The sequence below is a fragment of the Paenibacillus sp. genome, assembly GCF_035645195.1.
In the GTDB taxonomy this organism is placed as follows: domain Bacteria; phylum Bacillota; class Bacilli; order Paenibacillales; family YIM-B00363; genus Paenibacillus_AE.
Window position 1 is genome coordinate 1 of record NZ_DASQNA010000016.1, and the last position, 180756, is coordinate 180756.

A 180756-nucleotide genomic window follows, 5' to 3' on the forward strand; every position below is an offset into this window, starting at 1 on the left:
GCCAAGCGCAAGGGCGAATGGCTCGAGCTGAAGCTGCCGGAGACGCTGGCGGCCGTGCCGCTGAACGGGCTCATGCAGCTGCTGCCGATTCCCGGCAAGGTCGCCGGGCGGCTCATCTCGGTGAACGGCGTGCAGCGGCAGGGCAAGCTGCTCCGGCTGAAGCTGTTCCCAGAAGAGCGCCCGGAGTTCGAGCCGGAATGGATGGAGCTCAACGTCTTGTACGAGGACGACTACTGCCTCGTCGTGAACAAGCCCGACGGCATGGAGGTCCATCCGAGCGTCAAGGGACAACGCGGCACGCTCGCGCATAAAGTCGCCGCGTATTACGACATGACGAACCAGAAGTGCCGGGTTCGCCATATTCACCGGCTCGACAAGGATACGACCGGCCCGGTGCTGTACGCGAAGAACGAGCTCGCGCACTACGTCTTCGACGCCGCGATGCGCGAGAAGCGCATCGAACGGATCTATACCGCCCTGGCCGAGGGCGTCTTCAAGGACGCGAAGGGCGTCATCGACGCGCCCATCGGACAAGACCGCCACCATTCCACGCGGCGTCGGGTCAGCGAGACCGGCGAATCGGCGGTCACGCGGTACGAGGTGATCGAGCGGTTCGCCGATCACACGCTCGTGCGGCTGCGGCTCGAGACCGGCCGCACGCATCAAATCCGGGTGCATCTCGCGCACCTCGGGCACCCGATCGCCGGCGACGGCTTGTACGGCGGCCATCGTCCGCTCATGCAGCGCCAGGCGCTGCACGGCGAGCAGCTCGTTTGGCACCACCCGTGGACCGGCGACCGGATGAGCGTCCGGGCGCCGCTGCCGGACGATTTCGCCGCGGCGCTGCGCGCCCTGCGCGGCCGCAAATAATGCAAAACGACGGAGCCCGGCGCTCCGTCGTTTTTTTATGCTCGTGAAACTTACCCGCCCGAGCCGCCCATCCGCGAAGCGGCGTCGCGGACGGCGTCGACCAACCGGTCGAATCCGCTCCCCACGGCCGCCGCCAGCTCGGCGACCGACTGGCGCAGACCGACGAGCGCGCCCGTCTGCTCTTCGATCGCTTCGGTCTGCGCATCGATCGATGCGCTGACGCCGGCGACTTCCTGAGACAGCCCGGCGAACGCGAGCAGGAGCGCGATGACGACCGCGGCCGTGCCGACGAGCAGCAGCAGCGCGATTACCCAGCGCTGGTTGTACCACGGCTTCGGCCGAGCGTGCAAATCCCCTCTCGGCGGGAAGCCCCCGCCGTACGGGTCCATATAGTACATGCGATCATCCGACGGTTTCGGCGTGCGATTCGGTTCGTTCATGATGTCTGACCTCCTATGCGCCGCGCTCCCGGCCAAGGGCGGGCGGCGGCGAATTTGCCACAGCATTCGGGGGACGGGCCGCCGTTTCGGTCCGTTCCCCCGCCTGTCCCCTGCATAAATGGGCGCCTTTTACACATAGTAAAAGAGGAAATTTTCCCACCCCAAGGAGGCCTACATCGTGAAAAACCAAGGCAACAGCATGCAGCCGCAAAACCCGAACGCGCAGGCGCAGCAATCTCTCGACCATCTGCACAACTCCGTAGCGATGGCGCAATCGCACCCGGACGCGCAAATGATCCAGCAGGCGGAAAACTCGCTCGAGAAAGCGGAGCGCTCCGTCGCCCAGATGGAAGGCGAAAGCAAGCCGCAAGCCGTCCAGCTCGCGCAGAGCGAGCTCCGGGAGGAGCAGGAAAACCTTCAATCGCTTCAATAAGCTCAACATCTTCAAGACGAAAGAGCATCCTCGCCGATGCTCTTTTTGCTTTGCCGCCGGCGCTGGCGATTCCGTCCTCCGTTGGTTACACTGAGGGGGAAAGGAGCGATCGCTGGTGACGGCTTGGTTCGCCGCTTGGCGGCGCTTATGGAACGAATGGAGACGCCGGCGCGCGTCGGCTCGGTTCACCCCCGGCGCAGTGCTGAACGGCCGGTACGAAATCGTGCGGCCGCTCGGCGAAGGCAGCTACGGGCTCGCGTATTTGTGCCGCGACCGGCAAGCGGGCGGAACGCCGTGCGTCGTCAAGCACGTCCGGCCGCTCCGCGGCGGCGGCCGGGCGAAGGCCGAGGCGGCGCACGGCATCGAAACCGCGATGCTCGAGCGGCTCCGCCACCCGGCGATTCCCCGCCTGCTCGAGAAGTTCGAGCAGCGCGGCGCTTACTTGTTCGCGATGGAATACGCCCCGGGCCGGAGCCTGGAGCAACTGCTGTTCGAAGAGGATCGCGTCTATAAGGAGGAAGAGGCGCTCGCGCTGCTGCGGCGCCTGCTCGACATCGTGCGGGACGTGCACGAAGCGGGCATCGTGCATCGGGACATCCGCATCGCCAACGTCGTCGCGGACGGCGACCGGCTCCGCTTGATCGATTTCGGGCTCGCACGGGAGCTGCGCGGCCGGCCGGCGGACGGGACGCCGGACGACGTCGAGCCGGGCGATCCGCCGGAGAAGCTGTTGCGCCGGCGGATCGACGTGACGAGCGACTTTTACGCGCTCGGGCATTTGCTGCTTTTCTTGCTGTACAGCGCCTACCCGGAAGACGACGCGGCGGAGGAGCGCAGCTGGGAGGAAGAGCTAACGTCGCTCGCCCCGGCAACGAAAAGGCTGCTCCGCCGGTTGCTGATGGCGGAACAGCCTTATGGATCGGCTCGAGAGGCGGCCGAGGACGTCGATGCGGCGCTGCGCGCATGCGCCGAGCGGCGCGGCGATTAGCTGCTGAAGCTGGAGTAGCCCTTCTTCTTGTAGTATCCGTGGCCGTGCTGGTTGTGCGGCGGCGCGCCGTATTTCGGTTTATGGAAATGATCGCTGCTGCTGAACTTTTTGTACCCGCCGCCGTAATGCGGCCCGTAATGCTTCTTATGCGAGGACGATAGCAGCATCTTAAGCAATTTTTTCAACATCGCCGAGCCCTCCTTAGGTTTTAAAGTACTATACGAATCCATGGCTCGTCCGGTTGCGTACGCTGGGCGTCTTTGGTACGTTGGAAGCAACGCAGTCCCGTACGAACGGGGGAAAGGAAGAGGAACATGTCCGTTTACGACTACAGCGCCGTCTCGATTCGCGGCGAGAACGTGCCGCTGTCGCGGTACGAAGGGAACGTGCTGCTCATCGTCAACACCGCCAGCGAATGCGGGTTCACGCCGCAGTACAAAGGGCTTCAGGAGCTTTACGAGAAATACCGGGAGCAAGGCCTCGAGGTGCTCGGCTTCCCGTGCAACCAATTCGGCGGCCAAGAGCCCGGGGGCGAGGAGCAGATCGCGTCGTTCTGCGAAACGAATTACGGCGTAACGTTCCCGATGTTCGCGAAGGTCGACGTGAACGGCGACCACGCGCATCCGCTGTTCCAGTACCTGAAGAAGGAAGCGCCCGGCGTGCTCGGCACGCAAGCGATCAAATGGAACTTCACCAAATTCCTGGTCGATCGCAAAGGCGAAGTCGTGCGCCGGTACGCGTCTACGGACACGCCGGAAAGCTTGGAAGCGGACATCCGGGCGGCGTTGGACGCTTAAGCATAAGCGAAGCGACGGCCGGCCGCCAGGCCGGCCCGGTCGCAGCCGGTCAGCCGCCCCACAAGGTTCTTATTCCCGCGGCGCCGAGCGCGTATACCGCGAAGAAGTACGCGCACGTCGCGGCGAACAGCCCGTAGCCCAAGGCGATCAGCAAGCCGTCCCGACGCAGCAGCCCGAGCGACAGGAAGACGATCGCATACGCCGGGATGGCATTGGAGAGCGGCAGCGGCAGCGGCAGCATCATGCCGATGGAGCTGGCGATGATGCCGACGGCGTGCGCCGCACGCAGCGGCGGCGCGGCGGTCAAGGCGAACAGCCGCGGCTTCGACCACCCGTCGACGCGCCGCAGCAGCGCCGCGGCTTTGTCCGCGATCAGGCGCATGTGCGTTTGTTTGACGCGAATGCGGCCGAGCCTTCGCGGAAGGCGCAGCGGCAGCCCCGTGATCATGCTGAGGCAGATCAAGACGATCAGCACGCCGAAGGGCGTGCTCGTCCCCGGAATCGATACGGGCAGCAGGAACGGCACGGTCAGCATCATGACCGCGGCCAGCATCCCTTCCTTCCCGATGCGGTCCAGCAGTTCGTTGATTTCCAACCCTTCCGGCGGCGTATCGGCGGCGATGTCGCTCAGCAGCTCGGATACGCGAACGTCCGTATGGAACGATTTCATGAAGCGCACCTCCGTTGGTTTCCATGGATGTATACGAGCCTGCGCCGCCGCGGGTTCCGCTTTCCGGACAGGCGAGGCTCTTTCGGGAACGCCGGGCTCGTGGTATGATGGTACCTGTCGGTTTCCTAGGGTTCCTCGAATCGCTGTCCGCGGTTCGGTACGGTCCGAGAGGAAACGCGCGGCGACGCCGCGTACACGGAGGGAGAAAAGCCCGGGAGATCCATTGCGATGTTCCGGGCTCTTTGCCGTGCGCCGCCCCGGAACATCCGCCATCCGCATTCTGGAAGGAGGAAGATGCTTTTGGCTTGGCTGTACCTCGCCGCCGCGGGCGTGCTCGAGGTCGTATGGGCGCTGACGTTGAAGGCTTCCCACGGCTTCACCCGCCTCGGTCCGTCGCTGCTCACGTTCGCGTTCATGGCGGCCAGCTTCTACTTGCTCGCGCTCGCGACCAAAACGCTGCCGATCGGCACCGCGTACGCCGTGTGGACCGGCATCGGCGCCGTAGGCGCCGCGATCTTCGGCATGCTGTTCCTGCACGAACCCGTCAGCGCGCCTCGGCTGTTCTTCTTGGCTTTGATCGTCGCCGGACTGATCGGGCTTAAGCTGACGTCGGGCTAAGCGATACCGATACCGAAACAACGAAAGGCTCAACCCCGAAGGGTTGAGCCTTTCTGTCGTCGCCACCGTTCCGGTCGGCGTTACACTTCGAACGAGCTCTTCAGCGATACGATTCGGTTGAACACCGGGCGCCCCGGTTCGGACACCTTCGGATCGACGTTGAAGTAGCCGTGCCGGAAAAATTGGAACTTGCTGTGGACGGCGACGTCCTTCATGTCCGGCTCGACGAAGCCGTTCATGACCGCAAGCGAATTCGGGTTGATGCGCTGAAGGAACGACTTGTCCGCGCCCGCCGCGCCGGCGAGCCGCTCCCCTTCCGCTTCCGGCTCCGCCGCGTCCCCGGCGTCGTCGGCTTCGTCCTCGAGAATCAGCGGCTCGTACAAGCGGAATTCCGCCGGCACCGCGCGCGTCGCCTCGACCCAGTGGATCGTCCCTTTCACCTTCCGGCCGGTAAAGCCGCTGCCGCTCTTCGTCTCAGGGTCGTACGTGCAGCGCAGCTCGACGACGTTGCCCGCTTCGTCCTTGACGACCTCTTCGCATTTGATGAAGTACGCGTGTTTCAGGCGCACCTCGTTGCCCGGGAACAGCCGGTGATATTTCGGCGGCGGATTTTCCATGAAGTCGTCGCGCTCGATGTAAATTTCGCGCGAGAACGGAATGTGCCGAACGCCCATCTCCGGGTTTTCCGGATTGTTCTCCGCCTCCAGCATCTCGACCTGCCCTTCGGGGTAGTTCGTGATGACGACCTTAAGCGGGTCGAGCACCGCCATCGTGCGCGGCGCCGTCAGCTTCAAGTCTTCGCGGATGTAATGATCGAGCATGCGCGCGTCGACCGCCCCGCTGCTGCGGGAGATGCCCGTCGCCAGGATGAAGTCGCGAATCGACTTCGGCGTGAAGCCGCGGCGGCGGAAGCCCGAAATCGTCGGCATGCGCGGATCGTCCCACCCGTCGACGAATTTCTCGTCGACGAGCAGCTTCAGTTTCCGCTTGCTCATGACCGCGTTCGTCAAATTGAGCCGGCCGAATTCGTACTGCCGAGACACGTGCGGCATTTCGCATTCGCGGATGACCCAGTCGTAGAACGGCCGCTGGTCTTCGAACTCGAGCGTGCAGAGCGAGTGCGTGACGCCTTCGATCGCGTCTTCGAGCGGATGCGCGTAGGCGTACATCGGGTAAATGCACCATTGGTCGCCCGTGTTATGGTGATGCGCGTGAGCGATCCGATAAATGACCGGGTCGCGCAGGTTGATATTCGGCGAAGCCATATCGATTTTGGCGCGCAGCACCTTCTCGCCGTTGCCGAATTCCCCGGCGCGCATGCGCGCGAACAAATCGAGGTTTTCCTCGACCGACCGGTTCCGGTACGGGCTTTCGCGCCCCGGCTCGGTAAGCGTGCCCCGCATTTCCCGAATTTCGTCCGCCGAACTGTCGTCCACGAACGCGAGCCCTTTTTTGATCAGCAGCACCGCCCGTTCGTACATTTCCTCGAAGTAGTCGGAGGCGAAGAACAGACCGTCCCAATCGTAGCCGAGCCATTTCACGTCTTCCTTGATCGCCTCGACGTACTCGGTGTCTTCCTTCAGCGGGTTCGTGTCGTCGAACCTCAAGTTCGTGCGCCCGCCGAATTCGTCGGCGATGCCGAAGTTCAGCACGATCGACCGCGCGTGGCCGATATGGAGATACCCGTTCGGCTCCGGCGGAAACCTCGTGACGATTTCCTTCGTTCGGCCCGCCTTCAGATCTTCGACGATAATCGTCTTGATGAAGTTGGAGGATTCTTCGACGCGTTCTGCCACTATCATCCCATCCTTTGCGCTACCGTTTCTGCTTCGTTAATCCCTAAATCGTACCATAAAATCGAAGCAAAATAAAAATCGGCGCGCGTCACACTTCCTTGCGGACGAAATACGCGAAGCTTCCCGCGAAAAACAAAACGAACGAGCCGGCGACGACGAGCAGCAGCGAATCGAGAGGCACGTTGAACGCCCCGAAGCTGAGCGCCTCCCGCGGGATCATGGCCAGCGCCGGCTGCGCCCACGGGTAATACGGCCCGTACCGTTCCGAATTGGCGATCAGCATGTTCGGCAGCGTCAGGATGACGTTCGCCGCCATCGGGCCGGCGAAGCCGGACCAAGCGGCGGACGCCCCGAGCTGCAGGGCGGCGAGCGGCAGGCTGGCGACCCAGCCGCCGACGGCGCAGCGGAGCAGCAGCTCCCACGGGGCCGGCGCGGGGAATCCGCGCAGCAGTCCGGCGAGCAGCACCCCGCCGAACACGAGCAGCTGCACGAACGCGAGCAGCCCCGCGACGACGCCGAATTTCGCGAGGAACACGTCGCCCGGGCGCACCGGCATCGCGAGGATTTGTTTCCATCCGCCGCCGGCGTGCTCGAAGCGGCACACGAGCGCGGCGAATACGCCCGCGAGCAGCGGAAGGAATAAAAGCCCGTGCAGCAACGCTGCGCTGCCCAGCGCCCCCGTCCACGGGTCCCCTCTGCCTTCGCCCGCGTCCGCGAGGCAAACGAGCGTCGTGAGCGCCGGACTGACGAGCGCCGGCGCCCAGAGCGGGGAGCGGCGCAGCTTCAACAGTTCCGACCGTACGCTTCTCAGCATGTCACGACACGTCCTTCCGCTTGAAGTGAAGCGCACCCGCCGCCCACAGCGCCGCGCCCGTTGCGGCCCCCGCCGCCGCCGCCGTCGCCGCCGGAACGCCCTCGAACCAGGCGTACGGCCAGGTCCACGGCGCCCAGTCGGCGAGCATCGGCGCGAACATCGAGACGACCGTGCCGAGAATGCCGACGGTGAGCGGGGCGGCTTGGTGCTTGAGCGCGATGGACAGCCACGTCTGCAGCGCGGCGAAGGGCAGCGCCGCCGCCAGCGGCACGAACGACGCGCCAAGCACGTCCGTGATGGGTACGGCGGCGCCGAAGCCCAGCGCCCAGCCCAACCCGACCGTCCCGATCGCCAGCAGCGCGCACGAGCCGGTCAGGAGCATCACCAGGACGGCCAGTTTCGCCGTGTAAACCGCGGTCCGGGAGACCGGCAGCGCCAGCGTCTGCTTCCACGCGTTCGTCGCGTGCTCGTACCCGGCCGCGAGCGAAGCGACGATCGCGATGCCGACCATCAAGGTCGGCACGGCGAGCCACGTGACGTTCCACAGCAGCCCGCCCCACAAGTCGGATGCGTACAGGTCCATCAAATACTCGTAACGAATGCCGAAATGCACCGCTTGCAGCGCGATCACGCCGGTCGGACCAAGCGCGGCGAGCCCGACGGCGAACGTGCGGCGCAGCTTCAGCCGTTCGGCGGCCAAAACCCGCAGCCAGCCGCTCATAAGCTCGCCTCCCCGCCGGTCAGCTCGAGGAACAACTCTTCGAGCGACGCCTTCGCTTCCTCGACCCGGTAGACGTCTATGCCGCCCTCGACGAGCCGGCGCACGGCTCCCGCGACGGCGGCGTCCGATGCCGGCTGGAACGAGACGCCCCGCTCGATCGGCGCCGCGCCGATTCCGTCTTCCTGGAGCAGCTCCGCCGCCGCCGCGGGATCGTTCACGCGCAGCCGAATGTCGATTCGTGCCCGGCGGCGCAGCGCCTCGATCGCATCTTGATAGATGAGCCGGCCGCCGGCGATAATGCCGACCTCCGTCGCCGTCTGCTCGATCTCCGACAGCAAATGACTGGAGATCAAGATCGTGATGCCCCGCTCTTGCGGCATGCGGCGAATCAGCTCCCGGATTTCCAAAATGCCCGCCGGATCCAAGCCGTTCGTCGGCTCGTCGAGCACGAGCAGTTCCGGGCTCCCAAGCAGCGCTGCGGCGATGCCGAGCCGCTGCTTCATGCCGAGAGAGAAGCCTTTCACCGGGCGATGCGCTTCGCGGTCCAGCCGCACTGTGCGCAGCGCTTCGTCGATCGCCGATTGCGGCGCGCCCAGCAGGCGGCGGAGCGCCTCTAAATTTTCGTAAGCGGTCAGATGTCCGTAATAGGACGGGTATTCGACTAACGACCCTACCCGTTTCAATACGGCTAGGCGCTCCCGCTGCATGTCCCGCCCGAACAGCCTCACCCCGCCGGAGGTGGGCCGGGCCAGGCCGAGCAGCATGCGAATCGTCGTCGTCTTGCCCGCCCCGTTCGGGCCGAGGAAGCCGTAAATCGACCCTTGCGGGACGCGCAGCCCGACGCCGTCCACGACCGTGCGTTTCCCGATTCGTTTCGTCAGCGCGTTCGTTTCGATAATCCATTCCTTCATGTCCTTCACCTCGGTATGCATCTTATCGCGCCGAGGTTAAAGACCGTTGCGAACGGAGGTTAAATTTCGGTTAAACCGTCGCTGCGGCCCGGATGATCGCGGTTGTGCCGCCGGGTCCCGTGTCGACCGACCACTGCAGGCGCATTTCGCGAAGCATCATCTCCGCGATCGACAGTCCGATGCCCGCCCCTTTGCCCGGAGAATCGCCCGTCATGCCCGGCCCCCGATCCTCGATCGAGAGCGCCGCCGCGTCGTTCGACTCGACCCGCAGCCGGAGGCCGACGTATTTCCCGTCGCTCGCATGCCGCAGCACGTTCTGAAAGACGTTGTCAATCACGCGTTCCAGCCAAGCCGGATCGATCTCCCAAAGCACGGGGCGGTCGGGCAGATCGACGTCGACCTCGAATCCTTCCCGCTCGAAGACGGGATACCAGCCGGCCACGGACATCCGGGCAAGCCGGACGACGTCCGTCGGCTGCGGACGGTACGGATATTTGCCGGCGGACAGCAGCGTATACGACAGCAAATTGTCGATGAGCCGATCCATTTGCCCGATTTTGCGGTCGATGAGCGCCGCCGATTCGCGGCTTTCGGCGCCGTCCGCCTCTTGGCCGAGACGATGGGCATGACCGCGGATCGCCGTCAGCGGCGTGCGCAAATCATGCGACAAATTCGCGATCAGCCGCCGCCGCAGCGACTCCTCTTCCCGTTCGCGCGCTCGGCTCCGCTTCAGCTCGGCCAGCATCTCGTTGAACGCCTCCTCCAGCAGACCGATCTCGTCCGGCCGCCTCGCCGCTACGGGCCGGGGCAGCCCGTCCTCCGCCGGCGACGTCATCGCGTCCCGCAGCCGCAGCAGCCGCCGCCGCACCAAAAAGAAGAAGAAGGCGGACAGCGCCATGAACAGCGCCAAGACCAGGAGCACCCCGACGATCGCCGCGTATTCCGCAGCTCCGTACTTCACCTTCGAAAACAGGCTTCGAGGCAGTTGAATCGCCAGAAAGCCGCCTTCCCCTTCTTCGCCGAGCAGCGCCACGACCGTGAACGGATCGCTGTCGTAGCCCTCCTTCATGAACCGGATCGTCTCCGGCAGCGTCCACCGGTCGGGGAACGGCGTTTCGCCCGGGAGCTGCAGCCGCGTCCGCCCGGAGGCGTCCACCCACACGACCGACGCCTCGGGATAGCTCTCCTTCCACGCGGCGAGCCTTCTCTCGACGCGACCCGGCGGCGCGCCCGCCAGCGTGGACGCCTCCTCGTGCCACAGCCGCTCCAAATCGGCCTCCGTCAGCCTCCCCCCGTTGCCGTCGGGTACGTACGTGCGAACCGGCTCATACAACAGCATCGTCATGACAATGAACGAAACCGGGAGCAACACGATAGCCAGCGCCATCAACAGCAAGTATCTCCACAGGAGCGATTTCCTACGTTTCAGCCCTCGCTTCACAGCTTCACCCGATAGCCGATCCCGCGTATCGTCTCCACGATCGTCGGCGCGCTCGGATCGAGCTCGATCTTCTCCCGCAAATAACGGATGTGGACATGCACCGTTTTATCGCCTTCGAGGTACGGCTCGCCCCAGACCGCTTCGTATATTTGCTCCTTCGTCAAAATGCGGTTCGCGTGCTTGAGCAAATACATGAAGATGTGATACTGCTTTCCCGTCAGCACGATGTCCTCTCCCGTACGCGTATCCGTTACTGCGTTGTCCTGCGGCCGAATGCGCAAATGCCCGACGCGGAGCTCGCTGCGCGACGGCGAATCGGAACGGCGCAGCAGCACCTCGATGCGCGCCGTCAACTCGTCCGGATGAAACGGCTTCGTCACGTAATCGTCTGCGAATTGCAGTCCGGTCAGCTTATCCTCCACGTCCGTGCGGGCGGACAGCATCAAAATCGGCACGCTCGGCGCTTCCGCCTTCAGCCGCCGCCCGACTGTAAACCCGTCCAATCCGGGCAGCATGACGTCCAGGACGACGATGTCGCTGTCCTTCACCCGTTCCGCGGCGCGCTCGCCGGACGGCAGCCAGTCGACCCGATACCCAGCCCGTTCCAAATGATCCTTCACCCAACCGCCGATTTCTTTGTCATCCTCGATATACAGCACCGTCGCCATTCGCACCCTCGCATCCTTGGCCGGCGCCGCCGGCCCCGTTTTCCTTATATTAAAACCGAAGTCTCCCCGCATGACCACCGACCACCGACCGGTTGTTTCCGTTCGGCGCAGCAAAAAAGACGCCCGAATCCGGACGTCTTTCTGATGCTTCTCGCCTAAAAAAAAACGGCAGGCACTCCCCTAAGGGGGCCTCCGGTCTTCTGCAGCCTTATTCGGCCAAGGATATCGATGGATTCAGCACGCGGGAAATCGCGCCCAGCACGCGCTCGCTCTGGAACGGCTTCAGCACGTAATCCTTCGCCCCGCGGCGCACCGCGCTGACGATCAAATGTTTGTGCCCGAGCGCCGAGCACATGATGATCTTCGCTTTCGCGTCGTAGCGCACGATTTGCTCCAACGCCTCGATCCCGCCGAGCTCCGGCATGTTGAGATCCATGATGACGAGGTCGGGACGATGGGCGCGATATTTATCGACCGCCTCCAGTCCGTTGGCCGCTTCCGACACGACCATATGCCCGGCTCTTTCCAGCATATCCTTCAACATCAATCGCATAAAGGCGGCATCGTCAACGACCAGAATCGTCGCCATTCCTCATCACTCCCTTGAGGCCGCAGGTAATGTTTATTTTTCCCAATTGTACCTCTCCGCGCTGAACAAAAACTGAACAGCAAAAAACGACCGCGTTCGACACGGTCGTTCTGATTATCCCTTCCCGAGATGGGCTTCGTACCAAGCGGTGATCTGCTTGTCCGGTTCCTCTCCGGCCTCGTCCCGGAGCGCCTCCTTCAACTGCTCGTACGTCTTCCGCACTTCCTGCGTCTGGCCCTGCCGCAGGTACATCCGCATCAGGAGGAAGTAGCTTTCCTGTACGGACGGGAAGCGCGCCGAGATGTCGGTAAGCAGCGAGAACGCGATGCTGTTCCACGCCCGTCCGCCGAGCTCCTCCGCGATCCGCAGCGCGCACTCCAGCCACTTGATGCGCAGCCGTTCCCGCTCCTGCTCCGCCCACCAATAGCCCTCATGCTCGTAATAATCGCCGCGATACATAGCGGCCCACGCCTCCGCCTCGCCCGCATGCACCGCGGCGCCGCTCTGCAGCTTGGCTGTTTGGCGCTCCCAGACGTCGACGTCGACTGCGACGCCGTTCAGCTCGAGGCGGTAGCCGCCGTCCATGAAGCTGAGCTTGATCGGCAGGTCCAGCGTTTTCACGGTTTGGCGAATTTGATACACCGTCGTATGCAAGTGCGTATGCGCCTTCGCGAGATCCATGTCGGGCCACATCAAATCGAGCAGCGCGTCCTTGGACACCGTCCGGTCGCGCAAATGCAGCAGGTAGGCGAACACTTCCTTCGCCTTCGTCGTGCGCCACGGAATTTCCGCGACGCGCCCGTCCTCCGAAGCGACGCCTAGGCGCGAGAAACAATACAGCGCCGAGACGTTCGCGGCCGGCGCCGGTGGCGGGACGGGGACGGCCCGCTTCATGCGGGACCGCAGCCGCGCCAGCGTCGTTTCGAGCCGCCTCGTCTGCACCGGCTTCAACAAATAGTCTGCCGCGTTCAGTTCGAACGCGTCGACGGCGTATTGGTCGTACGCCGTCACGAAGACGACCTGGAGCTCCGGCACCGCCTCCATCAGCCGCTCCGCGGCCGCCAGCCCGTTCATGCCGGGCATTTCGATATCGATGAACGCGGCGTCGGGCGAAAGCCGCCCCGCTTCCCGAATCGCCGCCAACGGATCCGGGAAAGCGCCGATCACCTCGACGTTCTGCCGACGGAGCATGCGCTCCATGCCGGCGAGCGACAACGGTTCGTCGTCCACCACGATCGCTCTCATGCTTCGCCCCCCTCTGCAGTCGGAATGTCGAATCGGACGACGGATCCCCGGCCGTGCGCGGACTCGATCACGAGTCCTTGCCCGTACAAATGCATTAACCTTCGATGAATGTTCGTGAGTCCGATTCCGCCCGTATGGCGCCCGGATACGATCGCCTCCGCCGTGCCCAGCGCGAAGCCGATCCCGTCGTCCTCGACGGAAACGCGAATCGCTCCGTCGATCGGCTCCACCGCGATCGCGACGCGGCCCCCTTCGGGGCGCTTCAGAATGCCGTGCCGCAGCGCGTTCTCGACGATCGGCTGGATCGACAGCGGCGGCAGCTGGAACGAGGCGAATTCGGGCACGCGCGTTTCGATGCGCATGCGGTCGCCGAACCGGGCACGCTCCACGGACAAGTACGATTCAACGAGCGTCCATTCCATCGCGAACGGCACGACGTCGTTCAGGTTGCGCAGGTCGAAGCTGTTTTTCAGGTACACCCCGAAATCGGTCAGCACCTCGCGCATTCGGTCGGGATCCGTCTCGCTTAGGCTCGCGATCGTATTCAGCGCGTTGAACAAGAAGTGCGGCTTGATTTGCGCTTGGATGAGCGCCATTTCCATATGCAGCTTCTCGCGCACCGATTGCTTCAGCTGCAGCAGCGTCCGCACGCGCGCCTTCAGCTCCGTCGAATCGACCGGCTTCAGGACGTAATCGTTCGCTCCCGCTTCGAAGCCCGCCATCAGGTCGGCCGGCTGGCTGCGGGCGGTCAGGAACAGCACCGGCAGCTCGTGGAACGAAAAGCGCCTCCGAATGAACCGGCACAGCTCGTAGCCGGTTTTCCCCGGCAGCGAGACGTCCAAGATGACCGCATCCCACCGCCGCGAGCCCGTGAGCGCTCGCATCGCCTCGAGGCCGTCGGAAACCGCCTCGACGCTGTACCGCTCGCTGCGGAGCAGCTCGTACACGACCTTGAGGCTGACCGGATCGTCTTCGACGAGCAGGATGCGAGGCGCGTCCGCGACCTCCTGCCGGTACGTCTTCTCGGCGACGGCCGGATCTTCCGACTCCTGACGCCGCGCCCAGCTCGGCTCCGCCGCTTGGGCGGCCCCGGCGTCCCCCGCCGCGGCTTCGTCCGTCGCCTGCGCGGGCGCGGTCGGCAGCGTGAACCGGAATTGCGTCCGTTCCCCCGGGACGGATTCGACCTCGATCTCCCCGCCCTGCAGGCGAACCAGCTTCTTCGTAATCGCGAGGCCGAGCCCGGCCCCCTTCGGCGCGGCCTCGCCTTCCGCGTAGCCTTGCCGGAATTCCTCGAAGATCACCTCTAGCTTTTCCGGCGGAATCCCTCTCCCGTCGTCGGTGACCGACACGCGGACCGAAGTCCCCAAATCTTCGGCTTCCACGACGACCGTCGAGGCGTTCGCGTGTTTCATCGCGTTGTGGATGAGATTGAACAAAATTTGCATGACGCGCTGATCGTCCGCCCATACCCGCGGCAGCCGCTCCCCGACCCGGTTCTCGAGCTTTACCGCCGTATGCTCCGTCACGTAAGGCAGCAGCTCCCATACGCCGTCCACGGCCGTGCGCAGATCGACCGCCTTCAAGTCGGCCTGCAGCGTGCCCTCGTTCAAGCGGGACAAATCCAAGATATCCTCGAGCAAATGGGACAGATGGCGTCCGGTTGAAACGATGAGCCGAAGCCGTTCGGCCTGGCGCTCTTCGGCGACCCCTTCGTCGAGCGTCACCTGCGCCATATTGATCATGCCGTGCAGCGGCGTGCGAAGCTCGTGGGACGTGTTCGCCAAAAATTCCGTCTTCATGCGATCCGCCCGTTCGAGCCGCCGCGACGCCTCCTCGACCTGCTTCAAGTTGTCGAAAAACCGCTGCGCCAGAAGCACGCCCATCGAGACGACGAAGACGAGCATTTCGAACGGGAAGAATACGTTCGAGGGCTGCAGGCCGACGAAGGTCAATCCGACGAACAAGTGCTCGTAGAACAAACACAACGCCCCGATGAGCGCATACACGGACTCCTGCTTGAGCGAGATGATGCCGGCCAGCAGCCAGCCTAAAATATATAAAGAAAACAGTCCCAAAAACATGATGATGACGAGCTCGAGCCTCGTAAATTCATAGACTTCCGAGAACAAACAGAGGATCGACAGGGCGGATAGCACGGTCAAAATCGTCCGCACGACCCAAGGCGCATAATATTTCGGGAACAAATGCCTGACGAACAGCAGCATCGAGATGTAAATCAAAACGGCGGACAAAAACTGCAATTTGCTTTGCCATTCGTACGGAAGCGACGGCCACCAAACGAAAAGCAGCTTCTCTCCGTGCGTCAGCGCGAACGTGACGTACGATACGAAGAAGCCCCCGAACCAGAGCAGCTCCGGATTTTGCCGGCGCATCGCGTACATCGCGGCGAACAGCACCCCGAACACCAAGAAAGCGGTGTCGATGGCGTACTCCACCATTTTCTCGGCTTGCGCTTCCTGGACGATGCTCTGCAGCGTGCCGAGATGGAACGTGTCGAAAATGCCGCCTTGGAAGCCGTAGTGGAAGTTCGCGACATGCACCGTAATCCACAGCTCGGCGCCGCGCACGGGCACCTCCGCGACATACGGCGTATTTTGCGGCGCCGTCGTCTCGCGCGACACGCCCGGCGAGCCGCTCCCGCCGACCGGTTCGCCCGATACGAACAGCCGATGCGCGGAGCGCACGTTGGACGACCGAATCGCGAGCGCGGCCCGCCCGGCGTCCTCTTCGGACAGCAGCACGCGCAGCTGATACGTGCCGAACCCGAACGTCGACGCCCCGCCTGGGGAGATCGCCCGATCCCACCCCCCGGGCACCTGCATCGCGATCGGTTCTGACTGGTCATATGGACCTAAAGGATTGACGTACGAATGAGGATAAAAGTTCCATTCGCCGTCCAGGCGAACGATCCCGTCCTCCCCCAAGTCCCAATCCCTTAAATCAAGCACGCCGTCGTCCGCCTTCAGGGAAGGCGCATCGGCGATATACAAGCTCCAAGCCCGAGCAATCATCAATAGGGTAAACGCCGCGATGATCCATGCATTTTTACGACTCATTCGTCAGGACCCGCTTCTTCATTAAGTAGACGCTATGCTGTCTTTCATTCTAGCAGGATTGCGGCTCCGCAACTAGCGTTCCCTTGCCGAACGAGCGCAAAAAAGCCTTCCGCGGCGCGGAAGGCCCTATGCCGAAAGTCACGTGCCCGGCGGCTTCTCCAACGAATCCAGCCCGTAAAATTCATACCCCTGCGCCCTGGCGTAATCGATGATCCGGCCGAGCGCGTCGGCGTTGTCCTTCGAGACCGAATGCAGCAGCAAAATCGCGCCCGGATGCAGCTGCGCCGTCACTTGTTGGAACGCGTAGTCCGCGCCCCGCTGCCGTTTCGTATCCCAATCGACGTAAGCGAGCGACCAAAACACGTTCACATACCCGAGCTTGCGGGACAGCGCCAGCGTGCGGTCGCTGAAGATGCCGCGCGGCGGCCGCATGAAGCGCATCTCCTTCTGCTTCGTGACGGCGGCTACCCCCGCCTCCACTTTCGCGAGCTCCTGCGCGAGCGCGTCGTCCGGCACCGTCGTCAAATCCGGATGGCTCCAGGAATGGTTGCCGATGATGTGCCCTTCGTCGGCCATGCGGCGCAGCAGCTCCGGCTGCTCTCTTACGTACTGCCCCGTCACGAAGAACGCGGCGGGCACCCGTTTTTCCTTCAGTACGTCCAAAATTTTCGGCGTAAAGCCGTTCTCGTACCCGTTGTCGAACGTCAAATACAGCGCTTTGCGGGTGACATCCCCGTGAAACAGCGCTCCGTGTTTTTCGACGACCGCGCGGAAGGGCTCTTGAGCGATCGAGGCGGGAGCCCCGTTCTTGCTCTTCTTGAATCCGAAATGAAACGGCGTGTCGGCGGCCTGCGCCGCGCTAGAGCCGAACAGCGCCGCAGCGGCGAGCAGCAGGGCGGCGGCGACTAACGTTCTGCGATGCATGAGCTTGTCTCCTTTCGCGTTCGCGGCATAAGTTCCTCTTTGGTAATATGCCACGATCTCGCGAAGCCATGCGCCGCAGCCGGCACGAACGCGCCCGGAACTTACCCGGTATGCCCGACCTTAGGCTCCTCCGCCGGCCGCTTGCGGTGCACGATGACGATGCCGGCCGCGACGAGCAGCAGGCCCAGCAGGACGAACAGGTGGAACGGCTCGTTCAGCAGCATCGAGCTCAGCGCCACGCCGAAGACGGGAATGAGGAACAAATACATCGATACGTTGCCGACGCGGTTGTATTTCATGATCGTATTCCACAGCACGAACCCCGCGGCCGACAGCACCGCAAGGTAGGCGAGCAGCCCCGCCGTGGCGGGGACGAAGTGGAACGTTCGGACGCCGCCGAACGCCGTCCCCGCGATCATCAAGCCGACGGCGCCGAACAGCATCTGATAGCCGGTCAAGTACGCGACGGGAATGGAGGCGGACTCCTCCTTCGCGAACACGTTGCCGATGCCCGCCGCAGCCATGGCGGCCAGCAAGCACGCCTCGCCGACGCCGAACCGAAACAGCGACGCGCCTTCCGTAATGTTGACCGCCGCCACGCCGGCGAAGCCGATGAACAGCCCGGCGATTTTCCGCGCCGACAGCTTGTCGTCCTTGTACAGCATATGGGCGAACAACATTTGGAAAAAGGACGTCGTTCCGGAGATGACCGCGCCTTGCGAGCCCGTGGATAAGCTCAATCCGAAATAAAACAAGCAGTATTGCAGGAACGTTTGGAACGCACCCACCTTCAGCATCGGCAGCAGCGCCGCCCGCCGGAGCCGCACCGGTTCGTTCAGAACGCGCAGAAAGCCGAGAATCAGCAGCGAAGCGAGGAAAAAGCGCATGCCCGCGAACCAGAGCAGCTCCGACGTCTCCTCCGGACGGATGTCTAACGCCGCGTAGCTCGCCTTGATCGCGGGGAAGGCGCTGCCCCACAGCAGCGCGCACGCAGATGCGGAAGCCGCGATCCCGTAAGGATGCGTGAAAAACCGTTGAGCCGTCATACGAGCCCGAGCCCCCTCGAGGAGTAATGAATCCAAGAGTACAGGACTCGCGCCGACGGGTCAACGAGAAGCCCGAAACGAAGAAAACCGCCCTCATCGAGATGAGAGCGGTGCGGGTGTCTGTTTACAGTTTCACTACGTTTTCAGCCTGCGGGCCGCGGCTGCCTTGAACGATTTCGAACTGCACGCGCTGTCCTTCGTCCAAAGACTTGAACCCTTCGCCCGTAATCGCGCTGAAGTGCACGAATACGTCGTCCCCGCCTTCCACTTCGATGAAGCCGTACCCTTTTTCCGCGTTAAACCATTTCACTGTACCTGTTTGCATGTTTTTTGCCTCCACATTTCAGTCTACCGATCTTACTATGTCCATTCCCGGCGTTTTTAATCCTTCCCGAGCCGTTTTTGACGACGTCAATGTTTTCAAAACGGGTGCCTCCACCAGCGGGATAACGGCTCGCCGGGAACGGGAATACTACTTGAGGCCCGCGAGGCGAGGAGGTGCCCTGATGAATATTATGGACGGGATGGACGCCGCTCGATTCACATCCGGCAATCCGGATGCGTCCGGGGAGCGGAGATCGGCCGGCGAACGGAAGAAAACTGCGGATCGCGTCAAAAGCAAAATGCCGCAGGTGCTTCGCAACTTGAACAATCGATGAAACATGCCCCCGGCGACCCCGGGGGGATTTGCGTTCGCTGACCTTCGTCCGTATTCGATATAATGTAAATGATCAACTTTTTCGGGAGGGACGCACATGATTCCATTCAGGTACTATAATCCGACGCATCTGCTGTTCGGGAAAGACAAGCTGCAGGAGCTGCGCACGCTCGTGCCGATGTACGGCCGGAAGGTGCTGCTCGTGTACGGCGGGGGCAGCATTAAGGCGAACGGGCTGTACGATCTTGTGACGGAGCATTTATATGCCGTGGGGGCGGACTTCTACGAGCTCGGCGGGGTCGAGCCGAATCCGCGCTTGTCGACCGTACATAAAGGCGTCGACCTCTGCAAGCGCGAAGGCATCGAGTTTCTGCTCGCGGTCGGCGGCGGCAGCGTCATCGACTGCACGAAGGCGATCGCGGTCGGGGCGAAGATGGAAGGCGATGTTTGGGACGTCATTACCCGGAAAACGCCGGCGACCGACGCGCTGCCGTTCGGGACCGTCTTGACGCTGGCGGCCACGGGGTCCGAAATGAACGCCGGCTCGGTCATCACCAATTGGGAGACGAAGGAGAAAATCGGCTGGGGCAGCCCGCATACGTTCCCGAAGTTTTCGATTCTCGACCCGACGTTCACGTTCACGGTGCCGCGCGACCAAACCGTCTACGGCATGGTCGACATTATGTCCCACGTGCTCGAACAGTACGTGCACCATACCGAAAATACGCCCGTTCAGGACGGGTTCGCCGAAACGCTGCTGCGCACGGTCATCGCGACGGCGCCGAAGCTGCTTGCGGATTTGCATTCCTACGAGCACCGCGAAACGATTCTGTACTGCGGCACGATGGCGCTGAACGGCACGCTCGCGATGGGCGTGCAGGGCGATTGGGCGACCCACAATATCGAGCATGCGGTCAGCGCCGTCTACGACATCCCGCACGGCGGCGGGCTTGCGATCTTGTTCCCGAATTGGATGGAGCATGTGATCGACGAAAACCCGGCGCGCTTTAAGCAAATGGCCGTCAACGTCTTCGGCATCGATCCCGCCTCGGGCGACGACCGCGAAGTCGGCCTCTCCGGCATACGCGCGCTCCGGGCGTTTTGGACGTCCATCGGCGCGCCGAGCCGGCTCGCCGACTACGGCATCGGCGAGGAGCATTTGGACGCAATGGCGGACAAAGCGATGGCGTTCGGCCCGTTCGGTCATTTCAAGAAGCTGCAGCGGGAAGACGTCCTCGCGATTTACCGCAAATCGCTGTAACAACGAACGGCCGCATCCGGCACCGTATCAGGCGCCGCTCGCGGCCGTTTTTTTGTTGTTTTCCCCGCTTCCCCGTTTCGGAACATACATTTTTTGGCAAAACTATGTAGTACTGAGGATGCGCCGCCTCTTCCCGCGTAAAAACCACTGTTTCGTTTTATGGTAAAAGGCGAGCGTCAGCGTTTGGGCCGCCAAGTAGATGACGAACGAATAGCCTAAATTCCACTCTTTGTAAGTAAAAATTCGGACTTGGACGCACAGCAGCTCGAAAGCCGCCGCGATCAGCGACGAGGCAAGGATATACGCCGGAATCTCCAAGCCTTGGACGCGCAGCCGATGATAGCTGTGCACGAAAATAAAGCCCGCGACCGGATAAATAAACCAGGTTAGCAGATCGGCGACGTCGAACACCGGAATTTCGTTCGTATCGTACCAATCCAGCGGCTTGATCCCGAGCGTATGGTCGGCCGCCTTGGCGAGGCTTAAGCTGAACAGCATGATCAGCAGCGTCAACGACGTCGGGAACGTGCGGCGCAGCCGATAAACGATAAAATACCCGACGACGATGCAGCCGAGGATGAACCAGTCGTTCACGTTGAAATTATGGAATGGGAGTATCATAGGCGATGCCCTCCTTCCAAAGCAATCTTTGGAATGCGAATGTCGCGGCGAGGCTGATCAGGAATATGCTTCCCGTCTCCAGGATCGACACGCCTAAGGACCACCCTTTCACCGGCGCCCACGCTTTCGCGGACACCAAAGCGAAGTCGACCGCGATGCACAGCGCGACGGCGATGCCCGCATACAGCCACTTCGCGGCCATGCGGTTCGCTCCGCGCATCGCATCGATTCCCCACACGATGATGACCGGAGTGATGATGTAAAAGTTGACCAGCCGCAAAAACATCTTATTCAGCTGGGAGGACACGTCGGCCCACTCCAAATTCAAAAGCACCATCATAAACACCGTGTCCTTCAAGAATACCGCCGTCATCCAGCAGAACGCGATCGCCAACGGGTGAAGATGCTTGCGCTTCACCCAGAAGGACACGAATAGCAGGATGGCGGAGGCAAACAAGCCGACGACGTACACGCCATCACCGCCTTTTCCGAAAATTCGGCGCCCAATAACGCTCTATATATGCCAATATGCCCAACGTGCCCCCGGATAATCAAAACAAACCTTCGACATAACAAAACAAGCCCCCCTAGCGGCGATACCGCCCCGGGGAGCTTGCGCGGCCGGCCCGCCGCGTCAGGAGAGAAGCATTTTATACATTTTGATCGCTTGGAAATGCATGCCTTCGTGATACAGCGTGAAATTGAGGAACGCCTCCGTCGTCGCCAGCGTCATGCCCGCCGACGTCGTATACGGCTCCGGCGCGCCTTCCTGGAGCTTTCCCTGCCAGGTCTGCTCGACTCTGGCCTGCTGCTCGCGCAGCATTTCCCGAATTTCGGCCAGCGCCGGCGGCCGCTTGGTCCAAGATGCCGGCGAGGTGCCCATGCCGAACGAAGCCGTGTACGCGGGAGGCAGCTTAGCCTCCTTGCCCTGCAGCACGAACGCGAACCGTTCATGCACCACATAAATATGACCGGCGTGCCAAAGTATCGAATTTCGGAAGCCTTCGGGCACGACGTTCGCCGTCGCTTCCGACACTCCTTCCAATGCCTTCAATGTCTGGCCGCGGACGAACGTTAATTGATCGAATAGATACGTGGACAAGACCTGCCCCTCCCCTGGGAATGAAGATTTTGGAAACAGTATACCATGGCGTACGTTCCGCTGCGGAACTTTGTGAAACTGCGTTATAATAGGAATACAAGGCGACAACGACAGGCGGTGTGATCCGGAACGATGAGCGACGCGACAGAGACCGAACGACAATCGAAAACATGTTATTACTGCGGGCAGGACAAACCTCTTTCCGAGTTTCTGCGCCGCACGGGCAAACGGGCGGGCAAACGGTCCCGACGGGGTCCGTGCCGAACGTGCCGCAGCGAACGCAAGACGATCGCAGCCCCGCTGCACGCGGAGCCCGCCCCGCCCGCCGCTCCTCCCGCTCCGGCGCCGCTCTCGAGGCCGGTTCCCGCGCGCGCGGCCGCGCCGCGCCCTTGGAAGCGGCCCCCGCTTCCCCCTTTGCCGCCGAAGCCGGAGGGTCCCGACCCCTCGGTGCTCCGCGTCAACCGCCATGGCATCGTCGGCATGCGCGGCAAGACGGACAAAGGACGCCGGTGGTATCAGGAAACCGACCTGGAGACGGCCGTGACGCTCGTCAAGGAACGGGCCGCCGTCGTCGTCAACCGTCATACGATCCGCCGCATTTACAGCAATAAGGCGTTCCGGCGGTACATCCTGGAGCGGGATCGCTACACCTGTTACTTCTGCGGGCAGCCGGGCGATACGATCGACCATCTGCTGCCGCGGGCGAAAGGCGGGCATACGACCCCGGCCAACTGCGTGTGCGCCTGCTCCTTGTGCAATCAGAGCAAAGCGGACCAAACGCTGCAGGACTTCATCGAGCGCGACCGCCGGCCTCGGCGCGTCCCCGACGACTCGGACGAATCATAACGACAGCCCGAAGATACGCGCGGCGCGCGCAGCTTCGGGCTGCTTGGTTAAAAGCGAAACCTTTCGTGCCCCGCGTCTTTCAACGGCGGGGCGCCCTCCAGCGATAACAGCCGCTGCTTGAGGCGCAGGCCGCCGCGGAAGCCGGTCAGCGCGCCGTTCGACCCGACGACGCGGTGACACGGCAGCAGCAGCGGCAGCGGGTTGCGGCCGACCGCGGCGCCGATCGCGCGGACGGCCTTCGGCCGGCCGACGTCTCGCGCCAGCTCGCCGTACGTTCGCACTTCGCCGTACGGGATCCGGCCGAGCGCCGCCCACGTCGCGAGCTGAAAGTCCGTTCCGGCGGGATCCAGCGGAATATCCTCGAAGCCGACCGGCTCGCCGGCGAAATATCGGCGCAGCCGGTCCAAGACGCCGAATTCCTCGAACGGCGACGCGTCCTCTGCGAGCGCCGCGCCGGGACGGCGCGCCCTACGCCGCTGGACCTCCGCTTCCAGTTCCTCGGGTCCGAACAAGACGGCGCTCACGCCCCGCCCGGTCGCGAGCAGCGTCCACCGCCGCTCCAGCGATTCCGGCAGCGTGTAATAATAGTGCGTCGCCTCCGCGTTCATGCGATCCTCTCCTTCGAAGAAATTTCCGAGACGGCTTAATGCATCGGCTTCGCCGCAGGATGGGTCACAATGACGCGGCGAATGAACAACGCCATGACGAGGCCGAGCAGCGTGACGATCATCGCGAACGTGAATACGTTCTGCGAGCCGAACGTCATCGCGGACACCGCCGCGTCCGGAGCGGCTGCGGCTTCCGCGTTCTTCATATAATCGTGGATTCCGTTCGTCAGGATGCTCACCGCGATGGCTGTGCCGATTGCGCCGGCGACTTGCTGCAGCGTGTTCATGACCGCCGTGCCGTCCGGGTACAATTCCGGCGGCAGCTGGTTCAGGCCGTTCGTCTGCGCCGGCATCCACACCATGGCGATGCCGACCATCAGCAGGCAGTGCAGCACGACGATCAACACCGTCGCCGTTCCGGCATTGATGCCGGAGAACAACCACAACGCCGCGGCGACGATGACGAGGCCGGGGATCACGAGCCACTTCGGCCCGTATTTATCGAACAATCCGCCCATAAGCGGCGACATGAAGCCGTTCAAAATGCTGCCCGGCAGCAAAATGAGACCCGCCGCGAACGCCGTAAGCGCCATGCCGTTCTGCATGTAAAGCGGCAAGATGAGCATTGTAGACAAAATGATCATCATGCAGAACAGCACCATGAACAACCCCACGACGAACATCGGGTACGTAAAGACGCGGAGATTCATCATCGGGTGTTTCCCGTACAGCTGACGAAGCGTGAATAGCAGCAGGCCGACAAGGCCGAGCGCGAGCGAAACGAGGACCGGCAGGCTCGACCAGCCTTCTGCGCCTTCGCCCGCTTTGCTGAAGCCGAATACGATGCCGCCGAATCCGATCGTCGATAAGAGCACGGACAGCGCGTCGATCTTCGGTTTCGTGATCTGCGAGACGTTATCCAAGTAAACGAGGCCGAACAGCAAGCCGATCACGAGGAACGGCAGCGAGATCCAGAAAATCCAATGCCACGACAAATATTCGATCAATAGTCCGGCGATCGTCGGACCGATGGCCGGCGCGAACATGAGCACGAGCCCGATGACGCCCATCGCCGCCCCGCGCTTCTCCGCCGGGATAATGATCAGGATCGTGTTGAACATGAGGGGCAGGAGCAGCCCCGTGCCCGCCGCCTGAAGCACCCGGGCCACCATGAGCGTTTCGAAATTCGGCGCGAGCGCGGCGACGAGCGTGCCGACGATCGAGCAGACGAGCGACGCGACGAACAGCTGGCGCGTCGTAAACCATTGAAGAAGCAATCCCGACACCGGGGTTAAAATGCCGAGCGTCAACAAAAAGCCGGTGGTGAGCCATTGCGCCGTCGCGGCCGTAATGTTCATCACGTCCATCAAATTGCTGATCGCGATATTGAGCGCCGTTTCGCTGAACATGCCGACGAAGCCGCTGATTAACAGCGAAATCAAAATCGGCATGACGCGGTATTGCTTTTGTTCGTACGTACCTGCAGCTTGCTGCATGAGTATTCCACGTCCCTATCCTTAATAGATTCTTTCTGTCTATCTGTAACAATAAATTTTACAGTTACGAAAGTCAATACTTGGATACAAAATCCTTTTTAAAGATATCATGTCGGGAAGACCAAAGCTGTCATATTTCTTTGCGCATCCGAAAAGGCGATCCAGTTCCCTGGATCGCCCTCCGTTCCATCGCACTTATCGCGGCGTGCCGCCGGCCGCTTGCCCTTCAGCCATCCTGCCCCGAGCCGTTTCCCGGCGTCCGGCGACGGGGACATGCCGCCCCGCCCGGGCCAAGCCATACACCGGCATATTGACGTACATGCACTCATATCGCCCAGGCTCCACCACGTAGGACTCGTGATAAAATCCTACCGCTCCGGTGTCTGCCACATTTCTATTAAAATCCTTCCACGCTTTCAAATGCAGCCCCGCATGTCGGGAATAATGCTCCAAATGCTCGAACGATTTCCAATATTGCAAAAGCGTTACGCCCCGCCAGCTGACGAAAAACTTCATGTCCAAAAATCCGAGCTCTTTGTTGCGATACAGCTCGGTAATCATTTTTTGCATCGATACGATGATCGGAATCCATAAATGCAGTTTCCATAACTGATGAATCCGAACGCCGATGACGAATACAGCGAACGATTCGTCCATTTGGGCCGTGTACCGGCCCGGAATCCATTTTGCCATGAAAGCTCTCTCCTAACGGATTAAAGTTTGAAGGTGCATTTCGTACACTTTCATGATGTCGCGCTCTTGATAAATGTGCGCCGTCAAGTAAGCGCCGTAAAATATGCTGAAAACGACTTTCACCAAATCCTCGACCGGCCGATCGTCCGAAATCGCGCCGTCCTCTTTGGCCTCCGTCAAGTAATGATAAAACAGCTCGCCTAATTCGGGAGCCCGAGGGCTAACCTCATGCTCCCGCCCCGGATAGAGCAAATGGATTTCCGCCTCGGTCAGCACCGGCATCGCGGGATGCATCCGCTCTTCGGACAAGAACGAGATTAGACTGAGCATCAACCCGGGACGATCCTTCGCCCCGTTCGCGACGTCCCGGAACAAAAATCGGATGCCTTCCAATCCGCGAAGCGGCCGATCCCGAAGGTCCAACAATCGGTTGGTCAACCATAATCGCATGAAATAGACCAGTATGTCCTCTTTCCGAGGGAAAAATTTGAAGAACGTCACCTTGGACACCTCGGCCCGTTCACAAATATCCTCCAGCCGGACTTCCCGAAACGTTTTCCCTTCGATTAATTCTACGCAAGCTTTGAAGATCGACAGCTTCGTTCTCGTTTTTTTGATTTCCCGCAATGCGATTCTCGAGGTCATATTGCGTTATGAATTTCCTTTCTCCATATATTCTTTGATCTTTCGTTCCTTCCAGGAAGAAGCCCGCCCGTGGGCGAAGACGCTCAACCCGTGAGCAGCGAGCCCGATGCCCCAGCCGAACAACGGATAGACGAACCACCACGTGCCATTAACGACGTTCAGAAGAATCAACCCGATATTGATGATGACATATACCGCCAGATGCTGATAAAATTCCGCCAGCTTTTTCACTTGCGCGTGCGCTTCTTCATACGTTACCCGATTGTTCATGGTTCAACGCTCCATTCTTTCGATGATTAAATTTAGCCGATCCGATCAACCCTAGCGCAAACACCAAGCATCCCCAAGCGAACCAATCGCCCCAAGCGGCATATAGCGTCCCGCCCGTTCCCTGCGGGCTCAACTGAACGACCAGCGCCTTATCCTCGCTCGTGCTGTGCCGCATGCCCCCTAGCTCGTTCCCGAGCGCGTCGACCGCCAAAGAGTACGTGCCGCTCGTCTGCCGCAAGAGGGAGTACCCGTTCTCGATCGCCCGAAACATGGCCATATGCGTATGCAAAGGTTCCAGCTCCGCCCATTCGTTCGAAGGGACGAACATGAAGTCGACATTCAGCCTGCCGGCTTCGCGCATCAGCTCCGGGTGATCCGCATCGAAGCAGATCGCGATGCCCATCCTCCCGTAAGGGGTATCCAGCGTATGGACGCCGTCCCCCGCCTTGTACGCCTCCGCCTCCCAACCCGGCACTTGGATCGTCTTCACGTACACGTCCGCCAACCGGCCGCTGGGATCGAACGTCAACTGCTTGATTTCATCCTGCTTTTCGCTAGATGCCATAATTTCATTGACCCCGGCGAGCAAGTAAATACTCTCTTCCTTCGCGACGGCCGCAGCTTTCGCCATGAATCGTTCCATATCCGCCTCCAATACCGGGGCGTTCGCCTCGGCCCACACGACGAACCGCGCTCCCGCCCGGGCCTCCAGACGCGTTCGGTCGAGCAATTCGTCTTGGTTTGCGATGGTACGCTCCCGGAACTGCGCCAGCTCCTCGGCGCTCAGTCGCCCTCTGACCGCTTCGCTGGCTTGGCGCTTGAAACCATCCTCGGCCTGCAGCGTCAAGGCGGCTACCCGGACGGCCGGGGCGGACGGCCGGAGCGCGAGAAGCTGCGCGGAGCCGGCCAGAAGAATCGCCGCAAGCACGGCCGCATAAAGCGTCGCCCCAGTCCGAATCGCAACCCACCGTCGGCGCCGCGCCCAACACCAGCTGCCGGCGGAGGCTCCCCACATGATCATGAAGGTCATTCCCCATAATCCTGTGAAGCGGGCTAGCTGCATGAATGGGAGATTGCCGTATTGCGTGTAAGCCCAAGAGCCCCAAGAACCGAACGGGCTGAGCGAGGCCGCCGCATACTCCAGGGCGACGTAAGCCGTCGGGAACGCCAGCGTCGCCATAAATCCCGGCAGCCGGCGAACCGCCCACCGGTCAAGCAGCATCGGCATAAGAAAAAATGCGCCGAAGCCGATGCAAAACGCCGTAAACCCGATCCCGTCCAGTGGAATGACTCCGCGGAAGGACGCGTACGTCGCCGCCGCGACGACGGCCGCCGCCGCCATGGGTGCGGTCGCCCCTTGGCTTCTTCTCATAAAATGAAGCATCAGCATCGGGGCCAGCCAGGCGGCCAAAGGGAAGATCCATTTTCCGTGCGCGAACAGCCATAGCAATCCGGCGGCGCCTAAAATCAGCGCATCGACTATCAACCGCTTTACGGTTACGCGCCTTTTTTCGGCGTTTCCCCGTAATACCTCCTCTTTTTGTGATCCTGACAACGTCGTCATCTCCTTCGTTTCGTTCGTCCCGATCGTCGGGGATTACGCAATCATCGTACGCATTCCCTCGTCACGAGAGCTAGTGACGCCGTGTCATCGTATCGAGTGACATAAAAAAAACCCGCTGACGCGGGCATCAACCGGCTTGCTCTTGATGCGGGACGAGTCCGAGCCGTACCGCCTTCTCCACTGCTTGGTCGCGGTCCTCCGCGTTAAGCTTGGCATAAATGCCGGACAAGTAATTACGCACCGTTCCTTCCGACAGAAACAGACTTGAGGCGATCTCCCTGTATTTTTTCCCTTTGGCCAGCAGCTCGAGAATTTGCAGTTCCTTCTCCTTCAGACCGTATTCCTTCATCACGGCTTGCGAAACATACTTTCTCTCCAACCGCTCCAACTGAGCGCCCCGCAGCACTTGGCTGGCGAGCATCGCCGTCGTTTGGCGGGACAGCAGCGTCCCGCCGTCCATCAGATGGCGGACGGAAGCCGCTAAGTTCCTCGGGTTCATGGACTTCAATAAATACGCATCCGCCCCGGCTTCGACAGCCTCCGCGACGATTCCAACTTCGTGGCGGTGGGTGAACAGAATGATTTGGATTCCCGGATTCGCCGTTTTGATCGACCGCATCACCTCGATGCCGTCCATGCCGGGCAGGTTGACCTCCATCAGCACGACGTCGGGACGTTCCCGCCGGCAATAATCGACCGCTTCCGGACCGCCGTCCAACGCCCCGGCAATGACGATGTCGTCCTCTTCTCCGAGGATGAGCGCGACGCTCTCTCGGACGAACGGGTCGGGATCGACCAGCAGCACCGCGATGCGGTTCGCCCTCTCCTGCGGGACCGGCAGCGTGATGTCCCATACGCTCCCCTTGCCTCGGAACGATTTTATATCAAATGTGCCGTTCAGTTCGGTACATTTCTTGTGAAGCGGCTCCGCCGCCTCCATGCGGCCTTCCCCCGGTTTGCCCCCATTGTCGGTTAACGTCAATCGAACGACGCCAGATCGATACTCCAGCGCCGCCTCCACATCCGACGCTTGTCGATCCATGGCCGCCCCGATCATGAAATCCTGGAGCGCCCGCAGCAGCGTGACATTATGCGACCGCGGCAACGCGTACGGCTCTCCTTCCGCGCGAACCGCCACTTCCATGCCCGTCGTTTCCTGAAATCCCACAGCCCGTTCCCGAAGCTCGGCTTCTAAGCCGTCCTGCGACACGAAGCCCTCTTCGACGCCGGCGAGACGTTCGACAACGTCGTCGATGTCCTTCCATATTCGGACCGCCGCGTTTTCTAACGACTCTTGTCCGGGTTCGCCCTGCTTCTCCCTCGCCGCGCGCGCCAGTTGTTTCAGTTCTTGCCGAAGGCTTGCGCCGATCCTGCCGCGTTCCTCCCGCTTGGCTAACGTTTCCACCTGCCTGGCATAGGTTTCGAGTACTTTGTTCTGCCGTTCGATAATGCGCAGCTGCGTTTCGTTCTCCCGAAGGAGCCGGGCAAGGCGGTCTTTCGTTTCCACGATAATCGCGTAGCTGGTGCCGATTTTGGAAGAAGCCCACAGCACCAACGTCGTTTCGGCCAAAATGCCTATTGGGATATTGATCGTACTGGGCTCCAGGTAATGAAAACCCGTTCGATGAAAAGCGGCGCCCGCGACGGCGGTAAACAACAAAGAAATCGCGCCGACATATAAGGTCAATCGCCCGTTCAAATAAATTAGCGTCAAAGCCAAATTAAAATAAAACACTTGATAAACGGCCGGAAGCTCGCGAAATAAGACGGCCTGATTCATCGCGTGCAGCAACAGCAGCGTCATCATAATATACTTGAACGCACCCTCCAACCGTTCGATCCGGTTGAGAACGAGCCCCAACGAAAAAATCGATGCGGATGCGCCGAAAAAAATGAGATGCTCCCGACTGAGCGGTTCATGATTGATGAGAACGTTCGCTTCCGCCAGCGCGTAGGTTAGCCCCACGACAAAAAGCAGCAAGTGGTTTCGATGCTTCTCCCGCTCCAAATGGCGAAAACAATGGTTTTTAATCCAGTTCAACAAAGCGATCACTCCGCTCACCTCAGTTTACAAAGGTAAACTTATAAACAATTATTAATTATACGTCCGGTCATTCCGTTTTGTCATTCTCTTTTTCGCTTATCATCCGTCCGGCTGCATACACTCCGCCGTTCCGGCAAAAGCTACCGCGTAAACGAATCCATTTTTGCTGCGGAGGAAGACCCATGACTGCGACTCAGCCGAATCGGCTATCTTCGTCGGAAATCGCCAATCTGTGGAACATCTACATGATCGAAAGCCTGCTGATCCCGTTCAAAAAGCCGCTGATCCGCGCCTCGCAGCAGCCGATGATCCGCTCCGTCGTCGAGGTCGCGCTGGGCATGAGCATGGAATACGTGGAACGGATCGCCGAGCTGTTTCGCGCCGAAGGACTTCCGGTGCCGCGCGGGTTTTCGGACGACGATATGAACCTTGAAGCGCCCGCCCTGTACACGGACAACTACACGCTCCGCTATATTCATGAGATGGCGAAGCTCGGGCTGCACACGGTTCCGCAGGCGGCGGCGACGTCCAACCGGGAGGACGTTCTTGATTTCCTTCGCAAGGCGTACGAAGATTACGATCGGCTGTACCGGCAATCGCTCGAGCTGTTGATCGCGAGAGGCATCTACGCCCCCGCGCCTCCGATGCCCTCCCCGGAGCCGCCCGAGTACATCCAAGGGGACAGCTACTTCTCGGGCTTGTTCGGACCGCGCCGGCCGATGAACGCCATGGAGATCATGAACGTACATTATACGATCCATGAGAACGCGGTCAGCAAGGTGCTGCTGCGCGGCTTCGCCCAAACGGCTCGCGATCCGGAGCTTCGCGACCACTTCGACCGAGGCGCGCGCATGGCCGCCGACATCATCGATGAGCTGGAGAAGCTGCTGTCGGACGAGCGCATCAGCTTGAGCCCGACGTACGACAGCGAGCTGCTTCCTTCCAATGTCCCCCTGTTTTCGGACAAACTGATGCTGGCGACCGTCACGCAAATGGGGAGCGGGTCCCTCGCCATCTACGGCATCCGGCTCAGCATGGTGCACCGCAGCGATTTGGCAGCGACGTTCATGAAGATGATCAAGAACGCGCTCCTCTACGCCGAGGACGGGGTCGACTTGCTGGTCAAGCGCCGCTGGCTGGAACAGCCCCCTACGCCCCGCGCGGCGCCCGAACCAGTCAACGCATAAAAAACAGGGTACCCGCTCTATCGCGAGTACCCTGTTTTTATGTCACGGGAAACGAACTGGGCCGATCGTGTTGATTCGATTCGAAGCCAACGGTGTTTTTGTTATTCGAATTCGATCTGCGCGGATATGACGAGAGGCAGGTTTTGAGGCAGCGCTTCGACGCCGATCGCCGTTCTCGCATGGCGGCCGACGTCCGGACCGAACAATTCGAGAATGAGCTCGGAACACCCATTGATCACATGCGTCGTACGGCTCTCGCCGGGGAGGGCGTTCACGTAGCCGTGAATCGCAATCCAGGCTCGAATCCGGTCCAAGTCGCCGATCTCCCTACGGATCGTCGCCAGCATCGCGACCGCCGTCCCTCTCGCGAAACGATGCGCCTCCTCGTAAGACACGTCCCGGCCTACTTTCCCGAACACCGGCGGCATCGTCCCGTCCGGGTTCAACGCGCTGTGACCGGAAAGATACGCTCGGCCGCCGCTCGCGCGAATCCATTCGAACGGCACACTCACGCCCGGAGGCACCACAATCGGACCGGGCAGCGCGATGCCCATCTCGGCCAGCTTCCTCTCGACGATCATCGGACGCCGCCCTCCTTCCGCGCCGCTTCGGCGAGGAGCTGCTCCCAAGGCGCGTTCGCGAGGAACGTGCGGAATGGCGTCAGCCGGACAGGCAGCTGCCGAAGCGTCTCGAACAAGTTCGGAACGTCCAGCGGGGACGAGTCCAATCCGCTCTGCCACCGGTACAGGCCGGTCACCTCCCGGCTCGCCTCCTCTCCGATCGCGGAGGACAGCTGCCGCTCGAACAGATCGAGCGGAATCGGCAAGTACCCGATCTCCCGCCCCAACCGGGCGCCGAGCAGCTTCGCGACCTGCGGACCCGTCAACGCCTCCGGGCCTCCGAGCTGAAACTCCGCGCCGGAGAGCTGCGGCCGCCGCAGCGCCTCGGCGACGAAGCCCGCCATGTCGTCCAGCGCGATCCACGACACTGCCATATGTTCCGGTATCGGATATGCGAACGTGCCCTGCTGCAGGATGCCCGGCGCCGTCCACGGCCCTAGCACGTTCTCCATGTACGCCGTCGGTTTCAGAACGATATACGGGATGCCGCTCGCGGCTAGCTCGCCAATGACCCGCCGCTTGATGCGAATCGGCGCCAGATCGACCTGTTCCGGCACGATGCTGCTCGTGTTGAACACGATCAACGAAACGCCTTCTTCCTTCGCGGCGCCGATGATGTTGCGCGCGTACCCGACGGCCTTCGCCTCGTCATGCTCCTGCGGCAGCTGGAAGACGACCTTCTTCGCGCCTCGCGTCCCCTCCCGCAAGCTGTCCGCGTCTTCGTATCGGCCGATTCCCGCCTCGATCCCCCGCATGCGCAGCTCTTTCGCGGTTTCTTCCTTCCGCACGATCGCCTTCACGGCGAATCCTTCCTTGATCAGCCGCCTCGCGACGGCCCCTCCCTGCTCCCCGCCGGCGCCGTACACAAGCACTTTTTCCTTCATTCGGTTGCAACTCCCCTCGTGAATTCAAGCTCAACCTAACTGTAATTCACGAGGGGAAATCACGTAAGTACGCACAATTTTGTGATATAGTATTAAAAATGAAACCGCCCTCGGAAAGGAGCCGCCCCCGATGTCCGAGAAAACATGTCCGGTGGAAACCGCGGTGAATTTGGTCGGAGCGAAATGGAAAATCATGATTATCTACCGCTTGATGGACGGGACGAAACGGTTCAACGAGCTTCGCAGACTGCTGCCCGGCGTCACCCAGCGCATGTTGACGCTTCATCTGCGAGAGCTGGAGAACGACGGCTTGATCGCGAGAACGGTGTATCCCGAGGTGCCTCCCCGCGTGGAATATACATTGACGGAGGCCGGGCAAAGCTTAACCCCGATTTTGACGCAGCTCGGCGACTGGGCCGCGGCCTACGAAAAGAAGCGCGCCCCGCAATCGCCGACGACTTCCTGATTCCGGAAGCCGCGACCTGCAGGGCGCGCCGATTTATTCCGTCCGCTCTTCTCGCGAAGCTTCCTCCTCCGCGATCCACCGTTCGATCCGCTGAATTCTGCGTTTCTCCTTGCGCGCCATATCCCGGATTTCCTCGCTCAGCGCTTTATTGATGGCGAACGCCATCAACAGCAAGATGAGTGCGAACGGCAGCGCGATGACGATCGAAGCGGTCTGCACCCCGCTCAGCCCGCCGGTAAGCAGCAGCACCGAGGCGATGCCGGACACCGCCACGCCCCAAATCAGCTTGGTCGACAGCTTCGGATGCAGCGAGCCTTGGGAGGTCAGCATGCCTAAGACGAATGTCGCCGAATCGGCCGACGTCACGAAGAACGTCAGGATCAGCAGCGTCGCGACGACGACGAGCACCCCGCCGAGCGGGAGCTGTTCGAGCGTTATGAACAAAGCCGTCGTCACATCTTCCTGTACGGCCGCGGCGATCGCTTTCCCCTCGAACATTTCGTAGTACAGCGCCGTGCCGCCGAAGGCGGAGAACCACACCATGCTCAAGACGGTCGGCACGAACAGCACGCCCGCCACGAATTCCCGAATCGTCCGCCCTTTCGACACCCGGGCGATGAAGCTGCCGACGAACGGCGCCCACGAGATCCACCACGCCCAATAAAAAATCGTCCACGATCCGACGAAGGTGCCCCCCGTGAACGGCGTCATTCGGAAGCTCATGGGGATGATGCTTCCGATGTACGCGCCCATCGTCGTCGTCAGCGCGTCGACGATGAAGAACGTCGGCCCCGCGAACAGGACGAACAGCAGCAGCAGCGAAGCGATGCCTAAATTGACATTGCTTAAAATCTTGATGCCCTTGTTCAAACCGGTAGAGGCCGACAACAAGAACAACACCGTCACGACGGCGATGATGCCGAGCTCGGTCGCCGTCGACTGGGGAAACCCGATCAGGAAGTTCAGCCCCCCGTTGATTTGCATCGCGCCGAGGCCCAAAGATGTCGCGACGCCGAAGACGGTGGCGATGACGGCCAAGGTGTCGATCGCTTTGCCGATCGCTCCCTCGGTACGTTCGCCGAGGATCGGATAAAGCGTCGCGCTGATCAGATTCGATCTTCCTTTGCGGAAATGGGCGTAGGCGAGACAAAGCGCGATCACCGTGTAGATCGCCCACGGCTGCAGCCCCCAGTGGAAGAAGGAATACCTGAGCGCGGCCCGCGCCGAGTGCACGGTGCTTCCTTCCAGCCCTTCCGGAGGGGACAAGTAGTGGTAGACCGGCTCGGCGACGCCCCAGAACACGAGCCCGATGCCCATGCCGGCGGAAAACAGCATCGCGAGCCACGTCCAGAACGGGTATTCCGGCTCGTCGTCGTCGCGGCCCAGACGGATTTTGCCGTACGGGCCGAAGGCGAGCGCGAACGCGAAGACGAGCAGAATGAACGTCGCCGTCAGGTAAAACCAGCCGAACGAGCGCGTAATGAACGATAGCGCATGTCCGGCGGCGGCGGTAACCTGCTCCGGCATCAGCGCTCCCCAAACGACGAAGGCGGCGGTCACTCCGATCGAAATGTAAAATACCGGTCCCAATCTTCCTTGGTTCAATGCAAAACCCTCCTTATGCCATACCCACATTGTTCTCCCGAAACCGGGAGGTCATGCGCGGCGGCGAGGAGGGTCTTTTAAAGAATACAGAATCTTATACGATTTTCCTGCGAATATAACCCGAGACGAGATCGATCGCGGTCACCATAACGATGATGCCGAGCAGAATGACGCCGACCCGGTCCCAATTTCGCGTCGTGAGCGCGAAGATGAGCGGCGTCCCGATGCCGCCCGCCCCGATGACCCCGAGGATCGTCGCCGAGCGGACGTTGATTTCGAACCGATACAGCGTGTAGTTCAGGAAGCCCGGCAGCACCTGCGGCACGATCGCGAACCACCAAATTTGCATCCGGTTCGCGCCCGACGCGACGAGCGTCTCGATCGGACCGGCGTCGATGTTCTCGACCTCTTCCGAGAACAGCTTGCCCAGCATGCCGATCGAATGCAGGCCGAGCGCGAGCACGCCCGCGAACGCGCCCGGCCCCACGGCTTTGATGAACAGGATGGCCATGACGATCTCGGGGAACGTGCGGATGAGGCTCAACATGAACTTCCCGGACCCCGACCAGCTCTTCGATTTCCCCCGCCCCGCCGCCGCCCAGAACGCGAACGGAAGGCACAGCACGCAAGAGATGACCGTTCCCATGACGGCGATGGCGAGCGTGTCGAGCAATCCCCGCAGCAAATCTTCCCCGTCGGGCAAATACACGTAATCCCAATCCGGAGCGAACAAGCCGCTTACGATCGACCGCGTCACCTGGCCGGCCGTCTCTTTGACGCCGTCGAACGGGATGCCGGCGAACGCCCATATGTAAACGACCGCCAATGCGCCATAGATGGCGAAGCGGGCCGCCTTGTTCCGTTTCGGTTTCGGCACTTTCGTGTCCCAAGTTCGGCTCATAGCAACTTCTCCCGCAGCCTCATGCTGATGTAGTCGATCGCCAGCACGACCGCCAGCGTGAATAGGATGATGGAATTCGTTTTATCGTACTCCAGAAAACCGAGCGTCACTTCGAAGTAATGGCCGATGCCGCCCGCTCCGACCAAGCCCAAAATCGCGGCTGCGCGGACATTGATCTCGAACGTATACAGCACGTAAGAGGCAAATTGCGCGCTCACCTGCGGCACGACGCCGAAAGCGATCCACTGCGGCCGGTTCGCGCCGACGGCCGTCATCGCCTCGAGCGGCCCCTTGTCGATCGTCTCGATCGTCTCGTACGTCAGCTTGGCGATCAGCCCGGCCGAGAAGACGGCGAGCGCCAGCATCCCCGGCAGCGCGCCGAGGCCGAAGACGGCGACGAACAGCGACGCCAGCAGCAGATCCGGCACGGTGCGGATCAAGTTGAGCGCGAATCGGGCCGGAACGTTGAGCCACGGGGACGGCGCGATGTTGCGGGCCGACGCCAGCGCGATCGGCACGGCGGCGACGGCGCCCAGCGTCGTGCCTACGATCGCCATTCGGATCGTCTCGAGCATCGCCGGCGCGATGTTGTCGAAATAGTTCCAGCGCGGGGGGAACATCTCGACCAGCAAATCGAGCATGTTCGGCGCTCCCGCCCACAGCTCCGCGAAGGTGAATTCCGTCTTCGCCGCGCTTCCCCAGACGAGGAGCAGGACGAGCGCCGCCGTGAGGTAATGCTTCGTTCGGCTCGGCGGCGGCGGCCGATGCGCTGCGCGGTCCTTCATCGTCCGGCATCCTCCGCTCCGTCGTCCGACCTTAGCGTGCTGCCGTAAATCTCCATAAACTTCTCGTCCGTCGCCTCCGCCGTCGGCCCGTCGAACACGATCTCGCCCGCGCGCAGCCCGACGATGCGGGTCGCGTACGCCCGGGCCAAATCGACGTCGTGCAGATTGACGATCGTCGTAATGCCGAGCTCCTGATTGATGTTCTTCAGATCGTCCATCACCTGCCGGGTTGTCAGCGGATCGAGCGACGCCACCGGCTCGTCGGCGAGGATGATCTTCGCTTCCTGCGCCAGCACCCTCGCGATCGCGACCCGCTGCTGTTGGCCCCCGGAGAGCTCGTCCGCACGGTTGTAAGCCTTCTCGACGATGTTCACCCGCTCGAGCGCCCGGAACGCGAGATCGACGTCTTTCTCGGGAAACAGCCCCAAAATCGTTCGCAGCGTGGAATGGTAGCCGACGCGGCCCGCCAGCACGTTGCGCAGCACGGAGGAGCGCTTGACGAGGTTGAAGCTTTGGAAAATCATGCCGATGTCGCGGCGGATGCGCCGCAGCTGGGCGCCTTTCGCCCGGGTGATGGACTGCCCGTCGACGAGAATGTCGCCGGACGTAATTTCGTGAAGCCGGTTGATGGAGCGGAGCAGCGTCGATTTGCCGGCGCCCGACAAGCCGACGATCGCGACGAACTCGCCCTTCTCGAACGTCAAATCGATGTTATTGAGCCCTTTCGTGCCGTTGCCGTATACTTTCGTCACGCCTTGCAGTTGAATCATGCGTGCGTCTTTCCCCTCTTCGGCGATTTTCCCCACAAATAAGCCAGCCAGCCCAAGCGTGGAGCGGCTTGGCTGGCTGGACGCGCGTTCTCGTCGATTATTCCGTCTTGACCTTCTCCCCGTACTCGCGCACGATGTCGAACACGCTGTCTTCGGAAACGACGTAGCCTTCATGCGAATAGATTTCCTTGATGATCGCATGGCCTTCTTCGTCTTTGCCGATATCGATGAACGCGTCTTGAATTTTCTTCACCCATTCCTCATCCATGTCCGACCGGACGGAGACCGTATCGTTCGGAATCGGCTCCGTGAACGTCAGCACGCGCGTGTCTTCGAAGACCGTCGGGTAATCGTTCTTGACGATGTTCCGGGCGTCTTGGAAAATCGCCGCCGCGTCTACGTCGCCGTTCAGGACGGCGAGGACGGCTTGGTCGTGGCCCTTCAGCGTGACGCTTTCCACGTCCTGCAGCGGGTCGACGCCTTCTTCCAGCAGCTTGCCTGCCGGCCATACGTAGCCTGCGGAAGACGTGACGTTTTGGTAGCCCATCTTCTTGCCTTTCAGGTCCGCGACGCTTTGAATGTCGGAATCCTTCTTGACGATGATCATCGCTTTGTAGAAATCGACGAGGTCCTCCGTCGGCGCGCCCGTATCGTCTTGGACGCCGAAGCGCTGCGCCTGCAGGATGACTTCCGCGGCGCCCTTCTCCTTCGCGAGCACGTAAGCCGTCGGCGGCAGGAAGCCGACGTCGACTTGCTTCGAAGCCATGGCCTCGATGATCGTGTTGTAGTCGGTGGAGACGCTCACTTCGACCGGAATGCCGAGGCGTTCGCCGAGCAGTTCCTCGAGCGGCTTCGCTTTCGCTTCGAGCGTGTCCGCGTTCTGGGACGGGACGAATTGGACGGTCAGCTTCTCCGGCGCGTAGCCGGCTGCAGCCGCGCCGCCGTTCTCCGCGTCCGTTGCGGCGTTGCTGGCGCAGCCGACGGCGAGACCCGCGACGACGGCGAGCGGCAGCATCATTTTTGCGATGTTACGGTACATTCGGTTTCTCTCTCCCTGGATTTGTTTTTTTTCCACGTTAGACAAGGTATCACATTTAGTTGGGACAAGTTCCCAATGTTTGTAAAACCGGGATGAAGGTTTTGTAAATCCCCTGGCGGCGTTCCCGTTTTGGTATATGCTTCTATTTGGCGAAACTTGGAATGGGAAATTAGAGGAGGAATGGCGAATGGGAGCGGACGAGAATTCCCTTACGATAGACATTTTGGTCACCAGCGACCTTCACGGGCACTTGTTCCCGACCGATTACCGCAGTTCGGAGGAGCGCCCTTTCGGCTTGGGCAAGCTGGCGGCGCTGATCGAGCGGGAACGGAGGGGCGCAGAGGCAACGCTGTTGATCGATAACGGCGATTTGCTCCAAGGGTCGCCTCTCGCTTACTACTGCGCCAAGCTGGCCGGCGGCGGGGAGCATCCGTGCGTGGCGGCGCTGAACCGGCTGCGGTACGATGCGGCCGTAATCGGCAACCACGAGTTCAATTACGGCCGCGCGCTGCTGGACCGCGCCGTCCGGGACGCGGCGTTCCCCTGGCTGTCGGCTAATACGGTCGACCTCGCGACGGGCGGGCCCGCGTTCGGGAAGCCGTATATCGTGAAGACGTTCCGCGGCGGCGTCAAGGCGGCAGTGCTCGGCGTTACGACGCATTATGTGCCGAACTGGGAGCAGCCGGAGCATATCGAAGGGCTCGAATTCCGGGACGCGCTGTCAGCGGTGAAGCAGTGGGCGGAGTACATTCGGCGGGAAGAACGGCCGGACGTCCTGATCGTCGCCTACCACGGCGGCTTCGAGCGCGATCTCGAAAGCGGGCGTCCGACGGAGCCGGACACCGGGGAAAATCAAGGCTATGCCATGCTGCTGGAAGCGGCGGGCATCGACGTGCTGATTACGGGGCATCAGCACCGGTCGATCGCCGCGGTCGTTCGCGGCGTCGCCTGCGTGCAGCCAAGCTGCAACGGCCAAGCGCTCGGGAAGGTCAGCGTGACGCTGACGCGAAGGGACGGCGGCTGGACCGTTGCGCGCAAAGACGTTCGGCTGCTCGAGCCGAATGCGGAGACGCCGGCGGACGTAGACGTGCTGTCCGTCGCGGACGAGCTGGAGCGGCGGACGCAAGCGTGGCTGGACCAGCCGCTCGGCGTCGTCGAGGGCGCCATGTCGATCGCGGATCCGATGGCGGCGCGGGCCGAGGAGCATCCGTTCATCGAGTTCGTCAACCGGGTGCAGATGGAGGCCGCGTCGGTCGACATTTCCTGCACTGCGCTGTTTGCGGACGAATGCCGCGGCTTCGGCGAACAGGTGACGATGCGCGACATCTTGGGCAACTATATGTTCCCGAATACGCTCAAGGTGCTTCGGCTGTCCGGCCGGGACATCCGCGCCGCCTTGGAACGCTCGGCGGCATATTTTACGGTCGGTGCGGACGGCCGGCTTTCCGTGCATCCGTCGTTCCTCGCTCCGAAGCCGCAGCATTACAACTACGATATGTGGGAAGGCATCGACTACCGCTTGGACGTCTCGAAGCCGGTCGGCGAGAGAGTCGTTATGCTGGAGCGCCATGGCCGGCCGATCGACCCGGATGCATCCTACGACGTGGTCATGAACAATTATCGCGCGGCCGGCGGCGGCGAGTACCCGATGTTCCGGGATAAACCGGTCGTGAAAGAGATCCCTTTCGACATGGTGGAGCTGCTGGCGAACGCCATCATGGAACGGCGCGTCGTGGTCGCGGCGTGCAATCGGAACTGGGCCGTCGTGTATGGAGCGTCCGCGAGCCCGCCCGTTCCCTGCGTCCAAACAAAACTTTAACACCGCGGAAAAAATTCCCTCTGTATAATGGGAGCTGTAAATTTACCCATGCAGAGGAGGAATCATGATGTTGTTTCGAAAAGGCATGCTCGCGCGTGCCGGCAGAGCGGCGCTCGCCGTTCTGTTGTCCGTCGCCGCCGCCGCGGGGCTCGCGGGACAAGCCGTTCCGGCGTTCGCCGAAGGGCCGGAAGATCCGGCCCCGGTGCTGCTCCCGGTCGGAACGGCGAACGGCAAGAAGGTGCTGTTCGACAATACGCACGGCCAGACGGCCGGCGCGGCGGATTGGGTCATCGACGGCGCCTTCTCCGATTTCGGGAACGCGCTCGCGGCCGAAGGGTATTACGTCGCCGAGCTGCGGAAGTCGACGCCGATCGCGCTGAGCGATCTGTCGGACTACGACGTCTTCGTCATTCCGGAGGCGAACGTACCGTACAAAGCCAGCGAACAGGCGGCCCTGCTGCAGTACGTGCAGGACGGCGGAAGCATCTTCTTCATCTCCGATCACTACAACGCAGACCGCAACAAAAACCGTTGGGATTCTTCGGAAGCGTTCAACGGTTACCGCCGCGGCGCATGGACCGACCCGACGAAAGGCATGAGCGCGGAGGAAGCCGGCTCCGACGCCATGCAGGACGTCGTCAGCTCGGATTGGCTCGGGCAAAACTTCGGCGTCCGCTTCCGGTACAACGCGCTGAATCACGTGACGGCCAACATCATCGTCGAGCCGTCCCAGTCGTTCGGCATCACGAGCGGCGTCTCCGCCGTCGCCATGCACGCAGGCTCGACGCTCGCCATTATGGATCCCGAGAAGGCGAAAGGCATCGTGTACGTGCCGACGAACCCGGAGCCTTGGCCGCACGCGGTCGATCAAGGCGTGTACGAGAACGGCGGCATCGACGAGGGCCCGTATGCGGCCATCGCGAAGGTCGGGCTCGGCAAAGCCGCGTTCATCGGCGACTCGTCGCCGGTCGAGGATGCCACCGAGAAATATGTCCGCGAAGATACCGGCGGCGGCAAAACGACGTACGACGGATTCCTCGAGCTCGACGACGCCGAGCTGCTCGTCAACATCGTCAACTGGCTCGCGCAGCAGGAAAATTATACAAAGCTGTCCGAGGTGCCGGGTTTGCAGTTAGACCAGCCGACGTCGCTCCTACCTATGGAGGATCCGGCGGCGTCCACCGAGCCGGAGCCGGAACCTTGGGCGGCGCCGCCGGCCGGCTACAAATGGTGGGATCGCTGTACGTTCAAGGCCGGCTCTTACGGCTATAAGTCTTGCGGCGGGGGCGGGGGCGGCGGTACGCCGACGGGCGGCCTCTTCATCTCCGAATACGTCGAAGGCGGCAGCTACAACAAAGCGATCGAAATTTACAACGGCACCGGCGCGTCCATCGACCTGTCCGGGTACGCGATCGCCCAATCCAACAGCGCGTCCGACATCGCGCTCAGCGGCACGGTAGCCGCCGGTGACGTATTCGTGCTGGCGCATGCGTCGGCGTCGTCCGCGATTTTGCATGTCGCCGACCAAACGTCTTCGGCCATCGTGTTCAACGGCGACGACGCGGTCACGCTCAAGCAAGGCGGGACGATGCTCGACGTCGTCGGCGCGGCGGGCGCGTCGTTCGGCGCCAACAAGACGCTCGTCCGGAACGCCGACGTCGCGTCCGGCACGACCGTATACGACGCGGCGCAATGGACGGCGCACCCGCAGGACACGTTCTCGTACTTGGGATCGCATACCGTCGCCTCGACGCCGGCGCTCGCCGAAACCTACGAAACCGGGTCCAAGGGCGCCTACGCCGACGGCAGCGTCGCGCTTTCGTCCGGCACGTGGTGGTTCGCGAACGCCTTGATCGGCAACCTGAGCAGCGATAAGAAAACCGGCGCGCAAGCCGCCCGGATTCGCGCCGCGGGCAGCATCGCCATGAGCTTCGACGTCTCCTCGGCGTCGACCGTCTCGCTTTCGGTCGCGAACTTCGGCAGCGACACCGGCGCGACGTGGAAGCTGCAGAAGTCGACGAACGGCGGCTCGAGCTGGACCGACGTCACGTCCGCCGCCTCCGCGACGTCCTCGCTGGTCAGGCACACGATCGCGGTGAACGAGACGGCGCCGGTGCGCTTCCGCATCGTCGCGGGCGGCACGTCCGGCCAACGCATCAACGTAGACGACTTCGAAATTTATCAATAAGATGAAAAGCGGGAGCGCCGCGATCGGCGCCCCCGCTTTTTTCATTTTTTCACGCTGTTTAACAGCTCCATCATCAGCCGGTACGGCAAGCTCGGCTGCGCGACCTGATTGACCGTCCCGGCGAAATAAACGTCCTTCGCGGGGCAGTAGTACGCGAAGGCGCCGGACAGCCCGGAATGCCCGATCAGCTCGGGAAACAGACGAAACATCGTAAAGACGCGAGGCATCTGAAATTTCGCGACGCCTACGCCGTATTGCAGCGGGAAAAAGATGCGGTTCCATGCGTACAGCGACGGCAGCGCCGATTTCGCAAACAGCCTTCCCTCGAAGAACCCCCGCAAGAACGCCATCAATTCGTCCGCGGTCGACACGATGCCGCCGTCCGGACCGAAGGACGCCATCGCCTGCGGAACATGCAGCGGTGCGTCGTTGCAATACAGCGGCACGTCCGGATCGTCTCCGTCGTTACGGAACAGATAGGTGTTCTCTAGCCCGAGCGGTTCGTAGACGTACGAGCGGAACGCCTCTTCGACGGTGCCGCCTGTCGCATGCTCGATGATCTTCCCCAGGAGCTGATAGTTCGTGTCGGAATAATGTGCCTTCCCCGGGGTCCCGGGGGCAAAATGCGGCTTCAACCGTTTGGCGTCTTCGACCGCCTGCTCGAACGTCCACGCCCGGTCGCGTCCCGCCTGGATGTGCTGCAGCAAGCTCTTCCCGTCGTCGCGTGCAGCTTGGAAATAATCGGGCAGCCCCGACGTATGCGCCATCAGCTGCCGAATCGTCAGCTTGAACGATTCGTCCTTCCCGTTGTACCGATGAATCCCTTCGAGCGCGCCGCGGTCGACGTAATCCGCCGCCGGATCGTCCAGCCGCAGCCGGCCCAGCTCCTGCAGCTTCAACAACGACGCCGTCACGTACAGCTTGGTGGCGCTGGCGATGAAGAAGCGGCTGTTCCGCTCGACGCCGCCCGCCGCCCCGCACCACGAAAGCGAACCGTCGCCGGATTCGACTCTGGCAACCGCGCCGATAATCAGTTTGTGGGCCGTCGCTTTTCGGAACGCCCGCTCCAATCTCTGCTCCGTAGGCCGTTCGGCCATACCCGCGTCCCTCCTTGCTCTCGCCCGTTCTGATCCTAGCGCTAATCTTACTTCCGCGGGCCGCGTTTGCAAGTGAAGTTTTCGTTAATCGCCGATGCCGGTGTCTCCGACGTAATGCGCGAACAACGTTTCCACCGGCTTGAAATATAAGTATCCGTCGTCCTCCCACGGCTGGAAATGCAGGTCCATCCGCGAGTCGGTCCAAGGATCCGGCGTCCCCTTCGTCCGCAGACGGCCCGGCACGACGGGCGGCTCGACCGTTTTCGGAAACTCCTGATATCCGAACAGCAAATTTTCGTGCATGGCGATGATTTCGTACTTATCGCCGTGGAACGCCCGTTCCTCTTGCAGCTGATAATGGTAGTAAATATAGCTTGCGGCCATTTCGGGCAACAGATGCGCGACCCGGCCGCCGCGCCGCTCGACGGGCTGCTTGCGCAGCCAATGCTCGTAGCTCGCCGGTTCGTTGAAATGAAAGACGTCGATCATCTCGATCCAATACCGCGGCTCCTCCCGTCCCGGCCATTCCGCCAGAAACGGAGCAGCCTCGGCGGCGACCTCCTCGGGCGGCACGTCCCGCGTCACGCATTCGTAGTAGAGAAACAGGTTGCTCTTCCATGCGAACGCGGCCGCCGTCATCAGCTCGCCGGACGAGACGAGCGCCCGCGCCGCCGCGCCGTCCCCCAGCGCCGCGCGGCCGGCGGCTTCGTTCCCTCGCGCCCACGCCGCGCGATATATTTTCCTCCGGATCATGACCCTCAGCTCCCTATTCATTGTTCCTTTCGACTCCGACGGACCGGACGCCCGAGGCCACCGCCTTAATCAGCGCGCCGCGGTTTTTCAGTCCCGTCTTCTGGAAGATCGACGTCAAGTGCTTCTTCACCGTCACCTCGCTGACGAACAGCCGCTCCGCGATTTCCGGATTCGTCAGCCCTTCGGCCACCAAATCGACGACCTCCAGCTCCCTCGCGGACAGCTGCCCCGACAGGCCGGACGGCGCCGGCGCGGCCGGCTCGGGGGCGGCCTCCCCCGCCGGCGCCAAATCGGACACGAGCCGCTTCAAGTACGCCCCGAGCCGCGGCCCCCGCGTGTCGAGCACGAACGTCGGCGCCGGCGTCCGCCCGTCGTAATCCCGGTGGTACAAGTCCGGCATCTCTTCGAAACCCAAACCGCGGTATACGTCCTGGAACAGCGGCACCGGCGGCGGCGACACGACGATGAGCCCGCCCCGCAGCAGCAGCGAGAACAGCGCCTGGAACGACGTGAACGTTCCCTGCGGATCGCCCGGCCGCGCCACGTTGACGCCGCGAACGAACCAGCCCGCCGGCTGCGAGCGCGGCGTCCGCAGCGCCGCCTCCTGCTCGGGCGTCCGGCTCTCGAAATACGCCCGCGAATACGGCTGGCTGCGCAAATAATCGAACGTCCCCTCATGGATCGGGACGATCGCGTAAAACCCGGCGATGTCGCCCGCCGCGTCCCGATACAGCCGCACGGCGTCCGGCTCCAGCGCGAGCATCTCCTCGAAGTCGATCGAACGGATGACGGGAGCCTCCTTATCGACATGGAACGACAGATCGATCTCCTCGCCCGATTCCGGATCGACCCACCGCTCGCGGTGCAGCCCCGCCTGCGCGCCCCAGCGCTCCTTGTAGGCCGTCGCTTCCGCGACGTTCTCGGCGCTGAGCGGCTCTAGGTAATAAGAAGCATATGTCAGATGCTTGTTCATGTACGCCCGCATGATGGAGCTGCCGAGATAGCCGACCATCTCCGCCATCTCCCACGCCATCGATTCTTTGCGTTTCGACCCGACGATACGCTGATAGTAATGGCGCGCGATCCGCCCCACCAGCCGCTGATACAGCTCCGGGGAACGCAGCCGCAGCTGCTTCGCGACCGCTTCCCGGACAAGATCGTGCACCATCCAACCCCGTTGCGTCGTCCGCACGAACGACAAGCCGGCCAGGCGCTCGAATTCCGCCGCGTCGACCGGCCGGCCGAGCGCCGCCGACAGCGTCTCTTGGTTGAAGCTGCGCAGCGCCGCGGCCGCCTCCGTCAGCTCCCGGAGCGGCTCCGGCACCTCCCGCAGCCATACCTCGGCGAGCGACAGCGACAGCTCGGAGTCGCCCGCGAAGCCGCCTTCGTCCGCCGCTTCGTCTTGCCGGATCCGATAATAGTGCGCCGCGAGCGACAGCGACAGCGGATGCCCTTGAGTCCGCAGCAGAATGGAGGCGACGACCGCCGGGTCTTCCACCCCCTGCCGCAGCAAATACGCCTTCGCCTCCTCCGCCCGGAGCTGCCCGAGCGGCATGCGCAGCGTCACCTGCCGCCACGCCGGAGATGTCACCCAGCCGCCGCGCAGCGAATGACGCCCCGCCAGCACGAGCGCGATGCGAATATCGAGCATCGGCAGGAACGTCTCCCGCAGCCAATGCTCGAGGTCGCCGAATTCCTCGAACGTGTCGAACGCGAGGAATACCTTCCGGCGATTCGCCTCCTCGTTCAGCCGCCACACCGCGTAAGCGATGCCTTCCTCCCCGGCAGCCTCTCCGCCGGCAGGCGCCGCGAGCGCGGCGAGCCTGCCGTGCAGCGCGCGGCCCAAATCGTCGGGAGAATGGTGGAAATCCCGGCTGTCCAGCGCGAGAAACAGCGCGCCGCCGTCGAGCGCCATCCGCTCGAACCGGCCGAGCAGCGTGCTCTTGCCCATGCCCCCCGTACCGTAAATGTTGAGGATGCGCACATCCTCCAGCTCCCCGCGCAGCAGCCGGGCGAACTTCGCCGTCTCCTGCTCGCGTCCGACGAAAAACCGTTCCTCCAAGGCGTCTATGCGGTTGCGAAACCGTTCGCTCACTGGACTCCCACCCTCAACCTTTTCAATCTCTGACAAAAGTATACTGTTGTTTTCTACTCTCGGATAGTACCGAGAGACAATTGTTTCCTGTAATCTGAGGACAAAAGGAGTGATCGCGGTGGCAAATAAATCAATGAAGGCGCGCACCATCAAAAACCCCGTCATCGGGGACGAAGTGACGTTCCTCGTCACGGCGGAGGAATCCGGCGGCGAATACGGCCTCATGGAGCTGCGGCTCTCGCCGGGCGGAAGCAACGAGCTTCACTTTCATACGACGTTCGAGGAGCGCTTCGAAGTGCTTGAGGGGGTGCTGCACCTGGAATGCGACGGCAAACAGCTGACGCTGCAGCCGGGGGAAACGTTCCTCGTCAGACGCAATGCGATGCACAAATTTTTCAACCCCGGGACGACGCCCGTCACGTTCCTCGTCGAAATTCGCCCCGCCCGCGAATTCGAAGCGTGCCTGCGCATGGCGTACGGCCTCGCGCGCGACGGGCGCACGACGGACAAAGGCGTACCCAACAAGCCGCTGGAAATGGCCGTCTTGTTTCGCCTGAGCGAAACGTACGTAGCCGGCATTCCGCTGCCGCTGCAGAAGGCGCTCGTCGGGATCTTGTACGGCGTCGCGAAAATGGCCGGCGTCGAACGAAGACTCCGGCGGAAATATTGCTGAATGATAATGCCCCCTGAATAGGCCGTCTCAACGAACGAAAGCCGACGAAGCGCGCTTGTCTTGCGCTCCGTCGGCTTCCTCGTTCCTGCGTCGGTCGAATCAGCCCGGCGCTTTGCTCTTGCGCCGGCCGAACCAATACATCGCGCCGACGGCGGCCGCGGCGCCTAGAATCGCCCAGACCCATCCCGGGACGCCGCCGCCGGTCGCCCCCACCGCGGGCGCGGTCGGGTTGTTCTCGCGATACCGCTCCAGCTCCTCGGCGCCGATGCGGAACGCGCCTCCCCCTTCGAACGTTCGACCGTTCGCCCGCGCCGTGACGAACAGCCGGTAGTCCCCGTTCTCGAGACGCTCGTGCCCCCAAGGAATCGGATACCGGATCGCCGTCATCGGCGCCATCTTGAACGGACCGAACGCCCCCTCGAACAGCGTTGCGCCCGCAGCCGTTGCGACGCGGTAGGTTCCTTCGATCCCCTCTTGAATTAACTGGGCGTCGTTTCTCATTTCGATGTACAGTCTTGCGTTCTCCGCGACGTAGCCGCTCTCCCCCAACGCGAAATTCGGCGCCGCCGCCCCCGGAAAATTCAACTGAATCGCCAAGTTGAAGGCGGTCTCCGTCTCGATGACGAAGCGCGCTTCGTCTTCCCGCGCTTCGCCGACATCGGTCGCCTGCTCTTGGCGCTGCCCTTTCGCCGTGAACCTGATCCCGCCGAGGGCCGTCCCTGCGCCTTCCGTCGGCGCGGTCACCGTGATCGGCACGATTCGTTCTTCCCCCGGCGGAAGAGTAAGCGAAGGCTCGACCCGAATCAGATCGCGCACGAACACGCCGTCCCCGATCAATGTCGCGTCCGCGGTGTCCAGCTCGGGAACGTACAGCATATCGCCTTCCGGGCTCGTATACGCATGCACGGCTTGGATCGTAATGGGGAGCGGGTCGGACGTAAGATTCCGAAGGCGCACCTCCAGCGTTTGCGTTTGATTGGGCGTCACGTCCAGACTGTAATACCCTTTCACGCCTTCCCGATGGTTGGCCGGATAGATCGGCTCGACCGCCAAAGGCATCCCGCCCTCGAAAGGCCGGAACCGCAGCGTTTCCTCGCCGCGCGCCGCCGCCGTCGACGGGATCAGCAGCGCAGCGATGAGAAGCAGAGATATAAACCATTGTTTTCGTTCCGCGTTCGGCATGCTCATCCTCCTTGTCGTCATTACGATACCCCTCTGTATAGAGGACTATAAATTGCAGGACAATACTGTCGAAGGAGGGAGCCCATGAATATTAGGAGCCACGAAGTCCATAAACACGAAAACGATTATGTCGAGGTTATCCTGCATCTCGACCCGGGAGACATGCTGTCGGAATTTGCGACCGAGCTCGGCGCAGCCCCGGAGAAGGAAATACACCAGTCGGCCCTGCGATACGTTCGGGATCGGCTGCCGCAAGTGAAATATAAGCAAATCAAAGTCATGATCGGGGGCTTGCTCGTCGCGACGATCGTCGGCACGACGCTGGCGCTCACCGGCGGCAACACGGCCCAAGCGGCGGAAACTCAAATTTCGGCCGGTCCCCTAGGCGTACAGGACATCACCGTCGGCAACTTCACGGCGGTCGTGCTGAACGGACGGACGCAGAATACTTTCTCCACCGTCAGCAATTTTAACGTAACGGACGCGACGGGAGCGGGCGCAGGCTGGAAAGTGTACTTAACCGCTACGCAGTTCAAATCGGCCGAAGGCAACACGCTGCCGCTCGGCTCCTTGTCCGTCAGCGAGCCGACGGTCGCGCTGGACGACCCGAACTCCTCGCCGGTCACCACCGTTGCGACAGCAGCCGGCGATATCGACACGACGACGGGACTCAAGCTGCTGAGCGCTTCGGAGGGCGGCGGAATGGGCACGTACACGGTTTCGTTTTCGCCCAACTCCTTGACGCTCAACTTGCTGCCGAAGGACGTCAAGGCAGGCACCTACACTTCTACCATTACGGTATCGATCAGCTCGGGACCGTAACGCATATACGCCAAAGCCGCCGGCCCTTGAGGGACCGGCGGCTTCCTTTGTGTACGGGTTATTTCGGGAACAACCGCCCCGATCGTTCTTCAACGAAGTCGAGCGCTTGCAAGACCAAATCCGACTGAAAGCCGAACGTCCAACGGAGCATCTCGATCCACTCCGCTTTCGACGTATATTCGTGCATCTCCGTGCCGGCGTCGGTTTTGACGAACAGCTTCTGGTTGATGACGGAATAGGCCGCTCCCGGCTTGAACGACGTCGCGACGATGCGGCGCATGAACGGGTTGTCGTCCTCGTCCCGCAGCGAATGCGCGATATCCGCATCGAAGCTCTCCAGCGTCACTGGACGCCATTCGATCTGCTTCGCGACGATCGTTTGCCCGTTCGCCCGGCGGTCGATCAAATACCGGCCCGGCGTCAGCTTCGCAATCTTAATCTCTTCCCCGCGCCGGGAAAACTGCGGCTGCTCCTCCGGGTCGAGCGGCTCGAACAGCGGCGCCCCGTACCCGACGTCGACGTAATACGACCGCCCGTCGACCGTCACCCGGTTCGCCAAATGCGCATTCCCCCCAGTCGCCCGCACGTACTCGACCTCGAAGCCGAGCTCCCGCAGCAGCCTGCCGAAGTGCGCGTTCAGAATGTAGCAGTTGCCCCCGAAGCCGTACGAGTTATAATGTCCCAGGAACGCTTCTCCCGACGGCAGCCAGGGCAGCCCTTCGCGCGACCGGTGCAGGTAGTAGTGGATTTTGCTGATGTTTTCGAACGGAAACCGATGCAGATGCCGATGCGTCAAAGCGCGAAGCAGTTCAAGCCCGGGCGGGGCCGCTTCCAACTCTAGGGCCGCTAAATAGGCATCTCGAAATGCGGCGGTCATTAGACGCTCCCCCTTATCGCGGCTTGACGATCATCAACAGCAGGATCAAGAAGCTCAGCACGCCCGCGGCCGCGTGATACCGGCGCACCCGCGCGTACAGGGCGCAGCCCGCCGCCGATGCCTCCCGCTGCATCGTTTCGCCGGCCTCCGCGAGCGACGCTCGCAGCTTCTTCGCCGCGGGAGTCATCAGAGCGATGACCAGCACCTGAACGGCGGCGAACAGCAGCAAGCTTCCCGCGATCCACACTTGGGCGAAAGAGCCGTACGAACCGAAAATGACGAGGGCTACGCCCGAGAGCAGCGCCAGCGTACCGAAAATTTTCGGAAATACTTCCAACCGGTCGACGAGGTCGAGACAGCTAGCCATCTCCGCCGCCGACGACGTCGGCCGCAGCACCCACGGAAAGGCGAACGCAGGTCCCAGCGCCAGCACCGCCGACACGACATGAACGACAACTAACCACATCATATGCAACACCGCTTTCTTGAGAATATTCACGATTCTCATCTTAGCGGCTTCGGAACGTTTCAAGTATCGGTAGGTTTACGTATTTTCCCCTTCATCGGCCGGCTCCGCCTGTAATCCGCGCTCCGTCATGTACCGCGCCAAGGAGGTGCGGGAATTGATATCGAGTTTTTGAAAAATTCTCTCCAAATGCGTCGTCACGGTCCGAGGGCTGACAAACAGGAGCCTAGCGATTTCAGCGTTCGTTCGTCCCTGCGCCGCGTGCATGGCCACCTGGCGTTCCCGGGGGCTGAGCAGCGCGTAGAACGGTTCGCTTTGCTTTTCCCACTCCAGCTTTGTTCTTTCCACGGCTTGGCCGAACCACTGCTTCCGTTCCGTCTCCGGCACCGACGCCACGCTCACCATCGCCTCGCCGAGGCTCGCGGCCAATTTCGTAAGGAGCGGCTCCGGCACCGATCGGATCGTCTCGGACGATACGTCCGACGCCTCGCAGCAGACGATGCCGACGATCGTGCCGACGGCATGCAGCGGGATCGCCAGCATGTCGTTCGGAAAATCGTCCCATCCGGGCGACACCTGTTCCATCGTCTTGATATATCGCATCTGCGAGCGAGCGTCCGTAAGCCGGATCCAACGGTTTTCCCGCTTCGCCAGCATCGCCAGGCGCCGCATCGGCTCGAACGCGCCGCCGTGGATCCCCGCTCCCGCTACTCCCCGCGAGGCGAGCAGCGAGGGCGCCTCGCCCTCCTCCATCGGAGCCCAATAGGACATCCGAGACCAGCCGAACGCCTCCGAGAGCACCTCCAGCAAGTCTCCGTACGCCTCCGGTCCCGTTCGCAGGTGGAGCGCCTCTTCGGCGCCTTCCCTCGCGGCGAGCACGCGAAACACGAGCACTTCGCGCAGATCGAAGAACGCCGATCCGCCGGAGATCCAATACAGCGTATGGAGGTCCCTCCTGACGGCGTCGAACAGCGCTCCCGTCGACTCGGCGCGTTCGAGCCGGACCGACAGCTCCCAATGCGTCTTTCGTTTCGGTTCGATGAGCCGCAGCAGCGCGTAAGGATTTTCATATAAATTCCGGGCGGTTTTGCTGAGCAGTTGGTTGGCGATCGCCACATGCTCCGCGTCGACGTACCACACCCGGGATAAGTTCGATACATTGGGAACGCCGTCGCCGGAGACGGTCGCGATAATGGAAGGGAACCGTCCCTCGAATAACGGCATCATGTCTTCCGCCAACATACGGTCACGCTCCCCCCTCGGCCAACGGCCTGCCGGCTCCCGATCCCGGGGACTGTACATAGACCGCGTCGACCGACATTTCGATCACGACACAGTCCCGCGGCTGCGCTTGAATGATTTCAACGAGCGACGGCACCCATTGCGCGGTCGATTCGATCTGCCGCTCGATACCTCGGCGGTCCTCCGGCTCCGGCGCTCGGAACCCGAGGAACCGCCCCTTGATTTGGTAAGATTCGTTATCCTTGCCCGACGTCATCAGCGCGGCGACCATCGGATTCGTCTCGATATGCTCCTGCAGCCGAATCATTTGGCTCTTCATAATAGCGATGCATAACGGTCCTTGAGCGGGGTCCTTCAGGCGAAACCCGTATCCTCTGCAGGCGAAAGGAACCGCTCCGGGAACGCCGGCGGCAAAGTGGGTATAGATCGGGACGTCGCGCTCGAAAAACCGCAGCAAGGCAGGTGGGATGCGATCCATAATCTCCTCCGTGCTTAACAATTGATTTCCGGGCCGGGGATGTCTGGTTGATAAGAATCGGAACGCCCCTTCACTCTATGAATAAATATACCAAGAAATGTTACTCGTGATAAGTTTTATCCTGTCGTCGAGAAAAAGGAAGAAAACTCACCTGAAGGTTAGGTGAGTTTTCTTTTCAGCGTTGCTCTGCCGTTCAGGGGTCTTACCGAAATGATTTCGCTAATTCTTATGGCTATAGGCCGCTGTTCTGAAATGATAACGAGCACGTCTTTACCGACCAGTCTTAAAACACCGTCGAATTCAGCTGAACCGGCTTCCTCGACGGCGAGTGCGGTTGTGGAAATAAATACTCGTCTTCCTAAAAATCTTCGCATTCTCTGCCGGAAAGTTACCATAGAAACTCCCCCTTCTTTGCGTTTACTTAAGGTCTCCTTCTATTTCTTGTGCTCGATCTTTGCGGAACCAAAGCAACGATCTCATCGTTTCTAAGAACGACGCGTCTTCTCCCATTTACAATAAAACAAATGAAATCATGGCCTACTTCGCGGATCACGCCTTGGAATCGGGCAGGTTCCAGGGTTCCGTTCAAGCCGCGGGGCGAGCCTGTTGTAAAAATAACGACACGACTACCGAGAAACATCCTTGCGAAGTTTTTGAAAGTAAAATTCACAAATAATCTCCCCTTTCTATAGATAGCAGCTATGCTGAACAGGAGGGTTGATTTGGATCGTTTTCATTCCGCGATCAGGTAGTACAACATATGTGGATAACGAAGAAAAGGAAACGGCGCAAAAAAGACAACGCTCCGCAGACTGCCCGCCGTGTGGTAGTTATGGAGGAGGATATTGATGCGATTATCCGCTCGGCGTACCAGTTCTGCGTCGCGCCTAACAAACATACATTATTTTTATCTTGTTTTTGATTTCATAATTTAATATAGTTAATTACTATGGTAAGGCTATCGCCTGATTTTGCCAAAAATAAACTATAGAATGGGTGCGAAAACAGATGATGCAACAACGCAGTGTCGGGTTGGCAATCATTTTAACTTTAGTTACTTGCGGACTGTACAGCATTTATTGGATGATCGTGATGACGAACGAAGTCGGCAAACTTAGCGGGGACGAATCGTTTACGGGGGGCAAACATTTCCTCTTGTCCTTGGTCACTTGCGGGATCTGGAGCTTGGTGTGGTCTTATCAAATCGGCAAATTGGTCGGAGAAGCGCAGAAGCAGCGCGGCCTTCCGGCGACCGACAATTCGGTGCTGTACCTCGTGTTGACGTTCTTCGGTCTCGGCATCGTCACGTTCGCATTGGTGCAATCCGATGTCAACAAAATGGTGTAATCATAGATTTCATCTCAGAAGGAACCCCAAGCTGATTTGGGGTTCCTTGTTTGCAGCCGGGGGCGTTGTATACTTGAAGGTCTGGCTTCCGTTGACGAACCTGGGCATCCCTTGCGTGTTTCGCGAAGCGACCGGACTGTATTGCCCGGGCTGCGGCATGACGAGGGCGGCCGTCTCGCTGCTGGAGGCGGACGTGCAGCAAGCGTTCCGGTACAATCCTTTGCTGTTTATTATCGCCCCGATGCTGCTCGCTCATACGCTCGCTTCTCGAGGCGGGCTGCGGCGGACATCCCAGGCGATCCTGTTCGCCGCGGTGACGGCGGCCGTCGCGTTCGGCGTGCTGCGCAACGTCCCGGCATGGGCTTGGCTCGCTCCGACGACATTAGGATCCTAAGAACCGGACCGGTACGCTTCCGATGAAGCGCGCCGGTCCTTTTCGCGTTGGCGGTTGATCTCCGGCCGGCTCGATTATAGAATGGGAGAATATATAATTGGAGGGATCCCTATGATTCAACGCACCGTACTGCTCAAGTTCGCGGAGACGACGACCGAGGAGCAGATGCAGGAAGTCGTTACGCGATTCACAGCCTTGAAGAGCGCGATCGACGGCATCGTGGAAATTCACGCCGGCCGCAATATCGCCGAGCGGAGCAAAGAGTTCCAAGTCGTCTTGATGGTCCGCTTCGCCGACCGCGCCGCGCTCGAGGCGTATACCGTCAACGAGCAGCACCAAGCGGTCGCGGCGTTCATCCGCGAAGTCGGCCGTCTGGACAGCATCGGCGTAGATATCGAATTGTAATTCAAAGCATTGCAACCCCCGGTCCCTCGTAGCCGCGCCGAACCGGCCTGCGCTCGAGGGGCTTTCTTACGCCCTTTCTGGCGCTTGCAAACAAGTGGAATCCTCGGAAGAAGGATCATCAAGGCCTTATTTCCTAGGAAATCGATGCTAGAAATCGATTCCTTTGGTAGATTCAAGGTCTTCCAATCCGCAGATCGCCCCCCTTCCAATCGCCAATTCTTCCTTCTCGTTGCTATAGTCCAAGCTATATTTACAAGGAATTCATATTCTGAAATATAGATTGATAGGGGGTGTATCGAATGAGCCGCTATGTAACGAGAGGCGATATTGCAAGCATCGAGCGCTGGATTCAGAAGCTGGAGAGCGGCGATGCGAAGAAAATTTCGGACGGTTATGTCGCCAAAAAACTAGATTTGCCGTACCGGGTAATCGGCTCCGGAAAGCATAGAATAGTATATGACCTCGAGAACGGGTATGTGTTGAAAGTAGCCAAAGCCGACTCCGGCATTGTCGGCAACGACCGGGAAAAAAGTCTCTATTTCGGGGTGTCGCCGCCGCTGCAAAAGCATCTATGCAAAATTGTCGATTACGGTCACGGCTGGCTCGTGATGGAGAAATTGGACCGTCAGATCCCGAAGGGGGACAGCCATAAAAAGCAATTGGATCAAATCGCTTCGCGGTTTTCGCAATTGCGAATCAAACTATCCGATTTGAAACGGGCGAACCTCCGGTACAACGACGACAAGGACGTCGTCATCGTCGACTACGCCAACTACAAATCGGCATAATCTCCGAAAAAAATACCGCGTCCCGGCCAAGCGGCCAAAGACGCGGTACGCGCGTTTCCGATATAGAACGATTTACCCTCTCTTCTTGCGTGTCATCACGTCGAAAATGACCGCCGCCGCGAGCACGCCGCCGCGAATCATATACTGGTACGAAATGCCTACGCCCAGGAGGTTCATGCCGCTCGAGAGCGATGCCATGACGATCGCACCGATGATGGCGCCCGTCACTTTGCCCACGCCCCCGGCGGAGGAGACGCCGCCGACGTACGCGGCCGCGACGGCGTCAAGCTCGAACAGCGTGCCCGCCGTCGTCGTCGCCGACTGCAGACGCGACGTAAACAAAATGCCGCAAAGCGCCGAGAGCATCCCCATCGAACCGAACACGATGTAGGTGATTTTCTTAACGTTGATTCCGCTCAAATGCGCCGCTTCCGGATTGCTGCCGACAGCGTAAATGTGACGTCCGATGACCGTTCTCGTCGTGAAGAAATGATACACGACGACGACCAGCAGCATAATGACGACCGTCCAAGAGAATCCGTTGTACCCTGCGAGAATCCAAGTGATGTACGCGATGATGGCGGATACGAAGACCAGCTTCAGTACGAAAATCGGCGTCGAGACGACCTCGAACTGGTATTTGAGCTTATTGCGGCGAGCGGCCACTTCGCTGTAAATGTACAGCGCGATGCCCGCGAGGCCCAGCAGAAGCGATAGCAGATGCAGCCCGTTCACGACCGCGAGCGACGGAATGAACCCGTTGCCGATCGCGTTGAAATGTTCGTCCTTAATGATGATCGTTCCGGACTTCTCCGTAATTTGCAGCAGGGCGCCCCGGTAAAAAAGCCAACCCGCCAGCGTCGCCACGAACGACGGAATGCCGATTTTCGCGACGAGCACCCCGTTGACCAAACCGAGGACGACGCCGAGCGCCAAAATGACCGGGATCGTAATCACGACGGGCACGCCCATTTGCGTAAGCATTATGGCCGCGATCGCGCCCATGAATCCCGCCGCGAAGCCGACGGACAAGTCGATATGCCGAATAACGATGACGAGGGTCATGCCGACGGCGAGCACGGCAATATACCCCGTCGCATCCAACAAGTTGCTTATATTTCGGGAGGACATAAACAGTCCGTCCGTCATGATCGTAAAGGTAAGCATGATCACGAACAAGGCGATGTACATGCCGTATTCGCGGATATTCGTCTTGAGTAATCCACGGGCTTCTTGAAGGAAGCCTGTCTGCGTCCCGGTCGCAACGGCCTCCTGCGCACGTTTCAATTCCATGATGTCAACCTCCTATTGCGTAGCTAACTGCATAATTTTTTCTTGATCGGCTTCGGCGATATCCAGTTCCCCTTTGATCTCGCCCTCGGCCATAACGTATACGCGATCGCTCATCCCGAGCACCTCGGGAAGCTCCGACGAAATCATGATGATGCTCATGCCTTCGCTGATCAGCTTGTTCATGATCGAATAGATTTCGAATTTAGCCCCGACGTCGATGCCGCGCGTCGGTTCGTCCAAGATGAGCAGCTTCGGCCCGACGAACAGCCACTTGCCCAGCGACACCTTCTGCTGGTTGCCCCCGCTCAGCTTGCCTACGAGCTGCTCTACGGAAGGCGCTTTGATATACATAGAATTCTTATACTCGTTAGCGACTTTGACTTCTTCGTTGTCGTTGATAATCCCGTTCGAAGCAATGCCCCGCAAATGCGCGGCGGTGATGTTGCTCTTAATGTCTTGGGCGAGGAACAGCCCGTTGCCTTTCCGGTCCTCCGTCACGTAGGCGATGCCCGCCTGAATCGCGTCGCTCGTGTGCGCGAATTTCCGCGGCGCGCCTTCCAGCAGCAGCTCGCCTTGCAGCTTGTAGTCCTTCGGGTTGCCGAAGATGCTGAGCGCCAGCTCCGTGCGGCCCGATCCCATCAGCCCGGCGATGCCTACGATTTCGCCTTTGCGCACGCGAAGGCTGACGTTCTTCGCCACCTGCCGGCCCAGCTTCGGATCGTACGCGGACCAATTCCGCAGCTCGAGGACGGTGTCGCCGAACCGCTTGTCATGCCGTTTCGGATAAATATCCTCGATCTCCCGGCCGACCATGTTTTTAATAATCGTATTTTCCGTAATTTCTCCCTTGGAACCGTCGAGCGTGCAAATCGTCTGCCCGTCGCGAAGCACCGTCGCCGAGTCCGCGATGGAGATGACCTCTTTCAGCTTGTGGGAAATCATGATGCAGGTGATGCCCTGGTTCTTCAACTCTCGCAGCAGCTGGAGCAGGTTCTCGCTGTCGTCCTCGTTCAGCGCCGCCGTCGGCTCGTCGAGAATCAACAGTTTGACGTCCTTGCTGAGCGCCTTTGCGATTTCGACGAGCTGCTGCTTGCCGACGCCTAAATCTTTGACTAGCATTTCCGGATTGACGTCGAGCCGCACCTTTTGGAGCATTTGTCCCGCTTTCGCGATCGTTTGGTTCCAATCGACGATGCCGCCCCGCTTGACTTCGTTGCCTGCGAAAATATTTTCATATACCGTAAGGTCCGGGAAGAGCGCCAGCTCTTGATAAATGATGACGATGCCCGTTTTGACGCTGTCGGAGATCTTGCCGAATTTCTGCACTTCGCCCTCGAACACGATGTCCCCTTCGTACGTGCCGTAAGGGTAAACGCCGCTGAGCACTTTCATCAACGTCGACTTTCCCGCTCCGTTTTCGCCGATCAGGCAGTGGATCTCGCCTTTTTTTACTTTGAAATTGACGTTGGAGAGCGCCTTGACCCCCGGGAATTCTTTGGAGATGTTTCGCATTTCTAAAATGTATTCGCTCATCGTTTTCCCCCCTTCACCCTTGCCGCAATGACAATTGCGGAATAGCGATAGAAAGGTCTATCGCTATTCCGCGCCGCGCATCTCTATTGATTACAGTCCGGTAAACTCGCTTGCTTCGTAGTAGCCGGAGTCGATCAGTTCGGCTTTTACGTTGTTCTTGTCGACGACGATGACGTCGGTTTGCTTCGCCTTCACGTCGATGGTGCCGTTGTTGTACGAACCCGTCGTTTCCGGCGTGTTGCCGTCGAGGATCGATACCGCCATGCCCATCGCGTCCTTCACCAGCGTACGCACGTCTTTGAATACCGTCATCGATTGCTTGCCGTCGATAATATATTGGATGGATGCCTTCTCCGCGTCTTGGCCCGTGACGAGGTAGCTCGTTACGGCGCTGTCCGTCCCGAATACGTCGGCGATCGAGCGGGCCGTGCCGTCGTTCGGCGCCAAAATCGCGACATTGCCTTTCATGTCGGCCGGCGCGGCCGTCAAGTGCGTTTGCGCTTTGTTTTTCGCTTCGTTCGGATCCCAGTTCGTCGTGACTTGGCCGATGATGGCGCCCAGCTGGTCGCGAGTCAGTTCAGCCGTACCTTTCAGAGCTTCCGCCTCGCTGGAGTTTGCGATTTTGAACGTGCCGTCCGCGATTTTCGGCTGGAGCACTTTCCATGCGCCTTCGAAGAACAGGAACGCGTTGTTGTCGGACGCGGCGCCTGCGTACAGGTACAGCGGAACGCCCGTGCCTTGCGCGTTGTCGACCAGGTATTGCGCTTGCGCCGCGCCGACCGCGAGGCTGTCGAACGTGACGTAGTAGTCGACCGCGTCCGTGTTCGTAATCAGACGGTCGTACGCGATGACCGTGATGCCTTCCTTCTTGGCCGCTTCGACCGCCGCCGCCGCCGCCGCGCCGTCGTGCGGGCAGATGATCAGCACTTGGATGCCCTTGTTGATGAGCGTCTCCACGTTCTCCTTCTCTTTCGCGGAGGAGCCTTGGCTGAACAAAATTTCCGTCGTATACTTCGTGCCGGACAACGCGTCTTTGAACCGCTGTTCGTCCTGCACCCATCTCGGCTCGTCTTTCGTCGGCAGCACGATGCCGACGCTCACTTTGGCGCCGCTTCCGCTGTTTCCGCAAGCTGCGGCGATTACGCCAACCATCAATACGACCAGCATCAGAGCAATCGGCTTGATGAATCTTTTCATTTTTATAACCCCTCTCGAAAATGTGTGTGTGGTTTGCTTGCTTACACGTTCACTATATCACCGGCTGCGGGCTGTGAAAGCGCTGCATTATAGCACTCTTTTAATATCGTCTTCACTTTTTTAATCTCCTTGCGGAGATACACCTCTGAATTTGGAAACCGCCTCCTTCAATGCCAGCACCATGGCAGCCAGCCACTCGGCTTGCGCGGACACCTCCATGAGCGAGTTCATCTGCGTCTCGACAGAGGAGGCGATTTCCTGCGTGGAAGCCGTCGTCTGCTCGCTGACGGACGCGATCGTTCCGATCGACGCGACGACCGTCCCCCGCAGCGCCTCGACGGTCTCGATCGTCCGAACTTCGTCCTCGATATGGCGCTTGATCATGTCGAGCGACTCGCTCATCGTTCGCATCGAACCGCTGACGAGCGCGACCGCCTCCTTCTGCGTCCGGTTGACCTCGTTCGTGCGGCCGACCACCGAGACGAGCTCGTCGGTTTGCGTCAGGATGGACGAAATCGTCCGTTGGATATGCTGGGCCGAAGCCTTCGTCTGCTCCGACAGCTGTCTGATTTCGTTCGCGACGACCGCGAATCCTCGGCCGTGCTCGCCCGCCCTCGCCGCTTCGATGGAGGCGTTGAGGGACAAGATGTTCGTCTGTTTCGCGATGTCGGCAATGGCTGTCGTTACGGAAAGAATCGTTTGCGATTGGCGATGGAGATCCTCGACCAGTTCGGTCACCTGACCGAACGCTCGATCGACCTGAAGATACGCGCGCTCCAAATGGCCGACTTGGTCGTTGCCAGAACGAACTTGCTCTCCCGCCGCCGCGAGGGTGCGCTCGATCGCTTCCGATTGCTCGACCAGCGTCTCGACGGACCCGCTCAACCGACGGACGGCGTCCGCGCTTCGCTCCGCCTCCGCGGATGCGTCCGCCGCGCCGGCCGCGATCTCCTCCGCCGCCCGAGCCACCTCCGTGCCGGACACGACGTTCGCGCCGGAGATTCTCGCCACGACGCCCGCGGACTCCTCTACGGCCGCGACGCTGTCGTGTACTTGTCGAATCAGCGCCCGCATGCTCCGCAGCATCCCGTTGTAGCTCTCTGCCAACTCGCCGATCTCATCCTGCTGACCGTAATCGAATTCGGTCGTCAAATCCCCCTCGGCGGTTTTGGCGATGACCGATCGCAGCTGCCGGATCAGCTTTACGAGCCGGGCGGCGAGGTAGAACGCGGCAAGCGCGCCGATGCACAAGCCTCCGGCCAGCGCCAGCGCGCTCGTGCGAAGGAAATCGAGCATATCGCGGTACAGCGCATGTTTGTCGATGAAGGAGACAACCGTCCAATTCATCGCGTACACGAAAGACACTTCCCCCCTATAATCGATGCCTTCCCAGCGGAAAGCGAGCCCGGTTCGCTGGCCATCGGCGATGTCTCGCACCCAGGCGAACGTTTCCTCCATCGTCGATGCGTCCGGCAACACGTCCGCGGCGGCTGGCCCGCCGCTTGCCCCGGGGTCGATATTTCTTCCTTCCATCCCTTGCAGGAAGGAGGTTACGATACGGCCTTGATTGTCGTAGACGACCAACTTGTTCTTGCCGAACTTTTCGTTCGATTCCCGCAGCTGGCCGATCCCTTGCAAGTCGATGTCGTAGCCGGCGACGCCGATCCACCGCTCTCCGGAACGAACGGGCGTCACGACCGAGACCGTCATCCGGCCGGCATGCTCGTCCCAACGCACGTCGGTCCATGCCGTGTCCTCCGTCTGGAGGGCGAGCTTGTACAGGTCGGATGCTCTGGCGTCTCCTCGATCCCGCTCCGGCAACGGGTGCGCGAGCAGCTTGCCTGTCGAGGCCGGTATGAAATAGACGCTTAGCAGTGACTGATCTTGAGTTGCGGTCGCCCGCAGCAATTCGGCGATCGCATCCTCCGTCTCCTTCGTTTCCGAGTCTGCACCCGAGATCTCGATCATCTCCGCGACGTACTCGACGGACTTTTCGTATTGCCCGATCATCATCCGCATTTCCCTGGTAGCGCTTTCAACCTGAACCGCGTTGCCGTCCGCGAACGCCCGTTGGAGAGACGATTGCATGGTAGCGAAGAGCATCATTGTGGATCCCAGCAGCGCGACAAGAACGGCCGCCGAAATCAACGCCATCCATTTGAACCGAAGCGAGCGTCTGTCGATGGGAAATGTTATTCGCATAGCGGACCCCCCTGATTTTGTTTCTTAGGTAGAGTAGAGCCCCCACATTGTAAATCGACTCGCGGAACCTATGACGCGCGATTCTATGAACAAATTTGTTATACGTAGCATTTTTTTGCGGTTTGGCGCGAAGAACGCCTTCCCGCCGGCTTCCTCCAGTTTCGCCGCGCACTTTCCACTCCGCCACTCCGCCTCGACGCGCACTCCTCCAACCGCACATCATTTGCGCTATTCCCGCCGAACCGCACAAAATATGTGCTGCCAGCCCGGCGCCGCCTCCCTCTCGCACACATTCCACGCCAAATCCACCCCTCCGCCTCGCCGCGCACTCCCCGAACCGCACAATATTTGCGCTCTTCCCGCCGAACCGCACAATATTTGTGCTGTCAGCGCGGCGCCGCCTCCCTCTCGCACACATTCCACGCCAAATCCACCCCTTCGCCTCGACGCGCACTCCCCCAACCGCACAATATTTGCGCTCTTCCCGCCGAACCGCACAAATATTGTGCGCTCCCGACAGGAGACGCCCGGCAGCCGACGCAAAAAAAACCGCCCGGGCACATTCCCGGACGGTCTCGCATCGCATCGTACCGCTATTTCGTTTCTACACTCCTATAAACATCTTCCCGCTTATGAAACCCGTCGGCGATGATCGTCTCGTCGACCGTCGACCGGTCGACGGCGATCGGCTCGAGCAGCAGCGACGGCACCTCGATCTTCCCGTTGCTGATCGTCCGGTTCGCCGTCGCGGCCTCGCCCGTCGCCAGCTTCACCGCCAGCTCGGCCGCCGCCTGCGCCAACGCCTTAATCGGCTTATACACCGTCATCGTCTGCCGGCCTCCGACGATATGCTGCGCCGCCGTCAAATCCGCATCCTGCCCCGCGACCGGCACCTTGCCCGCCAGCCCTTGCTCCGCCAACGCCCGAATGACCGCGTCGGCCGTCGCGTCGTTCGCCGCGATGACGGCGTCGACGTCGTTGCCGTTCGCCGCCAGCGCCGCTTGCATGTTGGCGTACGCGTTCGCCGTCACCCAATTGTCCGTCCACTGATCGTACACGATACGGATGTCCCCGCGGTCGATCAACGGCTGGAGGACGTGGAACACGCCCTTCTTCAGAAGGCGCGCGTTGTTGTCCGTCTCCGCCCCTCCGATATAGACGTAATTCCCCCGAGGCACCAGCTTCGTAATGGCCAGCGCCTGCAGCTCCCCGACCCGCTCATTGTCGAAGGAAACATACATATCGACGCTCGCATTCCGCACCAGCCGGTCGTATGCGAGCACCTTGATGCCGGCCGAGTGCGCTTTCTCCACGATCGTTGCCATCGCCTCGGCGTTATGCGGCACGACGACGAGCAAATCGATCCCTCGGCTGATCAGCGTTTCGGCTTGCGCGATTTGCAGCGCGTCGTCCCCGTTCGCCGCCATAATGTCCACTTGCGCGCCTAACGACTCCGCCGCCGCTTTGAACAGCTCCCGATCCTTCAGCCACCGCTCCTCCAGCAGCGTATCCATCGAAAACCCGATTTTCACCTTGCCCGCGCGGGCCTGTTCGCCGCCCGGCGCCGTTGCCCCCTCCTCCGAGGGAGCGGAGGCGGCGGGTTCGGGCTGCCGTTCGGCGCCGCCGCCATCTTCGCATGCCGACACGACCGCGACCGTCCCGAACGCCAACAATAACAAGCTTCCGTAAAGCATCATCCTGCCCCGAGACCGAAGCCGTCTCATCGTTTACCCCCCCTTTCCGCACTGCGCCAACTCTAACCCTAGCCTGATTCCGCTATACCGATTCTTTCCTTCCTTGCAAAAGCGCTTTCCGATATTCCGTCGGCGACAGCTCGCACATCTTCTTGAACACTTTGCTGAAATAGTTCGGGTCGTGGTATCCGACTTCGAACGTGATTTCCTTCAAGCTTTTCTCCGGATCGGCCATCAGCCGCTTCGCCTTTTCGATGCGGCATTCCGTCAAAAAATCGATATAGTTGATGCCGAGCTGCTCTTTGAACATTTTACTGATGTAAAAAGGACTCAGCCCCACCCGCTTGCCGATCGCCTCCAACGAAATATCCTCGTGCGAGTGCTCCTCGATAAACTGCTTAATCCGTTGAATCGTATCCGGCTCGAGCCGGCTGTAATGTTCCGCGTACGCCTCCCGCAGCCGATCCACGATCAGACCCGTTTCGGCCCGCAGCTGCCGGTAATCCTGCGCTTGGAACGAGTACACCGGCGCTTCCGCGTCGACGCCCATGTCGTTCAGCATCCGGGACGCGACCCATAGCAGCTCCAGCATGCGCTGCTGCGCCAACACTAAATTCGCGCCTTCCCGCTCATACCGTTCGATGACGTCCATCACGTTCGCTCTCACCGAATCCCATTGGCCGAGACGGACGTCGTCGAGCAGCTGTTTTTCCCGCTGTTTGCCCGCAGCCGATGCGGCCGCGGTCGCGCTCGCCGCGTTCCGGGTCGGGACGTCCTCGTAAAATCGGTATTTGACAGCCGTCGTCGTATCCATCGAAGCGGCGAGCGACTCTTGGTACGACTGCCGAATTTGCTGCAGCGAAGCGCACACCCCGCCGATGCCGACGAACCAGCCGGCCCCGCGTACCGCGCCTGCCGCGGACAAAATGTCCTGCGCGAGCGAAACCGCCTGCGAACGGAACGACCGGTTCGGCTCGCGAAAGACGATGATCGGAATATGACGGCCGTACATCGCGCCGACCCAGCCGCAGCCCGCCTGCCGCACCTTCTCCTTCACCGCGGAATACAGCGACTCCGAGCCCGGCGGCAGCGTTACGTTCATGACGAACATTTCGTTCGCCGTCCGCGTATCCAGCAGCCCGACCAACTCCTCCAGATGCACCTCGTGGACGTGGTCGAACAGCAGCTGCGTCACGACGTCGGTTTCGACGAGCGGCATCGCCTTCTTCAGCGCGGCCTGCTGCAGCAGGGCGATCTCTTGCGTTTTGCGTTCCTCTTCGATTTGCTTGAGCACCTTGCCTACGGTCTCTACGATTTCGCGCGCTTTGCTCGGCTTCAGCAGATAGTCTTTCACGCCGAGCTTAATCGCTTGCCGCGCATATTCGAACGTGTCGAACGCGGTCACCATAATATAGCGAATGTCGGGATGATCCGCGGCGATCCGCTCGACGGTTTCGAGACCGTTCATCCCGGGCATCTTAATATCCATTAAAATGACATCCGGCCGAAACGACCCAACCCGTTCCAGAGCCGTTTTCCCGTTCGGCGCCTCTTCGATCTCCAGATCGGGAAACCCTTTCCTTAAGATCGCATGCAGCCCTTCCCGTTCGATCCGCTCGTCATCCACGATCAGGACTTTGAACATACGCATCGTTTCCCCTTATCTTCGGTAATTTCAAGATGATTTTCGTTCCCGCGCCGCCGCTCTCGATATCCAGCACGTCCGGGACGCCGTAAAACAGCCGCAACCGCTTCACCACGTTGCTGAAACCGATGCCGGTCGAGTGGCTTTCCGTCTCGACCGCATCGCCGCCTTCCAAAATGCTGCGAATCGTCGACGCCGCGATGCCCGGTCCGTCGTCCTCGATTTCGACCGTCACCCGATCCTCGCCGTCGAGAACCCGGAACCATATGACGCCGCCCTCCTCCCGAGGCTCGACGGAATGAATGACCGCGTTCTCCACGATCGGCTGCAGCGTCAATCCCGGAATTTGCACGTGCAAGCACGAGTCGTCGATGTCGGTGTAAAATTGCAGCCGCTCCGAAAACCGGGCTTTTTGAATCTCGATATACTGGTTCAGCACCCTCACTTCGTCGTACAGCGTCACCGAACGGTCCAACCGCTTCAAGTTGTACCGGAGAAGGCCCGCAACGTTCACGAGCAAATCGCTCGTTTCCTCCGACCCTTCCAAATACGCCTTCTTCGAAATCGTGTCGAGCGTGTTGAACAAGAAGTGCGGATTGATCTGGCTCTGCAAGCTGCGCAGTTGGCTTTCCTGGAGCAGCAGTTTGCTTTGTTGAAGCTCCTTTTCGAGCTGGGCCTTCTCCTGAATTTCGACGATTAGGTTATTGATGTTAATCCGCATGCGGTCGAACATTTTGGCGAGGAACGAAATTTCGTCGTTCGATCCCACCTCGATTTTCAAATCGAACCGGCCGCGAGACAGCTCTTTGGCCGCCTGAATCAGCGTGAGCACCGGTTTCGTAATACTGAGGGAAAACCAATACGTGAACACCGCCAGCGAGAACGTAATCAGCAGCAGCAGCCACACGCCAAGCCTCTTGAGCGCCTCCGACTGCTCGATGATGCCTCGGTAAAACCGGTCGTACGTTTTGAGTTCTTTGTCGATCAGCGTGAGCGTCATTTCCGAAATGTACATGGAAATGCGCGTCGCCTCCGCGAACGCCCGGGTCGAAGCTTCGTCGTCCTTCTCCTCCTGAAACAGGAGCGAACGGTCCGTCGCCTCGACGAGGCTGTCGATTAGATGAATATAATTGCTCAGCTCGAAATCGTTATCGGCGTTCCGAAGGCTGTACACACTGTACTTCAACTGACGAATCGCATCCTTGCTCGCCTGCAGCTGCTCCAAGTGACCCGGCGTCGGCGAAAGCAAATAGTTGTTCAACGACGTCACGACGCGCTGACTGGCGATCGTCACTTCGTTCATCTGCAAATATCGCTGCAGAATGTCATTGTACTGGTCCTGGGTTTTCTGGTTATAGTACGTCAGCGCGATCCAAATGGCCGCCATGATGCTGAGAACGACGGAGGCGAGAACCCAAATTTTCTTCTGGATGCTGGTCATGGCGCGTCCTTCGCTTTCAACATCCGAATGTCGGTGAAATAACCTTCCGTCTTCAGCGGTACCGCCTCGCCTTTCAACCACTGCACCATCAGTCTTACGCTCGTGCGCCCCATCGTCTCGGGCGACTGCTCGATCATGCCGTCGAGCGTCCCTTCCTCCAGCAGCGTCAGCGATTCCGGGCTGTCGTCGAACGAATAAATATGGTACGGCTCGATTTGGGAGCGCTTCCCGATTTCCTGAATCATCGCCGAGGCGATGTTCGCATTAAGCGCGATGAAGGCGTCTGCATCGGGGTGACGGTTCAAGACGTCTCGCGTCGCCGCGATGACCCGCTCGCGCGTATCCGATGTTTCCGTATACACCGTCTCGATGTTCGGATATTCCCTCAGCGCATCCTGGATCCCGTCCAAACGCTGCTTCTGGTAATGCTGCTGCCGGCTGCCGCCGAGCAGGATCACCTTGCCCTTCGGCCCCATGTCCGCCGCCAGCTCCTCCCCCACCAAACGACCCGCCGAAAAGTGATCGGACCCGACGTACGTGCGGCGCAGGCTGTCCTGCATCGGCACGTCGTTCGCGACCGTTATGATCGGAATGCCGTACAACCCGGCTTGAATTTTCGTCAGCTCCTTGAACTCGTCGGTATCGAGTCCCTGCACGATAATGCCGTCGACTTTCGACGCGATAGCGATTTCAATTTTCTTCAGGAAATCGTCTTCGTTCTTGCCGTAGCTCCCCCATACCTGAAGACTGGCTCCGTCCCGCATCGCTTGCTCGAGCGCGCCGGCGCCGACTTGGTCCCAGAACGGCGTCTCCAGCTCTTGGGTAATCAGCACGAGGCGGTACCGAGCCTGCTGCTCGTCCAAGGCGCGCGGCATCGGCCACCCGGACCGGAACGCTTCGCCCGCCGATACGAATGTAAAGTAGCATAGGACCCCTGCGATCAGTCCTAGCACGATTATGGCCGTCCTGCGCATCGCAACGACCCCCTTATCTCATGGAACTAGTTCCATCATATCATCTTCGTCCGATTGTTCAATCGAGTTCCCTTCCGCCGGATATGCAAAAATGATTCCAAGCTTGGGCCGCAACGCCAAAAAGCCTGCAGCTTCGTCCACGGAGGACAAAGACTGCAGGCCGCCTAACGAACTGGCGCTGAGCGGATTATTGCAAGGAGATCGTTCGACCCGTCGCTTGCGATTCGAACGCGGCGAGGATTACCTTCAGCGAACGAAGCCCTTCTTCGCCGGAAATGCTCGGCGGCGTCTGCGTGACGATGGAGGTAACGAACGCGTCGATGACGCCGCTGCTCGTTTGGCGCGTGTTCGTCGCGATCGCGCCGACTTGGTAGCGCTCGACGGAACCGTCGCGCAGCTCGACGATCACTTGATCTTCCGGATGCGTGCCGATCTTCATGACGCCGTTCTCGCACCACAGCACGGTGCTGTTGTCCTCGCCGCGGTAGTACGTCCAGCTCGCCACCAGCGTGCCGATCGTGCCGCTGCTCATCCGCAGCACGCACGTCGCGTTATCGTCGACTTCCGTGCCTTCTTTGTGCAGCGTGCCGATGAACGCCGCCACTTCGGACACTTCGTCGCCCAACAAATAGCGGATCAGGTCCGACTTATGGACGCCGAGGTCGCCCATCGCGCCCATAATCGCTTCTTCCTTGCGGAAGAACCAGCTGACGCGTCCGTCGACGCTCCAGCCTTCCGGTCCCGGGTGGCCGAACGACGTGCGGAACGTCAGCACTTTCCCGAGGCGCCCCGTGTCCAGTATTTCCTTCGCCTTCACGTGCGGCGGCATGAGCCGTTGGTTGTGTCCGACCATCAGGTACACGTTGTTTTTCTTCGCCGCTTCGATCATGGCGAGGCCTTCTTCTTCCGTCGCGGCCATCGGCTTCTCGACGAGGACGTGCGCGCCCGCGTTCGCCGCGGCGATCGACACCTCCGCGTGCAGCGCGTTCGGCGTGCAGACGCTGACCGCGTCGACTTTCTCTTCCTTCAGCAGCGTTTGGTAGTCGGCATACGCCTTCCCGCCGTGTTCGGCCGCGAACTTCTCCGCCCGTTCCAGCACGGGATCGCAGAACGCGACGATTTCAACGTTCGGATTGGCGGCGTATTCGGGGATATGGCGATATTTCGCGATCGACCCGCAGCCGATGACGGCGACTTTGATTTTGCTCATGGATAAGGTCACTCCTCTTGAAAAATATATAATAGTTTATACGAGCGATAAATAGTTTTGCTTGACCCAGTTCATGCTGTTTTCCACGCTTTGGAGCGGCGGGTTTTGATGGCTGAAGTCTTGCTCCACGACGAGCCATTCCACGCCGGCGTCGGACGCCGCCGCAATGACCTCCTTCAGCGGAACCTCGCCCAGCCCGAGCTCCAGCGTGACCATCCGAAGGTTCAAATTGACGCCGATCTGCTGCTCGATTTTCTCGTTGAACGCTCGAATCGCATCCTCGTCCCGGTTGAAGTCCTTCAGGTGCAGCAGCGGCAGCCGCCCGGCGTACTTCTCGATGTAAGCCAGCGGATCGACCCCGGCGTACTTGACCCAGCATACGTCCATCTCCACCTGCACGGCTTCCGGCGACGTGCCGGAGTAAATGGCGTCGAAGACGTATTCTTCGCCGATGTTCATTTCAAATTCGAATGCGTGGTTATGATAAGCGAACGTAAGCCCCTGTTTTTTCACCTCGGCGCCGACTTCCGAGAAGAAAGCGATGATTTGCTTCCAATCCTCCGGCGTGCGGCGTTCGTCGTCGGCGACGTACGGGCAAATCAAATAGCGGCCGCCGATCGTTTTCAAATAATTGATTTCGCCTTGCAGGTCCTCGCGCAGCCGCTGCAAGCTCACGTGGCTGCCGATCGCTTGAAGCCCCGTTTCGCGGAGCAGTTCCTTCATGCTGTCGGCCGACAAGCCGCCGTACCCGGCGAATTCCACGCCCTCATATCCGAGCGCAGCCACCTTGCGCAGCGTTCCTGGAAAATCAGCCTTCGTTTCATCGCGTAACGTGTACAATTGCAAGCCTATGCCCATTCTTCTCATGAGGGACACTCCTATAACCGGATGATTGCTTATTACGACTTCATTATAATGTAAACGGTTTATTTAGGAAATGGACGATATGCTTTGTACATGTACTATCTGGCTATTTTTCTAGGCAACTGCCTTTCGAAAGGCGCAAAAAAGGGGCGGCCACCCCGCCCCTTTCGGCCTTCAAGTGCCGCAGAACGTGCGATACGGCCGCTCGGAGCGCGGCGGCAGCGCGCAGTACTCCTCCTGCTCCGGCGCGTACGCATACGGCCGCGACAGCGCCGCCAGCAGCCGCTCCATCACGCCGTAATCGCCGCGCTCCGCCGCCGCCAGCGCCTCTTCCACGCGATGGTTGCGCGGGATGACGGCCGGGTTGCTGCGCCGCATCAGCTCGCGCGCTTCGGCCTCCGACTCGGCCTGCCTGCCGAGCCTCGCCTTCCAGCGCTCCTGCCATGCGGCGAACTCGGCCGCTCCCCCCATCGCCGTATCCTCGGGCTTTCCGAGCGTCAGCGCGCGGAACGTGTTCGTGTAGTCGGCCTGATATTTTTGCATCATCATCAGCAAATCCGCGACGAACGTCTCGTCCTCCGGCTCCTCGCCGAACAGCCCGAGCTTCGCGCGCATCCCGGCCGACCAATGCCGGTTGAACAGCCCGGAAAACTCGCCCAGCGCATCTTCCGCCAGCTTGACGGCTTCGTCCTCGTCCTCGTGCAGCAGCGGCAGCAGCGCTTCGGCGAAGCGGGCGAGGTTCCAAGCGGCGATGTACGGCTGATTGCCGTATGCGTAGCGGCCTTGCGTATCGATGGAGCTGAACACCGTCGCCGGGTCGAACGTATCCATGAAGGCGCACGGGCCGTAGTCGATCGTTTCGCCGCTGACGGTCATGTTGTCGGTGTTCATTACGCCGTGGATGAAGCCGACCAGCTGCCACCTCGCGACGAGGGCCGCCTGCCGCTTGATCAGCTCCCGCACGAGCGCCAGGTATCGGTTCTGCTCCGGCTCGATCTCCGGATAATGGCGGCGAATCGCATAGTCCGCCAGCGCGCGGAGATCGTCCGTCGTTCCCCATCTCGCGGCGTATTGGAACGTGCCCACGCGCAGGTGGCTCGAAGCCACGCGCGCCAGCACGGCGCCGGGCAGCGCCGTCTCGCGGTACACCGACTCGCCCGTCGACGCCACCGCCAAACTTCGCGTCGTCGGGATGCCGAGCGCATGCATCGCCTCGCTGACGATGTACTCCCGCAGCATCGGACCGAGCGCCGCCCGGCCGTCCCCGCCGCGGGAATACGGCGTCCGGCCCGAACCCTTCAATTGAATGTCCACCCGGTTCCCTGCCGGCGTGATCTGCTCGCCGAGCAGCAGCGCCCGGCCGTCCCCCAGCATCGTGAAATGCCCGAACTGGTGGCCCGCGTACGCCTGCGCCAGCGGTTCGGCGCCCTCGGGAACGCGGTTCCCCGCGAATACTTCCGCGCCTTCTCCCGCCCGCAGCGCCTCCGCGTCGAGCCCCAGTTCGGCGGCCAGCGGTTCGTTCAGCGCGACGAGCTTCGGCGACGGCGCGGGCGACGGCCCCTGCTTCGTGTAAAACACCTCCGGAAGCCTAGCGTAACTGTTATCGAAATTCCACCCGACGGGCGATTGTTCGGTATGTTCTGCCATGCGGAGCTCCTTTTCCATCCCATAGATTCGAATGTAGTGTTTTCCGTTGCGCGAATTATCAATCATAAGATATTTCGATACGTCCGCGCTCTAGTCCTTTATCTTACCCTAACCGGAAGCCGGGGTTCCGCGCAAAAAAGTCCCGATCCGCTCCGGACCGGGACTTCCCTTATTTATAATTTCAACGTCCGCTTCAAAAACTCCCTCGTGCGCTCTTCCTTCGGGCTCCCGAAAATTTGCTCCGGCGGCCCTTCCTCCGCGATGACGCCCTTGTCCATAAACACGACGCGGTCCGACACTTCCCTCGCGAATTCCATCTCATGCGTCACGATCAGCATCGTAAGGCCCGATTCGGAGAGCTCCTTCATGACCTTCAGTACCTCTCCGACCATCTCCGGATCAAGCGCCGAGGTCGGCTCATCGAACAGCAGGACGTCCGGCTCCATGGCGAGCGCCCGCGCGATGGCGACGCGCTGCTTCTGCCCGCCCGACAGCTGCTTCGGCTTCGCGTGCAAATACCGTTCCATGCCGACGACCCCGAGGAACCGCTTCGCGATTTGCTCCGCCTCCGCTCTCGACCGCTTCAGCACTTTCATTTGGCCGACGACGCAATTGCCGAGCACGTCGTGGTTGTCGAACAAGTTGAACTGCTGAAACACCATGCCCAGCTTCCGGCGGTAAGCGGCGATATCGTGCCGGCCTTCGAGAATATTTTCGCCGTTGAACACGATGCGGCCGCCGCTCGGCGTCTCCAACAAGTTGATACAGCGAAGCAGCGTCGACTTGCCGGAGCCCGAGGAACCGATGATCGAGACGACCTCGCCTTTGCGAACCGAAAAATCGATATCCTTGAGCACCTCGTGGGTACCGAACGTTTTGCTTAAATGTTGAATTTGTATGATGTCCCTCATGCGCTTCTCCTCCTTCCTCGGGTTATCTAGCCGGCGTTTTCGCTTCGATATCGCGAATCATTTCGTAGCTGTTAGGACCTTCCAGCTTCCGCTCGAAGTACAGCAAAATCCGCGACACCGTGATCGTCATGACCAAATACAGCACGCAGGCGACGAAGAACGATTCGAAATACCGAAAATTGTTGCCCGCCACCGATTTCGTTTGGAAAAACAGTTCCGAGACGGATATAACGTTCAAAACGGAAGTATCCTTAATATTGATGACGAATTGGTTGCCCGTCGCCGGCAAAATGTTGCGGATCACCTGCGGCAGCACGACGTTCCACATCGTTTGGAAATGGGTCATGCCGAGCGCATGCGCCGCTTCGAACTGCCCTTTGTCGATCGAGGCAATGCCGCCGCGGACGATCTCCGCCATATAGGCGCCTGTGTTGATCGAAACGATGAACACAGCCGCCAACAGCCGATCCGCGTCGATGCCGAACGCCATGGCCGATCCGTAATAAATGACCATCGCCTGTACGATCATCGGCGTGCCGCGGAAAAATTCGATATACGCGACCCACAGCGCGTTGATGATTTTGAGCGCCGTCCGTTTCACGCCCCGCTCCGGCAGCGGAATCGTGCGAATGACGCCCGCCAGCAAGCCGATGAGCGCGCCCAGAATCGTGCCGAGCAGCGCGATCCACAGCGTCGCGACCGCCCCTCGCAAAAACATGGGCCAATTATCAACGACGATCTTAACGATCCATTCGAAGCTCATGTGTTGCCTCCTCTAACCATAAAACCGACTGCAACAAGGAGCTGCAGCCGGTTCGTAATGTCGATATTATTCTGCCGCCGGTTGATTTTGGATCGCCGCATCCATCAGGCGCGTGCGCTCCTCTTCCGAAATGCCCGCCAAAATTTCGTTGATCCGCGTCGCCAGCTCGCTGCCTTTCTTCAGGCCGACGGCGATCGCCGTGTCGTCTTCGGAGGTTGCGAACCCTTCCTCGAACTCTACCATCGCGAAGTTGTCGTTAGCCGCCGATGCGCTCACCGCCTCCGGCCGCTCGGACACGTAGCCATCGATGACGCCGGACTCGAGCGCCACGCGCATCGCCGCGAAGTTGTCCATCGCCGGCTGCTTGTTCACGCCTTCGATTTGGTCGATGACGGAGTAATGGAATGTATTCAATTGTGCCGTCACTTTCGCGCCTTTGAAGTCCTGAATCGACTTCGCCGTTTCGAACGGGCTGCCTTTTTTCACGACCATGACCAAGTGGGACTTGTAGTAGTTATCCGTGAAATCGATCGTTTCCTTGCGCTCCGCCGTCGGCGACATGCCCGCGATGATCGCGTCGATTTTGCCGGATACGAGCGCGGGAACGAGGCCGTCCCACTCCGTTTTGACGATGACCAGCTCTTTGCCCAGGCCTTCGGCGATTTTCTTCGCGATTTCGACGTCGTATCCGCCGGCGTATTCCGCGCTGCCTTCGATTTGGACCGCGCCGTTCGAATCGTCCGACTGCGTCCAGTTGAACGGAGCGTAAGCCGCTTCCAGTCCGACTTTGAACGTGCCGTTCCCTTCCTCGGCCGGTGCCGTCGCCGCCGGGCTTTCGCTCGCGCCGCCGCCGCAGCCCGCCAATACGAGAAGCACGGAAATCATAAGTGCCGCTACAGATGTCTTCATTTTCATTGTGATCCTTCTCCCCTTGAATGATATTATTGTCCACTGATCAAAACAAAAGCGGCCTGAGATCGACTCAGGCCGCGTAAGCGCCCAAAATCCCTCTCTTCCCCAATGAGATAGCGCAACTTCGCGAACCGGGACGTCCGCGAAGACAGTTCTGCAGCTCTTAACTGCAGACCCAGCGCACAAGAGCCGAGCTTTCCTTGCGCGCTTCGGCGATATGTCCTTCTCCCTAGCATCTTCGCTGCTCCAACTCCGCTAAAGACTGTTACATATCGCGCCTCTACCCCACTAATGAAAAGTGAGGTTCTATGAAATTATGAAATAAAGTCTACAATCTCGATATAGTTCTGTCAACCTAAGTAAAGCTGGAAAGCCGCGGCCGAAAGCCTACGACGGTAAGCCCGGGCACCCGCGGCACGCACCCGGGCCGGCACTCCAAGAACGAAAGCAAGGCGCCCTCCAGGCGCCCCGCACGTTCCCCTCATTTCGCCTTGCCATGCCGGCTCTCGAGAATCCGCTTCGCTTCCTGCAGATCCTTCAGATTCGCTTTCCGCATCGCCGCCGCCATGAGCGGAGCGAAGAGCTTGAAGAATGCGCCGGGCTCCCCGCGATTCCGAAGCTTCATCCGCGTGCCCCCGTCGCCGGCGTCGCTCCACTCGTACGTCGTCTCCATCGGGAACGGGCCTTCCGCCGTGCGCATGACCAGCTTTTCCGAGCGGACGTATTCCGCGACCTCGTTTACATACACGAGCTCGCGGCCTAAGAAGCGCGCTTTGAATGCGATTCGCGTGCCGACTTGCAGCGGTTTCGGCGTCCGCCACTCCGCGCTCCGGATATTCTTATACCATTCCGGCGCGCGGTCCGGGTCGGCTGTATAGGCGGCTGCTTCGTCGCGGGGACATTGAATGACGATTTCCGTTCGGACGTCGACCACCGGAACACCTCCAGCAAAAATGAGCTTTATTATATCTTGCCCGCGGCTCCCCGAACAAACAATGCCCCGCGGGATTTCCCCGCGAGGCATCGAACCTTCCCGCTCCTATTCTGCAAAACCGTCCAGCTGCTGCCTCTTCAAATCCTTCACGACCAGATCCGCCAATACCATGGCGCCGTCGCGGTTGAAGTGGAGCCAATCCCCCGTCTTATACAGCAGCGTGGTTTCCTCCGGCCCGATCTGCGTGAAATACGCCGAGCTTAGCACGTTCAGGTCGACGAGATGCACGCCCTGCTCCTGCGCCAAGGCGATCGTCGCATGCCGGTAAAAATCTTCCTCCGCGTAATGCACCACGTTCGTCCCTTGCGTCGTCCAGCTGATGGCGCGCCCCTGCGGCGTCACGAGCACGACCGCCGCCCCCTTCGCCTTGACCGCCTTCACGATGTCCCGCATATAACTGGCGAACTGCTCCTCCGAATACCGCTTCTCATCGTTGATACCCATCTCGAGCAGGAAATAATCGCCCGGCTTGATATACTTAAGCACCGTGTCCAGCGGCCCGCCGTATAAGAACCCTTGCGCGACTTGACCGGCCGTGGCCATGTTCCGGACGACGAATTCGTCCAAGTTCACGAACTGCGGCAGCACCTGTCCCCACCCGACCAATTCGTCGCTGTCCTTCGGATAATAGTTCGCCACGGTCGAATCGCCGCCGACCCAAATCGTACGAGGCATCTCATGGCTGTTCGACACCTTCGTAATTTCCAGCGCCGACAACGTATAAGCGGAGCCCCCCGCCCCGGCGGTGACGATCACGTTCAGTTGCCCGTCCTTCACCGGGATCAGCACGGCGTCGGACACTCCGTTGCCGGTCATATTCATGATTTGATAGACGCCTTCCGCCGCCACGCTCGAGCGGTTCGTGTCGCCTAAGGTGAACTCGACGTGGTAAAGCCCGTTCTGCAGATCCACATTGAACGTGTTCGTGCTCGTCACGCCGGTCTGCAGGAACTGCACGGCATCGCTGCCGGCGCCGGTTCCGGATGCGGCCACGTTCGCTATGAGCTCCGGATGCTGGAATCCGTAGCCAACGAACGGAGAGTACAAGTCGGAAGCGCCTACGCCGATATACCCCGGCTCGACCGGGCCGGCGCCGAAATCGAATTTGTACGCGGTCGGCGTCGAGAACGCTTGCGCCGTCTCCGCGCCGTCCCCGACGCCGACGGACATCGCCCCCAAAGCGAGCGCGGCCGACAGCAGCGAAATGATTCCTTTTTTCTTCATCATTACATCCTCCTTTGGTATTGAAGATCCCTTTCGGTTACTTCCATCTTCGAACGAGCAGCCCGCCCGCGTCTATGACACATTTTTGCGAACGAAAAAAGCCCCGCGCGAAGCGGAGGCTCGTAGATCGAACGGTACATTTTCGTCGTTTTTTCCATTTTTCGCCCGCGGGCTGCCCGCCGGTGTTTCGTTAGGCCGCGGGCAGCGCGACGGTCACCTTGAACAAATCCCCGTCCACTTCAAGCTCCAGGCTTCCGTCGTGCAGATCGACGATCGACTTGGCGATGGCGAGACCGAGTCCGGATCCTTCCGTATGCCGGGAGGCGTCGCCGCGCTTGAACCGTTCGAACAGCTCGTCGACGTTATCGCTCAGCTCGTATTTCGACACGTTCTTGAAGACGATGTCCGTTTGATGCGGGGAGATCTTCATCGTAATGTACACTCGGGTGTGTTCCATCGCGTATTTCAGACAGTTGCCGATCAGGTTGTCGAACACGCGCCACAACTTGGGCCCGTCGACAAGGGCGAGCGCCGGTTCGTCCGGCAGCGACACCCGAAACTGCGCATCGGATTGCTGCATCGCCTCGCTGTGCTCCGCCAGCGCCTGCTGAAGCAGCTGCACGAGGTCGACCTTTTCCTTCTCCAGCTGAATATGCCCGCTGGCCATTTTGCTCGCCTCGAACAAGTCGTCGATCAGCGCCTTGAGACGCTGCGACTTCCGGTCGATGATCTCGATATACGCGTTCCGCTCCTCCGCCGGCAGTTCCGGATGTTTGAGCAGCTCCGTGTAAGTGATGATCGACGTGAGCGGCGTTCGCAGATCGTGGCTGACGTTCGTGATCAGCTCCGTTTTCAACCGCTCGCTTTTCGCTTGCTCCGTCCGGGACGATTTCACCTTCTGCTTCAAGACGTTGACATGTCCGGCCAGCGCGGCGAGAACCGAGCTCCCTTTGACGGGCAAGTCCGGCTCGAGCTGACCTTCGGCAAGTCGGGCGACGTGTACGGCGATCTGATTGAAATAGCCGATGCGCTTCACGACCAGCCATAACGCCGGAACACCGATGACGACGAACAACGGAAAATAGATGAGAACGCCTTCGGGCTCCATGATGACCGGAACGACGCCGAAGCCGAAGCCGAATGCGATCGCCAGCAGCAGCATCGTCTGAAATGCGATGGACTTGATCAACAAGGCCGCCTTCACCCGCCGGTATCCCCGGCATACCAGCGCATGGCTCCACGCTTCGCGAAGGGCAGACAGACTCCTCAGCTCTTCCCGGAGCAGCTTGCCTTGGACGATAACGAGCGCGAGGAAGATCGCGGTGAAGATCAGCACAACGACCGATTGCCCGATCATCGCCTCGGCCCCTCGATAGAGGAAGGCGTCGTCCGCGGAAAATAGCAGCACTAGCAAGACGATCGCCGCGACCCCAAAGCTAAGGAAGCGGATATCCAGCGGGATTCTGCGGTAGAACGGTTCCAGCCGCTCGATGTTCACCCTCGCGCGGGCGCCGCATTTTCGGCGGAGCATGATGCTGCCTCCGAGGGCTGCCAATCCGGAAATCGAGTACAGTAAGAACGCTGTTTGCTCCGCCTGAAAACCGTTGTAACTGATCATTACGTCGCTCGTCGGCGGCGCCGACTTCAGCACCCCAATCTCCCCTTCGAATGGTCCGGGGGGCTTGGGAACGAGATGCCCTCCTTGGATATAGAAACGGTAAGGACGGCCCGCCGTCGACAACGACGCATAGCGTTGAACGTACCGCATGTCCTCATCATGCAGCTCCGCTCCCGCGCCGTCCTCGCTCTGCACATTGGTGTAGACGATCCCGGACTCGACGTCCTTCAGGCGATACGCGAACGCGGACCGAAGCTTCATATATTCTCCTCGAAGATGCTCTTTCTCGCGGTAGTAAGCGTCGATCTCCCTTTCCTTCTCCGCAACGATCAGCATCCTCGCATACTCGTCGCTTCTGAACAGCTCCGTAAGGTCCTCGATGCGCCGCTCCAATTCTGCAGTATACAATTCGGCGATCTCTTCGTCGCCCGCCCCCAACGCCTCCGTGATGCGGGGGTCGTACTCCTCCTTCAAAGCCGCCAGCCTCTGGGACAAGTCTCCTTCCCGGAAGCGGTACTCTTCGATCTCAAGAGGCGTCACCTCGATCTGCCGCTTCGCCTCGCGAATGGGCAGATCCTGCAGCTCAAATACGGTCAAATAATCGATCAATTTATCCAGTTGAGACTGAAAATCGGCGGTATGAAAATAATTCTTTCGCGCGTAATCGCCCGCATCCGTCGCCACGGTGACGATCGCGCTGCAGCCGAACGCGAACAAAAAAATCCAAGCGGCCAGGATCGCTCTACTTTTCCATTTTGTATCCAATGCCCCATACCACCTTTACATACCTCGGATTTTTCGGATCGATTTCGATTTTCTCCCGGATTTTCCGAATATGTACCGCCACCGTGTTTTCCGCGTTGAAGCCGGGCTCCTTCCATACGCGCTCGTAAATCTCGTTGATCGAAAACACCCGGCCGGCGTTTAACATCAGCAGCTCTACGATTTTATATTCGATCGGCGTCAGCCTCACCGGCTCGCCGTGGATCGCCACCTCTTTGGCGAACGGATCCAACGTCAGCCCGTTCAAATTGACCGTTTTGTTCTTCCCGTCGTAATGTCCCAAAGTGACGTACCTGCGCAGCTGCGACTTCACTCGAGCGATCAGCTCCAGCGGATTGAACGGCTTCGTGACGTAGTCGTCCGCTCCCACCTGAAGCCCCCATACTTTATCCGTGTCCTCGCTTTTCGCGCTGAGCATGATGATCGGGATGTTTTTCTTCTCCCGGATTTTGAACGTCGTCGTAATGCCGTCCTGCCTCGGCATCATGACGTCGAGAATGATCAAATGAATTTCCTGCTCGTTGAGCGTCTCGATCGCCTCGATGCCGTCCTTGGCTTTCACCACCGCGATACTTTCGTTCTTCAAATATATTTCGATCGCATCCCTGATGTCCTTGTCGTCGTCGACCACCAGCACGCGGTATTGGTTCATTGCGACTCGCCTCCTTCCGCCATTGTTCTATAGTCTCTTAGATAATTCAATGATAACCTCCGGTTCGAAAGAAATAGGGAGAACAAATCTTAAGGGTTTCTTAATTCTTCGCGGGACGAAAGAAAGAAACGCGCCCGGGCAGCTTCGCCCGCGGCGCGTCGGAGGGGTGGAACGTACAGTCTCGTCGCGTTGCATTGACTTCCGTCAATGCGCGGCGGCGTCCTTCCGGTTATGATCGGTTCAAAAGAAACCGAAATCGGGAGGACATCTTCTATGACGAACCTCGGCAACAATCCATCGACCGCGCGCGGCGCCGCCGTCGCGGGCGGCGTTTCGCTTCTGCTCATGGCGGCCGCGGCGGCGTTCGCATACGGCTTCGTCCATCAAAGCTTGATCGTCCCCGGCGATTCCGCCGCCACGCTTGACAACCTGCTCGCTTCGCCGGCCTTGTTCCGCGCAGGAATATTCGGCTGGCTCGTCATCCTCATCTGCGATATCGTCGCCGCTTGGGCCGTGTACCTCGTCCTCAAACCGGCTCATGCCGGCATTTCGCTGCTCGGCGCCTGGTTTCGGATCGGCTACGCGGCCATTCTCGGCGCCGCCCTTCTGAACTTGCTCGTCGTATCGCTTCTTGCGACACCTTCGGCGGAGACGCCGCTTCTCCCCCTCGAGCAAGCGCAGGCGTTGACGGCTTTGTTGCTGGCGGCCTTCGAGTCGTCTTGGTCGGCCGGCTTGATCGTCTTCGGCGCGCATCTCCTGCTCGTGAGTTATTTAACTTTCCGGTTGCCGGCTGTTCCGAAGTGGCTCAGCGCGCTGCTGCTCCTCGCCGCCGTCGGCTACTTGTCCATTCACTCGCTGCAGACGCTCTTTCCGCATAACGAAGGGTTCATCGCCATCTTAGAGTACGTCTTCCTCGTCCCGATGACCGCGGGCGAGCTCGGCTTCGGCATCTGGCTGCTGTGGAAAGGAGGAAAAGGCCCGAAGCCGGAGGAATCTCGGCTTACAGGCCTTGGCGGTCGTGCTGGAGACGCTTCTTGATTCGGCTCAACGATTCCGGCGTCATGCCGAGGTAGCTCGCGAGCTGGTGCTGGGGCACTCGATCGGCTAAGCCGGGACGCTTCTCCAGCAGGGCTTTGTACCGATCTTCGGGCGATGCGGCAATGAACGCGGCGAATTCATCCTGCATGTCGCTCAAGTGTTCCTCGACCATCTTGCGCGTCATCGATTCCAATTGGGAGTACTTCTCGAACATCGACGTTTCCTTATCGAGATCGCCGACGACCAACACGGCATTCTCCGTGCAGACGAGCGAATACCCCGACGCTTGATCCGGTTTGTACCGATGGAACGCCGCGATCGCTTGTTCCTCCGTATAAAACTGCGTCGTCGTTTCTTTCCCCACTTCGTCAACGGTGAACTGCCTGACGCACCCTTGCAGTACGAAGTAGCACTTGGTCGGAACATCCCCTTGGCGGAGCAGCGTCGTCCCTTTCCGGTACTCCTCGATGCGGATGTCGTCGAGAACGGCGCGCTGTTCGTCCTCGCCCAGCGTTGTAAACCGGTCCATGTATTTCATTAATAAGTGCTTCAAAGCCGGCCCTCCCGTTCAACATTCCACGTGGAACAATTTATGACCCTAAATTTCATTATATTGCAAACCTGCGTCGAAAACCGAAAAAAAGAAGCTGCCGCAACAGCTTCTTCTTCACGCTTTCGGATGCAATATGAATACGTTGATACTCCGGTCCCGCCCAAAATCCCAATCGGAAAACACGTCGACAATACTCGTATTTAAAATCGTTTGCAAATGCAGGTTGTTCCGGATATATCGTTTTTCTAAATTGCTCAAGACCTGCTTTAATTGCTTTTCGTACCCTAACCGAATAATTTCATTGCTGATGTCTATCAGATTCCCATCCCGCACCATAAGAAGCGTTCTTTTGTTGATCAACCAAGATTCGATGCAGTCCGGGCTTTTTTGCACCTTGCGGCTTATGCCTTCGATCTCTCGATGTAAGTCCTCTTTCCCCTCGTACGTCTCCGTTGCATTCTGGTACTCGCCAAGCACACCGACGAACACGCCCGAATGATTATGCAGCTCCCAATCGTAATAAAACTCCTGAATATCCATTCCGATCAGCAGCAACAAATAGGCTTTGATCTCGGGAATGATCGAATGCATTACGAATTCCCTAGTATGTTGAATCGAATCGGTTTGCCCTTGCTTAAGGAGAATCTTTTCGGTAGGCGTCATGAAGTTCCGCAAATAAATGACAATGAACGGATGATATACGCTCACATAGATGGATTGCGGTCCCTTCCCGAAGGCGTCCCTCAGCAATTTGCCGACATGACTCGCAATTTCGTTCTGGTATTGGTTGTCGTTAGTGTTCAAAACATTCATCCTCAGTCTAGGTAAACGGTCTATGCTTTACCCCGTTTTTTAGGATCGCCTCAAAACTTTACACACGCGCTCGATCGGGACATCCTTAAAAGGGGGGGCTCGGATACAAAATAAAATAGCCTAAATAAAAATAGCCTAAATAAAAAGCTGCAGCGGCAACTTTTTATTTAGGCTTATGTCCAGCTCTATCTCTGGTCCATTACTGCCAACCTATATTAAAAGTCTTGTTAATAAGTCAAAGGGAGGATCCCCTATCTCTTAAATATAAGGCAAAAGCGTCAAATCTTCCACCCAATACTTATTTTAATAATTATTTATAGATTTAGCAAGTTTAAAACTTTGGAATGAATGGTTGGCCGCTACACCCATTTTGCATATTCCTCTAGCGCCTGCTGCAATGTCCCCCTCGTCTCTACTTTCTCGTACAGCGGGACTCCTAATTCCACCATCGTATTGGTGATTTCCGGACGGATCCCGGTGACGATCGCTTTGCAGCCTTGAATGGCGATGCCGTTCACGATTCGAAACAGATGCGACACAATCGCCGTATCCATATAGGCCACACCGGACAAATCGATAATAATTTGTTTGATCCGCAATTGGTAAATTTGGATCAGGACGTTCTCTTGTATTTTCCTGGCGCGGAGCGTATCCAGCGTTCCGACGATCGGCAGGATCGCTATGCTGTCGGACAAGGGAATGACGGGCACGGATAAATCCTCGATCACCTCGCGCTGCGACAGCAAGATTTCATTCTTGTACTCCGAATAACTGGAAGCGAAATGCTTTAAATAAGAATCCAGATTGAAATTGACCTGCCGCTCCAATTCGAAGAAATCTCTTTGCGTTTGTTCGACATTGCTATAGTAGTTGAATAAGAAATCCCAATACAATTTCCGAAGCATCTGGAACCATTCCAGCTTTAAGATTAAATCCAAGTTCAGCTTCGCCCAATTCCGCCCGTGCTCCTTCGCGTGCATAATGAGGCCGTGTTCGTTCCGTTCATTGAGCAAATGGACCACTTTGTGCGCGGAATCCAAGATAAATTCAGGCTCTAGACCGGCCGCGGCTTTGACGGATTCGAACAGGTCCTTCCCTTGCGAAATCAGCAATTCATGAAACTTGTCCCGATTCAGCATATAGTATTGCGTAAAATCTTGACTCTCGACGTAGTTCAGCTGCATTGTGACCACTCCTAGATGATTGTTGTTATGAATCGGGAAATGAATCGAAAACTCCGTACCGACTCCGACCTCGCTTCGGACACGGATCGTCCCGCCATGTTCGTAGATCGCCGAAAACACTTGCGTCAATCCCATTCCCGTCCCTTCCGTCTTGGACGTATAGAACGGGGTGCCCAGCAACCCTAGCTTATCTTGGGGGATTCCTACCCCGGTGTCCGACACCTTGACGACTAATCTATTGTTCAATTTGTAATGACTAATCGTGATGGCGCCCTTATCGGATATCGCTTCGAACGCATTTTTCAACAGGTTGAAGAACGCCTTCTTTAGCTGATTTCTCCTTCCGTACACTCTTGCGTCCGTGTCCGAAAATTGTTTCTTAATCGTAACTTGGTAGGATCTCTCTTGGAAGAGATACAAGATAGACTCCAATTCGGAGCACAGATTGATAGAGTCGTAAGGTTCGTTTTCCAAATCAGGTTTGGATACATGGAGTAAATTCTCCAATGTCGTGAGTGCGTTTTCCAGCTCCGTGTATGCAAAATCGATGTATTTGTGCGGCGATTCCGTTCTGAGCATTTGAAGGAAACCCTTCACGGCCGTTAAAGGATTTTTCACCTCATGGGCGATGCCCGCCGCAATCTGACCGATCGAAGCTAGGCGATCTAACGTGAGGTCGGATTCGGTTTCCCTCTTTCCATTGGATGCAGACAATTTTCGTACCTTCTTTCGATGTAGTGATCTGGAATTCATCCATCATTCGTTTCGCGCCCGCAAGACCTAATCCCAACCCGCGGCGATGGGCGACGTGCTCGCCCCTCAAGATGCGATCCACATCGGGAATCCCGCCTCCGCGATCCTCAATGGAGATGCGCAAGGCCCCCTCGGCCGTAATCTCACACGAAAAATCCCCCCCGGAATCGGTATGATCTAATATATTTCGGGTTAATTCCGATACCGCAACGATCACTTTCTGCTGGTTCATCTCCGAAAACGATAGCTGATCCATCAATGCCCTGACCTTACGCAGCGCTAAATAAATATCTTGCTCCGAATGAATTCGAACGAAGCAGCTCGACATGGCGCGGCTCGATCCCTCCGATTCAAGCGAATTCCATGGAAAAAAGCCTAAACAAAAGCCGCTTGTCGCAGCTCTCATTTAGGCTTATGTCCAGCGCTGTCTCTGGCTCATTAACCCTACATTATTGACCGGGTTGAAGCATGAAAACGAAGACGCTTCTATCGTAATGAAAATCCCAATCGGCGAATACGTCGACGATATGCCTATGTAAAATTCGTTGGAAATGATTGTTGTTATGCAAGTGCCGTTTTTCCAAATTTCGTTTCGCCAGTTTCAAATTCTCTTCGTACCCTAAGCGAATCAATTCTTTCTCGATATTGATCAGAATGCCGTTGCGGACGACCACGAGCGTACGGTCATTGACCATGCAGGAATACGACTCTTCCGGAACCTTCTGCACCATTTCGCTGATGCTTCGGATTTCCTGAAGAAATTCATCCTTGCCGGGATAATGCTCTCGCTTGATCGCTTCCAAATTGCCTTCGTCCGCTTCGATCCCGACGAAGACGCCGGAGTGGTTATGCAGGCCCCAGTCGTAATAAAATTGGCGTAAATGCATCCCCGCGATCAACGACGTGAACGCCTTGATTTCAGGGATCAACGTCTTCATCACCAAATCCCTGGTATTCTGCATGGAGAACACCTGGTCCTGTTCGAGGAGAATTTTCTCCGTTTGGGATAAGAAGCTCCGCAAATACACGACTACGAATGGCCGGCGAATGCTGACGTGGATCGACTGCGGTCCCTTCCCGAACGCCTCGCGAAGCAGTCTCCCGATATGACTGGCCAATTCGAGCTGGACTTGTTTTTCATGTTCCAACAAGACTCATCCTAACATTGGCAGGCGAAAGCGTCATTTCTTTCACCCAAGACCATTGTAATTATTTTGTTTCCATTTATCAACATCGCTTTGGCGTTGATTGTCTCATTTTGCCACTTTGCGGCTTCCTTTATTCGCCTTTGCGGAGACCCCGGACACAGGGCGATTTCGGTTGTGCTACAATGGACGTCAAAAGCATTCACACGTTAGGAAGGTAACGGGCGATGAGCGTATGGTTAACGAAAAAATCGATCAAGCAATGGTGCGGCACCTACGCTTATCAGAAGGGCGAGCGGTTGTTCCGCGCGAATCAAGTCCGATTCGTCCACATGGATCCGCGAACCGGCACGTATACCGCCGAGTTGGGCGGCGCGAGCCCTCATATCGCGACCCTGACGCTCGACTCGAACGGCAAGCCGGAGGCGCAGTGCAGCTGCCCCTCGCTCGGCTCCTTCGATTTGTTCTGCCATCATATTGCCGCCGCGCTGATTCGCCTATACGATCTCCAACAATCCGATCATGAAGCGGCACAGGCGATCCGCCACGGGGCGGCGGAAGCGCCTGACCGCGCCGATCCGACGGATCTCGCCGAGCGCATTCTCGGCTTGTTCGAAGAGAAGCCCCTCCGTCCCATTCACAATAGAACGTTATTGGAAACGCGAACGCCGCTAGAGGCGGAGTTCGTCCTGAAGCTCCTCTCCCACAACCCGAACGCCGCGTTGTTCGGGGTCGAGCTTCGCATCGGGCCGAAGGCGCTCTATATCGTCCAGAACATCGCTTCGTTTCTCGAACGGCTCGACCGGGGCGAAAGCTACCCGTTCTCATCGAAGTTTCGCTACGACCCTGAACTGCACAGCTTTGCGAAAGAAAACGAAGCCGTGCTGCAAGCCCTTATAGATATCGTTAAGCATGACGCGGCATATCGGGAGACGGACCGATTGCTGGTCATCCCGCCTTCCGCTTGGCCCGGTTTCCTGTCCCTGTTATCGCAAGCGCCCAGAACGACCCTCAAAGATGGCGACAAAACCTATGAGCGGATCGAAATTTCCCAGGAACCCCTTCCTCTTCGCTTCGAACTGAGGGAGGCAGGCTCCGACCAATATGAATTGTGCGTTCATGGTCTACAGCCGCTGACGGTCTTGGAACCGTACGAAACGGCGTTCCTCGCGGGCCGGCTGTTCCCGCTCCCGGCCAAGCAATGCAAGCGTCTGGCAGCGCTGACGACGATGCTGCGCGAGTCGGGGACGGACCGAATCCCGGTCGGCGGCGGCCAGCTGGCATCGTTCATCGAAAAGGCGATACCCGGCTTAAGTAAGGTAGGAGATGTCGTCATCTCCCCTGCCATCGCGAATCGCGTCGCCAAATCCAAGCTGCGGGCGAAGCTGTATTTGGACCGGGTCAAAGATCGCCTGCTCGCCTCCGTCGAATTCCACTATGACGAAGTCGTCATCAATCCTGCCGAAGACGGGCGGAAACGCCAAGACGGCCGACGCATCGTCATTCGAGACGCGGAGCAAGAACGGCGCATTCTCGATCTGATCGAACAAAGCCCGTTCACGAAGACGGAAAGCGGATATTTCTTGAGCGACGAAGAGGCGGAGTTCGATTTCCTGTATCGCGTCGTTCCCCAGCTGGAGAAGCTGATGAACGTTTACGCCACGACGGCCGTGAAGCAGCGGGTCCAGAAAATCGAGACGATGCCCAAAGTCAGCGTCAAGGCCGACGCGGCGGAACGGCTGAATTGGCTGGAATTCCGTCTGGACATGGGCTGGATTCCGGAGACGGAAATCCGGAATTTGGTGAAATCGCTAGAGGAAAAGCGCAAATATTATCGCCTGCCGAACGGCTCCTTGCTGCCGCTCGACACCGCCGAGCTTCAAGCGTTCGCGGAATTTTTCAACGAGACGGGGCTCCTCTATACGGATATCGCCGGCTCGGGCATTCGCGTCCCTCTCGTCCGCGCGATTCCGATGCTCGACCACACGTACGGAGGGGTTAAGCTCGACAAGCCGGTCCGCCGCGTCCTCGACGATCTGCGGAACCCCGACCATCTCGATTTCCCGCTCCCCCCCGAGTTGGCCGGGGTACTGCGGGATTATCAGAAATTCGGGTACCAGTGGCTGAAGACGCTCGCGCATTACGGGTTCGGGGGCGTATTGGCGGATGATATGGGACTCGGGAAGACGCTGCAGAGCATCGCTTATATCGCTTCGGTCGTGCCGGACATTCGGCAGCGGCGCATGCCGGCGCTCGTCGTTTGCCCGGGGTCTCTCGTATACAATTGGCGCAACGAGCTGCGCAAGTTCGCCCCGGGGATCCGCGCGATCGTCGCGGACGGCAGCCAGCCGGAGCGAGTCCGCAAGATGCTCCGGTTCGCGGAGACGGACGTCGTTATCACCTCGTATCCGCTGTTGCTGCGGGACATTCGGCGATATGCCGAGCAGCCGTTCCACACCCTAATCCTCGACGAGGCGCAGGCGTTCAAAAACCATACGACGCAGACCGCCCGGGCGGTCAAATCCATCCGAGCCGAAACTCGATTCGCCTTGACCGGAACCCCTGTCGAGAATCGTCTCGAGGAGCTGTGGTCGATCTTCAACGTCGTATTCCCGGCCTTGTTCCAAGATCGGAAGGCGTTCGGCAACTTAACGAAGAAGGAGATCGCCCGGCGGGCGCGGCCGTTCATGCTGCGCCGGTGGAAACGCGACGTGCTTCAAGATCTTCCGGACAAGCTGGAATCGTTGAAGCCCGTCGAGCTGTTGCCGGAACAGAAGAAGCTGTACGCCGCATATCTCGCCAAGCTGCAGGAGGAAACGTTGAAGCATCTGAGCGTGGACGGATTTCAGAAGAGCCGGATCAAAATTTTGGCCGGTCTTACCCGGCTGCGGCAAATTTGCTGTCATCCCGCCCTGTTCCTGGAAGGCTACGAAGGCGGCTCCGCCAAGCTGGAGCAACTGAAGGATATTGTGGAGGAATGCCTCGCGAATCGGAAACGGGTGCTTATTTTCTCTCAATTTACCGAGATGCTCGCCTTGATCGGCAGAGCCCTTTCCGAGCAGGGACTGCCGTATTTTTACCTGGACGGCACGACGCCCGCCCGCGAGCGCGTCGAGCTCTGCAGCCGATTTAATGACGGGGAGATGGATATTTTCCTGATTTCGCTGAAGGCGGGCGGAACCGGGTTGAACCTCACCGGCGCCGACACCGTCATCCTGTACGATCTGTGGTGGAACCCCGCGGTCGAGCAGCAAGCCGCCGACCGCGCCCACCGCATCGGTCAGAAGAACGTCGTCCAAATCATCCGCCTGATTGCTCGAAGGACGATGGAAGAAACGATGTACGAGCTCCAGCACCGGAAGAGACAATTGATCGACGAGGTGTTGAACCCCGAGCTGGATGCGGCCGCCCTGACGGAACAAGAAATCCGGGAAATTGTGTTCGGAACGCCGGTCGGCTCGTAACGGCCGGCTATTCTTGCATCCCCGTGATCAACCGAATGTATTGCGCCCTGTTTTTGACACCTGCTTTGCTGAAGATGCTGCCGATGTGCTTTTTGACCGTTACGATGCTGATGAACAATTCGCCGGCGATCGCTTCGTTCGTTTTGCAAGACAAAATCAGGTCCGAGATCTCCTGCTCTCGCTTGGTTAAGGGCAAGCGGCTTGCCGCCGGCAGGCTGTACCCCGCTCCGCGCATCTTATTGTCCAGGAAAGCATAGAAGCTCTCTCCTCTGAGGTCCAAAGCGTAAAACTGTGCCTGAAACTCGTCGCCGAATTCGGCATGCGTCAGGCCGGGGATCTTCTTAAACCCGAGGTTTTCGTACACCTTAGACAACCCCGGGAAAGCCGTCGAAGTGACCAGGAGCCGGTTCGGACCGAGATAGCTCAGGAAATTTTTCAACAGATCGGTTCTCGACGTTTCATCGGTCATCGGCATGATGCAATCCATCATTCGCAGAAACCATGCCGTCCCCGTTCCGGCGTCGCCCGGGCGGTATCCTTGAGCGCGGATGTAGGCGCCGACGACCGGGAGGGCCGCCGCATGCCGGGGATACCGGTCCATCGGGATGACCACGGATAAACCGATCAGTTCCTTCCTTTCGTTCCTGAGCAGCCGCACGCTGTTTTCGCCCAGCTCCAAAAATTCCTCCGGCTGAATCACATCGAACTCCTTGGAAGTCAAACGCTGATGCTGATCGACGGTCATCCCGTTCAAAGCGATCAACGCATGGGGAACCGTCACCGTTCGCTTTCGCTGCCGGATATATTCCTGAACTTCCGCATACGCCTCCGGCATCATCGGCTCATAGTAATTCCCTGAGTGCGCTTTGCCTCGGAAATAGAGCTCCCGCAGCTCTTCGTCCCCGGTGTAGTAGTAGAAATGATAAAAATCCTCGACCAGTTCTTCCTTGCGCCGCTTAAAAGCGTTCTTCAGAACATGATAGTAATAAAAGGCGCACCGCTTCATGTACTCGTTATACATGTTCGGCAATCTTCGATGGAAATCCGAACGCACCGCCTCCCGAACAAGATCATGGACGTACCATCCCTTGGGCGTAAGTCGGACGAAGGAAAAACTGGTGAGCTCGTGGAACTGCTCGGCGCTGACTTGCGTTTGCAGTACGGCTTCCAAGATCTCTTGATTGAACTGGAACAGCAAAGAGGCCGCCGTCACCAAGTCTCTGAGCGCATCGCTGGCAATCCCTCGATACCAATGCCTCGCCATCTCCTGGTGAATGTTTTCCCTCACGCGCTCCAAAGACATCGCCGCATTCGAACGAATCCACGACACCGCCAAGGCGATCGACAGCGCATGTCCCTGCGTGATTTCCCATATTGCTTCTTTCGTCGGAAGGTCCAATCCGGATTCCGATAAGAGCAGCATCGCCTCCTCGTAAGCGAAAGGCTGCAGTTCGATGACCTTGATTCGCCTGCGAGGCTGCATATCCGTCATCCAAAGAGCGGGCATGACCTGCGTACTGGCCACGACGACCTGAACGCGCGAGTCCAATCGATTGATGAAGCATTCTCGGAAAGCCGAGTCGTACGGCATAATGTACTCGTAATGGTCGATCGCGATTACGATCGGAACGGATTTCGCCTGTTCGTTCACGGCGGACGCCGCCGTTCGGTAAGCGTCGCGTACCGATCCGCTCTCGTCGAGGGCAGGACAACCTACGGACCGCAGCAAGCCCTTGAGGAAAATTTCCTCGGCGAACATCGAATCCTTCCCGTTGACGGTCAACCACTTCATCTTCCTGTCTTGCGCGATCCGCTCGAATCGGTCGAGCAAGGTCGTCTTCCCGATGCCGCTAATGCCGTGCATATACAGGAGGAAGCTAGCTCCGGACGTACCCTCGGCGCCGATCAACGCCTCTTCGAACTGTTCCCGCTCCCACCTTCTTGTCGATTCGACGTTTATCATCGCCGCCCCCCGCCGCAAATGTATACCTAGGTATCATTTTATAACAGAAATCTCTGGTGTACGATCGTTTTGGATATCAATTGGGGAACTGGAGGCGTATGCATTGAAAGAAGAAGCCCTGTGGTTGAAGTTTTTATCGAGATGGATGTTTCTCATGCCGATTCCGGTTTTGCTGCTGTTTACGGCCGTCGGGAGCCTCATTAGCGTTTCCGGCGACACGCCGATGGGATTGGCTTATATGGTGGCCGGTTCCGAAAAGCCCTTCTTCTTGCGCCTGCTCGGGCTTGCGCTCACGCTGCTGTGGGGTTCCGTCATCGTGTTCTTCCTCGCGTTGGCCCGTCTTTACAGACATCAGCATCCGCTGCAAAGCACGTTCCTGGGCGCCTTAGCCGTGGGATTCATTATCCCGATGTCCGCCGGGAATGCGCAATGGACGATCGGGCTCGATATGGCGAAAAGATACGGAGAAGCCGCGCCGGAAACGCAGGAGATGATCCGCCAAATTCAAATGACGGTGTTTCAATTCGTCGAGTCCCGCATCGACATGGCGAATTTGTTGTGGGGGGTCGGCATTTTGTTATTCATCTCCATCGCCCGCTCGGTCAAGAACGTTCCGACGTACATTCTCGTGTTGTATTTCATCTCCGCCCTCATTATGCTGACTGTTTTTGTATCTCATATTGTCGGCTTCACCTTCCCTTTCGTGCTGATCCCCGTGTATTGGCTAGCCACCCTCGCCGGCCACATTTCCCTCGGCTTCGCCTTCGCCAAACAGGCGAAAATGAACAGAAGCATTGTACCGGCCGAGGTCTCGGCATAAGCGAAAAGCTTACCTTCCGAAACGGAACAATCCGGCAGCTGCGCCGGATTGTTTTTTTGTTCCTCGTCATTTCGCTTCCCAACCTCCCCCTTCCCAAATGCCCATTCCAGGAGGAAAAGCCGGCAGCCCCGAAGCCCTTTTTGGAGCAAAATGAAGAAAATCTCCAAAATATTTTTATAAAATAAAAAAAATATCTTTCAAAACGTCGTAATAGCGATTATGATGTTTTCATGAAGAAGAAACCGGCAATACCGCATTCCGATGCGTAACCTATGAGGGAAAAGGTGGAAGTCAGCAATGAATACTCGACTACTGGAACGCTTGGCGAAAGGATGTATCGTTTCGTGCCAAGCGCTCCCCGAGGAACCGTTGTTCGGAGCGCATCATATGGCGGCTATGGCGGCGGCGGCGGAACAAGGCGGGGCGGCGGGCATCCGCGCGAATACGGCGGTCGACATCAAGGCGATTAAACAGCGGTGTTCGCTGCCGGTCATCGGTTTGTATAAGAAGGTATACCCCGGTTCCGACGTCTACATCACGCCTACATTCGAGGAAGCGAAAGAAATCGCGGAGGCGGGCGCAGATTTCATCGCGCTGGATGCCACGAACCGCGAACGCCCTGACGGCGTCCCCCTTAGCGGCTTGTTGAACCGGATACGCGCCGAACTGCCGGGCGTCATGATCGTAGCCGACGTCTCGACCTATGAAGAGGGCGTCTGCGCGATGGAGCTCGGCGTCGAACTCGTCTCCACGACGATGTCCGGGTACACGCCTTACAGCCCTCAGTTGGACGGTCCGGATATCGAGCTGGTCAGGCGGCTTGCCGAGCTCAAGCGCGTTCCGGTTTTAGCGGAAGGCCGCATCTGGACGATCGAAGACTGCCTCGCCTGCATGAACGCCGGCGCGCATGCCGTCGTGATCGGCACCGCGATTACTCGGCCTCAGGAGATTACGAAACGATTCGTCGCAGCGATCGGGACGGCCGTCCCCTCCTTCAAAGAAATGGTCGAGGAGTGATTTCGGGTGAAAACGAAAGCCCCGCAAACGCAAAATGTCCTGCTTACTATCTCTAGCATTTATTCCTCCATGACCAAGGCGGAGAAGAAAGTCGCCGAGGCGGTTCAGGCGAATCCGGAGGAGGCGGTATTGTACACGATCACCGACTTGTCGGAGAAGGCCGGCGTCGGCGAAACGTCCGTCATCCGCTTTTGCCGGAAGCTCGGCTTCGGAGGATATCACGAGTTTAAGCTGGCGATCGCTCAGCATGTCGTGAGCGAACCGAAGCATTACACCGGCGAAATCGAGGACGGAGACAGCTCGGTCGCGATCTTGCAGAAGCTTACGGATCGGAATGCCCAGATGATTCGAGACACGGGAGCGCTTCTCTCCGCCGATGCTTTGGAGGAGGCCGTCCGGGCGCTCGCGTCGGGCAAGCGGATCCACATTTACGGCGTCGGCTCCTCCGGGATGACGGCGATGGATGCGTATTACAGCTTCATGCGTATCGGGCTGAATGCGGACGTTCAACGCGACGGCCACATCATCGCGATGTCGGCGGCGCTCGTCGGCGAAGGCGACGTCGTGTTCGGCATCTCGACGTCGGGCAGCACGAAGGATTTAGTCGACCCGATGAGGACCGCGAAGAAGAACGGCGCGACGACGATATGCCTCACGAGCCATGGCCGGTCGCCGATCACGCAGCACGCGGACGTCGTGCTGCTCGTCCCGGCGAAAGAATCTCCGTTCCAAGGCGGCAGCCTCTCCACCAAGATCGCGCAGATGCATGTGCTCGATATCCTGACGAGCCTGATCATCGTCTCGCGCAAGGAGCCTTCCGTCCAATCGATTACGAAGACGGCCAATGCGGTCGCGGACAAACTCTATTAACCGGAATACGGATGATGAGGGGGAAGCGCACAGTGAAGGCGGCAATCGGCGTAGACATCGGCGGCACGAGCCTTAAATTCGCCGTCGTCGACCAAGAGGGACGCGTCCTGCGCGAGCGGACGGCGGCGACGCCGTCGCACGGCGGCGCCAATAGCATTATGAGCGAAATGCTCGCGGGCATCGACAGCCTGCTGGCGGACATGCGGGCGTCGGCGCCGGACGTGCCGATCGAAGGCATCGGCATCGGCGCCGCGGGGCAGATCGACGCGAAAGACGGCAGCGTCGCGTTCGCGGTCGATACGATCCCCGGTTGGACGGGCACGCCGATCCGGCGACTGACGGCGGAGCGGTTTCCGGCGCTGCCGGTGTACGTGGACAACGACGTCAACGTGCTGGCGCTCGCCGAGAAGTATTACGGCGCCGGCAAGAACGCGCGGCACTTCGTGTGCGTCGCGCTCGGCACCGGCATCGGCGGCGCCATCGTGCAGGACGGCGCGATCGTGCACGGCGCATACGGCGGCGCGGGCGAGCTGGGGCATCTGTCCGTCGACTTCAACGGACCGCGCTGCAGCTGCGGCAATTTCGGCTGCCTCGAGCTGTACGCGTCGGGCTCGGGCATCCATCGGCTGCTCGCGGATATGTTCGACGGCCTCTCCCCTCCCGCTTGGGAGCTGAACGCGGCCGGGCTGCTGTCCGCATGGGAGCGGGGCGACGCGGCGGCGGCCGAGGTGATGGACGTCGTGCTCGGAGCCCTCGGTTCCGCGTTCGCCAGCATCATCCATGCGCTTAACCCCGAGGCTATTATTGTCGGAGGCGGCATGCTCGACCGCGTGCCGGCGCTGCTGCCGGCGATCGAACGGGCGACGGCGCCGCGCACTTCCCCGGCGATGTGGAAGCACGTGAAGCTGCTCCCCGCCCTCTCCGGCAACCGATCCGGCGTCATCGGCGCCGCAGCGCAAGTCTGGCATCATTCACCATAAACGAGACCGAAGGAGACCCCCATGACACACCCATCATTGCTGTCGAATGTAGAGAACTGCTTGCGTTGGATCGAAACCCACATGCTGACGTTCCAGAACGGGTACAACGGCGTGTACGAGCGAATTCGGATCGACGAGAACGTTCGGGTCAACTGGGTGCGGCCGGATTGCAACACGGAAATCGCTCGGGTGCTGACATTGTACAAGCAAGTCGCCGGCAACGACCGATACGAACCGTTGAACGAGAACATCAAAAGCTGGTTGATGCGCGCGCAGGAGCTCGACGACATGTCTGCTTGGCACGGCTCGTTCCCGTTTTATCTGGTCGACGGCTATGAAACGCAATCCCGGTCCGGCTACTACGTTTACCAGAACGACAACGGAAGAATTTTGCTAGGCCTGCTTCACATGCACGAGCTCGAACCGGACGAACGGCTGCTCCGGAGCGCGGTCAAACTAGCGGACTACTGGGTCGGCATCCAGCGTCCGGAAGGGTACTTTTACCGCAACGACGGCAAAACCCAACCTTACTACTTGGGTCCCGATTTCGTCGGCTGGTTGGCTTCGGGACTGCTGACGCTATCCCGCGTCACGGGCGATGAAAAGTACAAACGGGCGGGGTTGAAGGCGTTCGATTATTACCTGTCCCTTCAAATGGAAGACGGACGGATGAAGACGTCGTACGAGTTAATGAAAACGGAGGATTGGCGCCCGGTATCGTCGGAGACGGCGAAGGCGGTCTATGCGTTCGCCGTCGCTTATCGGGAAACCGGCGACCCGAAGTTCCTCGCCGCGCTCGACAAGGCCGGCCGGTACACGCTGCATCTGCAGCACCCGTCCGGGGGCATCTTGAACAACGACGCGCTGACGAAGGATGGCGCCCTGCAAAACAACGAGCAGCTGTGCGACTTGGTATACACGCAAGGCTTCGCCTTAATGGCGCTGTTCGAAGCTTACAAAGCTACGAACAACGCCGAATACCTGGAAGGTGCGGAGAAGCTCGCCGCGTTCCTCGCTTCGATTCAATGCAGCGGCGAATCTCCCTACTGGGACGGGGCGTGGCGCGGCTCCTATAACGCCTATACGAAGCAATGGGACGGCAGAGCGAACCAAAACAACCACATCGACGAAGGCGGCATGTACTCGGTCTACACTGGATGGTGCGCATCTACGATCATGTACGGCATGCTGCTGCTGCTTCGGGAACGACAAGCGCAATAAGGATCTATGTTCGACGGAACCTGTGAACGACCAGAGCCAGTATACGTTGTCGCTCGGGCTGTATGCCTTCATGCAATCCAATTATAACATCGCCGAGGCGGCCATCAGCTTTTCCCATTCGACATAAGATCGTTGTCCTCTTTTTCCTCGCGCAGAAATATTTCGTCGAAAGCGTCGCCTTAACCGGGATCAAAGGGTAACGGTGTTTCCGTCGATAAACATACAGTCGGCACCTTCGCGAAAGGCCGGCTGTGTTTATTGGGGATGAAAAAAGAAATGGCCTGTCGTTTCCGGCAGACCATTCGAAAATCCCCTTACGCATTGCCCGCTTTCGAAGGCTTGTTATTCGGGGCAAACCAGCCCAGGAGGGCGATCGCTACCAAGACGCCGTAGAACACTAACGTCCAGCCCGTGCTGTGCGGGAAGTGGTGATCCAGCACTCCGATGTCCTCATGGGCCAGCGTAATGATCGCAAGCTTGACCCCGACCCAAGCTACGATCGCATAGGCCGTCGTTTCCAGCGCGGGACGTTGTCCCAGCAGCTTAACAAACCAAGTAGCCGCATACTTGATCAACACCAAGCCGGCAACGCCGCCGAGCACGACGACGATGAATTGTCCTCCGTCCATCCCGCCGAACTCGTCCAGCGGCGAATCCGGCAGACCGAGCGCGAGCGCTACCGCGGCGAGAATGGAATCGATCGCGAAGGCGAGGTCCGCCAGCGCAATTTTCCCCACCGTAGGCCAAAATCCTTTTCCTTTGACTTCTTGCTTAATTTCCTTATGCACGGCCTCGGTTTTCTTGCCGAATTTCGTTTGGAGCACGTGTTTTAACCCTAAGTACAGCAAATAGGCTGCCCCGATCGCCTGCACTTGCCACACATTCGCAATGAACGAAATCGCAAAAAGAGCGGCAAACCGGAACACGAAGGCCATGATAATGCCGTAGTTGATCGCCTTTTTCTTCTGGTCGTCCGGCAAATGCTTGGCGATGACCGCCAACACGAGCGCATTGTCAGCCGACAACAGCCCTTCCAATCCGATCAAAATCAGTAAAGCCCATGCATACTCCAACCACAATGACTCCAACTTGATTTCTCCCCTCTGCAACCGTGGTAAGATGTCTTGCCAACATATTCATTGTTGCTCAGCATTAGATACGTAATACATTACCGAATGGATTCATCTTTTTTCAATCTCGACAAATACCGTATGTATGAAAAAATAAAAATCACCCCACGGTTCTCCATGGAGTGAGCGTGTCGCTTCAACCAAGCACTTCTTTCCACACGTCGGCAAGTTCGTGAATCGCTTTCTTCCCGTCACCCGAAAAAGATGATCCGTGCATTACCGCCAGCGTCTCCGGTTCATAACTCGCCAATTCACGCAAAATGTTATCTACATGAGGACTATAGGGAATATAATCGGAAAAAGGACTTTGCTGCATCCCCTGCAGCAACTCGCTGCACCGGTCCGATAAGCTGTTCGAAGTAATCGCTTCAACATCGCCATTTTGATGAAACAAATCGGACGTAAACAGCGTTTTATCGATTTCCTCGAAGAATAACCCTGCGTCCCAACCGTGCGGCACATGAGGCGTCCTCAAATACCGCAATTGTTTTTTTCCTATGCTGAGAATTTCTTTGTCTTGCAAAATATGAGCGGGCCGAAGGGCAAAATCATTAAGGTTCACCAGGGCACCAACGATTCCCGTTACGGCTTGCGCCTGCGGAGCGAGGGAGAGCCATTCATTCAACGCCCCGCACTCGTCGGATTCGAAATGACTAAACCCCACCCACTTCAATGCCGTGGGATCGATCAGTTTGCCAACGGCCTCCTTCAGAGCCGGGAACATCGCTTTGAATCCTGCGTGGTAAAGCAGAGGCTCCTCATCCTTAATTAAAAAATGGTTGAACTGCATACCCGCTTCCGGGCTGTACAAGGAAATTCGGTAGACGTCCGGGGCAACCTCATCAATTTTCGCCACTGCGCTTCCGTCCTTTCTGCTCCTCATTTGATAAGCATGGCCAACATATTGGATGAAAACTTGACGCATTCGTCAAATTGTAATCCCCCGTGTATCCGCATATTCCGGTACGATAACGGATGCAGAATAAATCGGACGGCTTTCCTTGTTTCAGCATCTTGGCCTGCTCCCCCAAGAACGGTATCCACGGCAGCATCCAAGTACCGCTCGATCGCCATCACATTCTCCTTCATAGCCTCCGATTCGTCTTGGAGACGATACGCCAACCCAATAACGCCCATCGCCGCCTCCAAGAAAGGGTAAATCCGCTCCACGCAAATGCGGATCCGGTCATCCCGGTCAGCCACCCCTTCCCAAAGCTCAATAGAGGGGGGAGTTTGCTTTGTATAGAAGTGAGCGGAGCAACCCCGGAACAACTTCTCCTGAGTAGGGAAATATTTTCTCACGCTGGCGACGGACACCCCGGCATCGTTCGCCAGCGCTTGAATCGAAGTGATCCCCTGCTCATGCAGCTTTACTGCCGAATCCAAAATGGCCGTCACCGTTTCTTCCTTCGACCGCGCCCTTCGCTCCGAATGGTATTTTCGCTTTTTTGTGCTCATCTACTTGTACCTTAGCTCATAAATAATTTGGACCTTCGCCTTTGAGATTCATTGTAGCAAACCCAGTACCACCGTTCAATATTTAATATTACGATGTAATACCGAAATTTAAGCACGGGCAATCTCTCGTGCCCCCGCATTACTTCAATCCTCCGCGCGTCTTCCAATACGTCCAAGCTTTTATGTACCCGCTTGCGTCCGTCCCGTATTTTACGGACGATTCGCCTCGTCAAGTTCGGCCGCGACCACGTAGTTTACATCCGCTTCGCTGCTCGTTCTCCGGATCTTGATCCGTTCGTTGTGAGTTAAAACATCCATATCCATCCAAGGCCCCTTCAGTTCATCCCCAGTTTTTTACGGCCATTGCTATGCTTCAACCACTTCATCACCGTCGGTCTTATTTTCTTGAACAGGTAGCGGAACAGGAAATACCCGATGATGGTGGAAAGTATGCTGTTCACTGCGCTGCCTACAAGAAATTCAACGCCTAAATTCCCTAACTTTTGAAGAAGCGTCGCGGTTTCCGTATATTCCACTTCTTCAACCGTCATAGGCGGATCCGCCCTATGGAAGGAACTCCGAAGGATGCGTCCTGTCGCATAATTGAAATAAAAAAGGACCGGCCACAAAAAAGACCCGAGCGCAGCGGAGATCACCGCCGCCACCGTATAGCCTCTCATGAATTTTGTAAGGGTGACAGAAAGTAAAGGTCCGATGCCGAAAGTGGGAAACCAACACGGGAAAAAGCCTGTTACTAACCCTAAAGCCACCTTATGCGCTCCCGTGTTAATTCGAAAAAGCCGAATTGCGCTATATCTGATTCTCCTGCCAACCTTCACTTCATCATCGTCCCCTCAAGCAGTATGCTGAACAAACAAGCAAGCCATCCCGATACGGATAACCCTTTAGAACATTATATCCTAAATCGAGACAGCCTTTCTCGCTCTCATTCGATCCCTAAACTTGTCCTCGATCTCGCGCCTTCTTCGTACAAACCGACCGAATCCTGGGAATAAAAATCCCGAGAAGATTTCCTTCATTTTCTATACGGTTTGCCTCATAATTAATACTAAGCTGAATGAATATGGCTTCAGCTATACGTAAAATTGCGAACATTTCGTTCATCCCGCGATTGGAGATTACTATGGACCATTACGAAATCATCGAGCGTTCTTTACTCCGCATTGAGAGCAGCTTAGACCAGCCTTTATCGTTGGATTCGATGGCCGACTCCTTCAACATGTCCAAATTTTACTTCCACAGACTGTTTTCCGCCATGATGGGTTGTTCGCTAAACAGCTACATCCGATCCAGAAGGTTGAACGCTTCCCTCCCGCTCCTTCGAAGCGGGCGTTTGTCCATAACCGATATCGCCTATCAGCTAAACTTCGGGACTCCTTCGTCGTTTACCCGCGCTTTCAAAGACCACTACGGTATCGCGCCAAGCTCCCTCAAAGAACAAGAAATACATATTTCCCAGACTCCCGTGCCTCCCGTGGTTAGAAGGCCTATTAAGAACATCAATGGCGATATCGTGGCCGACTTCACCTTAACAGAATTCCAATCGACCAAGATGAGCGGCATCGCCTTCGAAGTGGACCTGGCCGCGGATGATTATAAGACGAAGATCCGCTCACATGCCCAGGAGCTGTTGAAAGAAATCGATACCACCGTACATGGTCCATGTTATGTGGTGTATTCCAATTGCCAGCCCGACTCAACGCAATTTAAGGTCTTGTTCGGAATCCCTTATGACGTTCGGATCGATAAACCTTTTTATTTTACGGTCGATGTCCCCCAACTCTTCTGCGCCAAATTCAAATACTTCGGCGATCTCTTGGATATAGGCGATGTTCTCAAGACGGATTACGCAAGATTCCTGAAGATTTCCAGGCAGGAACCCGAAGATTCGCATATCGAACTTATACAAGCCTTCGATGATGTTCATCATCTCGAATCGACCTACCACATCTATGCCCCCGTGAAAAAACTGTCTTTGGATTCGGATGACGAATAACGGCCGTCTTCCTCAAAAAATGAAAGGCGCCCTATTGGGCGCCCATAGTGTTTTATGCTTGTTCCGTATATTTTTTGAAACTGTCCATAATCGCTTGCCAGCCTGCCTGCTGCATTTCGACGGGGTTGGAGCTTTCGGCGTCGAACGTTTCCACGACCTTCGTACGGTCGCCTTCATTCATGAAGATAATTTCGACTTTCCTTTCGTCTTCCATCGTGTACGCAATTTCCTCATGCGGCTTTACAACGTCGTAAACTCCCGAGAAGTCAAAACCCATGCTGCCGTCTTTCGCTTCCATCCTCGTCATGAACTTGCCGCCGACCCGCAAATCATTCTCCGCTTTCGGCGCATGCCACTCCTCCGAAGCTTGACACCACTTCATGATGTGCTCCGGCTCGGTCCAATATTTCCATACTTTCTCTACCGGCGCTTGAATGACGGTTTGTACGGTTACTTTCGTTGGATGGTTTGCTCCCATGTTGAAGAACACCTCGTTCATGTATTTTTGTTTCTCGCTTATATAGACGTCAACCCAAGGAGATATTCATCGGTCTAATCGCTCTGGGAGCCCAAATCGGGAAAATAATTTTGCGTTAATGAAATTTTGAACATGGAATACTTTCTCTTCTCTTGTTTCGACGATATGAATCCCCCACGGCACCAAATACGGCTCTTCAGGGCTTGGCACATACTGCGCAAAAGCCGGATAACCGCCATTCGCCGTAACCGGCAAAAACCGCGACCCCTCGCAATGCCATCGCGTAAGCGAGAAAAACTTGAACAAATCGTCCTTGCCGCGCACCCACATCGGGAACGGCGGCATAGACATCTGGCCTTCTTCATGAAACAACGCTACGAGCGCATCGAGATCGAATTGTTCGAAGGCTTCCACATACCGCGACAGCAGCTCGCGATCCGGTTCGGCATTCATCCTGCTGAACTCTTCGGAACGATGCTTCTCCCGGTCCATCGTTTCTCGGGCTCTTTGCAAGGCGCTGTTCACCGCCGCCGGCGACATGCCTAACGTTTCGGCGATCTGTTTGGAAGACCATTCGAATACATCCTTCAAAATAAGAACCGCGCGTTGACGAGGAGGCAGCGTTTGCAACAAGGTAATAAAACAGAGATGGAGGGTATCTTTGCGAATAAAGATATCTTCCGGATTATCCGAAACGTCGGGGGCGGGCCAAATCCAAGATGAATCGGGAAGCATTTCGCGGGGTTCGACGATGGATTCCGCCGGTTCGAATCGGTCGACGGGACGTATGCGGCGTTTGGCCTGTCTTAGCTTGTCCAAACATACGTTGGATGCAATGCGGTAAACCCATGTTTTGTAGGAGGACTCCTGCCTGAACGTGTCCCACCTTTGCCAAACGCGAATAAAGGTTTCCTGAACGGCATCATCCGCGTCGTCGATCGATCCAAGCATTCTATAACAGAACGATGTCAATTCTGGCTTTAAGTTCTCAAATAACTGAAGCTCTGCTGCGGTTTCGTTCATCTTGGCCTCCTTGAATAAGAAACTGCTCTTTTACGGCTATAAATCTTACTAATCTGACTATATCAAGAAGTCAGCGAAACTTATACATTCTCTAACGACAAAAAAACCGTTTCTCCGTAAACGGGGCTGCCATTCACGGAAGAAACGGTTGTCCTTCTATTACTTGATGACGACGTATTCCAAGTTAACAAGCTTCGCGTAGGTGACGATTTGGTCTGTCGTTAAGTTCAGCGATACAACAGTATGGTGACCGCCGCCATTCTCGATCCAAGCCTTCACGCCATCTTGGAAGTTCGGCTTCACCGTCCATAAGACGCGCGCTACCGGAAGGTTCGGTGCCGGTACCGTCGGCTCGAATGCGGTAACCTCATTGATCAGCAATTTATAATGAGTGCCGAAGTCCGCCATGGATACGACGACGCCATCGCCGGCCTTGCCGTCGAATACGAGACGCGCCGGATCTTCGCGGTCGCCGATGCCGAGCGGCGAAACGACGATTCTCGGTTTGCTGCCTGCAAGGGACGGATCGACCTCTAACATATGGGATTGCAGGATCGCTTCTTGACCGGCCGCCATCTCGTATGTGTAATCTTCCATAAAGCCGGTGTTTTGATTGCGGCTCATGACCTTCAGCAAGCGATCGAGCGCCGCAGTCTTCCAGTCGCCTTCGCCGGCGAAGCCGTAGCCCTGCGCCATCAGACGCTGGACGGCAAGACCCGGAAGCTGTTTCATGCCATGCAGATCTTCGAAGTTCGTCGTGAAGGCGTTATAGCCTCTTTCGTCCAAGAAACGTTTGATCGCGATTTCGTAGCTCGCTTGGATTCTGACGGCCGCTTCCCAAGCTTCCTTGCTGTACGTGCCGTAATCGAATTCGTAGAGCTCTGCATATTGAGCCATCAAGTCATCGATTTCCTGCTCCGTAACGGCGTTCACGTATTGCACGAGGTCGCCGATGCCGTAGTAGTCCACAGTCCAGCCGAATTGAATTTGCGCCTCGACCTTGTCGCCTTCCGTTACGCCGACATTGCGCATGTTGTCGCCGAAACGAGCGACTTTGATATTAAAGCTTTCGTTATAAGCGACTGCTACGTCCATCCAGTCCGCAATCTGCCGCTGCACTTCCGGGCGCTCCCAGTAGCCTACAACAATTTTATTTTGTTTCTTCAGACGGGCATTGATAAAGCCGTATTCGCGGTCGCCGTGAGCCGCCTGATTCAGGTTCATGAAGTCCATGTCGATCGTCGCCCAAGGAATGCTTTCATTGAACTGGGTCGCCAAGTGAAGCAGAGGCTTCTGGAGCAGCTTCGTACCGCGAATCCACATTTTCGCAGGCGAGAACGTATGCATCCACGTAATGACGCCCGCCACCTCGTCGCGGTAGTTGACTTCTTTCATGATGCTTGTAATGGTATCCGCGCTGACAGCCAAATCCTGCAGGACGATCGGATATGGGAGCACGCCGCTATTATTCAAGGCATCCGTCATCGTTTGCGCGTGAGCTTTTACTTCGGCCAGCGCCTCTTCCCCGTACAAATGCTGCGAGCCTACGACAAACCAGAACTGTTTCGCTGCTGTTAATGCCAATTCGATCATCCTCTTTCTAGGTTTATTAATGAATAAGATGATTACTTCTGCCCGTAATAGGCATCTTTCCCGTGCTTCCGAAGGTAGTGCTTATCCAGAATGCCTTGAGGCAGTTCTTTAGCGAAGTGGTTCAATTGCCGCGCATACAGATTCAACTTGCACACTTCCTCCAGCACGACGCTGTGCTCGACCGCCTTCTTCACGTCTTTCCCCCAAGTGAAAGGCGCATGCCCCTGCAGCAGGACGGCCGGGATCGCCATGACATCCAATCCGCGCTTTTCGAACGTTTCGATAATGACGCGGCCCGTCTCCGCCTCGTACCCGCGGTCAACCTCTTCTTGGGTTAAGAACCGTGCGCAAGGCACGGCGCCATAGAACGTGTCCGCATGCGTCGTTCCCATGACAGGCACATCCAGTCCCGCTTGCGCCCAGATCGTCGCCCAGGTCGAGTGCGTATGCACGATGCCGCCGATTTGCGGGAAATGCTTATACAATACGGCGTGAGTCGCGGTATCGGAGGAAGGTCTCATGTCGCCTTCGACGACCTTGCCGTCGAGATCTACAACGACCATGTCGCTCGGCTTCATCTTCTCGTAGCTGACCCCGCTCGGTTTGATCACGAACAAACCGCTGTCCCGATCGATGCCGCTTGCATTGCCCCAAGTGAACTTCACGAGTCCATGCTTCGGCAAATCCAAATTCGCTTGATAAACCTCTTCCTTCAACTGCTCTAACAACGTCATTTCCTCCAATTCTGTAATAAATGGTCTACAGCTGCCTGTTCAATGGGAAGCCCTGCTTGGTATCGTTGGATGAACGCTTGGAAGCCTTCGACATCCGTTCGATCCGGAGCAATCTCCTGCCCTTCGGCATCTTTAAAGACCTTCTGCTCAAGGAAGTCCTCCAGCTGCTCCTCCGGCCCCTTGTTGATCAAGTAAGAAGCCAGAAGCGCCATCCCCCATGCACCGCCTTCGCCGGCCGTCGACATGACCGAGATCGGCACGTTCAGCGCTGCGGCTAACATTTTTTGTCCGACGACAGGGGTTTTGAAGAGGCCGCCATGGGCCAAGATGGTGTCGATGGCCACCTGTTCGTTTTCGGTCAAAATGTCCATGCCGAGCTTCAATGCCCCGAAAGCGGTAAAGATGTGCGTTCGCATGAAATTCGCTAGATTAAAGTTGCTTTCGGGCGAACGAACGAACAAAGGCCTGCCTTGGTCGATCCCCGTAATATTCTCGCCGGAGAGATAGCCGTAGCTAAGCAATCCGCCGCCGTCCGGGTCGCCTTCCAATGCTTTATTCAGCAGCACGCTGTACAATTTGCCGGAATCTACGCCGTATCCCATAGCTTCGGAAAATTCACGGAACAAACCCATCCAAGCATTAAGATCGCTGGAGCAGTTGTTGGCATGCACCATGCCGACCGGACTGCCGTTCGGCGTCGTGACCATATCGATTTCGGGGTAAACCTTGGATAATTCTTTCTCCAACACGATCATTGCAAATATGGAAGTCCCCACCGAAATGTTGCCTGTACGCTTCCTGACGCTATTCGTCGCAACCATGCCTGTTCCGGCATCGCCCTCAGGAGGACAGAGCGGGATGCCGGACTGCAGATCTCCGGCCGGGTCCAGAATGGCGGCCCCCTCTGCCGTAAGTTCCCCGGCTTGCTCGCCTGCGAGAAGCACTTCGGGCAGTACCTGCTCAAGCTTCCATGGGTAGCCTCGGGCCGCGATGTGTTCATCGAATTGCTTGACCATCGTCGGATGGTAAGTATGGGTTGACTCATCTATAGGGAAGATGCCGGAAGCATCGCCGATGCCGATCACTTTCTTGCCGGTCAGCAGCCAGTGAATATACCCCGCTAACGTCGTTACATAATCAATGCGCGGCACATGCTCCTCTTGGTTTAATATCGCTTGGTATAAGTGCGCGATACTCCAGCGCTCGGGGATATTGAATCGGAACAAGTGCGTCAGTTCCCTAGCCGCCGCTCCGGTCGTCGCATTGCGCCAAGTCCGAAACGGCACAAGCAATGTACCTGCGCTATCGAATGCCATATAGCCGTGCATCATGCCGGAAAACCCGATCGAACCGACGGTCCGCAAGGGAACGCCATATTCCCGCTCCACTTCCCGCTTCATTTCGCGGTAAGCGGTTTGGAGGCCTGTGATAATATCCTCTTGGTTGTACGTCCAATATCCGTCTTTCAACAGATTTTCCCATTCATAGCTGCCTGATGCGATGGTCTCGAAACGACGATCGATCAGCACCGCTTTAATCCGCGTAGATCCGAACTCGATACCAAGCGAAGTTTCCCCCTTGGTGATCGCTTCTCTCAAGTCCACATGGTTCATGACCACATCTATCCCCTCTCTGGTCGCGGTTTGCACAGAAATTCGATGCTTGCACGTGCTGCTTTCCGTTGAATCGGCCACTTGACGGAACAACTGTATGATTCCATCCGTAAGAAGGCGGTTTCATTTGCCGACAGCATCAGTATAGTTTCTGTACGTACATTTGTCAATGATGGTCAATAGTTATACCTACATGAGTCAATGAACGTCAATACGATGTTTTACTACGTATATGTGCGAAATTTAAATCACTGGGTGTACAAACGAGGTAGTCTCCCTTGCATTCCACGAACGTTATGTTAAAATGTGTACGTACAACTTTGCCGTTCCGAACAACGATGAAAGAAGTGGATTGCATGAAGCCAAAGTACCAGCTCATTATTGAAGATATCAAGAGACATATCCTCTCTGGAACATACAAGGTTGGCGACAAAATCCCTTCGGAGTTCGCTTTGCAGGAAAGCTATAATGTTAGCCGGCAGACGGTTCGGAAAGCCATTCTGGACTTATCCAACGAAGGGTTCCTGCGAAGCGAGCGGGGATCCGGCACGTATGTCAGCAGCCAATATCGTTCCAGAACGGGATCCAAGGCCACGAATAAGACGATCGGCGTCATCACGACCTATATCTCGGATTACATCTTCCCCTCCATCATCCGCGGCATCGAAAGCCGATTAAACGAAGATAATTATTCCTTGCTGTTAGCCAGCACGAATAACGATATCGCCCAGGAAAGAAAAGCGTTGGAAATGATGCTGTCCTACGGCGTGGACGGACTGATTGTAGAGCCCACCCGAAGCAATGTATACAACCCCAATATCGCTTACTATCTGTCTTTCAAGGAGCAGGAGCTTCCTTTCGTCATGATCAATGCTTATTACGAAGCGTTGGAAGTTCCGTTCTTCTGTCTGGATGACGTGCAATCCAGCTATCTCGCGACCCGGGAGCTCATTAGCAAAGGACACACCCAGATCGGCATCGTCGCGAAAATGGATGATTTGCAAGGGAAATTCCGAATGAAGGGGTTTATTAAAGCTCTCGGGGAAGCCAAATTGCGGTTCCAGCAAGAGCACGTTCTCTCGTTCGATACGGATACGAAACCGAACCTGTCCGCGAACTTGGAAGCGTATCTGAGCGACAATCGGGACGAACTGACCGCGCTTGTCTGTTACAACGACGAGGTAGGTTTGGAAGTCGTGAACGTCTGCAGAAAACTAGGAATTTCCATTCCGGACGATCTCTCCATCGTCGGTCAGGACAATTCCTATATCGCCAAGAACGCGAATATTCAGCTCACGACGTTGACGCACCCCCAAGAACAAATGGGACGCGACGCGGCGGACTGGATCATTAAGAATCTGCAAGGCAGGAAGGATTTGCCCGCAAGTACCTACTACCAGCCCGTACTCATTGAAGGAGAAACCGTAAAAGTGATCGAACTGGAATGATACGTCCCCACGTCGCCTTCGCCCCATACGACATAAGGGGGACCTTACGGTCCCCCTCCACTGTACTGCACGATCATCGGTTCAAATGAGGGATTAACGAAACTTTGATGGCGTCCGGTCCTTGAGCCGTCTCCATGGCTTTCGCGAAATCCTCCAATCCGAAGCGATGCGTAATGATTCCCTCCGCCGTAATTAACTTTCGCTCGAACAAATCGATGGCCACCGGATACGTATACGGACCTAAGTGCGAGCCGCGCAGGTCGATTTCCTTCTTATCCCCGATGACGCTCCAATCCGTCGTAACCTCTTGTCCGAAGACGCTGAACTCTACGAATCTGCCTAATTTTCTAATCATTTGAAGCCCTTGCGTAACCCCTTTCGGCGAACCCGTGGCTTCGATGTATACGTCGCAGCCGTAACCGTCCGTTAAATCATTGACGATTTTGAGCGCGTCTTCCTTCGTCGGATTGATCGTAATGTCCGCGCCGAACGTTTTGGCGAGTTCCAACCGCTTTTCGTTCAGATCGATGACCACTAATTTCTTAGGCGTCTTCAGTTTAATGAGTTGGATCATGCAAAGCCCTAAGGTGCCCGCTCCCGCCATCACGACGACATCTTCGAATTCGATGCCTGCCCGCTGAACGGCATGCACGGCGCACGCCATCGGTTCGATCAAACTAGCTTCGTCTGCCGTTACCCCGTCCGAAATTTTATAAATATTGGATGTGCTGCTGAACCGCATGTATTCCGCCATGGCCCCTTCCGCAACATCCTTCTGGAACCCGTAAATATTGTGGACTTGGCACATCCAGTACTTGCCTTCCAAGCAAAACCTGCACTTTCTGCATGGATTGATTTGGTCGGCCGTGACGCGATCGCCGATCGCTACCCCGAACTTGTCGGCAGCGCCTTCGCCTAATTCCACTACGACTCCATAGAACTCATGCCCGGCAATGACGGGCGCCTTCAACCATGGATCTTCTCCTCCCCAGTACATCGCTCCGCCCTGGAAAGCCTTCATATCGCTGCCGCAGATCCCGCAAGCTTCTACTTTGATGATGACTTCTTCCTTTCTCGCCTTCGGACGAGCTACTTCTTCCACCCTGTAATCTCTCGGACCGTACACTACAACTGCCTTCATTGTTTCCGGTAAATTCGTCATCGATATCCGCTCCCCATCTAGTTTTTATTCGTTCCCGGCTTAATCCTTTTGACGCGAACTGCTGTAATAAATGGCCGCAACGATAATGATGCCTTTCAACACTCTTTGAACAAACGGGGAGACTCCCATCAGGTTTAAGCCATTGCTTAACACGCCCATTAGCAATGCCCCCAACAACGTTCCAAAGATATGTCCCCGGCCGCCGGCAATACTCGTTCCGCCCAGCACCACCGCCGCAATGGCATCGAGTTCGTATCCTTCGCCCGCCATCGGTTGCCCGGACGAAAGCCTGGACGTCATAATTAAACCGCTGATGCTTGCTGTGATTCCGCTAATGAGATAAACCAACGTCTTATACTTTTTTACTTTGATCCCCGATAAGCGTACGGCTTCTTCGTTCCCGCCGATCGCGTAAATATATCGCCCGAACGGCAAATGGTTCAAAATGATATAAGCAATGATAAAGACTACAAACATAATAATGGCGGGCATCGGAATTCCAAGAAAATATCCTCTTCCGATGAAGTTGAAAGCTTCCGGCAGACCGGAAAGCGGATAGCCTCCCGTGTACAACAAAGCCAAGCCCCGCGCGACTTCCATCATCGCCAAGGTGACGATAATGGCCGGGATCCGAACATGAGCCGTTAAGGAACCGCTGATGTAGCCTAGCAACGCTCCTAATGCGATACCGATGCAAACCGCTAACACAGGCGGCATGGAATAATTCAGCATCATCCCCGCCATAATGGTGCCCGTGAAGGCCATGACCGAGCCCACCGACAAATCGATGCCGCCGGTTAAAATCACGAAAGTCATCCCTACAGCCAAAATTCCATTGATGGAGACTTGCCTGATAATATTTAAAATATTGGATGCTTCTAGAAAGTCGTTGTTGATGATGGACATAAAAATAAAGATGAACAAAAAGCCTATGAACGTTAACATTTCCGGATGTTCGAAAAGTCCCTTCACCCGGTCGGCGTACCGTCTTTGGCCGATGACGCCCGCGCTCGTTGTTTCGAATTTCGTACCGTTCACTGTCCTTCCCCCCCTGTTGCATACATCATGACTTCTTCTTCGGTCACGGTCCCGCCCGATAGCTCCGCCATGATCTTCCCTTTATGCATCACTAGGATCCGGTCGCTCATACCTAGCACCTCAGGCAGCTCGGAAGAGATCATGATGATCGAGTTTCCTCGATCGGCCAGCTGCCGCATCAGCTTATATATTTCTTCCTTGGCGCCTATATCGATCCCTCTCGTAGGCTCGTCGAAAATGAAGATATGGCACCCCGTGTTCAGCCATTTGGCTAGAACCACCTTCTGCTGATTGCCGCCGCTTAAATGCTTCACCTTTTGATTGCTGCCTGGCGTCTTGATCAACAAATCCTTGATCGATTGATCCGCTACGGATTCCTCTTTGTTATGATTGATAAGACCTAGGAAGTGCGTCAGTTCCTTGATCATCGGCAAGGAAATATTGTTCTTCACGGTCATATCCAAAATTAATCCTTGGGTTTTGCGGCTCTCGGGAATGAGACAGATCCCGTGAGCCAAAGCATCCGTAGGAGATTGAATGTCCGCCTTCTTGCCGCCCACGTACACTTCTTTCTCGGACGCCTGATCGGCGCCGATCAATGCTCTTGCCGTTTCCGTTCTTCCCGAGCCTACGAGTCCGGCAACGCCCAAAATTTCTCCCTTTCGTAACGAGAAGCTTACGTCTTTCAACTGAGCGTTGCTCAGTTTCCTCACTTCCAAGACGACCGTCTCATCTTTCGCGCCACCGGCGGGACGCACCGGATAAGCATTCTCGATCTCTCTCCCGACCATCATTTTGACGATATCTTGCTTGGTCAGCTCGCGGACATTTCTGGTCCCGACAAACTCCCCGTCCCTTAAGCACGTGAGCGTATCGCATATTTCCAATATCTCCTCCAAGTGGTGGGAGATATAGATGATGGTTACGCCGCTTTGTTTCAAGGTATCGATGAGCTCGAACAGCTTGGTGATCTCTTTGCCTGTTAAGCTTGCCGTCGGTTCATCGAAGATTAGAACCTTCGTTTCGATGGAGACGGCTTTGGCGATTTCGATAAACTGTTGGTTCGCCACACTTAAGCTGGCAACCGGTTTATCCAGACGGATGTCCGCATTGAGCCTTCGCAAGACGGCATCGGCCTGGGCTCTCATCTTTGCCTTATGCAACAGGCCGCCTCTCCTCGTCAGCTCGCGTCCCAGGAAAATATTATCCACGCCGCTTAAATAGGGAATCAGGCTAAACTCCTGGTGAATAATGCTGATCCCCATGTTCTGCGCTTCCTTCGGGTCTCTGAAGGTTACTTCTTTGCCGTCCAACAAAATTTTCCCGGAAGTAGGTTGATATACGCCCGACAAAATCTTCATTAGCGTGGATTTCCCCGCTCCATTTTCGCCTACTAAGGCATGAACTTCTCCTTTTTTGATGCCGAAGCTTACATTGTTTAGTGCTACGACGCCAGGGAATTTCTTCGTTATCCGTTGAATCTCAAGTACATTCCCCATGGTTGTAACCTTCCTCCTCATTCAGGGAGCGCTTCCATTACAATAACGGAAGCGCTCTCTGCACTTTACCAACTAAAACCTTCGGCATTCTCTTTCGTGAGCAGCTTGACGTCGATCGGTACGGAGGCCGGAACGACGCTCGCTCCCCAATATTTCGCCAGCGCCATGCCTAACCCGATTCTTACCTGATCCCTTGGGAACTGGGCCACTGTCGCTTTAAACACGCCGCCCTTGACGATCGCTTCGACGACTTCCGGATGACCATCGACGCTATACAGCCATACGTCTCGACCCGAAGCTTCAATGGCGGCATAGGAGCCTAAGGCGCCTCCGTCATTGACGCTGAAGATCGCCTGCAAATCCGGGTTGGACTGCAGCATATTTTCGGTGACCGCCATCGCCTTCGCCCGATCTTGATTCCCATTCTGCGTATCGACCAGCTTGATGTCCGGATACTCCGCGATCGCATCCTTGAATCCCTGTACCCTCTCCAGAATCGGCACGACCGGAATACCGTCCAGAATGGCTACGTTCCCTTTCCCTTTGAGGTCCTCCGCCATCTTCTGACCTGCCTTGTAGCCGGCATCATAGTTTTTGGAGCCTACGAAGGAGTCGATCGGTCCATTGGCCTGTGCATCGATCGCCACAACGATCACTCCAGCCTTCTTCGCCGCCAATACGGCGGTCTCCGCCCCGGCGCTGTCCGCAGGATTAATCAGCAGAATATCAATGCCCTTCTGAATCATGTCGTCAATATCGTTCGTCTGTTTATTAATATCGTGCTGCGCGTCGGCCACGATCGTCTCCGCGCCGATGGCGGCGGCCGCTTCTTCGAACGCCTCGCGCATGGAAATAAAATAAGGGTTGTTCATTTCCTGGAAGGCCATCCCGATTTTCAACTGCTCCCCGGACTTCGCTGCCGATCCTGTTTCTTCTACCGCGCCGGCGGGACTTTCCATTGAACAGCCTACTCCCATTACGGCCATCGACATGATTAAGGCGAATACCCACAAAAAAGGCTTCTTGTTCTTGTTCTTATTCATGTTCATCCCCCTAAAAGGTTTTCCTTCGCAAATGCGGTTATTGTTTGATTTGAACGAGTGCCCAAGCAACAATCGGCGGTTTCGCAGCATTCCGGCCGGCATCCCCCCTTTGGAGTAAATAAAAAAGGCGCCACGTCGACCATAGAAAATGCAGTCTACAATCAGACCCCATCTTCCAAGTCAACAATGGCACCCATAGCCAACAGAAATCTTATACCAACCATAAGTATAAAATTTCATGTTATTCAATTGGATTAGATCAATCTGCTTCAACATTGAAAGCCGCCTATACCAGTCATGAGCAAGGAGTTCTTTCAACCTTGAAAGCGCTTCATATGTGTATATCATATTACCCGCGTTTTGGTTTTGTCAATACATTTTGCAAAAAATTATTTCGCCTTAAACAACGAATCCGCCTTGATCAGCTCTTTCGCTACGTCCACAAGCTTCTGATTGTGATCCCGGCTCATTTTTTGCAGATGTTTCATGGCCTCTTCTTCTTTCATATTCATGCGTTCCATGACAATCCCTTTGGCCTTCTCTATATATTTACGCGCTTCCAGCGCCTTCTTCGCGTCCTTGAGCTCCTCTTGCAGCTTCTTGAACTCCTCGAATTTGGCCAAGCTGATATTTAGGGCGATTTTAATGTCCTTCTGATCGACAGGCTTGATTAAATAATATAAGACCCCTTCCTCGGTAGCCCTCTTGATCAAATCCTCGTCGTAGTAGGCACTTACAATAATGCTCGGGATGAACAGCTTCTCATTGATTCGTTTGACTGCCGACAGACCGTCCAAGTTCGGCATATTGATGTCTACGATCACAATATCCGGCTGCTGCTCGATGGCCAATTCCACAGCCTTCACACCGTCCGTCGCTTCTCCGACGACAACATGTCCCAGCTCTTCAACAAGAGACTTTAGCCCTAGCAACACAAGGTATTCATCTTCAGCAAGAACGATGCGTAATTTCTTTTCCATAGAAACACCTCTGTCCTGTTCTAATATAGGTCTCGTGTCGAATGCAGCCGGCTTCGAAGTATGCGCTTTCAAATCCTGGTGTGGAAATGCTGATGGAGTTAACCACTAATATATTATAAGATGATCTGCAACAAAATACCATGTTATCATTGCGGTAGGAGGGATTCCTATGTCCGCCAATCGTTTGGAAATCCGAGATTTGACCTTTCATAGCCCGGACGGATCGATTGAGAATATTCATGTCACGCTCGGCTCATCCGAAATTCTCGCTTTGCTTGCCAAAAACCCTGAACAAAGCATTTTCATTCAATCTCTCCTTGGTTTCCAAGAGGGTTCCACTGCTCGCGGGCAACTATGGTATAACCAAAATCTCCTGAACCACGGCCGGTTCGATTACGACAAAATCGCCATCCTGCATCATAAACCATTGCTGATCCGAAACTTTTCCGTAGCGGAAAACCTGAACTTTAACCGTATGCCTAGACGAAGCTTTCTTCCATTCATCCATTGGAAGAAAGTACGGGAACGGGCTGCGGAAATACTAACTCAGCTAGATTTTCAGATGAACCTGAACACGAAAGTCAGAAATTTATCCGAAGAGTATCAAAAACTGGTGTATATCGCTGCCATCTTCTCCAAGCAGCCCGAACTGATTATTATGCACGAGCCGCTAGACGGGCTGTCTGCCGTCAGCGCGGCGAAGCTCCATACCATCATGAAGCAATTTAAAGAAAATGGCGGCAGCATCCTCTATGTCACCAAACAGTGGGAGGAAGCGATCAAAATCGCCGACCGTATCTCCGTCTTGGCCGGCGGCAAGATCACGTATGAAACATCGGCTGCCGCAGCCAAAAACGACCCTCAAATCTTACTGCGGGAAATCGGCGATTACAAGCACAAAGGCTTGAACGAGCACAAAGACGAGGACGCGCAAAGCGTGCTGAACGCGGTATTTAAAGCAGCGGAATATCTCACCTCGGAGTACGAGCTCAAAGATGTGTTAATGCTGTTGGCCAAGGAAGTCACGAAGGTCATGAACGCCGACGGCTGCTCCATTAGCTTGATCGACGAGGAGACCTTAAGCATTATTGAAAATTTCGAGTATAAAAAGAAAGCCGAGCTGCAAGCGAAATTAAAGAAAAGCGCGCTCATGAGCATCGCCAAGGAACAAGATATTTATTATACCAACCAGCACGATCGCGAATTCGACTCCCTGTTCGAAACGAATGAGAACGTTAAAACTTTGATTTGCATCCCGGTTATGATTCGATCCCAAATTACAGGCATTATCCAAATGTATTACGAAAATTTTTACGTGTACTCCAAAGAGGAACTGACCTACCTCTCCGCCTTTGCCCGACATGCGGCCATCGCGATCGAGGATACCCGATTAATGGGAAGATCGGCTTTATTGCAAGAGAGTCATCACCGCATCAAAAACAATTTACAATCGATCGTCGGGTTGATCGCGCTACAGAAACAATTCGTCAAAGCAGACCCTGAAAAGTCGATCAGCGACATTCTCGACAGCATTATTGCCCGCATCAAAAGCATCGCGACGGTTCACAATTTATTGTCCAAAAACAAGTTAGGCCGAAGCATTGTCAATGTCAAAGAAATCATCAACGAAATCGTCGAACTGATTGACGTGAAACCTAATATCACAATCAGCCTAGACTTGGATAATCTTTTCATCCCTTATAATAAGGCTACATTATTTGCCTTGATCGTGAATGAATTAGTTATGAACAGCCACAAACACGCCTTCCCCGGGACGGCCGCCGGGGAGATTCGAATTCGATGCAAGCAGTCGGATGAGCACATCTTCCTATCCGTGAGCGATAACGGCCGCGGCTTGCCGAACGATTTCGATCCGACCAAGGTCAAAAGTTTAGGGCTGCCCACGCTGCAAGCGATTATCACCCACCAATTACACGGAGAAATGAAAATCGTTTCCGCGCAAGGACATACCGTTGAAGTTCGCGTCCCTGCCCACGGGATGTTTCAAGAGCGGTAGGCAGCCGTCAAATCGGACCGAACGAAGGTTCACCGTAACCCTCTTTCATGGCATAAGGAAAGAGCACCCTCTCGGGTGCTCCGGACCTTTCTTAGTCAGCTTTACTTTCCGGCGCTTGGTCGCCGTCTGCGACGGCGGCCGCCGGATCCTCCGCTGCTATTGCGAACGTCGTTCTTCGGCGGCGCACTGACGACTCTGTTCGCTTCCATCGCCGCCGTCCCCGTCATGGGGTACGGATGATCCGCGATCACGGGGATGGTCTGCTTCGTCAGCTTCTCGATATCCTTCAGATACGGAATTTCCTCTTCCTCGCAGAACGAAATCGCGATCCCGCTTAAGCCCGCACGTCCGGTACGGCCGATCCGATGGACGTACGTCTCCGGAATATTCGGCAGGTTATAGTTGACCACGTGCGACAGCTCGTCGATGTCGATGCCTCTGGCCGCAATGTCCGTCGCCACCAATATGCGAGTCGCTCCGCTCTTGAAGTTATTCAGCGCCGCTTGGCGGGCGTTCTGCGACTTGTCGCCATGGATCGCCTGCGCCGTAATCTTCGCTTTGGTCAAGCCGCGCACCAGCCGATCCGCGCCGTGCTTCGTACGGGTGAACACCAGAGCGCTCGCGATCGACGAATCCTGCAGCAGATCGATCAGCAACTGCTGTTTATTCGGTTTGTCTACGAAGTAGAGCTGCTGCTGAATTCTCTCCGCCGTCGAGGAAACCGGGGTGATCTCAACTTTTACAGGATTTCTCAGCAGGGAATTGACCAATGACGTAATCTCGCTCGGCATCGTCGCAGAGAAAAATAACGTCTGCCGCTTAGCGGGCAGTTTGGCAATGATCCGTTTCATATCATGAATGAAGCCCATGTCGAGCATCCGATCGGCTTCGTCCAGCACCAGAATTTGCACATGACTGAGATCCACGACCCCTTGGCTCATCAGGTCGATCAGCCGGCCCGGCGTCGCAATCAGAATGTCCACGCCTTGCTCCAGCAGCTGCTCTTGAGCCCGCTGCGAAACGCCGCCTACAATCACGCCGCTGCGCAGCTTTGTAAAACATCCGTACGCTTTGGCGTTGTCGGCAATCTGAATCGCCAGCTCCCGCGTAGGCGTCAGAATCAGCGAGCGAATTGCGCGTTTGCCGTTCGGGCGGCCTTGCTGCGCGCTCAGAAGCTGAATGATCGGCAGCAAGAACGCCGCGGTCTTGCCGGTCCCCGTTTGGGCGCAGCCGAACAAGTCGCGGCCCGCCAGCACCGGCGGAATGGCCTGCTCTTGAATAGGCGTGGCACTTGTATAGTTTTCCTTATCCAGCGCTTTAAGGATTGGGGGAATCAACTGCAATTGTTCGAATATCATAAGATCTCCTTCTTATAGGGCCCGCCTTCGATGCACAAGCCATACCTGCATTATACCCTAGAAAGAGGAGAATTGCTGATAAGCTTAATTTGTGCAGATGTGGAAATGAATAGATAGCCCTCGCATCCATTACGCAGGGGGAGGATTTCGTGGTAAAAAGAAATTTTATTTTTTCAACTCATGACCTTCCACATGGAACGGATTTGATGACCGAACAGATCATTTACGTTTCATGGAGCAGATCTAACGGCGAACAACCACCGTTCGAACGGGGAACGGTGGAGGTTTGTTCGCTATTTTATTTGCTTGCTCCGTGTTCGCTCATTCTCCTACGTTCGAAATAAAGACAAACTCCTAACCAAATTTGTGCGATCCCCATCGGCACAGCCAATATTCTGTCGTATGGGTGGGGAATGATGGCGGCTGCGACGGTCGCAACGGCGGCAACGGCGAGCAGGACAGCGCCCAAAGGCGGATGAACTTTGGCACGAAATGTTGCGATGCCGAACAATAGCCCCCCTAAGATATACATCACTCCCGCGATCGGCGCTAAAGCCTGAAAAATTCCAAGGTCCGCTTCGCTATTCGTACCACCAAAGATCCCCGTCATTCCCTCGACGAACTTCGGGGCATCCGTTGTAAGCAGCGGCAGAACAAAGGCTTCAACGAAGCTGAATGCCGCTGAAATTAACCAAAAGAGGCCAAACATGATCCATCCGAACAAGCCGAGCCAACCGGACTCTTCCACCTGTCTAGTGTAGATCCCTGTTATTCCGATCAGGCTAGAGAGGGACATCACCATGGTCAAGCATGCGACAATGACCCACAATTGCGAATTGACGGAAGACAGATCGTCGGCTGGATGGATCAATTGGATGAGAATATATAATATCCCTGCTAATACTAAAAACAAGCCCGCCCAACGGGTTAGACTTGCCGCCGATAATTTCCGTTCCCTTGCCTTGCTGCCCTGGTTCATTTCATTTCCTCCACTTTTCGAATTTGTATCATTGTCAACTTACGCAATGGCCATGGACTGCCTCTCACCGCCGTCCGCGCGCCGGCATCCGGTACGTCAACCTTGTTGCTTGCTAATGACAATGTAACATTCTCGGCTTCTTCCCACTTTCCCAATCTTGCTGTAATGAAAAAAAAGCACCTCGTTAGAGGTGCTTCGATGGTGGTTCTCCGCGGGGTACCGCCCTTGCATACGAATCGTTACTGCTTCGTGCCTTCATAGTACATTCCCAACGTGTATACTTGGAACACGCCCCGGTTAAATCGTACGTTCCAATCGGCTCCGTATTGGAAGTTCGCAAGCGTAATTTCACCCTGTACCTCGGCCGGGCCCCATGTTCCTTTGAACACGTTCGTCCCCAATGTATACTGCCAAGTGGAATCGGCGCGGATCACAAGCCGCCCGCCGGCCACACCCGGTGTGTATTTGCCTTGACCGCTGCCCGGCACGTCAGTTCCGACACCAGGAATCCACAACTCCCATGTTCCTACAAAAGAGAGGTTGGGATCTTCGGGGTCTGCAGGTTGTTCCGGCTGCTGCTCCTCAGGCGGCTTTGTGTCTGGAGGAGTCTCTTTGCCGGGGTCGGGTTCATCCGGTTTTCCATCCGTTCCGCCTGTTTGACTCTGTCCGGTGATTGTAATTTTTCGAGTCTTGTTATCAAACGTGACTTCCTGTTTCAGATTTTCGCTTACGAATCGAACGGGAACCATCGTGATGCCTTGAATAGAAGTGGCCGGAGCATCCATCACCACCGTCTTGCCATTTACGGTCGCTACGGAATTATCGAGCCCAAGGGTAATGATCTGACCCTCGTGTACTATAGTAATTTCGCGTGTCGCGCCATTCCAGTCTACCTTCGCGCCGATTGCCTCCCCAATGAAGCGCAGCGGCACCATTGTCCGATAGTTTAGCGTCGTGGGAGCGGCATCCAATGTATGCGCCTTCCCGTTTACGACCGCTTGACGGCTCCCCATACTTAATTCAATGGTTCGCCTCGATAAGGATTCCTTCTTGATCACCTTGTATACTATCGGTTTAGAAAAAACGGCTTTGCCGGATTCGTCGTAAGCTGCAAGCCTGTATACATAGGTGTGCCCGGCGAAGGCGTAATGATCCGTGAACTCCGGCTTATCTAAAGCGAAGTCGTTCATTTTAACATACGGCTCTCCATTATCCGATCGGTAGACATCAAATTGCGACCCGGAGACCGCCTTCAAAGGCAATACGATAGGACCTTCCACGACTTGGTATACTTCTATAGCTTGCTCTAGGTCCTTCTTTGGATCACCGAGTACCGTTGTTTCTTCCGTCGGCTTCGGATTCTCCGGTTTTGGTTTTTCCGGCGTTGGTTTTTCCGGCGTTGGTTTTTCCGGTTTCGGGTTCTCCGGCACCGTCGATTCGCCGCCGGCATTCCCGCCGGCGGTTTCGATTGCGTACGAGAAGAACACCTTCGTAATGGCCCCGCTGTAATCCTCGTTATACCGATCAATGCGAAGCTTCGCATATTTACCGTCGTGCAGCTGAATTACGTAAATCGTACCCTTCCCGACTTTCTGCGTATTCGAGAAGCGGAGCCCGGCTAAGGAGGTGGATGCTTCGAATGTCTCGCCATCGACCACGGCGATCGCGCTTGCGCCTATGCTTCCTTTATAATCGATGACAACGTCCGCTTCGGCTGCGCCCGCCATTTGCTGTCGGGCCAGATTTAAACCGCCCTTGTCGAGAACATTCCCCGACCAATTCAAGGTGTATATACTAGGCGAGTCATAAGTGCCTGTCTGCACGGCGCCCCAGCTCGTCATGGAGGCGGCTCCGGCTTTCCCGAGCGGGAGCAGAAGCAGGATGAGGCACAAACCGATCAGCGTCTTAAAGTACAAATATTTATTGGTCAATGAGGTTCTCCCCTTATTTCTTCAAGCTTGCAATATAATAGGGCAGCCACATGGCGCTGCCGTCCGCCCATTTACCGGCGTCGTAGGCCACCATTGTTTTGCCGTTTCCATTATATAGCAGCGACCAATTAATACCGTCCGGTCCGTTCTCCAGAATGATGGAGTACTCATAACCGTATACCTCATTGACCTTAGACGGCCGCCATTTCCCGGATACCGTTGTCTTTGTCTTAAAGGTATAAGTTCCGTCCGCATGAATCGTCAGGGTGCCTCCATCGGCGCCTGGGTTATATTCATGTGTAGCGTAATTGCCCGTATCCTTGTAATACAAATTTGTCGCGCCGCCCTCGATCCAAAGATCGTAGTTTCCAACGAAGGACGTGAAATCATATTCTTTCGTCGCGAATTGGTCAATTTGGTCCGGATTGTCGGAAGCTTTCACACCTTCATAAGTCGGTATCCAGTAGACCGTAATTTTCGTATTGTACAAAGCATTATTGGAATAGGCTCCTTTTCTGAGCAGTTCAATCTTACCTTCCGTCAGCGGAACAACCGCCCAGTCCGCCTCTTCCATAGCACGGTGTAAAATAAGCGAGGAGGGGTTGTTTTCCACCTCGTTTTCCTTTGCGATGCTCCATACGCCGGCATACTCGCCTTGGTGCCTCATTTTGATAGCGTAGGTGCCGTCTTGATAGATGCTTAATGATCCGCTTTGCGGATCCGATGCCGAAGACTCTTTGATTCGAACATCCCAATTACCGAACATGGATACAACGAATCCTTGTCCTTGCGCCGGCTTTTGAACGGAGGTCTGATTCGGTAGTGCAGCAGCCAATTCGCCTGAAATTGTAATGGAACCTGTTGCTTGATCGAATTGCACCTGCTGGTTGAAATTTTCGCTGATGAACCGGAGCGGTACGAGTGTTGACTGACCGATGATCCTTGGCGGAACATCCAGTTTCTTGCTTACCCCGTTGATCATCGCTGTCGGTTTGTTAATCCACAGTTCGATCGTCTGTGTGCCCGAGGTTAGGCTGATTTTCTGCTCAGCCCCATCCCATTTCACTTCGGCTCCTAGCGCTTCGGCCAGGAAGCGGAACGGTACGAGCGTGGTGCCGTTCACGACGGCCGGCGGCGCTTGCAGCGTTGTTTGCTTACCCTGTACGATAGCGGAGTTTTGGCCGATTGTAAGCGTAATGGAAGATTTACCTTTCGAGACTGGTGCAGGCGTCGGAGCGACGGGGGGTTGGGTCGGTGCGGATTCCGGTTTGGGGACTGCCGGGGGAACTTCCTGCACCGGTGTAATCGTACTGGGTGCCGCAGCCTCCCGCTCCAGCACATAACTGAAGGAGACGCTTTGGTAGGAAGACCCATTCTCAGGGGACAGTCGATCAATCTGAAGCTTCGCGTAACGGCCATCGCTGAGCATTACTAGGTAAATGTCGCCCGCCGCTAAGGTATACGAATTCGTAAAACCCGTAAGATCCCGGGACGTTGAGGCGGTCAGCGGTTCGTTGGGCAATTTCAAGATTGACGCAGCCCCGATTGCGCCGTACTGATTGATGACAAAGTCAGCTTCCGTCGGTTCGGCGGTGGTACGCTGCTCAGAAAGCGCGAAGCCTCCCCGATCTAAAACGTTTCCAGACCAATTCAGTGTATAGGGATGGAGAGGCTGGTAGATTCCGGTTTTGACCTCCCCCCATTGCAAGGCGCCGCTGCCCGCCTCCGCCTGAATGGGCTGAGAAGAGAACGGCAGCAGCAGGGTTGCTACGACAACCGAAAGCAGGAAGGTGAATACTTTTGTCAAATGGCACACTCCTTCGAATTCTAATATGGTTTTATTCGGTTCGCGAGGAAATTTCGATTAAATTGTAGCATATTAGTCGGATATTTTGGGCACATTTCAGGAATAATTTGTGCCTTAAGCCGGATACGTGCGAAGCCCATAATCCATCTAAAGAAGTAAAAAAGTCCTCAGTTACAGTGAAATTATGCAGAAAGCGCTTGTTACTATTCTTAATTTTATTTTCCCATTTTCTAGAAAACAGGTAACGGGACTAATTTCTACAACGAAAAAAGCAATGTGCCTATCCCCTTGGGATTCGGCGCATTGCTCCTGTTGATCGACATTTATGGATTTATTTTATCTACGTTGTATTTTGCCCCAAGCTTGTTCGCTATATAGATTTCGTAAATTTCCCGCTCCACGGGATCCTCTACGATGCACACCTCTATTTTCGCCACTTCATCCCTGTGATTCTTGATGGGCGAGACGGTATCCTCAAAATGCTTCTTAATCCGCTGCCGTAACTTCCGAGCCTTTCCGACAAAGAGCAGTTCGTCCTTGCCGTTGTAGAACATGAAGATGCCGCCTTTTTCCCTGGTGATCAGGTGGAAATCCGTAAACCCATAAATATGACTCAATTCTGGAGCCTCTTGTTTATAGATCGTTACTTCCGGCGTTGGGATGGTAATCGTTATCAAGTTTAACCACGTCCTCTTAACATATAGGGTTACATCGTAACATAGATAATCGTTATCGTCTCTTTAAAAGTAGTATATACCTATATGGATCGCTGCTATTCAAAATGGTTAATCAACGCCAATGCCTCTTCATGATCAGGCTCGAGCTCCAACAATTTTCGTAAGTACATCACCGCATCTTCGACTAACCCTAACTCGAAACAACAAATGGATAGACAATAAAAAACGGTTGATACGACCTCTTCCCGCTCCTGACGTATCGAAGTTTCCAAAAACCATTTGGATTTTTCGTACATCCCCATCTCAAACAGTACCAATCCGGCATCGAGCGCTAAGTCATAACGCTGCTGCTCCATGGCGTAATACGATGACCACATCATCTGTATGCCTCTCACAATATCCTGCTTTTCTTCGTCGTTTGCATCCGGTAATAGTTTGGATATCTGCTTCGTGTTCTGAACGAAAAATTCTGCATCATATCCGCCCAAACGCCAAAAACTTAATAATTGCTGCATTCCCATGCTATCTTGATTGCGATCCACCCAGACCTTCAAACTAAAAAACTCGTCCGGACCGAAACGTTCAATACTTCGGCGAAAAGCCAATCGAATATTTGCATAATCCATGGGTTTGTCCAAGTTGAGTATACAGCCGACATTTAAATTTTTATAATGATGCGGGGGGAATAACGCGGTTGCTCCTCTCTGCTCGAAGACGTGCCGAATCGCGTGGTAGTTTGCCGTTAAAGAGAAACTTCCATGCAAGATCAACTCCGGCGGTTCCGCGAACTTCCAGCTATCCAGTAAGTGATCTCCTTTGTCCGCCGTGATCAATACGAATCCCGCTTGAGATAACCGATTCAAACGTTCCAAACAATCTAACCCAGAGACAGGAAATAAAATATGCGAGTCTTCGAGTTGTTCCCGGTACATGGAAATGACATCATAGTAAGGGTAGTTTTTTTGTTCGTACTCAGGCGCCCGTCGATACTCATATTGTAAGGCGATTTGCTGTAACCATTCCGATGCTTTCATCTCATCGTTACGTTCGGGATATTCGACAATGACATCTGCTTCATAAATTTGCCCGTCACCAATATAAATCAATTCTTGTGGAATGCTATCAAAAAAGTAATTGGCAATAATGATTAACGGTTGTTTTACATCTCCTGCACGAATCGTCGTGCCGGATACAACGAGGTCTAGCACTGTATCATGGACTGCATCGAATCGCGCAAAATCCAGTAATCCCTCGGTAATATAAGATTGTAGGGCGGGATGTGCCTTCCAAGCCATCACATTGTTTATCGCCAGATCCGTCATGATATACCGGAACGAAGGCAGCGAGATCCCCGCGTAGTCCCTCAACTGGCACAACTCATGCAAGACATGGTAAGCAAGACGTCCCGCTCCTGCTCCAAGTTCCACAATGTAAACAGGATTTTCCAGATCCCCTTTATTGGCTCGGTCTTGAAGAAACCCAAAGATCATTTCTGCATATGCAGCGGCGATCATGGGATTACTCGTTATAAATTGAGGAACTTGGTCATTCCTCCACGCCTCCGTTCCTTCCTCTTCATAATATTTACGCTGGAAATCCCAAATAGGCGCTTCACTGAAGCGGTAACGTTCTTTTTTATACCCTGTCATTTCAACGCTCCTGCTCCCTGGGTGTTATTTCAAATCGCCGCGGCCATCCGCAAACATGGCTGCTCCTTTTTCATTTTCCCACTTTTGCCTTTATTTAAAACTTTGCTCCATGAACGGGTTGAACCCCTGACATGCCCTTACTATACTAACACCGAATGCCCGCGGCTAACAGCGAACTAACAAGATTCCGTCACTGCTGGCTGCGTCTCACTGTACTCCGTAACCGGTTGTCGGCGAAAAAAATAGCCTGCGACTACGCAGGCTAGAAATGGATGTTCTACCAAACAACTAATGCTCCGTTGGAATATCGTTTTGCGACGTATTCCCTAATGGCAAAATTACCTTAACCGTGGTTCCTTCATTCAACCTGCTTGAAATGTTCAGCGATCCTTGATGGTCTTCAATGATTTTACGACAAACCATAAGCCCTAACCCTGTTCCCTTTTCCTTTGTGGTATAGAAAGGTTCCCCAATTCGCTTCAGTTTGTCTTCGGGTATGCCCTCACCCTGGTCAATAATGCGTAAGCAAATGCTGCCCTCTTCGTGTTTGTTAACCGATATCATCACTTGCCCGCCATTTGGCATTGCTTCTATCGCGTTTTTAAGGAAATTGATAAATATTTGCTTCATTTGATTCTCATCGCATTGTATGAAAGCCGGCACGTTATGTTCGCACTTCAATTTCACTTCAATATTGTACAAATGCACCTGCGGATCCATAAGTGTGCAAACCTGCTCAAGCAAGGCTCTTATATCCACTTGCTTTAATTTCGTAGCTTGCGGTTTGGCCAGGAGCAATAACTCGTTTAGAATGAGTTCGATTCTGTTCATTTCATCTGTCAAAATTTCAAAATAGTAAGGCTTTCCGTGACCCTCCGCTTTCATCAATTGATGAAATCCCTTGATCGACGTTAAAGGATTACGAATTTCATGGGCAATGCTCGCAGCAAGCTGACCCGCTAAGCTCAGTTTCTCCGAATTCAAAAGCAGCTCATGGGTCTTTTTCCTTTCTGTGATATCCCGTATGATGGCACTCCAGTAATATTCGCCGTTCGTTTGCCAACAATTGAGAGAGATCTCCGCAGGGAACTCCGTGCCGTCCTTTCGAAGTCCGCTCAATTCGACCATTCGTCCAATCGCCATGGATTGTCCTGTGTCGCGGAGACGCTTAAGGCCTCGACGGTATGTCTCTTTGAGATGCTCAGGCACAATAATCTCGAGATCTTGTCCGATGGCTTCCTGTTCTTTATAGCCAAAAAGCGCCTCTGCCCCTTTATTCCACGCTATAATTTTCGTGCTTTGATTTGCCAAAATAATGGCGTCGCTTACCGATTCGACGATCGCTTGCTTGGCCTGCTGCGCTGCTTTCTTCGCGAGTAGCAGCTCATGTTCGAGTTTTTTTCTATTCACTGTTTTAATAAAGATACAATCAATGACCGTTACTCCGTCCTGTTCGCGACACATCCCATTAAGGAGGACTGGCACTTCAGACCCGTCGCCGGATTGCAAAGTGAAGTACATCTCCTCCACCTTGCCATGCATCTTCAGCATAGGAAAAATATACACTTGGTAGAAAAGCTTGCTCGGCTCCGTTAAAATTGCATCCACATGCCGACCCTCAATATTGCTGCGCTCTGCATTGATCCACTCCAAGAGCTTATCATTCATCGACTGAATGAAGCCCTCTAGAGATAATGATAAAAACCCACATGGCAACTGATTTGCATGGATGATCATTTATCTTGCGACATTGTGAGGTAGTCATTGATCAGTGCTACGGTTTCCTCCGGATGGCTCAAATGAGGACAGTGTCCCGTTGCTTGCATATATCGGATGTCGCTGCCAGGCATGTGGCGAAGAAGGTATTCCCCTACTTCTCTTGGAGCGATCGCGTCTTCAGCGCATTGCAAAACAAGCGACGGAACGGTCGCTTTCGATAATTCCTTCCGGTAATCAGATAAGAAGGTCGCCTTTGCGAAGTTGACGGCAATGACCGGATCGGTCGAACAGAAGCTTTCTTCCAATTCCCCGGATAATTCCGGGCGATCCGCATTTTGCATAATAATAGGGGCCAGATAATTTGCCCATTGGATATAATTTTTCTCCATCAATTCAATGAGACCTTCCAACGCGCTCATTTCAAACCCGCCGGCGTACTCAGGAGGATCATTCAAATAACACGGAGAAGGTCCGATCATGATGAGTCGTTCGAAGTACTTGGGATCCTGTATAGAAGCGAGCAGGCCGATCATCCCGCTGACGGAGTGTCCTACGAAAATAGCCTTCTCTAATTGGAGAGAAGCAAGGACATCCAATACATCTTGGGCATAACCGGAGAGTTGACTGTATCTTGTATGGTCGTAGTATCGAAGGTCGGTCTTTCCTGCGCCTACATAATCGAAGGTAATAACGCGATAATCTTGTTCAAACGCCGGAGCGACATACCTCCACATTCTCTGATCGCAACCGAAACCTGGAGCAAAGATGATGACCTTATCGCCAGATCCTGTTATTTTCACGTCATTTCGCTTTATAATATCGATGTTGTCCACACAGAGCTCCTCCTTCATTATAAAACGAGAAACATTATGAAATTGAAATATTATCCTAACAATGAATTCTAACAAATTATTTGAAATAATTATACATTTTTTCGGAAAATCAGCCTCAGCAGGATCATTCCGTTAGGTCTGTAGCAAGCTATTTTTGAACAACCCACCCTTTTCAAATTTGTAACCACCCTAAGGAATTCTACATAGACTAATATGGAATATACAGGTGGAACTGGCGGAAAGCATACCTAAAATGACGGCTGCGAGCTCCTGGACTACAAAATGCGGCTCAAAGAGGCTTGGCTAAAATCCAAGGGTATTCTGACAAAAAGGGAAAGAGGGCAAGCCCTACAAGGCGGCCGTGGTGGCTTGCGCCAACACGTTTATGCCATCCTTAGTAAGAGCTAGCCCTCTCGAACCTAACACATAATCACTTGACAAGCATCGCTGATGTTACTGTCCAGCCTCTTCTTCTTCTTCCTCTTCTTCCTCTGCTGCGCCGAAGGACAATCCATCAATCTTACCAGAATCCATGATCACTACCTGACCTTCTTCGTCTACAAAATAGGCCAACTCGTCATTAAGGTTCATAAATTTCTGAACAACAACCGGTGCTCCGTTCAAATAAACGGTCCCGAGTGTATAATTGGGCGGCAGCTTCTTCAAGAGATCCACAATGGATTTTTGGCAATTCATGTTATACCTCTCCTTTATATGAATAATAGGGGATAAAGTTTAGCTTTGTTCCCTTCTTAGAACCGTCAATTTATTGAGCTTCCTCTTCCTCTTCTTCTTCTTCCTCTTCGGCTGGGGCAAAAGAAATTCCATCGATCTTGTGGGAGTCAAGCACCACAACTTGGCCGTCTGCAATGAAGTAACCGAGATCATCGCTATCAAGGTTAGAGAATTGGGTAACCGGTACCGGTTGACCGTTCAAGTAAATCGTTCCAACGGAATAGTTCGGAGGCAATTTCTCCAGCAATTTGCTCAAACGATTCTTCTCGACATGGTTTCCACTCATAGAAAACACTCCTTTAAGTTTTCTTTTTTTTAGATAATACCTTTGAAGCTCCACCCAAACGACCTGATTGCCTTCTCTTCTTCTTTTATATAACCCCCTTCCAACTGAAAACTGCTCCCTTGTACTCATAGTGAGAACAAGGAAAGCAATAAAATTCCCCCCTACAACAAAGTGTTGGTTTACACCAACCTCCTGAGCTAGGAGATTACTTTATTGTATGGGGGGACATCGTCTTTGTTATAAGGTAAAAGCGTATTTATGCAGAATTGGTCTTTTGTACAAATACCTTACTTCCCGGTATCCTGAAGCTGCCCTAATGCAATCCCATCAATTTCTGTACAGGAAAGGGAAGAAATACGGGTGCCATCGGATATGAACTTCACCTCTCCCGATGCTTCATCTACATGGATCAATTCGTTAACCTGGATGACCGTTCCTTTGGTGTAAATTGCGGACAATCGATAACGTGGGGGCAGATCCATAAGAACCCGGCAAAAGGTTTTCCCTTGATCACCGTTCTTTAAGACAGCAGGCTCTTCGTTTGGATCGACGTTGGAGTCAACCTGTACCGAAGGTTGATTTTCTTCCACCAGTTTAGGGTAAAGCTCAATCGGTTGCGGGGAGTAAGCTTCTTCTTGTGGAGAGTAAGTTATAGGATCCAATAATTCATTCGGTTGGTTCCTTCGTGACTTCTTATCCCTGCTGTATTTCCGCGGCGACTTCAGGGATTTGAATTTTCTGCGTGATCCAACAGGCCTTTTTCCATTTTCCTTTTTGTCGATTCTCCTTTCCCGCCTCCCCTTCCTTACAGCCTTACAAAGGTGATCCTGTTTGGAACAAAAACACTTGATTTTCTTCGTATTAATCCACAAATTCGGTATACGACCGACGGTACATATTGATAATTTAGGGCATCCAAGCCTTCTTTTTCCCAAATCCACACCTCCCTTAACTCCCTAACATGATATGTATCCTGTATAAAAAAAGGGGGCCCATTTTTCCGAACTTTAGGAAAACCTGCAGTTACTTATGATACGGTTCACTGTAAAATCAAATTATAAAGAAAGGTACATCGATTCTGGGGGCAAGCAACGATGAAATCATTAATAACACCGACGATTCCCGGTGGGATCATAACCATGATCGTATTTAATCTAGATTATTTCCAATTCAATCTTGTCGAAAAATTCCTCCTGTTTGCGACTTTCGTCATTGTCCCTCTTGTGATATTACTCTTGGGCCGTGACGAAAGGGACCAGCATCAACGGATAATGTATGTTGTTATTAAACTGCTTCAATTTCCAGCGGCGCTTCTTGCTTTAGCCTCCGTAATGAGCAGTAAGACGTGGGGGCTGGGAAACACTGCATTACCAGGGCTTCTCTCCCTCGGGTGGTTGCTGTTTACCCTAATGCTCTGCATCTATGGCCTAACCATGATTATGAACCACAAGGGAAGAACAGGAGAAATAGCGATCGGCGCGGGGCTCGTTTACTTTTTTATCGGAGGTTTCTGGTTCGCCCTATATCAGTTTCAACTCGACTTCTTTCAAGCTAATCCCGCAACGCACGCACTGAGTTCGGTCCATTTTCATTTCTCGTCTGCGATCGTTCCTATTTTTATCGGTGTACTGGGACGGGTCATGACGAAAAAAAGATGGTATCCTTGGGTCGTTGCCGCCGATCTCATCGGACCCATTCTAATCGCTGTCGGTATTATGTTCTCGAAACCGCTTGAGTATATTGGTGTCACCTTATTCGCCTGTAATATAACGATTTACACCACTTATCTCCTTGCTTACTTGAGGAAAGGCCCTCTGCACAGGAAAGCAACCTTCTTTTTATTTCTTTCCTGCATTGCTTTCTACACGATTGTCGTCCTTTCCATTAGCTATCCGTTACTGAAAAATGCGTTTTCCTTAACCATACTCGATTTTATTCCGATTTATGGTTTGCTGCATGCGTTTGGTTTTGTTCTTTGCGGACTGGTCGGATGGGTGTACATGATGGACTCTCTAGAGAAAAATCCGCATGTTTACGAGACATAGCACGGCGAAACAGTTCGGTGAGTCCCCCCTTCGTTCCCACCGGGTTTCACATTTTCAGTCGTTTCCGGAGCATACTTCCTGTTCCTTAGGGAAACCTGATTTCGTGGTCCTAAAATTTGGAATACGGGGTGAACTTACAACGATGGAACCGCCTGTTCAAGAGGGGATGCCGGACACAGTCGAAGACCCGGCTCGCTTTTTCCCGGAAAACCGCGTGTTGGAACCCTTGCCTCGTGCGGAGGTGGAACCCACTCAGGATGACTTATTCATGCGAATCAGCGGGGGGCGCAAATTGGCCGATTGGGAATTCGTGGAGCGTTCCCTTGAGGAGAACCGTTTCTGGATGCGGGTGATGATGGAGCATGCCTTCTTCCTAAAGATTACCTTACCCAATGAAGCAACCGAATTTCTACAACTGGCCGAGGAATTCGAAGCCTCCTTCGCCAAACAGCTGCACCGTGCGCTTCACGAAACGCCTGCCAACCCGTCCGACGTCGAGAAGCTCAACCTCGACAGCATTGACTTACTCACTCGGGCTATGGAGTATAAGCAAAACGTGTTCTACCGCAATGTGAACGGCGATTTTCGCGGCATGAATTGGACCAAGACGGCAGAGCATATTCGGCGGGAACCGCTTTATGTGATCAAAACCCTCTTACGACTAAACAGTAAAGTCGAACGCCCGCTGATCGAGGAATTGGTGGAGGACAACGAGTTTTTCCTGAAAATCATGGCCGAGCATGGCGTATTCGCGCTGCACTTCCTTGACCCGGACGAGGACGATATTCTCGACTTGGCCCGATTAATGGGGGATAAATTTAAAGTATTGACCATGCAAGCCCGGAACTTGGAAATCGAGCCCCCATCGAAGACGGCGATTCTCTCCCAACTTACGATCTTCCGCGGGTCGACCCTGCTCTTCCACGGTCTTATGGAGGAAGTGCATCGCTTAACCCAAGAGAAAGAAATCCGGGGGGTCGCGGACCCCAACATCATTGGACATATCACCCGCGAAGCAGGGAAGTATCTAACCGTATTGGACCGTATGGAAGCGCGTATTAAAAATACCCCTATCCCGAGGAGGTATGAACAGTGACGACCATCATATTGCCCCGATTCCTTCCGAAGCTCGGGTTACGTGAAGACCCCACGGATCCTACGGCGATATATTCGTTCCACGACAACATCGAGGAGCATGAATCCACGACATTAAGCGATCAGGAATATATCGAGCGGTCGTTGGAAGAAAACCAATTTTGGCTGCGTATCATGATGGAACATTCCTTCTTTCTGCGGTCTGGGCTTCCGCCCGATGCGACCCGGTTGATTAAGCAGGCCGAACAATTCGAGATCGTGTTCGAGAAGCAATTGGACCTTGCTTACAAAACCCCCGCCGACCCGCAGGAAATTAGCAAGTTGAATGAAGAAACGCTCGTCCTGACCCATAAGATTGCCCTGTTTAAACAAAATGTCATGGAGGAAACCCTCGGCAAACTGAGGGGGTTCAATTTCCCACTGCTGATTGACCATGTAAGAAGGGAAGCCATTTACTTTTTAAAAACACTTAAGCAAATCCAAAGCCGGCGCGAGCATCCCGTCACCGACGACGTGATCGACGAGAACATCTTCTTCCTGCAGATTATGGCGGACCATTCGAAGTTCATCGCCCATCTGTTGGACCCCCAAGAAGAATCGCTCATCAAACTGTCTCGCGACTTTGGGAAACAGTTCGACTTATTGGTGTACCAGGCCCGCAACTTAGATTTCGGTTCTCCGTCCACCGAGGTCATGCGCGATCAGTTGACTATGTACAAAGGCGCAGCTTTAGAGCTTCGTTCCTTTAAAGAACAGGCGACCAAATTGATCGAAGCCTGTCAGGTACGCAGCATTATCGACCCGAAATTAGCTTCCCACGTCACCCGAGAAGCAGCTAAATTCCTCTCCATCATCGATCGATTGGAATCGCGCTTGTAATCGTGCTCGCTAAGTCTCCATTGAAATTTGGAGGCTTAGTTGCATTTTTGCGCTTATTTGCGGACGTTCACCGCGCTACCCTGCCACACGTTCCGCCCTGATTTATGTTACGGCTCTCCGCGCTGTTTATTACGGCAAGTGATTGTGGCCAATCTTCGTATTTCATCGCTTAATTTGCGATTGACAGGATACACTTCTTTCAATGAAATTTAAAATGCGAAGTGCCGATTCGGGAACACGATCATATCCCTGTACCATGTCTCCTACGATTTCTGCAAAACGAGGGTATCTTTGCTCCATCCGCCTCTCATTTCCGAACGGATCAGGGAAGTAATCCACCTCTTGCTCCAACAGATGGAGCACGGATAGAATATTGTCGACAGCATAACTTTGAACAAACCTCGTTGCGGATAGGCGCTCTCCCCTCGCATATCGGCCAAGTCCCACATACAAATTTTTTAAAGCTTCATTCAAAGGAAAGTCCAAGGAGTCCTTTTTTATGCTGGGGATCGGGTTGGAAGGTTTAGAAATCCCCGCATTGCTGTACAAGGGATCCTTCCACACGACCCGACCTTCCGTATAGGAGGCGTTCTTCAACTCCCATTCCTCGAATACCGCACATTCCCATAAATTCCGTCCTCGAACAAAACTTTATACCCTACATCAGAATTCCGAAAAGAATAGGCAAGGGGGTGAACTTCTTCGAGCCAATCTAACTGGTCGATATATCTTTCTTTCTGACCCGGCTTCACGATGACAAAGAAATCCAGATCCGAAAACTCATCCATCCGTTCTAACTCGATCCCAACGGAACCGACTCCTAATAATAAAAGAACTCCTCCCTTGCGTTCGAGCGACTTGCCGATCTCGTCGAGCCGTTGCAACAGCAGTTCTGTTTTCGGCACATGAATCCTCCTTTGGGTTTGAGAATGCAAAAAAGGGTCCAACCCACTTCTCAGCGAGGTTGAACCCTAAGGTTACATTGCCTTCATTTTCCTAATTTGAAATTATCATGCCTTCTTATTGCTGTCAATCGTAAGACTTGCCGTTACTTATGGTACGGTTCAGCGTAACGGGGGTAACGGCAAAAAAAGAACAACCCAATTAGGTTGTCCTTTCGAATCAATAAATAAAATAATCCGTAAATGGTTTTAAACTGTAACAACCGCAAAATTAGACCCTTACCCTTGTTCTTGTTCTGATCCTTTGCTGAATTTGTTCATACAGTTCTATTTCCTCGTCGTCTGCATTGAACGATATCACTAAAGCGTAACTTTGGTTATCAAGACCCTCAGGGTGTGGGTACTGTTCTTTTCCCGCAACAACAATTGTTATTGTTGGCTCCTCTTCCCCCTCAGGTACACCTAATAAATCCAAACCACCCTGTCTGCCTTTAACCCACCTTCTTAATTGTACAGTGGAATTCTGAACTGTTTGATACCCTGGTAAAAACTTGGTTTTACAGTTTTCAGGAACAACTGGGAGTTCATCGGGGTCACCATTTTGTCGCGTCCTCCTAAATTGTTCAATCTGTCCCGCAGTCAGTCCCTTATACACCTCAAACCAAAGCTTGTTTGCTGTGTAATCTTTACGGCTAAGTCTAACTGGAGGGTCATATGCCAGGCTTATAGAAATGCTTTTATTGAACCTCCCCCGCAAAAACTCAGGAGGTATTCTAATAGTATAGATATGGAATGAATTAAGAGGAAGCCGTTCTTCTGCAAATAAAGTTACACTATTTTTTCTGGACCATAATATCTCCTCTGAAGGGCGACCATAACCTATTAAACGAAGTACATACTCGGATTTTCGTGGTTGTTGTCTTGTATCGTTTTCATCGACTGCTTCACGAATCCAATTTTCAACATCGCCTGGTGTTTTTGCCGAATTAACAACCATTGCTCGAATCAAATTTGAACTAGGAGCTCTATCTAGTTGTTCTTTCAATGTATTTTCGATAAGTGCACACAAATGAGTAATATGTGGAGCCGAGAAACTGGTACCAAAAAATCCAGCAAACCATCTACCGTCTTCAATCGAATGTCTCAATGATGGTTCTGCAATGTTAGGGTCATTTTTTATCCACCTTACATCATTAGCTGCTTGTTGTAATACAAAACTTCCCCCAGGTGCTACCAGATCCGGCTTTACTGCCCTATTTACTCCAAAACCGGCCCTTGTAAATGCTGATGGAGATTGAATCGGCGTAACTGATATTCTTGGTAATTGCCCCATTGTCCTTACATCATTGCGCCTAGCTACGGCTCCAACAACTAAACAGATAGAAGCTGTCCCCGGGTCAATTAGTTTATGAGTAGAGGAAAATAGGTTATCCCTTACTTTTGCCGCTATTTCATCACGAGTATTGCCAGTTGGCAATTCCGGATTAATTACATTTCCAGCACTTACGACAATTACGATATCCAACTCACGCGCAAGGTTGTCTAATGTCTCTGCCCAAGTAAACTGTCTTCCATCATTATAGATTTGATCGGTATTTCCAACTGATAGATTGAATATTCGGCAACCACGTTCCCTGTGATAATACCTTATTGCTTCCTCCATTAGCATCTCCGGCCTTCTGTTTTCCGGGAAGACGGGGGTATTCCAGACTGGGTCGTTCTTCATCACCTTAGCACTACAAATTCTTACTCTAGGGACCCATGCATTGTTTGAAATACATTTTGGAATATCACCATATACAACGATTCCAGCAACACCAGTACCATGACCATTAAGATCTGTGTCGGTCCCTTCACCTGTACCGAAATCATACTCTTCTAACACGATCCCATTACGAAGCAAAGGGTGTCCTGAAAAAACACCTGAGTCAATTACAGTCGCCAAAGGTACGTTATCATCATCTAGTGGCAAATTTGCTTGCTCTATATTTTCAGGAGGTGGACTGAATATATCGAAACTTTCTTCTTCACTAGGCTTTATTGGTAAATCAACTAGAGCTACAATATCTAGGTTTAGTAGCAATTCAAGTGCTTCCAAATTAACGCGTACTTTGCCAAGTAGTAAGCTAGGTGTCCTAAATAAATCTTGAATCAATTGTCCACCAATGTGGCCAATACTTTGTCTGAGTAACGATTCCGTTTGTGTTGCACCGCGAGGTGTACCGTCGTACCATAAGTCAATATCAACAACAAAACTCTCATCTAAAGGGGGGCCATACAAAATTAATCTTTTTCCCTTTCTATCCTCTGGTTGAACATTTCTTATTAAATCAATCGAATCAAATAAATCCCTTCTTTGAGCATAAGGTAGGAACCCCCTCTGATGGGAGTCCATTTCGTACAATTGCTTCTCTCTTTGGAAGTTATCTAAACTCTCTAGTGTTGGAAACTGAATAAAAAGGCGGAAATTATCAGATTCCCCCTCACTTATTACCGTCTCTTCTACTATTGATACATTAAAAGCCCTTATTAATGTCTCACGTTGATTTACCGTAAGAATCTTAAACTGTAATATTAGTAAAGTATCGGGCGTAATACCCAATAACCTTCTGTTTGTATTAATGGTTTCAAAAGCGGCATCAGCCTGCTCACTTAATGAACGCGAATGCTGAAATCTGTTGGCTCTAGGTTGTACCCTTGGGGCTCCTGGGAATTGCCTGCCTCTTAAATCCCTATTTATAGGTTCCCGAACAATTTCGATATGATTTAGAGTAGGTAAATCCGCCATCTAATATCCCCCATTTAGTAACTCATTGATTCTGCGCCTTTTTTCTGTCTGCTTCTTTACTCACTGCCCTATCTAGGTCAAACTTGGTATAATATGTCCTGCCTTCCATGATACACCTTTTCAACACATTCTGACAAACTCGTTCAATGTCAGCTTGCGAATATCCGCATAGTTCATTAGAAAGTTCCACTAACTTTTGTTCTGGTCCTGCAAACCTGGAGAGTCTTGTTAACAATAGTTTATGGATACTATCTGCTGTCGGTAAATCAAACTTTATTATCTCTGTAAATCTCCGCCATAAGGCATGGTCCAGTACCTTTTCATAGTTCGTTGCGGCTACAATAATTGATCTTCCAGTGAAATTGTCCATCAATTGTAGGAACGCATTTACTACTCTCTTTATCTCGCTATTTTCCCCATCATCCGCCCTTGAACGACCAATTGCATCAAACTCATCAAAGAAGATAATCCATGAACCGCTACTCGCATAATCGAATATTTTCCTTATATTCGTGGATGTTTCCCCCAAGAATGAAGAAATAACGGCATCAAACCTGATATATAACAGTGGTAATCCTAATTCCCCTGCCAATGCCTCTGCAGTAATTGTCTTGCCACATCCCGGCGGACCATAAAAAAGTAATTTGTTATTGGGTTTTAATCCATTGCTCACTAATGCATCCCAGTGGAGATAGTCCTTTAATATATCCATTAAGTTCTCTTTAATGTCTTCGGCTACAATAAGATCGTTGAAGAACTTATCAGGAAATTTCACTTCAAACAGTGGTGCATTTTTATCTAGATCTTTTGGTTGAGTAGTTTGTAACACACTTATCGATTTAGGCTTAGATAGATGCTCACTATAAAGAATTCTTTTCAACTCATCTGCAAGAACAAGGTGATTTTTTTTTCTTTCTTCGTCAATTATTAATTCTGCAGCTTTAATAAAGGACTCGTTATCATTGAATTTATAACTTCTAAAGAGTTTTTTTAATAGATCTGCACGGGCCATAAGAGTCCACCTATTCGTAAACTAGTTGATTTAAGTTTACCCCATATATCAACAAATAAAAATCAAACTTTCTTATTTGCGTCATTTGTGATACGGTTCCCCCCGCATAATCTTAAACGCCCGGTACACTTGTTCCACGAGGATCAAGCGGATGAGCTGGTGCGGGTACGTGATGCGTCCGAAGCTCAGCTTCGTGTCGGCGCGTCGGAGGACGTCGGGGGAAAGGCCGTTGCTGCCGCCGATGACGAAGGTGACGTGGCTTTTGCCGTAGGTGCCGAGATCGGCGATATGGGCGGACAGCTGCTCGGAGGTCCACATGTGGCCGTCGATGGCCATGGCGATGACATGCGAGTCGGGTTTGATTTTGGCGAGGATGCGTTCGCCCTCCTTCGCCTTCACGCGCTCCTCGTCGGCGGCGCTCATCGAGTCCGGGGCCTGCTCGTCCGGCACCTCGACGATGTCCAGCTTGGCGTAGGCGCCAAGCCGTTTGGCGTACTCGGCGATGCCTTGGACGAGATATTTTTCTTTCAGTTTGCCGACGGCGACGATCTGAATGTGCATGCTTACGGACCTCCATGGGCGAAATAGTGAGGATAATTCCTTATTAGCGAGCCTCAACTCGCTATTAGTGAAGAAAGCTCGCTAATCGCGAGCGATAGACGGATGGCGGGGGGTTGCCGACCGACCGCCAAAAGAAAAAGCCCGGTGCTCCGCCTCGATCGACGGCCGCACCGGGCGACGTAAACTGCTGCGACATCGGAGAGCGCCGACCGCTCCCCTACACGACCAAGTACCGCGCGGACCGGCCGCACTGCTCGCACGTAGCGGGCGGCTCCCAAGCCGAGAACGTCGTTACCTCCAGGTCGACGACGTCGGGCGCGTCCTCGTACTCATCCACGAACCGATCCAAAGCCAATTCCAGATGTTCTTCGCATACGACATGCATTTGTTGACTGGTAACCCCTTTTCGTTACGGTTCCGGCGATTCCCCGAGCTCCGCCGTGACGGACGATTTTTTGCCGTCGCGGTAATAGTCTACCCGAATCGGGTCGCCGATCTGCTTGTGATCGTACAAATATTTGCGCAGCTCCAGCGTGGTCCCGATCGGCCGGCCGTCCAGCGCCACGATGACGTCGTTGGAGCGCAGCCCCGCTTCCGCCGCCGGTCCGAACGCGTCCAGCACGATGATGCCGTTCTCGACGCCCTTCGGCAGCTCCACTTCGTCCTCGTTCTCGGCGAACTGCGGATAATCCTGAATATCCACCGTCGCCACGCCCAAGTACGGCCGCCGCACCTTGCCGTACTGCTCCAGCTCCGCGATGACCGGCGCCGCGGTGTTGCTCGGGATCGCGAAGCCCAGCCCCTCGACGCCCGCTTCCGCGACCTTCATCGAGTTGATGCCGATCACCTGACCCGCCTGGTTGACCAAAGCGCCGCCGCTGTTGCCGTGGTTGATCGCGGCGTCCGTCTGGAGCAGCTCCATCTCCCAGTCGATCGTCCCGTCCATTGCGAGCGAAATCGGAATGACCCGATGCAGCGAAGAAATGATGCCGGTCGTAATGGTCGGGGAGTAGCCGAGACCGTACGGATGGCCGATCGCGATCGCCGGCTCCCCTTCCTTCAGCGCGTCGGAGTTGCCGAACTCCGCCGCCCGCGCAATGTCCTTGCCGTTCACCTTCAGCACCGCCAGGTCGGTCAGCGCGTCGGAGCCGACGAGCTTGGCATCCAGCTTCTTGCCGTCGGACAGCACCACCTGGAGCGATGATGCGCCCTCGATGACATGATGGTTCGTGACGATAAACCCGTCGTTCCCGTCCTTCCGGTACACGATGCCCGAACCGATGCCGAGCTCCGCCTCGTCGACGGTCTCGTCATCCTCCCCGCCGAACGACCGCGAGCTGATAACGCTCACAATCGCCGGCTTCAGCTTATCGACGATGTCCACGACGCTGAGCGGCTCTCCCGCAGCCGGCGCCCCGCGGCCGGCCGTCGCGCCGTCGTCCGTAGCGGCGTCGCGCGACCCCCATAGCGGAGAGAGGAGCAGGAGGCACACAGCGAGACCGAGCGCTCCCGAGAGCGCGTAGACGACGGCGCGGTTCGGAAGTCCTAAGCGCCAATACCGCCGCCGAATCGGCCAGCGGCCGTCTTCCCGGCTCTCGTTGCGAATGCGTCGTCGTTCCCATGAGGACACCTTGGGCGAATAAAAGTCATCATCGAATAAACTCATAAGCTGCGCCCTCCCTCTCGACCGGCCGCTTGCCGCAATTCAATATCCTTCTTTCATCATACCCAAAAAAGCGCGCGACCACAAAAATAAGAGGAATGTTTTTCTGCATAGTAACCTACAATAGTAATAATCTATCGATCTAGCAATCAAGGAATCCATTCTCGCAGAAAAAGGAGCGTCGCTTATGAAACCGACCCGTACCTCCGCTTGGGATCAAGTGCAAACGATGGCGCAGCTGGCGGACGTGAAAGAATCGCTGTATCGCAACACTCTCGCATTAAGCGCATTGATTGAATTGCTCGTGGAGAAAGGCGTGCTCGCTCCCGAAGATTTCCACCGGAAAGCGGCCCGGCTCGAGCAGGAGGACGCGGCGATGGCCGATCCGCGGCGTTACGGCTCGTCGACCATATCCCACTCCGTCGACCGGTCGTAATACGTATCCATCAGCCGGATCGGACGTTCCTCCGTCGATACGCCGGACTCACACAATATATTATTCACCGTAAGCTTGGCTAAATCCAGCAGGTTATGATCCCGGCTCAAATGCGCGAGATATACCCGCTTCGTCCGTTCGGTGACGAGCTCGCACAGCGCTTCGCCCGCGGCTTCGTTGGACAAATGGCCCACGTCGCTTAAGATGCGGCGCTTGACGTTCCACGGATATTTCCCGACGCGGAGCATGTCGACGTCGTGATTCGATTCGAGCACGAGCACGTCGGCGTCCTTCACCTTCTCCTTCACGACCGGACTCATGTAGCCGATGTCGGTCGCGATGCTCAGCTTGACGTTGCCCGCCTGGAAGTTGTAGGCGACCGGTTCCGCGGCGTCGTGCGAGATCGGGAACGACTCCACGGACAGCTCGCCGAACGTCAGCACATCCCCCGTCTTGAACGCGCGCCGCTGGTCGTCGTCCAAATCGCCGACGGCGCGGTCGAGCTCGTTCCACGTGTTCATATTGGCGTAGACGGGCAGCCGGTATTTCCGCGCGATCGCCCCGAGCCCTTTCACATGGTCGGAATGCTCGTGCGTCACCAGGATGCCGCTGATCCCTTCCGGCGTTACGCCGCGTTCCTGCATCAGCTGCTCGATCCGCTTCGCGCTGAGCCCCGCGTCCAACAGAACCCGCCATTCGCCGTACTCGACGAGCGTGGCGTTGCCCGTCGAACCGCTGGATAATATCGTAAACCGTATGCCCATTCCTGTTTCCCCTGTTTCTCCCGAAAATCTCCGTTATTTCGCCGGCAGCGGTTGGGCGCCGTCGGCCGCTTGCGCGACCGACGGCCCTTCGACCGCCCCGTTAATCGCATGCACATAGTACGTTTCCCCGGTCCGCAACACGATGCGCCAATACGGCGCCAGCACCTGCGTTTCCGATTCGAACATCGGCCCGTGATACCCGAGGCGCACGTCCGCGATGACGGCGCCCTGCGGCAGGTACGTTTCGGCCAGCGTGCCGACCACCACGTACGCCGAGAGCACCTCCTGTCCTTGCGGCGGCCGCACGTTGACCGGCGTCTCCCGCTGCGCGGACAAGTACCGGTACCCGGTAACGGTGCCGTCCTCGGCGCCGTACAGCTCGAGCCGCATTTCGAACATCGGCAGCTCGTCGTACAGCTGGTTCATCACGTACACCGCGCCGCCGGCTTTCGCCGCGAACGGATCCGGCTCGTATTCGCCGACGTTCGGCACGGCCGCAGCCAGCGCTTCCCGCACTCGCTGCACGTCGCCGAGCGCCTCTTGCGTCAGCGGCGCGTTCAACGGCTCGGGCGACTCCGGCATACCCGCTCCGTCCACGCTGACCGTGATTTCGCTCAGCACCGGCGTGCCCTCCGGGACGGCCGCATCCAGCCGAATATCCTTGAGGCCGAGCAGCCGGTTCATTTCGTCGCGCCGCGACGCGTTTTCCGTGAATGTGTTCAAATTCAGCTCGTCCATCCACAGCTGGTAGCCGAGCAGGATGTTCAGAAACAGAAACGCCCAAATCAAGACCGTCTTCGCGCGGCCCCAGTCCATTAGTACGCCCCCCCTCCGGGCAGCGCCCGAACCGAACCGTCGATCATGGACAGCGCCCAGATCGGCTCCAGCACGACCCGGTCCTCTGCAAAATTGGCGCGGTATGCCGGGAAGATCGCCCGGACGAGCGCCTTCTCCGAATAGGCGTTCCACAGCTTCAGCAGTCTGTCGCCGCCCGGCAAATGCAACGGCATACGGCCGACCGGCTGGCCGTCGAGCTGCACCGTAGAACGCTCATAACTCGTCACGTTCCGATTGCGCAGCGTCAGCTCGATCGGCCCGAACGGCGCGCCGTTCCGCGTCCCGATGATCGGATACGAGCCGGGATACGTGCCGACGTAGTGCCGGAACACGACGCTCTGCTCCGCCCCGTTCGGCTGGTCCTGCCGGATCGACTCCAGCATGTAGTCCCCGTTCCAGCCGCCGTGGCGATTGACGAACTGCACCGCCGAGAGCGCCGTCTCGAGCGCCGTCCGCTCGCCTTCCGCGGTCGCCGCTGGGTCGGTGTAGCTGAACCACTCGCGCTCCGTCGACAGCTGCAGGCCGCGCTTGCCGTCCGTGTAAATTTCCGAGCCGTCCCGTTCCGTCAAATTTCGCGTGCTGAACGGATCGGGGAACAAGCTGCGCTGCAATTGGTCGGCCGTAAACCGGCGCGACTCGTACGTATACTGCACCATCGGCAGCGGCTCGTCGGGCAAGTAATGGCCTCCGGAGGCGGCCGTATACCGCGTCCGCGCTTCCCCGAAGCCGACGAACCGCTCCACGTCCTTCACGGTCAAGTCGGCCCGCGTCGCCTCGTAAGCGCCGTCCGAACCGACGAAAAACACGCGGACGTCTTCCCGTCCCGGCTGCGTGAAAATGTGAATCCGATCGATCGGCGCCGCCGCATGCAAGCCTTCGCCCTTGAGGTTCATCGCCTGCTGCAGCAGCGACAGCGGCAGCTCGCCGGCGAACCGGATTTCGACGCCGGCGGCGTCCTGCGCGGTTTCCGAGGCGAAGGCGGCTTCCCGCAGCCCGTCGAACGTTCGCTGCTCGACCACTTCCAGTATCATGCGGTAAAAAATCATGTGCGGATAAAGAAGCGTATGTTCCCCGTTCCCGAAATGCAGCACGATATCCTTCGGAAACAGCAGCGCCGCCAGCTCCGCCTGCGTCCCCTCCAGTTTCGATTCGACATAATCGGTCGGAATGATCGTATCGAATTTCGGCTCGCTGTACGCGAGCAAATAGCTCTGCACCAAGCTGGCCGCGATCAGAACGGCGAGGCACAGCGTCTTCGCGCGCTCCATCATCGGCTCTCACCCTCCTCCGGCGCCGCCGGCAGCGTAAAGACGACCGCCGTGCCTTGCCCCGGCTCCGATTCGATGCGGATCGTGCCCCCGTGCGCCTTGACTATTTCCAGGGCAATACTGAGACCGAGCCCCGTTCCCCCCATGTTGCGGGATCTCGCCTTGTCGACGCGGTAAAACCGTTCGAATATACGATGCAAATCTTTCTTCGGAATGCCGATGCCCCAGTCCCGGACGGTGACTTCCACCCAGCCCGGTCCCGCCTCGGCGGGCGCATGCCGGGCGGACAGCACCACCCGGCCTTCGTCGGGACTGTACTTGATCGCGTTGGACACCAAGTTGTCGAGCACTTGGTCGATCGCGTCCCGATCGACGTGCACCGGCGGCACATCCTCGCCCTCCAGCTCGACGGACAGCCCCATGCCGCGCTGCCGCGCCTGGAAGGCGAACCGGTCGCTCACTTCTTCGAGCAGCTCCGCCATGCCGACCCGCTCCAGCGTCAGCGGCGTCTGCCGCGAGTCGAAGCGCGACAGGTGGAGCAAATCGTTGACGAGCCGGATCATCCGCTCCGTCTCGTTCCGCGTCACCCCGATAAACCGCTCCGCGAGCGCCCGGTCCTCGAGCGCGCCTTCGTCGAGCGCCTCCAGGTAGCTTTTGATCGTCGTCAGCGGCGTCCGCAGCTCGTGCGACACGTTCGCGACGAACTCCTTCCGCGACGCGTCGAGCTTCTCCTGCTCCGTCACGTCGTGCAGCAGCACCACCGTGCCGGACACGCCGTGGTCCCGCCGATGGATCGGCGAGAACGTCGCCCGCGCCGTCAACGGCCCGTTGCCGGCGTCCGGCGTCAGGACGACGTTCAGCACCGCACCCTCCGTCCACGCCGCCTCGCTGACGTCCTCGCGCCGCAGCCCGAGCAGTTCGAGCACGTCCCGGCCGACCGCCGCGTCCTCGTCGCCGATGCCCAGCATCGCCCGCGCGCTCCGGTTCAGCACGACCGTGCGCCCGAACTCGTCCGTCGCGATCACGCCGTCGCTCATGTTCGATAAGATCGACGCCAGCTTCTCCTTCTCTTCCTCGATCGACGACAGCGCTTGCTTCAGGCGCTGCGTCATGTCGTTGAAGGCGTTGCCGAGCTGGCCGATCTCGTCGTTCGCGAGTACGTTGACGCGCTGGTTCAAGTTGCCGACCGCGATGGCGGCGGCCTTCCGGGTAATTTCTTTGATCGGCGCGGTAATCATGTTCGCGAGAATGATGCCGAGCACGGCCGTCAGTCCGAGCGCGATCGCCGTTCCCGTGAACAGGAATTGCTTGATCCGGTTCATCGTGTCGAACAAGCCTTCCATGGAAGCGACCAAATAGACCGCCCCGATCACCTTGCCGTCGCTCTGCACCGGCATGGCGACCGCGCGTTTGCGCTTGCCGTCCGCGTCGATCATCGTGCGCACGTTGCCCCGAATGCCCTGCAGCGCGCGATTCACTTCGGTTTGCGTATTTTTCTGCCCGACGATGCCTTCCTGCGCTTGGCCCGACGCGCTCACCACGATGCCGTTCGCGTCGATAATCTGAATTTCCGTGTCGTTCGTCGCGAACAAATTGCGAATGAACACGGTCAGGTCTTCGTACGTCCGCTGCTCCTCCCCGGAGGTGCCGGACAAATTCGCGTCCAAGTAATCCTTCACGTAATCGGCGAGCAAGTACGCCTCGTTGTCCAAGTTTTCGTTAAAATTGCCGTAAAACGAGTCCTCCAGCGTCCGAATGAAATACACGCCGATCAGCTGCATCGCGATTAAAATCAAAAGCACATAAATGACGATCAGCCGAAGCTGAATCGTCTGCAGCGAGCGGATGCCTTTCATTGCGAAGGGAGGCCCCCCATTTTCGGATTGCGCATCAAGTAGCCGAGCCCTCGCCGCGTCAAAATATACTCCGGCTTGCTCGGGTCGTCCTCGATTTTCTCCCGAAGCCGGCGCACCGTCACATCGACCGTCCGCACGTCGCCGAAATATTCGAAGCCCCACACCGCCTGCAGCAAATGCTCGCGCGTCATCACCTTACCGCTGTTTTTCGCGAGGTAATGAATGAGCTCGAATTCGCGGTGCGTCAAATCGATCGCCGTGCCGTCCTTGTACAAAACGTACATGTCGCTGTCGATCGTCAAGTTGAAAATTTTCAGCGTATTGCCGCCGCCGCCCGCAGGCTCTTCCGCCTCCGCAGCCTGCGCGCCGCCCCACCGCGCTTGCCGGCGCAAATGCGCCTTCACGCGCGCGAGCAGCTCGCGGTTCGAGAACGGCTTCGTCACGTAGTCGTCGGCGCCGAGCTCGAGTCCGAGCACCTTGTCGAGCTCCGTATCCTTCGCCGTCAGCATGATGATCGGCGTGCTCAGCTTCGCCCGAACCTCGCGGCAGACGTCCATGCCGTCCTTCACCGGCAACATCAAATCGAGCAGGATCAAATCCGGATCGGTCTCGAACGCGAGCTCCACCGCGGCTTGTCCGTCGAACGCGCACACGACCTCGTAGCCTTCCTTCTCCAAGTTGAACTTTAGAATATCGGCGATCGGTTTTTCATCGTCCACTACCAGAATTTTGCCCTGCATCGACGTCGTCACCACCTTCTCATTATCTTACCATAACGGCAAAAAAGAGGCATCCGGCAAAGGATTCCCATCCTTGCCGAGCCTCTTCGGGATGATTGCACTATGAGTTCGTTATACAGATTACCGCAAATAGCTCATCGGGTTTTTCTCGACGCCGTTCACGATGACTTCGAAATGCAGGTGAACGCCCGTGGAGCGTCCGGTGCTGCCCATAACGCCGATGACGTCGCCCTTCTCGACGATGTCGCCCTTCTTCACGCTGATTTTGCTAAGGTGCGCGTACAGCGTCTCGTATCCGTTCTTATGATCGATGATAATAACGTTGCCGTAATCGTCCTTCCAGCCCGCATAGGTTACCTTGCCGGTGTCCGCGGCGAGGATCGACTTCTTGGATGACGTCAAGTCGATGCCCTTATGCTTACGCCCCCACCGGCTGCCGTAACCGCTTGAGACGCTGGGGGATACCACCGGCCATCTGAACTTCCCGCTGCCTTCGCCGAGGACGACCTTCGTGCCTCGCTTCACGACCGCCGGAACCGGCTCCTCGAGGATCGTTTCTTTCTCGATCTTCTCCTCCATGAGCAGCCCGTTGACCTTCGTCAGCAAGTACGTGACCTGTTTCACGCCTTTCTTGCCTTTGCGAATCGTCTCGGTTTGCCCCTTGCGCATCGTCGGATCTTCTTCGTAGATCGTATCGAACTGGACGGAGATCGTTTCCTTCACCCGCTCCACCGATTCGACCGTCACGGCCGGCTGGAGCATCGTCAAATCGAGCACGTCGCCCGGTCGGATCAAATCGCGTTCGACCAAATCTTTGTTGTCCCGGTTTTTCTGATAAATGAGTTCGATCGGCACGCCCAGCTTCTGCGCGATGTGGCCGGGGGTGTCGCCTTCCTGAACGATGTATTGGGTCGGCTTCGTGTCGCCTTTGATCAGCATCTCGATGACCGCTTGCTCATCCATGACGTCGTTCGGCTGAATCTCGCGGCGAAGCAGCTCGACCGGTTCGATGATGCGCGTCGACAGCACTTCCGGGGCGCTCTCCGCGATGACGTCGTCGTCGCGATCGAGAATCGGTTCGGCCGACAGCACCGTCAACCCGTCCGGCGACTCCGCCGACGCGAACATGTCCTTCACGTGCTGCAGAATGCGATCTGCAGTCTCCTGATCCTTCACGACGGCGACCGCCTTCCCGTCGACGACGACCTCGACGCCGATGGCCTTCGCTTCGAGCGACGCCCGCAGCGCTTCGATCGTCTCTTCGTTCTCCGGTTCGCCCTTGAAGATCGATTCCTTCTCGATGCGCAAGCCGTCGCGGACGACTTCCCATTGGACCTCGGGGTGCGTGCGCTTCATCTCTTCCAGCTTATCCGCGATCACCCAACCGACGACATCCGGGGAGCTGACTTCCCCGATCAGCTTGTCGCCGACGTACACTTCGTACACGTCATTCATATTAGCTTTCACGTACGCGTTGCCCGCATACGCCATCATAGCGACCAAGGCCGCCGCTCCTACACTGCTTGCAACATGAATCCTATATGTATAAAGCCACTGCTTCGAATCTCTCCATCCGTCCCGAGTTCGCATCTTAAGCTTCGTATATAAGCTCTTGGACTTGAGGTTTAGCATCACGTCTCTCAGCTTCTCCGAGGCTCTGTCGAACGGGAGAGGTTTCCTGAACTGGGTCATGCTCGCCTCCTTCTTGATCGCCTGTAAACCAAGCTGCTCTTCACTTTTTTCTGAAAAAAGAATGAAAACGCCCGAAAACAAGCGGATTTCACGCCTTCCTTTACTTTACCACAGCAATTTCTGATGAGGCAAACTTTTTCGCCCTTTTGCGCATGTTCTCATCGTTTTTGTGAACGAAAAAAGGCGCCGCGTCCCCGTTTCTCAGGGGGCCGCAAGCGCCTTCGGACCTTAGTATTTCTGCAAAATTCCCACCAATTTGTCGAACTCTTCCTCGCTCAAATGCTGCCGCAAAATCGTCGACGCCTGCTCCAATTCCGCCGCATCCAGCCCGTCCTCGAGCAGCGCGGATATCGCCTGCACCTGCTCCGGCGGCAGCTTCGTCACCAGCATCGCGAAAATTTCCATCTTGTCTTCTTCGCTGAGCGCTTCTTTCTTCTCGTTCAGCTCGTCCATCGACAAGTAGGAATCCTCCTGAGCGGCCTGCCCCATCACCGGCAGCGCATTGTCCGGCACCGGATATTCGGTATCCGGTACAGGCTCCAGCGTCGGCGTACCGCTTCCCTCTCCGCCTGCCGAATTCGAGGGCGCCGCAGAGACGGGCGCCGACGATTCGGCGTCGGGCGTCCTGCCGTCGGGCGTCCCTCCGGACGCTCCGCCTGCCGTGAGCGACGAGAGCACGTCGGTAAACCCCACCGGTTCTACCGTCCCGGCCGCCCCGTACGCGCCGAGCAGCTGCCGCACGTACGCGTTGACCATCACCCACGTGGTCGCCACCGATACGCCGGCCATGATCGCCGCCGCGAGAATCGTTTTCGTCAGCCAGTTGATTACTTTCACCAATGCGGTACCTCCGTCCGTGGAAAAAACTCCTTACCAGTATGGACGTCGGATTCCGTTTCTAAAACAAACGCCCCCGGAAACGCGGGACGCGATTTCCAGGGGCGCTGCTATTAGGCGTATACAGGACGAACGAGATGCGTCTGCTCGCGGTTGCGGCCGACGGAGAAAATCGAAATCGGAATGCCCGTCAGCTGCGAGACGCGCTCGACGTAATGGCGCGCGTTCTCCGGCAGATCGTCCAGCGACTTCACGTTCGAGACGTCCTCGGACCAGCCCGGCAGCTCTTCGTACACCGCTTCGCACTCCGAGAGCATCTGCAGGTTGGACGGGTAGTAGTCGATCGTCTCCCCGCGGTACCGGTACGCCGTACAAATTTTCACCGTCTCGAGGCCCGTGAGCACGTCGATCGAGTTGAGCGACAAGCCCGTGATGCCGCTGACGCGGCGGGCGTGCCGAACGACGACGCTGTCGAACCAGCCGACGCGGCGCGGACGGCCCGTGACCGTGCCGTATTCGTGGCCGGTTTCGCGGATCAAGTCGCCGATCTCGTCATGCAGCTCCGTCGGGAACGGACCGTCGCCGACGCGCGTCGTGTACGCTTTCGCGACGCCGATGACTTGGTTGATTTTCGTCGGGCCGACGCCCGAGCCGATGCACACGCCGCCCGCGGACGGGTTCGACGACGTGACGAACGGGTACGTGCCGTGGTCGATATCGAGCATGACGCCCTGCGCGCCTTCGAACAGGACGCGGCGGCCGGCGTCGATCGCGTCGTTCAGCACGATCGACGTGTCCGTCACGTACGGGCGCAGCGCTTCGGCATAGCCGAGGTACTCCTGCAGAATCGGCTCGACCTCGAGCCCCTTCGCGCCGTACACTTGCTCGATCAGGCGGTTTTTGTCCTCCATGATGCGGCGGAGCTTGCGCTCGAACTCGTCGGCGTACATGAGATCCGAAATCCGGATGCCGCTGCGCGCCGCTTTGTCCATGTACGCCGGGCCGATGCCTTTGCGCGTCGTGCCGATTTTGTCGGCGCCCTTGCGCTCTTCCTCGAGCCCGTCGAGCAGCAAATGATACGGCATGATCAAGTGCGCCCGGTCGCTGATCTTCAAGTTCTTCGTGGAAAATCCGTTGTCGTGGATGTACTGGATTTCCTCGATCAGCGCCTTCGGATTGATCACCATGCCGTTGCCGATGACGCACAGCTTCTCATGATAAAAAATGCCCGACGGAATCATCGTCAGCTTGTATTTGTGGTTGTTGATCATAATCGTGTGCCCCGCGTTGTTGCCCCCTTGGTACCGGGCCACGACCTCAGCGGTTTCCGCGAGATAATCCGTAATCTTTCCTTTGCCCTCGTCTCCCCATTGCGTGCCTACCACAACGACTGTCGACATGAGCTCTCCCCCTTCGGGTCAGTTTTGAGCATTCTTAGTGTAACAATCCCACGGAACGGAAGTCAATGAAAAATCCGAACGTTTCTGCGGGAGACCGCATAAACATTCGGATCGTTAACAAAAAATCCTAACATTATATTGCCGCAGGGAGCTGATCGCTATGCGATTTATCCAGCGACACGAATTTGTTGAAGTTCTTGAGGAAGACGAGCTCGACGGTGCCGACGGGACCGTTCCGCTGCTTGGCGATAATGATTTCGATGATGTTCTTCTTCTCGGACTCTTTGTCATAGTAGTCGTCCCGGTACAGGAACGCGACGATGTCGGCGTCCTGCTCGATCGAGCCCGATTCCCGAAGGTCGGACATCATCGGCCGCTTGTCCTGCCGCTGCTCGACGCCCCGGCTGAGCTGCGACAAGGCGATGACCGGCACTTCCAATTCCCGCGCGATCTGCTTGAGCGTCCGCGAAATTTCGGAAACTTCCTGCTGGCGGTTCTCCCCCGCTTTGCCGCGGCCCGCGATCAGCTGCAAGTAGTCGATCAGGATCATGCCGAGCCCTCGTTCCTTCTTGAGTCGGCGGCATTTCGCCCGGATGTCGGCGACCGTGATGGCCGGCGTATCGTCGATGTAAATTTCCGCGTCGGACAGCGTGCCGATCGCCATCGTCAGCTTCTCCCAGTCGTCGCCTTCGAGGTTGCCGGTCCGGATGCGGCCGGCGTCGACGTTCGCCTCGGCGCAAATAATACGCTGTACCAGCTGCGCGGCCGACATCTCGAGCGAGAAAATGGCGACCGTCTCCTTCGCGCGCACCGCCACGTTCTGGGCGACGTTCAGCGCGAAGGCGGTTTTGCCGACGGACGGACGGGCGGCGACGATGATCAGGTCGCTTCGCTGGAAGCCCGACGTCATCCGATCGAGATCCGGGAAGCCGGACGGGATGCCCGTCGTCGTGCCGCGCGTGTTGTACAGCGACTCGACCTTCTCGAACACCTCCATCAGCACTTCCTTGATGGACACGAAGCCGCTGCTGGACTTGCGGTTCGCGATTTCGAGGATGCGCATCTCCGCCTCGCTCAGCAAGCTGCCGACGTCCTCGGCGCCCGCATAGCCGTTCGTGACGATCTCGGTCGCGGCCCGGATGAGACGGCGCAGCATCGCCTTCTCCTCGACGAGCTTCGCGTAGTAGCCGACGTTGGCGGCCGTCGGCACGGCGCTCGCCAGCTCCGTCAAATATTGAATGCCGCCGATCTCGGCGAGCTGCTGCTTCGCCTGCAGTCGCGTCGACAGCGTGATCAGGTCGATCGGCTCGTTGTCGCCGTTCAGCTCGACCATCGCTTCGAAAATGTATTGATGCGCTTGCCGGTAAAAATCATCCGGCTTCAGCGTCTCCATCACCGAAATGATCGCGACGCTGTCGAGCAGCACGGCGCCGAGCACCGCCTGCTCCGCTTCTAAGTTTTGCGGCGGGATCCGATCGAATAAGACCTTATCTCCGTTCCCGTTCATCATCGATTACGATCCTTCCGTCACTTGCACTTTCAATGTCGCCGTCACTTCCGGATGCAGCTTCACCGGCACCTGCGTCGTGCCGAGCGTACGAATCGGCTCGTCCAACGCGATTTTCCGCTTGTCGATTTTGATCTTCATCTTCTCGAGCTCCTCGGCGATCTGCTTGTTCGTGATCGAGCCGAACAGCCGGCCGCCTTCGCCCGACTTCGACTTCAGGACGACCGTGAGGCCTTCCAGCGTCTTGCCGAGCTGCTGCGCTTCGATTTTTTCCTGTTCCTTGCGCCGGAGTTCGGCTTGCTTTTGGTTCTCCAGCGTCTTCACATTGCCTTCCGAGGCGGGCTTCGCCAGCCCGCGCGGAATGAGAAAATTCATCGCGTAGCCTTCGGAGACTTCTTTGATTTCGCCTTTCTTCCCCTGCGATTTCACATCCTGCAAGAAGATCACTTTCATTCCAAGAGCCCCTCCCTGTCTTCGTAACTGTTCAGCAGCGCCAGCAGGCGCTGTTCGGCGTCGTGAATCGAGCCTTCGAGCTGCGTCGCCGCGTTCGTCAGATGGCCGCCGCCGCCTAGCTTTTCCATGATGACCTGCACGTTCACTTGCCCCATCGACCGCGCGCTGATGCCGATCAGCCCGTCGGGCCGCTCGCAGACGACGAACGACGCGACGACGCCCTGCATGTTCAGCAGCGTGTCAGCCACCTGCGCGATCAAGAGCTGCGGATAGCGCTGGCCGGGCTGCGTCACCGCCACGGCGAAATGCTTATGCACGATTTTCGCGTGCCGGATAATGTCCGCCTTCATGAGATAGCCGTGAAGGTCGTCCTTCAGCAGCCGTTGGATGAGCGTCGAATCGGCGCCGTTGCGGCGCAGGAACGAAGCGGCTTCGAACGTCCGCGAGCCGGTCCGCACGGAGAAGCTCTTCGTGTCGGTCACGATGCCCGCGAGCATCGCCGTCGCCTCCAGCACGCCGAGCGCGAGCCCCTCGTGAATGTACTGCAGCAGCTCCGTCACGAGCTCGCACGTCGACGACGCATACGGCTCCATGTACACGAGCGTCGCCTCGCCGAGAAACTCCTCCCCGCGGCGATGGTGGTCGACGACGACGAGCCGCTTCGTCAGCCCGAGCAGCTTCGGCTCCGCGACGAGCGACGCCTTGTGCGTGTCGACGACGACCGCCAGCGTCTTCGGCGTAATGAGATGGAACGCGTCCTCCGGAGCGACGAATTTGTTCGTCAGCTCTTCGTCTTCGTAAATCATCTCCATCAAGCGGTGGATCGACGGATTGACGCTCTCGAGCACGATGTACGCCGGCTTGCCGAACGTCTCCGCCGCCTTCAAGATGCCGATCGCCGCGCCCACCGCGTCCATATCGGGGATTTTGTGCCCCATGACGACGACCTTGTCGCTTTCTTTCATCAAATCGCGCAGCGCGTGCGAGATGACCCTCGCGCGCACGCGCGTGCGTTTCTCGACCGCGTTCGATTTCCCGCCGTAGAAGCTCATCCGGTCCCCGACTTTCACGGCGACCTGATCGCCCCCGCGGCCGAGCGCGATGTCGAGGCTCGTTTGGGCCATTTGGCCGAGCTCCGTCAGCTTCGCCGTCCCGGCCGCGATCCCGATGCTGATCGTCATCGGCAGTTTCAAATGCGCGGTCGCGTCCTTCACCTCGTCCAGCACGTCGAACCGGCTTTGCTCCAGCTTCGCGAGCTCGCTCTGGTTCACCAGCAGGAAGAACCGATCCGAAGCCGAGCGGCGCAAGTAAATCGCATGGCGGACCGCCCAATCGTTCAGCACGGTCGTTACCGTCGCCATCGTTACGCTTCGCGCTTGATCGTCCATGCCTTGCGTCGCTTCGTCCACATTATCCAGCACGAGCAAGCCGAACGCAATGCGTTCGTCCTCGTATTTTTTGGAAAGCGCCGCGTACGCGGTAATATCGGTAAAATAGAGCAAACGTTCCTCCGGGCGGACCCGCACCTGGAACGTCCGTTTGCTGAGCGAAATTTCGATGGTCGCGTCTTTCTCCTTGATCGTCTTGAGCGCCGGCCACAGCGCGCCGATCGACTCGCCGACGAGCGATTCGCGTTCCATCGTCTTCGCGATATAGGCGTTATGCCATTCGATCAGCTTGTCTTCGCCGTACAGCACGACGCCGATCGGCATATCGGCGATGACGTCGCTCGACGCCTTCTTCACCCGATGCGAGATGGTGGATATATACGCTTGGATCTCGCTGCGACGCTTTCGCTCCGCCAGCAGCGAGAACGCCGCGACGCCGCCGCTGGCGAGGAGGGCGATGACGCCCGCCATCCACGAATAGGCGAACAGCGCGAGCGACAGGACGCCCGACATCGCCATCGGCACGGACGACTGACGGCTTAACCAACGGGCCTGCAACCATTTCGGCATAGCGAAAGCACCCCTCCTTATCCCGCTTAAGTTTTCCGGAAGCGGTCTCGAATCGGGAACGCCGTATCGAAGACGCCGAGCAAGCTGAATGCGGAGAAGAGCGGGTTCACGAGCACGACGGCCGCCACCCCGACCCACGGAATCCACATCTTCCGCTTCGCGTAGCCGATGAAGAACAGGAACGAGATGCCCTGCACGGCGAATACGAACATAAACAGCGGTACGATGTTGACGATCGCCGTCGTCAGGAACGACGTATCGTCCGCGGGCACCAGCAGATCGACGAACAGCGCGATCAAGTAGTACCATACGAACGCTCGAGGCAGCTTCCAATCTCGGATCGGCGGCATCGACGGCACGAGCGCCGGCCCTCTCCGGTTGGCGAGACGACGAGACAGCGTATGCGTCAGCGCGGCCATCAAAGCGGACGTGGCGATGAAATAGAACGGGATCATTCGCACCGTCCATAAAATAAATTCATGCAGCGTCTCTTCCGTCAACGCCGCCCTCATCGGTTCCGGGAATGCGGCGAGCCCGTCGCGAATCATCTCCCCGATCGCCGTCGTCAAATTGACGCCGAGCCCCGTCGCGATAAGCACCGACAGCAGGAACATCGCCAAATACGCGATAATGCCGGCCGTCACCGACTTGCGCGCGCTGTGCCTTCTGCGGTACGCCTCGCCTAGCGCGATCGCGGGCACGAGCGTCGTCAGCGCGATCCATAGAAACCCTAATGCGAACGAGCCCGACAACGTCGCACCGACGGCGAGCGAGACGCCGGCGGCGCCGGCGAACCACGCTCGGTTCGTCTTGACGTACAACACGACCGCCGGAATCGCCGCGAACCAAAACGTGATCGCGAGCAGCGGCGTGATCAGGGAGAGCTGGACCAGCAGCAGCGCGGTACCCCAAATGAGTGCATGTTTCCTCATCGATGATTGCTCTCTAGCGGACAACGCGATTCACCTTCACCTTCTATCCAAATGACTCTCTAATGAAGACAAATCGCCGTACCATTCTTCCAGTTGGTGATTGTCTCTTTTATGCGTTTTCAGCTTTTCCAGCACCGTCTCGTCGAGCTCCCGGTACGACACTCCGACGCGCCGCGCCAACAGATAGGACGATACGACCAAGCTGGCCAAGCCGTCAACGATTTTCGCTTGGCGCCCTTCCCACAGCCCGCGGTGCAGCTGCGCCATCTCATCGATCATCTCGGTTTTTAACCATTCGATGATCTTCGCCCTCCGGGCGACATCCACCTCTTTGCCGTTCGTCATGGCCCTCTCCTTACGACTGGCTTAGGAAAGCCGCTTATACTTTGCATTATACCACAAATTCGCCGCGCCCACGTCGAACGGCGGGCTTCGTTCTTACCTGCCGAAGGCGGCGGCTTTCCGCCCAACCTTCGGGCGCTCGGCAAAAAAAGACCGTCCCCAGTCATATCGACTGCGGGACGGCCCGTTCGGTCGTCTTATTCCGTTGTGTAAGGGATCAACGCCATTTGGCGCGAACGCTTGATGGCAACGGTCAAAGCGCGCTGGTACTTCGCGGAAGTACCCGTTACGCGCCGCGGCAGGATTTTGCCGCGCTCGCTGATGAACTTCTTCAGCAGTTCGATATCTTTGTAATCGATATGCTTGATTTTGTTCACCGTGAAGTAGCACACTTTCCGGCGCTTGCCGCCGCGCTTGCCGCGGCCGAATTTACGCTCCGGGCGTTCCGGACGCTCCGGGCGTTCCGGACGTTCTTGTTGCTCTGCCATGGTTTAGTAACTCCTTTCGTATTAAATTGTTCCGTTTATGCTGGTCGTTCCTTCGATTCGTTAGGGTCAGAACGGCAAATCGTCGTCCGAAATGTCGACAGGCTTGCCGTCGTCGATGAACGGGTCGAAGTTGCCGCCGCCGCCGCCGCGAGAGCCTCCGCCGGAGCGTCCGCCGCCTTGATAGCCGCCTCCGCCTCCTTGGAAACCTCCGCCCTGCGGTTCGCGCGGGCCTTCTTCTCCGTCCCGGTTCGGGCGCTCCAAGAACCTTACGTTGTCAGCCACGACTTCCGTCACGTAGACGCGCTTGCCTTCGTTGTTGTCGTAGCTGCGCACTTGAATGCGGCCCTCCACGGCGGCCAGTCGGCCCTTGCGCAAATAGTTCGCGCATGTCTCAGCCAGCTGCCTCCAGACCACGATCGGAATGAAATCCGCCTCTCTCTCGCCGGATTGGCTCGAGAACGGACGGTCCACCGCCAGCGTAAATTGCGCGACGGCGACGCCGGCCGGCGTATACCGCAGCTCGGGATCCTTCGTTAAACGGCCGATCAATATGACGCGGTTCAGCAACCCAATCCCTCCTGTAACGGATCGTTGCGCCTAAAGGCGCTTTACGCTACGTCTTGTACGATCATGTAGCGGATAACTTCGTCGGTAATCCGCATCACGCGATCAAGTTCCTTAACGACTTCCGGCGTTGCGGTGAAGTTCACCAGCACGTAGATGCCGTCACGGTTCTTGTTGATCTCGTACGCAAGACGGCGCTTGCCCATTACGTTGAGCTTCGTAACTTCCCCGCCGTTATTGATAATGCCCTGGAATTTCTCCACCACCGCTTGGACCGCTTGCTCGTCCAGGTCGGAACGGACAATATACATAATTTCGTACTTGCGCATCGATATTCACCTCCTTTTGGTCTGAGGCCCCGCTACGAAAAGCGGAGCAAGGAGCGAGAGCTTGCTTGATGAAACAGTAAACTCGCACTAAGCTTTAATATAACAAAATCGCGATGCGAGGGCAAGCGCCCTTTTCCGAACGAGCGAACCAATTTTCGGGAAACATGTTTCGAAGCCCGATGGACACCCTATAATCGGGGGTGATTGCGATGGCACAAGCGACGCGGTTTCATGGCGGGGACAAGGCGCCGAACAACGGCATCTACATCGAAACCGGCAAGAACGACCACCATATGGGCATCGAGGACCCGCAACAGATCGAATTGAAGAAAGGCGATAAACTGCCGGAAAACACGAATGACGATCGCGTGTGGGTGTTGAAGAGCAAGCATCAAACCGTTCATTAAACCTTCTTTAAAACGAAAGAAGCATAGACCTGCGGATGCGGCGATCGCAGGGTCTATGCTTCTTTCCCTTTTTCGCAAATCGATCAATATCCGGACAAAAAATGGGCGAGCCAGCCCGCCGCCGCGCCGACCGCGTAAAAGAACGTTTCCGACCATGGCCCCCATTTCGTCTCCGGCACCGAGTCCGTACGCTTCATAACGATTCCTCCCGACATCGGCGAATTCCGAAGGTTTGGAATATCGTATTCGCCGGGGCCGGGAGGAGTGAATCTTTACCGGTCTTTAATCATAAGTTCCTGCTGCTGTCCGTACGAGTTATGGGCTTCGCTCTTCTTAATCACTTCTTCGGCGAATTCCGAATCGTGCGCGTACCGGTTGCCTTTGTTTTGTTTGAACTTCGGCTTCTTGGACAAAACCCCTCACCTCCTGGCTTTAGGGTTCTCCTTCTCGGCCCAAAGCATGCTTTGGAACCGATTGGCGCGCCTTCGGGGGTACCGTCCTCGGGACGCAAAAAAACCGGCGCCTCAGCACCGGTTCCGAATTCGTATGTATGGCGGAGAGAGTGGGATTCGAACCCACGCACGCCTTGCGACGCCTAGTTGATTTCGAGTCAACCCCCTTGGGCCTCTTGGGTATCTCTCCGTTTGGACGACAAGTGATATAATATCACACCCAAAGCCGGAGCGCAACACCCTGCTTTCGGTTACTTTCCGTCCGCACTCTCTCCGTCCGGCTTCGGCGCGGCCACCAATACTTTCTTCATCCGTTTCTCGAATTTCGTCCTTGGCACCAGCACGCTGTGCTGACACCCTCTGCATTTAATTCGAATATCCATTCCCATGCGGATGATTTCCATTTCGTTCGCGCCGCACGGATGCGGCTTCTTCATCTGTACGATGTCCCCGAGCCCGAACGTTTTCGGTTCCGCCATCGCCCTCTCCTCCGATCATTCCGTTCTCTGCAGCATCACCATGCGCGGATACGGGATTTCGATCCCTTCCGCGTCCAGCGCCTTCTTGATCGCCGCATTCAGCTCGCGCCCGACGCCGACGTGCGTCATCGGCTTGCACTCGGCCGTCACGCGGATGACGACTTCGGACGCCCCCAGCTGCTGCACGCCCAGCACTTCCGGCTCCTTCACGATGTTGGCGTTCGTCTCGGACACTTCTTTCGCGGTTCGGCGAATGACCTCCGCCGCCCGATCGATGTCGGATTCGTAAGAAATCGAAACGTCCACCACGCTGACCGTGTTGTTCGTCGAGAAGTTCGTCACTTCCGTAATGGCGCCGTTCGGAATGATATGCACCTCGCCGGTCCAGCTTTTAATCCGCGTCACCCGCAAACCGATTTCCTCGACGGTGCCTTGGAAATTGCCCGTTTTGATCACGTCTCCGACGGCGAACTGATCTTCGAAAATAATGAAAAAGCCGGTGATCACGTCTTTGACGAGGCTCTGCGCCCCGAAACCGATCGCAAGGCCCATCACGCCCGCGCCTGCCAGCAGCGGCGCAAGATCGACGCCCAGCTCCGATAAGATGAGCATCAGCACGATGAAATTGACGGCATACGAAACGACGTTGTTGACGAGCCTGCCGATCGTCTGCGCCCGGCGCGGATCGAACCGCACCGGTCCTTTCCCCGCCGTCTTCCGATCGATCACGATATGCGTAATCGCGCGTCCGGCGATGCCGACCAAGACTCTTCCGGCCACGAAGTACAGTGCAATTTTCGTCAGCACCCACAAGATGCCGATCCAAAACGCGGTGCTCATCACCGAGTCGAGAACGGTGCCCATGACGGCATCAATCGGTATGTTCCCCATAGCATGTCCTCCTCCTAGACTTCAATGGTAACATAACCGGTTTCGTTTTTTAAGTAAACGCCGCGCACCTCTACCCGCTCGTCGCGCAAGATGCCGATGACCCGGTCCAAATCCCGCCCCTCGAATCCGATCGACAGCGCGCACCCGGCGGTAATCTCCTTCGGGGTCGGCATCGTATCGATGTCGATCTCGGCGTATTCGAGCAGCATCTCCGTGCGGATCGCTTGCTGCGTGGAATCGAATGCTATGACGTACAGCCCTGCCATCCCCGTCCGCCCCTCTCCTCCGATGAAATCTAGCGAAAATCTATGAACTTGTCCTAGAACGGCGTATAAAAAATTGCCGCCATCCGTATACTGTTACTACTCTACACAGTAAAGCGATAGGCGGGGACGCTATGAATTTTTCTATCGGTTCTTTTTCGTTTTTATCGAACAAAAAATCGAATTCTCCGAACCCATTGAAGCTGATGCACACCGACCCTGACGCCGTGCCCCAGCTGTACGAACGGCTGCGTTACGTATTCTCCGCCGTTCCGGCGTACCAGCCGATCGTCATCGTCTGCGTCGGCACGGACCGGTCGACGGGCGACGCCTTGGGTCCGCTCGTGGGCAGTTCCTTGTTCAAAAGCTCGGACATCCCGGTTTACGGCACTCTGGACGAGCCGGTCCATGCCGTTAATTTAACCGAACGTCTCGAGCTGATTCAACAAGAACACCGCAATCCGTTCATCGTCGCCGTCGACGCCTGTCTCGGCCAATTGTCCAGCGTCGGCTGCATCCAGGCCGGCGAAGGCCCCGTGAAACCGGGAGCCGGCGTCAATAAAGAACTGCCGCCGGTAGGCGATTACCACGTTACCGGCATCGTCAACGTCGGCGGGTTCATGGAGTATTTCGTGCTCCAAAATACGCGGCTTTCGCTCGTCGTCAACATGGCCGACGTCATCGCCGAATCGGTCCGCCTTGCCGCCGAAGAACGACTGACCGCGCTTAAGACTTCCGTTTCGCGAGAATAATCGCTTCCTTCTCTTCGGGCGTCAGCGGATACGCCGACGCTCCCGCCTCCAGCGGCTTCGCGTAGACGCGGCTTTCGTCGCGGCTGTGCAGCGAGCTCACTACCACCCCGTTCTGGCTTTCGTCCACGATCGCCAAGGAGAAGCTCAAGTCGCTGCCTCCCCTTTCGTCGAAAGGGTTATACCTCAACACCCCGACATTCGCTTTCATACGTTCCGCCTTCGCCTCCAGCGCCGCGATGCGCTGTTCGAATCGGTCCGACGCCGCCTTCAGCGCCTCCGCCCGTTCGTGAAGCTTCGCAAGAACGCCTTCCAAATCCGCTGCGCCGGTATCCTTCAAGAACGCGTTCAGCCTTCGCTTCAGCTTGCCGATCCGCACAACCGATACCAGCCATAAAACGAACAAAATAACGAAACCGAACGCTCCGATCGCAATCCAACCTTCTAGCGGCAGTTCAAAAACAACGATTTCCCCCATGCCGTTCAACTCCCTGTCGTCATCGTCGTCTTACGCTTTGCCGCGATATTCCCGAACGATCTGTCCGACCGCGTCGACGAAATAATCGACCTGATCGTCGGTCGTGAACGCCCCTACGCTTGCCCGGACCGCCCCCGTCGCTTCCGTGCCTGCGACGCGATGCGCCAGCGGCGTGCAGTGATAACCCGCTCGCACCGCGATGCGGAAATGCTGATCCAGCACGAAGCTTATTTCCGCGCTGCCGATGCCCTCCGCCGTGAATGCAACGATGCCCGTCCTCGGTTCGCCGAGCTTCGGACCCAACAGCCGAATGCCGTCGAGGCGCATCAGCCCCTCCATCATTCGCTGCGTCAATCCCCATTCTCTATTATGGATCGTTGCGATCGTCTCATGCAGAACGAAATCGACTCCCGCGCCCAAACCGGCGATGCCCGGCGTATTTTGCGTGCCCGATTCGTACCGGTCCGGCCGCACCGTCGGCTGCAGCACCGCCTCCGACTGGCTTCCCGTACCGCCGACGACGAGCGGAGCAACCTCAAGCTTCGGCGAAATGTACAATCCGCCGGTCCCCTGCGGTCCGTACAGCGCTTTGTGTCCGGGGAACGCGAGCATATCGACCCCCATCGCCTCCACGTCGATCGGAAGCACGCCAGCCGATTGCGCCGCGTCGACGAGCAGCGCCGCCCCGCAGCTTCTCGCGATGTCGCCGATCTCGGCGAGCGGAACGATGCTGCCGAGCAAATTCGAGCTGTGATTGACGACGATCAATCGCGTCTGCGGCTCCACCGCTCGCTTTACCTGGATCGGATCGAGTTGTCCGCTCTCGCTCGTTTCGACGTATGTAACCCGAACATTCCTCGTCTCCTTCAACCACTCCAGCGGACGGCGAACGGAATTATGTTCGACCGCCGTGCATACGACATGATCCCCTTCCTTCACATAGCCGAGAATCGCCGTGTTCAGCGCCGCGGTCGTGTTCAGAGCGAATGCGATATCGTTCGGATTGCGAATACCGAACAGCGTCGCCAGCTTTTTCCTCGTTCGGAATATCGCCCGGCTCGCTTCTACCGCCAGCTTATGACTCCCCCGTCCCGGGTTCGCCCCGTACTTCGTCACGGCCTCGACCATCGCCTCCGCGACGCCCGGCGGCTTCGGCCACGACGATGCCGCATTGTCAAAGTAGTATACGTCCATCTTTTTCCGCCTCCAGACAACAAATCAGCATACCATCGGCTTCACCGTCGGTATGCTGTATTTTCTCGTTAGCCGGTAATTTTTCCTTGCAGCACTTCGAGGAGTCGCTGCAGATCGTCTTGGGAATAATACAGAATCTCAATCTTCCCTTTGTCTTTGTTCGCTTTAATTTTCACCGTCGTCTTTAAGTATTCCCTCAGATCCTCTTCCAACGCATGGATGTATGGATCCCGTTTTACCTTTTTCGGCTTCGGCTGTTTTTTCTGTTGATCCTCGAGTTTCCGAATCGCATCCTCCAGCTCGCGCACGCTCCACTGTTCGGCGATCGTACGCTCCGTTAACGCGAGAATCGTCTTTTCATCCTTCATGCCGGCGATCGCGCGCGCATGACCCATCGATAATGTTCCACGTGAAACATATTCCTTCACCTTCGCCGGCAGCTGCAGCAATCGCAAGAAATTAGCGATATGCGAACGCGACTTGCCGACTTTGGCCGAAAGCTCCTCCTGCGTCAAAGAAAACGTATCGATCAAGTTCTGGTACGCAAGCGCGATTTCCATCGCGTTCAAGTCTTCGCGCTGCAAGTTTTCGATGAGCGCGATCTCCATCACTTGACGGTCCGTAAAGTTGCGGACGACTGCCGGAATCGTCGCTAAACCGGCCTGTTCCGAAGCCCTCCACCGCCGCTCGCCGGCAATGATTTCGTAGCCTTTCAGCACCGCGCGAACGATGATCGGCTGAATGACGCCATGCTCTTTAATCGAACCGGCCAGATCGGCGATGCTCTCTTCGTCGAAGTGTTTCCTCGGCTGATACGGGTTCGGCCGAAGCTGCGCTAACGAAATCTCCACGATTTTATCGTCGTCTTTAATATGAAGCGCAGGAATTAGTGCGTCGAGACCTCTGCCCAACCGTTTATTCAATGGAGATCACTTCCTTTGCAAGCTCCATATACACTTCCGCGCCCTTCGATCTCGGGTCGTACGTAATGATCGATTGCCCATGGCTCGGCGCCTCGCTCAAACGGACATTTCTCGGAATGATCGTTTGGTACACCTTATGTTGGAAATATTTCTTTACTTCCTCGATCACTTGAATGCCTAAGTTCGTGCGCGCGTCGAACATCGTCAGCAGCACGCCTTCGATTTGCAACGTCGTATTCAAATGCTTCTGCACCAAACGGATCGTGTTGAGCAGCTGGCTTAATCCTTCTAACGCGTAATATTCGCACTGGATCGGAATAATGACGGAATCGGAGGCGGTTAATGAATTAACGGTGAGAATGCCTAAGGATGGCGGACAATCGATCAAAATGTAATCGAACATATGGCGCACAAGCTGCAAACTCTTCTTCAACCGCACTTCTCTGGATATCGTCGGCACTAACTCGATTTCGGCGCCCGCGAGCTGAATCGTCGCCGGAATCGCCTTCAAGTTCGGGATGTTCGTGTCGACGATCGCATCTTTCGGATGAATGTCGTTAATGATGACATCATAAATGCAATACGTGACATCCGCTTTATTGATGCCGATACCGCTGGTAGAGTTGCCTTGGGGATCGATATCCACCAATAGCACTCTCTTGCCCAGCGAAGCGAGCGACGCGCCTAAGTTGACCGAAGTGGTCGTCTTGCCGACGCCGCCCTTCTGATTCGTTATTGCTATAATTTTCGACAACCGATTTCACCTCAAACGTATGATCAGGCCTCTTATGCGGCTTTCTCTCTGCTTCTTGCTCGGACAAGCGAAGAAAAAAGCGGCTCTCGCCGCTGTCGACTTCGTCTCGCCTCGTATTTATCGCTTCGGGATCGTAATAATGATTTCGTATCGATCTTCGTAATCTTGTTCGTTCTTGACGATATTCATACCCGTTCCAGCCACCATGTCGACGGATTGTCGAATCGTGTTGACCGCTAAGCGGACGTCCTTCGAGAACGATATCCGTTTCGGTTTTTTCTCCGGCGTTTCCTGGATCGATTGCAAAATAAATTGAATGCGGGTCTCCGTCTGCTTCACGTTCAATTCTTTCGTGATGACGTCCTCGAGCACCTTCACTTGCAGCTCTTCGTTCGGGAGCGACAACATCGCCCTCGCATGCCTCTCGGTAATTTGCCGATCGAGCAATGCGTTTTTCACCGGCTCGGACAATTGCAGCAGCCGTATTTTGTTCGCGATCGTCGACTGGCTCTTGCCGAGACGCTGCGCCAAACTTTCTTGCGTCAAGGAATGGATTTCAATAAGCTTCTGGTACGCGAGCGCTTCTTCGATCGCTGTCAGCCCTTCGCGCTGCAAATTCTCGATCAACGAGATCGAGGCCGCTTGCGAATCGTTGATTTCGCGGATAATCGCAGGGATCGTGTCCCAGCCGAGTTTCCTGACAGCCCTCCAGCGGCGTTCGCCGGCGATCAATTCATGCTTGCCGTCGCGCACGCGGACGACGATCGGTTGAATGACACCATGCGTCCGTATGGTTTGGCACAATTCCTCGATGCGTTCGTCGTCGAATACGGATCTTGGCTGATACGGGCTCGGAACGATCGAAGCGACCGAAATCATTTTCACTTCTTCGTTCGACGATTTCTCGGCCAGTCCAAACAAACGATTCAATTGTTCCTTCATGTCGATTGCACCATACTTTCAATAATGATCGATTGCTCCGCGCATGGACGTTTCAGCGATCATATAACGAAAATGCGGCTCATAGGCAAAACAAGCCTCCGCCGCTCGACGGAGACAAGTCTGCTTTCGATTTGCCGTATAAAGATTATTCGATACGTGTGTCGAATTTCCTGCTTAAGTCGCAGAAAGAAATTTCGAATTTCACGCGAAAATGTTCCACGTGAAACAATGGCGATATTATTTCGTGGCGATTAGCGGCGTTTTCAGCGGCACACCAGGCTTGCGCGGATACTTGCCCGGCGTCGGCTTCGTTTTTCGAACGACGATGATATGCCTTCCCGATTGTTCCATCGGCAGCTCGAACGCATGGTCGTTGACCAGCTCGCCGCCGAGCTCCTTGAACGCGAACTTCGCTTCGGCCAGCTCTTCCGCCGGATCGGAACCTTTCATCGCGACGAAATGACCTCGAGGCTTCGCGAACGGTATGCAAAATTCAGCCAATACGTTCAACCTCGCGACGGCTCTCGCCGTCACCAAATCGTATTGATCCCGGTGCGCAGCCAATCTCGCGACATCCTCCGCCCTGCCGTGCACGCAAGAGACATCGGACAAACCGAGCGTTTCCGTCAAATGCTGCAAAAATCCGATCCGCTTCTGAAGGGAATCAACGATCGTAATTCGAAGATGGGGAAATAAGATTTTGAGCGGAATGCTTGGGAATCCGGCGCCCGAGCCGATGTCGGCCATCGAACCGACATCGGCCATCGGGTGGAAGAACGCAAGCGACGCCGAGTCATAGAAGTGCTTGACGTACACCTGCTCTTTCTCCGTAATGCCCGTTAAATTCATTTTTTCGTTCCATTCCACAAGCTCGCGGTAATACGTTTCGAACTGCTCCAGCTGCCGCTCCGAAACGGCGATCGACCGTTCGGCGAGCAATCGTTGAAAGTCAAGCGCAGGCCCCGTCATGATCAACCTCTTCTCCGCCGTTCGATGTATCGGGCGTTTACCCTTTCGCAGCGGTTACTTTGTTGTATTGTTCCAAATAAACGAGCAAAATCGAAATATCCGCAGGCGTCACGCCGGCGATCCGCGATGCTTGGCCGAGCGAGATCGGACGAATCGAGCTCAGCTTTTGTCTTGCTTCCGTGGCAAGGCCGTGGATCGCGTTGTAATCGATACCCTCCGGAATTTTCTTTTTCTCCATCTTTTTCAGCCGTTCGACTTGCTGCAGCTGCTTTTCGATGTAGCCGGAATATTTCAATTGAATTTCGACCTGTTCCTTCATCTCGCTGTCGAGCGGGTACGGAGAAGGAATCATCCGCTCGATGTGCGCGTACGTAATTTCCGGACGCCTCAGCACCGAAGCGGCGTCGACCGAATTGACGAGCGGCACCGAGCCGGCTTCCGCGAGAATCGCCTGGACCTGCTCCTCCGGACGAAGCTTCGTTTTGTGCAGTCGTTCAATCTCTTGCTCCACCATCGCTTTTTTCGCCAAAAACTTATCATACCGCTCCTGCGGAATAAGCCCGATTTCATATCCAATATCGGTGAGGCGCAGATCCGCGTTGTCGTGGCGAAGCAGCAAACGATATTCCGCGCGGGACGTGAGCAGCCGGTACGGCTCGCTCGTTCCTTTCGTCACGAGATCGTCGATCAAGACGCCGATGTACGCTTGCGAACGATCCAGTACGACCGGCTCTTTCCCCTGCACTTTGCGCGCCGCGTTGATGCCGGCCATGATGCCTTGGCCAGCCGCTTCTTCGTACCCCGACGTGCCGTTGATTTGACCCGCCGTGAAGAGTCCCGGCAGCCGTTTCGTCTCGAGCGACGGCCACAGCTGCGTCGGCACGACCGCATCGTACTCGATGGCGTACCCGGTACGCATCATTTCGACCTTCTCGAGACCTGGAATCGAACGAAGAATACGCAACTGTACGTCTTCCGGCATGCTCGTCGATAGCCCTTGCACGTAATATTCGCTCGTATACCGTCCTTCCGGCTCGAGGAACAATTGATGCTTCGGTTTGTCGGCGAAGCGGACGATTTTGTCCTCGATCGAAGGGCAATAGCGCGGACCCGTCCCTTCGATCGCGCCCGAAAACATCGGCGCCCGATGCAGGTTGTCGTTAATAATTTCGTGCGTCTCCCCCGACGTATACGTGAGCCAGCAAGGCAGCTGCGGCTCACCCGGCTGCTTCACTTCATCGTAAGAGAACGTCTTCGGATTGTCGTCGCCCGGCTGGATTTCCATCTTGCCGAAATCGATCGAATCCTTGTGCACGCGCGGCGGCGTGCCGGTTTTGAATCGCACGAGGTCGAAACCGAGCTCCTTCAAGTGCTTCGACAGCTCGACGGACGGCTGCTGATTGTTCGGACCGCTTTCGTACATCAGCTCGCCGATAATCACCTTGCCGCGCAAATACGTGCCCGTCGTCAAGACGACCGACTTCGCCCGGTATTCCGCGCCCGTCTTGGTGACGCAGCCGCGGCACTCGCCATCTTCGACGATGAGCCGCTCGACCATGCCTTGACGGAGAGTCAATTTCGGCGTGCGTTCGATCGTCTCTTTCATCATGTGCTGATACATAAACTTGTCCGCCTGCGCGCGGAGCGCATGGACGGCAGGACCTTTCCCCGTATTCAGCATTCGCATTTGGATGTACGTTTTATCGATGTTTCGTCCCATTTCGCCGCCGAGCGCATCGATTTCGCGCACGACGTGCCCCTTCGCCGGACCGCCGATGGACGGGTTGCAAGGCATGAACGCCACCATGTCCAAATTAATCGTCAGCAGCAACGTTTCGCAGCCCATCCGCGCAGCCGCCAGCGCCGCTTCGCAGCCCGCGTGCCCCGCGCCGATGACGATGACGTCGAATTCGCCCGCCGCATATCCTGTAGTCGTCATTGCTTTCTACCTCCTTGCTTCTTCGGTCGTTATTTGCCCAAACAAAATTGCGAAAAGATTTGATCGATCAACGAATCGCTGACGGCATCTCCGATCATTTCGCCGAGCTGCTCCCATGCGCGGCGCACGTCGATCTGTACCATATCGATCGGCATTTGCGCGGCGACGCCGTCCAGCGCCTCCAGCAGCGCGCCTTTCGCTTGCTTCAGCAAATGAATATGTCTGACGTTGCTCACGTACGTAATATCGCTCGATTCGATGGACCCGCTGAAAAACAAAGCGCCGATCGCCTTCCCGAGACGATCTAACCCTTCCCCTTCCCGCGCCGACAGCCGTACGACCCGTTCCTCCGGAACTCGTTCGTACAGCGCATTCCAATCGATTTTGGGCTCCAAGTCCATTTTATTCACAATGACGATCGTTTGTCGACCCGCGAGCTCGTCCATCAAGGCATTCTCTTCTTCGGAAAGCTCCTCGTGGCCGTTCACGACGAACAAAATCAAATCCGCGGACGCGATCGCGCTTCTCGAACGTTCCACCCCGATCCGCTCGACGACGTCCGACGTTTCGCGAATGCCCGCCGTGTCGAGCAGCTTCAGCGGAATGCCGCCGACCGTCACGTATTCTTCGATGACGTCTCGCGTCGTGCCCGGGATATCGGTGACGATCGCCCGATTGTCCTGCGCCAGCGCGTTCAGCAGCGAAGATTTCCCGACGTTGGGCTTGCCGACGATCGCCGTTTCGATCCCTTCGCGCAGCAGCTTTCCTTCTTCGGCCGTGCGCAGCATCGTCTCGATCTCCTCGAGCGCCGCCTCGCATTTTTCCCGAATGAACGCATTCGTCAATTCTTCGACATCATGCTCCGGATAATCGATGTTCACTTCGATGTGCGCCATCGTTTCGATCAGCACGTGCCGCAGCGCCTTCACCCTGCGCGACAGCACCCCTTCCGCCTGCTTCAGCGCGATCGTGAACGCCCGATCCGATTTCGAACGGATCAAATCGATGACCGCTTCCGCCTGCGCCAGGTCGATTCGGCCGTTCAAGAACGCCCGTTTCGTGAATTCCCCAGGTTCTGCAAGCCTCGCGCCGCGGTCCAGAATCGCGTCCAGCACCTTCTTCACCGAAACGATGCCCCCGTGGCAGCTCACTTCGACGACGTCTTCCGCCGTATACGAACGCGGCGCGCGCATCACCGTCGCGAGCGCCTCCTCGATGCGTTCCCCCGTTGCCGGAGAAACGACATGTCCGTAATGCACCGTATGCGATTCCGCCTTCGTCAGTTTCACCTTCGACCGAAACACCGATTCGGCGATGTCGACCGCGCGCGGCCCGCTGATTCGAATAACCGCGATGCCCCCTTCGCCGAGCGGCGTCGCGATGGCCGCAATCGTATCTTCCGTCATTTGCTCCACCTTCCTTTCTTCCTAAAGAAAAAGCAATGACTTAGGCGTCAAGTCATTGCCGGAATGATTCCATTTATGATTTCAACGTAATGACGATGCGTCGGTTCGGTTCGTCGCCCTTGCTGAACGTCTTCACCTTCGGATGATTTTGCAGTTGATAATGAATGATCCGGCGTTCCAGCGGCGACATCGGTTCCAGAACGACTTCCTTCCGCGTTCGAACGACTTGGTTGGCGAGGCGCAGCGACAAATCCTGCAGCGTCTTCTTCCTTCGTTCCCGGAAACGTTCGGCGTCGATGACGATCCTCAGATGTTCGCCGGAAATGCGGTTCGCGTACACGTTCACGAGCGTCTGCACCGCATCCATCGTTTGCCCGCGGCGCCCGATGAATACGCCCAGTTCTTTCCCGTTCACTTCTAACACGATATTGCCGTCTTCGTCCTCCGTCCGTCGAATCGTCGCATCGATGCCCATGTCTCGGACGATTTCGGCGAGGTAGGCTTTCGACCTTTCGATCGCGTCGAACTCGGGGAAAGACGGGACCGGTTCGGGAACCGGCTCCGCCCGCTTCACTTCGATCACTTCAAGCTCGACTTTCGCATCCTTCATCCCGAACAAGCCGAGGATCCCTTTCGAAGGATGCTCCAAGACGGTGATTTTTACCCGGTCTTCCGTCACGCCGAGCTCGGCTAATCCTTTATTTACTGCGTCGCTTACCGTTTTTCCGCTGAACACCCGTTTCGACATTTGCAACCGCCTCGCCTCTCAAGCGTGGTTTATAAATGAAGTACGACTGCACGATGGTGAACACGTTGCTGTATACCCAGTATAGAACAAGCGCCGACGGGAAAGACCACGACATGACCAAAATCAGTATCGGGAAAATGAAGAGCAGCATCTGCATGTTTTGCGGCATTTGCGCTTGCATCATTTTCTGCTGCAGGAACGTCGTGAGCGCCGCCAAAATCGGAAGCACGTAAATCGGGTCCGGCGCGCCGAGCTGCATCCATAAGAAGTTATGTTCGCGAATATGCGGATTGCCTAAAATCGATTGATACAATGCGATCAAGACCGGCATTTGAATAAGTAACGGGAAACAGCCGCTCAGCGGGTTGACGCCGTGCTGCTGGAACAGCTTCATCGTCTCTTCCTGCTGCTTCTTCGGGTCGGTCGAATATTTCTCCCGGATCTTTTGCAGCTCCGGTTGAATCGCTTGCATTTGTTTCGAAGACTTGTACTGTTTGAGCGTTAAAGGAAGAATGACCAACCGAACGATGATCGTAATGACCAAAATCGCAAGTCCGTATTCATTAAATAAAGCGGCGGCCAACCAATCGAGCGCATCGGACAACGGGCCGACGAAATATCCGCCCCAAAAGCCTTCCCGATTAATATCCATCTGAGTTGCGTCGGTACAACCGGCAAGCAATAAGAACGGTAGAAGTAGCGCCCATTTCCAACGACGTTGAAGTGACAACGAATAACCCTCCCAAGTCTATATAAGAACATCTTCGATCGGCTCGCATCCGCTTGTCCCAGACCGCCCGAACGGCGGAATGCATGTATGGTAAAACTATACCATACAATCCTCGGCAAAGAAAATCATGGTTGCCTTCGCGCGGCGGTTTTCAAGATGTCCGCCCGCTTGAACACATGGCGGATGCTTTTCCTCAAAGCGTCGTGATCGAGCTCGAGCGCAGGCTTGCGTACGATGCAGACGATGTCGACGCGCGGCTTCATTTCCGCTTCCATCCGGCGGACGATCTCTTTCACGCGCCGCCGCATCCGGTTGCGAACGACGGCATTGCCGACCTTCTTGCTTACGGACACGCCGAAGCGGAACGGTTCCGCCGCCTGGGAATGCCGCACGTATACGACGAATTGGTGGTTGGCGGCCGCTTTGCCGTGTTTGAACACCTTCGCGAAATCTTCTCTTTTTCGTAGTCGCAGCCTCTTTTGCACGATTCCGATGCTCCTGCCTATTTACCCTTTATGGTTAACCGAAAATAACCTTTATAAACAAAAAGGACCACATGGAAGTGGTCCGGCGAAGCGTATGTTAACGATACAGAATGTTTGCGAATCGTTAACGCATCGATACGACGAAACATTCTGTACCAAGAAAAACTTCCGCTGATCCGCGGTCGCACATCTTTTAAATGTACTAAAGAAGTTTTTCTTACGCGCTGATGACTTTTCTGCCTTTCAGACGGCGAGCAGCAAGCACTTTACGCCCGTTCTTCGTAGCCATCCGCTTACGGAAGCCGTGAACCTTCTTACGCTTGCTCACATTCGGTTTAAATGTCGGTCCCATCGTTGAACACCTCCTTGATCCAGTCCTTGCCCAAAAACAAAGCGCTTTTTCTATTTAAGCATTTGAGCGCATCAAAGTCAATAAGGCGTCCCCTGTTGGCAAAAATCTCACAACCGGCTGGCTTGTGCACAAAATAAACGCTCAACACCGGCTTGTGCACAACATTTTTCGCAAATCGTCTCATTTTGTCGAAATGTGAACAACTTGCGCACAGAACGCAGGATTGTAAATAAAACTTGAATGAAAATAGTGAAAATGTGGATAACACCCGAATACGCATTGAAACCGGGGGGGTTATTTGCTATATTGATATTGTTTTCGTTGTGAATAAACCCAAATTATCCTCCGAATTATCAACATGCTGTGGATAAGATTGTGAACATTATTCCCCTTTATGGATAATTAGATCCCTTAATAAATTCAATTATGTTGATAACCACGACACGGAATTAGCGGATTTTACATATTTCGACGAGAATCCGTCTGTATTGGCCGTCACGCGCAGGTTTGAAGGAGTGAAGCGATTGTGGACAACCAACCCACACAATTATGGCAGAACGTTCTACAATTGTTGCAATCAAGAGTAAGCCGCCCGAGCTTCGATACATGGCTGAAATCGACGAAAGCCGCACAATTGACCGAGAGTTCTTTAACGATCTGCGCGCCGAACAATTTCGCTAGAGAATGGCTGGAAAACCGATATACCCGCTTGATCGAAGCCGCCGTGCTGGAGTGCACCGGCCGGGAAATCGAAATTCGCATCGTCACGGAGGAAGAGCGCGAATCGGCCGGCGCCGCGCCGCCTCCGCAGCCGCCGAAGCGCCCCGTCGTTCCGGCGGAGCCCGTATCCGTCGGCGGATCGATGCTGAACGCCAAATATACGTTCGAAACGTTCGTCATCGGCGCGAACAACCGATTCGCGCACGCCGCCTCGCTCGCCGTGGCGGAAGCGCCGGCCAAGGCCTACAACCCCCTGTTCCTATATGGGGGCGTCGGTCTCGGCAAGACGCACTTAATGCATGCGATCGGCCATTATATCGCGGAGCACAATCCGAGCGCGCGGGTGCTGTACATCTCGTCCGAGAAGTTTACGAACGAGTTTATTAACGCCATCCGCGACAACCGGGGCGAAAGCTTCCGGAACAAGTACCGCAATATCGACATCCTTCTCATTGACGATATTCAGTTCTTGGCCGGAAAAGAACAAACGCAAGAGGAATTTTTCCATACATTCAACGCGCTGCACGAAGAGCGGAAGCAGATCGTTATCTCGAGCGACCGGCCGCCGAAGGAAATTCCGACGTTGGAAGAGCGGCTGCGCTCCCGATTCGAATGGGGTTTGATTACGGACATTCAGCCGCCGGATTTGGAAACCCGAATCGCGATTCTTCGAAAGAAGGCGAAAGCGGAAAACCTGGAGATTCCGAACGAAGCGATGATGTATATCGCCAACCAGATCGACACGAACATCCGGGAATTGGAGGGCGCGCTCATTCGAGTGGTCGCCTACTCTTCTTTAATAAATCAGGATATTACGGTGCATTTGGCCGCGGAGGCGCTCAAAGACATCATTCCGAGCTCGCGCAACCGCGTCATCACCATTCAAGATATTCAGCAGCGCGTCGGCGAATACTACGGCATGAAGACGGAGGATTTCAAAGCGAGGAAACGGACGAAAAACGTCGCTTTCCCAAGGCAAATCGCGATGTATTTATCCAGGGAGCTCACCGACCACTCGCTACCGAAAATCGGCGAAGCGTTCGGCGGCCGCGACCATACGACGGTCATTCACGCGCACGAGAAAATATCTAGCATGCTGCAGACGGACCAAGAACTTTATAAGATTCTTCAAGCGATTCGAGAGAAAATTAAAAACCCGACGTGACGATTCTGAATAACAAAGCGAAATCGTTGAAGCCTATACACACTTTATGCACATGTGGATAGGCTTCAATTTCCGTTTTTATCGAGTTGTCCACATATTCTTGGCCCCTACTACTATGACTACGATTTAAAAAAAGATATTATTACTACTATGCAACCATTTTTGGAGAGTGAGCCCCCTTGAAATTCACGATACAGAAAACGCAGTTGAACGAATCGATCCAGCACGTCAGCAAAGCGATTTCGAGCCGCACGACGATTCCGATCCTCTCCGGCATCAAAATCGAAGCGAACGCGACCGGCGCTACCTTGACCGCTAGCGATACCGATATTTCCATCCAAGCTTTCATTCCCGTCGACGTGGACGGCCAGCGCGTCATTTCGCTCGAGCGCCCGGGCAGCGTCGTCGTGCCGGCGAAATTTTTCGTCGACATCATCCGCAAGCTCCCGGCGTCGGACGTTCATATCGAAGTGAACGAATCGTTCCAGATCGGCATCAAATCCGGTTCTACCGAAATTCAGCTCGCCGGCCTCGATCCGGAAGAATTTCCGCTGCTCCCTCGGCTTTCCGAGCACCAAACGCTCACGATGCCGAGCGAAGTGCTTCGTTCGATGATCCGCACGGTCGCTTTCGCCGTTTCCGCGAACGAAGCGACTCCGGTTTTGACCGGCGTTCTGTGGATATTGGAAAACAGCAAGCTGAAGTTCGTCGCGACGGACCGCCACCGCCTCTCGAGCGTCGAGAAGCCGATCGACTGCCCGTCCGACGTTAAGTTTCATAATATTGTTATCTCCGGGAAAAACTTGAACGAGCTCAGCAAAATTTTGCCGGAGCAAAACGCGATGATCGATATCGTCGTCGCCGACAACCAGGTGTTGTTCCGCACGGGCAACATTTTGTTCTTCACGCGCATGCTCGACGGCACGTATCCGGATACGTCCAAGATCATTCCGCAAACGTACAAAACGGAGACCGTCTTCGCGGCAAAGCCGCTCGCAGACGCGATCGACCGCGCGTACCTGCTGTCGCGAGAAGAGAAGACGAACATCGTTCGACTGACGACGGCCGACGACGAACGTTCCGTCGAAATTTCGTCGAGCTCCTCCGAGCTCGGCCGCGTTACGGAGCAGCTGCCGGTGGAACGCATGAGCGGCGAGCCGTTGAAAATTTCGTTCAACTCGAAGTATATGCTCGACGTGCTGAAGGTAACGGACGACGATTCGATCTGGATCGGCTTTACCGGCGCGATGAGCCCGATGATTTTGCGTCCGGCGAACGACAGCGGCATTTTGCACCTTATTTTGCCGTACCGGACGACCACCTAATTCGCGCGACCCGGAGGCGAGCCATTTTTCCATGAAACCCGTGAAAATCGCAACGGAATACATTACGCTCGGGCAAATGCTAAAGCTGTCCGACTGCATCGATTCGGGAGGCCAGGCGAAAGCGTTCCTCGCCGAGACGGCGATCCGCGTCAACGGCGAGCCGGACAACCGCCGCGGACGAAAGCTGTATCGCGGCGACCGCGTGCTCGTCGAGGGCCACGGGGAATTCGAGATCGTATGAAGGTCTCCGCCCTCTCGCTTCGAAACTATCGCAATTACGCCGCGGTGGATCTGTCGACGGACCACCGCGTGAACGTGTTTATCGGACGGAACGCGCAAGGGAAAACGAATTTGCTCGAAGCCATCTACATGCTTGCGCTCACCAAATCGCATCGCGCCTCGAAGGATAAGGAATTGATCCGCTGGGGCGAACAGCACGCCGTGCTTTCGGCCATGACGGAACGAAAGTACGGCGATTGCCGTCTGCAGCTCGATTTGACGACGCAAGGCAAGAAGGCCCGCATCAACGGGCTCGAGCAGCGGAAGTTGAGCGAATATATCGGCACGCTGAACGTCGTTTTGTTCGCGCCGGAAGATTTGGAAATCGTGAAAGGTTCCCCGGGCGTGCGAAGAAGATTTCTAGATATGGAGATCGCCCAGGTCCACCCCGCCTACCTCCATTCGTTAAGCCAGTATCATAAAGTGCTCGTGCAGCGAAACAATTTTCTGAAAAGCGGCGGCGCGGCGAAGGCGTCCGGCGAGCCGATGCTGGCCGTGTGGAACGAACAATTGGCGGCCTTCGGTTCTAAAATCATGGTAAGAAGGCAAGGCTTTATAGCGAAGCTGCAATCGTGGGCGGAGTCGATTCATTCCGGCATCACCGGAGGCGCAGAGCGGCTCGAGGTCGGCTACCTTCCTTCGGTGGAAATGAGTCCGGGGGAAGATGAAACTGTCTTATTCGAACGATTTATGGTAAAGTTATCACAGATGAAAGAGCAGGAGCTGCGAAGGGGAGCGACGTTGGTCGGTCCTCATCGCGACGATCTTGCGTTTCGCATCAACGGGAAGGACGCGTACAGTTTCGGTTCGCAGGGGCAACAGCGCACCGCGGCGCTGTCGATCAAGCTCGCCGAGATCGAGCTGATGAAGCAGGAGACAGGCGAATACCCTGTGCTGCTGCTCGACGACGTCCTGTCGGAGCTGGATCGGCAGCGGCAGACGCAGTTGATCGAGACGTTCCGCTCGAAGGTGCAGACGTTCATTACGACGACCGGCGTAGAAGGCATACGGATGGAATCGCTCGACGATGTGAAGCTGTTTCACGTCAGCGAGGGCGCCGTCGGCGACGAACCGGGATAACGAATTAAGGGGGCGTGCGGATGTTCATCCATCTGGGCGGCGAGAAAATCATTCGCGCTTCGGAGCTGATCGGCATTTTCGACGTATCGATCGAATCTTCTTCCAAGATTTCCAAAGGCTTTCTCGCCCATGCGGCGAAAGAGAAACGAACGGAAGAGATCGGAGACGAAGAACCGAAGTCGCTCGTCGTGACGGTCGACAAGGTGTACTACTCCCCCATTTCTTCGGCGACGCTCAAGAAGCGCGCGCAATCGCCGTTGGCGCTCTAAGCATTCGACTTTACCAGCATTTGCGTTTTTATATATCTCTTATTCTTGCGTTTCGCTTGCTAAGCATCGGCAAATCTTGATGGAGTGATGATCAATGTCAGTCAACCAGCACACGTACGACGAAAGCCAAATTCAGGTGCTCGAAGGTCTGGAAGCGGTACGCAAGCGTCCGGGCATGTACATCGGCTCGACGAGCGGCCGAGGTCTACACCACCTTGTTTGGGAAGTCGTCGATAACAGTATCGACGAGGCGTTAGCAGGGTTCTGCGATAAAATCGTCGTCGTCGTCCACAAGAACAACTCGATCACCGTCATCGACAACGGTCGAGGCATCCCGGTCGGCGAACATCCGAAGCTGAAGCGCCCCGCGCTGGAGGTCGTCCTGACGGTTCTCCACGCCGGCGGCAAATTCGGCGGCGACGAGTCCGGCTACAAAGTGTCGGGCGGTCTGCACGGCGTCGGCATCTCCGTCGTCAACGCGCTGTCCGAGCACGTCACCGTAACGGTCAAGCGCGAAGGGAAAATGTATCGCCAGGAGTACCGCCGCGGCGTGCCGCAGTACGACGTTCAGGTGATCGGCGAGACGGACGAAACCGGCACGACGGTCACGTTCCAGCCGGATCCGGAAATTTTCACGGAAACGACGGAGTACGATTACGACATTCTGCAATCTCGTCTGCGCGAGCTGGCGTTCCTCAACGCAGGCGTCGAAATTGTGTTGCGCGACGAACGGACCGACACGGAGAACACGTACCTTGCGGAAGGCGGCATTTCGACGTTCGTCGAGTGGTTGAACCGGAACCGCGAGCCGCTGCATACGCCGATTTACGTCGAAGGCCGCAAGGACCATATCCAAGTCGAAATCGCGCTCCAGTACAACGACAGCTATACGGAGACGTTGTATTCGTTCGCGAACAACATCAACACGCACGAAGGCGGAACGCACGAGTCCGGCTTCAAGAGCGCGCTCACGCGCGTCATTAACGAATATGCGCGCCGCACGGGGCAGATGAAGGAAAGCGAGTCGAATTTGACCGGCGAGGACGTGCGCGAAGGGATTACGGCGATCATTTCCGTCAAAATTCCGGAGCCGCAGTTCGAAGGCCAGACGAAGACGAAGCTCGGCAACAGCGAGGTTCGCGGCATCGTGGAATCGCTGTTCGCGGAGAAATTCCAAGAATTCCTGAGCGAAAATCCGAGCGTCGCGAAGCGCGTCGTCGAGAAATCGCTGCAGGCGGCCCGCGCCCGCGAAGCGGCGCGCAAAGCGCGCGAGCTGACGCGGCGTAAATCAGCGCTCGAAGTCAGCTCCCTGCCGGGCAAGCTGGCCGACTGCTCGTCGAAGGACGCCTCGATATCCGAGCTCTATATCGTCGAGGGCGACTCCGCCGGCGGCTCGGCGAAGCAAGGGCGCGATCGGCATTTCCAAGCGATCCTGCCGCTTCGCGGTAAGATCTTGAACGTCGAGAAGGCACGGCTCGACCGCATTCTCGGCAACTCGGAAATCCGCGCGATCATTACGGCGCTCGGCACCGGCATCGGCGAAGATTTCGACATTACGAAGGCGCGGTACCACAAGATCATCATCATGACCGACGCCGACGTCGACGGCGCGCATATCCGTACGCTGCTGCTGACGTTCTTCTACCGCTACATGCGGCAGATCATCGATAGCGGGTACGTTTATATCGCACAGCCGCCGTTGTATAAGATCGAGAGGAACAAAGTCGTGCGCTACGCGTACAACGATAAACAGCGCGACCAAATTTTTGCGGAATTCGGCGAAGGCGTAAAGCCGAACGTGCAGCGCTACAAGGGTCTCGGCGAGATGAACCCGGGCCAGCTGTGGGAAACGACGATGGATCCAGACAGCCGTACGCTGCTTCAAGTGTCGATCCAGGACGCCGCGCTGGCGGACGAAATTTTCGACACGCTGATGGGCGACAACGTCGAACCGCGCCGGGATTTCATCCAGCAGCACGCGAAATACGTGAAAAACTTGGACGTGTAACGAGCAGGCACCCTCCGGCATTTGTATGCCGGGGGTGCTTTTCTTTTTGCCGGAGGGTCGCAAAATGTTCCACGGGGAACAGTTTGCAGTGGTTTTCTCAGGGGCGTCCGGGTGGCGGAATATGGTCGTGCTGCGCAGTGTATGGTGCTCGGCAGCGTCGCGTGTGGGCCGGCTCCCTATTGCAGATTGGCTGCGTCCGGCGCCGAAGTTCCCCTGCTTCCAGCGCTGGTTATGGGCAAACATAACGCTGCTGAGGTTGGGTCTCCCCCATCCCCCAGCGCCGGTTATGGGAAGGGTGTATGCAAAACAAGGGAACGGTGGTGTCATAACAAGCAACCTGGGTACCCATAACGGCTGCTGAGGTTGGGTCTCCCCCATCCCCCAGCGCCTGTTATGGGAAGGGTGTATGCAAAACAAGGGAACGGTGGTGGCATAACAAGCAACCTGGGTACCCATAACGGCTGCCGAGGCAGGGTCTCCCCCATCCCCAGCGCCGGTTATGGGAAGGGTGTATGCAAAACAAGGGAACGGTGGTGGCATAACAAATAACCTGGGTATCCATTGCGACTGCTGAGGTTGGGTCTCCCCATCCCCCAGCGCCGGTTATGGGAAGGGAGTACGTAAAACAAAGGAACCATGGTGTCATAACAAGCAACCTGGGTGAACATAACGAGCTCCGAACTAGTGTTCCCTCCTCTCTACGAAGCCTCCTTCTCCTCCACACTTAGCGCCGGTTATGGGCCTATAACGGGTACCGGTAAGCGAGCCCTCCTTGCGGCCTCACGACCCCGTCAAAGCGACCTGCACGAAAGAAGAAATTCCGCAGAGTGCGCACGCCATCGAGGAAGAATTCGGACACTCGTCGAAGAAAGAAAATAATAACGCCACGGAGGCTTGCCGAAGACGGCTGCTTTATTTGTTGAATTTTCTTCCCCACTCCCGTTTGGCAAATCTATTTTTGTGAAACAACTGGAAGTATCGGAGAAAGATATGAAAATTATTTCATGAAATGTTATAATACTTAGGTTAAGGTCGGATAAACCGAAAAGTGATGTGTCGGGAGGATCTGCATGTCGGACGAAAGAGTACAACATATCCAAGAGCGTGATATCGGCACCGAAATGCGCACGTCTTTCATGGACTACGCCATGAGCATTATCGTGAGCCGCGCCCTTCCTGACGTAAGAGACGGGCTGAAGCCTGTTCATAGAAGAATATTGTTCGCGATGTCCGAGCTCGGCATGTCGCCGGACAAGCCTTATAAAAAGTCGGCCCGGATCGTCGGCGAAGTCATCGGTAAGTACCACCCGCACGGCGACTCCGCCGTGTACGAAACGATGGTTCGGATGGCGCAGGACTTCTCGCTGCGTTACATGCTGGTCGACGGCCACGGCAACTTCGGCTCGATCGACGGCGACGCCGCGGCGGCGATGCGTTACACCGAAGCCAGACTGTCTAAGATCGCGATGGAACTGCTGCGCGATCTCAACAAGGAAACGATCGACTTCGTTCCGAATTACGACGGCGAAGAACATGAACCGGCGGTGCTGCCGGCGCGGTTCCCGAACCTGCTCGTCAACGGCGTTTCGGGCATCGCGGTCGGCATGGCGACGAACATCCCTCCCCACAACTTGGGCGAAGTGATCGACGGCGTGCTCATGCTCATCCGCAACCCGGATGCGACGCCGATGGATTTAATGTCCGTCATCAAAGGCCCCGACTTCCCGACCGGCGGATTTATTTTGGGCCGCGAAGGCATTCGCCAAGCGTACTCGACGGGCCGCGGTTCGGTCACGATGCGCGCCCGCGCCGAAATCGAAGAAACGAACGGCAAAGCTCGCATCATCGTCAACGAGCTGCCGTACCAGGTCATCAAAGCGAAGCTGATCGAGAAAATCGCCGAACTCGTGCGCGAGAAGCGGCTTGAAGGCATTACCGATCTGCGCGATGAATCGGATCGGAACGGCATGCGTATCGTCATCGAGCTGCGCAAAGACGTTAATCCGAACGTCGTGCTTAACAATTTGTATAAGCAGACGTCGATGCAGCTCAACTTCGGCATTAACATGCTCGCGCTCGTGAAAGGCGAACCGAAGGTGCTTAATCTTCGGGATATTCTCCACCACTACATCGAGCATCAAATCGAGGTCATCCGCAGACGGACCGAGTACGACCTGAAGAAAGCGCGGGCTCGCGCTCACATTCTCGAAGGTCTCCGAATTGCGCTCGACCACCTCGACGAAGTGATTGCGCTCATTCGCGCGTCGCGGACGACGGAAGAAGCCCGCGAAGGGTTGATGACGCAGTTCGCGCTGTCCGAGGAGCAGGCGCAAGCGATTCTCGATATGCGTCTCCAGCGTTTAACGGGGTTGGAGCGGGAGAAAATCGAGAACGAATACGCCGAGTTGATCAAGAAAATCGCCGAATACGAAGCGATTCTCGCCGACAACCAGCTCGTCCTCGGCATTATCGCCGACGAGCTGACTGAGGTTCGCCAGCGGTTCGCCGACGAACGGCGTACGGAAATTACGATCGGCGAGGAGACGATTCTCGACGAGGATTTGATCCCGCAGGAAGAAGTGCTGATCACGATTTCCCATACCGGATATATCAAGCGTATTCCGGTCGCGGCATACCGGAGTCAAAAGCGCGGCGGCCGCGGCGTCATCGGCATGGAAACGAAAGAAGACGATTTCGTCGAACATTTGTTCGTAACAAACACGCACAACTACTTGCTCTTCGTCACGAACAAAGGCAAGGCGTATCGTCTGAAGGCGTACGAAGTGCCGGAGCTCGGCCGCACCGCGCGCGGAACGCCGGTCATCAACCTGATCCAGATCGAACAAGGCGAGCGCGTCAGCGCCGTCATCCCGATCAAGGAGTTCGGCGACGCGGATAAGTACTTGTTCTTCGCGACGCGCCACGGCATCGTCAAGAAGACGCCGCTTAGCGATTTCTCCAACATTCGGAAAGTCGGTCTGATCGCCCTCGTGCTTCGCGACGACGACGAGCTGGTCGGCGTACGCATGACGGACGGCAACCGCCAAATCGTCATGGGCACGAAGCAAGGCATGTCGATCCGCTATCCGGAATCGGAAGTGCGGGCGATGGGACGCGCGGCGACCGGCGTCAAGGGCATCACTCTCTCCGAAAACGACGAAGTGATCGACATGGACGTCGTTGACGAGCAGGACGACGTGCTGATCGTGACGTCGAAGGGCTACGGCAAACGGACGCCGATGAACGAATACCGGATTCAGTCTCGCGGCGGCAAAGGCATCAAGACGTTGAACCTTACGCCGAAGAACGGGTATGTCGTCGGTTTGAAGGTCGTACGCGAAAACCAGGATCTGATGATCATTACCGCTTCGGGCACGGTCATTCGGACGAGCATGGAGGGCATTTCTACTATGGGTAGAAATACCCAAGGCGTTCGATTGATTCATACGCGCGAAGACGACGAAGTGGCGACGGTCACGCAAGTCGATCGCGGGGAGAATGACGTCGAAGGCGGAGAAGATCACGGAGCGCCGGACATACCGGAGACGTTAGAGTAATATTTATTAAGGGATTGGTCTTTAACGCCAATCCTTTTTGTTTTATAATTGGGTGCATCCCCATTGACACATTGAGAAGCGAGGGAATCCCATGGTCACGGTAGCCGTATCCGTGCTGAAATCCGGAGAACGTTTGATCGAGGAAGTGCGTACTTCGCAAGGCGGCGTTCTGATGGAAAAAGGGAAAGTGCTTAGTGCGAGAGACCTAGAGGTGCTCAAAGCATTTCTTATCAAATACGTGGCCATCGACGCGAAGCCTGAAGACGGACAAGAAGCGGCCGAGGATGTCGCCGCTTCGAAGTTTATGTCGAACGACATGGCTCTGTTTTATCAGGCTTACGAAGCGCTGTATCAAATATTGAAAAAGGCGTTTCGCGTCGTCAGCGCGGGGAGCGATCAGCTCCCTTTGCTGGAGATGCGTACGCATCTAGAACAGCTCCTTAGTTATGTAGAGTTGTACAACCCGCTGACGTTTACCGCCAGACGGGCCGGTCCCGACGATTATTTAATTCACAACGGGATCATGGTCGGGTTGACCTCCTACCTCCTCGCTCGCTGGCATGGGATGCAGCAGCGGGATTGGATTCCGATCGCGCTTTCGGGCATTTTGCACGACATCGGCACGACGCGGATCGACGATGCGATCGTCAACAAGCCGTCGAAGCTGACCGCCTCCGAATTCGAGGACCTTAAGAAACATACGATAATCGGGTACAATATTTTAAAAAATATCCCGGGAATCAACGAAGGCGTAAAACTGAGCGCGCTGCAGCACCACGAACGGCTGGACGGTTCCGGATATCCGCTCGGGGTCAAGGGCGAAAAAATTCACGTTTACGCGAAACTGATCGCGGTTACCGACGTGTTCCACGCGATGACGACGAGCCGGCAGTACAAGAAAGCCTCCTCCCCCTACCTCGTGTTGGAGCAATTGCGGAAGGATGCGTTCGGGAAACTGGAGCCGGTGCTGGTGCAGACGTTCATTCAGAAAGTGACCCAGTTCCACAACGGAACGATCGTAAGGTTGAATGACGGTACGGTCGCCGAAATCGTGTTTACGGATCCCAACAATCCTACCCGACCGATGGTAAGCGTGAACGGGCAGATCATCAATTTGGCGATGGACCGGGAACGATTTATTCAGGAAGTCATATCGTATTAACTTCCCTCCCTGGGGCTCGGCGTCGTTTGCCGAGCCCTCCCTTATTTTGTATTTTGACATTCCTTGTGCCGCATGGTACATTATAAATCCGCGCTTCGAACGAATAAAACGAAGCCGCGGTGGGAATAAAAAAAGATGTTGCATCGGATAGGCGAACGTGGTATTATATAAAAGTCGCTGATTTCGAAGCCGACATCAAGTGTTAGAAAAGCTTGCTCCTTGAAAACTGAACAACGAGCGCATACGCGTCTGATGAGCTTCGGCTCGTTAGACAAAGTAAGAAAGCTAGCTTGTAATGAGCATAGACGAACCACCCTTTTTGGAGAGTTTGATCCTGGCTCAGGACGAACGCTGGCGGCGTGCCTAATACATGCAAGTCGAGCGGATCTTATCCTTCGGGATAAGGTTAGCGGCGGACGGGTGAGTAACACGTAGGCAACCTGCCTGCAAGACCGGGATAACTGGCGGAAACGCCTGCTAATACCGGATAATCGATGGACCCGCATGGGTCGGTCGTAAAAGACGCTTCGGCGTCACCTGAGGATGGGCCTGCGGCGCATTAGCTAGTTGGCGGGGTAACGGCCCACCAAGGCGACGATGCGTAGCCGACCTGAGAGGGTGATCGGCCACACTGGGACTGAGACACGGCCCAGACTCCTACGGGAGGCAGCAGTAGGGAATCTTCCGCAATGGACGCAAGTCTGACGGAGCAACGCCGCGTGAGTGAGGAAGGCCTTCGGGTCGTAAAGCTCTGTTGCCAGGGAAGAACGGACAGGGGAGTAACTGCCCTTGTCATGACGGTACCTGAGAAGAAAGCCCCGGCTAACTACGTGCCAGCAGCCGCGGTAATACGTAGGGGGCAAGCGTTGTCCGGAATTATTGGGCGTAAAGCGCGCGCAGGCGGCCTTGTAAGTCTGGTGTTTAACCCATGGGCTCAACCCGTGGTCGCACCGGAAACTGCAAAGCTTGAGTGCAGAAGAGGAAAGTGGAATTCCACGTGTAGCGGTGAAATGCGTAGAGATGTGGAGGAACACCAGTGGCGAAGGCGACTTTCTGGGCTGTAACTGACGCTGAGGCGCGAAAGCTTGGGGAGCAAACAGGATTAGATACCCTGGTAGTCCACGCCGTAAACGATGAGTGCTAGGTGTCAGGGGTTTCGATACCCTTGGTGCCGAAGTTAACACAGTAAGCACTCCGCCTGGGGAGTACGGTCGCAAGACTGAAACTCAAAGGAATTGACGGGGACCCGCACAAGCAGTGGAGTATGTGGTTTAATTCGAAGCAACGCGAAGAACCTTACCAGGTCTTGACATCCCCCTGAACACGTTAGAGATAGCGTGGGCCTTCGGGACAGGGGAGACAGGTGGTGCATGGTTGTCGTCAGCTCGTGTCGTGAGATGTTGGGTTAAGTCCCGCAACGAGCGCAACCCTTGATCCTAGTTGCCAGCACGGAAGGTGGGCACTCTAGGATGACTGCCGGTGACAAACCGGAGGAAGGCGGGGATGACGTCAAATCATCATGCCCCTTATGACCTGGGCTACACACGTACTACAATGGCCGGTACAACGGGCAGCGAAGGGGCGACCCGGAGCGAATCCAATCAAAGCCGGTCTCAGTTCGGATTGCAGGCTGCAACTCGCCTGCATGAAGTCGGAATTGCTAGTAATCGCGGATCAGCATGCCGCGGTGAATACGTTCCCGGGTCTTGTACACACCGCCCGTCACACCACGAGAGTTTACAACACCCGAAGTCGGTGGGGTAACCGCAAGGGGCCAGCCGCCGAAGGTGGGGTAGATGATTGGGGTGAAGTCGTAACAAGGTAGCCGTATCGGAAGGTGCGGCTGGATCACCTCCTTTCTATGGAGATCATGTCAGCTGTAGGCTGGCGGATCAAATCTGCCGCAAGGCATCTAATACCTCTCACTCGTATTCAGTTTTGAAGGAGCTATCGCTCCCCACAAAGTGACGAAGATGCTGACGAAGCGAATTCCGAAACCTTTGCGGGGGCCCCGAAAACACCTTCGCAACTCGTTTGGTGGTAATGGCGGAAGGGAACCACGCGTACCCATCCCGAACACGACCGTTAAGCCTTCCAGCGCCGATGGTACTTAGACCGCAGGGTCTTGGGAGAGTAGGACGCCGCCAAGCGAGCCCGCTTCATGCGGAGCTTAGAACTTCATACCTCAGCAATTGAGGGCCTTTAGCTCAGCTGGTTAGAGCGCACCCCTGATAAGGGTGAGGTCGGTGGTTCGAGTCCACTAAGGCCCATTGTACCTGCCTAAGTGGTGGGTTTTGTATCGGGGTCCCCGCAAAGTATTCGGGCTCTGCTACAAAGCTTCACTTCACTTTGCGGGGT

170 protein-coding genes, 2 tRNA genes, 2 rRNA genes, 1 pseudogene and 2 riboswitches are annotated in these 180756 nt (G+C 56.6%); of the genes and pseudogenes, 45 read left to right on the plus strand and 130 right to left on the minus strand.

Going from position 1 to position 180756, the window contains the following annotated elements; genetic code table 11:
* The coding region (locus VE009_RS07505) for an RluA family pseudouridine synthase (RefSeq protein WP_325006767.1) at positions 1-870 on the plus strand (870 nt) is incomplete at its 5' end.
* Positions 871-920: 50 nt separating this feature from the next.
* Here VE009_RS07505 and VE009_RS07510 read toward each other — a convergent pair.
* Positions 921-1310 (minus strand): hypothetical protein, encoded by a 390-nt coding sequence (locus VE009_RS07510; protein ID WP_325006768.1) that lies wholly within the window; start codon positions 1308-1310, stop codon positions 921-923.
* A gap of 178 nt (positions 1311-1488) precedes the next feature.
* Between VE009_RS07510 and VE009_RS07515 the strand changes: the two genes are divergently transcribed.
* Together VE009_RS07515 and VE009_RS07520 are read left to right on the plus strand one after the other, a co-directional pair.
* On the plus strand, positions 1489-1743 hold the full coding sequence (locus tag VE009_RS07515; RefSeq protein ID WP_325006769.1) for a hypothetical protein: 255 nt from the start codon (positions 1489-1491) through the stop codon (positions 1741-1743).
* A gap of 115 nt (positions 1744-1858) precedes the next feature.
* Entirely contained in the window at positions 1859-2731 is an 873-nt protein-coding gene (locus VE009_RS07520; protein WP_325006770.1) for a protein kinase domain-containing protein, read from the plus strand.
* Here the strand turns inward: VE009_RS07520 and VE009_RS07525 are convergent.
* Positions 2728-2919, minus strand: coding sequence for a hypothetical protein (locus VE009_RS07525; protein WP_325006771.1), 192 nt, complete (start codon positions 2917-2919; stop codon positions 2728-2730). The two genes, VE009_RS07520 and VE009_RS07525, sit on opposite strands and share 4 nt — an antisense overlap.
* A gap of 126 nt (positions 2920-3045) precedes the next feature.
* On the opposite strand from VE009_RS07525, the gene VE009_RS07530 reads away from it, so the two are divergent.
* Complete coding sequence (locus tag VE009_RS07530; protein WP_325006772.1) at positions 3046-3528, plus strand: glutathione peroxidase; 483 nt, start codon at positions 3046-3048, stop codon at positions 3526-3528.
* A 49-nt stretch (positions 3529-3577) separates the two neighbouring features.
* Here the strand turns inward: VE009_RS07530 and VE009_RS07535 are convergent, their stop codons facing one another.
* Complete coding sequence (locus VE009_RS07535; protein WP_325006773.1) at positions 3578-4198, minus strand: exopolysaccharide biosynthesis protein; 621 nt, start codon at positions 4196-4198, stop codon at positions 3578-3580.
* 114 nt (positions 4199-4312) lie between these two features.
* Positions 4313-4418, plus strand: a riboswitch (guanidine-I (ykkC/yxkD leader).
* An 80-nt stretch (positions 4419-4498) separates the two neighbouring features.
* Between VE009_RS07535 and sugE the strand changes: the two genes are divergently transcribed.
* A complete protein-coding gene (gene sugE / locus VE009_RS07540; protein ID WP_325006774.1) occupies positions 4499-4816 on the plus strand; it encodes a quaternary ammonium compound efflux SMR transporter SugE in 318 nt (105 codons plus the stop codon).
* Between the two features lie 80 nt (positions 4817-4896).
* Here the strand turns inward: sugE and VE009_RS07545 are convergent, their stop codons facing one another.
* The 12 genes from VE009_RS07545 to VE009_RS07600 form a co-directional block, all read right to left on the minus strand.
* On the minus strand, positions 4897-6612 hold the full coding sequence (locus tag VE009_RS07545; protein ID WP_325006775.1) for a glutamine--tRNA ligase/YqeY domain fusion protein: 1716 nt from the start codon (positions 6610-6612) through the stop codon (positions 4897-4899).
* A gap of 88 nt (positions 6613-6700) precedes the next feature.
* Positions 6701-7426: an ABC transporter permease gene (locus VE009_RS07550; protein ID WP_325006776.1), complete on the minus strand. Its 726-nt coding sequence runs from the start codon at positions 7424-7426 to the stop codon at positions 6701-6703.
* A gap of 1 nt (position 7427) precedes the next feature.
* The gene (locus VE009_RS07555) at positions 7428-8147 is read right to left on the minus strand and encodes an ABC transporter permease (RefSeq protein ID WP_325006777.1); all 720 of its coding nucleotides are present in this window, start codon (positions 8145-8147) and stop codon (positions 7428-7430) included.
* Positions 8144-9058, minus strand: coding sequence for an ATP-binding cassette domain-containing protein (locus VE009_RS07560; RefSeq protein WP_325006778.1), 915 nt, complete (start codon positions 9056-9058; stop codon positions 8144-8146). Before VE009_RS07560 ends, VE009_RS07555 begins: the two co-directional genes overlap by 4 nt.
* A gap of 70 nt (positions 9059-9128) precedes the next feature.
* Entirely contained in the window at positions 9129-10445 is a 1317-nt protein-coding gene (locus tag VE009_RS07565) for a HAMP domain-containing sensor histidine kinase (RefSeq protein WP_325006779.1), read from the minus strand.
* A gap of 50 nt (positions 10446-10495) precedes the next feature.
* Complete coding sequence (locus VE009_RS07570; protein WP_325006780.1) at positions 10496-11167, minus strand: response regulator transcription factor; 672 nt, start codon at positions 11165-11167, stop codon at positions 10496-10498.
* A 208-nt stretch (positions 11168-11375) separates the two neighbouring features.
* Positions 11376-11756: a response regulator gene (locus tag VE009_RS07575; protein WP_325006781.1), complete on the minus strand. Its 381-nt coding sequence runs from the start codon at positions 11754-11756 to the stop codon at positions 11376-11378.
* A 114-nt stretch (positions 11757-11870) separates the two neighbouring features.
* The gene (locus tag VE009_RS07580; RefSeq protein WP_325006782.1) at positions 11871-13001 is read right to left on the minus strand and encodes a response regulator; all 1131 of its coding nucleotides are present in this window, start codon (positions 12999-13001) and stop codon (positions 11871-11873) included.
* Complete coding sequence (locus VE009_RS07585) at positions 12998-16078, minus strand: ATP-binding protein (protein WP_325006783.1); 3081 nt, start codon at positions 16076-16078, stop codon at positions 12998-13000. The genes VE009_RS07580 and VE009_RS07585 overlap by 4 nt, the downstream gene beginning before the upstream one ends.
* A 138-nt stretch (positions 16079-16216) precedes the next feature.
* Positions 16217-17002 (minus strand): delta-lactam-biosynthetic de-N-acetylase, encoded by a 786-nt coding sequence (gene pdaA / locus VE009_RS07590; protein WP_325006784.1) that lies wholly within the window; start codon positions 17000-17002, stop codon positions 16217-16219.
* A gap of 101 nt (positions 17003-17103) precedes the next feature.
* Positions 17104-18048 carry a DMT family transporter gene (locus VE009_RS07595; RefSeq protein ID WP_325006785.1) on the minus strand — a complete coding sequence of 315 codons (945 nt, stop codon included), beginning with the start codon at positions 18046-18048 and terminating at the stop codon, positions 17104-17106.
* Positions 18049-18172: 124 nt separating this feature from the next.
* On the minus strand, positions 18173-18373 hold the full coding sequence (locus tag VE009_RS07600) for a cold-shock protein (protein WP_325006786.1): 201 nt from the start codon (positions 18371-18373) through the stop codon (positions 18173-18175).
* A gap of 181 nt (positions 18374-18554) precedes the next feature.
* Here VE009_RS07600 and VE009_RS07605 point away from each other — a divergent pair, with 181 nt between their 5' ends.
* Together VE009_RS07605 and VE009_RS07610 are read left to right on the plus strand one after the other, a co-directional pair.
* Positions 18555-18707 carry a hypothetical protein gene (locus VE009_RS07605; protein WP_325006787.1) on the plus strand — a complete coding sequence of 51 codons (153 nt, stop codon included), beginning with the start codon at positions 18555-18557 and terminating at the stop codon, positions 18705-18707.
* A gap of 96 nt (positions 18708-18803) precedes the next feature.
* Positions 18804-19967 carry an iron-containing alcohol dehydrogenase gene (locus tag VE009_RS07610; RefSeq protein WP_325006788.1) on the plus strand — a complete coding sequence of 388 codons (1164 nt, stop codon included), beginning with the start codon at positions 18804-18806 and terminating at the stop codon, positions 19965-19967.
* Positions 19968-20069: 102 nt separating this feature from the next.
* Here VE009_RS07610 and VE009_RS07615 read toward each other — a convergent pair whose 3' ends face one another.
* The 3 genes from VE009_RS07615 to VE009_RS07625 form a co-directional block, all read right to left on the minus strand.
* Complete coding sequence (locus VE009_RS07615; protein ID WP_325006789.1) at positions 20070-20588, minus strand: hypothetical protein; 519 nt, start codon at positions 20586-20588, stop codon at positions 20070-20072.
* Entirely contained in the window at positions 20569-21060 is a 492-nt protein-coding gene (locus tag VE009_RS07620; protein ID WP_325006790.1) for a hypothetical protein, read from the minus strand. The genes VE009_RS07615 and VE009_RS07620 overlap by 20 nt, the downstream gene beginning before the upstream one ends.
* A gap of 162 nt (positions 21061-21222) precedes the next feature.
* The gene (locus tag VE009_RS07625) at positions 21223-21690 is read right to left on the minus strand and encodes a DinB family protein (RefSeq protein WP_325006791.1); all 468 of its coding nucleotides are present in this window, start codon (positions 21688-21690) and stop codon (positions 21223-21225) included.
* A gap of 132 nt (positions 21691-21822) precedes the next feature.
* Between VE009_RS07625 and VE009_RS07630 the strand changes: the two genes are divergently transcribed.
* Positions 21823-22536 (plus strand): HNH endonuclease, encoded by a 714-nt coding sequence (locus tag VE009_RS07630; RefSeq protein ID WP_325006792.1) that lies wholly within the window; start codon positions 21823-21825, stop codon positions 22534-22536.
* A 47-nt stretch (positions 22537-22583) separates the two neighbouring features.
* On the opposite strand, the gene VE009_RS07635 is transcribed toward VE009_RS07630, so the two are convergent.
* From VE009_RS07635 to VE009_RS07665, 7 genes are all read right to left on the minus strand, one after another.
* Entirely contained in the window at positions 22584-23144 is a 561-nt protein-coding gene (locus VE009_RS07635) for a methylated-DNA--[protein]-cysteine S-methyltransferase (protein ID WP_325006793.1), read from the minus strand.
* Between the two features lie 35 nt (positions 23145-23179).
* On the minus strand, positions 23180-24640 hold the full coding sequence (locus VE009_RS07640) for a DHA2 family efflux MFS transporter permease subunit (protein ID WP_325006794.1): 1461 nt from the start codon (positions 24638-24640) through the stop codon (positions 23180-23182).
* Positions 24641-24835: 195 nt separating this feature from the next.
* Positions 24836-25333 (minus strand): DUF4188 domain-containing protein, encoded by a 498-nt coding sequence (locus VE009_RS07645; RefSeq protein WP_325006795.1) that lies wholly within the window; start codon positions 25331-25333, stop codon positions 24836-24838.
* Positions 25334-25345: 12 nt separating this feature from the next.
* Complete coding sequence (locus VE009_RS07650; protein WP_325006796.1) at positions 25346-25978, minus strand: helix-turn-helix domain-containing protein; 633 nt, start codon at positions 25976-25978, stop codon at positions 25346-25348.
* Positions 25979-25984: 6 nt separating this feature from the next.
* A complete protein-coding gene (locus VE009_RS07655) occupies positions 25985-26248 on the minus strand; it encodes a 2TM domain-containing protein (RefSeq protein WP_325006797.1) in 264 nt (87 codons plus the stop codon).
* Entirely contained in the window at positions 26226-27698 is a 1473-nt protein-coding gene (locus VE009_RS07660; protein WP_325006798.1) for a nitrilase-related carbon-nitrogen hydrolase, read from the minus strand. Before VE009_RS07660 ends, VE009_RS07655 begins: the two co-directional genes overlap by 23 nt.
* A 241-nt stretch (positions 27699-27939) precedes the next feature.
* Positions 27940-29853 (minus strand): DUF4077 domain-containing protein, encoded by a 1914-nt coding sequence (locus tag VE009_RS07665; RefSeq protein WP_325006799.1) that lies wholly within the window; start codon positions 29851-29853, stop codon positions 27940-27942.
* 185 nt (positions 29854-30038) lie between these two features.
* Here VE009_RS07665 and VE009_RS07670 point away from each other — a divergent pair, with 185 nt between their 5' ends.
* Complete coding sequence (locus VE009_RS07670) at positions 30039-31043, plus strand: DUF3231 family protein (protein ID WP_325006800.1); 1005 nt, start codon at positions 30039-30041, stop codon at positions 31041-31043.
* 101 nt (positions 31044-31144) lie between these two features.
* Here the strand turns inward: VE009_RS07670 and VE009_RS07675 are convergent, their stop codons facing one another.
* Positions 31145-31624 (minus strand): RidA family protein, encoded by a 480-nt coding sequence (locus VE009_RS07675; RefSeq protein ID WP_325006801.1) that lies wholly within the window; start codon positions 31622-31624, stop codon positions 31145-31147.
* The gene (locus tag VE009_RS07680; RefSeq protein WP_325006802.1) at positions 31621-32547 is read right to left on the minus strand and encodes an SDR family oxidoreductase; all 927 of its coding nucleotides are present in this window, start codon (positions 32545-32547) and stop codon (positions 31621-31623) included. The genes VE009_RS07675 and VE009_RS07680 overlap by 4 nt, the downstream gene beginning before the upstream one ends.
* Before the next feature lie 130 nt (positions 32548-32677).
* On the opposite strand from VE009_RS07680, the gene VE009_RS07685 reads away from it, so the two are divergent.
* On the plus strand, positions 32678-33013 hold the full coding sequence (locus tag VE009_RS07685; protein ID WP_325006803.1) for a helix-turn-helix domain-containing protein: 336 nt from the start codon (positions 32678-32680) through the stop codon (positions 33011-33013).
* A gap of 33 nt (positions 33014-33046) precedes the next feature.
* Here VE009_RS07685 and VE009_RS07690 read toward each other — a convergent pair whose 3' ends face one another.
* The 5 genes from VE009_RS07690 to VE009_RS07710 all read right to left on the minus strand — a co-directional run bounded on the left by VE009_RS07690 (position 33047) and on the right by VE009_RS07710 (position 38113).
* Positions 33047-34618, minus strand: coding sequence for a glycine betaine uptake BCCT transporter (locus VE009_RS07690; protein WP_325006804.1), 1572 nt, complete (start codon positions 34616-34618; stop codon positions 33047-33049).
* 94 nt (positions 34619-34712) lie between these two features.
* On the minus strand, positions 34713-35519 hold the full coding sequence (gene phnE / locus VE009_RS07695; RefSeq protein ID WP_325006805.1) for a phosphonate ABC transporter, permease protein PhnE: 807 nt from the start codon (positions 35517-35519) through the stop codon (positions 34713-34715).
* Positions 35516-36304 carry a phosphonate ABC transporter, permease protein PhnE gene (phnE, locus tag VE009_RS07700; RefSeq protein ID WP_325006806.1) on the minus strand — a complete coding sequence of 263 codons (789 nt, stop codon included), beginning with the start codon at positions 36302-36304 and terminating at the stop codon, positions 35516-35518. The genes phnE (VE009_RS07695) and phnE (VE009_RS07700) overlap by 4 nt, the downstream gene beginning before the upstream one ends.
* On the minus strand, positions 36301-37074 hold the full coding sequence (gene phnC, locus VE009_RS07705) for a phosphonate ABC transporter ATP-binding protein (protein ID WP_325006807.1): 774 nt from the start codon (positions 37072-37074) through the stop codon (positions 36301-36303). The genes phnE (VE009_RS07700) and phnC overlap by 4 nt, the downstream gene beginning before the upstream one ends.
* A gap of 97 nt (positions 37075-37171) precedes the next feature.
* On the minus strand, positions 37172-38113 hold the full coding sequence (locus VE009_RS07710; RefSeq protein WP_325006808.1) for a phosphate/phosphite/phosphonate ABC transporter substrate-binding protein: 942 nt from the start codon (positions 38111-38113) through the stop codon (positions 37172-37174).
* Between the two features lie 187 nt (positions 38114-38300).
* Here VE009_RS07710 and VE009_RS07715 point away from each other — a divergent pair, with 187 nt between their 5' ends.
* A complete protein-coding gene (locus VE009_RS07715) occupies positions 38301-39932 on the plus strand; it encodes a bifunctional UDP-sugar hydrolase/5'-nucleotidase (protein WP_325006809.1) in 1632 nt (543 codons plus the stop codon).
* 67 nt (positions 39933-39999) lie between these two features.
* Positions 40000-42120, plus strand: coding sequence for a lamin tail domain-containing protein (locus tag VE009_RS07720; protein ID WP_325006810.1), 2121 nt, complete (start codon positions 40000-40002; stop codon positions 42118-42120).
* Positions 42121-42161: 41 nt separating this feature from the next.
* Here the strand turns inward: VE009_RS07720 and VE009_RS07725 are convergent, their stop codons facing one another.
* From VE009_RS07725 to VE009_RS07735, 3 genes are all read right to left on the minus strand, one after another.
* A complete protein-coding gene (locus VE009_RS07725) occupies positions 42162-43217 on the minus strand; it encodes a serine hydrolase domain-containing protein (RefSeq protein ID WP_325006811.1) in 1056 nt (351 codons plus the stop codon).
* 84 nt (positions 43218-43301) lie between these two features.
* Positions 43302-43970 carry a hypothetical protein gene (locus VE009_RS07730; RefSeq protein WP_325006812.1) on the minus strand — a complete coding sequence of 223 codons (669 nt, stop codon included), beginning with the start codon at positions 43968-43970 and terminating at the stop codon, positions 43302-43304.
* A 13-nt stretch (positions 43971-43983) separates the two neighbouring features.
* A complete protein-coding gene (locus tag VE009_RS07735; RefSeq protein ID WP_325006813.1) occupies positions 43984-46065 on the minus strand; it encodes a LuxR C-terminal-related transcriptional regulator in 2082 nt (693 codons plus the stop codon).
* A gap of 118 nt (positions 46066-46183) precedes the next feature.
* Between VE009_RS07735 and VE009_RS07740 the strand changes: the two genes are divergently transcribed.
* Complete coding sequence (locus VE009_RS07740; protein ID WP_325006814.1) at positions 46184-46738, plus strand: cupin domain-containing protein; 555 nt, start codon at positions 46184-46186, stop codon at positions 46736-46738.
* A 99-nt stretch (positions 46739-46837) separates the two neighbouring features.
* On the opposite strand, the gene VE009_RS07745 is transcribed toward VE009_RS07740, so the two are convergent.
* Complete coding sequence (locus VE009_RS07745) at positions 46838-47920, minus strand: DUF916 domain-containing protein (RefSeq protein ID WP_325006815.1); 1083 nt, start codon at positions 47918-47920, stop codon at positions 46838-46840.
* Positions 47921-48004: 84 nt separating this feature from the next.
* Here VE009_RS07745 and VE009_RS07750 point away from each other — a divergent pair, with 84 nt between their 5' ends.
* The gene (locus VE009_RS07750) at positions 48005-48742 is read left to right on the plus strand and encodes a WxL domain-containing protein (RefSeq protein WP_325006816.1); all 738 of its coding nucleotides are present in this window, start codon (positions 48005-48007) and stop codon (positions 48740-48742) included.
* Between the two features lie 58 nt (positions 48743-48800).
* On the opposite strand, the gene VE009_RS07755 is transcribed toward VE009_RS07750, so the two are convergent.
* The 5 genes from VE009_RS07755 to VE009_RS07775 all read right to left on the minus strand — a co-directional run bounded on the left by VE009_RS07755 (position 48801) and on the right by VE009_RS07775 (position 52200).
* Positions 48801-49619: an arylamine N-acetyltransferase gene (locus VE009_RS07755; RefSeq protein ID WP_325006817.1), complete on the minus strand. Its 819-nt coding sequence runs from the start codon at positions 49617-49619 to the stop codon at positions 48801-48803.
* Between the two features lie 13 nt (positions 49620-49632).
* Positions 49633-50127, minus strand: coding sequence for a DUF2269 family protein (locus tag VE009_RS07760; RefSeq protein WP_325006818.1), 495 nt, complete (start codon positions 50125-50127; stop codon positions 49633-49635).
* Between the two features lie 36 nt (positions 50128-50163).
* The gene (locus tag VE009_RS07765; protein WP_325006819.1) at positions 50164-51327 is read right to left on the minus strand and encodes a LuxR C-terminal-related transcriptional regulator; all 1164 of its coding nucleotides are present in this window, start codon (positions 51325-51327) and stop codon (positions 50164-50166) included.
* A 4-nt stretch (positions 51328-51331) separates the two neighbouring features.
* Entirely contained in the window at positions 51332-51805 is a 474-nt protein-coding gene (locus VE009_RS07770; RefSeq protein WP_325006820.1) for a hypothetical protein, read from the minus strand.
* Between the two features lie 158 nt (positions 51806-51963).
* A complete protein-coding gene (locus VE009_RS07775; RefSeq protein WP_325006821.1) occupies positions 51964-52200 on the minus strand; it encodes a hypothetical protein in 237 nt (78 codons plus the stop codon).
* A gap of 613 nt (positions 52201-52813) precedes the next feature.
* On the opposite strand from VE009_RS07775, the gene VE009_RS07780 reads away from it, so the two are divergent.
* The 4 genes from VE009_RS07780 to VE009_RS07795 all read left to right on the plus strand — a co-directional run bounded on the left by VE009_RS07780 (position 52814) and on the right by VE009_RS07795 (position 54739).
* Positions 52814-53152, plus strand: coding sequence for a DUF4234 domain-containing protein (locus VE009_RS07780; protein ID WP_325006822.1), 339 nt, complete (start codon positions 52814-52816; stop codon positions 53150-53152).
* A 73-nt stretch (positions 53153-53225) separates the two neighbouring features.
* Positions 53226-53546 (plus strand): DUF2752 domain-containing protein, encoded by a 321-nt coding sequence (locus VE009_RS07785; RefSeq protein WP_325006823.1) that lies wholly within the window; start codon positions 53226-53228, stop codon positions 53544-53546.
* Between the two features lie 111 nt (positions 53547-53657).
* The gene (locus tag VE009_RS07790; protein ID WP_325006824.1) at positions 53658-53951 is read left to right on the plus strand and encodes a Dabb family protein; all 294 of its coding nucleotides are present in this window, start codon (positions 53658-53660) and stop codon (positions 53949-53951) included.
* A 299-nt stretch (positions 53952-54250) separates the two neighbouring features.
* Positions 54251-54739, plus strand: coding sequence for a hypothetical protein (locus tag VE009_RS07795; RefSeq protein WP_325006825.1), 489 nt, complete (start codon positions 54251-54253; stop codon positions 54737-54739).
* Positions 54740-54811: 72 nt separating this feature from the next.
* Here VE009_RS07795 and VE009_RS07800 read toward each other — a convergent pair whose 3' ends face one another.
* The 18 genes from VE009_RS07800 to VE009_RS07885 all read right to left on the minus strand — a co-directional run bounded on the left by VE009_RS07800 (position 54812) and on the right by VE009_RS07885 (position 78296).
* Positions 54812-56032: a sugar ABC transporter permease gene (locus tag VE009_RS07800; RefSeq protein ID WP_325006826.1), complete on the minus strand. Its 1221-nt coding sequence runs from the start codon at positions 56030-56032 to the stop codon at positions 54812-54814.
* 12 nt (positions 56033-56044) lie between these two features.
* Positions 56045-57565: a sugar ABC transporter ATP-binding protein gene (locus tag VE009_RS07805; protein WP_325006827.1), complete on the minus strand. Its 1521-nt coding sequence runs from the start codon at positions 57563-57565 to the stop codon at positions 56045-56047.
* A 90-nt stretch (positions 57566-57655) separates the two neighbouring features.
* On the minus strand, positions 57656-58762 hold the full coding sequence (locus tag VE009_RS07810) for a sugar-binding protein (protein ID WP_325006828.1): 1107 nt from the start codon (positions 58760-58762) through the stop codon (positions 57656-57658).
* A gap of 120 nt (positions 58763-58882) precedes the next feature.
* Positions 58883-60964, minus strand: coding sequence for a methyl-accepting chemotaxis protein (locus VE009_RS07815; RefSeq protein ID WP_325006829.1), 2082 nt, complete (start codon positions 60962-60964; stop codon positions 58883-58885).
* 593 nt (positions 60965-61557) lie between these two features.
* Positions 61558-62688, minus strand: a complete 1131-nt coding sequence (locus VE009_RS07820) for a sugar ABC transporter substrate-binding protein (protein ID WP_325006830.1) — start codon at positions 62686-62688, stop codon at positions 61558-61560.
* Positions 62689-62740: 52 nt separating this feature from the next.
* A complete protein-coding gene (locus VE009_RS07825; protein WP_325006831.1) occupies positions 62741-64303 on the minus strand; it encodes a response regulator in 1563 nt (520 codons plus the stop codon).
* Positions 64278-65744, minus strand: a complete 1467-nt coding sequence (locus VE009_RS07830; RefSeq protein WP_325006832.1) for a sensor histidine kinase — start codon at positions 65742-65744, stop codon at positions 64278-64280. The genes VE009_RS07825 and VE009_RS07830 overlap by 26 nt, the downstream gene beginning before the upstream one ends.
* Complete coding sequence (locus tag VE009_RS07835) at positions 65741-66718, minus strand: sugar ABC transporter substrate-binding protein (protein ID WP_325006833.1); 978 nt, start codon at positions 66716-66718, stop codon at positions 65741-65743. The genes VE009_RS07830 and VE009_RS07835 overlap by 4 nt, the downstream gene beginning before the upstream one ends.
* 187 nt (positions 66719-66905) lie before the next feature.
* Entirely contained in the window at positions 66906-67928 is a 1023-nt protein-coding gene (locus VE009_RS07840) for a Gfo/Idh/MocA family oxidoreductase (protein ID WP_325006834.1), read from the minus strand.
* Between the two features lie 36 nt (positions 67929-67964).
* Positions 67965-68795, minus strand: coding sequence for a sugar phosphate isomerase/epimerase (locus VE009_RS07845; protein WP_325006835.1), 831 nt, complete (start codon positions 68793-68795; stop codon positions 67965-67967).
* 171 nt (positions 68796-68966) lie between these two features.
* Complete coding sequence (locus tag VE009_RS07850) at positions 68967-70439, minus strand: protein adenylyltransferase SelO (RefSeq protein ID WP_325006836.1); 1473 nt, start codon at positions 70437-70439, stop codon at positions 68967-68969.
* A gap of 173 nt (positions 70440-70612) precedes the next feature.
* On the minus strand, positions 70613-71350 hold the full coding sequence (locus VE009_RS07855) for an amino acid ABC transporter ATP-binding protein (RefSeq protein WP_325006837.1): 738 nt from the start codon (positions 71348-71350) through the stop codon (positions 70613-70615).
* A 22-nt stretch (positions 71351-71372) separates the two neighbouring features.
* Positions 71373-72113, minus strand: a complete 741-nt coding sequence (locus VE009_RS07860; RefSeq protein ID WP_325006838.1) for an amino acid ABC transporter permease — start codon at positions 72111-72113, stop codon at positions 71373-71375.
* A gap of 66 nt (positions 72114-72179) precedes the next feature.
* Positions 72180-73028 (minus strand): transporter substrate-binding domain-containing protein, encoded by an 849-nt coding sequence (locus tag VE009_RS07865; protein ID WP_325006839.1) that lies wholly within the window; start codon positions 73026-73028, stop codon positions 72180-72182.
* A gap of 103 nt (positions 73029-73131) precedes the next feature.
* Positions 73132-73316, minus strand: a riboswitch (Lysine riboswitch).
* 190 nt (positions 73317-73506) lie between these two features.
* Positions 73507-73959, minus strand: a complete 453-nt coding sequence (locus VE009_RS07870) for an SRPBCC family protein (RefSeq protein WP_325006840.1) — start codon at positions 73957-73959, stop codon at positions 73507-73509.
* A 105-nt stretch (positions 73960-74064) separates the two neighbouring features.
* Entirely contained in the window at positions 74065-75189 is a 1125-nt protein-coding gene (locus VE009_RS07875; RefSeq protein ID WP_414694801.1) for a rhamnogalacturonan acetylesterase, read from the minus strand.
* Positions 75190-75433: 244 nt separating this feature from the next.
* Positions 75434-77626, minus strand: a complete 2193-nt coding sequence (locus tag VE009_RS07880) for a histidine kinase dimerization/phospho-acceptor domain-containing protein (protein WP_325006842.1) — start codon at positions 77624-77626, stop codon at positions 75434-75436.
* Positions 77604-78296: a response regulator transcription factor gene (locus VE009_RS07885; protein WP_325006843.1), complete on the minus strand. Its 693-nt coding sequence runs from the start codon at positions 78294-78296 to the stop codon at positions 77604-77606. Before VE009_RS07885 ends, VE009_RS07880 begins: the two co-directional genes overlap by 23 nt.
* 273 nt (positions 78297-78569) lie before the next feature.
* Here VE009_RS07885 and VE009_RS07890 point away from each other — a divergent pair, with 273 nt between their 5' ends.
* Entirely contained in the window at positions 78570-79334 is a 765-nt protein-coding gene (locus VE009_RS07890; protein ID WP_325006844.1) for a DUF4386 domain-containing protein, read from the plus strand.
* Here the strand turns inward: VE009_RS07890 and VE009_RS07895 are convergent.
* The 6 genes and pseudogenes from VE009_RS07895 to VE009_RS07915 all read right to left on the minus strand — a co-directional run bounded on the left by VE009_RS07895 (position 79297) and on the right by VE009_RS07915 (position 83785).
* A complete protein-coding gene (locus VE009_RS07895; RefSeq protein WP_325006845.1) occupies positions 79297-79887 on the minus strand; it encodes a Crp/Fnr family transcriptional regulator in 591 nt (196 codons plus the stop codon). The genes VE009_RS07890 and VE009_RS07895 overlap by 38 nt on opposite strands.
* A 114-nt stretch (positions 79888-80001) precedes the next feature.
* A complete protein-coding gene (locus VE009_RS07900) occupies positions 80002-80691 on the minus strand; it encodes a DUF2294 domain-containing protein (protein ID WP_325006846.1) in 690 nt (229 codons plus the stop codon).
* 368 nt (positions 80692-81059) lie between these two features.
* Positions 81060-82304, minus strand: a complete 1245-nt coding sequence (locus VE009_RS07905) for an ATP-binding protein (protein WP_325006847.1) — start codon at positions 82302-82304, stop codon at positions 81060-81062.
* Between the two features lie 66 nt (positions 82305-82370).
* Positions 82371-82598, minus strand: a pseudogene (locus VE009_RS27210) (histidine kinase dimerization/phospho-acceptor domain-containing protein); the annotation flags it as partial.
* Positions 82504-83043, minus strand: coding sequence for an ATP-binding protein (locus tag VE009_RS07910; protein ID WP_325006848.1), 540 nt, complete (start codon positions 83041-83043; stop codon positions 82504-82506). The pseudogene VE009_RS27210 and the gene VE009_RS07910, both read right to left, overlap by 95 nt.
* A 43-nt stretch (positions 83044-83086) precedes the next feature.
* Positions 83087-83785, minus strand: a complete 699-nt coding sequence (locus VE009_RS07915) for a Na-translocating system protein MpsC family protein (protein ID WP_325006849.1) — start codon at positions 83783-83785, stop codon at positions 83087-83089.
* Positions 83786-84009: 224 nt separating this feature from the next.
* Here VE009_RS07915 and VE009_RS07920 point away from each other — a divergent pair, with 224 nt between their 5' ends.
* Positions 84010-87246 carry a DEAD/DEAH box helicase gene (locus VE009_RS07920; protein ID WP_325006850.1) on the plus strand — a complete coding sequence of 1079 codons (3237 nt, stop codon included), beginning with the start codon at positions 84010-84012 and terminating at the stop codon, positions 87244-87246.
* A 7-nt stretch (positions 87247-87253) separates the two neighbouring features.
* On the opposite strand, the gene VE009_RS07925 is transcribed toward VE009_RS07920, so the two are convergent.
* Positions 87254-89209, minus strand: coding sequence for a LuxR C-terminal-related transcriptional regulator (locus tag VE009_RS07925; protein WP_325006851.1), 1956 nt, complete (start codon positions 89207-89209; stop codon positions 87254-87256).
* A gap of 103 nt (positions 89210-89312) precedes the next feature.
* Between VE009_RS07925 and VE009_RS07930 the strand changes: the two genes are divergently transcribed.
* The 5 genes from VE009_RS07930 to VE009_RS07950 all read left to right on the plus strand — a co-directional run bounded on the left by VE009_RS07930 (position 89313) and on the right by VE009_RS07950 (position 94117).
* Complete coding sequence (locus VE009_RS07930; RefSeq protein ID WP_325006852.1) at positions 89313-90029, plus strand: hypothetical protein; 717 nt, start codon at positions 89313-89315, stop codon at positions 90027-90029.
* 297 nt (positions 90030-90326) lie between these two features.
* On the plus strand, positions 90327-91046 hold the full coding sequence (locus tag VE009_RS07935) for an N-acetylmannosamine-6-phosphate 2-epimerase (RefSeq protein WP_325006853.1): 720 nt from the start codon (positions 90327-90329) through the stop codon (positions 91044-91046).
* 6 nt (positions 91047-91052) lie between these two features.
* On the plus strand, positions 91053-91916 hold the full coding sequence (locus VE009_RS07940) for a MurR/RpiR family transcriptional regulator (RefSeq protein WP_325006854.1): 864 nt from the start codon (positions 91053-91055) through the stop codon (positions 91914-91916).
* A 32-nt stretch (positions 91917-91948) separates the two neighbouring features.
* The gene (locus tag VE009_RS07945; RefSeq protein WP_325006855.1) at positions 91949-92896 is read left to right on the plus strand and encodes an ROK family protein; all 948 of its coding nucleotides are present in this window, start codon (positions 91949-91951) and stop codon (positions 92894-92896) included.
* Positions 92897-92917: 21 nt separating this feature from the next.
* Positions 92918-94117, plus strand: a complete 1200-nt coding sequence (locus VE009_RS07950; protein ID WP_325006856.1) for a hypothetical protein — start codon at positions 92918-92920, stop codon at positions 94115-94117.
* Positions 94118-94431: 314 nt separating this feature from the next.
* Here VE009_RS07950 and VE009_RS07955 read toward each other — a convergent pair whose 3' ends face one another.
* From VE009_RS07955 to VE009_RS07970, 4 genes are all read right to left on the minus strand, one after another.
* Complete coding sequence (locus VE009_RS07955) at positions 94432-95205, minus strand: TerC family protein (protein ID WP_325006857.1); 774 nt, start codon at positions 95203-95205, stop codon at positions 94432-94434.
* A gap of 178 nt (positions 95206-95383) precedes the next feature.
* On the minus strand, positions 95384-96103 hold the full coding sequence (locus tag VE009_RS07960) for a hypothetical protein (protein ID WP_325006858.1): 720 nt from the start codon (positions 96101-96103) through the stop codon (positions 95384-95386).
* A 23-nt stretch (positions 96104-96126) separates the two neighbouring features.
* Entirely contained in the window at positions 96127-96705 is a 579-nt protein-coding gene (locus tag VE009_RS07965; protein WP_325006859.1) for a TetR/AcrR family transcriptional regulator, read from the minus strand.
* Positions 96706-97040: 335 nt separating this feature from the next.
* Positions 97041-97544 (minus strand): DUF2062 domain-containing protein, encoded by a 504-nt coding sequence (locus VE009_RS07970; protein WP_325006860.1) that lies wholly within the window; start codon positions 97542-97544, stop codon positions 97041-97043.
* 305 nt (positions 97545-97849) lie between these two features.
* Here VE009_RS07970 and VE009_RS07975 point away from each other — a divergent pair, with 305 nt between their 5' ends.
* Positions 97850-98722: an AraC family transcriptional regulator gene (locus VE009_RS07975; protein ID WP_325006861.1), complete on the plus strand. Its 873-nt coding sequence runs from the start codon at positions 97850-97852 to the stop codon at positions 98720-98722.
* 52 nt (positions 98723-98774) lie between these two features.
* Here VE009_RS07975 and VE009_RS07980 read toward each other — a convergent pair whose 3' ends face one another.
* The 5 genes from VE009_RS07980 to VE009_RS08000 all read right to left on the minus strand — a co-directional run bounded on the left by VE009_RS07980 (position 98775) and on the right by VE009_RS08000 (position 104163).
* The gene (locus VE009_RS07980; RefSeq protein ID WP_325006862.1) at positions 98775-99200 is read right to left on the minus strand and encodes an SRPBCC family protein; all 426 of its coding nucleotides are present in this window, start codon (positions 99198-99200) and stop codon (positions 98775-98777) included.
* 66 nt (positions 99201-99266) lie between these two features.
* Positions 99267-100223 (minus strand): sigma-70 family RNA polymerase sigma factor, encoded by a 957-nt coding sequence (locus tag VE009_RS07985; protein ID WP_325006863.1) that lies wholly within the window; start codon positions 100221-100223, stop codon positions 99267-99269.
* Positions 100224-100382: 159 nt separating this feature from the next.
* A complete protein-coding gene (gene araA / locus VE009_RS07990; RefSeq protein WP_325006864.1) occupies positions 100383-101807 on the minus strand; it encodes an L-arabinose isomerase in 1425 nt (474 codons plus the stop codon).
* Between the two features lie 41 nt (positions 101808-101848).
* On the minus strand, positions 101849-102544 hold the full coding sequence (locus VE009_RS07995) for an L-ribulose-5-phosphate 4-epimerase (RefSeq protein WP_325006865.1): 696 nt from the start codon (positions 102542-102544) through the stop codon (positions 101849-101851).
* Between the two features lie 2 nt (positions 102545-102546).
* Complete coding sequence (locus VE009_RS08000; protein ID WP_325006866.1) at positions 102547-104163, minus strand: FGGY-family carbohydrate kinase; 1617 nt, start codon at positions 104161-104163, stop codon at positions 102547-102549.
* Between the two features lie 356 nt (positions 104164-104519).
* On the opposite strand from VE009_RS08000, the gene VE009_RS08005 reads away from it, so the two are divergent.
* Complete coding sequence (locus tag VE009_RS08005) at positions 104520-105611, plus strand: GntR family transcriptional regulator (protein WP_325006867.1); 1092 nt, start codon at positions 104520-104522, stop codon at positions 105609-105611.
* A gap of 73 nt (positions 105612-105684) precedes the next feature.
* Here the strand turns inward: VE009_RS08005 and VE009_RS08010 are convergent, their stop codons facing one another.
* From VE009_RS08010 to VE009_RS08030, 5 genes are all read right to left on the minus strand, one after another.
* Positions 105685-106773, minus strand: a complete 1089-nt coding sequence (locus VE009_RS08010; RefSeq protein WP_325006868.1) for an alcohol dehydrogenase catalytic domain-containing protein — start codon at positions 106771-106773, stop codon at positions 105685-105687.
* A 39-nt stretch (positions 106774-106812) separates the two neighbouring features.
* Positions 106813-107811 (minus strand): ABC transporter permease, encoded by a 999-nt coding sequence (locus VE009_RS08015; protein WP_414694799.1) that lies wholly within the window; start codon positions 107809-107811, stop codon positions 106813-106815.
* Entirely contained in the window at positions 107808-109310 is a 1503-nt protein-coding gene (locus VE009_RS08020; RefSeq protein WP_325006869.1) for a sugar ABC transporter ATP-binding protein, read from the minus strand. The genes VE009_RS08015 and VE009_RS08020 overlap by 4 nt, the downstream gene beginning before the upstream one ends.
* 65 nt (positions 109311-109375) lie before the next feature.
* The gene (locus VE009_RS08025) at positions 109376-110443 is read right to left on the minus strand and encodes an ABC transporter substrate-binding protein (protein WP_325006870.1); all 1068 of its coding nucleotides are present in this window, start codon (positions 110441-110443) and stop codon (positions 109376-109378) included.
* Between the two features lie 299 nt (positions 110444-110742).
* On the minus strand, positions 110743-111333 hold the full coding sequence (locus VE009_RS08030; protein WP_325006871.1) for an ANTAR domain-containing response regulator: 591 nt from the start codon (positions 111331-111333) through the stop codon (positions 110743-110745).
* A gap of 169 nt (positions 111334-111502) precedes the next feature.
* Between VE009_RS08030 and VE009_RS08035 the strand changes: the two genes are divergently transcribed.
* Positions 111503-113350 (plus strand): histidine kinase dimerization/phosphoacceptor domain -containing protein, encoded by a 1848-nt coding sequence (locus VE009_RS08035; protein WP_325006872.1) that lies wholly within the window; start codon positions 111503-111505, stop codon positions 113348-113350.
* Positions 113351-113451: 101 nt separating this feature from the next.
* Here VE009_RS08035 and VE009_RS08040 read toward each other — a convergent pair whose 3' ends face one another.
* The 11 genes from VE009_RS08040 to VE009_RS08090 all read right to left on the minus strand — a co-directional run bounded on the left by VE009_RS08040 (position 113452) and on the right by VE009_RS08090 (position 126259).
* The gene (locus VE009_RS08040) at positions 113452-114708 is read right to left on the minus strand and encodes a DEAD/DEAH box helicase (protein WP_325006873.1); all 1257 of its coding nucleotides are present in this window, start codon (positions 114706-114708) and stop codon (positions 113452-113454) included.
* A gap of 298 nt (positions 114709-115006) precedes the next feature.
* Positions 115007-115687, minus strand: a complete 681-nt coding sequence (locus VE009_RS08045) for a hypothetical protein (RefSeq protein WP_325006874.1) — start codon at positions 115685-115687, stop codon at positions 115007-115009.
* Positions 115688-115926: 239 nt separating this feature from the next.
* Positions 115927-117618: a copper amine oxidase N-terminal domain-containing protein gene (locus tag VE009_RS08050; RefSeq protein ID WP_325006875.1), complete on the minus strand. Its 1692-nt coding sequence runs from the start codon at positions 117616-117618 to the stop codon at positions 115927-115929.
* A gap of 13 nt (positions 117619-117631) precedes the next feature.
* Positions 117632-119425: a copper amine oxidase N-terminal domain-containing protein gene (locus tag VE009_RS08055; RefSeq protein ID WP_325006876.1), complete on the minus strand. Its 1794-nt coding sequence runs from the start codon at positions 119423-119425 to the stop codon at positions 117632-117634.
* Positions 119426-119748: 323 nt separating this feature from the next.
* A complete protein-coding gene (locus VE009_RS08060; RefSeq protein ID WP_325006877.1) occupies positions 119749-120102 on the minus strand; it encodes a nucleotide excision repair endonuclease in 354 nt (117 codons plus the stop codon).
* A 95-nt stretch (positions 120103-120197) separates the two neighbouring features.
* Entirely contained in the window at positions 120198-121751 is a 1554-nt protein-coding gene (locus VE009_RS08065) for a tetratricopeptide repeat protein (RefSeq protein WP_325006878.1), read from the minus strand.
* A gap of 288 nt (positions 121752-122039) precedes the next feature.
* On the minus strand, positions 122040-123419 hold the full coding sequence (locus VE009_RS08070; RefSeq protein WP_325006879.1) for a PAS domain S-box protein: 1380 nt from the start codon (positions 123417-123419) through the stop codon (positions 122040-122042).
* Positions 123420-123484: 65 nt separating this feature from the next.
* The gene (locus VE009_RS08075) at positions 123485-124303 is read right to left on the minus strand and encodes an alpha/beta hydrolase (protein ID WP_325006880.1); all 819 of its coding nucleotides are present in this window, start codon (positions 124301-124303) and stop codon (positions 123485-123487) included.
* Between the two features lie 453 nt (positions 124304-124756).
* A complete protein-coding gene (locus VE009_RS08080) occupies positions 124757-124999 on the minus strand; it encodes a hypothetical protein (RefSeq protein ID WP_325006881.1) in 243 nt (80 codons plus the stop codon).
* 70 nt (positions 125000-125069) lie between these two features.
* A complete protein-coding gene (locus VE009_RS08085) occupies positions 125070-125324 on the minus strand; it encodes a hypothetical protein (protein WP_325006882.1) in 255 nt (84 codons plus the stop codon).
* Positions 125325-125611: 287 nt separating this feature from the next.
* Positions 125612-126259 (minus strand): hypothetical protein, encoded by a 648-nt coding sequence (locus tag VE009_RS08090; RefSeq protein WP_325006883.1) that lies wholly within the window; start codon positions 126257-126259, stop codon positions 125612-125614.
* A gap of 159 nt (positions 126260-126418) precedes the next feature.
* On the opposite strand from VE009_RS08090, the gene VE009_RS08095 reads away from it, so the two are divergent.
* The 3 genes from VE009_RS08095 (at position 126419) to VE009_RS08105 (ending at position 129343) form a co-directional block, all read left to right on the plus strand.
* Positions 126419-127369, plus strand: coding sequence for a YndJ family transporter (locus VE009_RS08095; RefSeq protein ID WP_325006884.1), 951 nt, complete (start codon positions 126419-126421; stop codon positions 127367-127369).
* Positions 127370-127511: 142 nt separating this feature from the next.
* On the plus strand, positions 127512-128465 hold the full coding sequence (locus VE009_RS08100) for a DUF2935 domain-containing protein (protein WP_325006885.1): 954 nt from the start codon (positions 127512-127514) through the stop codon (positions 128463-128465).
* A complete protein-coding gene (locus tag VE009_RS08105; protein ID WP_325006886.1) occupies positions 128462-129343 on the plus strand; it encodes a DUF2935 domain-containing protein in 882 nt (293 codons plus the stop codon). The genes VE009_RS08100 and VE009_RS08105 overlap by 4 nt, the downstream gene beginning before the upstream one ends.
* A gap of 593 nt (positions 129344-129936) precedes the next feature.
* Here VE009_RS08105 and VE009_RS08110 read toward each other — a convergent pair.
* From VE009_RS08110 to VE009_RS08135, 6 genes are all read right to left on the minus strand, one after another.
* Positions 129937-130248 carry a hypothetical protein gene (locus tag VE009_RS08110; protein ID WP_325006887.1) on the minus strand — a complete coding sequence of 104 codons (312 nt, stop codon included), beginning with the start codon at positions 130246-130248 and terminating at the stop codon, positions 129937-129939.
* Positions 130249-130516: 268 nt separating this feature from the next.
* Positions 130517-133033: a S8 family peptidase gene (locus tag VE009_RS08115; RefSeq protein ID WP_325006888.1), complete on the minus strand. Its 2517-nt coding sequence runs from the start codon at positions 133031-133033 to the stop codon at positions 130517-130519.
* 22 nt (positions 133034-133055) lie between these two features.
* Entirely contained in the window at positions 133056-134045 is a 990-nt protein-coding gene (locus VE009_RS08120) for an AAA family ATPase (RefSeq protein ID WP_325006889.1), read from the minus strand.
* A gap of 81 nt (positions 134046-134126) precedes the next feature.
* Positions 134127-134606, minus strand: coding sequence for a 23S rRNA (pseudouridine(1915)-N(3))-methyltransferase RlmH (rlmH, locus tag VE009_RS08125; RefSeq protein WP_325006890.1), 480 nt, complete (start codon positions 134604-134606; stop codon positions 134127-134129).
* Between the two features lie 217 nt (positions 134607-134823).
* A complete protein-coding gene (locus VE009_RS08130; protein WP_325006891.1) occupies positions 134824-134991 on the minus strand; it encodes a CxxH/CxxC protein in 168 nt (55 codons plus the stop codon).
* Between the two features lie 24 nt (positions 134992-135015).
* The gene (locus VE009_RS08135; protein ID WP_325006892.1) at positions 135016-136272 is read right to left on the minus strand and encodes a S1C family serine protease; all 1257 of its coding nucleotides are present in this window, start codon (positions 136270-136272) and stop codon (positions 135016-135018) included.
* A gap of 184 nt (positions 136273-136456) precedes the next feature.
* On the opposite strand from VE009_RS08135, the gene VE009_RS08140 reads away from it, so the two are divergent.
* Positions 136457-136705, plus strand: a complete 249-nt coding sequence (locus VE009_RS08140; protein WP_325006893.1) for a hypothetical protein — start codon at positions 136457-136459, stop codon at positions 136703-136705.
* On the opposite strand, the gene VE009_RS08145 is transcribed toward VE009_RS08140, so the two are convergent.
* From VE009_RS08145 to rpsF, 16 genes are all read right to left on the minus strand, one after another.
* A complete protein-coding gene (locus VE009_RS08145) occupies positions 136663-137469 on the minus strand; it encodes an MBL fold metallo-hydrolase (protein ID WP_325006894.1) in 807 nt (268 codons plus the stop codon). The genes VE009_RS08140 and VE009_RS08145 overlap by 43 nt on opposite strands.
* A gap of 33 nt (positions 137470-137502) precedes the next feature.
* Positions 137503-138285, minus strand: coding sequence for a two-component system regulatory protein YycI (gene yycI, locus VE009_RS08150; protein WP_325006895.1), 783 nt, complete (start codon positions 138283-138285; stop codon positions 137503-137505).
* On the minus strand, positions 138285-139577 hold the full coding sequence (locus VE009_RS08155) for a YycH family regulatory protein (protein ID WP_325006896.1): 1293 nt from the start codon (positions 139575-139577) through the stop codon (positions 138285-138287). The genes yycI and VE009_RS08155 overlap by 1 nt, the downstream gene beginning before the upstream one ends.
* On the minus strand, positions 139574-141430 hold the full coding sequence (walK, locus tag VE009_RS08160) for a cell wall metabolism sensor histidine kinase WalK (protein WP_325006897.1): 1857 nt from the start codon (positions 141428-141430) through the stop codon (positions 139574-139576). Before walK ends, VE009_RS08155 begins: the two co-directional genes overlap by 4 nt.
* Positions 141427-142170: a response regulator YycF gene (yycF, locus tag VE009_RS08165; protein WP_325006898.1), complete on the minus strand. Its 744-nt coding sequence runs from the start codon at positions 142168-142170 to the stop codon at positions 141427-141429. The genes walK and yycF overlap by 4 nt, the downstream gene beginning before the upstream one ends.
* A 120-nt stretch (positions 142171-142290) precedes the next feature.
* Positions 142291-143664, minus strand: a complete 1374-nt coding sequence (locus VE009_RS08170; RefSeq protein ID WP_325006934.1) for a peptidoglycan DD-metalloendopeptidase family protein — start codon at positions 143662-143664, stop codon at positions 142291-142293.
* 426 nt (positions 143665-144090) lie between these two features.
* On the minus strand, positions 144091-144702 hold the full coding sequence (locus VE009_RS08175; RefSeq protein ID WP_325006899.1) for a hypothetical protein: 612 nt from the start codon (positions 144700-144702) through the stop codon (positions 144091-144093).
* A 110-nt stretch (positions 144703-144812) separates the two neighbouring features.
* Positions 144813-146099 carry an adenylosuccinate synthase gene (locus VE009_RS08180; RefSeq protein ID WP_325006900.1) on the minus strand — a complete coding sequence of 429 codons (1287 nt, stop codon included), beginning with the start codon at positions 146097-146099 and terminating at the stop codon, positions 144813-144815.
* A 133-nt stretch (positions 146100-146232) separates the two neighbouring features.
* Entirely contained in the window at positions 146233-147606 is a 1374-nt protein-coding gene (gene dnaB / locus VE009_RS08185; RefSeq protein WP_325006935.1) for a replicative DNA helicase, read from the minus strand.
* A gap of 6 nt (positions 147607-147612) precedes the next feature.
* Entirely contained in the window at positions 147613-148059 is a 447-nt protein-coding gene (gene rplI, locus VE009_RS08190; RefSeq protein ID WP_325006901.1) for a 50S ribosomal protein L9, read from the minus strand.
* A complete protein-coding gene (locus tag VE009_RS08195) occupies positions 148056-150017 on the minus strand; it encodes a DHH family phosphoesterase (RefSeq protein ID WP_325006903.1) in 1962 nt (653 codons plus the stop codon). The genes rplI and VE009_RS08195 overlap by 4 nt, the downstream gene beginning before the upstream one ends.
* A gap of 26 nt (positions 150018-150043) precedes the next feature.
* Positions 150044-150949 carry a DUF2232 domain-containing protein gene (locus tag VE009_RS08200; protein WP_325006904.1) on the minus strand — a complete coding sequence of 302 codons (906 nt, stop codon included), beginning with the start codon at positions 150947-150949 and terminating at the stop codon, positions 150044-150046.
* 36 nt (positions 150950-150985) lie between these two features.
* Positions 150986-151294: a MazG-like family protein gene (locus VE009_RS08205; protein WP_325006905.1), complete on the minus strand. Its 309-nt coding sequence runs from the start codon at positions 151292-151294 to the stop codon at positions 150986-150988.
* A gap of 194 nt (positions 151295-151488) precedes the next feature.
* A complete protein-coding gene (rpsR, locus tag VE009_RS08210) occupies positions 151489-151779 on the minus strand; it encodes a 30S ribosomal protein S18 (RefSeq protein ID WP_325006906.1) in 291 nt (96 codons plus the stop codon).
* 66 nt (positions 151780-151845) lie between these two features.
* A complete protein-coding gene (ssb, locus tag VE009_RS08215) occupies positions 151846-152346 on the minus strand; it encodes a single-stranded DNA-binding protein (protein ID WP_325006907.1) in 501 nt (166 codons plus the stop codon).
* A gap of 41 nt (positions 152347-152387) precedes the next feature.
* On the minus strand, positions 152388-152672 hold the full coding sequence (gene rpsF / locus VE009_RS08220; RefSeq protein WP_325006908.1) for a 30S ribosomal protein S6: 285 nt from the start codon (positions 152670-152672) through the stop codon (positions 152388-152390).
* Between the two features lie 209 nt (positions 152673-152881).
* On the opposite strand from rpsF, the gene VE009_RS08225 reads away from it, so the two are divergent.
* Positions 152882-153079 (plus strand): YjzC family protein, encoded by a 198-nt coding sequence (locus tag VE009_RS08225; protein WP_325006909.1) that lies wholly within the window; start codon positions 152882-152884, stop codon positions 153077-153079.
* 272 nt (positions 153080-153351) lie between these two features.
* Here the strand turns inward: VE009_RS08225 and VE009_RS08230 are convergent, their stop codons facing one another.
* The 5 genes from VE009_RS08230 to VE009_RS08250 form a co-directional block, all read right to left on the minus strand.
* Complete coding sequence (locus VE009_RS08230; protein WP_325006910.1) at positions 153352-153492, minus strand: hypothetical protein; 141 nt, start codon at positions 153490-153492, stop codon at positions 153352-153354.
* Between the two features lie 138 nt (positions 153493-153630).
* A tRNA-Ser gene (locus VE009_RS08235) sits at positions 153631-153721 on the minus strand.
* Positions 153722-153782: 61 nt separating this feature from the next.
* The gene (locus VE009_RS08240; RefSeq protein ID WP_325006911.1) at positions 153783-154010 is read right to left on the minus strand and encodes a DUF951 domain-containing protein; all 228 of its coding nucleotides are present in this window, start codon (positions 154008-154010) and stop codon (positions 153783-153785) included.
* 15 nt (positions 154011-154025) lie between these two features.
* Positions 154026-154901, minus strand: coding sequence for a mechanosensitive ion channel family protein (locus VE009_RS08245; RefSeq protein WP_325006912.1), 876 nt, complete (start codon positions 154899-154901; stop codon positions 154026-154028).
* Between the two features lie 14 nt (positions 154902-154915).
* On the minus strand, positions 154916-155167 hold the full coding sequence (locus VE009_RS08250; protein WP_325006913.1) for a DUF3343 domain-containing protein: 252 nt from the start codon (positions 155165-155167) through the stop codon (positions 154916-154918).
* 131 nt (positions 155168-155298) lie between these two features.
* On the opposite strand from VE009_RS08250, the gene yyaC reads away from it, so the two are divergent.
* Positions 155299-155916 carry a spore protease YyaC gene (gene yyaC / locus VE009_RS08255; RefSeq protein ID WP_325006914.1) on the plus strand — a complete coding sequence of 206 codons (618 nt, stop codon included), beginning with the start codon at positions 155299-155301 and terminating at the stop codon, positions 155914-155916.
* On the opposite strand, the gene VE009_RS08260 is transcribed toward yyaC, so the two are convergent.
* The 12 genes from VE009_RS08260 to rpmH all read right to left on the minus strand — a co-directional run bounded on the left by VE009_RS08260 (position 155891) and on the right by rpmH (position 166833).
* Entirely contained in the window at positions 155891-156391 is a 501-nt protein-coding gene (locus tag VE009_RS08260) for a DUF4446 family protein (protein ID WP_325006915.1), read from the minus strand. The two genes, yyaC and VE009_RS08260, sit on opposite strands and share 26 nt — an antisense overlap.
* A gap of 30 nt (positions 156392-156421) precedes the next feature.
* Positions 156422-157585: an aminotransferase class V-fold PLP-dependent enzyme gene (locus tag VE009_RS08265; RefSeq protein ID WP_325006916.1), complete on the minus strand. Its 1164-nt coding sequence runs from the start codon at positions 157583-157585 to the stop codon at positions 156422-156424.
* A gap of 68 nt (positions 157586-157653) precedes the next feature.
* Positions 157654-158508, minus strand: coding sequence for a ParB/RepB/Spo0J family partition protein (locus tag VE009_RS08270; RefSeq protein ID WP_325006917.1), 855 nt, complete (start codon positions 158506-158508; stop codon positions 157654-157656).
* Entirely contained in the window at positions 158501-159262 is a 762-nt protein-coding gene (locus VE009_RS08275) for an AAA family ATPase (protein WP_325006918.1), read from the minus strand. Before VE009_RS08275 ends, VE009_RS08270 begins: the two co-directional genes overlap by 8 nt.
* Before the next feature lie 117 nt (positions 159263-159379).
* The gene (gene noc, locus VE009_RS08280; RefSeq protein WP_325006919.1) at positions 159380-160204 is read right to left on the minus strand and encodes a nucleoid occlusion protein; all 825 of its coding nucleotides are present in this window, start codon (positions 160202-160204) and stop codon (positions 159380-159382) included.
* A gap of 237 nt (positions 160205-160441) precedes the next feature.
* Complete coding sequence (gene rsmG / locus VE009_RS08285) at positions 160442-161173, minus strand: 16S rRNA (guanine(527)-N(7))-methyltransferase RsmG (protein WP_325006920.1); 732 nt, start codon at positions 161171-161173, stop codon at positions 160442-160444.
* A gap of 37 nt (positions 161174-161210) precedes the next feature.
* The gene (mnmG, locus tag VE009_RS08290) at positions 161211-163112 is read right to left on the minus strand and encodes a tRNA uridine-5-carboxymethylaminomethyl(34) synthesis enzyme MnmG (RefSeq protein ID WP_325006921.1); all 1902 of its coding nucleotides are present in this window, start codon (positions 163110-163112) and stop codon (positions 161211-161213) included.
* A 29-nt stretch (positions 163113-163141) separates the two neighbouring features.
* The gene (mnmE, locus tag VE009_RS08295; protein WP_325006936.1) at positions 163142-164518 is read right to left on the minus strand and encodes a tRNA uridine-5-carboxymethylaminomethyl(34) synthesis GTPase MnmE; all 1377 of its coding nucleotides are present in this window, start codon (positions 164516-164518) and stop codon (positions 163142-163144) included.
* Between the two features lie 73 nt (positions 164519-164591).
* Positions 164592-165266 (minus strand): RNA-binding cell elongation regulator Jag/EloR, encoded by a 675-nt coding sequence (gene jag, locus VE009_RS08300; protein WP_325006922.1) that lies wholly within the window; start codon positions 165264-165266, stop codon positions 164592-164594.
* A complete protein-coding gene (locus VE009_RS08305) occupies positions 165217-165918 on the minus strand; it encodes a YidC/Oxa1 family membrane protein insertase (protein ID WP_325006923.1) in 702 nt (233 codons plus the stop codon). The genes jag and VE009_RS08305 overlap by 50 nt, the downstream gene beginning before the upstream one ends.
* A gap of 203 nt (positions 165919-166121) precedes the next feature.
* A complete protein-coding gene (rnpA, locus tag VE009_RS08310) occupies positions 166122-166481 on the minus strand; it encodes a ribonuclease P protein component (RefSeq protein WP_325006924.1) in 360 nt (119 codons plus the stop codon).
* A gap of 217 nt (positions 166482-166698) precedes the next feature.
* Positions 166699-166833 carry a 50S ribosomal protein L34 gene (gene rpmH, locus VE009_RS08315; RefSeq protein ID WP_138197678.1) on the minus strand — a complete coding sequence of 45 codons (135 nt, stop codon included), beginning with the start codon at positions 166831-166833 and terminating at the stop codon, positions 166699-166701.
* A 526-nt stretch (positions 166834-167359) separates the two neighbouring features.
* Here rpmH and dnaA point away from each other — a divergent pair.
* The 11 genes from dnaA (at position 167360) to VE009_RS08370 (ending at position 180668) form a co-directional block, all read left to right on the plus strand.
* Positions 167360-168718 carry a chromosomal replication initiator protein DnaA gene (gene dnaA, locus VE009_RS08320; RefSeq protein WP_325006925.1) on the plus strand — a complete coding sequence of 453 codons (1359 nt, stop codon included), beginning with the start codon at positions 167360-167362 and terminating at the stop codon, positions 168716-168718.
* A 179-nt stretch (positions 168719-168897) separates the two neighbouring features.
* Entirely contained in the window at positions 168898-170043 is a 1146-nt protein-coding gene (gene dnaN / locus VE009_RS08325) for a DNA polymerase III subunit beta (protein WP_325006926.1), read from the plus strand.
* A 31-nt stretch (positions 170044-170074) separates the two neighbouring features.
* The gene (gene yaaA / locus VE009_RS08330; RefSeq protein ID WP_325006927.1) at positions 170075-170284 is read left to right on the plus strand and encodes a S4 domain-containing protein YaaA; all 210 of its coding nucleotides are present in this window, start codon (positions 170075-170077) and stop codon (positions 170282-170284) included.
* The gene (gene recF, locus VE009_RS08335) at positions 170281-171402 is read left to right on the plus strand and encodes a DNA replication/repair protein RecF (RefSeq protein ID WP_325006928.1); all 1122 of its coding nucleotides are present in this window, start codon (positions 170281-170283) and stop codon (positions 171400-171402) included. The genes yaaA and recF overlap by 4 nt, the downstream gene beginning before the upstream one ends.
* A gap of 20 nt (positions 171403-171422) precedes the next feature.
* Positions 171423-171671 (plus strand): extracellular matrix regulator RemB, encoded by a 249-nt coding sequence (gene remB, locus VE009_RS08340; protein WP_325006929.1) that lies wholly within the window; start codon positions 171423-171425, stop codon positions 171669-171671.
* A 94-nt stretch (positions 171672-171765) separates the two neighbouring features.
* Positions 171766-173679: a DNA topoisomerase (ATP-hydrolyzing) subunit B gene (gene gyrB / locus VE009_RS08345; protein ID WP_325006930.1), complete on the plus strand. Its 1914-nt coding sequence runs from the start codon at positions 171766-171768 to the stop codon at positions 173677-173679.
* Between the two features lie 1070 nt (positions 173680-174749).
* On the plus strand, positions 174750-177236 hold the full coding sequence (gene gyrA / locus VE009_RS08350; RefSeq protein WP_325006931.1) for a DNA gyrase subunit A: 2487 nt from the start codon (positions 174750-174752) through the stop codon (positions 177234-177236).
* A 91-nt stretch (positions 177237-177327) separates the two neighbouring features.
* Complete coding sequence (locus VE009_RS08355; protein ID WP_325006932.1) at positions 177328-178398, plus strand: HD-GYP domain-containing protein; 1071 nt, start codon at positions 177328-177330, stop codon at positions 178396-178398.
* 316 nt (positions 178399-178714) lie between these two features.
* A 16S ribosomal RNA gene (locus tag VE009_RS08360) occupies positions 178715-180257 on the plus strand.
* A gap of 174 nt (positions 180258-180431) precedes the next feature.
* Positions 180432-180548, plus strand: a 5S ribosomal RNA gene (gene rrf, locus VE009_RS08365).
* 46 nt (positions 180549-180594) lie between these two features.
* Positions 180595-180668, plus strand: a tRNA-Ile gene (locus VE009_RS08370).
* Positions 180669-180756 lie beyond the last annotated feature (88 nt).

Coding starts and splice junctions, on each gene's coding strand:
- VE009_RS07550 (WP_325006776.1), bottom strand. CDS start 7,426: ATGCTGAGAAGCGTACGGTCGGAACTGTTGAAGCTGCGCCGCTCCCCG.
- VE009_RS08240 (WP_325006911.1), bottom strand. CDS start 154,010: ATGGCGGAACCGAAAACGTTCGGGCTCGGGGACATCGTACAGATGAAG.
- VE009_RS08355 (WP_325006932.1), top strand. CDS start 177,328: ATGGTCACGGTAGCCGTATCCGTGCTGAAATCCGGAGAACGTTTGATC.
- jag (WP_325006922.1), bottom strand. CDS start 165,266: ATGTCGAAACGGGTGTTCAGCGGAAAAACGGTAAGCGACGCAGTAAAT.
- VE009_RS07720 (WP_325006810.1), top strand. CDS start 40,000: ATGTTGTTTCGAAAAGGCATGCTCGCGCGTGCCGGCAGAGCGGCGCTC.
- VE009_RS07725 (WP_325006811.1), bottom strand. CDS start 43,217: ATGGCCGAACGGCCTACGGAGCAGAGATTGGAGCGGGCGTTCCGAAAA.
- VE009_RS08085 (WP_325006882.1), bottom strand. CDS start 125,324: ATGAGTGGAAACCATGTCGAGAAGAATCGTTTGAGCAAATTGCTGGAG.
- VE009_RS07910 (WP_325006848.1), bottom strand. CDS start 83,043: ATGAGAGCTGCGACAAGCGGCTTTTGTTTAGGCTTTTTTCCATGGAAT.
- VE009_RS07845 (WP_325006835.1), bottom strand. CDS start 68,795: ATGAGAAGAATGGGCATAGGCTTGCAATTGTACACGTTACGCGATGAA.
- rplI (WP_325006901.1), bottom strand. CDS start 148,059: ATGAAAGTGATCTTCTTGCAGGATGTGAAATCGCAGGGGAAGAAAGGC.
- VE009_RS07985 (WP_325006863.1), bottom strand. CDS start 100,223: ATGAACGAAACCGCAGCAGAGCTTCAGTTATTTGAGAACTTAAAGCCA.
- VE009_RS07630 (WP_325006792.1), top strand. CDS start 21,823: ATGAGCGACGCGACAGAGACCGAACGACAATCGAAAACATGTTATTAC.
- VE009_RS07920 (WP_325006850.1), top strand. CDS start 84,010: ATGAGCGTATGGTTAACGAAAAAATCGATCAAGCAATGGTGCGGCACC.
- VE009_RS07820 (WP_325006830.1), bottom strand. CDS start 62,688: ATGAGACGGCTTCGGTCTCGGGGCAGGATGATGCTTTACGGAAGCTTG.
- VE009_RS07765 (WP_325006819.1), bottom strand. CDS start 51,327: ATGTTGGCGGAAGACATGATGCCGTTATTCGAGGGACGGTTCCCTTCC.
- VE009_RS07555 (WP_325006777.1), bottom strand. CDS start 8,147: ATGAGCGGCTGGCTGCGGGTTTTGGCCGCCGAACGGCTGAAGCTGCGC.
- VE009_RS07790 (WP_325006824.1), top strand. CDS start 53,658: ATGATTCAACGCACCGTACTGCTCAAGTTCGCGGAGACGACGACCGAG.
- VE009_RS07825 (WP_325006831.1), bottom strand. CDS start 64,303: ATGTTCAAAGTCCTGATCGTGGATGACGAGCGGATCGAACGGGAAGGG.
- VE009_RS07525 (WP_325006771.1), bottom strand. CDS start 2,919: ATGTTGAAAAAATTGCTTAAGATGCTGCTATCGTCCTCGCATAAGAAG.
- VE009_RS07745 (WP_325006815.1), bottom strand. CDS start 47,920: ATGCCGAACGCGGAACGAAAACAATGGTTTATATCTCTGCTTCTCATC.
- VE009_RS07680 (WP_325006802.1), bottom strand. CDS start 32,547: ATGAAGGAAAAAGTGCTTGTGTACGGCGCCGGCGGGGAGCAGGGAGGG.
- VE009_RS07645 (WP_325006795.1), bottom strand. CDS start 25,333: ATGGCAAAATGGATTCCGGGCCGGTACACGGCCCAAATGGACGAATCG.
- VE009_RS08260 (WP_325006915.1), bottom strand. CDS start 156,391: ATGGGGGAAATCGTTGTTTTTGAACTGCCGCTAGAAGGTTGGATTGCG.
- rlmH (WP_325006890.1), bottom strand. CDS start 134,606: ATGCACATTCAGATCGTCGCCGTCGGCAAACTGAAAGAAAAATATCTC.
- VE009_RS08305 (WP_325006923.1), bottom strand. CDS start 165,918: ATGGATATTAATCGGGAAGGCTTTTGGGGCGGATATTTCGTCGGCCCG.
- rsmG (WP_325006920.1), bottom strand. CDS start 161,173: ATGACGGGGCCTGCGCTTGACTTTCAACGATTGCTCGCCGAACGGTCG.
- VE009_RS07610 (WP_325006788.1), top strand. CDS start 18,804: ATGATTCCATTCAGGTACTATAATCCGACGCATCTGCTGTTCGGGAAA.
- VE009_RS07860 (WP_325006838.1), bottom strand. CDS start 72,113: ATGAGCTTCGAATGGATCGTTAAGATCGTCGTTGATAATTGGCCCATG.
- VE009_RS08080 (WP_325006881.1), bottom strand. CDS start 124,999: ATGAATTGCCAAAAATCCATTGTGGATCTCTTGAAGAAGCTGCCGCCC.
- VE009_RS07605 (WP_325006787.1), top strand. CDS start 18,555: ATGAATATTATGGACGGGATGGACGCCGCTCGATTCACATCCGGCAAT.
- VE009_RS08020 (WP_325006869.1), bottom strand. CDS start 109,310: ATGGGGAATGTACTTGAGATTCAACGGATAACGAAGAAATTCCCTGGC.
- VE009_RS08265 (WP_325006916.1), bottom strand. CDS start 157,585: ATGGACGTATACTACTTTGACAATGCGGCATCGTCGTGGCCGAAGCCG.
- VE009_RS07935 (WP_325006853.1), top strand. CDS start 90,327: ATGAATACTCGACTACTGGAACGCTTGGCGAAAGGATGTATCGTTTCG.
- VE009_RS07855 (WP_325006837.1), bottom strand. CDS start 71,350: ATGAGGGACATCATACAAATTCAACATTTAAGCAAAACGTTCGGTACC.
- VE009_RS08040 (WP_325006873.1), bottom strand. CDS start 114,708: ATGATATTCGAACAATTGCAGTTGATTCCCCCAATCCTTAAAGCGCTG.
- VE009_RS07775 (WP_325006821.1), bottom strand. CDS start 52,200: ATGGTAACTTTCCGGCAGAGAATGCGAAGATTTTTAGGAAGACGAGTA.
- VE009_RS07670 (WP_325006800.1), top strand. CDS start 30,039: ATGACTGCGACTCAGCCGAATCGGCTATCTTCGTCGGAAATCGCCAAT.
- VE009_RS07730 (WP_325006812.1), bottom strand. CDS start 43,970: ATGATCCGGAGGAAAATATATCGCGCGGCGTGGGCGCGAGGGAACGAA.
- VE009_RS07570 (WP_325006780.1), bottom strand. CDS start 11,167: ATGGCGACGGTGCTGTATATCGAGGATGACAAAGAAATCGGCGGTTGG.
- VE009_RS07560 (WP_325006778.1), bottom strand. CDS start 9,058: ATGAAGGAATGGATTATCGAAACGAACGCGCTGACGAAACGAATCGGG.
- gyrA (WP_325006931.1), top strand. CDS start 174,750: ATGTCGGACGAAAGAGTACAACATATCCAAGAGCGTGATATCGGCACC.
- VE009_RS08010 (WP_325006868.1), bottom strand. CDS start 106,773: ATGACGAATTTACCGGAAACAATGAAGGCAGTTGTAGTGTACGGTCCG.
- VE009_RS07750 (WP_325006816.1), top strand. CDS start 48,005: ATGAATATTAGGAGCCACGAAGTCCATAAACACGAAAACGATTATGTC.
- VE009_RS08115 (WP_325006888.1), bottom strand. CDS start 133,033: ATGGCGGATTTACCTACTCTAAATCATATCGAAATTGTTCGGGAACCT.
- rpsR (WP_325006906.1), bottom strand. CDS start 151,779: ATGGCAGAGCAACAAGAACGTCCGGAACGCCCGGAGCGTCCGGAACGC.
- VE009_RS08155 (WP_325006896.1), bottom strand. CDS start 139,577: ATGATGGAGCGCGCGAAGACGCTGTGCCTCGCCGTTCTGATCGCGGCC.
- VE009_RS07885 (WP_325006843.1), bottom strand. CDS start 78,296: ATGAACCAATACCGCGTGCTGGTGGTCGACGACGACAAGGACATCAGG.
- VE009_RS07950 (WP_325006856.1), top strand. CDS start 92,918: ATGACACACCCATCATTGCTGTCGAATGTAGAGAACTGCTTGCGTTGG.
- VE009_RS07850 (WP_325006836.1), bottom strand. CDS start 70,439: ATGGCAGAACATACCGAACAATCGCCCGTCGGGTGGAATTTCGATAAC.
- gyrB (WP_325006930.1), top strand. CDS start 171,766: ATGTCAGTCAACCAGCACACGTACGACGAAAGCCAAATTCAGGTGCTC.
- VE009_RS07675 (WP_325006801.1), bottom strand. CDS start 31,624: ATGATCGTCGAGAGGAAGCTGGCCGAGATGGGCATCGCGCTGCCCGGT.
- VE009_RS07805 (WP_325006827.1), bottom strand. CDS start 57,565: ATGAGCGAATACATTTTAGAAATGCGAAACATCTCCAAAGAATTCCCG.
- phnC (WP_325006807.1), bottom strand. CDS start 37,074: ATGATTCAACTGCAAGGCGTGACGAAAGTATACGGCAACGGCACGAAA.
- VE009_RS07655 (WP_325006797.1), bottom strand. CDS start 26,248: ATGAACAATCGGGTAACGTATGAAGAAGCGCACGCGCAAGTGAAAAAG.
- VE009_RS07510 (WP_325006768.1), bottom strand. CDS start 1,310: ATGAACGAACCGAATCGCACGCCGAAACCGTCGGATGATCGCATGTAC.
- VE009_RS07890 (WP_325006844.1), top strand. CDS start 78,570: ATGACGAACCTCGGCAACAATCCATCGACCGCGCGCGGCGCCGCCGTC.
- mnmE (WP_325006936.1), bottom strand. CDS start 164,518: ATGACGGAAGATACGATTGCGGCCATCGCGACGCCGCTCGGCGAAGGG.
- yaaA (WP_325006927.1), top strand. CDS start 170,075: ATGAAACCCGTGAAAATCGCAACGGAATACATTACGCTCGGGCAAATG.
- VE009_RS08250 (WP_325006913.1), bottom strand. CDS start 155,167: ATGGCAGGGCTGTACGTCATAGCATTCGATTCCACGCAGCAAGCGATC.
- VE009_RS07975 (WP_325006861.1), top strand. CDS start 97,850: ATGGACCATTACGAAATCATCGAGCGTTCTTTACTCCGCATTGAGAGC.
- VE009_RS07685 (WP_325006803.1), top strand. CDS start 32,678: ATGTCCGAGAAAACATGTCCGGTGGAAACCGCGGTGAATTTGGTCGGA.
- VE009_RS07615 (WP_325006789.1), bottom strand. CDS start 20,588: ATGATACTCCCATTCCATAATTTCAACGTGAACGACTGGTTCATCCTC.
- VE009_RS07715 (WP_325006809.1), top strand. CDS start 38,301: ATGGGAGCGGACGAGAATTCCCTTACGATAGACATTTTGGTCACCAGC.
- yyaC (WP_325006914.1), top strand. CDS start 155,299: ATGAATTTTTCTATCGGTTCTTTTTCGTTTTTATCGAACAAAAAATCG.
- VE009_RS07640 (WP_325006794.1), bottom strand. CDS start 24,640: ATGCAGCAAGCTGCAGGTACGTACGAACAAAAGCAATACCGCGTCATG.
- pdaA (WP_325006784.1), bottom strand. CDS start 17,002: ATGCATCGCAGAACGTTAGTCGCCGCCGCCCTGCTGCTCGCCGCTGCG.
- VE009_RS07535 (WP_325006773.1), bottom strand. CDS start 4,198: ATGAAATCGTTCCATACGGACGTTCGCGTATCCGAGCTGCTGAGCGAC.
- VE009_RS07830 (WP_325006832.1), bottom strand. CDS start 65,744: ATGACCAGCATCCAGAAGAAAATTTGGGTTCTCGCCTCCGTCGTTCTC.
- rpsF (WP_325006908.1), bottom strand. CDS start 152,672: ATGCGCAAGTACGAAATTATGTATATTGTCCGTTCCGACCTGGACGAG.
- noc (WP_325006919.1), bottom strand. CDS start 160,204: ATGAAGGAACAATTGAATCGTTTGTTTGGACTGGCCGAGAAATCGTCG.
- VE009_RS07650 (WP_325006796.1), bottom strand. CDS start 25,978: ATGACCTCGAGAATCGCATTGCGGGAAATCAAAAAAACGAGAACGAAG.
- VE009_RS07925 (WP_325006851.1), bottom strand. CDS start 89,209: ATGATAAACGTCGAATCGACAAGAAGGTGGGAGCGGGAACAGTTCGAA.
- VE009_RS07965 (WP_325006859.1), bottom strand. CDS start 96,705: ATGAGCACAAAAAAGCGAAAATACCATTCGGAGCGAAGGGCGCGGTCG.
- VE009_RS08070 (WP_325006879.1), bottom strand. CDS start 123,419: ATGAATGATAAGCTCTTGGAGTGGATCAATGCAGAGCGCAGCAATATT.
- VE009_RS07565 (WP_325006779.1), bottom strand. CDS start 10,445: ATGGCGCTGGCTATCGTGTTGCTCCCGGTTTCGTTCATTGTCATGACG.
- VE009_RS07530 (WP_325006772.1), top strand. CDS start 3,046: ATGTCCGTTTACGACTACAGCGCCGTCTCGATTCGCGGCGAGAACGTG.
- VE009_RS07770 (WP_325006820.1), bottom strand. CDS start 51,805: ATGGATCGCATCCCACCTGCCTTGCTGCGGTTTTTCGAGCGCGACGTC.
- VE009_RS07710 (WP_325006808.1), bottom strand. CDS start 38,113: ATGTACCGTAACATCGCAAAAATGATGCTGCCGCTCGCCGTCGTCGCG.
- VE009_RS08095 (WP_325006884.1), top strand. CDS start 126,419: ATGAAATCATTAATAACACCGACGATTCCCGGTGGGATCATAACCATG.
- VE009_RS07815 (WP_325006829.1), bottom strand. CDS start 60,964: ATGCGAATAACATTTCCCATCGACAGACGCTCGCTTCGGTTCAAATGG.
- VE009_RS08000 (WP_325006866.1), bottom strand. CDS start 104,163: ATGAACCATGTGGACTTGAGAGAAGCGATCACCAAGGGGGAAACTTCG.
- VE009_RS07575 (WP_325006781.1), bottom strand. CDS start 11,756: ATGGCGACGATTCTGGTCGTTGACGATGCCGCCTTTATGCGATTGATG.
- VE009_RS08120 (WP_325006889.1), bottom strand. CDS start 134,045: ATGGCCCGTGCAGATCTATTAAAAAAACTCTTTAGAAGTTATAAATTC.
- VE009_RS08140 (WP_325006893.1), top strand. CDS start 136,457: ATGAAACCGACCCGTACCTCCGCTTGGGATCAAGTGCAAACGATGGCG.
- VE009_RS07595 (WP_325006785.1), bottom strand. CDS start 18,048: ATGACGGCTCAACGGTTTTTCACGCATCCTTACGGGATCGCGGCTTCC.
- VE009_RS07865 (WP_325006839.1), bottom strand. CDS start 73,028: ATGAAAATGAAGACATCTGTAGCGGCACTTATGATTTCCGTGCTTCTC.
- VE009_RS08170 (WP_325006934.1), bottom strand. CDS start 143,664: ATGATGGCGTATGCGGGCAACGCGTACGTGAAAGCTAATATGAATGAC.
- VE009_RS07580 (WP_325006782.1), bottom strand. CDS start 13,001: ATGAGAGCGATCGTGGTGGACGACGAACCGTTGTCGCTCGCCGGCATG.
- yycI (WP_325006895.1), bottom strand. CDS start 138,285: ATGGACTGGGGCCGCGCGAAGACGGTCTTGATTTGGGCGTTTCTGTTT.
- VE009_RS08030 (WP_325006871.1), bottom strand. CDS start 111,333: ATGGAAAAGAAATTACGCATCGTTCTTGCTGAAGATGAATACCTTGTG.
- rpmH (WP_138197678.1), bottom strand. CDS start 166,833: ATGGGACCGACATTTAAACCGAATGTGAGCAAGCGTAAGAAGGTTCAC.
- yycF (WP_325006898.1), bottom strand. CDS start 142,170: ATGCAGGGCAAAATTCTGGTAGTGGACGATGAAAAACCGATCGCCGAT.
- VE009_RS08045 (WP_325006874.1), bottom strand. CDS start 115,687: ATGAACCAGGGCAGCAAGGCAAGGGAACGGAAATTATCGGCGGCAAGT.
- VE009_RS08225 (WP_325006909.1), top strand. CDS start 152,882: ATGGCACAAGCGACGCGGTTTCATGGCGGGGACAAGGCGCCGAACAAC.
- VE009_RS07840 (WP_325006834.1), bottom strand. CDS start 67,928: ATGAGCAAAATCAAAGTCGCCGTCATCGGCTGCGGGTCGATCGCGAAA.
- VE009_RS07600 (WP_325006786.1), bottom strand. CDS start 18,373: ATGCAAACAGGTACAGTGAAATGGTTTAACGCGGAAAAAGGGTACGGC.
- VE009_RS08195 (WP_325006903.1), bottom strand. CDS start 150,017: ATGCCGAAATGGTTGCAGGCCCGTTGGTTAAGCCGTCAGTCGTCCGTG.
- VE009_RS07875 (WP_414694801.1), bottom strand. CDS start 75,189: ATGTCCGTCGGCGTCGGGGACGGCGCGGAGACGGCGCAAGCGTTCTCG.
- VE009_RS07835 (WP_325006833.1), bottom strand. CDS start 66,718: ATGCGCAGGACGGCCATAATCGTGCTAGGACTGATCGCAGGGGTCCTA.
- VE009_RS08245 (WP_325006912.1), bottom strand. CDS start 154,901: ATGGGGAACATACCGATTGATGCCGTCATGGGCACCGTTCTCGACTCG.
- dnaB (WP_325006935.1), bottom strand. CDS start 147,606: ATGAACGGGAACGGAGATAAGGTCTTATTCGATCGGATCCCGCCGCAA.
- VE009_RS08180 (WP_325006900.1), bottom strand. CDS start 146,099: ATGTCGACAGTCGTTGTGGTAGGCACGCAATGGGGAGACGAGGGCAAA.
- VE009_RS07795 (WP_325006825.1), top strand. CDS start 54,251: ATGAGCCGCTATGTAACGAGAGGCGATATTGCAAGCATCGAGCGCTGG.
- VE009_RS07755 (WP_325006817.1), bottom strand. CDS start 49,619: ATGACCGCCGCATTTCGAGATGCCTATTTAGCGGCCCTAGAGTTGGAA.
- VE009_RS08145 (WP_325006894.1), bottom strand. CDS start 137,469: ATGGGCATACGGTTTACGATATTATCCAGCGGTTCGACGGGCAACGCC.
- VE009_RS08100 (WP_325006885.1), top strand. CDS start 127,512: ATGGAACCGCCTGTTCAAGAGGGGATGCCGGACACAGTCGAAGACCCG.
- walK (WP_325006897.1), bottom strand. CDS start 141,430: ATGAAAGGCATCCGCTCGCTGCAGACGATTCAGCTTCGGCTGATCGTC.
- VE009_RS08200 (WP_325006904.1), bottom strand. CDS start 150,949: ATGAGGAAACATGCACTCATTTGGGGTACCGCGCTGCTGCTGGTCCAG.
- mnmG (WP_325006921.1), bottom strand. CDS start 163,112: ATGACGACTACAGGATATGCGGCGGGCGAATTCGACGTCATCGTCATC.
- VE009_RS08130 (WP_325006891.1), bottom strand. CDS start 134,991: ATGCATGTCGTATGCGAAGAACATCTGGAATTGGCTTTGGATCGGTTC.
- VE009_RS08035 (WP_325006872.1), top strand. CDS start 111,503: ATGTCCGCCAATCGTTTGGAAATCCGAGATTTGACCTTTCATAGCCCG.
- VE009_RS08025 (WP_325006870.1), bottom strand. CDS start 110,443: ATGCTGCGAAACCGCCGATTGTTGCTTGGGCACTCGTTCAAATCAAAC.
- phnE (WP_325006806.1), bottom strand. CDS start 36,304: ATGAAGGACCGCGCAGCGCATCGGCCGCCGCCGCCGAGCCGAACGAAG.
- VE009_RS08135 (WP_325006892.1), bottom strand. CDS start 136,272: ATGAGTTTATTCGATGATGACTTTTATTCGCCCAAGGTGTCCTCATGG.
- VE009_RS07980 (WP_325006862.1), bottom strand. CDS start 99,200: ATGGGAGCAAACCATCCAACGAAAGTAACCGTACAAACCGTCATTCAA.
- VE009_RS07760 (WP_325006818.1), bottom strand. CDS start 50,127: ATGAGAATCGTGAATATTCTCAAGAAAGCGGTGTTGCATATGATGTGG.
- VE009_RS08005 (WP_325006867.1), top strand. CDS start 104,520: ATGAAGCCAAAGTACCAGCTCATTATTGAAGATATCAAGAGACATATC.
- VE009_RS07585 (WP_325006783.1), bottom strand. CDS start 16,078: ATGAGTCGTAAAAATGCATGGATCATCGCGGCGTTTACCCTATTGATG.
- VE009_RS08065 (WP_325006878.1), bottom strand. CDS start 121,751: ATGACAGGGTATAAAAAAGAACGTTACCGCTTCAGTGAAGCGCCTATT.
- VE009_RS07635 (WP_325006793.1), bottom strand. CDS start 23,144: ATGAACGCGGAGGCGACGCACTATTATTACACGCTGCCGGAATCGCTG.
- phnE (WP_325006805.1), bottom strand. CDS start 35,519: ATGAGCCGAACTTGGGACACGAAAGTGCCGAAACCGAAACGGAACAAG.
- VE009_RS08205 (WP_325006905.1), bottom strand. CDS start 151,294: ATGACGAACGGCAAAGAGGTGGATGTCGCCCGGAGGGCGAAGATCATC.
- VE009_RS07810 (WP_325006828.1), bottom strand. CDS start 58,762: ATGAAAAGATTCATCAAGCCGATTGCTCTGATGCTGGTCGTATTGATG.
- VE009_RS07780 (WP_325006822.1), top strand. CDS start 52,814: ATGATGCAACAACGCAGTGTCGGGTTGGCAATCATTTTAACTTTAGTT.
- recF (WP_325006928.1), top strand. CDS start 170,281: ATGAAGGTCTCCGCCCTCTCGCTTCGAAACTATCGCAATTACGCCGCG.
- remB (WP_325006929.1), top strand. CDS start 171,423: ATGTTCATCCATCTGGGCGGCGAGAAAATCATTCGCGCTTCGGAGCTG.
- VE009_RS07800 (WP_325006826.1), bottom strand. CDS start 56,032: ATGGAATTGAAACGTGCGCAGGAGGCCGTTGCGACCGGGACGCAGACA.